Raw genomic sequence first — 208,277 nt, 5'->3', positions numbered from 1 at the left:
GATATCAGCAGTGTTCTGATCCACTTTCTCATTTGTATCAAACAACTGGGAGCCGTTAACGGCATCGGTGCTGTCCGCGGTCAGGGAGCCTGCCGCCAGATTGGTGATCTTGCTGGCGCTTCCCGCGTGGTTAGCGCTGAATGCGCTTGCGCTGTCATCCCACAATAACGCGTCATTGGTTAAGTCAGCGACAGAGGCTTCTGTGTTAGTGATAGAGTTGTTCAGTGCGCTTAACGCACTGCCTACGTTATTGTAGGTGCCTGTGCCTACCTCGTAGAGGGGAGCATTCACTGTACCATCAGAGTTAACGGAGGCGCCTCCGCCTAGTCGGTCGGCAACGGATTGACTTAAAGAATAAATTTGCGCACCTGTGACTGCATCTGTACTGCTGGAATTGATGTCGCCTTTAGCAACGTAGGTGATCTGCCGCTGCGTGGTGCTGTTACCCACAGCAACGGAATTGTCTTCCTGGGCGGTAGAGCCTGCGCCAATGGCAACGGAGTTAGTGCCTGTCGCTTTTGCTCCATTACCGAGAGCGGCGCTATTATTGCCGCCCGCGGTAGCCTTATTGCCCAACGCAACCGAGGTTTCTCCGCTGGCGTTAGCGTTGACCCCCATTGCCATTGAATAACTTCCCGCGGCTGAAGATGAGGCACCCATCGCAATGGCACGGTTGCCGGTTGAGCTTGCTTTTACGCCGAGCGCTAGCGAAGAGTCACCGGATGAATCACTGTATGAACCAATAGCGGTACTCCATTTCCCCATCGCGGAGGCGTGATAACCCATCGCGGCGCTTGCGCCATCTTCGTTGGTGTAAGTATTGGCTGTGGCAGCGGTACCAATTGCAATCCACCCTGTTCCCGTTGTACCGGATACAGTAACACCGCTGCCAGTATCGTTCCCTGCGTTGGCCAGCGCATCCGCTGAGATCATAATACCGCTAAGGCTGATGAGTGCGGAAACCGCCAGCTTTCTGCGGCCGCTTTTTTTGCCGCGGCTTTTTGCGGTTTCACTGGTGACAATAAATGTTCCCGTAGCGGCATTCCAGAGGACTTTAAATATTCTGTTCATGGATAAGTGCTTTCCTTTTCTAAAATAGTTGTATCAATAGCTATTATTTTTTGGGCTTCTTTTTTGTATCGTTAATAGGTTGTGTGCTTTCGAAAGTAACATTCTTCATGTTAATGCCTATTTTTAGATACTTAAGATTATTGGGCGATACGCCTTTTAATGTCAGCGTGACATTGGTCCATGCTCCCGGTAAGAGTTCGATTGTCGAATCCATTTGCGTGTTGAGCAGGAGTTGTCGCCAGCGAGGTAGATCTTTTGCCTCGGAAGGTTTTTTCGTACCCCATGTCATATTAAACGCCAGGTTTGATACGGGAACGCTGAGTAAGTTAACCAAATCAAGATGAATAACACTTCCATCATCTATTGGCTCAATAGATAAAATACGCCCGGCTAATCCAATATTGCCGTTGTTAATAATAAAATAGTGCGTTTGTGATGGGTCCAGTTCTGTGTAGTCGAATAGTCGTTGTTTACGTTCAATACGGCCAACGACTTCGGCGACCTTTTGGGTCGCCTGGATAAGCGTAGTTTGTTGTTTTTCTAAAAGGTCTATCTTTGCTTCTTGTTCTTTTTGCTGTTTTTTTAGTTCTTCGACAAGGTGTTTATCTGCAAAGTAATCACAACCCGATAACAAGAATGTGAATCCAAAAACAATCAGGGGGATAAATTTTCCATTTTTGTGCATATAAAATATCCTTATTAATTACTAATGTAGTATTAATAGTTAACCTATTATTTATACAGCTAACTCATCATCCTGCGAGTATTGTCAATAACCCGTTAATACATGGTATAATGAACATATTCATTGCTTTTATAGGATTGAGCCATTGCTCGATAATTTTAATTAATTACCCATGGCAATGCCTTATAAAAATATAATCATAATATTTATGTATGGGGCATTGTTTTATAGATGATAATGTTATTTAATTTTGTGGGTCAATTATATTCTGCGGGTCATGAGAAAAGTGGAAGAAAAAATTCATTGTATAAATACAAATAGACATGGTGGAGTAATTTATTTTCATGAAAAGCAGGGAGGGCCGTTAAAAATGAACTTGTATATAAGCGGTGTAAATATTTATGGGGAAAAATTCGGAATATAGCCCGATGCTCTCAAGACACCCGCTGTACGACGGGTGTCTTGAGAGCCTGTGATACGAGAGTGTTTAGAACTCGTTCTTCGCAAAGCCAGTCATCTCTTTCAGGCCCATTTCACGGCCAAGCTCGGTCATCGGGTGGACGACGATCAGGCCGCGCACGCTTTTCTTCAGTTTGCCCATGTCAGCCTGCTCTTTTTTGGTGATGGCCCGACGGAACGGAAGTTTTGTCAGCTTTTGCGCTTCTTTGCTCAGCTTCTGGCTGTGAACTTCACGCAGGCGTGCGATCTCGGCTTCCAGAGTTTCTTTCTCTTTTTCCAGCTCCGCGTATTTGTCGGCGGCTTCAACCAGGGACAGGTCTGCCTGCTGGTGGCGAATAGCGTCCAGACGATCGCTCAGGCGTTTAATTTCGTTTTTTTCGACTTCTTTCATAGGATAGCTTCTGATAAAAATAGGATGAATGCCCTATAGTATGCGCGCAGAGCGGGATTATTCACAACTGCTCGAAGATAAATAATCAAATACCGTAAGTATTAATTAGCTAATGATAATGTTACTGCATTGATTAACAAGGAATTTTAAGCGATAAGATCGGCCGTGGTGCTTTTTATTGGCGTGTTCGTGGTGAAGCACGTTTTCCTCAATATAAACACCCAACTGATCCTAAACTTAAATGATCAACCGCACAGGCTGAGCGCGGTTAATACATGGAGGAGGGAAGATTATGGCGAAAATAGGTGAGAACGTTTCAATCCTGATTGATAAAACTGTCGATTTTATGGCTTCAAGCCAGGCTTTTCGCGAATATTTGAATAAAACACCGCCGCGCAACGTTGTCCCTTCAGAAATACCGCAGGAAAACGCGCAGCTGTATCTGCAACGTCTGGCGTACTATCGGCAGCTGTATCGACCGCAGCAGGAAGAGAAATAAGCAAACATCGTCTTATTTTTGAAAGGCTTTTTTTAAGCTGATTTTAGAAATCAGCTCGGTCAGGGAAAGGACCATGGTGGATCGTACCATCTGCTGGTAACGCTGGATCTGCATGGCATGCAAACCAGAGTCTGAGGTATCAAACTGGGGTGGCGGCGGGAGTGCCGTCACGCAGTGAAGTTCACCAAACGGTCCAAGAATTTCGTCGTCGGTGAATGCGTATTCATTGCCGTCGTGATTCAGCTCCTCCCGCAGCGCCATCAGCAGCTCCGCATCTTCGTACTCCGGGCGACTGAGTACGCCCAGGCCGTAGATTAACTTCAGACGAACAGAAAGATCGCCCAACGGACCATCGCCGTCTAGCAGCGGTTCTACGGCGTATTTCACCGCATAGTCGTCTTTGCGAAATACCTGAAGCACAAGGATATTCACCGCCTCGGTGAGCAGTTCTACGGCGGTGATGAGGAAGCTGCGTACGGTTTTGCCAGCATTCAGACGCTCAAGCACACGATTTTCAAAGGCCTGCGTTTGTTCCATTATTGCCTGCATATCTGACAATCTATTATTCAGGCGCAGGATATCCTGCGCCAGGTCCTGCATCATTTCTTTGCGTTATACGCGTTAACAGCCTCAAGCACGACATCACTATTGGCATCCAGCCCGGAAACTTGCGCCAGCGCGGCCTGTGGACCTTTTTCGTCAATCAGCGCGGCCAGTTCCTGTGCCTGCGGATCTTCTTCGCTGCGATAGTGCATCGCTGCCGCAGTACCGGTAACCAGATTCGCATGCGGCAAACCATACTCCAGCGTACCCAGCAGCGGTTTAATCAGGCGGTCGCCTGCGCTCAGCTTACGCAGCGGCTGACGACCTACGCGCTCAACGTCATCTTTCAGATACGGGTTTTCAAAACGACCGAGGATTTTCTGAATGTATGCCGCATGTTTTGCTGCATCAAAGCCATAGCGTTTGATCAGTACCGCGCCGCTCTCTTCCATCGCACCTTTTACCACTGCGCGGATTTTCTCGTCGAGAATCGCGTCACGGATGGTCTGATGACCGGTCAATTTTCCGAGGTACGCGGTTATAGCATGCCCGGTGTTCAGCGTGAAGAGTTTACGTTCGACAAATGCCATCAGGTTATCAGTTAATTCCATTCCTGGGATATTTGGCAGTTCACCTTTGAACTGTGTTTTGTCGACAATCCACTCACTGAAGGTTTCGACGGTAACTTCCAGCGGATCGTTGGTTGCTGAAGCCGAAGGCGGAACAATGCGGTCCACGGCAGAATCGACAAAGCCAACATGTTCTTCAACCCAGGCTTTATCTTCATCTGCTAACGCGTTCATTACATGGCCTTTCAACTGGGTCGTTCCGCGCACCATGTTTTCACAAGCGATGATATTTAGTGGAGTAGCGATGCCCTGCGCCTTGCGTTTAACCAGTCCTTTGGCGATGGCTGGAGCGATACGCTCAAGTACAACCGGACCGACGGCGGTAGTGACTAAATCTACGTGGGCAATCAGTTCAACAACATCATCGCCGATGCTGCTTACAGCGTTGACGCCGGAGACGGTATCAACCTGCTCATTTTCACCCACGACATGAACCTGATAGCTATGACGGGCATTCAGGGCATCGAGCACGACCTGATTTACATCCGCGAACGTCAGCTGTATCCCCGCGTCCGCCAGCAGTTTGCCGATAAAGCCACGACCGATATTACCTGCGCCAAAATGTAATGCTTTCATAGTATTAACCTTCATTAATGTTTTTACCCAAGAGGGCTGGGGTGAGGGACTGCATTGATTTCCCCTCAACCTAACCCTCTCCACAAGGGAGAGGATATCGCCTTCATATTTCGAACTGCAGATGCGTTGGCTCTCCTCGCTCACCCCAGTCACGTACTTATGTACGCTCCTGGGGATTCACTGCGTTGCCGCCTTCCTGCAGCTCGAACTATTTTGGGGATACTTAACTGTTAAGCTTTTTTACCTGCCAGCAGTTCCAGAACTTCATCCACGCTGGTGGTATGGGCCAGACGTTCGATTACGGATTCATCATCCAGAGCGTTGGTCAGGCTGGTAATCACCTGGATGTGCTCGTTGTTACGCGCTGCGATACCAATAACCAGACGGGCAATATCGTCTTCTTCTTCACCGAAGCGAACGCCTTCCGGGTACTGGCAGAACACCACACCGGTTTTCAGCACGCGGTCTTTGGCTTCAACCGTACCGTGCGGTACTGCGATGGACTCACCCAGGTAAGTCGGGGTCAGTTTTTCGCGGTCCAGCATCGCCTCGACGTATTCTGGCTCAACGTAACCACCTTTCACCAGTTGCTCACCAGCAAAGCGAATCGCTTCTTCTTTGTTAGCCGCTTTACGGCCAAGGAAGATGTTCTCCGCACCCAGTTTGAACAGGTGGGTATCACCCTCTTCAAAGCTGTCTTTCAGGTGGTCGCGAACTTTCTCCTCGTTCACGTTGTGGCGCTGCGCAGCGACCAGACGTTCGGTCAGGTTGGAGTACAGACCGCTGTCGAGGAAGTTGGTCAGCGAAATGTGCTGTGCCTGAGGCACCTGGCGCATCGCGCGTTCGGTCAGGTCACGGTGGGTAATGACCAGATCCACATCCGGCGGCAGATTATTAATCGCGCTGTTAGTGACGGAAATCTGAGACAGCCCTGCATCCTGTACTTTCTTACGCAGTACGCCCGCACCCATAGCGCTGGAACCCATACCGGCATCGCAGGCAACGATGATTTTACGCACATGGCTCAGGTCGTTGGTGACGTCGCCAGCCGCCAGCGGGGATGCGCCTTTGGATTCCGCTTTCATGTCGTGCATACGACGGGTTGCGGCATCAATGTCATCATCTTCTTTCACTTTGCTGGTTTTCAGCAGAATGGCTGAGACCACAAAGGAGACTGCCATAGCCGCACAGATAGCAGCGATGTTAGCGAAGTAAGCTCCCTTAGGTGTCATTGCCAGCACGGCCAGGATAGAACCCGGAGACGCCGGAGAAACCAGACCGCCGTTCAGGATAGTCAGGGTAAATACGCCAGTCATACCGCCGAGAATAACGGCCAGGATCAGGCGCGGGTTCATCAGCACGTACGGGAAGTAAATTTCGTGGATACCACCCAGGAAGTGGATGATAGCCGCGCCGCCTGCAGACTGCTTAGCGCTGCCGCGACCGAAGAACATGTACGCCAGCAGGACGCCCATACCCGGACCTGGGTTAGCTTCAATCAGGAAGAAGATGGATTTACCCATCTCATGGGACTGCTGAATACCCAGCGGTGAGAAAATACCGTGGTTAATGGCGTTGTTGAGGAACAGGATTTTCGCCGGTTCAACGAAAATCGATGCCAGTGGCAGCATGTCATGGACAACCATGAAGTTAACGCCTGCCGCCAGAATTTTGGACAGTGCTTCAACCAATGGGCCAATGCCGAGGAATGCCAGAATGGCGAGGATCATACCGATGATGCCAGCGGAGAAGTTATTCACCAGCATCTCAAAACCGGATTTGATCTTACCGTCTACCCAGTTGTCGAAGTGTTTGATCGCCCAGCCGCCCAGTGGACCTGCAATCATCGCGCCGAGGAACATTGGCATGTCCGCACCGACGATAACGCCCATGGTGGTGATTGCACCAACTACGCCGCCACGCTCGCCGCCAACCAGTTTACCACCGGTATAACCGATCAGTAGCGGCAGCAGATAGGTGATCATCGGGCCGACCAGCTTCGCCAGCGTTTCGTTCGGCAACCACCCTGTCGGAATGAATAATGCGGTGATAATACCCCACGCGATAAACGCGCCGATATTTGGCATCACCATGTTGCTGAGGAATCGACCAAAGCTTTGCACCTTGATCTTAATATCGGATGACATAAAAACACCCCTTCTTATGTTTGCTATCACGCAGGCTGAAAGCCCGAGGTTTGTTAATGTAGCGGCAGGAGGTAGCCGGACCCTGTAGATACTGCGAAATCTGGCACTGAATCGTTCAACTGTCCAGTCGACGGCCTTTTATGTGACATTCGTCACGTAAATATAGGGTGTATGGCGTTAGTTAATGTGATTTTCATCACAAAATACCGGTACAAAAAAACATCGCAGTGCAATAATTCGCTGAAAATGAGGATTAAATGTGAAGTGATTCACATTTTTGCTTTCCTTGTTTGTTGGATTTTTGTGATGTGAATCGCAAAGTATTTTCATCTGAAATTTATCAGATGTGATCTGCGGCAGGTTCTACCCCCGACATTTTTTATTGCAAAACAAAGCAATTTCTCACCAGAAAAAATATTTATTTTGTGGTATGGCAAAAACCCTTAACTCCAGTTATGTTCAAAACATCAGCCAGGGTGCATACGGCTGCCGGCATAAAAAAACTCTAATTAGCGTGAATTCGAGGCAGGTATGTTTCTAAATTATTTCGCGTTGGGCGTGCTGATTTTCGTATTTCTGGTTCTGTTTTATGGAATCATCGCCATCCACGATATTCCCTATAACATGGCTAAAAAACGTAACCATCCCCATGCCGATGCCATCCATACTGCAGGATGGGTGAGCTTGTTCACTCTTCATGTTATTTGGCCGTTCCTGTGGATCTGGGCCACGCTCTACCAGCCTGAAAAGGGATGGGGAATGCAGTCACACATCACACCGACCGGAAAGGAGTCAGACCCTGAGATTGCCGCGCTGGCAGCGCGAATCACCCAGTTGGAAAAAAGACTGGATGGGGAGAAAAAAACCGATAACTCCACCTTTCCGGAGATTTAATCATGGATTTGTTGATAGTCCTGACCTATGTGGCCTTTGCCTGGGCCATCTTTAAAATATTCCGTATTCCGGTAAACCAATGGACGCTTGCTACCGCTGCATTAGGTGGGGTGTTCATTGTTGCGGGATTGATTTTATTAATGAACTATAACCACCCGTATACCTTTACGGCGCAAAAAGCGGTTATTTCAATTCCGGTCACTCCGCAAGTCACAGGAATTGTTAGTGAGGTAACGGATAAAAATAATCAGCTAATTAAAAAAGGCGATGTGCTGTTTAAGCTCGATCCGGTACGGTATCAGGCGCGTGTCGACAGGCTGCAGGCTGATCTGGTTACCGCTACGCACAACATCGACAACCTGAAAGCACAGTTGTCGGAAGCGGTCGCCAATACCACCCGTGTATCTGCTGAACGTGACCGTCTGTATAAAGATTATCAACGCTATTTGAAAGGCAGCCAGGCGAAGGTTAACCCGTTCTCTGAAAGCGATATCGATAACGCCCGGCAAAACTATCTGGCACAGGATGCGCTGGTCAAAGGCTCGGTTGCAGAACAGACGCAGATTCAGAGCCAATTAGACAGTATGGTCAACGGTGAGCAATCTCAGGTTGCGTCCCTACGTGCCCAGCTTGCCGAGGCTAAATACAATCTTGAACAGACGGTAGTTCGTGCCCCCAGCAACGGTTATGCCACGCAGATTTTAATTCGTCCGGGGACTTACGCAGCAGCATTACCTTTGCGTCCGGTAATGGTGTTTATTCCTGAGCAAAAACGGCAAATCGTGGCGCAATTCCGCCAGAACTCGCTGCTGCGCCTTAAACCGGGCGATGAAGCGGAAGTGGTGTTTAATGCGCTGCCTGGCCAGGTTTTCACCGGCAAGCTGACCAGTATTCTTCCGGTCGTTCCGGGCGGTTCTTATCAGGCGCAGGGCGCATTACAGTCCTTAACGGTGGTGCCGGGTACCGATGGCGTGCTGGCCACGATTGAGCTGGATCCGAATGCCGATGTGGATGCGCTGCCGGACGGTATCTATGCTCAGGTTGCAGTCTATTCCGACCATTTCGCCCACGTGTCGGTAATGCGTAAAGTACTGCTGCGCATGACCAGTTGGATGCATTACCTTTATTTGGATCATTGAGACTGCCATCACCTGCCATTTTCAGTGACCTGAGCCATACTAAGCGGTGTCCCACTATCGTTGGGCACCGCTTTTTTGTTGGCAAAAAGGACCCGGCATGAAACTCATTGGCAGCTATACCAGCCCTTTTGTGCGTAAAATTTCTATTCTGTTACTGGAAAAGGGCATCACCTTCGAATTTGTGAATGAACTCCCCTATAACGCGGATAGCGGCGTGGCGCGCTATAACCCGTTAGGTAAAGTACCCGCGTTGGTCACCGATGCGGGCGAGTATTGGTTTGATTCTCCTATCATTGCGGAATATATAGAGCTACTGGATATTGCACCAGCCATGCTGCCGCGTGATCCGCTGGCTGCGCTGAAGGTACGCCAGTTGGAAGCGTTGGCAGACGGCATTATGGATGCCGGTTTAGTTTCGGTGCGCGAACAGGCTCGCCCTGCCGCGCAGCAGTCAGAAACTGAATTATTACGTCAGCGTGAGAAGATCACCCGTAGTCTGGATGTGCTGGAAGGCTATCTGGCGGATGGTACGCTGAAAACGGATACGGTTAACCTGGCAACCATTGCGATTGCCTGCGCCGTCGGTTATCTCAATTTCCGTCGGGTTGCGCCCGGTTGGTGTGTTGATCGCCCCCGTCTGGTCAAACTGGTGGAAACGCTCTTTCAACGCGAGAGTTTTGCCCGTACAGAACCGCCAAAGGCTTGATGCGTATTATGTCCGCCTGAGCAAAGTCACGGTACAATCCTTCCTATATCGATATCCCTCTCCACGGTGGAGAGGGCCACCAACAGCCAGGCCCTTTCATGACAACCGACATGCGTTCACTCTATAGCCAGCTTCCTGCTATCGATCGTTTATTGCGCGATAGCGCCTTCCCAGCCTTACGTGAATCTCACGGCCATACCCGGGTTGTTGACCTGCTGCGTCACATGCTCGACGAAGCCAGAGAAGCTATTCGCGACACGCACGCGCTCCCGGAATGGTGTGAGGACTGGGCGCAAGAAGCCAGCGCCCGGCTGGAACGAGAATCGCAAAGCGCGCTACGCCCGGTGATTAACCTGACCGGAACGGTGCTGCATACCAACCTTGGGCGCGCGTCGCAGGCCGAAGAAGCAATTGAAGCGGTGGTACAGGCGATGCGCACGCCGGTGACGCTGGAATACAGTCTGGATGATGCCGGGCGGGGACATCGGGATCGGGCCCTGGCGGATTTACTCTGCCGTCTGACGGGGGCGGAAGACGCCTGTATCGTCAATAACAATGCGGCAGCTGTTCTGCTGATGCTGGCCGCCACGGCGAACGGCAAAGAGGTGGTTGTGTCTCGCGGCGAGCTGGTGGAAATTGGCGGCGCGTTTCGTATTCCGGACGTCATGTGTCAGGCCGGATGCATTCTACGCGAGGTGGGGACCACCAACCGGACCCATGCGAAAGATTACCGCCAGGCGGTGAATGAAAACACCGGTCTGCTGATGAAAGTGCATACCAGTAATTACAGCATTGAAGGCTTCACAAAGTCGGTGGATGAGGCGGAGCTGGCCGTAATTGGCCAGGAGCTGGATGTACCGGTGGTGGCGGATCTGGGCAGTGGTTCGCTGGTCGATCTCAGCCAGTATGGTTTGCCGCAGGAGCCGATGCCGCAGCAACTGATTGCCGCTGGCGTCAGTCTGGTGAGTTTCTCCGGCGATAAACTGCTGGGCGGGCCGCAGGCTGGGATAATTGTCGGTAAAAAAGAGATGATCGCTCGTTTGCAGAGCCATCCGCTGAAACGCGCATTACGGGCAGATAAAATGACACTGGCTGCGCTGGAAGCGACGCTACGGCTCTATCTGCACCCGGAAGCACTGGCGGAGAAGTTGCCGACGTTGCGCCAGCTCACCCGCTCACAAGAAGCGATCCACGCGCAGGCACAGCAATTACAGGCACAGCTTGCAGAGCATTACGGTGATGAGTTCGCCCTGAATGTGATGCCTTGCCTGTCGCAGATTGGCAGCGGCTCACTACCTGTTGATAGGCTGCCCAGCGCGGCGCTAACCTTTACCCCACATGACGGGCGCGGGAGCCGCCTTGAAGCGTTGGCAACCCGTTGGCGTACGCTGCCCGTGCCGGTTATTGGGCGAATTTATGATGGCCGCTTATGGCTGGATCTGCGCTGCCTTGAAGACGAGACCCGGTTTATGGAGATGATGCTGAAATGATTATTGCAACCGCCGGACACGTTGACCACGGAAAAACAACGTTATTACAGGCGATTACCGGTGTGAATGCCGACCGTCTGCCGGAAGAAAAAAAGCGCGGCATGACCATCGATCTCGGCTATGCCTACTGGCCGCAGCCGGATGGGCGGGTGCTGGGGTTTATCGACGTTCCTGGACACGAAAAGTTTCTGTCCAACATGTTGGCGGGGGTCGGCGGCATCGATCACGCGTTACTGGTGGTGGCGTGTGATGATGGCGTAATGGCGCAAACCCGTGAGCATTTGCAAATTCTGCAGCTGACGGGCAATCCGCAGATCACCGTGGCACTCACGAAAGCCGACCGCGTAGACGAAGCAAGAATTGAAGAGGTGCGTGCGGAGATTCAGTCCACGCTGGGGAATTATGGTTTTGCGGAGTCGGTGCTTTTCGTCACTGCGGCCAGTGAAGGCCATGGCATCGAGGAACTGCGTGACCATTTGTTGCAATTAACGTCGCGCGAGCATGCCCGTGATCACAGCTTCCGCCTGGCGATTGACCGTGCCTTTACGGTCAAAGGCGCAGGGCTGGTGGTGACCGGGACGGCGCTCAGCGGTGAAGTGAATGTCGGTGACACGCTGTGGCTCACGGGCGTCAACAAACCGATGCGCGTACGTAGCTTGCATGCACAAAACCAAGCCACCGACCGCGCGCAAGCGGGACAACGTATTGCGCTGAATATTGCCGGCGATGCGCAAAAAGAAGAACTAAACCGCGGCGACTGGCTGCTTTCCGATGCGCCGCCAGAGGCTTTTACCCGCGTGATTGTTTCTTTAGAACATGCCGCGCCGCTGATGCAGTGGCAACCGTTGCATATTCACCACGCGGCCAGCCATGTCACCGGGCGCATCTCTCTGCTTGAAGGGACACTAGCTGAACTGGTGTTTGATACACCACTCTGGCTTGCCGATAACGACCGTCTGGTGCTGCGTGATATTTCTGCCCGCACAACGCTGGCAGGTGCACGTGTTGTGACGCTTAATCCGCCGCGACGCGGAAAGCGTAAGCCGGAATATTTACAGTGGCTGTCGGCGCTGGAAAACGCGCAGACTGACGGTGACGCTCTGGCGCTGCACCTGGCGCGTGGGGCGGTGAATATTCCTGACTTTGCCTGGGCGCGTCAGCTCAATGGCAATGGTATGCGTCCGTTGATTGAGCAACATGGATTTATTCAGGCGGGATACAGCCTGTTGAATGCCCCCGTTGCCGCGCGCTGGCAGCGGAAAGTTCTCGATACGCTGGCGACCTACCATGAGCAGCACCGTGATGAACCAGGGCCCGGGCGCGAGCGCCTGCGCCGTATGGCTTTGCCGATGGAAGACGAAGCGCTGGTATTGCTGCTAATTGAAAAGATGCGCGAGAGTGGCGCTATTCATAGCCATCATGGCTGGTTGCATTTGCCGGAACATAAGGCGGGTTTCAGCGATGAGCAGTTGGCAATCTGGCAAAAGGTAGAACCACTTTTTGGCGATGAGCCGTGGTGGGTGCGCGATTTGGCAAAACAGACGGGAACGGATGAACAGATGATGCGTGTGGCGTTACGACAAGCGGCACAGCAAGGCATCATTACCGCGATCGTGAAAGATCGTTATTACCGTAACGATCGGATTGTGGCCTTTGCCAATATGATCCGCGAACTGGATCAGGAAAGGGGATCGACATGTGCCGCCGATTTTCGCGACAGGCTTAACGTTGGGCGCAAATTGGCTATCCAAATTCTGGAATATTTTGACCGCATTGGTTTTACTCGTCGTCGGGGAAATGATCATTTATTACGCGATGCGTTGCTGTTCCCTGAAAAATAATGAAACAATTAATTCATGGATTAAATGAATTAATACAAAATAGATGTTGATTGAAATAAGCACATTAGATTATGAACCTAATGTGCTTTTTAATTGTAAGTGTTATTAAAATAACAACCACGATCATATTTTGTTGGAAATTTCACTCGTATGCTTCCTACCTCTTTAGAGTAATTAAGGATCGTACAATGGCTGCTTCAACATTTTTTATTCCTTCCGTGAATGTAATCGGCGCTGACGCATTAAAAGACGCAATGAATACAATGGCGGAATATGGTTTTCGCCGTACGCTGATTGTTACGGATGCCATGCTGACGAAATTAGGTATGGCTGGCGATATTCAAAAAACGCTACAGGAACATGATATTTCCAGCGTAATTTACGATGGTACGCATCCTAACCCCACGACCAGTAACGTTGCCGCTGGCCTGAAAATGCTGAAAGAAAATGACTGTGATAGCGTTATTTCTCTCGGCGGCGGCTCTCCTCACGATTGTGCGAAGGGCATTGCGCTGGTGGCGGCTAACGGTGGCGATATTCGTGACTACGAAGGCGTAGACCGCTCTGCAAAACCGCAGCTGCCGATGATCGCCATCAACACCACGGCGGGTACGGCATCTGAAATGACCCGCTTCTGCATCATCACTGATGAAGTACGCCACATTAAAATGGCGATTGTGGATAAGCATGTTACACCGCTGCTGTCCGTCAATGACTCCTCGCTGATGGTCGGTATGCCGAAGTCTCTGACGGCGGCTACCGGTATGGATGCGCTGACTCACGCTATCGAAGCCTATGTTTCTATTGCTGCGACCCCCATTACCGATGCGTGCGCGCTTAAAGCCGTCACCATGATTGCGGAAAACCTGCCGGTCGCCGTGGAAGAGGGCGGCAATGCTCAGGCGCGCGAAGCCATGGCCTATGCGCAGTTCCTCGCAGGTATGGCCTTTAACAATGCCTCCCTTGGCTACGTGCATGCGATGGCGCACCAGTTGGGTGGCTTCTACGATCTGCCACACGGAGTATGTAATGCCGTACTGCTGCCGCACGTACAGGTATTTAATAGCAAAGTTGCTGCCGCCCGCCTGCGCGATTGCGCCTCGGCAATGGGTGTGAACGTTGCTGGTCTGAGCGAAGAGCAAGGGGCAGAAGCCTGCATCGCGGCGATCCGCGAACTGGCGCAGAAAGTGAATATTCCGGCTGGGCTGCGTGAGCTGAACGTGAAAGAAGAAGATTTTGCCGTTCTGGCGACTAATGCCCTGAAAGATGCCTGTGGTTTCACTAACCCGATTCAGGCGACACATGAAGAAATCATGGCGATTTATCGTGCTGCGATGTAATTCGTGATACCTGTCGTAAAGCAGTAAAAGGCTGGCGAATAATTCGCCAGTCCCGTCTACCCTTGTAGTACCCCTACAGCAAGGAGACGGTCATGACCAATAACCCCCCTTCAACACGTATTTATCCCGGCGAGTATGGTTACCCTCTGAAGTTAAAAGCCCGATACGATAACTTTATCGGCGGTGACTGGGTCGCACCGGTGGACGGTGAGTATTACCAAAACCTGACGCCGGTAACCGGGCAATTACTGTGCGAAGTGGCCTCTTCCGGCAAAAAGGACATCGATTTGGCACTGGATGCCGCGCACAAAGCAAAAGATAAATGGGCGCAGACTTCCGTGCAGGACAGGGCGGCGATTTTGTTCAAAATTGCCGATCGTATGGAGCAAAATCTGGAGCTGCTGGCGACGGCTGAAACCTGGGATAACGGTAAACCCATCCGTGAAACCAGCGCGGCAGATGTGCCGCTGGCGATTGACCATTTCCGCTATTTCGCGTCCTGTATTCGTGCACAGGAAGGGGGAATAAGCGAAGTTGATAGCGATACCGTGGCGTATCACTTCCATGAACCTCTTGGCGTGGTGGGGCAAATTATCCCGTGGAACTTCCCGCTGTTGATGGCCAGCTGGAAGATGGCGCCTGCCCTGGCTGCCGGTAACTGTGTCGTGCTTAAACCTGCGCGCCTGACGCCGCTGTCCGTGTTGTTGCTGATGGAAGTTGTCGGCGATCTGCTCCCGCCTGGCGTGGTGAACGTGGTAAACGGCGCGGGTGGGGAAATCGGTGAGTATCTGGCGACGTCAAAACGCATTGCAAAAGTGGCGTTTACCGGCTCAACGGAAGTTGGGCAGCAGATCATGCAGTACGCCACGCAGAACATTATCCCTGTCACGCTGGAGCTGGGCGGGAAATCCCCCAATATCTTCTTCGCGGACGTGATGGATGAAGAAGATGCGTTCTTTGACAAAGCGCTGGAAGGTTTTGCATTGTTTGCCTTCAACCAGGGCGAAGTATGTACCTGCCCGAGTCGTGCGCTGGTACAAGAATCCATTTACGAACGTTTTATGGAAAGAGCCATACGTCGGGTGGAAAGTATCCGTAGCGGCAACCCGTTAGACAGCGTGACGCAAATGGGCGCGCAGGTGTCGCATGGTCAACTGGAAACCATTCTGAATTACATCGACATTGGTAAAAAAGAAGGGGCAGATGTTCTCACCGGCGGGCGGCGCAAGCAGCTGGATGGCGAGTTAAAAGAGGGGTACTACCTCGAACCGACTATTCTGTTTGGTAAGAACAACATGCGGGTTTTCCAGGAGGAGATCTTCGGACCGGTGCTGGCCGTCACGACCTTCAAAACTATGGAGGAAGCGCTGGAAATCGCTAATGACACCCAATATGGGCTTGGCGCTGGCGTCTGGAGTCGTAACGGAAATCTGGCTTACAAAATGGGGCGTGGGATTCAGGCGGGGCGAGTTTGGACCAACTGTTACCATGCTTACCCGGCACATGCGGCGTTCGGCGGCTACAAGCAGTCGGGTATCGGGCGCGAGACGCATAAGATGATGCTTGAGCATTATCAGCAAACCAAATGCCTGTTAGTGAGCTACTCTGATAAACCACTGGGGCTGTTTTAATTTCACGTCACCTACTGCCCGGTCGCGTTTAGCGTACCGGGCATCAAGTTTTGTCCTCAGGTAAGTGGCTGGGGTGAACGAACGCAGCCAACAAAGAAGCAGCTCGAAAGACGACGGGTATATATAAACCCATATATCGTTATATAAATAAGATAATTGCATCCAATCTGGTCATTCCAATACTATTATCAACTCTATTGTTTAAATCAAATTGCATCCGAATTCCTTAATTTAAATCCCTGAGGCAAATATGTTCCTTAATTATTTTGCATTAGGAGTGCTTATTTTTGTATTCCTGGTCATTTTTTACGGGATTATTATTCTGCATGATATTCCCTATCTAATTGCAAAGAAACGTAACCATCCTCATGCCGACGCAATACATGTTGCGGGTTGGGTTAGTTTGTTTACCTTACATGTTATTTGGCCCTTTTTATGGATCTGGGCAACGCTTTATCGCCCGGAACGCGGGTGGGGTATGCAGAGCGCGGATTCTTCCCTGATCCAGCTTCAGGCAAGGGTTGCGGATCTGGAAAAGAAACTGGGTGAGGCCAAGACCTCTCCGGCGGAGTAATATCGATGGATTTACTGATTGTTCTGACCTATGTGGCGTGTGCATGGTCAATATTTAAAATTTTTAAAATTCCTGTAAATAAATGGACAGTTCCTACCGCGGCATTAGGCGGTATATTCATTGTTTGCGGACTTATATTACTGATGAATTATAACCATCCGTATACATTTAAGGCACAAAAAGCGGTAATTTCTATTCCCGTGGTGCCGCAGGTAACGGGTGTAGTGACAGAAGTGACGGATAAGAAGAATACGCTAATCAAAAAAGGCGAGGTTCTGTTTAAGCTTAATCCAGGGCGTTATCAGGCGCGGGTCGATCGCCTGAAGGCTGATATTGTCACCGCACAGCATAAAGAGCAGGCTCTGGTTGCGCAGTTAGACGAAATGAAAGCCAACACGCAGCGGGCAAAGGCCACGCGTGACAAACTGGCAAAAGATTACCAGCGCTATGCGCAGGGGAGTCAGGCGAAGGTGAATCCTTTTTCTGAACGCGATATCGACGCGGCGCGCCAAAACTACCTGGCGCAGGAAGCCTCGGTGAAATCCTCCGTTGCAGAACAACAGCAAATTCAGAGCCAGTTGGACAGCCTGGTACTGGGTGAGAATTCGCAAATTGCCAGCCTGAAAGCACAGCTAGCGGAAGCAGAGTTCAACCTGGACCAGACCGTGGTTCGCGCGCCCAGCGATGGTTACGTCACTCAGGTGCTGATGCGCCCAGGAACCTATGCCGCCGCGCTGCCGATGCGTCCGGTCATGGTATTCATCCCGGATCAGAAACGACAAATTATCGCCCAGTTCCGTCAAAACTCGCTGTTGCGACTGGAACCAGGCGATGAAGCTGAAGTGGTGTTTAACGCCCTGCCGGGTAAGGTGTTTAGCGGTAAACTGGCAGCTATTAGTCCGGCAGTACCGGGTGGTACATACCAGTCGAACGGGGCACTGCAATCTTTAAACTCTACGCCCGGTTCGGAAGGGGTAATCGCCACGATTGAGCTGAACGACAATGCGGATGTGAATGCGTTGCCTGATGGGATCTACGCCCAGGTTGCCGTTTACTCTGACCATTTCGAACATGTGTCGGTCATGCGCAAGGTGTTGCTGCGGATGACCAGTTGGGTGCATTACCTGTATCTCGACCACTAAGCGCAGGCTATTTCGCTTACTCAGGCTGTCGTATCGCCTGAGCAAGCTGCTGACGTATCTCCGCGAGCATTGCATCGAGAATATACTGCACACGCCAGGGCTGGTATTCACGCTTGCGGAAAATCGCCACTAAATCCAGCCACCATTCATGTTGCTCCGAGAAACACGGGACCAGCATCTCGGAACGACAATCTCTTTGCACACTTTCATTTGGCGCAAAAACAATCCCCAAATGATTACGTGCCAGCGCCAGTGCGGATTGTGTATTGTCGCAGATGTAATTTCCCGTCACACGATAGTCACGCATCTTTTTGTCTTCAGCAGAATTGAATCGCCAAATGTTGGCATCATCAATCATCATAGAATCAATTAGAATGCAGGAATGGTTGACTAATTCATCAGGACTACTAATAGGATTCTTGGTGAGATATTCCCGACTGGCAAAAGCAATAACCGCATATTTAGTGATAAAACTGGCGACCAGTGATTCATCTTTAGGATGAGCATAGGAAAGTAAAATATCACAATCGTCAGGAAAGTCGACGCCTTCATAAAATGCTTTGCGATCCAGGTTATAGGTTTTTAGCACCAGACTGATATCGCCAATATCCATTATTTTTGCAATAACATGTTGCGATAAGTAAGCAATAATTCCGGTTGGTGCATATACCGTTACTTTGCCACGTTTCTCGTGCTTATAATCAGCAATGAAATTATTTAACTGCTCATTTCTGTCTAACATGTCATTGATGTAAGGAAGTAACGCAATACCAAACGGCGTGAGGGTCAGTTGTCGGGTGGTGCGGTCAAATACCTTTAGCCCCACTTTTGATTCAAAATCAGCAAGATACTTACTTACGTTGGCCTGAGCAATGCCGAGAACAGTAGCGGCATGGCTGATATTTTCACTGGCAGCAATTACCGAAATAATCTTCAGTTCCCGGTGTTTAAGTTGTAATTTATTCATCGCCAAGCCCAATATATATAATTTTATATATATTACTATATAAATAAGAACCTTGCACCGATGAAATTGTAAGCATTATTATGCACCCGCTTTGTAGCTTATTTTAAAATGGAATGTTGGCATGTTAATTAAACGCAATATTGTGGCGCTGCTCGCCTTTTCTTTTATGGCGAGTGCAACTGCCGCAGAATTTTCTATTGGCGCTGGCGCTGTATATAATGAATCACCTTATCGCGGGTATAATGATAATGTTCACGCAGTACCGCTTGTCAGTTATGAAAGTGAATCATTTTATTTTAGGCAAACAACGCTAGGTTATATTTTGTCTAAGAGTGAAAGTAATGAATTTAGTATTACTGCCTCTTATATGCCGCTGGAGTTTGATCCCGGCGACAATGACGATCACGCGATGAAAACGCTGGATAAGCGTGACGCAACTGCAATGGCGGGTGCCGCGTGGTATCACCATGAAAGATGGGGTAGCGTGAAAGTCTCCGCCGCTGCGGATGTGCTGGACAACAGTAATGGCTGGGTAGGGGAAGTTTCACTGTTCCGTCCAATGCCGATGGGCAAGCTGACGCTGACGCCATCAATTGGCGTGCTCTACTATGACGAAAAATTCAATGAATACTACTACGGCATTTCGGGTAATGAGTCCCGTCGTAGTGGTTTATCAAGCTATTCCCCAGGCGATAGCTGGACACCGTATGTTGGCCTGTCCGCTAAATACGCATTAACCACTAACCTGACGCTGCTGGCAAGCGCCAACTATAGCGCACTGCCGGATGACATTAAAAATAGCCCGATGGTTGATCGTGATGACAGCTTCACCTTTATGTCCGGTCTGACCTGGCGTTTCTGATTCTCACCCGTTTGTCCTCAGGGAGGAGGGCAATCTTTTCATGAGACATTGACGGATGGGGGCTAACCGCCGCCATCCGCCTTATTATTACTGCTCGTTTATCCAGATACGCATTTCGCCTTCACCACGGTTCGCCCAGCTAAACCACGGAATAAACGTCAATGTATGCGCCTGGCGCGAAGCTGGGGAAACATCGTAGTGCCACAACGATTGTTGTGCTGCATCGGCAGTACTTTGCTTCACGCCTTCAGCCTGAATTAACATTTTATGGCTGAACAATCCCTTACCCTCGAATACTCTGAACTCACTCTCTTTTGGCAACCACAGGTTATGCAATTCCTCACCGTTATCGGCCTGCTCCAGGCAATACACCAGCGGTCCACGCTGAATGGCGACCTTACCGGCAACATGACGCACTAATGGATTTCCGTACACCCGACGCACCGGCATTGGCAGGGTCAGACTGAGCGTATCGCCTTCCTGCCAGGTTCGGCTGATGTGCAAATAGCCTTTACGAATATCCTGCTCAACTGGCTGACCATTCAGTAAAACCTGCGGTGCGGTGCACCAGTCTGGCAGGCGCAGGGCCAGGGTGTGATATATCGACTGCGGTGATTCGATGGCGATTTTCACCTGCTCATGCCATGGATAATCCCCGCTAATGCGCAGCTTGAGCGAGCCATCCGCCACGGGGACTTCCATGCTATTGCCCACGTACATATTGATATACAGCGCGTCCTGACGTGGTGTGTAGATGTAATGACCAATAGAGGTGAGTACGCGGGCGATATTCGGCGGGCAACAGGCGCAGCCAAACCAGCGCTGACGAACGGGTTTCACGTGGTCATAAATATGATTGAATTTTAATGATTTAGGATGCACTTCCAGCGGGTTCACATAGAAGAAGTGCTTGCCATCGAGCGCCATCCCGCCCAATACGGTGTTATACAGGGCGCGCTCCATCACGTCGGCATACTGGCTGTCTGCCTCCATCTCCAGCATTCTGCGGGCGAACATCATTAGACCGATTGAGGCGCAGCTTTCCGCATACACGGAGTCGTTAGGCAGATCGTAATCGCTGCTAAACGCCTCGCCGCTGCTTTGTGAACCAATACCGCCGGTAATGTACAACTGACGCTGGACCATGTTTTTCCACAGACGCAGGCAATCCTGACGCTTGCCTTCGTCCTGACTCAAGCGTGCCAGATGCGCCACGCCGGTCATCAGATAAACAAAACGTACTGCATGACCGATCGCCGTTTGCTGTTCTGAAATGGGCTGATGAGCCTGGCTATAGGGTTTATCCTTCACCATCCATGCCGGGCCGTAAGTATGCCAGTAAGAGGTTTGGCCGCGTTTTTCGTACTCTTCGTCATAGAAATGGGGTTGCGCGCCGCGCTGTTCCACAAAGTAATTTACCAGCGCCATATAGCGTGGTTGCTGGGTCACTTCGTATAAGCGCATTAACGCCAGCTCAATTTCCGGGTGTCCCGGATAGCCGCGCAGTTGATTATCACCAAGCCCGAAAACGTTATCGATGTGGTCTGCCAGACGGCACACTACATCTAAAAGACGACGTTTTCCCGTCGCCTGAAAGAACGCGACGCCTGCTTCGATCAAATGACCTGCACAGTACAACTCATGACACTCGGCGAGGTTAGTCCAGCGTTCATCCGGGGCTTTCACTGTAAAGTATGTATTGAGATAGCCGTCTTCACACTGCGCAGCGGCCACCAACTCGATGACCTCATCTGCGGTTTTCTCAAGTTCCGCATCAGGTTTCTGGCACAGGGACCAGGCGACTGCCTCCAGCCATTTCGCTACGTCGCTATCCTGAAAAACCATGCCGTAAAATTCGCCATCCTGCAGTCCTGCGGCGATACGAAAGTTCTCTATCGCATGACTTGGTTCCGCCTCTGCAATGCGGTCATTCAGCGCATCCCACTGGTAGGGGATCACTACATCACGGACCAACTGTTGGTATTGTCCGAGGAACGGATCGCTGACGGTGAGCTTATGCAGGTCGACTTCCAGTACGTTCATTTCGTGCTCCTTAAGGCTGTACATGACGCTGACGCAGATCGGTGGCAATGCGCGACATCATCGGATTATTGAGTTTGCAGATGCGGATAGACAGCGCCAACAGCAGGTGGAACAGCGCGGGAAGCAGCGTCTCCATCGCGGTAATTCCTTGCAGCGAACTGGCGGTTTGGTTACCAGCGCCTGGCTGATAGGCGACAAAAATAAATAACAGGCTGATGATCCCCGCGCTTGAGGCCCAGGCCAGCTTGATGAAAAACAGGTTGAAGGCGAAATTCATGCCGGAAGAACGCACGCCGGTTTTCCACTCGCCGTAATCGTCGGCAAAGGCCATCAGCGAGAAGTGCAGAGGCAGCGTAAAGCCCAGAATAATGCCGTTGCCGAGAATAACCGCCAGCCATAATGTTTGATAAGCCGGGCCGGTCGGGAGGAACCACATCATCACTGCCAGGGCTGCCAGCACCAGGTTGGTGTAGTAATAGAGTTTGACGGTATCTATACGGCGAGTCAGCGGGCTGACAACCACTGAACCGATGATGGACGCAAAGGTCACCATGGTGAAAAACAGCGACGTGTAAGCGGTACTGCCTTCCAGCACGTAGGTAATGAAATACATGTACCCGCCGCCACGAATATTGAAGACGTTAATCAGCAGGAAAGACATCACCAGCATTAGCAGCAACTGGTCATTTTTGCGTAGCCCACCAATGTGTTCACGCAGGGTAAATTTCCCCATCATCGCCAGCGGTACACGCTCGCGAACCCAGAAGAAGCAGCACAGGAACATCACCACAGCGATGGCGCACAGGATGCCCACGCCGAACTGATAACCCTGCGCGGCATTGCCCTGACCCAGAATATCCACCATCCACGGTAGACCAACGGAGACAAGGAATCCCGCCACGCCGCACAGCACAAAGCGCCAGGACTGACAGGCGATCACCTCGTTATGGCGGGTCGTCATGGTGTTGATCAGCGCACAATACGGTACGTTGATGGCGGTATAGCCGACAGAGAGTAGTAGATAGGTGCCGAATGCCCAAGCGATTTTTACGCTCATGCTGGCGTCAGGGACGGTAAACGTGAGTACGCCAATGATGCCAATGGGAATTGCCACCCACAGCTGCCATGGGCGAAAACGCCCCCAGCGGCTTTGCGTGCGGTCGGCAAGTATGCCCATTATCGGATCGGAAATGGCATCAAATACGCGCAGGGCAATAAACAATGTGCCGACCAGCGCGGGCGTTAACCCGAAGACATCAGTGTAGAAAAATGTCAGGAAGTTCATGATCAGACAGGTAATTACCGTCCCGCCTGCATCGCCTAACCCATAACCTATTTTTTCACGCAGGGATAATTTGTCGTCCTGGGCACGCTGTGCCAAATCGGATGTCGTAATCGGAGCCGAAGTCATAAATAACTCCCGGAGAGGATGTTCAGAAAGTATCCCGCTACGTTGCGGGTTATTTGTTTGTAATTTGCAAAGTACGTTATTTATTCTGCACGAAATGTTTGGGTCAACAAGGGAAGAGAAAAGTATAAAAAGATGACAATTCCGACTTCATTATAAAAATGTGATTTCGATCCAGCGAAAAGCAAGTTTATCGTGAATAATCAATAATAAAGAGAAGTTTAAATAATGCAAAAAGCGGGAATTTGAATATATATGCTCGAATTATCCATGTCTCTTCCGATTAAAGTGCAAAATGGTGGGCTATTTATTTCCCGAGGTGTGGGAAGCCATCCGGCGCGGCAATTGCAATCCTGGGAAATCATCTTTGTCGAAAAAGGGACATTAATGATTCGCGAAGGTCAGACCGTTTTTTGCGTGAATGCTGGAGAAAGTTTGCTGTTATGGCCGCAGCGTTCGCATATTGGTGTGGGACAGTTTCCGGCTGATTTAAAATTTTACTGGCTACACTTTGAGGTGACAGCAGAAAACGATGCTTCACTTACAGAACCGTTGCTTGCGATTCCTCAGCATGCCCGGGTTAGCGAGCCACAATATATTATTTCGCTGTTTCGCCAGTTCTTACGTGAGCAGGAAAATATTCATCGCAGCGTTGCGCTAGAACTGATCCTACTGCTGATTTTGCAGCAAATCTCCGCGGCGGCTAGTGAGCAACCCGCAGATAGCCCCGGTAATGCGCTGGCATGGAAAGCGCAACAAATAATCCACACCCAGTTCCATCTGCCGATTAGTGCTTCAACTCTGGCGAAAGAGCTGCATTGCAATGCGGATTATCTGGGGCGTGTATTCCGTAGCGCTTTCCGGCTGACGCTAACTGAAGCATTGCATCGTCAGCGGGTAAGGGCAGCGGAAAAGTTGTTGATCAGTGACTCGCTGTCACTTACCGAAGTGGCGATTAAATGTGGATTTAATGATGTGGGTTACTTTCGCAAAATCTTTCGTAAGCATACCAGCCTGACGCCTGCGGCGTGGAAAAGGCGCTACTGCAAAGAGCATATTAATTCGGCGTAAATGAGGATCGCCGGGTGGCGCTATGCTTACCCGGCCTACAAAATTGCAGGCAATCCCCAAAGTCGTTCAGGCACCTAACAGTATTTAACCGTTTCCCCTGTCCGATCAAAGCGTCAGGGGCGGTCTCTCTGGCACTCTGTGGTTTTCACGCAGAGGGAGGGGGCAATGAACGCGTTTATTATGGCGGATGCGGCAAAATGTATTGGGTGTCGTACCTGCGAAGTTGCCTGCGTCGTCGCGCATCAGCAAAATCAGGACTGTGCTTCGGTCTCTTCTTCTGCGTTTATACCGCGGATTCGGGTCATCAAAGACGACGCCTTTACCACGGCGGTCGCCTGCCATCAATGCGAAGACGCTCCCTGTGCGAATGTTTGTCCAACTCACGCCATTCGTCGTGAACATGGGCATATCTTCGTTGAACAGGCACGTTGTATTGGTTGTAAAAGCTGTATGCTGGCCTGCCCGTTTGGGGCAATGAATGTCGTTGCCCGTTCGTCGCGGGCGCAGGCGATAAAATGCGATTTGTGCTGGCATCGCGAGACGGGGCCCGCGTGTGTCGAGGCCTGCCCGACCAGCGCGTTGCAGTGTATTGATGCCGTCAGTATTCAGCGACAGCGCCTGCGTTCACAGCCGCTGTGAAGTGAGCCCGACCCGCACCTGGGTCGGGTTTGCGTTAGCCTTCCAGCCAGGCGCGTTCGATCTCTTCCGCCAGAATCTTCACGCCAGCTTCGATTTTCTCCGGCTCTGGCACGTAGTTCATCCGCATGCACTGATGGGTATGCGGCCAGGGTTTATCCAGCCCCGGGAAGAAGTAGTCACCAGGAACCATCAGTACGCCGCGCGCTTTCAGGCGCTGATACAACAGTTCGGTGGTGATCGGTAAATCTTTGAACCATAGCCACAGGAAAATCGCGCCTTCAGGTTTATGGATAAGGCAGCGATCTTCCGACAAGTAGCGGCGAATAATCGCAATCGTCTCCTGAACGCGCTGATAGTAAAACGGCTTGATAACCGTTTCGGACAGGCGCAGCAGATCGTTACGTTTAATCATCTCGCACATCATCGCTGGACCCATTCCGCCAGGTGCCAGGCTGATGATGCCGTTCATATTGGTAATCGCCGTGATGATTTTTTCATTCGCGATAATGATGCCGCAGCGGGAACCTGGCAGACCCAGCTTGGAAAGGCTCATGCACAACACAATGTTGGGGTTCCACAGTGGGCGTGCTTCGCTAAAGATAATGCCAGGGAACGGTACGCCATAGGCGTTATCAATCACCAGTGGGATCCCATGCTGGTTGGCCAGCCGGTCCAGCTTCATCAGCTCGTCGTCGGTGATCACGTTGCCTGTCGGGTTAGTGGGGCGCGACACGCAGATCATGCCCGTTTCTTCACCGATGTGCAGGTGTTCAAAATCAACGTGATACTTAAACTGGCCTTCCGGTAGCAGCTCAATGTTCGGACGTGCTGAGACGAAGAGATCTTCTTCCAGCCCGGAATCGGCATAGCCAATGTATTCCGGGGCTAACGGGAATAACACTTTTTGCGTTGTTCCGTCAGCGCGGCGTCCGGCGAACAGATTGAATAAGTAGAAAAACGCGCTCTGACTGCCATTTGTCAGTGCAATATTTTGTGGCTCAATATCCCAACCCTGCTTCTCACGTAGCAGTTTCGCCAGTTCAGACAGTAGCTCGGTTTTCCCTTGCGGACCGTCATAATTGCAAAGCGCATCAGTGGCTTTGCCGTTTGCCAGCATATCTGTCAGCAGAGACTGGAAGTAATTTTGCATCTCTGGAATTTGCGCCGGATTACCACCGCCGAGCATGATGGCGCCTGGGGTGCGTAAACCGTCGTTGAGGTCCTCCATCAGGCGGGTGATGCCTGAATGGCGGGTAAATTTGTCGCCAAAAAGTGAGAATGTCATAGCAGGGGGTCTGTCGAACTGAGTAGTAAAGTGGCTAACCATAGCGCTACCTATGGCAGGGTGCAAATCAGGGGGAGCGGGCTGGATTGATGTTTTGTGCTACAGATGTTTGCCTGGCTGGTTTTTTATTTTGTGTTGGGTTTCCCGCTGTATGCACAGCGGGAAGCCTGTTGGGATCAGGGCTGACCGGCCCACACCACCATCACCTTATCGTCGCCATGCTCGCGGATAAATCCGTATCCCTGCTTCAATGTCAGCGTGGTCTGTTTACCAGCACCGATGGCGGGATGTCTGGCCCGGAACTGACTGATGCGCTGCCAGTGAGCGACGCTGGCGGCAGATTTCCCGGCCACATCCTGCCAGTTCATTTCTGAGCGCGTACCCTGCAATGGGTCTGAACCTGTTGGTCCAAAGGGCCGGGCCGACTCGTCTCCGTAAAAGAGTTGTACCGCGCCTGGCGCCAGCAGCAATAGCTCGGCGGCTTTGTCTCCACCTTCGCGGAACAGACGCGTATCGTGCGAGGAAAGATAGCTCAGAACGTTGAAATCCTGCAATTTCTCAGCCATCTGTTGCCAGGTGACATCCATATTTGCCAGACAATCGACGGCCTTTGCCGCCTGCTCCTGATAGTCGAAATTGATCATCGCATCAAAGCCGTGACGGTAATAGTCGCTTTGCATCACGCCGTGACCCCAGGCCTCGCCGGTCATCCAGAAAGGTTTGTCATCAAGCGCTTTATCCGGGTTCGCTTTCTTCCATTCAACCAGCGCCGCGCTGGCCTGTGTTTTTAACTGCTGCCAGGCGGGAAGTTCGACGTGTTTGGCGGTATCGACCCGAAACCCGTCAATCCCGTAATCACGCACCCACTGGCTGAGCCAGTGGGTCAGATAATCGCGGGGCGTATAACCAGCAATAGCTTTAGCGTGCGTATCCGGTTTGTGTTGATAAAAGTTTGGCAGCCCGGAAGGCGTGGTGGATTCGGTTTTCAGATCGGGCAGGAAAGCCAGCGACATGGTCAGGTCGTCAAAACCCGGATTGTCGTAATCGCCAATATCGGTGCGGATCCAGTTTTTCCCCCACCATTTTTCCCAGCCTGCTTTATCGCTGAAGTTGATGTAATCATTAAAGCTGTGCCAGCTTTGCCCGGCGGCTGGCTTCCAGTCCGTCCAGCGTTCACCGAGCGTGTTTTTCAGTTCATCGCCCGACAAGTACAGGGCCCCAAACTGATACTCCTGCATATCCGCCAGCGTGGCGTAGCCGGTATGATTCATGACGACATCAAACAGGATGCGAATGCCGCGCTGGTGCGCGCCGTCAACCAGCGCACGCAGGTCAGCTTCATTACCCATATTCGCATCGAGCGTGGTCCAGTCCTGAGTGTAATAGCCGTGGTAAGCATAATGGGGGAAATCGCCTTTAGTGCCACCGCCGACCCAGCCGTGGATTTGCTCAAACGGCGCGCTGATCCACAGGGCGTTGATGCCTAACCGTTGTAGATAGTCGAGTTTGCTGGCGAGCCCGCGCAAATCGCCCCCGTGGAAAGTACCAATTTCCTGCATGCCGTCGTTGCGACGCCCGTAGCTGTGGTCGTTGCTCGGGTCACCATTTACAAAGCGGTCTGTCAGGACGAAATACACCGTAGCGTTATGCCAGTCGAAAGCGGCCGGGGCATCAGTTTCCGCCCGTTCCAGCAGCAACAGTCCGTTACTGGCTGCGGCAGGCTGTAGGGTAATTGTCCCATTTTTTACCGTTGCCGTTTGCTGGCTGTAGAAATCGCGCACCACGGCACCTTCCGGAAAGGTCTGGCTCACATCCAGTGTTAACGGCGAACCATCCCATTTCGGGCACTGGCGAATCTGGGTCGTGACAGGGTCTGCGGCGCTTTTTACCGAGAGCATCAACGTTGGCGTTCCGGAGCGGGTATCCACTTCCAGTGTGTAATCGCCGTCTTTGAATAAGCGCCACTGCGGCGGGGCGCCTTCACACGGTTTTAGCGACAGCATCTGGTTGAGTTTTATCGCATCAGCAGGCTGCCAGCACTGTTGGTCAAAATTTAGGATTAAAGGACGCGTACCCTTCGTCAACGCTGCATGGCTGACGAATTTACCCGTACCTTCCGCTTCGAAGGTGGGGAGTCCCTGAGAAGTCCATGATGAGGCGATGGCAATGCCGGGCATGAGCGCCAGCGCAACGGCGGCAAGTTTCATAATGCTGTCCTTGGTGCTGCGATTTTCGCCAGTTTGCCAGTGAAATCAGACCGGAAACTCCTCCTTTGAGTCGATTCCGCCAGGAGGAGAGGTGAGGGTGAGCGATCGCGCGCAAAAAATGAACTTATTTTGCGATAACCTCCACATTTTCTTCGAATTAATAGCACCCTGAACCGTTAATACGTGACATGGTTTCAGAATTGGACTATTCCTTTGGGTGCTCTTGACGGCTATTTTTGATATGATTTGAGATTCATCTCTCATTTTTGTGAAAAATATAAGGTGTTGGAATGTATAAATCCGACCAGGAGACCTAATGATATTGACTCCCATTCGACGATATGGGGCAATGATTCTTATGTTACTCACCGTTGCATTTTCGGGTGAGGTGCTGGCAAAGACACACACGGCGACAACGAGTCACAAGCCCCAGGTAATCAAGACAAGTAATACACAGGTAAGCAGTAAACAAGAGTATTCTCGCAATAGTGCAAAGAGTAGTTCACTTCCTGATTTGCGAAAATACCCTTCCGGAACACCAAGGAAAAAAGCGTTTCTCCGGACGGTTATGCCTTATATTACCAGTCAAAATGCTGCCATTACGGCGGACCGTAACTGGCTGATTTCAAAACAGTACCAGAACCGCTGGTCACCGACTGAGCGTACGCGTATGAAAGATATAGCGAAGCGCTACAAGGTGAGCTGGTCTGGCAACACGCGTAAAATCCCATGGAATACGCTGCTTGAGCGCGTAGACATTATCCCGACCAGTATGGTGGCAACCATGGCTGCGGCTGAAAGTGGCTGGGGTACGTCGAAGCTGGCGCGTAGCAACAACAACCTGTTTGGCATGAAATGTGGCAAAGGTCGTTGTAATAATGCCCCGGGTAAGGTGAAAGGCTACTCACAGTTTGAATCGGTGAAAGAGTCGGTGAATGCTTACGTCATCAACCTGAACACGCATCCGGCTTACTCTTCATTCCGTAAGTCACGTGCGCAACTGCGTAAAGCCGATCAGGAAGTCACCGCTACCGCGATGATTCATAAGCTGAAGGGTTATTCCACTAAAGGACAGAGCTACAACAACTATCTGTTCGCAATGTATCAGGATAACCAGCGTTTAATCGCCGCGCATATGTAATTCTGTGTGCCGGATGGCGGCTTTGCCGCATCCGGCAATAATCCTCACAGCAACACTTCGCTGTTCACATCGCGATACTCTTTGGGCGTCGTGTCATACTCTTTCTTAAAGACCGAATAAAAGTATTGCAGAGACGGATAGCCGCACATCTGTGAGATTTCGTTGATTGAAAGCGTGGTAGATATCAACAGGCTGCGCGCTTTTTCCAACTTTTCGGCATGAATCACGGCGTGGATAGTCTCTCCGACCTCTTCTTTAAAACGCTTCTCCAGATTCGAACGAGAAATCCCCACTGAATCCAGCACTTGTTCAACCTTAATACCTTTACAGGCATGGTTGCGGATAAAGTGCATCGCCTGAATCACCGCCGGATCGGTTAATGAACGGTAGTCGGTTGAGCGGCGTTCAATGACGCGCACCGGAGGAACCAGTGTACGTTGCAGCGGCAGCTCTTCATTTGCCAGTAAACGATGTAAGAGCTTAGCGGCCTGATACCCCATCTGCCTGGCTCCCTGGGCCACGGATGACAGCGCCACCCGCGACAGATAGCGGGTCAGTTCTTCGTTGTCGATACCAATCACACACAGCTTTTCCGGTACTGGAATATGCAGGTGCTCGCAGACTTGCAGGACGTGTCGTGCCCGCGCGTCGGTAACGGCGATAATACCGGTTTGCGGCGGTAGTGTTTGTAGCCAGTCCGCCAGACGATTTTGCGCGTGCTGCCAGTTTTCCGGTGCGGTTTCCAGCCCCTGATAGACAACGCCGCGGTACTTCTCTTTGGCAACCAGCTGGCAAAACGCATATTCACGTTCCGCGGCCCAGCGTTTGCCGCTTGACGATGGCAGACCATAGAACGCAAAGCGGTTAATCCCTTTTTCTTTCAGGTGCAGGAAAGCGCTTTCTACCAACGCGTGGTTGTCGGTGGCGATGTAATGTACCGGTGGATAATCTTGCTCCAGATGGTAGGAGCCTCCAACGCCGATGATGGGAACTTCAACATCGGCAAGTAATTGCGCAATATCATCATCGTCATAATCAGCAATAACGCCGTCGCCTAACCAGTCTTTAATATTATCGATACGGGCTCGGAAATCTTCCTCAATGAATATATCCCACTCGGATTGCGATGCCTGTAAATATTCACCCACACCTTCTACCACCTGGCGGTCGTAGGCTTTATTGGCATTAAATAGCAGAGTGATGCGGTGACGTTTATCAAACATAAGAACCTGTCCTGGAAAGGTTAACGTGGGCCTGTCGATACTAGCAAAACCGCAGGTACGACTGCTTGATGAAGCGTGACAAAATTCCTGATTGCCTGAGGCTACGCAAAATTTACATACTGGTCGCGGGATGACAATTGTCATTTTTTATCTGCGCATTACGGTTTTTTGTTTAATGACTAACCTTCGATCGCGATCGCTTTTTTATTTCTTTATTTAGCGCGTTTTTTTGGGAGCCAGCGCACGTTTGGGTATTCTCTTAATGGCGGTGTGAAATAACGTAATTGAGCAATAAATCAGGAAATTCCAGTATAGCCATATCGCAGTTTACTTGCCGTATTACCTGATTATGGAGCTTATTATGCCGGCTTATTTTGACCAACTCGATCGTGTTCGTTTCGAAGGCACTCAATCCACCAACCCGCTCGCATTTCGCCATTACAACCCTGACGAAATCGTATTGGGCAAGCGCATGGAAGATCATCTGCGTTTTGCGGCCTGCTACTGGCATACCTTCTGCTGGAACGGGGCGGATATGTTCGGTATGGGCGCTTTCGATCGTCCATGGCAGCAGCCTGGTGAAGCTCTGGCGCTGGCGAAACGCAAAGCGGATGTGGCATTTGAGTTTTTCCACAAGCTGAACGTGCCTTACTACTGCTTCCATGACGTGGATGTTTCGCCGGAAGGCGCGTCTTTGAAAGAGTACAAAAACAACTTTGCGCAGATGGTTGATGTGCTGGCGGCAAAACAGGAACAGAGCGGCGTGAAGCTGCTGTGGGGAACAGCAAACTGCTTCACTAACCCACGCTACGGTGCGGGTGCGGCCACAAACCCAGATCCAGAAGTGTTCAGCTGGGCCGCCACGCAGGTGGTTACGGCCATGGATGCCACGCACAAGTTAGGTGGTGAAAACTACGTTCTGTGGGGCGGCCGTGAAGGTTATGAAACACTGCTGAATACCGATCTGCGTCAGGAACGTGAGCAGATTGGTCGTTTCATGCAATTAGTCGTGGAACACAAACACAAAATCGGTTTCCAGGGCACTTTACTTATCGAGCCGAAACCACAGGAACCGACCAAGCACCAGTACGACTACGATGCGGCGACCGTGTACGGATTCCTCAAGCAGTTCGGTCTGGAAAAAGAGATCAAACTGAATATCGAAGCCAACCACGCTACGCTTGCAGGCCATTCGTTCCATCACGAAATCGCCACTGCTATCGCGCTGGGTCTGTTTGGCTCTGTCGATGCCAACCGCGGCGACGCACAGCTGGGCTGGGATACAGACCAGTTCCCGAACAGCGTAGAAGAGAATGCGCTGGTGATGTACGAAATCCTGAAAGCGGGCGGCTTCACTACCGGCGGCCTGAACTTTGATGCCAAAGTACGTCGTCAGAGCACCGATAAATACGATCTGTTCTATGGTCATATTGGCGCGATGGATACCATGGCGCTGTCGCTGAAAATTGCGGCCCGTATGATTGAAGACGGTGGCCTGGATCAGCGTGTGGCTAAACGTTATGCCGGTTGGAATGGTGAACTGGGCCAGCAAATTCTGAAAGGCCAGATGACGCTGACAGAAATTGCGCAGTACGCTGAACAACACAACCTGGCGCCAGTGCACCAGAGCGGTCATCAGGAATTGCTGGAAAATCTGGTAAACCATTATTTGTTCGACAAATAACGGGTCTCTGAGAACGTCCGTAAGCCCGGTCAGCTAGCGCTACCGGGCCTTTCTTTAAGGAACGATGCCTTATGTATATCGGGATAGATCTTGGCACATCAGGCGTAAAGGCCATTCTGCTCAATGAGCAGGGCGATGTGGTGGCTTCAAAAACGGAGAAACTCACCGTCTCGCGCCCGCACCCGTTATGGTCAGAACAAGACCCAGAGCAGTGGTGGCTGGCAACGGATCGCGCGGTAAAAGCACTGGGTCAGCAGCATTCACTCCGCGAGGTGAAAGCGTTGGGGATTGCCGGGCAGATGCACGGCGCGACGCTACTGGATGAACAACAGAAGGTATTGCGTCCGGCTATCTTATGGAACGACGGTCGCTGTGCTGAAGAGTGCGTGATGCTGGAGAGTCAGGTTCCGCAGTCTCGAGCCATCACTGGCAACCTGATGATGCCTGGCTTTACCGCGCCAAAACTGCTGTGGGTGCAACGCCACGAGCCGGAGATTTTCAACCAGATTGATAAAGTCCTGCTGCCGAAAGATTACCTGCGTTTGCGCATGACCGGTGATTTTGCCAGCGATATGTCTGATGCGGCAGGGACAATGTGGCTGGATGTCGCGAAGCGTGACTGGAGCGATGTCATGCTGGCTGCCTGTAAACTGACTCGCGCACATATGCCTGCGCTCTATGAAGGCAGCGAGATTACCGGAACCTTATTGCCAGACGTCGCTAAAGCCTGGGGAATGCAGGAGGTTGCGGTTGTTGCCGGAGGCGGTGATAACGCGGTGGGCGCGGTTGGCGTAGGTATGATGAATGCCGGTCAGGCGATGCTTTCGCTGGGGACATCCGGCGTCTATTTTGCGGTGAGTGATGGTTTCCTTAGCAAACCGGAAAGTGCGGTTCACAGTTTTTGCCATGCTTTGCCTGAGCGATGGCATCTGATGTCTGTAATGTTAAGTGCGGCATCGTGTCTGGACTGGGCGGCAAAATTAACCGGACTGGCGAGCGTTCCTGCGTTGATTGACGCTGCGCAACAGGCGGATGAACACGCGGAGCCGGTCTGGTTTTTACCTTATTTGTCCGGCGAGCGTACGCCGCATAACAATCCGCAGGCTAAGGGCGTATTTTTCGGTCTGACTCATCAGCATGGTCCGGCAGAACTGGCGCAGGCGGTGCTGGAAGGTGTGGGTTTCGCGCTGGCTGACGGTATGGACGTGGTACATGCCTGTGGCGTTCAGCCCGCCAGCATTACGCTGATCGGCGGTGGGGCACGCAGTGAATACTGGCGTCAGATGCTATCTGACATCAGCGGATTGCAGCTGGATTACCGTACCGGCGGTGACGTTGGCCCTGCACTCGGCGCGGCGCGCCTGGCGCAAGTTGCCATGAATCCGCAAACGTCGTTATCAGAGTTACTGCCTCAGCTTACGCTGGAGCAGGCGCATTATCCTGACGCGGAGCGTCATGCTCGTTATCAACAGCGTCGAGAAACCTTCCGTCGTATCTATCAGCAATTACAACCGCTGATGTCCTGATCACTTTCCCCTCTGGCTAGCAGAGGGGAATTTGCCGCATACATATATCCACAAAAATAATAAGTTACACGTATGGATGTATTCTGAAAGTCCTGCGTAGTCGCTTTTTTCTGTGTTGTCTTTAGCGGGTTATTCATATTGTATCCATGATGGATAAGGAGATCCCAATGAAGACAACCAGGCTGTTGCCATGGATATTATTTCTCTCAGGCATACTGACTTACAGTATCGGTTTATGGCGCGCATGCCCGTTATTGAGCGGCAAGGGGTATTTTTTGGGGGCGCTGATGACGGGGATGTTCGTAACGTATGCCTATCAGCGCGCAGTAAATCTCAATCAAAACGATGAACGCTTCGCTTCCGTATGTCAGATGGTGGTGCTCATCACGGCAGGGTTGTTGCTGGTGGGGGTGTGGAATGCCCCGTTGGCGCCCTTCGAAATAGGGTTATACCCGGCAGCATTCTTCGTCTGTTTAATGGGGCAATTTTTACTGCAGCGTTCGTGTAATCGGGCGCTGCCTGGAGACACCTAACTCACCAGCCTGCGCGTATCAATACGCTGCAACAGAATAGACAACAGTAAACTTCCTGCCAGCGTGGCGCTGAAAATCCACAGCATATCCAGCGGCGGCCAGTTTTTGAGTTCAATTCCGTTGGTACGTAGTGCGTGAATGATCAGCGCATGAAAACCATATATGCCCAATGAATGGCGAGAAATAAGGCCCAGTAGCGGCAGGGTACGTGTGCTGAGCGTATTTTTGACCAGCGTCAGGAGCGAGGCGGCGCAAATAAATACCGCTGGGCCGCAGTAGAGGTACCAGGTGTCGGCAAAATTGCCTCGCCAGCGCAGTTCATGCAATGTGCCGCGAGAAATAATAAATACTGCGGTAATAAATACCGCCGCACAGAGCCAGCTGAGCGCACGCTTTTGCGTATCCATCATGCCAATCGCCCGGCCCAGCATGCCGTACAGGATGTAATAGAAAGTATCGCCACTGATGTACAGGTTGACTGGGAGCCACTCAAAGCCGCCGATTTTTTGCGAGACGGTGTTGGGATTGGCAATCACCCCAATCACAACCATGAGCGCCAGTAGCATCTTACCGCTGATATTTTTCACCTGTATCAGCGGAGAAACCAGGTAGATGACGGCGATCGCGAAGAAAAACCACAGGTGATAGAACACCGGCTTTTGCAGTAGGTTCTTCAGCGACAGCTCCGCGTTGATCGAGGTAAACAGCAGGATATAGGCCAGCGCCACGCTGCTGTAGAACAGAATGCAAAGTGCGATGCGCAGGAAATGGCGCGGTTTGGCGCTACGCTCACCAAAGAACAGATAGCCCGAAATCATAAAGAACAGCGGAACGCTGACGCGAGAGGCTGAATTGAGCACGTTAGCCAGATCCCAATTCAACGGGCTGACGCTTTGCGCATTGGTGATGTACCAGGTTGTGGTGTGGATCATCACGACCATTAAACAGGCTATCCCGCGCAGGTTATCAATCCAGAAAATTTTGGGCTGCATCAGTTCCTCTGTGTCCATTAAAAAAAGTCTGACCGATATTTTGCGAACGTAGCTCACTGGAATAATCCGAGTTCTTACGCTAAAGCTTGAGATGGTCTGATGAGATTCTCAAAATAGGATCTGTTTCCAGACACTAATAATAAGACTGACCAGCAAACCAGGCGGTAATAAAATGATGATGAAGTATTTCTTTCCCGCGATCGCTGCCCTTTTGCTGGTAGCGTGCGCTGACACACAACCGTCTGCACCTGCGCAGAAAGCGCAAAAGGTTAAGGTCAGTGCCACACGTTCGCTGGATATGGAGTCATTGTGCAAAAATGAGGCGGCGCAACGCTACAACACTGGCGCGCAGAAAATTGATATCTCCGGCCTGGAGCAATTCCAGGGCAGCTATGAGATGCGTGGTTCTACCTTCCGTAAAGAGAGTTTTGTCTGTTCTTTTGATGCAGACGGGCAGTTTTTGCACCTTTCCATGCGCTAAGTTCCCCCTTTTTCCCGTTTCGTACTGTATATCTTGCAGCCAGCGGGTATACTGATCGCTTCCTTTAAATCCACACGTATCCAGCACGAAATAATATGCAAAAGTTTGATACCAGGACCTTCCAGGGCTTGATCCTGACCTTACAGGATTACTGGGCTCGCCAGGGCTGCACCATCGTTCAACCATTGGACATGGAAGTCGGCGCGGGAACATCTCACCCAATGACCTGCCTGCGTGCGCTGGGGCCGGAACCGATGGCGACTGCGTATGTGCAGCCTTCTCGTCGTCCGACCGATGGCCGCTATGGCGAAAACCCAAACCGCTTACAGCACTACTATCAGTTCCAGGTAGTGATTAAGCCGTCTCCGGACAACATTCAGGAGCTGTACCTGGGTTCTCTGAAAGAGCTGGGTATGGACCCGACCATTCACGATATCCGTTTCGTGGAAGATAACTGGGAAAACCCGACGCTGGGTGCCTGGGGTCTGGGTTGGGAAGTGTGGCTGAACGGCATGGAAGTGACGCAGTTCACCTACTTCCAGCAGGTTGGTGGCCTGGAATGTAAACCAGTAACCGGGGAAATTACTTACGGTCTGGAACGTCTGGCCATGTACATTCAGGGCGTAGACAGCGTTTACGACCTGGTCTGGAGCGACGGCCCGCTGGGTAAAACCACTTACGGCGACGTGTTCCATCAGAACGAAGTGGAGCAATCCACCTACAACTTCGAATACGCCGACGTGGACTTCCTGTTCACCTGCTTCGAGCAGTACGAGAAAGAAGCGCAGCAGCTGCTGGCGCTGGAAAATCCGCTGCCGCTGCCTGCGTATGAACGTATTCTGAAAGCCGCCCATAGCTTCAACCTGCTGGATGCGCGTAAAGCCATCTCCGTCACCGAGCGTCAGCGCTATATCCTGCGCATTCGCACCCTGACCAAAGCAGTGGCAGAAGCTTATTACGCTTCCCGTGAAGCCCTTGGCTTCCCGATGTGCAACAAAGACAAATAAGAGGCGGCCATGTCTGAGAAAACTTTTCTGGTGGAAATCGGCACTGAAGAGCTGCCACCAAAAGCACTGCGCAGCCTGGCTGAGTCCTTTGCTGCAAACTTTACCGCGGAGCTGGATAACGCTGGCATCGCGCACGGCAACGTTGAGTGGTTCGCCGCGCCGCGTCGTCTGGCGCTGAAAGTCGCGAATCTGGCGGAATCTCAACCCGATCGCGAAGTTGAAAAACGCGGTCCGGCCATTGCTCAGGCGTTTGACGCTGAAGGCAAACCGAGCAAAGCGGCAGAAGGTTGGGCACGTGGCTGCGGTATCACGGTTGATCAGGCTGAGCGTCTGACTACCGACAAAGGCGAATGGCTGCTGTACCGTGCGCATGTAAAAGGCGAAAGCGCAGAAACGCTGCTGCCAAACATGATCGCCACGTCACTGGCGAAGCTGCCTATCCCGAAACTGATGCGCTGGGGCGCGTCTGATGTCCACTTCGTGCGTCCGGTTCACACCGTGACCCTGCTGTTGGGCGACAAAGTGATTCCGGCAACGATTCTGGGCATTCAGTCCGATCGCGTGATCCGTGGACACCGCTTTATGGGCGAGCCGGAATTCACCATCGATTCTGCCGATCAGTACCCGGAAATCCTGCGTGAGCGCGGCAAAGTAATTGCGGATTACGCTGAGCGTAAAGCGAAAATCAAAGCCGATGCTGAAGAAGCGGCGCGTAAGATTGGCGGTAACGCTGACCTGAGCGAAAGCCTGCTGGAAGAAGTCACCTCGCTGGTGGAATGGCCGGTAGTGCTGACCGCGAAATTCGAAGAGAAATTCCTCGCAGTTCCGTCTGAAGCGCTGGTTCACACCATGAAAGGTGACCAGAAGTACTTCCCGGTTTACGCGAACGACGGCAAACTGCTGCCGAACTTTATCTTCGTTGCCAACATCGAATCGAAAGATCCGATCCAGATTATCTCCGGTAACGAGAAAGTCGTTCGTCCGCGCCTGGCGGATGCCGAGTTCTTCTTCAATACCGACCGTAAAAAACGTCTGGAAGACCATCTGCCGCGTCTGCAAACCGTGCTGTTCCAACAGCAACTGGGTACGCTGCGCGACAAGACTGACCGTATCCAGGCGCTGGCGGGCTGGATTGCTGGTCAGATTGGCACTGATGTTAACCACGCAACGCGTGCTGGCCTGCTGTCCAAGTGTGACCTGATGACCAACATGGTCTTCGAGTTCACCGACACCCAGGGTGTGATGGGCATGCACTACGCGCGTCACGATGGCGAAGCGGAAGATGTAGCTGTGGCGCTGAACGAGCAGTATCAGCCGCGTTTTGCCGGTGATGATCTGCCGTCGAACCCGGTAGCTTGTGCCGTGGCGATTGCTGACAAGATGGACACCCTGGCGGGTATCTTCGGTATCGGTCAGCATCCGAAAGGCGACAAAGACCCGTTTGCGCTGCGTCGTGCTGCGCTGGGTGTGCTGCGTATTATCGTTGAGAAGAACCTGAATCTGGATCTGCAAACGCTGACCGAAGAAGCGGTTCGTCTGTATGGTGACAAGCTGACCAACGCCAACGTGGTGGATGACGTTATCGACTTTATGCTCGGTCGCTTCCGCGCCTGGTATCAGGACGAAGGTTACACCGTCGACACCATTCAGGCCGTACTGGCACGTCGTCCGACTCGTCCGGCTGATTTTGACGCACGTATGAAGGCGGTTTCGCACTTCCGTACGCTGGAAGCCGCGTCCGCGCTGGCTGCCGCGAACAAGCGTGTATCGAACATCCTGGCGAAGTCTGAAGAGACGCTGAATGACCGCGTGAATGCGGCAACGCTGAAAGAGCCGGAAGAAATTGCGCTGGCGATGCAGGTGGTTGTGCTGCGCGATAAGCTGGAGCCTGTCTTCGCTGCCGGTCGTTACCAGGAAGCGCTGGTTGAGTTGGCGGAACTGCGTGAACCGGTTGATGCGTTCTTCGAGAAAGTGATGGTCAACGTAGAAGATAAAGATCTGCGTATTAACCGTCTGTCTATGCTCGAAAAACTGCGCGAGCTGTTCCTGCGCGTGGCTGATATTTCTCTGCTGCAGTAACGGCCCTGCGCTGACTTAGAAAATGCCGGATGGTGGCTTCGCCTTATCCGGCATTTTTTTATGTTGTTAGCGCAACTGCAATTTTGTCAGACAGGTCTGGCTGTCTTCCATCGTCTTAATAGGATACTCCGCCGTTTTACCGTTGTAGCTCACTGCGATGGTGCCTTCCATATTGCGCGGTAGCCATACCCCGACAAAGCCATTACGGCCGCTCTTCATCGCTTTTTGTACCACCACATCACCCTTGTTATCCGTCACTTTGACATTGAATGTCTTCTCCGGCATTTCGCCCTGGCAGCCAGAAAGACTGTGGTTGAAGCAAGGATGTGTTTGCCATTCATACGGGGCAAATGACAGATAGAATTTTTCACCGAGCGGCAGGGTATAAACCTGATCGCCCGAAGAGAGCTTCAACGCGGTGCTGGTGATGGATGCAGAGTACGGCAGCGGGCGACTCTGCGGTGACTGATCAATCGTCTCTACGATTTGTTCGACGGATTTCCCGCTAAGCCCGTGTTCGGCCAGAAAAGTAGCTTCCGGCGTTGCCGCGAACGCAGTACCAGTGGTGAGCAAACCTAAAATCAGCAGCAGTGAGGATTTCGACATAGCTTCAATTCCTTGTGAAAATTGTGGAATATAGACTGGCTCACTATAAAGCTTGCCCTTAGGGAAAGGTCAAAGGGGCGACGGGTAAAGTAATGCAAAGAAGCGTTTAGGTGGGATGTACTGCGAAGTACAGATAAAAAAAATCCCCGCCGTTTGGCAGGGATTCAGAATTTTGAGCTTTTTAAGCTTACAGGCTGGTTACGTTGCCAGCTGCCGGGCCTTTAGCGCCGCTTTCGATGGTGAAGGAAACTTTCTGACCTTCGTCCAGAGATTTGTAGCCATCGTTCTGGATAGCAGAGAAGTGTACGAACACGTCTTTAGAGCCATCGTCAGGAGTGATGAAGCCGAAACCTTTGTCAGCGTTGAACCATTTTACGATACCAGTCATTTTACCGGACATAGTGTATTACCTTTTAAAAAATAAGTGTGCCTTTCGGCGATATGGCGTGCTTTACAGATTTTTTAACAGTAAAGGAAATGCTCACTACGAAGGGTATCAACGATAACTCTTGAAGGGACTTGCCTTACTAACTGCTGTAATGGTCTGTACGTCAAACCGTTGAGGGCATTAACTCATTTTACGCATGTGGATGCAACTACTATTTTCTTTTTTGTGGATAACCTTCCTAAGAGAACGGCCCTGAAACAGGACCGTTCTTAAGCAAAATTGAAAAATAGTTCAATCCATCAGTTGCTTACTTAACCTAGGGTCTGCCTGAATCAGGCGCATTAACTTCAATTCGGTAGTGGAAGGCTTTACGCGTTTAGACTCCCATTCATGAACCATCGCGACCGTCACGCCCATCACTCGGGCAAAATCATCTGTTTTTAAACCTGTCCCTCTTCGTAGCTGTTCAAATTCGGTGAAAGGGTTGGTTTTTTGCGGCAGAGTGACCGTCTGCGATACATCTTTAAAAACAATCTGCTCCAGACTGCTTAGCAGTTCAAACATAGGATCTTTGTATTCCATTGAGAACTCCTACAAATCACACAGCGGGATCGTGAATTTCTTCGAAGCTCATTAAGAGTAGTCGGAAAAAATGAAGCCGGATTTAAGGGTTGTGTGATGGATTCGTTTCAGCGGATCGCAGGTGACAATCTTTTGCTGGCTAACGAACTGATAAAGGTCGGGATCTCCGAACGATCGATTCCGATTGTAAAGATGACTAAAATATGACGCCGAGTGGTGAATGCAGCATTGTTTAGCAAAACGAACGGTGGCGGGAACGGTTATTTTCCCCCACAAGATTACGCGGAAAGGGTATCTTGCGGGGCTGACCTGGACTATCCTTGTCAACGTCAGGCACGCGGGTGTCGTTGTGCGCATTTTTGGGTGAAAGGAGTATTAAAATGGCGACAGGTAAGTCCTGCTCTCGCTGGTTTGCGCCTGTTTTGGCGCTCTTAATGGTAGTTGGCCTGAGTGGGTGTTTTGATAAAGAAGGCGATCAACGCAAAGCGTTTATCGATTTTCTGCAGAATACTGCAATGCGTAGCGGAGAGCGTTTACCAACGCTGACCGCCGATCAGAAAAAACAGTTTGGCCCGTTTGTGTCCGATTACGCGATTCTGTATGGCTATTCGCAACAGGTTAATCAGGCGATGGACTCCGGTCTGCGTCCGGTGGTTGATAGCGTAAATGCGATTCGTGTTCCTCAGGATTATGTGACTCAGCGTGAACCGCTGCGTCAGGCAAATGGTGCGCTAGGTGTATTAGGGCAACAGTTGCAGAATGCGAAACTACAGGCAGATGCTGCGCATGGCGCGCTGAAGCAGGGCGAAGATCTGAAACCGGTCTTTGATCAGGTGTACAACAAAGTTGTTACTGCACCAGCAGAGGCCTTACAGCCGCTGATCCCTGCCGCGCAAATTTTCACGCAGCAGCTGGTGCAGGTTGGTGATTTTGTGGCGCAGCAGGATACGCAGGTGAGCTTTGTCGCCAACGGTATCCAGTTCCCAACGTCACAGCAGGCAAGTCAGTACAATACGCTGATTGGCCCGTTGGCTGCTCAGCATCAGGCATTTAATCAGGCCTGGACTGCTGCGGTGAATGCCGCTCAGTAATTAAGATACGGTAATACATGAAAGGCCGGGTGAGCGTAAGCGCTACCCGGCCTTTTGTTTATGATGCGACTTGCGGGTTTACGCAGTTCTTCTCAACGTGTCCTTGCAGCGCATCGATTAAGTTATCCACCGCACAGGCCGCCATGTTGTAGCGCGTTTCGTGCGTGGCTGAACCAATGTGCGGTACGGCCACCACGTTGGGCAGTGACAGCAGCGGTGAGTCTACCGATAATGGCTCTTGCTCAAATACATCCAGGCCAGCGGCATGAATTTCGCCTTTTTGCAGGGCAGCAATCAACGCTTTTTCATCGACCACCGGGCCACGTCCGGCGTTAATGAAAATGGCGGAAGATTTCATTTTGGCAAACTGCTTGGTGCTGAACAGATGATGCGTTTCGTCGGTTAACGGCAGGATCAGGCAGACAAAATCAGACTCCTGCAACAGCGTATCGAGGTCGCAGTAACGTGCATTGAAGCGCTCTTCTGCTTCCTGATGATGACGGCGCGCATTATAGAGAATCGGCATGCTAAAGCCGAAATGCGCACGTTGTGCCAGCGCCAGCCCAATGCGGCCCATACCGACAATCCCCAGCGTTTTGTGGTGTACATCGGTACCAAACCAGTCCGGTCCGATACTTTTGGTCCATTCGCCGACCTTTACCCGTTCGGCAACTTCCACTACGCGGCGAGCGGTGCTTAACACCAGCGCCATTACCGTATCGGCGACGGTTTCCGTCAGCACGGTTGGCGTGTGCATCAACAGCACCTTACGCGCGTTGAGGGCATCGACGTCGAAGTTGTCATAGCCTACGGAAATCGTAGATGTCGCACGCAGCCTGGGTATTTTCTCCAGCAGAGCGGTATTGACGGCTTCACTGGAGCCCAGCAGACCTTCTGCATTGGCAAAAGCGTCGGCGTGCAGTGCGACCGTTTCCGGGCGCAGGTTAGGCACCTGAGTCACAGTAAAATGTTCTTCCAGGCGATGCAGTAAATCGTCAGGTAACGCTTTATAGAGAATAATGGACGGCTTCATGCGAATCTCCGTAAGTTAAAATTTAAGCGTGGCGTGCGCCAACCGGAATTTGGGAATTATTAGCAGGCTTAACAATTAAAGTTAGCCACACTGAGACAAAAAGCGCTACCCCCATAAAAATGTACGAGGCGGACGGGCTGCCGGTAGCGCCATTGAGGTAGCCGACAAACCATGAACCAAAGAATGAACCTAGCGCGCCCATGCTGTTGATCAGCGCCATTGCTCCACCGGCGACGTTGCGCGGCAGCATTTCCGGGATGATGGCGAAGAAGGGACCATAGGGGGCATACATTGCCGCGCCTGCAATAACCAACAGCGTGTAAGAAATCCAGAAGTGGTCTGCGCCTACGGCCCAGGAGCCGATAAACGCGAACGCCGCGATCAGTAACAGTGGCCAGACAAACAGCTTACGGTTTTGTAGCTTATCGGACGCCCAGGAGACGAGGATCATCGCCGCCGTTGCCGCCAGATACGGTACGGATGACAGCCAACCAACTTCCACCATCCCCAGGTTTGCGCCGCCGTTGCGGATAATCGACGGCAGCCACAGGACAAAACCATAGACGCCAATACTCCAGGCGAAATACTGCATACACAGCAGGATGACGTTACGTGAGCGGAAAGCCTCGCTATAGTTACGTACGGCTTTGATGCCTTGCTGCTCTTTTTCCAGTTGTGCCTGAAGAGCGGCTTTTTCAGATTCTGACAGCCAACCGACCTGAGACGGTTTGTCTTTTACCAGCACCCACCAGCAGAACGCCCAGATGATGGCCGGGAAGCCCTCAATGATGAACATTTCCCGCCAGCCCAGCGCCTGAATCAGGTAACCGGAAACCACGGACATCCACAGGACGGTGACCGGATTACCGAGGATCAGGAAAGTGTTTGCGCGCGAGCGTTCAGATTTCGTAAACCAGTTGCTGATATAAATCAGCATTGCCGGCATCACGGCGGCTTCAACGACGCCAAGAATAAAGCGGATGGCGGCAAGCATTGGAATATTGCTGACCATGCCGGTTAACGACGCGCATGCGCCCCAGAGGATCAGACAGACAAAAATCAGTTTTCGTACGCTGCGGCGTTCAGCGTAAATTGCGCCCGGGATCTGAAAGAAGAAATAGCCGAGGAAAAACAGCGCGCCCAGCAGGGAAGAGATCCCCTTGGTAATGCCGAGGTCCTCGTTGATACCGGCGGCGGAGGCGAAGCTGAAGTTCGCGCGGTCAAGGTACGCCAGGCTATACGTGATAAACACGATTGGCATGATGTACCACCAGCGTTTTGCTGCATTAGTTGAGCTATTCATAGACTGCCCTCTGGTTATGCTGATACGCCGCCTCTGTATGTAGGGTACAGAGTTGGCCGGGAGTTTATTCCCCTAATTGTTCACGTGTGGGTAATCCTTCGCTGTCGCCCTGAACCTGAATGGCCAGTGCGCCAATTTTATTGCCGCGTGTCACCGCCTGATGCAACGAGTGGCCTTCCAGCAGGGCGCTAATAACGCCCACGGCAAAGCCATCGCCTGCGCCGACCGTATCGACCACGTTGTCGACTTTTACCGGTGCCACGCAGCCTTGTTCGCCGCTGGCGGTTTTGTACCAGGCGCCATCAGCCCCGGTTTTGACGATCACAGCCTTCACGCCATGGCGCAGATAAAAGTCGGCGATGGCTTCAGGCGTCTGCTGGCCGGTTAAAATCATGCCCTCTTTTAACCCAGGTAAAACCCAGTCAGCCTGAAATGCCAGCCGGTTCAGTTTTTCCACCATTTCGGCTTCGCTTTTCCACAATACCGGGCGCAAATTCGGGTCGAACGAGATGGTCTTCCCCTGGGCCTTCATGGTGCGGGCGGTATGCGCCAGTAGTTCATAAGAGCTGGCAGAAAGTGCTGCTGCTACGCCGCTCAGGTGCAGGTGGCGCGCGCTGGCGAAATAGGCCTCGTGATAATCTTCAATGCTGAGGTGGCTGGCAGCGGAACCTTTACGGAAATATTCCACAATGGGATCGGTTCCATTTTCGACTTTAGATTTAAGCTGAAAGCCAGTAGCGTAACGCCCGTCCTGGGTGACTCCCTGCGCATCAATCCCTTCTTTTTCCAGCGACTTAACGATAAAACGGCCAAAGCTGTCGTTGCCAACGCGGCTCACCCAACCGACCTTCAGGCCCAGACGGGCAAGACCGGTCGCTACGTTAAGCTCCGCGCCTGCAACGCGCTTGATAAACTGCTCCACATCCGCCAGTTCGCCGGTTTGCGTGGCGACAAACATCGCCATCGCTTCACCAATAGTGACCACATCCAGTGAATTTTTCATGCGTTACTCCTCGCGTAACAGCTCAACGTAGCGGCGGGTAACCGCCACCAAATCCTGCCCTTCCAGGGGGAACTCAATGCCGCGTGGGACATCGTTGGGCAGCGTTTTTAGCAGCGCCAGCCAGCGCGGATCGGCTTCATCAGGCGGTACGGCGCGGTAGCTGTCGTGATATGCAACTGCGGCTTTGACATGGATATAGCCAACGGTTGACGCCAGGTTTTGTGCTGCTTCTTCCGGGGAGTCGCCCACCCACAGCCAGTTGCCCATATCGAAGGTCAGAGATATCGGCAGGTTTTGCGCCTGACAGGCTTCGTTAAAGCGCTGCATTGGCTGCAGGCGTCCGCAGTCGGTCTGATCGTTCTCGACAACCAGCTCCATTCCGCTGTTGTCCAGCCATTGGCGTAGAACGTCGAACTGTTTTGTATGGGAAAAATGGCCGAGGGAGACTTTTAACCACAGCGCCTGCAAGGCCTGCGCTTCCTCAAGTAGTTCTGGAAGACGGGGGTTGAGGTTACCGTCCTCAAGGAACAACGGTTCAGGCGCTGAGTAACAGGCCAGCAGGCCGAAGATTTCGATCGCAGAAGCCATCGTTGACAGCGTCTTCAGCTCGGCGTCGGTTAATAGCTCGCGGCGGATTTCGACGCCGTCAGCACCGGCTTCAGCGATGATGGGCAGCATTGCCGTTTGCCCGCCTGCGGCCCGTACCTGGTCGTGGCCGTAAGCGGCGGTGACCACCATAATTTTTCTTTTCATGGAAACTCCAGACTAGCGTTCTTGTTATAACGCTAGATGGAACCGGTTCCAAAGAAAAGCCTATGATGTCGAATTTATGATCACCATCACGAAGGTAATTTAACGGGCGGTAGAGCCGCGCACGATCAGCTCGCCGGAGAAGACCTGTTCCTGAATGGCAGCCGAGCCGCCATCAATCCGGCGCACAACCTGCTCAACGGCGGTGTAACCAATCTGCCAGGTGGGTTGTTTCAACGTGGTAATACCAACGCCCGCCAGCTCAGCCCATTCCAGTTCGTCAAAGCCGAGTAAGCCAATGTCGCTCCCCCAGTTGAGGCCAATGCGTTTCAGGGCGCGGGCTACTTGTAGCGTGAGGGCACCGTTGGCAGAGATAACGGCTTTGCGCATTCCACGATGCTGCTGGTGAAACTGGCGCAGGGTGTCGTCCAGTTGCGTATTGTCCGTGAGCGGGACTTCGGCATTTTGCGCGATAACGCCGGGGTATTGCGCGAGCGTGGCGCGAAAAGCGCTCAGGCGTTCGCGGCGGGTATTCACCATGCCGAGTGGTTCGCTGAGGAACAGGATGGCTTCAAAACCTTGTTCGACCAGATGCTCGGTGGCAACCGTTGCCGCCTGGGTGTTATCCAGCCCGACCATATCACAGGCGAAATCGGGAATTTTACGGTCAATCAGCACCATCGGCAGCGCAGACTGTTGCAGGCGGTTCAGCCCCTCTTCGCGCATCCCGACGGCGTTGACCACTATCCCTTCGACCTGGTAGCTGCGCAGCAGGTCGAGATAATGCAGCTCCTGATCCACTTCGTTGTTGGTGTTACACACCAGCGGGGTAAAGCCTTTATCGCGACAGGCGGCTTCAATACCACTTAACACGTTGACGGAGTAGGGATTAGTAATATCGGCGATGATCAGGCCAATCAGGCGGGTACGACCATGTTTCAGGCCTCTTGCCATCAGGCTGGGACGATAGTCGAGATCGGCAATGGCTTGTTCAATGCGGGCCAGCAGCGCGTCGGAAAGCAGGTGCTTTTCACCGTTGAGATAACGTGAAATGCTGGTCTTGCCGGTTTTTGCAGCTTTCGCCACATCGCTGATGGTTGCCCGTGTTGATTTGCTCATCGCTGATTTCCCTGAATTTGGTGACAACACCTTAACGCGAAAATCAACGATGGCAAGTGCTTCATGCCGGATGGACGCGGTCTGCTTCCATCCGGCACAAAACGTTACTGGATCGGGCTTAAGGTAATTTCTACGCGGCGGTTTTGCGCTTTACCTTCCGCTGTGCTGTTGCTGGCGATCGGATTTGCCGGGCCCATACCCTGAGTGCGGATGCGGTTAGCTGCGACCCCTTGAGTGATCAAGGCGCTGGCTACGGAGTCTGCGCGCTGCTGTGACAGACGCATATTCAGATCCTGGCTGCCGGTGCTGTCGGTGAAGCCCAGCACATTGACGGCGGTTTTATTGTACTCTTTCAGTACCATCGCCACGCCGGTCAGGGTGTTAGCACCCGCAGGCTTCAGGTTGGCGCTGCTGCTGTCGAAGGTGACGTTGTTTGGCATGTTCAGAATGATGTTATCGCCACTGCGTGTCACGCTGACGCCCGTTCCCTGCATTTTTTCGCGCAGTTTTGCTTCCTGTACATCCATGTAATAGCCGATACCACCGCCAACGGCCGCGCCAGCCGCTGCGCCAATCAGTGCGCCTTTGCCGCGATCTTTCTTCGAAGAAGAGAGTGCGCCAATGCCCGCGCCGACCAGAGAGCCAATACCTGCGCCAATGCCGGATTTACCCGCTTCGCGTTCGCCGGTGTAAGGGTTTGTTGTGCAGCCAGAAACCGCTAGGGCGCCGCTCACGATGGCAGCAATAACAAATACACGTTTCTTCATCTTAATTCCTTAATGACTTTTTCTTCTTTGCCACAGCGATCGTGGCGGTTGATTATGACGTGTGAACATGAAGAAAATTCCAGGGAAGACTCTGAAATTTGTAAGTAACATTGAACGGCATAATAAATAAGCCGTCACATCGCATTCAGGAGCGCCATCTTGGCTAATTCACCCGCACATTACTCGGTGTTAACCGCCGCCCACTGGGGACCAATCCTCGTCGACACTGATGGTGAGACGGTTTTCTCCTCGCGTGGCGCGCTGCCCACCGCTCATCCCAACTCTTTGCAAACCGTGGTGCGCGACCAGGTTCACAGTAAAACGCGGGTACGTTTTCCGATGGTGCGTAAAGGGTTTCTCGCCTCGCCGGAGAACCCACAGGGCGTACGTGGGCAGGATGAGTTTGTTCGCGTCAGTTGGGACGACGCGCTGAATCTTATCCATACGCAGCATAAACGCATCCGTGACAGCTACGGCCCGGCCTCAATTTTTGCCGGTTCGTACGGCTGGCGTTCCAACGGCGTGTTACACAAAGCGGCGACCCTGTTACAGCGTTATATGGCGTTGGCGGGCGGTTATACCGGGCATCTGGGGGATTACTCGACGGGGGCTGCGCAGGCGATCATGCCGTACGTGGTGGGCGGGAACGAAGTTTACCAGCAGCAAACCAGCTGGCCGGTGGTGCTGGAGAACAGCGAGGTGGTGGTGTTGTGGAGCGCCAATCCGCTGAATACCCTGAAGATTGCCTGGAACGCGTCCGATGAGCAGGGCCTCGCGTACTTTGAGGCATTGCGCGACAGCGGTAAACGGTTGATCTGTATCGATCCGATGCGATCGGAAAGCGTCGATTTCTTTGGCGATAAGATGGAATGGATTGCCCCGCATATGGGGACCGACGTAGCGCTGATGCTGGGCATCGCGCATACGCTGGTGGAAAACGGCTGGCATGACGAGGACTTTCTCGCCCGGTGTACCACTGGATATGACCGTTTTGCCGACTATCTGCTGGGTAAATCTGATGATGTTGCAAAAACGGCAGAATGGGCGGCAGAGATTTGTGGCATTCCGGCGGCGAAGATACGCGAACTTGCGGCGATATTTCACCAAAATACCACCATGCTGATGGCCGGATGGGGCATGCAGCGCCAACAGTATGGCGAGCAGAAACACTGGATGATTGTCACCCTGGCCGCCATGCTCGGACAAATCGGGACGCCAGGCGGCGGTTTTGGGCTGTCGTACCATTTTGCCAATGGCGGCAACCCAACGCGCCGGGCTGCGGTGCTGGCTTCAATGCAGGGCAGCGTTAAAGGCGGCACCGACGCGGTAGATAAAATCCCGGTGGCGCGAATTGTCGAAGCGCTGGAAAATCCCGGCGGTTTTTATCAGCACAACGGCATGGACCGCCATTTCCCGGACATCCGTATGCTGTGGTGGGCGGGCGGGGCTAACTTCACCCATCATCAGGACACTAACCGTTTAATTCGCGCCTGGCAAAAACCGGAGCTGGTGGTCATCTCGGAGTGTTTCTGGACCGCCGCAGCAAAGCATGCCGATATCGTGCTGCCAGCAACCACCTCCTTTGAGCGTAATGATTTGACCATGACTGGCGATTACAGCAACCAGCACCTGGTGCCGATGAAGCAGGTCGTACCGCCGCAGGACGAAGCGCGAAATGATTTTGATGTCTTTGCCGAGCTGAGTGAGCGCTGGGAAAAGGGCGGATATGAACGGTTCACCGAAGGTAAAAGCGAACTGGCGTGGTTGGAGACTTTTTACAATATTGCCGGGCAACGTGGGGCCAGTCAGCAGGTGACATTGCCGCCTTTCGCCGAGTTTTGGCAGCGCAACGCCCTGATCGAAATGCCGGAAAACGCCGCCAGCGCGCAGTTTATCCGTTTTGCGGATTTTCGCCGCGACCCGCAGGCGCATCCGCTGAAAACGGACAGCGGCAAAATTGAAATCTACTCCGCGAGGATTGCAGGTTACGGCTACGCGGACTGCGGGGGGCACCCGATGTGGCTGGAGCCGGATGAGTGGTTCGGTAACGCCGAACCGGACCAGCTACAGCTGCTTTCCGCCCATCCGGCGCACCGTTTGCATAGTCAGCTTAACTACAGTGCGCTACGTGAGCAGTACGCGGTAGCGGATCGTGAGCCGATAACGATTCATCCGCAGGACGCCCACGCGCGCGGCATTGCGGATGGCGATACGGTCAGGGTGTGGAACCTGCGCGGGCAAGTTCTGGCGGGCGCGGTGGTGACGGCGGGTATTAAACCCGGCGTCATCTGTATTCATGAAGGTGCCTGGCCTGATTTGGATCTCGCAGCGAACGGTATTTGTAAAAATGGTGCCGTCAACGTGCTGACCAAAGATCTCCCCAGCTCGAAGCTGGGGAATGGCTGCGCGGGCAATACTGCGTTGGCGTGGCTTGAAAAATATAGCGGACCAACGTTGGCGCTTACGGCGTTTGATCCGCCTGCCAGCCCATAATCCACGTGGGGTGGTGAGTCTCTTCCTGCCATGCGCCGTCTTCAATGCGAAAACCCAGCGCATGGTAGAAGTTCACCGCTGATTGATTCTTCTGGTAGACCTCAAGGCTGAGTATCGAAAAGCGCTGCTGGACATGCTGCACCAGCGCTTTGCCGATCCCGCTTCTGATGGCGGCAGGTGCGACAAACAGCGCGCCGAGAAAGCGGTCGTCAATCACGCTGGCAAAGCCTTTGAGCTCGCCTTCTTCTTCCCAAACCCAGGTTTGCGCGGCTGGCAGATAAACATCCCGCACCACGGATTCACTTTCGCGCCAGTAGCGCTCTTCGATAAATGGATGGGCATGGATTGTGCTTTCCATCCACAGCGCCAAAATTGACGGCAGATCGTCAGCCTTGGATTCACGAATCATGTTGTTCTCCCGGATAACAGATGCAGCTGGTGACATGGTCGTTGACCAGGCCGCACGCCTGCATAAAGGAGTAACAAATGGTGGTGCCGACAAACTTAAATCCGCGTTTTTTTAACGCTTTAGACAGCGCGTCTGACGCAGGCGTGGAGGTGGGAATATCGCTCAGGTTGGCGGCGCGAGTCACTTGCGGTTGGTTATCAACAAATGACCAGACGAATTCGCTAAACGACTCTCCGTTTTGCGCCATCGTCAGAAAAGCACGAGCGTTGCCGATAATGGCCTGAATTTTTCCGCGATGGCGAATAATGCCGGCATCCAGTACCAGCCTTTCCACATCCTCTTCGGTCATGGCCGCCACTTTTTCCGGGTCAAAATGGTGGAAAGCGTGGCGATAATTTTCCCGTTTCTTTAGCACGGTAATCCACGATAACCCGGCCTGCTGACCTTCCAGGCAGATCATTTCGAACAGTTTATTACTATCGGTTTCGGGGACGCCCCATTCCTTGTCGTGGTAGGCAATGTAAAGTGGATCCTGACTGACCCATCCGCAACGCTGCATATTCTTCCTCGCTGTTTTTACTGGCGTAAAAATTTCATTCGGCCCGCCTTGACGCGCCAGCTAAAAAGACAATATTTAATACAGGGCCAGATGGGCCCATATCCTTCATACAATGACAATAATATTGCCGAATTCGGCTCTTTTCTGGAGTCGCGTTGATGATTATAAGAAACAGTAGTGGTCATCAGAGGTTAACTCTGGTGAGCGTTGTAGTTTGTGCGCTGTCCATCAATACAGCATATGGCTGGCAACAAGAATATATCGTTGATGCGATGTCAGGGCATACGGCTGAACGTTATACATGGGACAGCGATCACCAACCACGTTATAACGACATTCTGGAAGAACGTATTCGTTCCACTCAGAACGTGGCGGGTCCCGTGGTGAATCTGGCGGATGAGACGCCTATGGATGCGACCAGCGGCATGAGTATGGGCTGGAACTTCCCGCTTTCAAGGCAGGTGACAACTGGTCCGGTTGCCGCGCTGCATTATGATGGTTCAACCACATCTACTTACAACGAATTTGGCGATAGCGCGACGTCGGTAACGCAGAACGATCCGCTGTGGCATGCCAGCGTGAGCTCGTTGGGCTGGCGAGTCAATTCGCAGTTCGGTGATGTGCGACCGTGGGCGCAAATCAGCTATAACCAGCAGTTTGGCGAGAATATCTGGAAGGCGCAGTCGGGTCTCAGCCGCATGTCAGCAGCGGGTCAGGATGGTAACTGGGTGGATGTCACCGTCGGTGCGGATATGCTGTTGAACCCGCACATGGCGGCTTACGCAGCGCTTTCGCAGGCGGAAAACAGTACCAACAACAGCGACTATATGTACACCATGGGAGTGAGCGCCAAATTTTAACGTAAGTAATCAGCATATAAACATCTTGATTACATGTTGAGATCAACAATCACACGCACTCCAGCGATAGCGTGTACTAACTCATGCGATAAAATTCAGTAACCCGACTTTTTGTCTCGTCATTCATTCCGCATTCCAGGCATTTCATTCCGTCCTGGCGGCATTTCATGCCGTTTTCTCCTGCTCATAAAAGCGCTTCGGTATGGTTGTTGGCAGAGAATTTCCCATTTTGTTTATGCAGGAAGACTGCCATGAAAACTTCTGATTATCAGCGTACCCGCTGGCTGACACTGATCGGCACCATCATTACCCAATTTGCTTTAGGTTCTGTTTATACCTGGAGCCTGTTTAACGGTGCGCTCTCTTCTAAGCTTGATGCGCCGGTGAGTCAGGTTGCCTTTTCCTTTGGCCTGCTGAGCCTCGGGCTGGCAATTTCTTCTTCCGTCGCCGGGAAACTGCAGGAACGTTTTGGCGTGAAACGCGTCACCATGGCCTCCGGTATTTTACTGGGTGTCGGCTTCTTCTTAACCGCCCACTCTGACAGCCTGATTATGCTGTGGCTGAGCGCCGGTGTATTGGTCGGTCTGGCGGATGGCGCAGGCTACCTGTTAACACTTTCCAACTGTGTAAAATGGTTCCCTGAGCGTAAAGGGCTGATTTCCGCCTTTGCCATCGGTTCTTACGGTCTTGGCAGCCTCGGTTTTAAATTCATCGACAGCCAACTGTTGAGCACTGTGGGTCTGGAAAAAACCTTCATGATTTGGGGCGCGATTGTGCTGGTGATGATCGTCTTTGGCTCCACGCTGATGAAAGACGCGCCGAATCAGGAAGTGAAAACGAAAAATGGCGTGGTTGAGAATGACTACACCCTGGCGCAGTCCATGCGTAAACCGCAGTACTGGATGCTGGCAGTGATGTTCCTGACGGCGTGTATGAGTGGGCTGTATGTGATTGGCGTGGCGAAAGATATTGCACAAAGCCTGGCGCATATGGATGTGGCAACGGCGGCAAATGCGGTTACCGTCATTTCTATCGCTAACCTGTCAGGTCGTCTGGTTCTGGGGATTCTGTCCGACAAAATCTCTCGTATTCGCGTTATCACCATTGGGCAGGTCGTTTCGCTGGTCGGTATGGCGGCACTGCTGTTCGCCCCGCTGAATGATGCGACCTTCTTCGCGGCGATTGCCTGCGTAGCATTTAACTTTGGCGGTACCATCACCGTGTTCCCGTCACTGGTGAGCGAGTTCTTCGGTTTGAATAACCTGGCTAAAAACTACGGCGTCATTTACTTAGGTTTCGGTATCGGCAGCATTTGTGGTTCCATTATCGCCTCGCTGTTCGGCGGTTTCTATGTGACCTTCTGCGTTATCTTTGCGCTGTTAATTATCTCGCTGGCACTCTCCACCACCATCCGCCAGCCACAGCGTAGCGTATATACCGAGGCGCACGCCTAAACCTATTAGTAGTCTGATTAATACCTGGCGCATATATTTACAAAAATATATGCGTCATTTGCATTCTCCATAAGCACTTTTTCCCCCTCCTGTGGTCTACTTACCCGCGCCCGTAGACATTTCACTTCTGCTGTTGTCGCATTTTCCCCTGCCTGGTCTGTTTGACTACTGCTCAGGGTGTTTTAATCCCGATTCCCAGGGTTTGTTTGCATGAGATATATTAAGTCGATGACGCAGCAGAAACTCAGTTTCCTGCTGGCAATCTATATCGGTTTGTTTATGAACTGTGCTGTATTTTTCCGGCGCTTTAGCGGATATGCACACGAGTTTACCGTCTGGAAAGGACTCTCTGCGGTTGTTGAATTAGCCGGCACTGTGCTGGTGACCTTCTTTTTACTACGACTTCTCTCTTTATTTGGTCGGCGCGCCTGGCGTGTCCTGACAACGTTAGTGGTGCTGTGTTCTGCCGGTGCCAGCTATTACATGACCTTCCTGAACGTGGTAATTGGTTACGGTATTATTGCCTCCGTAATGACCACGGATATTGATTTATCGAAAGAAGTGGTTGGCTGGCATTTTGTAGTGTGGCTGGTTTCGGTCAGCATTTTACCGTTGGTTCTGATTTGGAGTAATCGCTGCCGCTATACCCTGATGAAACAGATCCGTACGCCTGGTATGAGATGGCGCAGCGTGGCGGTAGTTTTACTGGCTGGTCTGATGGTATGGGTCCCGATTCGCCTGCTGAGCATGCAACAGAGAAGCGTTGAGCGAGCAACGGGAATCGATTTACCCAGCTATGGCGGGGTAGTGGCGAATTCCTATCTGCCGTCAAACTGGCTCTCCGCGCTGGGTCTGTACGCCTGGGCACAGGTGGATGAATCCTCAGACAACAAATCGTTGATGAACCCGGCGAAGAAGTTTACCTATGTTGCCCCCAAAAACCTCGACGACACCTATGTGGTCTTTATTATCGGCGAAACGACCCGCTGGGATCATATGGGAATTTTTGGCTATGAGCGCAATACCACGCCAAGGCTCGCCCAGGAGAAAAATCTGGCCGCCTTCCGTGGATATTCCTGTGATACGGCAACCAAACTTTCGCTGCGTTGCATGTTTGTGCGTGAGGGGGGGGCAGAAGAAAACCCGCAGCGTACTCTGAAAGAACAAAACGTCTTCTCCGTGCTCGGCCAGTTAGGGTTCAAGACCGATCTTTACGCGATGCAAAGCGAGATGTGGTTCTACAGTAACACCATGGCGGAGAACATCGCCTATCGTGAGCAGATTGGCGCAGAGCCGCGCAACCGTGGCAAGAACGTTGACGATATGCTGTTGATTACCGAGATGCAGCAGTCTCTGCAAAATAATGAAGATGGTGGCAAGCATCTAATTATTCTGCATACCAAGGGCTCGCATTTTAACTACACCCAGCGCTATACCCGTGATTATGCGCAGTGGAAGCCGGAATGTGTCAATGTTGATAGCGGTTGCTCGAAAGCTGAGATGATCAACTCATTCGATAACTCGGTAACCTATGTTGATCACTTTATTACCAAAGTGTTTGATCAGCTACGCGATAAGAAAGCGATCGTGTTTTACGCCGCCGATCACGGTGAGTCGATTAACGAGCGCGAGCACCTGCACGGTACGCCGCGTAAAATGGCGCCACCTGAGCAGTTCCGCGTTCCTATGATGGTGTGGATGTCTGACAAATATCTGGAAGACCCCGACCATGCGAAGGCGTTTGCACATCTGAAGCAAGAAGCTGATATGAAGGTGCCGCGTCGTCATGTGGAACTGTACGACACCATTTTGGGTTGCCTCGGCTATACCTCGCCAAATGGTGGTATTAACGAGAATAATAACTGGTGTCGTATCCCGGACGCGAATAAGGCTACAGCCCAGTAACTGAGCTGCTGACTTTCTCGCCGATCAAATGGCATTTTGATACTAAGGGATTGACGGGCGCGCAGCTGAGCAGTAAGATGCGCCCCGCATTCGGTGATTGGCGCAGCCTGGTAGCGCACTTCGTTCGGGACGAAGGGGTCGGAGGTTCGAATCCTCTATCACCGACCAAATTAGAAAAGCCCGCTCTCTGAGCGGGCTTTTTGCATTTGTGGCTTTTGTAGGCCTGATAAGCGAAGCGCCATCAGGCAAAACATCACGCTATAACAGATATTGCCGGATGCGGCGCAAGCGCCTTATCCGGCCTACAGGCGGGCGTATTTTGTGTTTTTCCGACCCCACGTTTGACCTTCATTTTATCTGCAAAAATTGTGCACCACTTCCCACTGACTGTTAACGATTCTGTGACATATTCCATTGCCTTTTTTTATATTTGCTTGAAACTTTTTTTGCGCTACTTATGGCTGAAGCTGGCATTTTCCGCTGTGCGCTTTAACGTTCATGGTATTAATCGCTCAGATATGCAGCATTAATTTAGAAAGTTTGAATAAATTGCATAAATGTTAATCACCAAATGTTGCGAAATATGAAGATGTTTATTCTGGCATAGTACGCGTAGCACAAATTTCCCTGCTGAAAATGTCCTTCCGCACTTTTTTTAATCTTTGTTTGTGAATTCTCACCGTTGGCGTAAATCACGGTGACCTGTATTGACGTTTTCACATTCTGTTGACAGATTGTAGGGTATGAGGGGCATTTCATGGAGAATCCGCACTGCAACTCAGTCGCTTATGTGAACGGAATCCCCATCCTCTTAACGCCGACCCGGCCGGGTAAAAAACAAAAAAGGCCAGGCGGTGCAAACCCACTGCAAAGGGTAAAACAACAAACATCACATTGGAGCAGAAGAATGAGTATTTCCTTGAAGAAGTCAGGGATGCTGAAGCTTGGTCTGAGCCTGGTGGCTATGACCGTCGCAGCAAGCGTACAGGCTAAAACTCTGGTTTATTGTTCAGAAGGATCTCCTGAAGGCTTTAACCCGCAGCTTTTCACCTCTGGCACCACCTATGATGCCAGCTCCGTACCGATCTATAACCGCCTGGTCGAGTTCAAAACCGGTACGACTGAAGTGATCCCGGGCCTTGCTGAGAAGTGGGAAATCAGCGAAGACGGCAAAACCTACACCTTCCACCTGCGTCAGGGCGTGAAGTGGCAGGACAACAAAGAATTTAAACCGACGCGCGATTTTAACGCCGATGACGTGGTGTTCTCTTTCGATCGTCAGAAAAATGCCCAGAACCCGTACCATAAAGTCTCTGGCGGCAGCTATGAATACTTCGAAGGGATGGGTCTGCCGGATCTGATCTCCGAAGTGAAAAAAGTAGACGATAAAACCGTTCAGTTCGTGCTGACTCGCCCGGAAGCGCCGTTCCTGGCTGACCTGGCGATGGACTTCGCTTCTATTCTTTCCAAAGAATATGCTGACAACATGCTGAAAGCCGGTTCTCCGGAGAAAGTGGATCTGAACCCAATTGGTACCGGTCCGTTCCAGCTGCAGCAGTACCAGAAAGACTCCCGTATTCTGTATAAAGCATTCGAAGGTTACTGGGGCACCAAGCCGCAGATCGACCGTCTGGTCTTCTCCATTACGCCTGACGCTTCCGTGCGTTACGCCAAACTGCAGAAGAACGAGTGCCAGGTGATGCCGTATCCGAACCCGGCAGACATCGCGCGCATGAAGCAGGATAAAAACATCAACCTGATGGAGCAGGCGGGTCTGAACGTTGGCTACCTCTCTTTCAACACCGAGAAGAAACCGTTTGATGACGTGAAAGTCCGTCAGGCGCTGACCTACGCGGTAAACAAAGAAGCGATCATCAAAGCGGTTTATCAGGGCGCTGGCGTTGCCGCGAAAAACCTGATCCCGCCGACCATGTGGGGCTATAACGACGACGTTAAAGACTACACCTACGATCCTGAGAAGGCCAAAGCGCTGCTGAAGGAAGCGGGTCAGGACAAAGGCTTTACCGTTGAGCTGTGGGCTATGCCGGTACAGCGTCCATATAACCCGAACGCACGTCGTATGGCAGAAATGGTTCAGGCTGACTGGGCGAAAATTGGCGTTCAGGCCAAGATTGTGACCTACGAGTGGGGCGAGTATCTGAAACGCGCCAAAGCGGGTGAACATCAGGCGGTGATGATGGGCTGGACCGGTGACAACGGGGATCCGGACAACTTCTTCGCGACCTTGTTCAGCTGTGCGGCAGCGAAAGACGGTTCCAACTACTCTCGCTGGTGCTACAAGCCGTTTGAAGACCTGATCCAGCCGGCGCGTGCGACCGACGATCACAACAAACGTATTGAACTGTACAAGCAAGCTCAGGTTGTTATGCACGACCAGGCTCCGGCTCTGATTGTTGCTCACTCCACCGTGTACGAACCAGTGCGTAAAGAAGTGAAAGGCTATGTGGTTGATCCATTAGGCAAACACCACTTCGAAAACGTCTCTGTCGAATAATTAAAAGCAATTAAGGAAGCGCTGCGCCCCGATGTTGTTTAGGCCGGATAAGCGCAGCGCCCTCCGGCGTAATGCTTTACCCGCGATGCAGTTTGCGTGGGATAAGATTTGTGAGCAATACAGACTCACGGTTCCAGGCCGTGCGTCATTAGAGAGAATCCGGGTTATGTTGCAGTTCATTCTCCGACGTTTGGGACTCGTCATCCCCACGTTTATCGGTATCACTCTTCTCACCTTTGCCTTCGTCCATATGATCCCCGGCGATCCGGTTATGATCATGGCGGGTGAACGTGGGATCTCCCCTGAGCGTCATGCTCAACTGTTGGCTGAACTCGGTCTGGATAAGCCGATGTGGCAGCAGTACCTCCACTATATCTGGGGGGTTATGCATGGTGATCTAGGTATCTCACTGAAAAGCCGCTTACCGGTGTGGGAAGAGTTCGTACCTCGCTTCAAAGCAACGCTGGAACTCGGCGTCTGCGCGATGATTTTCGCCGTCGCAGTGGGTATCCCAGTGGGTGTACTTGCTGCCGTTAAGCGCGGCTCCATTTTCGATCACACGGCAGTTGGCCTGGCGCTGACCGGTTACTCTATGCCGATTTTCTGGTGGGGCATGATGCTGATCATGCTGGTTTCCGTGCAGTTGAACCTGACGCCAGTTTCTGGGCGGGTGAGCGACATGGTGTTCCTTGATGATTCCAATCCGCTAACCGGCTTTATGCTGATCGACACCGCCATCTGGGGTGAAGAGGGCAACTTTATTGATGCGTTGGCGCATATGATCCTGCCTGCGATGGTGCTGGGTACCATTCCTCTGGCGGTCATTGTGCGTATGACCCGTTCATCGATGCTGGAAGTGCTGGGTGAAGATTACATCCGTACCGCGCGCGCCAAAGGCCTGACCCGTATGCGCGTCATCATTATTCACGCTCTGCGTAACGCGATGCTGCCCGTGGTGACCGTTATCGGCCTGCAGGTTGGTACGTTGCTGGCCGGAGCGATCCTGACCGAGACCATCTTCTCGTGGCCGGGACTGGGGCGCTGGCTGATCGATGCGCTGCAACGCCGCGATTATCCGGTGGTGCAGGGCGGGGTACTGCTGGTCGCGACGATGATTATCCTCGTCAACCTGCTGGTAGACCTGCTGTACGGCGTGGTGAACCCGCGTATTCGGCATAAGAAGTAAGGGGCCATCATGTCACAGGTTACTGAAAATAAAGTTATTGCTGCACCGGTGCCGATGACTCCGCTGCAGGAGTTCTGGCACTATTTTAAACGCAACAAAGGTGCGGTTGTTGGGCTGGTGTACGTTGTGGTGATGATCCTGATTGCGGTCTTTGCCAACGTCCTCGCACCCTACAACCCGGCAGACCAGTTCCGCGATACGCTGCTGGCTCCTCCCGCGTGGCAGGACGGCGGTACCATGGCGCATCTGTTTGGTACTGATGATGTAGGCCGCGACGTGCTGTCCCGCCTGATGTACGGTGCGCGTCTGTCGCTGTTGGTCGGCTGTCTGGTGGTAGTACTCTCCCTGCTGATGGGCGTGGTTCTTGGGCTGATCGCCGGTTACTTTGGCGGGATTGTCGATAACGTCATCATGCGTGTGGTCGATATCATGCTGGCATTGCCGAGCCTGTTGCTGGCACTGGTGCTGGTGGCTGTATTTGGCCCCTCGATTGGCAACGCCGCGCTGGCGCTGACGTTCGTGGCATTGCCGCACTATGTCCGTTTGACGCGCGCCGCCGTGCTGGTGGAGGTTAACCGCGACTACGTCACCGCATCTCGCGTGGCGGGAGCCGGCGCGATGCGCCAGATGTTCGTCAACATTCTTCCTAACTGTCTTGCGCCGCTGATTGTTCAGGCGTCGCTTGGCTTCTCTAACGCCATTCTCGATATGGCTGCCCTCGGCTTCCTGGGGATGGGCGCACAGCCGCCTACGCCGGAATGGGGCACCATGCTCTCTGACGTTCTGCAGTTTGCCCAAAGCGCCTGGTGGGTTGTGACCTTCCCGGGGCTGGCGATCCTGTTGACGGTGCTGGCATTTAACCTGATGGGTGACGGTCTGCGTGACGCGCTCGATCCCAAACTGAAGCAGTAAGAGGTTCGAGATGGCGTTATTAAATGTAGATAAATTATCGGTGCATTTCGGCGACGTAGGTTCCGAATTCCGCGCCGTAGACCGCATTAGCTACAGTGTGAATCAGGGTGAAGTGGTTGGCATTGTAGGAGAGTCCGGCTCTGGTAAGTCCGTCAGTTCGCTGGCGATTATGGGACTGATTGACTACCCAGGCCGCGTTATGGCCGAAAATCTGGAGTTTAATGGTCGCGACCTGAAGCGCATCTCTGAGAAAGAGCGTCGCCAGTTAGTGGGGGCGGAAGTGGCGATGATCTTCCAGGACCCGATGACCAGCCTTAACCCCTGCTACACCGTCGGCTACCAGATTATGGAAGCCATTAAAGTGCACCAGGGCGGCAACAAAAAAACGCGTATTCAGCGGGCAATAGACCTGCTGACGCTGGTGGGGATCCCCGATCCGGCCTCGCGTCTTGATGTATATCCGCACCAGTTGTCCGGTGGGATGAGTCAGCGCGTGATGATCGCGATGGCGATAGCCTGTCGTCCGAAACTGCTGATTGCCGACGAACCGACAACGGCGCTGGATGTGACTATTCAGGCGCAGATCATCGAGCTACTGCTGGAATTGCAGCAAAAAGAGAACATGGCGCTGGTCTTAATCACGCACGATCTGGCGCTGGTGGCTGAAGCGGCACACAAAATCATCGTGATGTACGCCGGCCAGGTGGTAGAAACCGGAGCCGCGCAGGATATTTTCCGCGCGCCGCGTCATCCTTACACCCAGGCGCTACTGCGCGCGCTGCCTGAGTTTGCTCAGGATAAAGCACGTCTGGCCTCGCTGCCGGGCGTGGTTCCCGGGAAATATGACCGCCCGAGCGGCTGTTTGCTGAACCCACGCTGCCCCTATGCGACCGACAAATGCCGCGCTGAAGAACCTGAACTGAACCTGCTGGAAGGCGGTCGTCAGTCGAAATGCCACTACCCACTTGATGATGCCGGGAGGCCTGGGCTATGAGTACGCAAAAGGCCACTTTGTCACAGCCGCTGTTGCAGGCTATTGATCTGAAAAAACACTACCCGGTGAAAAAGGGCATGTTCGCCCCGGAGCGCCTGGTGAAAGCGCTGGACGGCGTCTCCTTTACCTTAGAGCGTGGTAAAACGCTGGCGGTGGTAGGCGAGTCGGGTTGTGGGAAATCCACCCTTGGCCGCCTGCTGACGATGATTGAAGTCCCGACCGGCGGTGAGCTGTATTACCAGGGACAGGATCTGCTTAAGCACGACCCGCAGGCGCAAAAGCTGCGTCGGCAGAAAATCCAGATTGTATTCCAGAACCCGTACGGTTCCCTGAACCCGCGTAAGAAAGTGGGGCAGATTCTGGAAGAGCCGCTGCTGATCAACTCCACGCTCAGCAAAGAGGAGCGTCGTGAAAAAGCGCTGGCGATGATGGCGAAAGTGGGGCTGAAAACCGAACACTACGACCGCTATCCGCATATGTTCTCCGGCGGTCAGCGTCAGCGTATTGCCATCGCTCGCGGTCTGATGCTTGACCCGGACGTGGTGATTGCCGATGAACCGGTCTCAGCGCTGGACGTCTCGGTGCGTGCGCAGGTGCTGAATCTGATGATGGATTTGCAGCAGGAACTGGGGCTGTCATACGTCTTTATCTCGCACGACCTGTCGGTGGTCGAGCACATTGCCGATGAAGTGATGGTGATGTATTTAGGCCGCTGCGTGGAGAAAGGGACGAAGGACCAAATCTTCAATAATCCGCGTCATCCGTACACGCAAGCGCTGCTCTCCGCAACGCCGCGTCTGAACCCGGACGATCGCCGTGAGCGTATCAAGCTGACCGGTGAACTGCCAAGCCCGCTGAATCCGCCGCCGGGCTGCGCGTTTAACGCCCGCTGCCGTCGTCGCTTTGGTCCGTGTACCCAGCTTCAGCCGCAGTTGAAAGATTACGGCGGTCAACTGGTGGCTTGTTTTGCCGTTGACCAGGATGAAAACCCACAGCAATAAACCTGGGTTATGACCCGATAACCGGAGCCTTGTGCTCCGGTTTTTTTATATTTTCTCTTTACGTCCACAATGTGAGTCCTTTGGCAGAACATTATTCCACAGCGTCTAGAATGTAGTCAGATTCCCTCTAGTCACAAAAATATCTATTTCGCAGTTGCTAACTACCAGGAGCAAATGTGGTCACGATACGCTGGGATATTAAAACAATTGATCGTCTGTCGATGGTTGAGGATGTCCTGAAGGAGTTTTCCTGCTGTGATATCAATATCATCTCCATGAAAGTCACGCCTGGGCGGATCCTGATTAAATCCTGGTGCCGCCAGCTACAGGATATTTCCTGTGTGCAATCCTGTTTAAGCCAGCGCGCCGATATTATTCATGTCGCTTACCTCTGTGAGGAGATAAGTGAGCTGTCAACGCCGGAGCCGGAACGGCCGCGCTATTTCTCTGACATTATTTGCAGCAGCCAGAGCATGCACGCGCTTATCGAAAAGGCGATAAAAATTTCCGACAGCAAATATACCGTTCTGATCCGTGGCGATACGGGGACCGGTAAAGAGCTGCTGGCCCGGGCTATCCATAATTCCGGGCAGCGACGTTTTTATCCGTTTATTCCGGTCAACTGCTCTGCGCTACCTGAGTCGCTAATGGAGAGTGAATTCTTTGGCTATGAGAAAGGGGCTTTCAGCGGCGCGGATTGTAAAGGCAAAAAAGGGCTGTTTGAAATGGCCGATAAAGGCACCCTTTTTCTCGATGAGTTTGGCGAAATGTCGCTGAGCTTACAGGCTAAACTCCTGCGCGTGCTTCAGGATGGCGGGATTCGGCGCGTTGGCGGGGCACAAATTATTCCGGTCAATGTGCGCATTATTGTGGCAACCAATGCCAATCTGGAAGAGATGGTAGAACAACGTCTGCTGCGCGCCGATCTCTATTACCGCATCAACGTGCTTTCACTGACCATTCCACCTTTGCGCGAGCGTCCACAGGATATCAGCCTGCTGATTCGCCACTTTGTGCAGAAATACGCAAAGGAATTCCAGCGGCGGATCATTCTGGATAAAGCCTGTTTTGATGCCCTGCACCATCACACCTGGCCGGGAAACGTGCGCGAACTGGAAAATACCATTATTCGCCTGATGCTGATGGCGGAATCCGATGTTATTACGCGGGAAGAATTAGGGATGGTGAATTTGCCTGCCGTTGAGCGGGGCCCGACAGAACGTCCTTTTAAAGAGCAGGTTCTGTGTGCTGAACGCCAGCTCATTGAACAGATGGTGGAAGATAATGTGTCGTCACGGCATATCGCCAAAGCGCTGGGCGTGTCGCACACCACGGTGCTGAATAAAATTCGCGGCTATCAGCTGGAGAGTGTGGGTTAAGCGCCGCCAGCGTCTGACGGCGCGATATACATGGGTTATTCAATCAGCTTCAATAAGGGCGACAGGCACAGCAGAATTCCGTACAGCAGGATCAACCAGGTTTTCAGTCCGCGCAGTTTTTCCAGTTGCGTTACTTTATAGATCAGGAAGAACGGAATAATACACGACACAATCCCGTAAAGCGGACTACCTAGCTGGAAGAACACCAGTACCGATACGCGAAATGACACCCAAATGACCAGGGTGATAACAATAAAGGTGCAAATACCCAGCGTAAGCACCAACGGATTAATTTTCTCAATGTCAATGACGCGGCTCAGAACGTTGAGAATAATACCTTTGATCGCTTCGTGGAATCCCAGATAAATACCAAAGAACGCGGTTAATACGGCGAAGATATTTAATACCGTTGAGGTGATATGAATAATCTGCCCAGGAATGACCTGAGCCGCCAGCGCCAGTGCTGAAATATTTTGTTCGAAAGCCGAAACGGCCTCTTCATGGCTAATGGAAAAGGTAAAAGAGAAGGAGAAAAACAGAATGACAGCAATCAGAGTAATGTAACTGATGCGATGCGTACGGATTGCCATACGCGTAGCCAGCACCCGGTCCGCCACCCGTTTGCGGTAGGCGATGTTCATTGGGTTCAACACCTGAATAAACACCGCCGAGAAGAAGCAGAACGGGATGGTTAGCAGTACATCACGAAAGAAGACCGATGCTTCAGGGAAGGCGCTGATATTAGCGAAGTTCCAGTGCGGAACCATCGCAAAACCAAATACGATGATGATACCTACTTTGACCACCACCATCGGGCCGGAGATTTTGAACAGCAGCTTTTCTCCCCCGGAAGCAATGGCGACCAGCACGGCAAAAATGGCCACTTTGTAGATTATCGACTGCGAAAGATCGGCCTCGGTCAAGCCGAAGGTTTTAATATATGAGGCGCTGTCAAAAACCACGGATAAAGAATAAATAAATATGCCGTGAATAATCATCAGGAAATAGATGACGCCAAGAAATACGCCCCAGTTTTTTCCCAGGTAATGACTTATAATATCCGTGTAGTCATTACAGGTTTCGCTTTCTGATAATGTTTTTAAATAAATATCCTGCACAATATAAGTTGCCGGATAAGCAATAATAAAGGCAACGATAAATACCCAAATGCCTGTTAAGCCAATTTGTACCGGCATCAGTACCGTTCCGGCACCAATGGCCATGCCGATACACAGTAATACCCAGCCAAAATCGTATTTCGTAAACGGTATTTTTTTTGAGAATGGTACGGCGGTTGCTGTATTGTTGCTTAATTGTAATGTGTTGTCCTGCATAGAACCCCCTGCCCAAAATACACGTTCTCCCCGAAAGAGGATCGTGTGTATTGCCAGACTGTTGTGCCTTGATTCTCAACAACCTGAACCGAACGGCGTCGGTTCAGGCCATATTGGTCAGAATGTTGCCTTTCTGATGGCGTGTTCAAGGTCGTTAATAATATCTTCTGGATCTTCAAGACCCACAGAAAGACGGATAAGCCCGTCGGTAATACCTGCTTTGAGCCGTTCCTCAGGTGCAACGGGCGAATGTGTCATAGACGCTGGGTGCTGAATGAGGGTTTCGGTATCACCGAGACTGACCGCGAGGAGGCACAATTCTACAGAATTGATCATCCGCCTACCAGCCTCAAGGCCGCCGGCGATTTCGAAGCTGATAATTCCACCTGGCAGGCTCATTTGCCGCTGGCCCAGCTCATACTGCGGATGCGAAGTCAGGCCAGGATAATACACCCGAGTAATAGATGGATGCCCTTCGAGGAAGCGGGCGATTTTCAGCGCATTTTCACAGTGGCGTTCCATACGAATGCCCAGCGTTTTAACGCCGCGCAGTGTTAACCACGCATTGAAAGGGCTCATGCAGCCGCCGGTGATATCTTTCAGGCCTACAAACCGCGCCTGGTCGATAAACTCCTGCTTACCAACAATGATGCCGCCAATCACATCCCCGTGACCGTTGATATATTTGGTGACGCTGTGAACCACAATATCCGCGCCCAGTTGCAAAGGCTGCTGACAGTACGGCGACATAAAGGTGTTATCCACCACCAGCAATGCGCCCTGTTGATGGGCGATACCGGCAACCGTTTCAATGTCGACCAGCGACAGCGTTGGGTTGGCGGGCGTTTCGATATACACAACTTTGGTTTCTGGTCGCATGGCGGCGCGGATTTCTTCAGGCTTTGCCGCGTCGACAAAGCTGACGTTAATCCCAAACTTCGGCATGCTGTGCGACAAAAACGCGTGGGTGCAGCCGTAAATCGCGCTGGCGGAAACGATATGGTCACCCTGCTGGCAAAGCGTCAACAGCGTTGTGGTGATAGCAGAAATACCGGACGCGGTTGCCAACCCGGCTTCACCTCTTTCCAGTACCGCCAGCTTTTTCTCCAGCGCATCGGTGGTGGGGTTACCCAAACGGGTGTAAATGTACCCGGACTCTTCGAGCGCAAAGCGGGCGGCACCTTGTTCGGCGCTGTCAAAAACAAACGTTGAGGTCTGGAAAATAGGCGTACTAAGCGCGCCAGTTGAAGGGTCGGGTTGTTGCCCCGCGTGAACGATCTGGGTGTTGAATCCGTAAGTACGACAGTCAGACATGATATCTCCTTTAATTCGGAACAGAACAGCTCACAGTCAAATAGCAATCGCTGTGCCAGAAAATGAACTGATAGATATCAATGTGTTATGTTTTTGTCTGAACTAATGGTCGGCAGGAATGTTGCCAACTGGAAAGTATCTTTCCAGCGTGCTGGTAAGAAAATGGGTGAATTGCGAGGCGCTACGCAGAGCGCAATATTGCGCAGTGATATGGCAAGTGGGCTGCCGTAGAATCAGCGGCAAGCCGGGAATTCCCGGTGAGGCGCAATGTTGCGGGGGCTTGATCCCCGGCGGCATCGGTTGCTGGAAAGAGAAAACCCCCGCACGTTGTTCGGTATAAACCTGGCAACAAAACGGGGGCTGACTTGAACCTGAACAACTCAAGGATAGCCGTGAACAGTTGCCATTGCAACACAGGCGGCTATATGACGCTCGCACAGTTAGGCGTGGCCTTCTGGCACGATTTAGCGGCTCCAATTATCGCTGGCACCATTGCCAGCCTGATTGTGAGCTGGCTGCGTAACAGAAAGTAATGCGCTTTGTAGGCGTCTGCCTGCCGTGATGGCAACATGCGCCCGAACCAGGCCGCAGGGGGCGACCTTGCGGCCTTTTTCGGCTTAAATGCAGATAAATCTCGTCGCCAGGTGCCTATCCTGTCGCGATAATGCACGCTGGGAAGTTTTCAGATACCGCCTCTCTTAATACCGCTACGATCGGGTATACTCTGACGGCAGTTTCGTCTATCCGTGGAGAGTCAGTTTGCGTGTCAGTCGCTCGTTAACAATTAAGCAGATGGCAATGGTTGCGGCCGTTGTTATGGTGTTCGTTTTTATTTTTTGCACCGTTTTGTTGTTCCATCTGGTCCAGCAAAACCGCTATAACACGGCTACGCAACTGGAAAGTATCGCTCGCTCCGTCCGTGAGCCTCTGTCGGACACTATCCTGAAAGGGGATATTCCCGAAGCGGAAGCCATTTTAAAAAGTATTCGGCCAGCGGGCGTGGTAAGTCGCGCCGATGTGGTGCTGCCCAATCAGTTTCAGGCGTTGCGGATGAGCTTTATCCCTGAACGCCCCGTTCCTGTTACGGTGACTCGCCTGTTTGAGCTTCCGGTACAAATTTCGCTGCCGATCTATTCTCTTGAGCGTTCAGCTAACCCGCAACCGCTGGCGTATCTGGTACTGCAGGCGGATTCGTACCGCATGTACAAATTCGTGATGAGTACGCTCTCGACGTTAGTGACCATTTACTTACTTTTGTCGTTAATACTGACCGTCGCCATCTCCTGGTGCATTAACCGCTTGATTGTGCACCCCTTACGTAAAATTGCCCGTGAGCTGAACGACATCCAACAGCAGGATCTGATTGGCTATCAACTGGCATTGCCGCGTCTACATCAGGATGATGAGATTGGTATGCTGGTGCGTAGCTACAATCTTAATCAGCAGTTGATTCAGCGACATAGCGAAGAGCAAAGCGACTTTGCAATGCGTTTCCCGGTTTCCGAACTGCCCAATAAGTCGTTTTTAATGGGGCTGCTGGAGCAGGTTGTTACCCGCCAGCAGACGACGGCGCTGATGATTGTCACCTGCGAAACCCTACGTGACACCGCGGGTGTGTTAACCGAAACTCAGCGGGAAATCCTGCTGCTTACGCTGGTCGAAAAACTCAAGTCGGTATTAGCCCCCAGGATGGTGCTTTCCCAGGTGAGTGGCTATGACTTCGCCATCATCGCCCATGGCGTAAAAGAACCCTGGCACGCTATTACTTTAGGTCAGCAAGTACTCACTATCGTTAACGAGCGATTACCTATTCAGGGTATTCAACTGCGTCCTACCTGCAACATTGGGGTAGCAATGTTCTATGGTGATTTGACCGCAGAACAGCTTTACCGCCGCGCTCTCTCGGCCGTATTAACCTCGCGCCATAAGGGTAAAAATCAAATTCAGTTCTTTGATCCGTTACAGATGGAAGAGGCGCAGCAGCGTTTGACGGAAGAGAACGATATTCTCAGCGCGCTGGATAATCGTCAGTTCGCGCTTTGGATGCAGCCGCAGGTGGAAATGTCCAGCGGTAAGGTATTGAGCGCAGAAGCATTATTGCGGATGCAGCAGCCGGACGGAAGCTGGGAGTTGCCCGAAGGGTTAATCGACAGGATTGAGTCCTGCGGCCTGATGGTGACGGTTGGTTACTGGGTGCTGGAAGAGACGTGTCGCCAGCTGTCAGCGTGGCAGGAACGGGGTCTGATGCTGCCGCTGTCGGTGAATTTGTCCGCACTACAGCTGATGCACCCGAGTATGGTCTCGGACCTGCTGGAGTTGTTAAACCGCTATCGCATCAAGCCTGGTACGTTGATCCTGGAAGTGACTGAAAGCCGGCATATCGATGATCCCCACGCCGCGGTGGCCATTTTGCGCCCATTGCGTAATGCGGGAGTACGTATCGCACTGGATGACTTTGGCATGGGGTATGCGGGCCTGCGACAGCTGCAGCACATGAAGTCGCTACCGGTGGATGTCCTCAAAATCGATAAGATGTTTGTCGACGGAGTACCTGAGGATTGCAGCATGATCTCCGCCATCATTCAGTTGGCCCACAGCCTTAATTTGCAGATGATCGCCGAAGGTGTCGAAACCGAAGCGCAGCGTGAATGGCTATCACAAGCCGGGGTGGAAGTGGCACAAGGGTTCCTGTTTGCCCGACCGGTTCCGGCAAATATCTTCGAAGAACGTTATCTGGCGCCGGAAAGCGCTGATTACAAAAGTTAAAAAAGGTCTCGCTTGTGCGAGCCAGCTCAAAATTTTTAACATTTTTGTATCAATTATGATCCAGGTACATTTCTGTCAAGTTGTGTGGGTGTTACTTTAAGGCCGCAGGTTAAACAAAACCTTACAAGACCTGTGGTTTTTACTTTAAGGACACCCTATGAAAACCTCTATATTCAAAAGCCTTTACTTTCAGGTCCTGACAGCGATTGCCATTGGTATTCTCCTTGGCCATTACTACCCTGAATTAGGCGCCCAAATGAAACCGCTTGGTGATGCCTTCGTTAAGCTCATCAAGATGGTCATCGCACCTGTCATCTTCTGTACTGTCGTTACCGGCATTGCAGGCATGGAAAGTATGAAAGCCGTAGGCCGCACCGGTGCGGTTGCACTGCTTTATTTTGAAGTGGTCAGTACGATTGCGCTGATCATCGGTCTTATCATTGTTAACGTGGTGCAACCCGGTGCCGGGATGAACGTCGATCCGGCGACGCTGGATGCCAAAGCGGTTGCGATTTACGCCGAACAGGCAAAAGACCAGGGGATCGTAGGTTTCCTGATGGATATTATCCCGGCGAGCGTCATTGGCGCGTTTGCCAGCGGTAACATCCTGCAGGTATTGCTGTTTGCAGTAATGTTTGGTTTTGCGCTGCATCGTCTGGGCAGCAAGGGCCAGATGATTTTCAACGTGATTGAAAGTTTCTCGCAGGTTATTTTCGGCATCATCAATATGATCATGCGCCTGGCGCCTATCGGTGCTTTCGGTGCTATGGCCTTTACCATCGGTAAATATGGCGTCGGAACGCTGGTGCAACTGGGTCAGCTAATCATCTGCTTCTACATCACCTGTATTCTGTTTGTGGTGCTGGTGCTGGGTTCAATTGCGCGCGCAACCGGCTTCAGTATCTTTAAATTCATCCGCTATATCCGTGAAGAGCTGCTGATCGTTCTGGGTACTTCTTCTTCCGAGTCTGCGCTGCCGCGTATGCTCGATAAGATGGAAAAACTGGGCTGTCGGAAGTCGGTTGTCGGATTGGTTATACCCACGGGCTACTCGTTTAACCTTGATGGGACATCAATCTATCTGACGATGGCGGCGGTGTTTATCGCTCAGGCGACCAACAGCCACATGGATATCTTCCATCAGATAACCCTGTTGGTAGTGCTCCTGCTCTCCTCAAAAGGTGCAGCGGGTGTGACCGGGAGTGGCTTCATTGTTCTGGCCGCGACTATCTCTGCGGTGGGGCATTTACCGGTTGCAGGCCTGGCACTGATTCTTGGTATTGACCGCTTCATGTCTGAAGCCCGTGCGCTGACCAACCTGATTGGTAACGGTGTTGCAACTGTCGTTGTGGCTAAATGGGTGAAAGAATTGGATACCAAAAAGCTGGATGACACGCTGAATAATCGTGCGCCGGATGGCAAAACGCACGATTTATCCTCTTAATCTCGTCACTTATGCCCGTAGTCCCTTCCAGGACTGCGGGCGTTTGCGCATAATTACCCCCTGTGCCTGAAACCGTCGATTCGGCGGCTCGGGATTTTTTCACTTCTTCCGTGACATTTTTATGTTCTCGCGGTCTAACACGAAGTGTTTTTAACGTCATATTCAGAGAGTCCTTTCGAGGGCTGTCTTTTTATTTCCAGGATAGTTGATCAGGGGTTCACATGCAGGGCACAAAAATTCGACTTTTAGCGGGCGGCTTGCTGATGATGGCCACTGCCGGCTATGTGCAGGCAGATGCGCTCCAGCCTGATCCAGCGTGGCAACAGGGCACGCTGGCAAATGGTTTACAGTGGCAAGTGTTAGCCACTCCCCAGCGTCCGAGCGACCGTATTGAGGTTCGCTTGCTGGTCAATACCGGTTCACTCACCGAAAGTGCGCAACAGAGTGGTTTCAGCCATGCGATCCCGCGTATCGCGCTGACGCAAAGCGGTGGCCTCGATGCCACGCAAGCCCGTTCACTGTGGCAGCAGGGGTTCGATCCCAAACGTCCCATGCCGCCGGTTATCGTTTCCTATGATTCCACGCTGTATAACCTCAGTCTGCCTAACAGCCGTAACGACCTACTGAAAGAGTCACTTTCTTATCTGGCAAATATCTCCGGTAAACTGAGCATCACCTCTGAAACGGTCAATCATGCGCTGAATAGCGAAGACATGGTTGCAACCTGGCCGTCAGATACCAAAGAAGGGTGGTGGCGTTACCGTCTGAAGGGATCGACCCTGTTGGGGCACGATCCCGCCGATCCGCTGAAAACGCCGGTAGACGCGTCGAAAATTCAGTCTTTCTACCAGAAATGGTATACCCCGGACGCGATGACGCTGATCATCGTCGGTAACGTTGATGCACGCAGCGTAGCTGAGCAAATCAATAAAACCTTTGGCGAGTTAAAAGGAAAACGCGAAACGCCTGCACCGGTTCCCACGCTCTCTCCGCTGCGAGCTGAAGCCGTGAGTATTATGACCGATGCGGTACGCCAGGATCGCCTGTCTATTATGTGGGATACGCCGTGGCAGCCGATCCGTGAATCTGCCGCGCTGTTACGTTACTGGCGCGCTGATTTAGCTCGTGAGGCGCTGTTCTGGCACATTCAGCAAGAGCTAACCAAAAACAATGCCAAAGACATTGGCCTCGGATTTGACTGCCGGGTGCTGTTCCTGCGCGCGCAGTGCGCGATTAACGTTGAGTCGCCGAACGATAAGCTGAACGCCAATCTGGGTACGGTTGCGCGTGAGCTGGCGAAAGTGCGTGATAAGGGACTGCCGGAAGAAGAGTTCAATGCGCTGGTAGCGCAAAAGAATCTGGAACTGCAGAAGCTGTTTGCCACCTATGGTCGTACCGATACCGATATTTTGATCAGCCAGCGTTTGCGCTCGCTGCAAAATCAGGTGGTGGATATTGCGCCTGAACAGTACCAGCGTTTACGCCAGAGCTTCCTCAACAGCCTGAGCGTTGAGATGCTGAATCAGGACCTGCGTCAGCAGCTGTCGCAAGATATGGCGTTAATTCTGCTGCAGCCGAAGGGTGAACCTGAATTCAATATGAAGGATCTGCAGGCGACGTGGGATAGCATTATGGCGCCCGTTACCGCAGCGGCAACGTCTGTTGAAACGGATGAATCACACCCTGAAGTGACGGATATCCCGCCTGTACAGTAAAGGGTATCGTAACCTGTAAGCCGGGCAAGTGAAGCGCTCCCGGCTTACCCAGTGCCGGATGCGGCGTTAACGCCTTATCCGGCCTACAGGAACAATAAATTATTGCGGCATGGCGTCGCGGGGGATAATCGCCCCACGATGCTGAATGACGGTGCTTGCCGTCAGGTGGCCGCGTTTTGCGGCTTCGGCGGCATCGCCACCGGTCAGACGGACCGCCAGATACCCGGCGCTGAAGGAGTCTCCGGCCGCAGTGGTATCGATCACTTTCTCTTTCGGCAATTTAACGGCCGGAACGTCGATCAGTTCTTCGCCTGCAATGGAAACCAGGCAAGAGTCTGCGCCGCGCTTCACTACCACTTCCTGAACGCCAGCTGCGTGAGTACGGGCAATCACCTCGGCAACGGGTTTTTCACCCCACAGTGCGTCTTCATCGTCCAGCGTCAGGAATGCGATATTGGTGCATTCCAACATCTGCTGATACACCTGCTGGGTTTCTTCTTTGCTGCTCCACAGACGTGGGCGGTAGTTATTGTCAAAAATGACCTTTCCGCCGTTGGCACGGCATTCACGCAGCAATGACAGCAGCTTGTCACGGCTTGCCGGGCTTAAAATCGCCAGGCTGATTCCGCTCAGATACAAGTAGTCAAATGTCGCCAGTTCTTCGCAAATCGCGGCAGACTGCTCGCTCTCCAGCCAGAATTTTGCGGCGGCTTCATTACGCCAGTAATAGAAGGTGCGCTCGCCAGTGCTGTCGGTCTCAATGTAGTAGAGACCTGGCAGGCGGTTTTCCATGCGCTGGGTTAATGAAGTGTCTACGTTTTCACCCTGCCAGGACTCCAGCATTTGTTGGCTAAAACTGTCGGTACCCAGTGCAGTCACATAGTGTACGGAAAGTGCCGCCGCATCGACCTGACGGGCGATATAAACGGATGTATTCAACGTGTCGCCACCGAATCCGCGCTGAACGTCAGCGCCTTTCTGTGACAGCTCAATCATGCATTCGCCAATCACGGCAATCTTTCTGGACATAGTCGTAACCTGCTCTGAAAAAAATTAGCGTTAGTGTGCGCTGTGGGTGTTAAGTGGTCAACTATATTAAAACATCGTTCCATTATTTTTTTGAGCCAGCACGTGTTCTGCGTTGTTTTTGCCGCTTAGTTTTTATTTTTGCGCACAGCTGAACGTAAAGTTCTTCGTCTGAGCGCCGATAACCTTTGACGAGTCCGGTCAGTCACACTCTTATTTACAGGACATCTCAGATGATAAAGCAGGTTACCCAGCAGCTCATTACGCCCGATGCGAGTATTGAAAGCTTGCTGGAAAGACGCTATTGGCTGCAGTGCGAGCGTGCTTACACCTACCAGCCAATTTACCAGACCAACGGACGGCTGATGGCCGTTGAACTGCTGACCGTCGTGAGCCATCCTGATAACCCTTCCCAACGTATTGCACCAGACCGCTATTTTGCTGAAGTGGCTGTACGGCATCGTGTTGATGTAGTGAAAGAGCAACTTCTGCAGCTTGAGCTGAAAGGGGGCTTTTTCAGAGCCAACAACCTGCTGGCTTCAGTGAATGTCGATGGACCAACACTCATTGCGATGCGTCAGGATCCCGAAATCCTGAAAATCATTGAAGGCCTGCCGTGGCTGCGTTTTGAGCTGGTGGAACATATCCGCTTGCCGAAGGGGTCGTCGTTCGCCTCAATGTGCGAGTTCGGCCCGCTCTGGCTGGATGACTTTGGTACCGGAATGGCGAACTTCTCGGCGCTTAGTGAAGTGAGTTATGACTATATCAAAGTGGCGCGGGATCTGTTCGTCATGCTGCGTAAGACGCCGGAGGGACGTAATCTCTTCACACTACTATTACAGCTCATGAACCGCTATTGCCGCGGTGTCATTGTCGAAGGCGTTGAAACGCTGGAAGAGTGGCGCGATGTGCAAAACTCACCGGCTTTCGCTGCGCAAGGCTATTTTCTCTCTCGTCCAGTGCCTCTGGATACGCTTGAAGAGGTGATCCTGTCGCTTTGATGAGGGCGTAGTGCACCTCCTTTTCATCCTGCTGGACTATCTTTAGGACAGGCAAGGAAGGAAGTAAGGAGGTTAGACATGACGAAAACAGGTAAAATAACCACATCAGTAATAGGGGTTTTCTTGTTGTTGATCGTCGTACTCATCATTGTGATTGCGACATTTGACTGGAACCGGCTCAAACCGACCATCAACCAGAAAGTCTCTACAGAACTCAACCGGCCCTTTGCTATACGGGGTGACCTGGGTGTGGTTTGGGAACGCCAGAAGCAGGAAACAGGCTGGCGTAGCTGGGTTCCGTGGCCACATGTTCATGCTGAAGATATCATCCTCGGCAACCCGCCGGACATTCCCGACGTCACCATGGTGCATCTTCCGCGTGTTGAAGCTACGCTCGCCCCGCTGGCACTGCTGACAAAAACCGTCTGGCTCCCGTGGGTCAAGCTGGTCAAACCCGATGCGCGGCTGATCCGTCTGTCGGAGAAAAACAATAACTGGACCTTTAACTTAGCTGGGGACGAAAACCGCGAGCCTGATGCGCCGCCATCCGCATGGTCTTTCCGGCTGGATAACATTCTGTTCGACCAGGGACGTATCGCCATTAACGATAAGGTGACGAAGTCGGAGATTGAGATCCTGGTCGATCCGCTGGGTAAACCGTTACCCTTTAGCGAAGTGACCGGCGCAAAAGGTAAAGAGAGCAACGCCCGCGTCGAGGACTACGTGTTTGGGCTGAAAGCGCAAGGGCGATATAACGGCGAACCGCTAAGCGGTAGCGGAAAAATAGGTGGAATGCTGGCGCTGCGTGGCGAAGATACGCCTTTCCCGATTCAGGCTGATTTCCGTTCGGGCAATACGCGCGTAGCGTTTATCGGCACGATAAACGATCCGATGAATATGGGCGGGGCGGATCTGCGGCTTAAATTCTCGGGAGATTCGCTAGGCGATTTGTACGATTTGACCGGCGTACTGCTCCCGGATACGCCGCCGTTTGAAACCGACGGACGTCTGGTGGCGAAAATTGACCCGGAAAAATCCTCTGTTTTTGATTATCGCGATTTCAATGGTCGTATTGGCGACAGCGATATTCACGGAACGCTGGCCTACACCACCGGTAAGCCGCGACCCATGCTGAAGGGTGATGTGGAATCACGCCAGCTGAGGCTGGCCGATTTGGGGCCGCTGATCGGGGTAGATTCAGGCAAAGGGGCGGAACGGGCAAAACAATCTGAACAACGCAAAGGTGAGAAGAGCGTTCAGCCTGCGGACAAGGTCTTGCCGTATGACCGTTTTGAAACCGATAAATGGAACGTGATGGACGCTGACGTGCGTTTCAAAGGACGGCGTATTGAGCATGGCAGTAGTCTGCCGATCAGCGATCTCTCCACTCATATCATCCTGAAAAATGCCGACCTGCGCCTGCAACCGCTGAAATTTGGTCTTGCGGGAGGCAGCATTGTCTCCAGCATCCATCTGGAAGGGGATAAAAAGCCGATGCGGGGACAGGCGGATATTCAGGCGCGGCGGCTGAAGCTAAAAGCGCTGATGCCCGATGTGGAACTGATGCAGAAAACGCTCGGTGAAATGAACGGGGACGCCCGGTTTAGCGGAAGTGGAAACTCGGTAGCGGCGCTGCTGGGTAACAGCAATGGCAACCTGAAACTGCTGATGAATGACGGCTTGATCAGCCGGAATCTGATGGAAATTGTGGGCTTGAATCTGGGGAATTATCTTGTCGGGCAGATATTTGGTGATGACGAAGTGCGGGTGAACTGCGCGGCGGCGAATCTGGATATTGTTAACGGCGTGGCGCGTCCGCAGATTTTTGCTTTCGACACGGAAAACGCAGTCATCAATGTCACTGGTACGGCAAGCTTTGCGTCGGAGCAACTGGATTTAACCATCGATCCGGAGAGCAAAGGGATTCGTATTATTACTCTGCGTTCGCCGCTGTATGTTCGCGGCACATTTAAGAATCCGCAGGCTGGCGTGAAGGCCGGACCGCTGATTGCGCGCGGTGCGGTTGCTGCCGCATTAGCCACGTTAGTTACTCCTGCGGCGGCCTTGTTGGCGCTGATTTCGCCGTCAGAGGGTGACGCGAATCAGTGCAGGACGATCCTGTCGCAGATGAAGAAGTGATGTCTGGCCGGATGTTTATCCGGCCTGGATTTCATGCTCAACCCAGGCCGGATAAGGTGGTTATGCCGCATCCGGCAAAAGAATTACAACGACTGATGGCGGGTTTCGTGGGTCAACAGCAGTGCAATCAGCGTCAATGCCGCCATCGATGCCAGATACGTACCAACAGCCGCCAGACCATAATTCGCCTGCAACCATGCAGCGATGTATGGGGCAACCGATGCGCCGAGAATCGACGAAACGTTGTACGAGAACGACGCCCCCGTGTAGCGCACTTCGGTCGGGAACAGCTCCGGCAGCAGTGCGCCCATCGGGCCAAATGTCAGACCCATCAGGCTTAAGCCCAGCAACAGGAAGGCGAACACCAGCACCGGATTGCCAGAGCCGAGCAGCGGTTTAAAGGCAAACAGCGCAAACAGAATGATCAGCGTGGTGATGATAAGCATGCTCTTGCGGCGACCAAACGCATCGGCCAGCAGGCCCGCCACCGGTACCATGACGCCAAAACCAATAACCGCCATCATCAGCATCCACAACACTTCATTACGCGGCAGGCCAAGCCCTACGGGCGCTGCGGCGGTACTGAACGTCATCGAATAGACGGTCATGATATAGAACAACGTATAGGTCGCCAGCATGATGAACGTGCCGAGGATCGTCACGCGAACATGTTTTGTCAGTAGAGTACCCAGCGGGATTTTCACCTGTTTTTTCGCCGCGGCTACTTTGGCGAAGACCGGGGATTCATGCAGCGAAACGCGGACGTACAGACCGATAATCACCAGCACCGCGGAGAAGATAAACGGTACGCGCCAGCCCCAGCTCATGAACTGTTCGTCGGTCAGCAGCCAGGAGAGCAGCAGAAAGGTACCGTTGGCGAAGAAGAAACCGATAGGCGCGCCCAGCTGCGGAAATGATCCGTACAGCGCTCGTTTGCGCGGTGGCGCGTTTTCCGTCGCCAGCAACGCTGCGCCGCCCCATTCACCGCCCAGACCTAAACCCTGACCAAAACGCGCCAGCGCCAGCAGCAGTGGGGCGAAAATGCCGATAGTTTCATAGCCCGGCAGCAGGCCAATGACGACTGTCGAGATCCCCATGGTAAGCAGTGAAGCAACCAGCGTGACTTTACGGCCGACGCGATCGCCGAAATGTCCGAACACCGCGGAACCGATTGGTCGGGCCACAAAGGCGATAGCAAAAGTGGCGAGGGACTGTAGCGTAGCCGCGGTCGGATCCCCCTGCGGGAAGAAGATATGCGGGAACACGATCACCGCGGCGGTGGCGTAAATATAGAAGTCGAAGAACTCAATGGCGGTGCCAATGAGCGAGGCGACGACAACTTTATTGCGCGAGTTGACCGGGGTGTGTTCCTGTTCGTTGTCGAGTGTTGTGGCTGTTGCTTGCATAATATTTTCTTATTTTTGGCCGAACGAAAGGTCATATTACGCACAGCAAAAGAGACATTTCAATCTGTAACAAACTTTGAGATCGGTCAAAAATAGAGCAAAAAGGGGATAATTTTTAGGCTTGAGATTTCACTTCCATGAAATGCTTCACACAATTTAAAACTTGGATGATAAAACTGGTTTTTGGTTAAATAAAAGTTACGGGTTGGATTTATTCACTAAATCAGTGAGAGCAGGCGGCATTATAATTGCCGGATGGCGCTGCGCTTATCCGGCCAACAAAACTCTCCCGTAGGCCAGATAAGCGCAGCGCCATCCGGCCAGTTAACAAAGATTAGCGGTGTGTTTTCCCCGGCATACGCGGGTCGTCTTTGTATTCCGCCGTGGCAATCCAGGCTGCGCAAAACAGGGTCAGACGAGCGAAGAAGTAGAAGAACGCCATCAGTCCAAGCACGGAACCAAATGCCGCGCCCGACGGCGACTGCACCAGTGATGGCAGCGTATACGTCATGATCATTTTGATGACTTCAAACCCCAGCGCCGCGATAAAGGTACCTCGAATGAGCGCTTTCTTACGCGGTCGGTGACGCGGTAGCCGCCAAAAAATCCAGAAGAACAGCAGGTAGTTGGCGAAAATAGAGATGGTCAGGCCGATCAGCCGCCAGGCGGGCTTCAGCCATTCGATACCGTCGAGATACAGCGCAGAGATAATCATCTGCTGGGCGGAACCGGCGATAGAGGTAATGGACAGGGTAACAATCAGCGCAACCAGTAAGCCAATCAAGGAAACAAAATCACGCAGATATTTGACCCAAATTTTTTCCTGATCCTGCGGCGTACGTTCCCAAACATCCCGCGACTGGGCACGAATCGCTTCGCGCAGGTTCCCCATCCAGTTAATGCCGGAATAGAGCGCGATACCCAGCCCAACCAAACCTACGGTCGTACGCTGCTGAACGGCGGTATTGATGGTGTTTTTCAGCGTAGAGGCGAGCGTCGGATCGCTGACGTTCAGCAGAATCTTGCTGAAGATATCCTGCAACAGCGTAGGGTGCGAAGCGAGAATAAAACCCGCGGCGGCAAACGACACCATCAGGATTGGGATCATCGACAGAAACGAGAAGTAGGTAATGGCGGCGCCAAACTGATTTCCCATACGATCGTTAAACCGCTCTGCGGCACGAATAAGATGGGCGATGATGGGCTGGCGTTGAATTTTATCGGCGAAGGTCAGCGCGGTTTTCAGCGCCTGGTTCGCTTTAGCGTTTTTCTCCGGCGCGGCGGAGGCTGATTTATGTTCTGGCGTAGGGTGTTTTGCGTCTTGTTCCTGCGTCATCCGATCGGTTGTCCTTATTTTGTTCACTCATGACATTATAGCCTGCTCAGGGGCGCATCCTGAAAAATGGACTAATCCACATAGTCTTTCATCACGCCAGTCAGCCATTCCATAAACAGATGTACCCGGCGGGAGAGGTTGCGCCGATGCGGATATAGCAAAGATACTGGCATTGGCTCGGCGCGATATTGCGGCAACACTTCGACCAGCGTACCGGCGCGCAGGGCATCACGCACGCCAACGCGCGGCACCTGAATAATGCCCAGACCGGCAAGGCATGCTGCGTGATAGGTTTCGGTACTGTTTACCGTTAGCATGCCGCCGGTTTTAACCCATTGCGTGCCGTTTTCTGTCGCCACTTCGAAACCTTGCGCACGCGTTCCCAAATTGACCGAGTAATGCACCACTGCATGCGAGGCAAGATCCTCCAGATTTTCCGGATAACCAAAGCGGGCGAGGTATTGCGGGCTGGCGCAGTTAATCTGCGTGAGTTTCCCCAGCGGGCGCGCAATCAGCCCTGAATCTTTCAGCGTACCTACGCGTACCACACAGTCGAAACCTTCGCGGATCAAATCCACCAGGCGGTCGCTGCTGCTGAGTTCGAGTTCCAGGCCCGGATACTGATGCAAAAAGCTCGGTAAGCGGGGCATCACCAGGTTTCTTGCTACACCGACCGGCATATCAACGCGCAGCTTGCCGCTGATGCTGGACGGATCGTGATGGAACAGCCCATCCAGCTCATCCAGATTACTCAACAGATCTTTCGCGCGTTCGTAATAGATCATGCCGTCTTGCGTGAGCTGAACGCGGCGTGTTGTGCGGTGCAACAACTGCGTGCCCAGATGATTTTCCAGAGCCTGGATCTGGCGCGATACGCTACCTTTAGGAAGTCCGAGGGTGTCTGCGGCACGCGAAAAGCTCTCCAGTTCTGCGACGCGGATGAACAACTGCATTGCGTGAATTTTATCCATTCTCATGCCCTATTGTTGTTCTAAATGAAACAGTAATGCGCAGTTAGCAGTATTTATTGTTCTTCTATCACCTAATAAGCTTTGTCTCAATCTTCACAACACCTGAAATGAGGTTTCTTATGACGCAACGTATCGCATTGGTGACTGGCGGCGGCCGTGGACTCGGTAAAAACGCGGCGCTGAAGCTAGCGAGTAAAGGAATCGGTATTATCCTGACGTGGAACAGCAATGAAAAAGAAGCGCAGCAGGTTGTGGATGAAATACGCCAATCTGGCGGTAAAGCGGCGGCATTACCGTTGAATGTCGGTGATATTTCTACATTCCCTCAGTTTGTTCAACAGGTGCAGGGAACGTTACAAACGCAGTGGCAAAGTAACGTGTTTGATTATTTATTGAACAATGCCGGAATCGGCATTAACGCACCGTATCCGGCATTTACTGAAGCGCAATTTGACCAACTTTTGAACATCCATTTTAAGGGCCCCTTTTTCCTGACGCAGAGCCTGCTACCGCTGATGAATAAAGGTGGTCGCATCCTCAATGTCTCGACCGGGCTTGCCCGCTTTGCGCTACCGGGTTACAGCGCATACGCAGCCATGAAAGGTGCGATGGAAGTGTTAACCCGTTATCAGGCAAAAGAGCTGGGAGAGCGCGGCATAACGGCGAATATTATTGCGCCAGGCGCAATAGAAACGGATTTTAGCGGCGGAAATGTGCGGGATAATGCGCAATTGAATGCGTACATTGCATCGCAAACGGCGCTGGGACGCGTTGGTTTGCCGGATGATATCGGCGATGCCATTGCTGCGCTGCTAAGCGATGAACTGGCCTGGATGACGGCACAGCGTATCGAGGTATCCGGCGGAATGTTCCTGTAAACCCATAAGGTGCTTATTCAACAGGTCACGGCATGCGTTGAATAAGCACTTAATGCTAGATTGTATTTTGTAACAGATTTATCCATTGTCGTAGATATCTTATTTTTAGCTAAAAATATAAAATCATATTAATTAATATTCATTGTCTTATCATGAGCGTCGAATATTAAGACTTTCCCTAATTTTCGAACCTGTTTTTGCTCCTTTGTATGATCCTTCGGGTTGAGCTGTAACTATTCATAACTTCTGCTTCTTTCTTCTCCGTCTATCGGTAAAATGGCCCCCCGCCAAATGGTGACTTCTTATTTTACCCTATGGGTAATACCCTTCCGCATGTTAAGGCTAATATCCTATTCGGATGGAGATAAATAATGCAGGTAGTAATGTTTGACAGGCAGTCAATATTTATTCATGGAATGAATGTAAGTTTGCAGCAACGTATTCCAGGAGTGGATGTTCAGGGTGTCAGTCAGGCAGATGAACTTTGGCTGACGCTGGAAGATAAACCCGAGGCATTAGTTATATTGGATGGTGACCTTGATGCTGAGTTCTGCTGTAGCTTGCTGCAACAGATAGCAGAGCGCTTTGCGATGGTGAAGGTGCTGGTGACCGCAACGGACTGCCGTAAAAAATGGCTGCAAGAGGTCACTAAACTGAACGTGCTGGCCATTGTTCCGCGCGATTCTGACGCGGAAACATTTACGCTGGCCCTCAATAGCGTCGCGATGGGTATGATGTTTATCCCCAGAGACTGCATAACCGCTACCGAAAGCGGTGGGCAAAATATCAGATTGCTCAGCGCGCGTCAGCGGGAGATTTTGACCATGCTGGCCGCCGGAGAATCTAATAAACAAATTGGTCGACTGTTAAATATCAGTACCGGAACGGTAAAAGCCCATCTTGAATCGTTGTACCAGCGCCTGGAGGTAAAAAACCGTACGCAGGCGGCAATGATGTTAAACAACACCATTTACTAGGAACATATTTCACAGTCAGAATATTTCTGGCTGTGAAATAAACACCGGCCAGATATTTTTAGCGCAAAATTGGGTAATTCCCACACTGAATATCCACGTAATTAATGCTTCCAGCTGAAACCTGTCTTTTATTTGCGTCATTTCCTTATGGATGAATGCCTCGCAGATCCTCATATCTGCGAGCAGCAATGTTTCTGCCTGCATCACCGTAATTGGGGTATCAAAGGATTCATTGGCGGTGATTTCGTGTCCGTAGCCAATGACCCAGATGCCTTTTTTGTCCTGATACTTTTCCAGCGACAGGCCCTGCCATTGCTTAATAAATGCAATACAAGCGGGCGTGAAATGCGTCGAACGCAGCGGCATAATCATCTCTGTGCAAAGAGATCTATTCTAAAAAAAACACGCCGTTACGCTAGTTGCCTGACAGCCAGTATTTACCGCAAAACGACCTATGCCGTGGGCGGCTGATATTCCTGTTTTAACAGACCAAAAATCCAGTCATCGTGCCAGGTTTGATGTAGCCAATAGCTTGCGCGTAGCGTGCCTTCATGAATAAACCCGACCTTTTCCAACAGACGCCGTGAGGCTTCGTTTCCTGCGGTGACACAGGCGGTTAGCCGCCGCAGACCGCCGCTGGCAAAAGCGTATTCACACACGGCATGCAGAGATTCAGCGCCATAACCTTTACCCTGTGCCTGTGGGGCGAGCAGAAAGCCAACCTCGGCACATTCATTGTTATCCTGAATGTATCCGGTCACGCCAAGCGGTGCTCCCGATGTCTTATCGCACAGGAGCAGACATAGCCAGTATGGGCTGCCGGGATACCATTCAGGCAGGCGGGAGTCGAAGGCTGTCCGTATTTCCTCTTCAGTACGTGCGTCAGCGACAAAGCGCATCACATCTGGGTTCTGCTGTAGCGTTAAGAAGAACGTCCAGTCATTTTCTGTCAGTGGGCGGCAGAGCAGACGTGATGTTTGCAGTACAGGCACAGGCTTATCTCCAGAATAATTTTCAATGATTGTGCGGAAGTCACTGTAAAACTTATTTATTTGCTATATGAATGTGTTCTAGTCTACATCGGCACAACGTTGCGTTTAAAAAAGATAATTACATACCATGGTGAGGCCGCACGTTTTGGGTCCTTTTAGGGAAGATGATGACCAATAGCGCGTTACAAGCGACATGTACACCCTTTGAACATTGTCTGGGGATTATCCGCCAGGCGTCGGTTGAAATATTACTGCTGCTAGGCGTACATGCCGCAGAAGGCAAAGACCCACGGTGGTTTCTCGAGCAACTGGATCAGGCACGACTGAATCTGGGCGGCTGGGGGGCTGTCGCCAGACGGTTGCAGATGAATGATGCGCAATTGAGCCAGTTCACTCTGCGGCTACGTCATCTTCAACAGAGTGTACCCCAATATGAAAATGGCCAGGACGTCAGTGAAAACCAGCTGATTTCAGCGCTGCGCTTTGTGGCTTCTCTGGAACAATTACGCCAGCAACAGCCCATCCTGAAGTATCAAACCGAAATTGCACCTGTGGAGCCGGATGCTCAGATGCGGGCGCAGCGTCAACTTCGCGCAATAGAATTAACCCTCAAATCTCTGATTGCACGGGTATGGCCGGATCAACATCCTCTCAACAGCTTTCTGAAACAGCACTTTGGTGGTGAACGTCTGCGTCGCTGGCTAAAGTTGGGCGAAGGACGAGATGCGCTGGACGGTATGATGTTTAGCGAGCTGGCGCTGATGGTCGTCGATAAGAAATTATTCGTTCGCCACTTTACGCAGATTTTTAACGATACCTCAGTGCTCATGTCATTTGTTGAGCCGCGCATCACGCTACGCATGTTTTTGGATGATTGCCGCCTGGCTCGTAACTGCGTTATCGCGCAGCAGCCGCTGACGTCAGTACAACTGATGTTGCTGGACTACCAGTACCGACAGATAACTCATCCTGTGCAACGGGCATTTGAAGAACGGCGTACGCGCATTAATCCTGCGTCGTATCTGGAATCTGATGAGGCCATGGTCCGCCAGTTTTGGGAAACAGCAAAGCAAAAAGACGAGCAAGCGGGAGGCGATAAGCATGAAATCGCAGACAGTATTGATCCGCCGGAAAAGCGGGCCAAGCGCACGGCGGAAGAACGTGAACAGCTGATTTCCGGCATGTTGTGGGTAGCGGTCGGCGTGATGGTGCTGGCGATTTCGCTGGGTGCGTTCTGGTTATTCACTTCGCCGGCGCCACAGTCGTCTTCCGGACAATCCGTTGAAATTGTGCAGGAGGAACCGCGACGCGATGCCCCCAGCGCACGGGAGGCGGTGACCCGAATGGGCATCACCTGGGATGCCTTTAACATGCGGGCGGCTATCGATCGCAATGACATCCGCGTGACGTCACTGTTCCTGCAGGGCGGGATGGACTGGAAGCTGGCGTGGACGGAGCAGGCATTTTCGGCGGGCAATACTGAGGTGTTGAGACTGTTGCTGCGTTACCCTTCGCAGATGGATGAAAGCAAACCATGCCGACAGTTTATGACTACGCTCAGCCATGCGATGTCGAATGGGGCATCGCTCACTTCGCTGCATAAAAGTTATCTGCAAAGTTTTTGTTCCGTGCCTGCGGTCGTTGCGCGTCAGCAATATGATCTTGAGCAGGCCGAGCTGCGTGTTCGCGCCCAGCCAAGCCCTGAGAACAAGAAATGGCAGAAAATTCACGCCGAGCTGTACGATGCAATTAACTGACAGCCTGATGACTCAGACCGTCAGCCGCTAGGGTTCGCCATACAAACCGATGAGTCGGCGCACCACGCCATTGGTCCAGCCAAAGCCGTCCTGCAACGGATATTCCCCGCCGCCGCCTTCACGCGGCGCGGCGTCGACTATGTGGTATTTTTCGATAAGCTTGTGGTGTTCCTGATAAAAGAGATTCACCGTTTTCAACCAGTTACGGGCAATTTCATCCCCGAGATGGTCGTCACCGTACAGTTTGAAGCCCTGGATCGCCATCCACTGCAGCGGCGCCCAGCCGTTGGGTTTATCCCATTGTTCCCCGGTTTCATGCTCTGTGGCTAAAATGCCACCGGGCGTGAGCAGGCGACTGCGAACTGCGTTAGCAAGCCGATCGGCTTGTTCATGCGTTGCCATACCGACATACAGCGGCACAATACTGGCGGCAGAGAACAGGGCCATTTGTTCGCGCCGCCAGTCGTAATCGCGATAGCAGCCGTTTTCATCGTCCCAGAGATAGCGGTTTACCGCATCACGACGATCGCTGGCTTTCTGGCGAAACAGCTCTTCCGTTTCTTTGTCACCTTTCAGCGCGGAAATATTGGCGATAGTGCTTTCCAGCTTGTAGAGGAATGCGTTCAGGTCAATTGGGATGAACTGCGTGGTGCGTATGCTGGCAAGGCGGCCTGCGTCGCGCAGCCAGCGCGATGAATAATCCCAGCCAGAAGCCGCGCCCGCGCGTAAATCCCGATACACTTCATTGGGCGGGCGACCCGAATGCTTGGCGGTCTCGACGTCTTCAAGCCATGACTCATCGCGCGGCGTATCACGATCGTCCCAATAGCGGTTAAGTAGAGAGCCGTCCGACATTCTGATCACGTGGCGGTAGGCCTGGTTGAGTACCAGGGAATCGGCGCCATCCATCCAGAACGCGTACTCCATTTTTAGATGATCAAGGTAACGACGCGCGCCGCGTACGCCATCTTCTTCAAACAGCTCCACCATCAGGGCAAAAACGGGCGGCTGTGAGCGACTCAGATAGTAAGTACGGTTGCCGTTCGGGATGTGACCATAGTTTTCAATCATCCAGGCAAAGTTATCTGCCATACATTTCAGCAGATCTTCGCGGCCGCTCTCTGCCAGACCCAGCATGGTAAAGTAGGAATCCCAGTAGTAGGTTTCGCTAAAACGCCCGCCAGGCACAATGTATGACTGCGGTAACGCCAGCAGCGAGGACCAGGGAATGTGATCCTGCGGCTCGCGCGTCAGCACCGGCCACAGTTGATCGATATGTTCTTTCAGCGAACTTTCCGGGTCAGAAACGTATTCGCTGGAGGGCGTTTCCGGGAGCCAGAAATGGTTCTCGATGAAGAGTCGCAGATCGAAGTCCCGATGGCGTTTAACCTTGCGATAGCGAATTAAAATGTCGAGCGGGTCCATTTTGGGCGCACAATCTGGGAAGGTTTTACTATCCGCAAACAGTTTGGATGACTGGACGTGTTCGAACAGTTCGAGATAACGATCGGCAGGGGTTAACGCATCTGAAGCGGGAAGTCCTTCAATCATCTCCGGCTCAGGCTCCGCCTCAATCATTTCATCCAGCTTTAACTCGCACGGATCCATTTCATAAAGCAGATCGATGTCGATCGTCATTTCTTCAGAAGGGGCGTGGGGTAGTTTCTGGTTGAGCATAATGAGAAAGACCTCCGATGGACGTTGAAAGATTAAGGCTATTGCCCGGTCGTCAGTTAAGCGTAGACATTCGCTTCGGTGTCGGGTGAGTAAAGCGTGCGGTTGATCACGTTTTAATGCTGAGCAAAATTTAAAGAATCAGACTATCCCAATGAAAATAATGGATAATTCAAAGTTCTGCATGATCTGAATATATTCCATTTTCAGAGCATTCGATTGCAACGAGGTGTGAACAGAGACAGGTAACGCCTTATCTCTATAATAGGCGCAGGCTATTCTATTGATAGTTCTCCTCCATGTAATTGCTTGATACTTATCAAAATAGTAATCCCCTTATTTCCTATGATGGTCAGGTCTGACAAAGACTGTGCATTAATTATTCTAATTTTTCTGGGTCACAATAACTCACAACGGTGAGGGTAAAATAATGAAAATCATTACCCGTCTTACCGCGATTGCCATAGCTGGCATCGTGATTTGTTATTTTGGATTATCCGGTTATGTGTGGTATCACGATAATCAACGTAGCAAACAGGCTGATGTTCAGGCCTCTACGCTGGAAGAAAATAATAAGGTATTAGGATTTTTACGCGAAAAAGGATGCGATTATTGTCACACGCCTTCAGCTGAATTACCTTTCTATTCTTCTTTTCCTGTCGCTAAGCAGTTGATGAATTATGATATTCAACTGGGATACAAATCATTCAATCTTGAGGCCGTTCGTGCGGCGCTGGTCGCAGATAAACCCGTTTCGCAAAGCGACCTGAATAAAATTGAATGGGTGATGCAGTACGACACCATGCCGCCAACGCGATATACCGCGCTGCACTGGGCCGGGAAGGTCAGCGATACGGAGCGAGCCGAGATCCTGGGCTGGATTGCGAAACAGCGTGAGCAGTATTACGCCAGTAACGATACCGCCGCGCAGCATCGTAATGAACCGGTACAACCGATACCAGAAAGTATCCCGACCGATGCCCGCAAAGTAGCGCTTGGCTTTACGCTTTACCACGACCCGCGTATTTCAGGCGACAGCACGATTTCTTGCGCGCATTGCCACGCCCTGAATGCAGGCGGCGTGGATGGCCGGAAAACGTCTATCGGCGTAGGTGGCGCCGTTGGCCCGATTAATGCGCCGACGGTGTTTAACTCGGTCTTCAACGTTGAACAATTCTGGGATGGTCGTGCGCCAACATTGCAGGCGCAGGCAGGCGGCCCGCCGTTGAACCCTATCGAAATGGCGTCTAAATCCTGGGATGAAATTATCCAGAAACTGGATAAAGATCCGCAATTGAAGCAAGAGTTTATCGCGGTTTATCCGCAGGGATTCAGCGGGGATAATATTACTGATGCGATTGCTGAGTTTGAGAAAACGCTAATTACGCCAAATTCGCCGTTTGATAAATGGCTACGCGGCGATGAAGCGGCGTTAACTGCTCAGCAGAAACATGGCTATCAATTGTTTAAAGATAATAAGTGTGCGACCTGTCATGGCGGTATTATTTTAGGCGGGCGCTCATTTGAGCCATTGGGTTTGAAAAAGGACTTTAATTTCGGTGAGGTCACTGCCGCAGATATTGGCCGCATGAACGTCACTAATGAATTACGTGACAAGCTGCGTCAAAAAGTCCCGGGCTTGCGTAATGTTGCGCTGACCGCACCTTATTTCCATCGCGGTGATGTGCCTACGCTCGATGGTGCGGTAAAACTGATGCTGCGTTATCAGGTGGGTAAAGAACTGCCGCAGGAAGATATCGACGATATCGTGGCGTTCCTCGAAAGCTTAAACGGCGTGTATACGCCATATATGCAGGGTAAATAACCTCTGGCGTTATCCAGCCTGACGCGTTTTGCAGGCTGGATAATTCTTCTTTACCTGGCGAGTATTTACCTCTGCTCATCCACAAATATTCCCCACAATTCTTCTACTGCTCTGGACATTCTGCCCGCAGGCCGAAACAGTCGGATATCAATGGGTATCCATAACCCGCTCTTCTGTGAAGCCGCCGCGGCGATCGTCCCGGCCTGAACGTCCGGGGCCGCCAGACTTTCCGGCAGCCAGGCAATGCCGTCCCCGGCTTTGACCATCGCCAGCAGCGTGGCGGCCAGATCGGCGGTGAATGCGATGTCCATACCGCGTCGGGCATGATTCACCGATGACGTGTTCGAGAGGATCCTCCCCAGACCGGATTCTGCAGAGAAGGAGAGAAACGGAAATTTTTTGCCCCCCGTAGCCTGCCAGAGCGGCTGATGAGAGCGGGGATCGCATTTGGAGTAAGGTAATAACATTTCTCGACCGAGACGGACGCTAAGATATTTCGTCTGATCGAGGTTGATGTGCATGTGAGGGTGGTAATAACACAGCAGAAACTGCGCATCCCCTTTTTCAATCATCCGTTCACAGGCGCTGAGCGTGTCTGACAGCAGGCGAAATGAGCCGAAACGGGCGATTTTTTCATTATTGCGCATCAGCGCCGGAAAAAATGAGAACGACAGGGAATGCGTTGCGGAGAAAATAACATCCGGTCGGGAATTTCCCGCCGCTTCGATGGTTTCATTTCTCAGGGTGTATAGCGCCCGGATCAGTTCGGGCACCTGAGCGACGAAAACTTCCCCCGCACGGGTCAGGCTGACACCACGGCGGTTACGTTCAAAAATCGGCGTTCCAAGCCACTCTTCCAGCGAAACAATGCGCCGACTGAATGCGGGCTGCGTCACATATCGGGAAGCGGCTGCGCGGGAGAAATTGAGTGACTGCGCCAGCGCAACGCAGTCTTCAAGCCAGGTGAGTTCCAGGTGATGCCGATTTTGCATTACAGCCAGCCTCTTTGGCATTAGATCAGTAAATAGGCACTGCTTAAGATGGAGAAATACAGGACGATGGCGTCCTTAAATGCTGCCTGAGTGCATTATGCCAATAATAAACCGGCATGAGTTATCACTTTTTACAGGCGCGTAAGTGCAAGCATAACTGACCAAGAACCCGCCGGAGAAAACATGCGTATCCTCGATGTTGTAGAAATTACCAAACCCATCGCTTCCCCTATTCGTAATGCCTATATCGATTTCAGCAAGATGACGACCAGCCTGGTGGCCGTTGTGACTGATGTTGAGATAGAGGGCCGCCGTGTGGTGGGATACGGATTTAACTCTAATGGCCGTTACGGCCAGGGGGGATTGATCCGCGAACGCTTCCGTAACCGCATTCTGGACGCTGACCCGGAAAGTTTGTTGAATGCCGAAGGCGATAACCTGGATCCGCATAAAATCTGGGACGTCATGATGAGTAATGAGAAGCCGGGGGGCCATGGTGAGCGTTCGGTGGCTGTGGGCACGCTGGATATGGCTATCTGGGATGCCGTTGCCAAAATTGCCAACAAGCCGTTGTTCCGTCTGCTGGCTGAGATGAAGGGTGTTGAGGCGAATCCACGCGTCTTTGTCTACGCGGCGGGAGGTTACTATTATCCGGGTAAAGATCTGAGCGCGCTGCGTCAGGAAATGCGAGGCTACCTGAACCGCGGCTACAACGTGGTTAAAATGAAAATCGGCGGCGCATCGTTGGAAGAGGACCGTCGCCGTATCGAAGCGGTGTTGACTGAAATTGGCGATGAAGCGCGTCTTGCCGTTGATGCCAATGGACGCTTTAATCTGGAAACCAGTATTGCCTATGCCAAAATGCTACGAGATTATCCATTGTTCTGGTACGAAGAAGCTGGCGACCCGCTGGATTATTCTCTCCAGGCCGCGCTGTCAGAATTTTACCCAGGTTCGATGGCGACGGGTGAAAATCTCTTTTCTCATCAGGATGCGCGCAACCTGCTGCGCTACGGCGGCATGCGCCCGGATCGCGACTACCTGCAATTTGACTGTGCGCTTTCCTACGGTCTGGTCGAATATCTGCGTACCCTCGACGTACTGGCGCAGTTTGGCTGGTCCCCATCACGCTGCATACCGCATGGCGGTCATCAGATGTCGCTGAACATTGCGGCGGGTCTTGGTCTCGGTGGGAATGAAAGTTATCCGGATCTGTTCCAACCGTACGGCGGTTTCCCGGATTCAGTTAAGGTGGAAGAGGGTCATATCGTCATGCCAGAACTGCCGGGCATAGGGTTTGAAGGGAAATCTGACCTGATTAAAGAGATGCGCGCGTTGGCCGAATAGCGCGGGCGGCGGTGACATAACACCCCTCCGGTTGCCGGAGGAGTGTTACTTAAGCGTGTAGTGAATAACGTCTACACATGGGCAATTAGCGCATAGTGACGAATTCTTCTGCCGCAGTCGGGTGAATAGCGACGGTGTTATCGAAGTCTTTCTTAGTCGCGCCCATTTTCAGCGCCACCGCGAAGCCTTGCAGCATTTCATCCATTCCAAAACCAATACCGTGAATACCGACAATTTTCTCTTCCGGACCGACGCAAACCAGCTTCATGCGGCATGGCTGACGGTGTGTGGTGACAGCGGTATACATTGCGGTAAATGATGATTTATACACTTTCACCTGGTCATCGCCGTGCTGTTCGCGAGCCTGCTGCTCGGTCAGGCCCACGGTGCCAATTGGCGGATGGCTGAAGACCACGGTCGGGATGTTGCTGTAGTCCAGATGCTCGTCCGGTTTGTTGTTAAACAGACGCTCGGACAGGCGACGGCCCGCGGCAACGGCAACCGGCGTCAGCTCAACGGCACCGGTATTGTCGCCGACGGCATAAATACCCGGCACGCTGGTGTTCTGGAATTTATCAACGACGATGTAGCCTTTTTCGTTGGTTTTCACGCCGGTAACAGCCAGATTGAAGTTGTCCGTTTCTGGCTCACGACCAATCGCCCAAATCAGGCAATCCACCGTTTCGCTACGACCATCTTCCAGTTGCAGAGTCAGGCTGCCGTCAGCGTTTTTAACAACCGCTTTTGGAATCGCGTGAGTATGCAGAGTCGGGCCTTCGGCGTTCATCACCTCAACCAGCGTGTCGACGATCATCGGATCAAAGCTACGCAGCGGCGCGTGTTTGCGTACGAACAGGTGCGTTTGGGCACCCAGGCCGTTAATCACGCCTGCCAGCTCAACGGCAATGTAGCCTGCACCAACAACAGCCACGCGTTCTGGTAACGCTGGCAGCTCAAAGAAACCATTAGAATCAATACCGTATTCCGCGCCAGGGACAGCCGGGCGACTCGGGCGACCACCAGTGGCAATCAAAATATGATCGGCAGTAATGGTTTCACCATTCACTTCAACGGTTTTTGCATCAACGAAGCGCGCAAAACCTTTAATCACATCGACATTATTTTTGCCCAGCACGTTGTCGTACGAGGTATGAATGCGATCGATATAAGCGGTACGGCTGGCAATCAGTTTATCCCAGTCGAACTTATTGATGGTGGTGTCGAAACCGTAATCCGGCCCGTACATATGGATCGCTTCGCGGACCTGTGCGGCATGCCACATCACTTTCTTCGGTACGCAGCCAACGTTAACGCAGGTGCCGCCTAACTCTTTGGCTTCAATCAGTGCGCATTTTTGACCGTACATTGCTGCACGGTTAATGGAGGCAATACCGCCGCTGCCGCCGCCAATAGCGATGTAATCGTAATGCCTGGTCATGGCTTTTCCTTTAACTGTTCTGTGAATGATTACCTGACAATATCGTGCTTATCAGGACTAACAAACATCGTCGGTGATTGCCGTAATTGTATGACACCGCCTGATAGGTTCCACTGATATTTGTGATTACTCAGGGACGATCCAGTTGACTGAAGTATGACCAGTTCCTGTCGGAACCAGTTTGCTGTGTAACCACGGTAGGACGTTGTTCATCTGCTGCTCCAGCTTCCACGGTGGGTTAATCACAATCATGCCGGATGCCGTCATGCCGCGCTGATCGCTGTCCGGGCGTACTGCCAGCTCAATTTGCAGAATTTTGCGGATGCCGGTGTCTTCCAGGTCGTGGATCATGCGCTTGATTTGTTGGCGCAGAACCACCGGATACCACAACGCATAGGTGCCGGTCGCGAAACGTTTGTAGCCTTCGTTAATACCGGTCACTACTGCCTGGTAGTCGCTTTTGATTTCGTAGGGTGGATCGATAAGGATCAACCCACGACGGGAAACTGGCGGTAATTTTGCTTTCAGCTGCTGATAACCATCGGCTTTGGCCACGCGAGCGCGCTCATCTTTCTGGAATTCGCCGCGCAGCAGAGGGAAGTCGCTCGGGTGCAGTTCAGTTAATTGCAGGCTGTCCTGTTCGCGCAGCAGCTGGCGAGCAATTAACGGAGAGCCCGGGTAGTAGCGCAGCTGACCGCTACGGTTGAAGTGTTGCACCACGCCAATGTAGGGTTCCAGCTCGACAGGCAAATCGTCCTGCTGCCAGATACGCGCGATCCCTTCCAGGTATTCACCGGTGCGTTCGGCATGCTCACTGCTCAGCTGATAACGGCCAGCACCAGCATGGGTGTCCAGATAGAGAAACGGTTTTTCTTTCTCTTTGAGCGATTCAATGATCAGGCTCTGAACGGTGTGTTTAAGGACGTCGGCGTGGTTGCCTGCGTGATAACTGTGGCGATAACTGAGCATGGGTAATGAAATTCCGCTGAAATGACGATTTGCCACAGTTTACAGCAGATCGACACGGATTACCCGTAGGCCCGGTAAGCGCAGCGTCACCGGGCGTCTTTCCATCACGGTTAGCATTGAAATCCTCTACACTTAACCCCATTGTACAAATTAATATGCACAGCGCCGGATACGCGCTTCATTCACTCTTTTCAACAGGACCGCGCTAATGACCAATCCATTGCTGACTCCCTTCGAATTGCCGCCGTTTTCTAAAATTCAGCCAGAGCACGTTGTGCCTGCCGTCACTAAGGCGCTGAACGATTGCCGTGAAAATGTTGAGCGAGTGGTTGCGCAGGGCGCGCCGTACACCTGGGAAAATCTCTGCCAGCCGTTGGCAGAAGTCGACGATGTGCTGGGGCGTATTTTCTCTCCTGTTAGCCACCTGAATTCGGTGAAAAACAGCCCGGAACTGCGTGAAGCCTACGAACAAACGCTGCCGCTGCTGTCTGAATACAGTACCTGGGTTGGACAACATGAAGGCCTGTACAAAGCGTACCGCGACCTGCGTGATGGCGATCATTACGCCACCCTGAACACCGCACAGAAAAAAGCGGTTGATAACGCGCTGCGCGATTTTGAGCTTTCTGGTATTGGTCTGCCGAAGGAAAAACAGCAGCGCTATGGTGAGATTGCCACCCGCCTGTCTGAGCTTGGCAACCTGTACAGCAATAACGTCCTCGATGCTACGATGGGCTGGACCAAGCTGGTGACCGACGAAGCGGAACTTGCCGGGATGCCGGAAAGCGCGCTGGCCGCCGCAAAAGCGCAGGCTGAAGCCAAAGAGCAGGAAGGCTATCTGTTAACCCTGGATATCCCAAGCTACCTGCCGGTGATGACCTACTGTGATAACCAGGGGCTGCGTGAAGAGATGTATCGCGCATACTCCACGCGCGCATCTGACCAGGGGCCAAACGCGGGCAAATGGGACAACAGCCCGATAATGGAAGAGATCCTCGCGCTGCGCCACGAACTGGCACAACTGCTGGGCTTTGAAAGCTACGCCTTTAAATCTCTGGCTACCAAAATGGCGGAGAACCCGCAGCAGGTACTCGACTTCCTGACTGATCTGGCGAAACGTGCCCGTCCGCAGGGTGAGAAAGAGCTGGCTCAGCTGCGCGCCTTCGCGAAAGCGGAATTTGGTGTTGATGAGCTACAGCCGTGGGATATCGCTTACTACAGCGAGAAACAAAAACAGCACCTCTACAGCATCAGCGACGAGCAGCTGCGTCCTTACTTCCCGGAAAACAAAGCCGTTAACGGTCTGTTTGAAGTGGTTAAACGTATTTATGGCATCACCGCCAAAGAGCGCACCGATGTTGACGTCTGGCATCCGGAAGTTCGTTTCTTCGAGCTGTACGACGAAAACAACGAGCTGCGCGGCAGCTTCTATCTTGATCTGTATGCCCGTGAACACAAACGCGGTGGGGCGTGGATGGACGACTGTGTCGGCCAGATGCGTAAGACAGACGGCACATTGCAAAAGCCGGTCGCTTACCTGACCTGTAACTTTAACCGTCCGGTGAACGGTAAACCTGCGCTGTTCACCCACGACGAAGTGATCACCCTGTTCCACGAGTTCGGCCATGGTCTGCACCATATGCTGACCCGTGTCGAAACCGCGGGCGTTTCCGGTATCAACGGTGTGCCATGGGATGCGGTCGAACTGCCGAGCCAGTTTATGGAGAACTGGTGTTGGGAGCCGGAAGCGTTGGCGTTTATCTCTGGTCACTTTGAGACCGGTGAGCCGCTGCCGAAGGAACTGCTGGATAAAATGCTGGCGGCGAAAAACTACCAGGCAGCGCTGTTTATTCTGCGTCAACTGGAGTTCGGTCTGTTTGATTTCCGTCTGCACGCGGAGTTTAACCCGCAGCAAGGGGCTAAAATCCTCGAGACGCTGGCGGAAATTAAAAAACAGGTCGCCGTGGTGCCGGGCCCAACGTGGGGCCGCTTCCCGCATGCCTTCAGCCACATTTTTGCTGGTGGCTACGCAGCGGGTTACTACAGCTATCTGTGGGCAGACGTACTGGCGGCAGATGCCTTCTCTCGCTTCGAAGATGAAGGGATTTTCAACCGTCAAACCGGACAATCGTTCCTCGATAACATCCTCACCCGTGGCGGTTCTGAAGAGCCGATGGAACTGTTCAAGCGCTTCCGTGGCCGCGAGCCACAGCTGGATGCAATGCTGGAGCATTACGGGATCAAAGGCTGATTTACCCGTCATACTTCAAGCTGCCTCTTCGGCAACTGCGCTCACTCACCCTGGTCACGTACTATTTGTACGTTCCCAGGGATTCCTTCACTTGTTGTCTTGATGCAACTCGAATTATTTAGGGTAAAGCGGAATTGAAAATCTGCTTAGTAGATGAAACAGGCGCCGGAGACGGCGCCTTATCTGTTCTTGCCGCCCGCTGGGGACTGGAACACGATGAAGATAACCTGATGGCGCTGGTGATGATGCCGGAACATCTGGAACTGCGCAAACGTGATGAACCCAAACTCGGCGGTATCTTCGTGGATTTCGTGGGTGGTGCGATGGCCCATCGGCGCAAATTTGGCGGTGGACGCGGTGAAGCGGTGGCGAAGGCGGTTGGCATTAAAGGCGATTACCTGCCGGATGTGGTCGATGCAACCGCGGGGCTCGGGCGCGATGCGTTTGTACTGGCCTCGGTAGGCTGCCGCGTACGAATGCTGGAACGTAATCCGGTGGTTGCGGCACTGCTCGATGATGGCCTGGCGCGCGGCTATGCCGACCCGGAAATCGGTCCGTGGCTGCAGGAACGTTTACAGCTGATCCATGCGTCGAGTCTGACGGCGTTAACCGATATCACGCCGCGCCCGCAGGTGGTGTACCTCGATCCGATGTTTCCACATAAGCAGAAAAGCGCGCTGGTGAAAAAAGAAATGCGGGTGTTTCAGTCGCTGGTGGGGCCGGATTTAGATGCGGATGGGCTGCTGGAGCCTGCGCGTCAGTTGGCCACCAAACGTGTGGTGGTGAAGCGCCCTGATTACGCTCCGCCGCTGGCGGATGTCGCCACGCCGAATGCGGTAGTCACGAAAGGGCATCGGTTTGATATCTACGCTGGGACAGCATAGTTTGTAGATCTGTGCGCTGTGCTGCCTGATGCGCTGCGCTTATCAGGCCTACGGCAGCGTGTGGTTTGTAGGCCGGATAAGGCGTTAGCCGCATCCGGCTTGGTGCGCTGTGTTGCCTGATGTGCTGCGCTTATCAGGCCTACGGCAGCGTGTGGTTTGTAGGCCGGATAAGGCGTTAGCCGCATCCGGCTTGGTGCGCTGTGCTGCCTGATGTGCTGCGCTTATCAGGCCTACGGCTGTGCGTGGTTTGTAGGCCGGATAAGGCGTTAGCCGCATCCGGCATAACCTATTAAACAAACGGTGCCAGCGGGTCGGCAATCTCAAATGCTACTGCTCGGTCTGCTTTCGGTGGGTAAATCAGCTCGCTGACAATCGACACCTTCAGCTTCTTCGCTTCTGCGCGCGTCAGTTTCACCTGCTGATCCCATCCTTCGCTATACACCGCACCCCAGGCACCAAGATCCAGGCAGGTGACGTAGTTTTCCTGACGATATGGCAATGGCGTTACGTCCAACAGGTCCGCCGCGGCGTTATTACCGGCAAATTTACCCAACAAAATCGCGTGCTGACAGGTCATTAACGCATGGTTGCCTTTGTCGTCGGTGGCGGCATAGGCCACATCGCCAGTGGCGTAGATATCATCGTGACCCACAACCTGCAGATTGGCATTCACATGCAGACGGCCCTGGCGATCGCGCGGGGCGTTAATCTGTGCTGTCAGGCTATTAGCCTGCACGCCGACGGTCCAGATAACCGTCTGAGAGGCAATCACCTGCCCATCTTTCAGCGTGACTCCGGAGGCATCCACACACTCTACTTCCGCATTGACCAGCCACTCGACGCCCAGTTCAGCAGAGGCTTCGATAATCACGTCACGTAATTCCTGGCTCCAGCGTCCGCCTGGCTGAGCACCGCGTTCAACTACGACAACTCTGGTCTTAGCATCAGTGCCCAATATTTCGCGCAAACGACCCGGTAATTCCAGCGCCATCTCTATCCCGGTGAAACCACCACCACAGACCACCACGGTATTACGAGCCTCACTTTCCGGTTGTAATGCCAGATTATTAATGTGCTGCTCCAGTACAGCGGCGCTCTCGAGTTGGTCGAGGTCAAACGCGTGCTCGGCGGCACCGGCGACGGCGTCGCGGTTTACGTGACTTCCGCTGGCGAGCACCAGGCGGTCATAGCGACGCAGATGAGTGTCACCGTTGGCATCTTTCCAGCTCACCTCTTTAGAGTCCGGGAGGATTTGCTCGACGTGACCTTGCAGGAAGTTGACGCCGGTAACGTCAAACAACGGTTGCAGTGGTGCGACCAGCGTATGAACGGCGCTTTCATAAAATCGTGGGCGGACACGCAGCTCCGGCTGTGGAGCAATTACTGTAATATCAATTGCCTGCTGATGTTTATCCGCCAGTCGTGCGGCGCTTAATGCTGCCCACATACCGGCAAAGCCGGCGCCCACGATCAGAATTTGTTTACGCATTGGGGTTTTCTCACTGGTGACTACGAATTATTTACTCGGATTTTATTTGTCGTAGTTATGAATTGCAATGCGATCGAGCTCCTTTTTGCCTTAAAGGGTGGTGTTTCTTGATTATCTGTTTGATAAATATGTGTTTAAATTTGTTTTGTGAAAAGGGGTCACTTTGCTGTCTGGAATGAATGAGATGAAAAAGCTACAATAAACTCAGATTCATTTTGGCTGAGATAAGAAAATGGCATTCTACAGTTCGGGAGTTGAGTACGGCATTCATAGCCTGATGTGTATGGTCGACAGTAAGGGCGACGCGCGGGATATGAGCGTGCGGGAAATAGCCGAACTGCAAAGCGTACCGTATGACTATCTGGCAAAAATTTTCACCCGTCTGTCCAAAGCGGGTCTGGTGCGCAGCATTGAAGGCAAAGGTGGCGGTTTCCAGTTAGCTAAACCCGCTGAACACATCACGGTGCTGGATGTGGTGAATGCTATTGATGGCGATAAGCGCATCTTTGAATGTCGTGAAATTCGCCAGCGGCTGGCGGTATTTGAGGAACATCCACCGGAGTGGGCCTGTGAAGGCATTTGTGGCGTGCGTTCGGTAATGGACATGGCTCAGCAGCGAATGGAAGAAGCGCTCGGCCAGCATACGATTCTGGACTTGGCGCGCAAAATGTACCGTAAAGCACCGGACACTTTTGTGGTGGAAGTGCAGGAGTGGATAGACGCGCGTAAAGGGTAGTGAGTGAAAATGCCCGATAGCGCAAGGCGACCGGGCATGTTGAATGTAGACCGGATAGGGGCAATAGCCGCCATCCGGCACTGAAGGTTATTGCTCGGTGCTCGGCGTATTAATCATACGGTTCAGCCATGGCACCATAATCGCCATCACGACCGTTACGGCCAGGGTGACAAGGCCAATCTTACTGAAGACGTTGGTATAGATAGGCAGCGTTTGCAGCGGGTCGGTGATGTTCTCTGGTACGGCGGTGAACGTAGCGACATAACCCCCCATCAGGAAGGCTGCGGCCTGCGTCAGGAACCACATCCCAAGAATGAAGCCCATCAGGTGTTGTGGCACGAGAGCGGCGACCATAGCCAGTCCCAGGGCGCTAATCAGCAGTTCACCCAGGCTCTGGAACAGATACACCAGCACGATAAACCACGGCGACGTCAGCCCTTGTGCATCGGCAAACCACATCCCGGCAGCGGCGGCCGTCAGGAAGCCCAATGAGCACAGGAACATACCGAGCGTAAATTTCATCGGCATGGTCAGGTCTTTGCCTTTGTTGCCCAGACGGGTATAGATTGCGGCCAGTACCGGACTCGCCAGTACCACCCAGAACGGGTTCAGCGCCTGGAAGCTCACCGGGTTGATGGCGAAACCAAGAATTTCATGGTGTACGTTATTGATCGCAAAGAAGTTTAGCGATGTCGGCATCTGCGCGTACAGCACGTAGAACACCACCGCTTCCAGCATCAGGATAAAGGCCACGAACATCTTGTTGCGCCCGGTTTTATCCAGTTTGAATGCCTGACGGAAGAAGATGATGGTCACGGCAATCGACAGGACGATCAGCACCAGGTTGGCAATCTGCACGTTGTGCATCAGCCAGGCGCAGATAAATACCATCACTACCGTACCGGCCAGCACGTACAGCAGGTTACGGAAGTTCAGTGGCTTATGGTCTGGCTCAGAGCCGATATTTTTCACCATTCCGCGGCAGGCAAAGTAGACCAGCAGCGCGACGATTAGTCCGGCTCCGCACAGGTTGTAAGTCACAGCATAGCCAAACTTATCGGCAATCACCGGCGCCAGCGACAGTGACAGCAGCGAACCGATGTTAATCGACATGTAAAACAGGGTGAAAGCACCGTCCAGACGGGCGTCTTTCGGGGGATAGCATTTTGACAGCAGGCTTGCCGGGTTGGCTTTAAATAACCCGTTACCAACGGCAATGGTACCCAAAGCAATAAAGATCAGATCCGGCTTAAGCAGCGACATCCCGGTCATGAAGTAGCCGATTGCCAGCACAATGGCACCGAGTACCAGCGTGCGCTTGGTGCCTAACAGGTGGTCGCCGACGTAGCCGCCGATCGAGATCAGGCCGTAAACCAGTGCGGCAAAGGCACCAAAGGTGACAAATGCCTGTTCTTGTGAAAATCCGAGCTGCTTAACAAAAAATACCGCCAGGATGCCCTGTACGCCGTAATAGCCAAATCGTTCCCATAATTCCACAAAGAAGATCATGAAGAACGGACGAGGTTGCTGCAGCAAGCCCGTAGGTGCAGTTTTATTCATATTCCATCGCCTTTCAAAGCCATCCCGAAAAGTATGAACGCGTATGCTTAAACGCGCCGAAAAAGTCTTATTTTGTTATAGACTGCGGTTATTGGCCGCAAGGGTAGAGTATTATAGAGATAGTTTTCGATCCAATTAGTTGATCACACTAATTATGATTTGTTTGTTGGGTTGATGTACTAATTGTGACCGAGTGATAAAAACAAAAACGCCCGCGAAGGCGGGCGTTTACAGGCTTAACGACTTGCAGTGGGCCGGGTTAACTTCCGGCGGCAAGCATTTTATGCTTCTTCGTCGTCACGCAGCGGAACAATCAACATGTCGACGTGGACGGTGTTGATCAGTTGGCGCGCGGAGGACATCAGTTTGCTCCAGAAATCCTGGTGGTGACCACAGACGACCAGATCCATGTCGTATTTTTTGATGGCATCAACCAGAACCTGACCCAAGTCGCCGCTACCGCTCAGGGTTTCGGTGATAGGGTAGCCTGCATTGGTGGACAGCTCGGTTAACGCGTGGTGGGTTTCTTCAGAAATGCGTTTCTGCATGTCGCCCAGATTCACGTCGATGAGCCCGGTGTACAGGTCGGAATAGTTTACGTCAACGTGGATAAGGGAGACTTTAGCATTGTAAGGTCGCGCCATAGAAACCGCTTTTTCAACCAGAACTTTGCTTTCCGGAGAAAGATCAACCGCGATAAGAATGTGTTTATAAGCCATAGTGTTACTCCTTCCATAAGTTGTCGATGACTAGCCTGCTGGCGTTATATGCCGCCGCGTCATCCGCGTCCTGCGAACCTTGTGCGCGGGGCTAGCCCAGTCGTAAAAAACGTACCATATAAGGACTATCCTTACATTATAGCGACCAGGATAATCCGTCAATCCGCCTTGCTTGCCAAATAGTTAAACAAATTTTTTAGTTAATTGCATTGATAGCGATTAACCTTATGGCAAAAAAATTAACTAATCTCCTACACTATTTAAAGAGGCGTTCGGATGCGTGATACTAACACGAACGGTTTCGGCTGCACTCTTCATTGAATGGTTTGGCAGGGTATCGGGGAGCGGTAGTCCCGGAAAGGAGTTCCGTGGGCGGGTCGCCGGGGAGGAGGTATGATAAGCACCATTGCATTATTCTGGGCTTTATGTGTCGTTTGCATTGTTAATATGGCGCGCTATTTTTCTTCGCTACGCGCACTGTTAGTGGTACTTCGTGGTTGCGATCCATTACTTTACCAGTATGTAGATGGAGGGGGCTTTTTTACCTCGCATGGGCAACCGAACAAGCAGATGCGTCTGGTGTGGTATATCTACGCTCAGCGTTACCGCGATCATCATGATGATGAATTTATTCGCCGCTGTGAGCGGGTTCGCGGTCAGTTCATTCTCACCAGCGCGCTATGCGGCCTGGTGCTAATCAGCATGGTTGCGCTGATTATCTGGCACTGATGCCAACAACAGATACAAAAAAAGCGGGTCAGCTTCCTGACCCGCTTTTTTACCGTGCATTCGCTTAGATAAGCTTCAGGGAGAGCCAGTACAGCACCCCGGAAAGAATAATCGCAGCTGGCAGGGTGAAGACCCAGGCCATCAGAATGCTGGTTACCGTTTTACGCTGCAATCCGCCGCCATCAACAACCATCGTCCCCGCAACGGAAGAGGAGAGAACGTGGGTGGTGGAAACGGGCATACCGGTGTAGCTGGCGAGACCGATAGAGACTGCGGCGGTCATCTGAGCCGACATCCCCTGGGCATAAGTCATGCCTTTCTTACCGATTTTCTCGCCGATGGTGGTGGCAACGCGACGCCAGCCAATCATCGTACCAATACCCAGCGCCAATGCGACGGCCATAATGATCCAGATAGGCGCGTACTCAATGGTGCTCAGCATGTCAGCTTTCAGTTTTTTCAGCAGACGCTGATCGTCAGCGCTTACGCCAGGCAGCTTAACCACTTTATCGGTGGTATCAGAGATGCACAGCATAATACGGCGCAGTTGACCACGCTGTTCGACGCTTAATTTGTCGTAGGTTTCCAGGTTCGCCAGCATACCTTTCGCACGTTCCAGCGCGTTGATGGTATTCGCCGGGTGGCAATGGAACTCTGTCGTCGTCGCGGGTGCCGCGTCCGTCGGGGACGGAATCAGCTGGTCTACGCCTGTGGCCTGTTTAAGCAGGTCAGGGCGCTGCTGGAAGAAGACTTCGACGTTATTGATTGCATCACGGGTACGGGTAATCTCGTAACCGGAAGCATTCATATTCACCACGAAGCCTGCAGGCGCTACGCCAATCAGCACCAGCATCACCAGACCAATGCCTTTCTGCCCGTCGTTAGCGCCATGAGAGAACGCTACGCCGATAGCGGAGAGGATCAGTGCGATACGGGTCCAGAACGGCGGCTTTTTCTTGCCATCTTTCTTTTCACGTTCTGCTGGCGTCAGGTGGATACGGGCACGTTTTTTTGTACCGCTCCAGTAACGACGCAGAATGAAAATAAGACCGCCTGCAACCACCAGACCAACAATTGGCGAGATGATAAGCGAAGCAAAAATACCGATAACTTTCGGAATGTTAAGTGCGTCCACCACCGAGGTGCCGGTCATCAGTGCATTGGTTAAACCAATACCGATAATGGCGCCAATCAGCGTGTGGGAGCTGGATGCAGGTAAACCAAAGTACCAGGTACCCAGGTTCCAGATAATTGCCGCCAGCAGCATGGAGAACACCATGGCAAGGCCATGTGACGATCCCATATTAAGCAGCAGATCCGTTGGTAGCATATGCACGATGGCATACGCCACGCTGAGACCACCCAGCAAAACACCAAAGAAGTTGAACAACGCAGCCATGACCACCGCCAATTGCGAACGCATTGCACGGGTATAGATCACGGTTGCGACAGCATTGGCTGTGTCATGGAAGCCGTTAATTGCTTCGTAGAACAGCACAAAAGCCAGAGCAAGCAATAGTAAAAGCCCGGTATGTAAATCCAGGCCAGCAAACAAATGTAGCATAGGACGTTACGCCATTTTGAGGACATGAACGCGGCGCATTATCAGTGACTTTGGCGGCGCGGGCAAAGTGAAATATAGAGTTTTTTTGATTTGTCTCCTGCTTTGTTTTACACCACTAAAGAATTATCCTATATATTTCAGTTAAATACCCTTTATCGGTAGTTTGGTGCTGGTGCGACCACTGAGGAATCTTTACAATTCACACCCGCTTTTTAGAGAGGATCGCAACGTGGAAAGGTTTGATACCGTTATTATAGGCGCTGGCGCAGCGGGTATGTTTTGTGCCGCGCAGGCAGGACAAGCAGGTAGTCGAGTACTGCTTATTGATAATGGTAAAAAGCCAGGACGCAAGATTCTCATGTCTGGCGGGGGACGCTGCAACTTTACCAATCTTTATGTCGAACCGGCCGCCTATTTGAGCCAAAACCCCCATTTTTGCAAATCGGCACTGGCACGCTATACGCAGTGGGATTTTATCGACCTGGTGGGCAAACACGGTATTGCCTGGCACGAAAAAACGCTGGGTCAGCTGTTCTGCGATGATTCCGCTCAGCAAATTGTCGATATGCTGGTAGACGAGTGTGAAAAAGGTAACGTAACTATGCGGTTACGGAGCGAAGTCCTGAGCGTGGTGCAGGATGATGAAGGTTTCACCCTCGAACTGAACGGCATGACGGTCGGCACGAAAAAACTGGTTATCGCTTCCGGTGGGCTTTCGATGCCGGGTCTGGGGGCAACGCCTTTTGGTTATAAAATTGCCGAACAGTTCGGACTGAAGGTGTTGCCAACGCGCGCGGGACTGGTGCCCTTTACATTGCATAAGCCACTGCTGGAGCAGCTTCAGGTGCTCTCTGGCGTGTCGGTCTCCTCCGTTATCACTGCCGAGGATGGCACCGTATTTCGCGAAAATCTGCTCTTTACACACCGAGGACTTTCGGGCCCAGCTGTTTTGCAGATTTCCAGTTTTTGGCAGCCAGGCGAATTTGTCAGCATTAATTTGTTGCCGGATGTTGACCTTGCGAGCTTCCTCGACGAACAACGTAGCGCACACCCTAACCAGAGCTTAAAGAACACCTTAGCAATGCAGTTGCCAAAGCGTCTGGTGGAATGCCTGCAGCAGTTAGGGCAAATTCCTGACGTGTCTCTGAAGCAGCTTAACGTGCGCGATCAACAGACGCTGGTTGAAACGCTGACCGAGTGGCGGGTGCAGCCGAACGGTACGGAAGGGTATCGTACCGCTGAAGTCACGTTGGGCGGCGTTGATACCAACGAGCTGTCATCGCGCACGATGGAAGCCCGCAAAGTGCCAGGGCTCTACTTTATCGGCGAAGTGATGGACGTCACCGGCTGGTTGGGAGGCTATAACTTCCAGTGGGCATGGTCGAGCGCCTGGGCATGCGCGCAGGATTTGGTGTCTGAATAAGCGAAGACGATACGTTGAGCGTGGACCCGCTGCGTTTTACATAAAGCTCACTTGTGAAATTTGCCCGGTAAATGGATTGCCGGGCACGGTTTTTTGCCTGCAACATACCTGCTACAACCGAATAGACATATTGAATCCAGGTGTTAGTATTCAATAGACAGCAGTAATGAGTATGCGTGTTTCATTTCCGGCCAGGAACGCTGATGATGACAACATTACTACCCGATATCACAGCATTTTCATCATTCACTTCCTTCGCGGCGCAGGTTGCTTACATGCCTGTCTGCTCTCTGGCCATTGTTTCTCATTCCTTCTTATCCCGGATGGAATCTCCCGCTGAATAGCTGTTCAGTGGGCTTTGTGACACGCATCGTTTGATAACAGGGATTACGGCGGGTCGAATATGGATAAGTTTAAACGTCATATGATGTGGTGGGTGGCGGGCATTCTGGTCGTGGTGGCCGCGATAGCCTGGTGGATGCTGCGCCCTGCGGGAATACCGGAGGGGTTTGCAGCCAGCAATGGCAGAATTGAAGCTACCGAAGTGGATATTGCCACCAAGATTGCCGGGCGAATTGACACGATCCTCGTGTCGGAAGGGCAGTTCGTTCGCCAGGGCGAAGTGCTGGCGAAAATGGATACCCGCGTGCTGCAGGAGCAGCGGCTGGAAGCGGTAGCCCAAATCAAAGAGGCCGAAAGTGCGGTGGCGGCAGCGCGGGCGTTGTTAGAGCAGCGGCAAAGTGAAATGCGCGCCGCGCAGTCGGTGGTAAAACAGCGTGAGGCGGAACTGCAGTCGGTCTCTAAACGTCACGTGCGTTCCCGTTCGCTATCCCAGCGAGGGGCGGTGTCCGAGCAACAACTGGATGACGATCGGGCCGCGGCAGAAAGCGCACGTGCCGCGCTGGAGTCGGCAAAGGCGCAGGTCTCTGCGGCCAAAGCGGCAATTGAAGCCGCTCGTACCAGCATCATTCAGGCGCAAACCCGCGTAGAAGCCGCGCAGGCTACCGAACGTCGTATTGCGGCTGATATTGATGACAGCGAGTTGAAAGCCCCGCGCGATGGCCGCGTACAGTACCGCGTAGCTGAACCGGGCGAGGTGCTTTCCGCAGGCGGTCGCGTGCTGAATATGGTCGATCTCAGCGATGTCTACATGACGTTCTTCTTGCCAACCGAACAGGCTGGTTTACTGAAGATTGGCGGAGAAGCGCGGCTGGTGCTGGATGCTGCGCCGGATCTGCGTATTCCGGCGACCATCAGCTTTGTGGCTAGCGTCGCGCAGTTCACGCCGAAAACGGTCGAAACCAGCGATGAACGGCTGAAACTGATGTTTCGCGTCAAAGCGCGTATCCCGCCAGAGCTGTTACAGCAGCATTTGGAGTACGTGAAAACCGGTCTGCCGGGCATGGCGTGGGTGCGTGTTGATGAAAGTCGCGCCTGGCCTGACGACCTGGTGGTGAGGTTGCCGCAATGACGCATCTGGCGCTGGTTCCCGTTCCTCCCGTGGCGCACCTTGACGGCGTGAGTCAGCATTACGGGAAAACGGTAGCGCTGAACAATATCACGCTGGATATCCCTGCCCGCTGTATGGTGGGGCTGATTGGCCCGGACGGCGTCGGAAAATCGAGCCTGCTATCGCTCATCTCCGGCGCACGGGTTATTGAACACGGCAACGTGATGGTGCTGGGCGGCGATATGCGCGACCCAAAACATCGCCGGGATGTCTGCCCGCGCATTGCCTGGATGCCGCAGGGGCTGGGGAAAAACCTGTATCACACGCTGTCGGTATATGAGAACGTCGATTTCTTTGCCCGCCTGTTTGGGCATGACAAAGCGGAGCGTGAGGCGCGGATTACCGAGCTGCTGAATAGCACCGGACTGGCACCGTTTCGCGACCGTCCTGCCGGGAAGCTCTCGGGCGGGATGAAGCAAAAGCTGGGGCTGTGCTGCGCGTTAATCCACGACCCGGAACTGTTAATTCTCGATGAACCCACCACCGGGGTCGACCCGCTGTCCCGCGCCCAGTTCTGGGATCTGATTAACAGCATTCGCCAGCGGCAGACCAACATGAGCGTGCTGGTTGCGACCGCTTATATGGAAGAAGCCGAGCGCTTTGACTGGCTGGTGGCGATGAACGCCGGGGAGGTGTTAGCTACCGGGAGCGCGCAGCAGCTACGTGAGCAAACCAACAGCAACACGCTGGAGCAGGCGTTTATCGCGCTGTTACCTGAAGCCCAGCGCCAGGCGCATAAACCGGTAGTGATCCCGCCGTATCACGCTGAGCAGGAAGAGATTGCCATCGAGGCGAAAAACCTGACCATGCGCTTCGGTAAATTTGTGGCGGTGGACCACGTTAACTTCCGCATTCCGCGCGGGGAAATCTTCGGTTTTCTCGGCTCCAACGGCTGCGGTAAATCCACCACCATGAAAATGCTCACCGGACTGCTGCCCGCAAGCGAAGGCGAGGCGTGGCTGTTTGGACAAGCGGTTGATCCGAAGAATATCGATACCCGCCGCCGGGTAGGCTATATGTCGCAGGCATTTTCGCTCTACAGCGAGCTGACCGTCCGGCAAAACCTCGAACTACATGCGCGGCTGTTCCATATCCCCGAAGCAGAAATCCCTGGGCGGGTGCAGGAGATGAGTGAGCGCTTTTCGCTGACCGATGTCGAAGATGCGCTGCCCGGTGCGCTGCCGTTGGGGATCCGTCAACGCCTGTCGCTGGCGGTGGCGGTGATCCATCGCCCGGAGATGCTCATCCTTGATGAACCGACCTCCGGGGTCGATCCGGTAGCGAGGGATATGTTCTGGCAACTGATGGTTGATCTGTCGCGCCAGGACAAAGTGACCATTTTTATCTCCACCCACTTTATGAACGAAGCGGAGCGCTGCGACCGCATGTCGCTGATGCACGCCGGAAAAGTACTGGCCAGCGGTACGCCGCAGGAGCTGGTGAAACAGCGTGGAGCTGCCAGTCTGGAAGAGGCGTTTATCTCCTGGTTGCAGGAAGCGGCAGGCCCGGCGCCGGAAGCTCAGTTAGCGCCAGCCAATGTCCAGACAGTGCATGAAAACAGTAAGCCGCCGCGGCAAGGCTTTAGCCTGCGGCGCTTGTTCAGCTACAGCCGTCGTGAAGCGCTGGAGCTGCGACGTGACCCGGTACGTTCAACGCTGGCGCTGATGGGCACAGTGATCCTGATGCTTATCATGGGCTACGGCATCAGCATGGATGTGGAAAACCTGCGTTTTTCGGTGCTCGACCGCGACCAGACCGTCAGCAGCCAGGCGTGGACGCTGAATCTGGCGGGATCGCGCTATTTTATCGAACAACCGCCGCTCACCAGTTATGACGAGCTGGACAAACGGATGCGTTCAGGTGAAGTTGCGGTAGCAATTGAAATTCCGCCAAATTTTGGCCGCGATATCGCGCGTGGAACGCCGGTGAAGATTGGCGTCTGGGTCGATGGCGCAATGCCAAGCCGCGCTGAAACGGTCAGGGGTTACGTGCAGGCGATGCACCAGACCTGGCTGCAGGATGTGATGGCGCGCCAGCCAAATGCCAGCGGGCAAAACGGGCTGATGACCATTGAAACTCGCTATCGTTACAACCCGGATGTGAAGAGTCTACCGGCGATTGTTCCGGCAGTGATCCCACTGCTGTTGATGATGATCCCTTCCATGCTCAGCGCCCTCAGCGTGGTGCGTGAGAAAGAGCTGGGGTCGATTATCAATCTGTACGTTACGCCCACGACCCGCAGCGAGTTTTTACTCGGCAAACAGTTGCCGTACATCGTGCTGGGCATGCTGAATTTCCTGCTGTTGTGCGCGCTGTCGGTGTTTGTATTCGGCGTTCCGCATAAGGGGAGCTTTGTGACCCTGACGCTGGCTGCGCTGCTGTACGTCACCATTGCCACCGGGCTGGGGCTGTTAATCTCCACGTTTATGAAAAGCCAGATCGCGGCCATTTTTGGTACGGCGATTATTACGCTGATCCCGGCGACGCAGTTTTCCGGAATGATCGATCCAGTTGCCTCGCTGGAAGGGCCGGGTCGGTGGATTGGTGAAATTTATCCGACCAGCCATTTTCTGACCATCGCGCGTGGAACGTTCTCTAAAGCGTTGGATCTGACCGATCTCTGGCAGCTGTTTATTCCGCTGGCGGTAGCCATTCCGGTGGTGATTGGTCTGAGCGTATTACTGCTGAAAAAACAGGAGGGGTGATGCGCCGATTACGCAATATTTATAACCTCGGCATCAAAGAGTTGCGCAGCCTGCTGGGTGACAAAGCGATGCTGACGCTGATCGTCTTCGCCTTCACGATTTCGGTTTATTCTTCCGCGACCGTCCTGCCGGGTTCGCTGCATCTGGCACCGATTGCTATTGCCGATATGGACCAGTCGCAGTTGTCGAATCGGATTGTGAACAGCTTTTATCGCCCGTGGTTTTTACCGCCGGAGATGATCACTGCCGATGAAATGGATGCCGGGCTGGACGCCGGGCGCTATACCTTCGCCGTAAACATTCCGCCTGATTTTCAGCGTGATGTGCTGGCCGGACGACAACCGGATATACAGGTTAACGTCGATGCCACGCGCATGAGCCAGGCGTTTACCGGCAACAGCTATATCCAGAATATCATCAGCGGCGAGGTGAACAGCTTTGTGGCGCGTTACCGCGATAACAATGAGCCGCCGGTGGCGCTGGAAATGCGCATGCGCTTTAACCCTAATCTGGAACCCGCCCGCTTTGGCGCGGTGATGGCGATTATCAACAACATCACTATGTTGGCGATTGTGCTGACCGGTTCGGCGTTGATCCGCGAACGCGAGCACGGGACCATTGAACATCTGCTGGTGATGCCGGTGACGCCGTTTGAGATCATGATGGCAAAAATCTGGTCGATGGGGCTGGTGGTGCTGGTGGTTTCCGGTCTGTCGCTGATGCTGATGGTAAAAGGCGTGCTCGGGGTGCCGATTGAAGGTTCGATACCGTTGTTTATGCTGGGCGTGGCGCTGAGCCTGTTCGCCACCACCTCGATCGGCATTTTTATGGGCACGCTGGCGCGCTCCATGCCGCAGCTGGGGCTGCTGATGATTCTGGTGCTGCTGCCGTTACAGATGCTTTCAGGTGGCTCCACACCGCGTGAAAGCATGCCGCAGGCGGTGCAGGACATTATGCTGACCATGCCGACTACCCATTTCGTCAGTCTCGCGCAGGCGATACTTTATCGCGGAGCCGGGTTTAGCATTGTCTGGCCGCAGTTTCTGACGCTGCTGGCGATTGGCAGCGCGTTCTTCCTGATAGCACTGCTGCGTTTCAGAAAGACGATTGGTACGATGGCGTAATCATTATTGCCGGGGGTGCTTCGCTTGCCTGGCCTACAAACGGTAACGGACGTAGGCCGGATAAGGCGTAGCCGCCATCCGGCATCCCGCAACGAAACAGGCAATTACTCTTCTTTCGGCAGGCACTGTAGATGGCCGTGGCGCACGCCGCGCTGGGAAATCACGTCATCGGCAAAATGCTGTACATCGCCCATGTCGCCTTTTAGCACGGCGATTTCCAGGCAGTCGTCATGGTTGATGTGCACGTGCAGCGTGGCGACCGATAAATCGTGGTGGTGGTGTTGGGTAGAAACAATACGGCTGGCCAGATCACGCTTCTCATGCTCATAAACATACGAGAGCACCGCGAAGCCCTGAGTGCCGTGTTCAAGGGTAGTTTCCTGCGCCAGTGCGCCACGCAGAATATCGCGGATCGCTTCGGAACGGTTGTTGTAGCCACGGCGCTGACTCAGGCCGTCGAGCGTTTCCAGTAAATCGTCATCGAGGGTAATGGTGACTCGTTGCATCTGCAGTTAACCTTTCATGTGGCGCGTTGGCGCACAGGGAGTAAGGGGAATAGCGTATTTTGTAACACACGTCCGGCATCCGGGGAAAAGGTTAATGCTCTCGCAATAAACGCAGCAGAGTACTGACCTGTTCATCCAGCGGGGCAAGCGTATCTTTAACGATCAGATGCAAAGGCGTGGCGCGGCGAGCACCATGGCTTAACGGCAGTGGGCGTAAAAGCCCCTGATCAAGTTGCGTCTGAATACGTTCCTCGGGCAGCCAGCCGTAACCGACCTGATACATCACCGCATCAATCGCGGCATCAATGGTCGAGAAGGTCCAGGCATCGCGCACCGGTTGTTGTGGGTTGTCGCGATCGGCAATGCGAATCAGCGGCCAGGCGCGTAATGCGTCTTCATTCAGCGGCGCATCCAGCATGCAGAGTGGGTGATCGCGGTGGGCCACGGCCACGAAGTCAATATTCATCAGCCATTCGCCGCGTCCGGTGACATCCTGACGCCGGGTCAGGATCATTACGTCCGCATCGGCATGTGCTGCCAGTCGAGCATCACCATTCTCCAGGACTTCGGTCAGACGCACCTGCGTTTGCGGCCAGGCCTGCTGAAACTGTTTGAGAATGGCAAACAGGCGTTTGCGTGGGAAGATGCTATCTACCATCAAATCCAGCCGCGTTCGCGTACCGTTTTGTAACGTTGCGGCCCGGGTTTCCACCCATAAAAAGGCCTTCAGTAGCGGTTTGACCTGATTGAGCAATAGCTCTCCGGCCGGTGTCAGGACAGCCCTGCGCCCTTCCGGGGTCAGCAGCGTTACGCCAAGTCGCTCCTGTAACAGTGCCAGATTGTAGCTTACCGAAGACTGGCTACGGTTGGTCTCTTCCGCCGCTTTAGCGAAGCTGCCCAGCTCCACCACTTTCTCCAATAGGGCCCACTGCTCGAGGGTTGTTTTGTGCATAACTCATCTAATAATTGAATGAATTTGATGCAAATATAGCGTTATTCATCCAATTTTTGAAGCGTTAAGATCCTCGCATCAAGTAAGAGGAGAACGAATATGAGTGCGTTTGATAAACATGATTTAAGCGGATTTGTCGGCAAACATCTGGTCTATACCTACGATAATGGCTGGAATTACGAGATCTACGTGAAAAACGACACTACGCTGGACTACCGCATTCACAGCGGCATTGTGGGGAATCGTTGGGTGAAAGATCAGCGGGCCTATATTGTGCGGGTGGGGGAGAGCGTTTATAAAATTTCGTGGACCGAACCGACCGGGACCGACGTCAGTCTGATCGTAAACCTGGGTGACAAACTCTTTCACGGCACCATCTTTTTCCCTCGCTGGGTGATCAATAATCCGGAAAAAACGGTCTGCTTCCAGAATGACCATATTCCGCTGATGATGTCGTACCGCGATGCCGGCCCGGCGTATCCCACCGAGGTGATTGATGAGTTCGCGACCATCACTTTCGTACGTGACTGCGGCGCGAACAATGATGACGTTATTGCCTGTGCGGCGAGCGAGCTGCCGAAAAACTTCCCGGAAAATTTACGCTAAGGCTTCCAGTCGCTGCACGGCGTCTGCGGTCAGGGTAAACGGCGTGGGGGTGCACACCGCCAGGCTCAGGGTATCGAGCTGGCACTGGCTGACGGAGAGTGAGGAAGTTAGCGCGGTACTGTCGACGCTGACGATTTGCCAGGCGCTACCGCCGCGCTGTTTCACGATAGCTTCTTTACGCGTCCAGATGCGCCAGAACGCCGCCAGCTGTTGCTCCGGGCGTTCGGCCTCGACTTCGGCATGTTCACCAAGACTGAATACCGTATTTGCCAGCGTTTGCCAGTTATCGCGCGGGCGAACGACTTCTATATCGCAGCCGACTTCCCCTTCGTCGCTGAGCAGCAGGGCGATATCATCACCGCTGTGGCTGAGATTGAACCACAGCGGCGTGTCAGCAGAAAAGGCCGGTTTTCCTTGCTCGCCATAGATGATGTCTGGTAATGGCGAAAGGGCATGGGAAAGCAGCACGCGACCGGCCAGCCAGCGCGCACGGCGAGCACCTTGCGGCGCTTGCTCACTCAGTGCGGCAGGCAGTGCACCAGCGCTTAAAACAGAAACTTTCCCAAGAACGATCCGGTACATATCACGGCCAACGTTTAATGATGATAGAAGTATTTATGCCGCCAAACGCAAAGTTGTTGCTCTGCAAAAACTCGCAATCAATCTTGCGGGCTTCACCCATAATGTAATCCAGCGCGCCACAATTGGCATCTGGCTGGCTCAAATTTAGCGTAGGCGCAAACCAGCCTTCACGCATCATTTGCAGACTCATCCAGGCCTCTAGTGCGCCACAAGCGCCAAGGGTATGTCCAAAATAGCTTTTAAGCGAGGATAGCGGAACATTATCACCATAAATTGCAGAGGTTGCCTGACTTTCTGCAACATCACCACGATCGGTTGCGGTTCCGTGCGCTGAAATATAGCCGATATCCCGGGCACTAATACCTGCCATATTCAGTGATTTTTCCATGCAAATCTGCATTGTTTCGCGCTGCGGCTGGGTGATATGGGCTGCATCGCAGTTAGTGGCAAAGCCAACAATTTCACCATAAATCGTTGCTCCGCGCGCTTTAGCGTGTTCCAGCTCTTCCAGCACTAGCGTACCTGCACCTTCTCCGATGACCAGACCATCGCGTTTTTCATCGAACGGGGATGGGGTGGTTTTCGGCTCGTCGTTGCGCTGGCTGGTTGCGAATAACGTATCAAACACGGCGGCTTCGGAAGGACACAGTTCTTCTGCGCCGCCGGCGACCATCACCGTTTGATAGCCGTGTCGAATGGCTTCCCATGCGTAACCAATTGCCTGGCTACCGGATGTGCAGGCGCTGGATGTCGGGATGACTCGCCCACGCAGACCGAAAAACAATCCGGTGTTAACGGCAGTGGTATGCGGCATCATTTGCACGTAGGTCGTGCCGGTGATGTTATTGGTGTGTTTCTCGGTCAGCATGGTCGCGAACTCGCTCACTGGACCGGTACTACCGGTTGATGAACCATAAGCGATCCCGGTTTCACCGTTAGTCAGTACCCGATCGCCAATCAGCCCGGCCTGCTCAAGCGCCAGCTCTGTTGCGCGGGTGGACATCAGCGATACGCGCCCCATGGCGCGAATTCGCTTGCGGGTATAGTGTTCCGGCAGAGTGAAGTCGTCGATCGGCGCTCCCAGCAGTGTGTGCAGTCCGTCATAAACCTGCCACTCCGGCATTTTGCGTACCGCATTTTCATATGCCAATAACCTGGCGGAGACAGCCTGCCAGTTTTCCCCAAAGGCGGTGACGCCGCCCATGCCTGTAATCACGACACGACGTGTCATAACATCCCTCCATTGATGGAAATCACCTGGCGAGTTACATAGCCCGCCACATCCGACATTAAATAACTGGCAAGCCCGGCCACTTCTTCAGCCTGACCTATTCGTTTCATGGGAATCATCGACATCGCCTCTTTCAATGCGGCTTCTTCCATCTCGATCATCCCGGTATCAATGAGTCCCGGTGCAATGCAGTTTACGGTAATTTTGCGTTTTGCCAGTTCGATAGCCAGCGCTTTGGTGGCACCAATAATTCCGGCTTTTGCCGCACTGTAATTGACCTGACCGCGGTTGCCCATCACGCCCGAAACCGAAGACAATGTGATGATACGGCCCCCCTGGCGTGCGCTGATCATCGGCATAATGCACGGATGAATGACGTTGTAAAAGCTGTCGAGGTTGGTATGGATCACCGAATCCCAGTCGTTATCACTGAGCGCAGGGAAAGCGGCATCCCGAGTGACTCCAGCGTTGCTGACAATACCGTACCATGCGCCGTTTGCCTCAATATCTTGCGACAGTATTTCACGGCACTGCTCGCGATTGGCAACGTCAAATGTCAACAGGCGCCCTGCGCCGCCAGCGGCGAGGATAGCATCCAGCGTTTCTTGTGCTCCTTGCACATCGCGATGATAGTGTACGCCGACCACAAAACCGTCCGCGGCCAGTTGTCTGGCGATGGCGCGACCGATACCTTTGCTGGCACCCGTAACTAAAACTGAACGGCTCATGTGGACGCTCCTTGTTGAAATAGCGTGTTAATTTCTTCTGATGTCGGCTGGAAGGTGTTGACTCGACCGGTTGCCAGCGTCTCGTTGTCTGCCTGGATGGCACATTCAAAGCTACCGAATCGTGCATCCTGCATCAGCAATTTGACATGGATGCTCAGCGTCTTCCCGGCAGGCAGAACACCTGTAGCACAGACTAACTCACGTGCGCCCAGTACCATACCTAACGTAATACTCGCCTGACCTTGTTGCTGGCGGTGCCAGCCAGACCAGACGCCAATGGTCTGCGCCATCAGTTCCAGTGCGAACCAGCCAGGCAGACTGCCATCAGGGTCGAGAAAAGGGGCCAGTACGCTGTTTGCTGATACCGTCACGTGGCAGGTGGCGGTTTCGTCCGCCACACTGACGACCTCTTCAAGAAGCAGCATCGGCGCATCATGCGGTAAATAATCGCCCGGTGATAAATAGTGGCTCATGAGATTCTCCCGAGCAGGATGCTGGCATTATTGCCACCGAAGGCAAACGAATTAGACAAGATAACCGGGCGAGTCAGCGGCTGCGGCTGTTCAATGATGCCGCAGGGTGGCAATGTTTCATCGCGTGGCGACTGGCTAAAATCCTGCGGCGGCAGCGGCAGCTCGCGTTGCAGAATCAGCATACTGATCGCTGCTTCGGTGATCCCCGCAGCGCCCAGCGTGTGCCCGGTCAGGTGTTTGGTTGAACTGCACGGGACCGTTTCGCCAAATAGCGCGCTCACGACGTTGGACTCAATCTGATCGTTTAACGGTGTGGCGGTACCGTGCAGATTGATATAGCCCACGTGTTCCGGCGTCATTCCTGCGTCGTTAAGCGCCTGGCCGATGGCGCGAATGGCACCTTCCCCCTGTGGATGGGGAGCAGAAATATGGTACGCGTCGCTGGATTCGCCGACGCCAAGGAGCGCGATAGGCTGTGGCTCGCGGGTTAATACCATCAATGCTGCGCCTTCGCCAATGGTGATCCCACAACGGTTGCGGCCAAACGGCTGACACAGCGTTGGGGAGAGTGATTCCAGACTGTGGAATCCGTTGATTGGCATTCGGCTTAGCGTATCCGCACCGCCGACAATGGCGATATCGACCAGACCAGATTCGATCAAACGACGTCCGCTCATGATAGCTCTTGCACTGGACGAGCAGGCGGTTGAGAGCGTAAAGGCCGGGCCATCCAGCGCCAGCCAGTGGCTAAGAAAACGCGACGGATCGCCCAGTTCCTGTTGCGGATAGCGCCAGTCAGTGCTCTCTTTGCCGTTGAGCATCAAATCTACGTGAACGTCACCCTCATCCAGACCGGAGGTGCTGGTGCCGAGAACAACAGCAATACGATCGCGACCAAATCGGGCGATAGCGTCGTCCACCTGCGGCTGGATTTGCATCAGTGCTGCCAGCAATAGCTGGTTGTTGCGCGAACGATGAGCGCTAAAGTGCTGAGGAATAGCGGGCAGCTCACCGTCAACGCCTGCTAACACGGCGGATGGGTGTCCTTGCAGCCAGCCCGTGCGCGGGCGCATTCCCGGCGCTATGCCACGAGTGATGTTGGCTGCGATTTCATCAGTGTTATTGCCCAACGCATTAATCATGCCAACGGCAGAAATGTAGATCATCTCAGTCACCCAGGTATTGAATGGTGATGTGGTATTTAAAAACGTGCTGTTCAATGCTGATCGGTTCGCGTTTTCCTTTTCGATTCAGATACGTGATTTCCGTGACCACTTTGCCGCGGGCATTGCGCAGCTCACGCGTGTCACCCGTATCGACGAGCGTCCAGCCTGTGGGTAATTGCGGTTGCCAGGCGCTAATCGGCCAATGACTGAGCATCACGTCAGCCAGCACCTGGCTGGCTGGCGGCAATTGTGGAACGATGATCGATTGCTCGGTGTGCAGTCCTTTTTCATCGTAAGTCACGAGGAACAGGCGAATGCCGACTGATGATAGCCCGGCAAGTGTGATTTTCTTGTCATCAGCATTGAGCATGACCAACAGTGACTGAGTTTTGCCGTTAAAACTTCCGGTTAGTAGCTGTTGTGAATTCACCGGGGGAGAAATCCCCGGGGCAGGTAGCGTTACACGAGTCCCCGGCTCTAACCAGGCTTGCGGGCGGCCTTTCTGTTCCGGTTGCGAGTGGCTGCAACCTGCCAACAGCAACGTGGCGACGAGCGCAGCGGTGCGCCAGAATGTCTGTTTAATCATCTTCTTTTTTTCTCTTTTTTTCCTGGCATCGCCAGCGGTGACAGCAGGAAGGCGGTGAAAATACCGCTCACTAGCACAATGCCAAAACTGCTGATTGCCTGAGTGGCGCTAAAGACCAGCATGCCGAGCGTCAGGAGCGTGGTCATCATTGCCAGCGTGATAGCCAGCAGCGATGTCAGTGGCGTACCGCGTGGATTACTGAAAAACAGCGTGTAGTTAATGCCAATTCCCAGTACCAGCACCAGTGCCAGCAGCGAGAACAGGTTGAGCGCATGACCGCTCAGGGCCAGCACCGCCAGACTGCAACCTAAAGACAGCACTGAGGGGACCAGGCTAATTAAGCCTTTACGCCAGCCAAGCCGAATGACGGCGCCACAGGCAATCACCGCCAGCGCAATGCACAGCAGACCGGTCAGAATATGGCGATAAAGGGCAAACAGGTTGTCAAAGCTGCTCTTACGATCCACCCACGCCACGCCGGAATATTTCGCGCTGAGCGTATTTAATGCATCACTTTGTTTCACCCCTTCAACGGGAACCAGTACGCTGCTTTCGCCATCAGCCAGAGACAACCATAGCAAGCGCCAGCCTTCACTGGCCGGGCTGGCAAGCCAGGCATCGACGGTTACGGGCATGGCGCTAAGATCGGGGTTCACCGTTGCCAGACCGGCGTTGTTTAAGGCTTTCGTGATGGCGGGCGCGGCATCTTTTAGCAGAGACAGATCCTGCTGTTGCTGGGCGAGTGAATTGAGCGGAATGGTGCGATATCCGCTGAGTAAACCATCTTTTTTTGCCTGTTCCAGCGCGGGGATAAAGGTTTCCAGCCGCTCCAGCGTTTGCTGAGCGGATTTGCCGTACACCACAAACCACTTCTGGTCGACGCTTTGCCCGGTCAGGGCGGTAATCGCTTTTTCCTGAGCAAGAATACCCTGCGGCAGCGCCTGTAACTGGGAGATATCATCATCTACGCGTAGCGTCGCCATACCTGCCAACGAGAACAACGCCAGCGCCACCGGCAGGCCAACGGATAATTTCTTATTCCGCCGCCATGCAGCAAGCCAGCGTAGCATGAGTACCATTGCCGGCACCGGGCGTACCGGCAACCGACGACACAACCACGGGTGCCAGAAAATGACCGTCAGGCAGGAGGCGCTCAGACCTACCGCCGCGAATACCGCCATCTGGCGAATACCGGGGAAGGGGGCCAGCATCATAATCAGATAAGCCGCTACGGTGGTGAGTAGAGCCAGGAACAGGGCATTGCGCACTTTGGCAAGGCTTTGCCATGGCGATGTTTCCGCACCGTGCACCATCCGTTCGGTCAAATAGTAGAGCGTATAGTCGGCGGAAATACCGATGATGCTCATGCTCATCACCAGCGTCATCAGATGGAGCTCGCCAAAAATCAGCAGCGTGACGACGGTCCCCGCCAGCGCACCAATGCCAATCGAAATCAGGCACAGCAGCAGCGGACGCAGCGAACGAAATACAGCCACGATGAGCAGGATCACCCCGAGCACAGTGGCTATGCCGAGGGTAGAGATATCTTGTTTCGCCTGCTGGCTGGCGTAATCGCTATAGAACAGCGTCCCGCGAGACAGCAGTTGAGCCTGTGGATAGTGGGCTTTGAGCTCACCCTCCAGCGTATTCAGCGTGGTGACCAATTGATGCGTCTGTTGCATATCAAACGATGAGCCGGTCAACTCGCCATGTAACAGATACCAATAGTTGCCTTGCTCATCCTGGGTGACAAGCCAGCCGTCCATCAGGCGCAGACGCTGCCCGGTTTTGGCCATGGCCAGCTGCGAGCCTCGCATCAGCATGAAGGGATCGTTTTGTAGCTCTTTGCCACTGACGCCGGAGAATGCGGAGTAAAGTTGGGACAGGATCCACTGGCCCTGCGCTTCGCCGCCGTTTTGCAGCCGGGCGCGGGTCTCGTTATCTATCAGGCCGTTACGATGTTGCCAGAAGAATGCCCCCCAGGCTTGCTGGCTGTCGGCATCCATTGGACCTTTTACCTGGGCTAGCGCGTGCGATTTTTGCAGTAAAGCCAGCCAGTCCCGGGCTATAGCTGGGTCCGGTTGCTTACCGGGGCTCACTAGCCAGACCACCTGACGGTCAAGGCGCTGCATAAATCCCTCGTTAAGACCCGGAGGTATAGCGCCCAGCGTCTGCTTTGGCAACATGGCCAGCACGCTGCTGTTAAGGCGGGCCTGAGGTAGCAGCGTCAGAAAGATGCCCAGCAGGAGCAGGCAGACGACTCCCCATAACAGCGCGGGGCGTTTACTGGGCGGCAAAGCGTTGGCGTTCGTCATCGGTCAGTTGCGCTGGCGTTAGTTGGTGTTGGGAAAGCGCGATATCGGTGCGATCCCCCTGCTTATCGTTGAGATGAATACTCTCCAGGTAAGTCTTTCCGGCTAAATCAATCGTCGCAAAAATCTTATCCAGCGGTGTGGTGATTGGCGTCAGGCGTAGCGTCCAGCGACCTTCTCCTAAGTCTGCAAACTCCACGCGGAAGTTTTGTTCCAGCACGTTACGATCCGCCTGGAATAACGCCCGTAGCAGATGATTAAACTGGAACATTTGCGGGTTATTCTCAGCGGTAATGGTCTGCGGTGGTTGACCGTTAATTGCCTGAACCATCCGTTTGTCGTCCAGCAGCAGTTGCATGGGGAACGGGGACGTTTGATCCCACAGCAACCCCTGGTCGCGGGCGATCAACATCTTGCCCTGAGATCGCAGCGGCTGCGGCAGATCCTTTATCGTCCGGGTTTGATCGAAGTGGGCGCGAACCACCGGTTGTTCGGTAAAACGCTGTTGTAGGGAGTCGAGCGTCAGGGCACTGACGAAAGGGCTGACGAGCAGCACGAGCAATGGCCATAATTTCATGGTGTCACTCCCATCCGTTCAAACAGAATATCCGGGCTGACAAAGCACAGTTCACGGCTTTTTTCGTCGACGGCGACCTGGATGGTGTAGCCTGTTGTGGCGCGTTTACCTGTTTCGGCATCAAAAATTTCGTAGCCAATACGCAGGCGATTTTCGTACTCTTTAATTTGGGCGCGTACACGGATACGCTGCTCGAAAGTCAGCGCATTGCGATACTTCACCCGAGTGTCGACCACGGGCCACAGATAGCCAGATTCTTTCATCTGCCGATAGCCATAATCGAATTGGTTCAGCAGTGCCTCACGGGCAATCTCGAAGTAACGGAAGTAGTTACCATGCCACGCTACGCCCATCATATCGACGTCGTGAAACGGAATAGTTAGCTCGACTTCAGCCGTAAAGCGGGGATCGTTAAGCACCCTTTACTCCTTGTCATTGGTATCCGGCAGTTGCCAGAAATCGAAAAAGTTAAACCAGTCGAGGGGCGACTGAAGCGCATAGTGCTCAAGGCGTTCGGCGTAGCGATCGACAGTATTTTGTAATGCCTGTTGTCGTGTGGCGCGCGGTAAGAGCAGCGGGTCGGCAAACGGTTCGCAGTAGATGTGGAGTTTCTCCTGCTGACGCAGGGCAAAAATCAGATCTACAGGGCAGCGTAAAATAGACGCGAGAATAAACGGGCCCTGAGGGAATGGCGCGTTTTGCCCCATAAAGCGGCTCCAGCACACGCGCCACTCGCCGCCGCGTTGGGGATTGACTGCGATGCGATCGCCTACGATGGCTACCCATTCACCGCGCTCCAATTTCTCTTTGAGCAGAATGGCAGTATCTGGACCAATACTGTTCACCGGGAGCAGATTTAATCCAGCCTGCGGGGCCATCTCTTGCATGATTTGTTTAAAGCGTTGGGCGTTATCGCTAAATACCAGCGCATTGATTGTTTTACTGCCCTGTAGCTGGGCCAGTGCCCGACAGGCTTCGACATCGCCAAGATGTGAAGCCAGTAGTAGTTTTCCCCGAGGATCGCTGATATTCAGCGTCGTTTCTGCACTTGGTGCAAAAATCACATCGCGACCGAAGTGCAGCTCACCACGCCAGCTGGCGATCTTATCCAGCATCGCGCCGCCAAAACGCAGGAAATGCTGATAACTGGTCAGGTTTGGCGGTACTGGCATCCGCCGAGTGATCAGTTGCGCCCTTACGCGGCTAATCCAGCGTTGAGAGGCTTTTCGGGCAGTTGAAGCGCTGAGCCAGTATACGCCGACGACCGGATACAGCAGCAGGGAGAAGGCTTTGCGACCCAGTACACGCCAGACCAGTAGCATCAGGCGCATTCCCCACAACCCTTTGACTTCCTGTTGCTGCGCCCAGTGTGTCGATGAACGACGACAAAGCAGGGAGGGGATGCGTGGCAACATGCCAAAGAACAGGCGAGTGTGCATCAATGAAATGTGCAAATTGTCTTTAAGCGCGTCGAAATGGGATAGCCCGTCCTGCGGATAGGTGACTCGCGTGGGGATAAAATAGCTGGTGTTGCCTTGCCAGTAGAGGCGCACCATCACTTCAGTATCAAAATCCATCCGTTTGCCGAGCGTTACGCGCTGTGCCAGTTGCAGCGTGGGGGCCACCGGATACACCCGGAAGCCGCACATACTGTCTTTGATCTGCAACGAGAGCGTTTCTATCCACACCCAGATATGGGTTACCCAACGACCGTACAGGCGCGAGCGAGGAACCGAATCATCGTAAATCGGTTGCCCGGAAATCAGTGCTGTCGGATGTTCTTTTGCCAATGCAAGCAGCCTGGGAATATCTTCAATGGCATGTTGCCCGTCGGCATCGACTTGCACGGCATGACTGAACCCGGCATCTGCCGCCGTCTGCATTCCGCGAATAACCGCCGCGCCTTTGCCTGCGTTGATGGGCAGGCGAATTAACGTCAGATGGCTGTATTCTGCCGCCAGGCGTGCCAGTTCATCTCGTGTAGTCTCGTCACTGCCATCGTCCACCACAATGCAGGGGAGATTGAACGGCTGAAGACGATCCAATACGTCCGACATCATCGCGCCGTGGTTGTAGCAGGGGATCAAGACGCACGGGGAAAAGGTTAGCGGCATAACCGAATCTTCCCGCTGCTGGCGGTATGGCGCACGTCACCGTCGTGGCGCTGGTAGCTAAAAGAGAGCATCTGACGCGCTTCCTGCCAGCTCAGACTCAGGGTGACGGTGGCCTCTGGCAATAACGGCGACTGGAACTTCACGTTTTGAATACTGTGAAAACGCCAGCCAGGGGCCAGCAGCGTGGTGGCGTAATCCATCGCCCAGTTCAGCTGTGCAACGCCCGGCAGCAGTGGCTGCACGCTAAAATGCCCGCTGAACCAAAACAGAGAAGGGTCTAGTTGTAAAACAATCTCAGCCTGGTGAGGCAGTGCCTGATGGCGCTCGATTTCATGGGGTTTCATGAAATAACTCCTGTAATTGCGCATAGACACGCTTGTTCATACTGTTGACCGGAATCTCATCAATCACCCGCCAGTAGCGGGGAACCGCGACAGGCTCCAGCCAGGGCAGCAGCGAACGTCGCCAGGTCAGTTCTTGCGGTTTACCACCGCACTCAAGCCAGCGTTGCCGGGCTTCGTCATCCAGTACCAGCAGGACGCCAACGCCCTGACGTCCTCCACGTGAGACCGGCAATGCCGCGACTTCACAGATACCATCCAGTGCCAGTAAACGTTGTTCCACTTCGCTGAGTGAAATACGTTTCTCTTCAATTTTGACCACCCGCCCGCGTCTGCCCATCAGGCGGAACTGTCCATTTTCGATAAACTGCAGAACGTCATCGAGTAACAGGCCATCATCAGCGTTAATTAGCGGTGAAAACACACGAAATGCGTCGTCTTCTGACTGGAATCTGACGCCGGGAAAGGGCAGCCATGCCACATCATCCTGATGGCGATAGCGCCACGCAAGGATCCCGGTCTCAGTGCTGCCGTAGATCTCATCGGGCCAGACATTTAGCCAGTCAGCAGCCTGCGTGACGTCCTGCCAGGGCAGCATGCCGCCCGCAGACAGAATCAGTTCGACCGGCGGCGGTGTCAGGTTGTGGTCGAGGCGTTTCAGAAACGCCGGGCTGCTGATAAACGCATACCGATGCTCAGCGCTCAGCGCCGCCAGTTGTTCGGCATACCAAAGCATCGCCGCGTGCAGCGGCAGACCTAAGGCCATCGGCAAAAAGATACGGAACGTCAAGCCATACAGATGTTGCGGTACCACTGACGCGACCACCCGGCAACCTGCCAGACGATCGGCAAAGCGTGTAGCGAGCAATGCCGCTTCGCTATCCAGACGAGCGATCGGTTTGATCACGCGTTTCGGCTGGCCGGTCGAACCGGAAGTGAATAGCTCCACAAAGGCGTCACTGCGTATTGCTGGGAACGTGATGTCGTGAGCCACGGATGTCATGGCGGAGCTGACCACCCGCAGCGTTCCCTGCCAGTCCATCGCTTTATCGCTCAGTACGCCGTCAAACAGCAAGTGCTGCTCGTTTAACAACGAAACGCGACAATGTCCTGGGATCACCGGTGTTTTGCCGGCATGGAGCGTTGCCAGCAGCGCGACGATGAATAAATAGCTGTTCTCGAAGCACAATGCCCAGCGTTCACCTTCCTGCTTTCGCAGATATGTTATCAACTGGGCCACATCATGGCGCAGATGGCCAAGAGTCCAGGTATGCTCTTCCTGCCACGCAACAGGAACGTCGTCCGGACGTGGGGCACAGAGCCATTGAGCGAGTGTGAGGGGCTGCTTCATTGGGTATCTCGTTTTATCACCAGTTGGCGAATTAACCACTCGCCTACCATCAATGTTCCCATTAGCAGATAGGAAACCATGCCGTTCCAGGTGGTCCACAGGGTCATATCGCCATTCAGTGCGGTAAAGAGCGCAACGCTGCCATTGATGATGAAAAAGGCGCACCAGATTTGTGTCACACGGCGCGTATAGCGCACGCCCGCATCGGGCAGATTTGGGTCGCGCAGTCGTGCCAGACGTTCAACAATGGGCATTGCTGACCATAACGATCCACCAAAAACCGACAGCATAACGGCGTTTACCACTACCGGATAAAACAGCAGCAGCTGGTGCGTTTTGAGCAGATAACTGGCAATGCACAAGGTGATACCCGCGACCGCCACTACCTGTGTCATGACGCGCAGCGGCCCCGCCTGTCGCCGGGTCTGGCGAAAGCGTAAAAAAAGGAGTAGCGCCATCAACGGTAGCAACCAGTGCAGACTGTTATGCGCCAGGCCAAACCAGATCAAAAACGGCCAGGCCAGCAACAGTAGACCTGTCAGCAGTTGTACGACTGGCAACGAGCGTGTGCCCGACACGGAGAATTACGCTTCTTTGAGAAGGCGTTCTACCGCATCGACGACATCTTGTACGGTGCGTACTGCTTTGAACTCTTCCGGCTTGATTTTCTTACCGGTTTTCTTTTGCAGATGCACGATCATGTCGACGGCATCGATGCTATCGAGTTCCAAATCTTCGTACAGGCGCGCCTCAGGCTTGATATCTTGCGGGTCAACTTCAAACAGCTTGACCAGCAGCGAGGAGACTTCTGCGTAAATGGCTTTTTGTTCGGTCATAACGGACTATCCTCAGGCACGTTGCGCGTGAATGAAAGATGCCAGCGTGGCGACGGAGAAGAAGTGCTGACGCATTTCTTCGCTCTCTGCTGAGAGGATCACGCCATACTCGTTTTTCACCGCCAGACCCAGCTCCAGGGCATCGATTGAGTCCAGACCTAAGCCATCGCCAAAGAGTGCCGCTTCGGTTTCAATATCATCAGCTGTCAGTTCGTCGAGATTCAATGTCGTTATAATGAGATTTTTGATTTCAAGATAAAGCGCTTGCATCATTAATTCCTGAAAGAGGTAAAGTACCTGATTGTAATTGAAGCAAAAGATGCCGGTTCAACTGCCTTGCGGCCAGCGCCGGTTCTTGTGAGTTTGCGTCGTAAAATTGGTCGATCTTAACCCGTTCGTGTACTGAAATGGTAAACATCGGTTTTACAGATGGGACGTTGTACCATTGGCTTTCTTTATCCAGCATTTGTTCGCTGCAGTTAATAGTCACTATGCGTAAATCACTGCTGCAGCGCACGGCGATATTCGCCGCACCACGCTGTAACGTCATTGCTTCTCCGGGGCGTGTACGGGTTCCCTCGGGGAAAATTAAAATGGTATCGCCTTGCTCCAGACGTTGCTGGCAAGCGGGCAATAGCGCATCAGCCTGGCTGTTAATCAGATAATCTGCGGCCCGGACTACGCCGCCGAGAAAAGGATTTTTTAGTAGTGCACTTTTCACCAGACAGTCGGTTTCTGGCATGACCGAGGCCAGTAGGACATAGTCGATCAGCGTCGGGTGGTTGGCGACGACAAGACACCCTTGTTCGTTGCGTAAAATGTCTCGCCCTTCAATCTGGTAATCCAGCACGCCAAGCCGCTTCGCCACGGTTAAGAAGAGACGAAAACTGGCGGCGATACTGCGTCTGGCGATACGCCGACGTCGGGCTTTATCCCATACCGCGATCAGCAGGACGTTAAACCAAATCGTAGATAGGAGGAGCCCGCCGAGGCCAAACAGGGCAAAGCAAAAACCGGTCATCACCAGTCGCCATACCCGGTTAAGCCGCAGTATCATCGTGTTCATCACTGACTCCACTGCCACTGTACGCGTTCGCCAGGCAGGGTAAACGCCCTGGCATCTTGTAAGTAATGTTGTAAAAACAACAGGCTTTGCGGCAACGTTGTCTCGTCCTGTGCGCTGTGTGGACGGGTTTCACATTGCCAGCTATCACCGGATTCAATAACCAGCGCGACGGCAAACGGCCACGTTGGCATGTCTGGTGGTAACTGTGGGTGATAAAACTCGGGCAGAAAACCGTCGAAATCGACCATCAATACGCGCTGATATCCCGCCTGCAACAGCCCGATGACTTCGCATAACCCCTGCTGGAATGTATCCCTGCCAGCAGAAAGCGAGGAGGAGACAATCGGTTTTTTTGCGGCGATGGTCAAGTTACCCACAGCAGAGTTATGGACAGAAAGGGCAAAATCGGTCGGTGAGAGCGCTTGCTCAGTCGCAAGAGCGTGTAGGATCCTGTAGTTACGCTCCAGTTCACCATGGCGGCTGGTATACAAAACGGCATTGATATCATGACGGCGTAGCATCGCCAGACCGCAATCGACGGCCAGTTTGCTGCCGGAACTGAGGCGGCGAGCTGTCATCATCGGTAACTCATGGAGCTTAGCCAACGGCGCGGTGGGATCGATGGCGTGCGAAAGCCGTGACCATTCATGCCACTGTTCTGTTTCGCTTAACCCTGGTGCCTTGGCCTGCCAGTCAATAATGTTGAAAGCAAATTTCATCAACGCGTATCCGCGGTAAATCGGTTGTTCCGATTGTTTCTTATTTTTTCTTCTGACATATCAATAAAGTATGCCCAACACCTAAGTTGTCGTGGCGTTCATCTACCTGAAAACCTGCCTGATTCAGATAGTGATAAAACTTCTCTACGCTGTAGAAACGGCTGTTGCCATTCGCCATACAGGTAAAATAAAGCGAAGACGCATTCAGGCTAAATGAGGCCGCCTCAAATTTTTGGGCATCCCAAAACAGCTCCATAATGCACAGCTTCGCGCCCGGTTTCATCACCCGAGCAACGTTGCTTAGCATAGCGATAATTTGTTCCGGGGAAAAACAGTCCAGGAATTGGCTCATCCACCAGATATCAGCGCCGTCAGGTAAAGGCGAGTCGCTAAGCATATCCACAGCATGGAAATTTATGCGATGAGATAATCCTGCATTTTCTATATTTTCGCGGGCAAGTGCAATTTGTTGCGGCAAATCTAAGAGGGTGACTGTAATATTGTCATCATGCTGACAACAACGTAATGCCCATTTCCCGGTATTTCCACCGACATCGTACAGGGTTGCAGGGGCGCTGGCGAATACATATGGCAATGCGGCATCAAATGCGCCATCTGAATAGTAATGATCAAAAGCAAACCAACTTTCACGCGCAGCCAGCGGTAATTGTGATAGCGCAGGATAGATTGTTGGCCAGTCGCCAAAAATTTTTAGTCCCGCGGGTTTTCCATCTTTCAACGCATTTTCAAGATAGAACAATCCTTGGTAGCAAACATCCTGAGTGAAGTCCATATTCACGCGCGTCATGGTGTCATGTAAAAGAAAATGACCGACTTTAGCGAGGTAATAATATCCTTCTTTGTGGGTAATGATTCGCCCACTTAACCCCATATCCAACAGGATGCTGGCGGCATATTCGTTGATGGTGCTGTTTTCGGTAATTTCGTCGAGCGTGGCGCCGCGTTTACCTTGCTTGTCTAGCCAGGTGAGTACTCCCGCATTTCGCAGACACAACGCGGTTTGAAAAAGCATAGGGGCAAAGGCGATACGTTGTGCTTCAGTAATGGCATCCAGTGCGCTAAGCGAATCCTGTTCGTACATGTGGGGACAACCTGTTAAATGGCAGATAATAAGAGTATCGGGCCTTTTCGGCCCGACTTTAGGCATAATTACAGATTGGCGCCGGCTGACAGATTAAGCTGGATGTCTTTATCCAGATTGCGTACCCAGCGGTTATAGTTTTTGTGAATTTTTCCACCAGATGCCTGCAGGTTAAGGCTGCTGTCGTATTTGATGTCATAGCTGGTGGCGGTATAAGTGATACGGACTTCAGCTACATGATCGCGGGTTTGTTGGCGAGCTTTAATAACACCTGGTCCGACTTCAGACATGACCCATTGGCGTTGAATACCGGCTTTCAGGATTGCGGTTTTAACCTGGTCCTGAGTATGCCCCGCGCTCACACTGGTGTGAACTTGATCAATCGGCGCAGTACGTGCACAACCCGCCAGAGCACCGACAACGGCAATGGCCGCAAACCACTTAATATACTGTTTCATTAAAGCTCCCTATCAAAGTACCGTTTATACGTGTTAAATAATAAACTCCGAAATCATGGGCACCTTGTATTGCCTATGATTATATTTAAGCTAAATTAGCATTTTATTTCATATAGTTGGTAGCAAGGTAATGAGATGACCGGATAGTAATATCCCAAGACTTTCTTCAACGGAAATTTTTCAGCATCATCATTGGCGAGAAGTATAGATTTTTAGAGAAAATGTATCAAATAAAATAACCTTTAAAGCTAAGTAGATAGCTTAAGTTAAATGCTTTGGGGGGTATTCATTATTTTTATGCGTTTTGGTAAAGAAACCATCATCTTGACTTATGTATTTTCTTTATAAAAAATGAAATCCCTTTCACTCTTTATTTAAGATAAGCTTCTATATATAACTGCGTTAGCGTCATTTTAACGGTCATATAAAAATATAAAAACTACCTCGGTTGGTAGTTTTTCAGGGAAGCCGGCTTTTGGGCCTGCCGGGCCCCAGCAAAATCGCCAGTTTGCTGCCGCCTGTGGTGGTTTCCATCCAGATTTTACATACGCTGGTTAACGGCACGGAGAGCAACATGCCGACCGGACCGAGCAGCCATCCCCATACCAACAGAGAGAGGAAGACGATTAGCGTCGATAATCCCAGCCGATGCCCCATCATTCGGGGTTCGAGAATATTGCCAATCACCATATGCACCACCAGAAACAGTGCGCCAACCAACAGACATTCGTAAATGCCATTAAAAAGCAGTGCCTGGATCATGGGCGGGACGGCGGAAATGACCGAGCCAATGTTGGGCACGTAGTTTAACAGGAATGCCAGTACGCCCCACATCAGAGCAAACTGAATCCCCATCAGTGCCAGTCCCAGCCAGATTATGGCACCGGTCCATAAGCTGAGCAGCGTTTTCAGCGCCAGATAGTGTGACACACCCTTCAGCGCCCGATGTAGCCCCGCAATGTGAATTTGCGGATTATTCAACGCAAAACGCATCTTATAGGGGACATGACGCACCTCAAACAGCATAAAAACTACCGTCATCACCAGCAGAAAGACGCTGGCCATGGCACCAGAAAGACTCGTCATCAGCGTGGTTGTGAAGGTCATCAGCTTGTCAGAGTCCATGCGTTGCAGTATACGTTCCGGGGACATATGCAGATTCAGAAAAGGCACCATCTCTTGCAAATACAGAACCTTGCGCGTTAGCTCCTTATTATATTTTGGCAGCAGGTCCATGAATTCAGTGATTGACGACGCCAGCACGCCAACCAACGCCGTAAGAACGATCAGCATCACCACCACGACTAAGGTAATAGCGATTGGGCGACCGACTCCCCGGCGGATAAACCAGGTGACAAGTGGATTCAATACAATGGCAAAAAAGAGGGCCAGCAGCAGCTGCACAATGATATCCGCCGCAGCATGGATACCTGCGAGGATCACCACCAGAGCGGCCAGTTTGAGCAAAATGTGCAAACCCGTTTTATCGGGCTGGGTGGTTATCATGTCTTCTTCCTGTTTGCGTTTTTGCATTAAGTGTAGCGGCTGGCTTGCGACTGATATTCCTAAACTGGCTACTGATTTCTGCTCTGCAACATGGTAGAAATGAAACACTGTTGTGAAAACGTGGTGACCCTCCATGCCCGAACCCGTCGCTGAACCGACGCTTAGCGGTTTACGCCTGAACCTGCGTATTGTTTCTGTGGTGATGTTTAACTTCGCCAGCTACCTGACCATCGGCCTGCCGCTCGCGGTGTTGCCTGGCTACGTCCATGATGTAATGGGATTTAGCGCTTTCTGGGCTGGGCTGGTCATCAGCCTGCAATACTTCGCTACGCTGCTGAGCCGTCCGCATGCCGGTCGCTATGCCGATCTGCTGGGGCCAAAGAAGATTGTGGTATTTGGGCTGTGCGGCTGCTTTTTAAGTGGCCTGGGCTATTTACTGGCGGGATCAACGAACGGCTGGCCGTTGGCCAGTCTGCTGCTGCTATGTCTGGGGCGCGTGATTCTCGGGATCGGGCAAAGCTTTGCCGGGACCGGCTCTACGCTGTGGGGCGTGGGGGTGGTTGGCTCAATGCACATCGGACGGGTGATTTCCTGGAATGGCATCGTGACCTATGGCGCGATGGCGATAGGCGCGCCGCTGGGTGTTCTGTTTTATGCCTGGGGTGGCTTACAGGGGCTGGCGCTGACCGTGATGGGCGTGGCACTGTTGGCAATCCTGCTGGCGCTCCCTCGTCCGGCGGTGAAGGCCAGTAAAGGTAAACCGTTGCCATTTCGCGCGGTGCTTGGGCGCGTCTGGTTGTATGGCATGGCGCTGGCCCTGGCCTCCGCCGGATTTGGGGTAATCGCTACCTTCATTACCTTGTTCTATGATGCCAAAGGCTGGGATGGCGCCGCATTCGCGCTGACGCTTTTTAGCTGCACGTTTGTCGGTACTCGTTTGTTGTTCCCAAATGGTATCAACCGTTTAGGCGGGCTGAATGTGGCGATGATCTGCTTTAGCGTCGAGATTGTCGGGCTGTTACTGGTCGGGATGGCTTCGATGCCGTGGATGGCGAAAATCGGCGTTCTGCTGGCCGGGGCTGGGTTCTCACTGGTTTTCCCGGCGCTGGGCGTGGTGGCGGTAAAAGCCGTTCCTCAGCAAAATCAGGGTGCTGCGCTGGCGACCTACACGGTGTTTATGGATTTATCGCTGGGGGTTACCGGGCCGCTGGCCGGGCTGGTCATGACGTGGGCGGGTGTGCCGGTTATCTATCTGGCAGCGGCAGGGCTGGTAGCGGTGGCGTTATTGCTGACCTGGCGGTTAAAAAAACGGCCTCAGGTGGTGTCACCGGAGGCCGCGTCATCGTCTTAACCGTTACTGGATAACCAGCGTGTTAATGATGTTTTCTGCGGTAGTCTGCGCTTTTTGCTGATCGTCAGCAGGCAGCGTGATTTGCAGCGTCAGCAGTTGGTTGTCCACTTTACCCAACACCACGGAAGAGTATGCGGTCTGGCCTTTGGCCGAGATGATGCTGTCTAACTGCTGCAGCGTGTGGCCTTTCAGCTCAATAGATTTATTGGTGACGACCTGCAACTGCGGGTCACGGCTACGCTGCTGATCTTCCAGACGTTTTGCCAGCACGGCCAGATCTTCGTTGGTGTTGTCGCCAACAATCACAATCACCGCTTTCTGGCCGGTTGCGTCAGAATATACGTGCATATTGTTCGCCTGGGTGCCCAGCTTGCCGCTCTGATCGGTCATATCCGCTGGCAGGGAAAAACTGAGTTTGCCGTCCAGCAGGCTGACCGGTTGTCCGGTGGCGTTACTTTCTGCGGCAGCACCCTCGGCTGGCGCTTTTGTATCGCTATTATCACAGGCCGCAAGCCCCATAACCAGCAGGCCAATACCGACATATTTAACCAGATTGCGCATTGACTTCTTCCTTTCGATAAACGGCCATAACGGCTCATTCGTCCATCTTATCACAACTCGGAAAATGAACCTTTAACTCGTCTGCAATGCAGAGATTTCAGATTTATCTGCCAGCCTTTTCAGTAACATATTCAGCAACACGCCATACATTGGCAGGAAGAAAATAATGCTGATCAGCACTTTGAAGCAGTAATCGACCAATGCGATTTCCATCCAGTGCTCGGCCATAAAGGCATCCGGGCTACGCCAGAAAGCGATAAAGAAGAAGGCCAACGTATCGCTGATATTGCCAAACAGCGTGGACGCCGTCGGTGCCAGCCACCAGCGACGGTTCTGACGCAGGCGGTTAAAGACATGCACATCCAGAATTTGTCCCAGCGCGTAGGCCATAAAGCTGGCGGCGGCGATACGGGCGACAAACAGATTAAAGTGCAGCAGTGCGCCGAATCCTTGCCACGATCCCATATAGAACAGCGATGAAACGACATAGGAGATCAGCAGTGCGGGGATCATAACCGCAAAGATGATACGTCGAGCCAGCGGCGCGCCAAAAATACGCACGGTCAGGTCGGTCGCGAGGAAAATAAACGGAAAGCTAAACGCGCCCCATGTGGTATGGAAACCAAAAATGGAGATTGGAAGCTGCACCAGATAGTTGCTGGAGGTGATCACCAGCAGATGAAATAGCGATAGCCAGAACAACGCTTTTACGCGCTGAGTTTGTGTAAACGGAGTCATATTGTGACCTTTTTGTTGGATGGGGTGAGGGAACCCAATAAAAAACCGTCGCATGATACTGCTTTAAGAGCACATTGCAATGGTTGTTTTTCACGCAATCGTTAACCTGATTGGCTTACGCCACAACAGAGCGTAAAATAACGCCGTTTTTGTATGAATGAGACGACGATGAGCGACCTGTTTACTTCCCCCGACCATACTCTTGATGCCCAGGGGCTGCGCTGCCCGGAACCGGTAATGATGGTACGTAAAACCGTACGCGGCATGCAGGCCGGTGAAACGCTACTGATTGTCGCCGACGATCCGGCAACAACCCGCGATATTCCTGGCTTCTGTACCTTTATGGAACATGAGCTGGTGGCCAAAGAGACCGACTCGCTGCCGTACCGCTATCTGGTGCGCAAAGGCCAGTAATCTTGTTATGCCGGATGGCGCTAACGCTTCTCCGGCCTATAAAGACTGAGTAATCTGTAGGCCTGATAAGCGAAGCGCCATCAGGCGAGAAACAGGCACTACCCTTTACGCAACAACCGCAGCGCGTTCGCGGTCACCAGCACCGTCGCCCCCGTATCCGCCAGCACCGCCAGCCACAGTCCGGTTATCCCGAGCAGCGTGGTGACGAGGAAAATCCCCTTCAGACCCAGCGCAATCGCAATGTTCTGGCGAATATTGGCGTGGGTGGCCCGCGCCAGCTGAATCATTTGCACCAGACCACGCAGACTGTTGTGGGTCAGAGCGGCATCGGCGGTCTCCAGCGCGACGTCGGTCCCGCTTCCCATCGCAATACCAATTGTGGCCGCTTTCATTGCCGGAGCGTCGTTGATGCCGTCGCCGACCATCGCCAGCGGCGACTGTTGGTTAAGATGGGTAACGGCCTGCACCTTATCTTCCGGCAAGAGTCCCGCTTTGAATTCGAGGCCCAGTTCACCGGCAATGGCGGCGGCCGCACGCGGGTTATCACCGGTCAGGATCACCCCTTTCACGCCAATCTGATTAAGCTCGCTGATGGCGCTGCGAGCGTCATCGCGCAGCGTGTCCTGTAGGGCCAGTACGCCGAGAACGGTATCGTTACGCAGCACCAACACCACCGTTTGGCCCGCGCTTTCCAGCTCGCTAATCTGCCCGGCAAAGGCGTCGGCAGGCTGCTTACCAGCGGCGCAAATCAGTACGCGTTCGCCGTTGACCAGCGCTTCAATTCCAGAGCCAACCAGCGCCCGTTGCTCTTTTGCGACAGGAATAGTCAGCTCGCGCGTTTGTGCTTCCTGAACAATTGCTTGTGCCAGCGGGTGTGTCGCGCCTTGCTCTACCGCTGCCGCCAGTGCCAGCAGTTCAGCCTCACCAATACCGCTTGCCGGATGAATCGCCGTGACGCGTGGTTTACCGACGGTCAGGGTGCCGGTTTTATCAAACGCCACCTGAGTGACTCTACCCAACTGTTCCAGCGCGGCTCCGCCTTTGATTAACGCCCCACGACGCGCCGCAGCGGCCAGACCAGAGGTAATGGCTGCGGGCGTTGAAATCACCAGAGCGCAAGGACAGCCAATCAGCAACAGCGTCAGCCCTTTGTAAATCCACTCCTGCCAGGATGCAGCAAACAGCAGTGGCGGCACGAGGGTGACCAGCAGCGCAACCGCCATAATAGCTGGGGTATAAATTCGGCTGAAACGGTCAATGAAGCGCTCAATGGGAGCGCGGCGTTCTTCCGCTTCTTCAATCAGCTTCAGAATACGGTCAATCGCGCTGGCACCCGGTTCTGAGAGCACTTCCAGCGTTACCAGACGATCCACGCTGGTGGCACCCGCCGGGACTTTCTCGCCGGTGGCGCGTTCAACCGGGATCGATTCGCCGGTCAGGGCGCTCTCATCAAAGCTGGCAAAGCCGGAGACCAGTTTGCCGTCGGCAGGTAAACGCCCACCCGCGGCAACTTCAATAACATCGCCAGGCCGGAGGGTATTGATAGCCACCTCTTCGCGTTCGCCGTTACGCAAGCGTGTGGCGGTTTCCGGTTTGAGCGCCATCAGAGCGCTGACCCCTTTACGGGCGCGGCTGGCGGCCCATCCTTCCAGACGCTCGCCAATTAAAAACAGTAGCAGCACCATAGCGGCTTCCGCCGTCGCGCCGATAAACAGTGCACCAATGGCGGCGACGCTCATCAGCGTTTCAATGGCAAAGTAGCTGCCGGTTTTCATCAGACGCAGGGCCTGACGGGCAATGGGATACAGTCCGACCAGCGTGGTGGCGATAAACGCTATCTGACCGAAAGGATGATTGAACTGCTCCAGCCCCCAGCTAATCGCCATCATAATAATCAGCGAAATCAGCGGCAGGTTTTCTTTAAAACGTGACTCGGGGGCGGCGTCCGTCGTGTGCTCATCGCGCAGGGTATAGCCTGCTTTTTGCACCGCGTTTTCAACTTGCTGGCGGATATCGGAACCGGCATCGACCACCAGTTTTTCAGTGGCGAACAGAACCTGGACCTGGTTGACGCCGCTGACCTGGCGGACCGCATTCTCTACTTTGCGGGCGCAAGCTGCGCAGTCCATGCCTGCCACTTTCCAGGAATAGCGGGTACCTATTACGGTATCGGATACGGTTGGTGTAGTGGAGCAGCTTCCTTCGCAGCAGCAGTCATCCGCCTTTTGTGGTGCAGGCGCTGGCTTGAAAGAAGAGAATTGTGGGACTTTTTTGCCACGGGTATCGGGTGTCGACATGGCATCCTCCGGTTGATAATCATTTCGTATTAACCGGAGGATACACTCTGGAGTCGACTCCAGAGTCAAGCGTTTTAAAGATACAACGAACGAACAATCAGGAAATGTCCGGCGAAGTAGCAGGCGGCGGCAATGGCGTTATCGGCGCGGAAGCGGCGACGGTAATGGCTACCCAGCCAGACAATGTTGCCGATGAACAGGAGGGATGCGCCCATAAATGCCGACAGCGCCGGGGCGGTCGGGCGGAAGAACCACAGCTCACCGGCCATCCAGACCATCATCAGCGTGATGCCGATAAAGGTGCAGATAGCGACACGCAGCTCTTCCAGACGCGTCCAGATCACGGCGATCAGCAACGCCCCCAGCACTACCAGCACCAACGGCAAAGGCCAGAAGAACGACAGCGTCATTTGGCTGGCGAAGTAAATGGTATACAGCAGATGCGACAGGAAGAATGCCCCCACGGCGTACAGCAGGCGTTGGCGCGGTAACAGCGTCAGCGCATCGCCCAGCAGCGAGGCAAGCAGGCCAGCCAGCACCAGATAGCTGATAGCGTTAAACATTGGCGCCTGCCAGGCCAGCAGCGCCAGCAGGAGTAACGTCAGGGGCTTAAAGACCCAGCGTTGCCAGGCAGGTCCACGATAGGAAGCATCCACGAACAACCATGCGGAAAGACAGACAGCGATAAACGACCAAAGCATCTTAGTTCCTTGAATTCGTTATTTTTTCGTAAGCGGGGTGCTCACGGCTCTACTGTCCAGTGTAGAGGTCGACACAGCCAGATGACAACACCATAACAGGCGATGTATGCTTATTTCCGCATTTTCTGATGGGTTAATAATATGAGCAAACCACCACTTTTTTTCATTGTTATCATTGTCTTAATCGTTATCGCTGCGTCGTTTCGCTTTGTTCAGCAGCGGCGAGAAAAAGCCGATAATGATACGGCGCCGCTGGTGCAAAAGCAGGTGGTGGTGAGTAACAAACGGGAAAAACCGCTAAACGATCGGCGATCCCGTCAGCAGGAAGTGAGCCCGGCAGGAACCAGCATGCGCTATGAAGCCAGCTTTAAGCCACAAAACGGGGGGATGGAGCAGACGTTTCGTCTGGATGCCCAGCAGTACCACGCGTTAACGGTCGGGGATAAAGGCACGCTGAGTTACAAAGGTTCGCGATTTGTTGATTTTACGCATGGGCAATAAAGCCGATCGGCACTGTATTTATCTTGCCAGTGCCGATAATAAATTCAACTGAAATATATAACACTATTCAAATATAGTTATTATCTATTCTTCTGTGAAAATAACGTTGGCATTATGTTTTTTTGTGTGACTAAAGTATCGATTGTATCACTATTCTGCTATCCGCCTTTCACTATCCTATTATTCCAACGTTGTCGCATGAATATAAATATGTAATTTAAATGGCTAAGGAATTGAAATGGCGAATACAATGTGGTTGACCTTGAATGGGCAGGCGCAGGGATTGATTTCTGCTGGTTGTGCATCGGTAAATTCGATAGGAAATAAATCACAAACGGCCCACCGTGATCAGATAATGGTCATGACAGTGAATCATGGCATGAGTCGGGTACAGAATGTGAACCATCAATGTTTGACGTTTATAAAGCCAGTAGATAAATCCTCACCGTTATTAGGGAAAGCCATAACTGACAATGAAACATTGAACTGTGAATTTAGCTTCTATCGCACGAGTCCTGCGGGTTTAAATGAGTGTTATTACGCGATAAAACTTATGAATGCCAGAATATCCAGCATCCATTTACAGGTGCCTCATACTATCGATGACAGTGCGGGTCAGCCAGAAGAAATCATTGAGCTTTCCTATGAGTCAATTACCTGGGATCACATTATGGCGGGAACCAGTGCATACAGCATTTGGGATGAGCGAATTTATTAAGGAGTAATGATGGAAAGGTATTATGACTGGATAGGGAATCACCGTGAAGATATTCTTAGAGGAAATAACCGGCAACGTAATCAGCGTATTGAGAACGAAATCAGAACGCTGAAAAATAATCTGAATAGCAATACACAACACATTATGCTGCTAACGCTTGAAGAGGCGCAGGGCGTGATTGATGATTTGCTGGGCAGCAAATCCGTCAGTTTTTCGACCAATTATGCAGGTAATATCAAAGATGCGGCTGATGCGACTAAAAAGCTGTCAAAGCTTTTTTCTTATCAGCAGGCCGGAAAGATTGTCTTCACTTTAAAAGGCCTTGGGATTAAAGCAACGCAATATGCTTATCAGGGAAAGCTGTATGTGAAGATTACGGGCTACCCTTCTCTGCGGCGCATTCTTAACGGAACCCGTTACCGGATTAACCATCCTAAGGTACTTGAGGTGGGTATTGGCAGCGCCGGGTTTCGAAATGGCATAATGTCAGGGGCCAGATTCTGCATCTGGTTTTCCGCATGCTGGCGGTTGATTGAGCTGGCCTTTAAATCAGAACATGACGTCGCCGCATTGCTGGGGAATGTCACGATGGATGTGGCGAAGGTGATTGTGAGTATTTTTGTCTCAAGATTATCAGGTAATGTTATTCGTTGGGGCGTCTCTCTTTTTGTAACGAGTGCGACTGTTCCAGTTTGGGGGGGAATTGTTGGTGCTGTTGCATTAGGTCTATTCATTGCCTGGTCTCTGAATGAAGTGGACAAAAAATATGAGCTATCAGACAAACTGATAGCGTGTATACGTGAGGGACTTAAAGAACGGCAAAGAATCGAAGAGTGGAACGCCCAACGCCTGGGATACAGAAACTCCCTTTACGGCGGAATTTATTGATATGAATATTAATCTGGAGAACATCAAGAAAAGATGTTGTTTGTTTCTTTTTATGCTTTTTGTGGGAGGGATTAGTTGGGGGTTTTATTATGCCAGTGTGCCAGACATTACCGATCTTATTGAATCCAGAAGCATTGTTTATTTTTTCTGGGGCTCATTTTCTCTGCTGCTGATGTTTCCGGTGGGTTTTTTCTTTGTTTTATGTATTGCCTACGTGACCTTTACGAAAAGCATGCAGCCGCCCAAATTCTTCGACAGGGCATTTACTATCGGTATCCACGTTGCGGGTGTAGGATTTGTTATTGGTAATATTTTCTCTTTTATTGTCATTTTTTATCCTCTTGGTACTAACTATGTTTTATGTGAGCGTCCAGGCCCGACGTCTGGCACCTATTACACCCGGACCGAAGAGATTTGCGAGCAGGTGAAACACCTGCGGAAAACAAGAGCCAGTAAAGATATTCCAAAACTGAAAGATCAACTGGACGGTATATTACCACCGTGATGGTGAGTTGCAGGCCCAGCCCGGCCCGCAACGTGCCGCCGGGCGAAAAGATCACAGCTACTTCTTCAACTGATCTTTAATCTTCTTCTGCCACACCAGTAGTTCAAAGACGCCGAACAGAAAAATACGGATTTTCTCTCCGTTGGTCATTTGCGGGCCATCTTTAGGCATGGTGCTTTTTAGCAGCGCCAGCTGCATGCCATGCATCAGCACCATAAATATCAGTGCGACGTTAACGAAGATGTTAAGCGGGCGTGGAAAGGGTTGGAAAATATTCAGTAGTAAAAATGCCCAGACGCACAGCATCAACAGGCGTCCCAGGTTAATCAGCATCGTGCTCTCCTTGTGCTTCACGTTGGTACAGGCGATAGGCGACCTGTCCGGCGACTTTCTCACGGTATAGCGACCAGTTCACCGGAACCGGCGGTAAGCCGTTTTCTACTTCGCTTTCAACGTAAATATACGCTTCATTTGCCAGCCAGCCATGAGTTTCCAGAAGAGTTAATGTTTCTTCCAGTAATCCTTTGCGAAACGGCGGGTCAACAAATACCACGTTATGCGGCGTACCTGCCTGAGCCAAAAATGTCAGCGTATTGGTATTGACGACGCGGGCATGGGAGGCTTTCAGCGTGGCGAGATTCTTTTGTAGCTGCTGAGATACCGCGCGATCCATCTCCAGAAGCGTCGCATTTGCCGCATAGCGAGAGAGGGCTTCCAGCCCCAGCGCACCGCTGCCGGCGAAGCAGTCCAGACAGTGAGCATCGACCATTACCGGGGCCAGCCAGTTAAACAACGTTTCGCGCACACGGTCGGTGGTCGGACGTAAGCCGGGGCTGTCCGGAACCGGGAGTTTACGGCCACGCCATTGCCCGCCAATAATGCGGATCTGGCCGCTACCAGAGTGATTCGGTTTTTTCATTTCTATTATTGCTCAATCCGCCTATAGCATGTCATTCCAGGCGGTGATGTGAGTTAAGTTAAGTGATAGACTATTTCATCATTTTTTTAGCTGCTATGTACATAGCGTTGACGCTGTGCCATGAAGCAACAGCGGGGGAGTGTAGTCGCAAATGGCGAAAGAGAAAAAACGTGGCTTTTTTTCCTGGCTGGGCTTTGGTCAAAAAGAGCAGGCACCGGAAAACGAGACAGAAGTAAAAAATGAAGAACAACAACCGGTTGCTGAAGAAACTACCGTCGTTGACGAACAACCGCACGTTGAGGAAACCCGTAGCGAGGCTGAAACGCAAGCCTTTGCAGCTGAAGTCGTTGAAGTAACTGAACAGGTTGCGGAAATCGAAAAACTGCAGCCGGAAGAAGAACCTGTCGCCGAACAAGCGCAGCCGGAGATTGAGCCGGTTGCTGAACCCGTTGCTGAAACTGTAGTGGAAACGCCAGCAGCGGTGGTTATTGAACGCGAAGAATTGCCGCTGCCGGAAGAGGTGAAAACTGAAGAAGTTTCTGCCGAAGAGTGGCAGGCCGAAGCGGAAACCGTGGAAATCGTTGAGGCGGCTGAAGAAGAAGCTGAAAACGAACCGCAGCTGACCGACGAAGAGCTGGAAGCACAGGCGCTGGCCGCTGAGGCTGCTGAAGAAGCGGTTATGGTGGTGCCGGTAGAAGAACCTGCTGTAGAAGAACCGGTAGAAGAAGAGGCGGTCCAGGAGCAGGAAAAACCAACCAAAGAAGGTTTCTTTGCGCGCCTGAAACGCAGCCTGCTGAAAACAAAAGAAAACCTCGGTTCCGGATTTATCAGTCTGTTCCGTGGTAAAAAAATCGACGATGATCTGTTTGAAGAGCTGGAAGAGCAGCTGCTGATCGCTGATGTGGGTGTAGAAACGACCCGCAAGATCATTGCGAATCTGACGGAAGGCGCCAGCCGTAAGCAGCTTAAAGATGCGGAAGCGCTGTACGGTCTGTTGAAAGAAGAGATGGGCGAGATTCTGGCGAAGGTTGACGAACCGCTGAACGTTGATGGCAAAACACCATTTGTTATCTTAATGGTTGGCGTCAACGGCGTGGGCAAAACCACCACTATTGGTAAGCTGGCGCGTCAGTTTGAGCAGCAGGGTAAATCGGTAATGCTGGCGGCAGGTGATACTTTCCGTGCGGCGGCGGTAGAACAGCTGCAGGTTTGGGGTCAGCGTAACAACATCCCGGTGATTGCTCAGCATACTGGCGCGGATTCCGCGTCCGTTATCTTTGATGCCATCCAGGCGGCGAAGGCGCGTAACGTAGACGTGCTGATCGCTGATACCGCAGGGCGTTTGCAGAATAAATCGCACCTGATGGAAGAATTGAAAAAAATCGTTCGCGTCATGAAGAAGCTGGACGAAGATGCGCCGCATGAAGTTATGCTGACTATCGACGCCAGCACCGGGCAGAATGCGATAAGCCAGGCCAAACTGTTCCATGAAGCGGTGGGCTTAACCGGTATCACCCTGACCAAGCTGGACGGTACGGCGAAGGGCGGGGTTATCTTCTCGGTTGCCGATCAATTTGGCATCCCTATCCGCTATATCGGTGTGGGCGAACGTATCGAGGATTTACGTCCGTTTAAAGCGGACGATTTTATAGAGGCACTTTTTGCCCGAGAGGATTAACAATGATTCGCTTTGAACATGTCAGCAAGGCCTATCTCGGTGGGAGACAAGCGCTGCAGGGAGTGACTTTCCATATGCAGCCTGGCGAGATGGCGTTTCTGACCGGCCACTCCGGCGCGGGGAAAAGTACCCTGCTGAAGCTGATTTGTGGAATTGAACGGCCCAGCGCCGGGAAAATCTACTTTAGCGGGCATGACATCAGCCGTTTGAAAAACCGTGAAGTGCCGTTTCTGCGTCGCCAGATTGGCATGATTTTTCAGGATCACCACCTGTTGATGGACAGAACCGTGTTTGACAATGTGGCAATCCCGCTGATCATCGCGGGTGCCAGCGGGGACGATATTCGTCGTCGCGTGTCTGCAGCGCTGGATAAGGTCGGGCTGTTGGACAAAGCGAAAAACTTCCCGATTCAGCTCTCCGGCGGTGAACAACAACGCGTCGGCATCGCCCGCGCGGTGGTGAACAAACCTGCGGTACTGCTGGCGGATGAACCAACGGGGAACCTGGATGACGCGCTGTCAGAAGGGATCCTTCGCCTGTTCGAAGAGTTTAACCGCGTCGGGGTCACGGTATTAATGGCCACGCACGATATTGGCCTGATCTCCCGTCGCTCCTATCGCCAAATGGTTCTGAGCGATGGACATCTGCATGGAGGCCTGGCGCATGAATAGACGTGACGCTATTAACCAAATCAAACAGTTCGGTGGCCGACTGGATCGCTTTCGTAAATCGGGCGGTGCGCCGGGTGACGGCGGTCGCAACGCGCCAAAGCGTGCGAAAGCCGCGCCAAAGCCGAACTCGCGTAAAACTAATGTCTTTAACGAGCAGGTACGTTATGCGTTTCAGGGCGCATTACAGGACCTGAAAAGCAAGCCGTTGGCGACGTTTCTGACGGTGATGGTCATTGCCATCTCCCTGACGCTGCCAAGCGTGTGTTACATGGTTTATAAGAACGTAAACCATGCGGCAAGCCAGTATTATCCGTCTCCGCAGATCACCGTTTACCTGCAAAAAACGCTGGATGATGATGCGGCGGCGCGGGTGGTTGGTCAGTTGCAGGCCGAGCAGGGCGTGGAGAAAGTGAATTATCTTTCTCGTGACGACGCGCTGGGTGAATTCCGCAACTGGTCTGGCTTTGGCGGCGCGCTGGATATGCTGGAAGAGAACCCGCTTCCGGCCGTGGCGGTTGTTATCCCGAAACTGGACTTCCAGGGTACGGAGTCGCTGAACACGCTGCGTGACCGCATCGCACAAATCAACGGTATTGATGAAGTGCGAATGGATGACAGCTGGTTCGCTCGCCTGGCGGCGCTGACGGGCCTTGTCGGGCGCGTTTCCGCGATGATTGGCGTGCTGATGGTGGCGGCGGTCTTCCTCGTCATCGGTAACAGCGTGCGGCTGAGTATTTTTGCGCGTCGCGATACCATTAACGTGCAAAAACTGATTGGCGCGACGGATGGATTTATCCTGCGTCCGTTCCTCTACGGCGGTGCACTGCTCGGTTTTTCCGGTGCATTTCTTTCACTGATTTTGTCAGAAATTTTGGTGATGCGTCTGTCGTCAGCGGTGACTGAGGTGGCACAGGTATTTGGAACCAAGTTTGATATCAATGGATTATCATTCGATGAGTGCCTGTTATTGCTGCTGGTGTGCTCAATGATTGGCTGGGTGGCAGCCTGGCTTGCCACGGTTCAACATTTACGCCACTTTACCCCCGATTAAAAAATCTCTGGTATAATCTTTCCCTGCACTGAGTAGTTCGCTCTGCAGGGAAAGAGTCCCTGTGATCTCTTCCCGGCGTATTCATTGTGATGTCACATTTTGTGCGTAATCTATACACATTACGACATGGAACTTGTGGATAAAATCACTGTCTGATAAAAGATTGAATGATATTCTCGTTGCTCATAAGCTCTGGCATGGTTGTTGCTACTGGTTTTTGTTAATTAGTTTTTAGCCAATGCGCCAGATGAAAAGATTGAGAGGATTTGAATGACCAAAGAAATGCAAAATTTAGCTTTAGCCCCTGTTGGTAACCTGGAATCTTACATCCGGGCTGCGAACGCGTGGCCGATGTTGTCGGCTGACGAGGAGCGGGCACTGGCTGAAAAGCTGCATTACCAGGGCGATCTGGAAGCAGCTAAAACGCTGATCCTGTCTCACCTGCGCTTTGTTGTTCATGTTGCTCGTAATTATGCGGGCTATGGCCTGCCGCAGGCGGATCTGATTCAGGAAGGTAATATCGGCCTGATGAAAGCTGTGCGCCGTTTCAACCCGGAAGTGGGTGTGCGCCTGGTTTCCTTCGCCGTGCATTGGATCAAAGCTGAGATCCACGAATACGTTCTGCGTAACTGGCGTATCGTTAAAGTTGCGACCACCAAAGCACAGCGTAAGCTGTTCTTTAACCTGCGTAAAACCAAGCAGCGTCTGGGCTGGTTTAACCAGGACGAAGTTGAAATGGTTGCTCGCGAGCTGGGTGTTTCCAGCAAAGACGTGCGCGAAATGGAATCCCGTATGGCGGCACAGGACATGACGTTTGACATGTCTTCAGATGATGAGTCTGACAGCCAGCCGATGGCCCCGGTGCTGTATCTGCAGGATAAATCTTCTAACTTTGCCGACGGCATTGAAGAAGATAACTGGGAAGATCAGGCCGCGAACAAACTGACCCACGCAATGGAAGGTCTGGACGAGCGTAGCCAGGACATTATTCGTGCCCGTTGGCTGGACGAAGACAACAAGTCGACGTTGCAGGAACTGGCCGATCGCTACGGCGTTTCCGCTGAACGTGTTCGTCAGCTTGAAAAGAACGCCATGAAAAAACTGCGCGCGGCGATCGAAGCGTAATCTTCGCGCATTGCCAATGAACCCTCGAATGTGAATTCGGGGGTTTTGTTTTTTGTAGGCCGGATAAGGCGTTTACGCTGCCATCCGGCAACACCTTTGCCCGATGGCGCTTTGCTTATCGGGCCTACGACCTTTCCTCCCCTCCCCAGATACGAATTTGTTATCTGGATGTAAATTTAGCTATTCCAAAATAATAAAAATCGGGTATGTTTTAGCAGAGTATGCTGCTAAAGCACGGGTGGCTATCCAATAATCGAAATAAAGTGCTGAACAACAACATCACAACACACGTAATAACCACAATAATGGGGATTGTCAGGATGAATATGAAGGGTAAAGCGTTATTGGCAGGATGTATCGCCCTGTCTTTGAGCAATATGGCGTTTGCTAAGGATATTAAAGTTGCCGTCGTCGGCGCGATGTCCGGTCCGGTAGCGCAGTATGGCGATCAGGAATTTACTGGCGCAGAGCAGGCGATTGCAGATATCAACGCCAAAGGCGGCGTGAAAGGCGACAAACTGGTCATGGTGAAATATGACGATGCCTGTGACCCGAAACAAGCGGTAGCGGTAGCTAACAAAGTGGTCAACGACGGGATTAAATATGTTATCGGCCACCTGTGCTCGTCTTCCACTCAGCCTGCGTCAGATATCTATGAAGACGAAGGCATTCTGATGATCACCCCAGCGGCAACGGCGCCGGAGCTGACCGCGCGCGGCTATAACCTGGTGATGCGTACCACCGGTCTGGATTCCGATCAGGGACCAACCGCTGCCAAATATATCGTTGAAAAAGTGAAGCCGAAGCGCATTGCGATCGTTCACGATAAACAACAGTACGGTGAAGGCCTGGCGCGTTCCGTGCAGGACAACCTCAAGAAAGCCAACGCTGACGTGGTGTTCTTCGACGGGATCACCGCCGGTGAAAAAGACTTCTCGACGCTGGTAGCGCGCCTGAAGAAAGAGAATATCGATTTCGTTTACTACGGTGGTTATCACCCGGAAATGGGGCAGATCCTGCGTCAGTCTCGTGCCGCAGGTCTGAAAACCCAGTTTATGGGACCAGAAGGGGTAGCGAACGTGTCGCTGTCTAACATCGCGGGTGAGTCTGCAGAAGGCTTACTGGTAACGAAACCGAAGAACTACGATCAGGTTCCGGCGAACAAACCGATCGTGGACGCGATAAAAGCCAAGAAACAGGATCCGAGCGGTGCATTCGTATGGACCACTTACGCCGCGCTGCAATCCTTGCAGGCCGGTCTGAACCAGTCTGACGATCCGGCTGAAATTGCCAAATACCTGAAAGCAAACTCAGTGGAAACCGTAATGGGGCCGCTGTCATGGGATGCGAAGGGCGATCTGAAAGGCTTCGAATTCGGCGTGTTTGACTGGCATGCAAACGGGACGGCGACCGACGCCAAATAATTTTCCAGGTGCCTTTCGCGCTGCAAATGCGTTGGCTACGTTATTCAACCCCGGTCACTTACTTATGTAAGCTCCCGGGGACTTCATAACTTGCCGCCTTCCTGCAACGTGAAATTCTTGGAAAATTGCGAGGTGGTTTTTTATTTTTTGCTCCCAGCATGTAGGCCGGATAAGCGTCAGCGCCATCCGGCTTTTTTATCTTTTTTCCCAGCCATTCTCCTGGGCTGTAAACCCTAACGCCTGCATAAACGCGGCCATCACGCTGCGGTCTTCAACGCCGACGTCGGCCATCCACCATGAACTCACGTCAGGGTTTTCCCGGATGACTTCTTCGATCAAATACTGCCCGACGCCGCGACGGCGGGTGATATCGCGTACGCGCAATGAATCTAATGCACCTTGCGTGCCGCTCAGGGTTACGCGAACTGCGCCTAACAGACGCTCGTTAAAGCGTGCGGCGTAGATCCGGTGCGTTTCATCTACGCTTAACGATGAGGCGGAATATTCCGGCCAGATTTTGCCCAGATCAATCTGGTCCTGGTCGCTAAAGTTATCTAAACGAACGATGGTCAGCTTCATTAACAGCATGTCCAAATCACAAAAGATGGAATGAGTGTACCGAAATAATTCGCCCGGATGCTTTCTCTTTTTTATGTGAATAACCAGATTAATAATTTTGTAACAACGGTAATGACAGTTTGAAACCGTAGAGATTGAAAAACAGGCAGAATAATACCCTGGAATGCAGCATTTTATTCGGCTCTTTGTGCCGTTATTTTATGCTGACAAACGTGCTTTTTTTTGTTTATCTATAGTGAAAAGCAGAATATTATCTTTTCTTAATCGACTGAAAAATAGAGATTTTAGCCTGATTTTGCTTAAAAAACTGCGCTAAACCATTAATGAGACTGGTAAAAATAGTGCAGTTCAAAAAAAGCACAGACTGCTTTTTAACCACATAAATACAAAATATTAATTACGTCACGAATGGGGATTCAGGTAATGAAACGGAATGCGAAAACAATCATCGCAGGGGTGATAGCACTGGCAATGTCACACGCGGTCATGGCGGAAGATATCAAGGTCGCTGTTGTCGGCGCGATGTCAGGTCCGGTCGCGCAGTGGGGCGATATGGAATTTAATGGCGCACGTCAGGCCATTAAAGATATCAATGCCAAAGGCGGGGTCAAAGGCGACAAACTGGTCGCTGTGGAATATGACGATGCCTGCGATCCGAAACAGGCCGTTGCGGTAGCGAACAAAATCGTCAATGACGGCATTCAGTACGTTATTGGACATCTGTGCTCATCTTCCACGCAGCCCGCATCAGATATCTATGAAGATGAAGGCATTCTGATGATTTCTCCGGGTGCCACAAACCCGGAACTGACCCAGCGCGGTTACGCTCACATTATGCGTACAGCGGGCCTGGACTCCTCTCAGGGGCCGACCGCCGCGAAATACATTCTGGAGAAGGTGAAGCCACAGCGTATCGCCATCATTCACGATAAACAGCAATACGGTGAAGGTCTGGCGCGTTCGGTGCAGGACAGCCTGAAAGCGGGCAAAGCCAACATCGTTTTCTTTGACGGTATCACCGCCGGGGAAAAAGATTTTTCTGCGCTGATCGCTCGCCTGAAAAAAGAAAATATCGACTTTGTTTATTACGGCGGTTACTACCCGGAAATGGGGCAAATGCTGCGCCAGGCGCGTTCCGTCGGACTGAAAACCCAGTTTATGGGACCTGAGGGCGTCGGCAATGCGTCGCTGTCTAACATCGCCGGTGATGCTGCTGAAGGCATGCTGGTAACCATGCCAAAACGCTATGACCAGGATCCGGCGAATAAGGCTATCGTCGATGCGCTCAAAGCTGACAAGAAAGATCCAACCGGACCATACGTGTGGATCACTTATGCAGCCGTCCAGTCATTGGCGACAGCAATGGATCGCAGCGGTAGTAAAGAGCCGCTGGACCTGGTGAAAGATCTGAAAGCACACGGGGCTGATACCGTGATTGGGCCGCTGAAATGGGATGAAAAAGGCGATTTGAAGGGATTTGAGTTTGGTGTCTTCCAGTGGCATGCAGACGGTTCTTCGACCGTCGCGAAGTAATACCTGAAGACGAGTTATCCCACCGCCCGTGCAAAACGGGCGGGTTTAAAAAGGTTACCTTATGTCCGAGCAGTTCCTCTATTTCTTGCAGCAGATGTTTAACGGCGTCACGCTGGGAAGCACCTACGCGCTGATCGCCATCGGTTACACGATGGTGTACGGCATTATCGGCATGATCAACTTCGCCCACGGCGAGGTGTATATGATCGGCAGCTATGTCTCCTTTATGATCATCGCAGCGCTAATGATGATGGGCATCGATTCCAGCTGGCTACTGGTCGCGGCGGGCTTCGTCGGCGCGATTGTCATTGCCAGCGCCTACGGCTGGAGCATTGAACGCGTGGCGTATCGGCCCGTGCGCAGCTCCAAGCGCCTGATCGCGCTGATTTCCGCTATCGGGATGTCCATCTTCCTGCAAAACTACGTCAGCCTGACGGAAGGTTCGCGCGACGTGGCGCTGCCCAGCCTGTTTAATGGCCAGTGGACTGTAGGCAGTAGCGATAACTTCTCTGCTTCCATCACCACCATGCAGTTGGTTATCTGGATCGTAACCTTCCTGGCGATGCTGGCGCTGACGCTGTTTATCCGTTACTCCCGTATGGGCCGCGCCTGCCGTGCCTGTGCCGAAGACCTGAAGATGGCCAGCCTGCTCGGCATTAACACCGATCGCGTGATTGCGTTGACCTTTGTGATTGGTGCGGCAATGGCGGCGGTAGCGGGCGTGCTGCTCGGTCAGTTCTATGGCGTAATTAACCCATACATCGGCTTTATGGCCGGGATGAAGGCCTTTACCGCGGCGGTACTGGGCGGCATCGGCAGCATTCCAGGGGCGATGATCGGCGGCCTGATTCTGGGCGTTGCGGAAGCGCTCTCCTCTGCTTATCTGAGTACCGAATACAAAGACGTCGTTTCATTCGCGCTGCTGATTCTGGTGCTGCTGGTGATGCCGACCGGTATTCTGGGTCGCCCGGAGGTAGAGAAAGTATGAAACCGATGCATTTTGCAATGGCGCTGCTCTCTGCCGCTATGTTCTTCGTCCTGGCGGGCGTCTTTATGGGCGTTCAGTTAGAGCTGGACGGTACCAAGCTGGTGGTCGATACCGCCGCGGATATCCGCTGGCAGTGGGTGTTTATCGGCACTGGCGTGGTCTTTCTTTTCCAACTGCTGCGTCCAGCCTTCCAGAAAGGCCTGAAGAGCGTCTCCGGACCGAAATTTATTCTGCCGGCGATTGACGGATCCACCGTTAAACAGAAGCTGTTCCTGGTGGCGCTGCTGGTGATTGCCGTGGCGTGGCCATTTATGGTGTCACGCGGTACGGTGGATATCGCCACGCTGACGATGATTTATATCATCCTCGGCCTCGGCTTAAACGTGGTGGTAGGGCTTTCGGGCCTGCTGGTGCTGGGCTACGGCGGCTTCTATGCCATCGGCGCTTACACCTTCGCGCTGCTGAACCACTATTACGGACTCGGCTTCTGGACTTGTCTGCCGCTGGCGGGACTGGTTTCCGCTGCTGCGGGCTTCCTGCTCGGCTTCCCGGTACTGCGCCTGCGCGGTGATTATCTGGCGATTGTGACCTTAGGCTTCGGCGAAATCGTCCGCATCCTGCTGCTCAACAACACCGAAATAACCGGCGGTCCAAACGGTATTAGCCAGATCCCGAAACCGACCTTTTTCGGTCTGGAGTTCAGCCGTACCGCCCGTGAAGGCGGCTGGGATACCTTCAGCAACTTCTTTAACGTCAAGTACGATCCGTCTGACCGCGTCATTTTCCTCTATCTGGTGGCGCTGCTGCTGGTGGTCTTCTCGCTGTTTGTTATTAACCGTTTGCTGCGTATGCCGCTGGGTCGTGCGTGGGAAGCGCTGCGTGAAGATGAAATTGCCTGTCGCTCGCTGGGCTTAAACCCTACGCGCATCAAGCTGACAGCCTTTACCATCAGCGCCGCGTTTGCCGGTTTTGCCGGTACGCTGTTTGCCGCGCGGCAGGGCTTCGTCAGCCCGGAATCCTTCACCTTTGCCGAGTCGGCCTTTGTGTTGGCGATTGTGGTACTGGGCGGAATGGGCTCGCAGTTTGCGGTGATCCTCGCAGCTATCCTGCTGGTGGTGTCACGCGAACTGATGCGTGATTTCAATGAATACAGCATGTTAATGCTGGGTGGTTTGATGGTACTGATGATGATCTGGCGTCCGCAGGGCTTGTTGCCGATGACCCGTCCACAGTTGAAGCTGAAAAACGGGGAAGCAAAAGGAGAGCAGGCATGAGTCAGCCATTATTATCCGTTAACGGCCTGATGATGCGCTTCGGCGGTCTGCTGGCGGTAAACAACGTTGAACTGGAACTGCGACCGCAGGAGATCGTTTCGTTAATCGGCCCGAACGGTGCGGGGAAAACCACGGTCTTTAACTGTCTGACCGGTTTTTATAAGCCGACCGGCGGGACGATTAAGCTGCGTGACCAGCACCTGGAAGGGCTGCCGGGTCAGCAAATCGCGCGTATGGGCGTGGTACGTACTTTCCAGCACGTGCGTCTGTTTCGCGAAATGACGGTGATTGAAAACCTGCTGGTGGCGCAACATCAGCAACTGAAAACCGGCGTCTTCTCCGGCCTGTTGAAAACCCCGTCGTTCCGTCGCGCGCAGAGTGAAGCGTTGGATCGCGCCGCCACCTGGCTGGAGCGTATTGGCTTGCTGGAGCATGCCAACCGTCAGGCCAGTAACCTGGCCTATGGCGACCAGCGTCGTCTGGAAATTGCGCGCTGCATGGTGACCCAGCCGGAAATCCTGATGCTCGACGAACCCGCTGCTGGACTCAACCCGAAAGAGACCAAAGAGCTGGACGAGCTGATTGCTGAACTGCGTAACCATCACAACACCACCATTTTGTTGATTGAGCACGACATGAAGCTGGTGATGGGGATTTCTGACCGTATTTACGTGGTGAACCAGGGCACGCCGCTGGCGAATGGGACGCCGGAACAGATTCGTAATAACCCGGATGTTATCCGCGCCTATTTAGGTGAAGCATAATGGGGGCGAGTATTACTATGGATAAGGCGATGTTATCGTTCGACAAAGTCAACGCCCACTACGGCAAGATACAGGCGCTGCACGACGTCAGCTTGTATATCAACCAGGGTGAAATCGTTACTCTGATTGGTGCTAACGGCGCGGGAAAAACCACGCTGCTCGGCACATTGTGTGGCGACCCGCGAGCGACCAGCGGGCGAATCGTCTTTGATGGTAAAGACATTACCGACTGGCAGACGGCGAAAATCATGCGCGAAGCGGTAGCGATTGTGCCGGAAGGGCGTCGCGTGTTTTCCCGCATGACGGTGGAAGAGAACCTGGCGATGGGCGGCTTCTTTGCCGAAAAGGACCAGTTTCAGGAACGCATCAAATGGGTGTATGACCTGTTTCCCCGTCTGCATGAGCGTCGTATTCAACGTGCGGGAACGATGTCCGGCGGTGAACAGCAGATGCTGGCGATAGGCCGCGCGCTGATGAGCCAGCCGAGGCTGCTGCTGCTTGATGAACCGTCGCTGGGTCTGGCGCCGATTATCATCCAGCAGATTTTTAATACTATCGAACAACTGCGCGAGCAGGGGATGACCATCTTCCTCGTCGAACAGAACGCCAACCAGGCGCTGAAGCTCGCCGATCGCGGCTACGTGCTGGAAAACGGTCATGTGGTGCTGGAAGACACCGGTGATGCGTTACTGGCTAACGAAGCGGTGCGTAGCGCGTATCTGGGCGGTTAATCATTATCTGAATAGACAAGGGGCCCGCTGTGGCCCCTTTTTATTGCTCTATGTTATTATTGAGAATAGTTATCAATAATAAAAATGAACATGGAGAAAGGATGATTCGTTCAGGTACCTGCATGATGATTGGCAGTTTGTTTTTGACGCTTTCATTAACTACCCTGGCCTCAACACCGCCAGCGTTTGACCCGCGCGATCCCGCTATCTGGGAAGAGAAACCGGACAACCCGTTAGCGCAATCCGACTCGCCCTGCGAAGTGTTTACCAGCTCGGTATGCCCAGGCTGGGATGATGATAAATCGGATATCCAACGTGAACGTGAGCGGCGAGAGCAGCAGCGTTTACAGAATGAATATGAGCGACGCTGGCGTCGGGATTAATCTTCCTTGCTGGAGCAGCAGATAACGCCATCCAGGCCGGAGAAGGTATAGCGATATCCGGCTTTGTTGTGCACCACCCCGCATTTTCCTGTCACTACGCTTTCACCGCCTTGCCATCTGTTTGTCGCCTTACTATCTTTTTTTTGTAATAAAAAAGTTATTTTTCTGTCATTCGAGCATGTCATGTTACCCCCGCGAGCATAAAACGCGTGATATCGCGCATCCGGCACAACAAGAGAGATAACCGATGATATCGTTACGACATACAGCTTTAGGACTGGCACTTAGCCTGGCATTTGCAGGTCAGGCACTGGCGGTCACCACTATCCCGTTCTGGCACTCAATGGAAGGCGAACTGGGTAAAGAAGTTGATTCACTGGCGCAACGTTTTAATGCAGCCAATCCCGACTACAAAATTGTTCCGCAGTACAAAGGTAACTACGAGCAGAGCCTGAGTGCAGGAATTGCCGCTTTCCGTACCGGAAACGCGCCTGCGCTGCTGCAGGTTTATGAAGTGGGTACGGCAACCATGATGGCCTCAAAAGCCATTAAACCGGTCTATGAAGTATTCAAAGAGGCTGGCATTAACTTCGATGAGTCTCAGTTCGTACCGACCGTTTCCGGTTACTACACCGACTCTAAAAGCGGACACTTGCTCTCCCAGCCGTTTAACAGCTCCACTCCGGTGCTGTACTACAACAAAGATGCCTTCAAAAAAGCCGGTTTAGACCCGGAGCAGCCGCCGAAAACCTGGCAGGATCTGGCGGAGTACACCGCGAAGCTGAAAGCCGCAGGCATGAAGTGCGGTTACGCCAGCGGCTGGCAGGGATGGATTCAGATTGAAAACTTCAGCGCCTGGAACGGTCTGCCGGTAGCAACCAAAAACAATGGCTTTGACGGTACCGACGCGGTGCTGGAGTTCAATAAACCGGAACAGGTGAAACACATCGCTCTGCTGGAAGAGTTGAACAAAAAAGGTGATTTCAGCTACTTCGGGCGTAAGGACGAATCCACTGAGAAGTTCTACAACGGGGATTGTGCCATTACCACCGCCTCTTCCGGTTCGCTGGCCGACATCCGCCACTACGCTAAATTCAATTATGGCGTCGGGATGATGCCGTACGATGCCGATGTGAAGGGCGCGCCGCAGAATGCGATTATCGGTGGGGCCAGCCTGTGGGTGATGCAGGGTAAAGACAAAGCAACCTACGAAGGCGTGGCGCAGTTCCTCAACTTCCTGGCGAAGCCTGAAATTGCTGCTGAATGGCACCAGAAGACCGGCTATCTACCGATCACCACCGCTGCCTACGACCTGACCCGTGAACAGGGCTTCTATGAGAAGAACCCTGGGGCTGATATCGCCACCCGCCAGATGCTGAACAAGCCGCCGTTGCCGTTCACCAAAGGGCTGCGTTTGGGCAATATGCCGCAGATCCGCACTATTGTGGATGAAGAGCTGGAAAGCGTCTGGACTGGGAAGAAAACCCCGCAGCAGGCACTGGATGCCGCCGTTGAGCGTGGCAATCAGTTACTGCGCCGCTTTGAGCAATCGACCAAGTCTTAAGTGTATAAGTGCCTGATGGCGTTGCGCTTATCCGGCCTACAAGTTCGTAGTTTGTAGGCCGGGTAAGGTGCTTGCACCGCCATCCGGCACCTTCCAGGAAAGAACCTACATGTCTTCATCCCGTCCGGTATTCCGCTCGCGTTGGCTTCCCTATTTGTTGGTGGCTCCGCAGCTGGTTATCACCGTTATTTTCTTTATCTGGCCCGCCGGTGAAGCGCTGTGGTACTCGCTACAATCCGTTGATCCGTTTGGTCTTTCCAGCCAGTTTGTCGGACTGGAAAACTTTGTCGCGCTGTTTCATGACCCGTACTACCTCGACTCATTTTGGACCACCATTAAGTTCAGTACGTTAGTCACGGTAAGTGGTCTGCTGGTGTCGTTATTTTTTGCGGCGCTGGTGAATTACGTGGTGCGCGGCAGCCGTTTTTACCAGACGCTGATGCTGTTGCCATACGCCGTCGCGCCTGCCGTCGCCGCCGTATTGTGGATCTTCCTGTTTAACCCAGGACGTGGGCTGATTACCCATTTTCTCGGTGAGTTTGGCTATGACTGGAACCATGCGCAAAACAGCGGTCAGGCGATGTTCCTGGTGGTGTTTGCATCGGTCTGGAAGCAGATTAGTTACAACTTCCTGTTCTTCTTTGCCGCACTGCAGTCTATCCCGCGATCGCTGATCGAAGCTGCTGCGATTGATGGCGCAGGGCCGGTTCGCCGCTTCTTTAAGCTGGCGCTGCCGTTGATAGCCCCGGTCAGCTTCTTTCTGCTGGTGGTGAATCTGGTTTATGCCTTCTTTGATACCTTCCCGGTTATTGATGCCGCCACGGCGGGTGGGCCGGTGCAGGCGACGACCACGCTGATTTATAAGATCTACCGTGAAGGGTTTGTCGGGTTGGATCTGGCTTCTTCCGCCGCACAATCGGTGGTGCTGATGTTCCTGGTCATTATTTTGACGGTGGTGCAGTTCCGCTATGTGGAAAGTAAGGTGCGTTACCAATGATTGAGAACCGTCGTGGGCTGACAATATTCAGCCATGCCATGTTGATTATGGGGATCATGGTGATCCTGTTTCCGCTGTACGTCGCGTTTGTCGCGGCGACGCTGGACAACAAAGCGGTGTTTGAAACGCCGATGACGCTGGTTCCCGGCACGCAGTTGCTGGAGAACATGAAATACATCTGGGTCAACGGTGTGGGCGTCAACAGCGCGCCGTTCTGGTTGATGATGCTTAACAGCTTCATCATGGCGTTCAGTATTACGGTAGGGAAAATCACCGTCTCCATGCTCTCCGCATTCGCCATCGTCTGGTTCCGTTTTCCGCTGCGCAACCTGTTCTTCTGGATGATTTTTATCACCCTGATGCTGCCGGTTGAGGTGCGAATCTTCCCCACCGTGGAGGTTATCGCCAACCTGAAAATGCTCGACAGCTATGCGGGTCTGACGCTGCCGTTGATGGCATCGGCTACTGCGACCTTCCTGTTCCGACAGTTCTTTATGACCCTGCCGGATGAGCTGGTTGAGGCGGCGCGTATTGACGGTGCGTCACCGATGCGTTTTTTCCGCGATATCGTACTACCACTGTCAAAAACCAATCTGGCGGCGCTGTTCGTTATCACCTTTATCTACGGCTGGAACCAGTATTTGTGGCCGTTGTTAATTATTACCGACGTCAATTTGGGCACTGCGGTGGCGGGTATCAAAGGCATGATCGCCACCGGTGAAGGCACCACGCAGTGGAACCAGGTAATGGCAGCCATGCTGCTGACGCTTATCCCTCCGGTAATCATCGTGTTAGCCATGCAGCGTGCCTTCGTACGCGGTCTGGTCGATAGTGAGAAATAAAAATGGCTGGTTTAAAACTACAGGCAGTAACCAAAAGCTGGGACGGCAAAACCCAGGTAATTAAACCGCTGACGCTGGACGTCGCGGACGGGGAATTTATCGTGATGGTTGGCCCATCCGGCTGCGGAAAGTCTACGCTGCTGCGGATGGTGGCCGGGCTGGAGCGGGTGAGCGGTGGCGATATCTGGATTGATAATAAACGCGTCACCGAGATGGAGCCGAAGGATCGCGGCATTGCGATGGTCTTTCAAAACTACGCGCTCTACCCGCATATGAGCGTGGAAGAAAACATGGCCTGGGGGCTGAAAATCCGCGGGATGGGCAAGGAGCACATTGCTGAACGGGTAAATGAGGCGGCGCGTATTCTCGAGCTGGGTGAGCTGCTCAAACGTCGTCCGCGCGAACTTTCTGGCGGTCAGCGCCAGCGCGTAGCGATGGGGCGAGCGATTGTGCGTGACCCAGCGGTATTCCTGTTCGATGAGCCGCTTTCTAACCTCGATGCCAAGCTGCGCGTGCAGATGCGTCTGGAGTTACAACATCTGCATCGCCGCCTGAAAACCACTTCGCTATACGTGACGCACGACCAGGTTGAAGCGATGACCCTTGCCCAACGGGTGATGGTGATGAACAAAGGCATTGCCGAGCAGATAGGTACACCGGTTGAGGTGTATGAAAAGCCTGCCAGCCGCTTTGTGGCGAGTTTTATCGGCAGCCCGGCGATGAACCTGCTGGACGGGTGCATCAGTACCTCGGGCACCCATTTTGAACTGGAGGGCGGCATGACGCTACCCATCGGCAGAAGCGCGAGAGAGTCTATTGGGCGTAAAATGACGTTGGGTATCCGCCCAGAGCATATTGCGCTAAGCTCGCAGGCCGAAGGCGGCGTGCCGTTGGTTGTTGATACACTGGAAATGCTGGGCGCAGATAACCTGGCACACGGACGCTGGGGCGAGCAAAAGCTGGTGGTGCGACTGGCGCATCAGCATCGCCCAACGGCAGGCAGCACGCTGTGGCTGCATCTGCCGGAAAATCATCTGCATCTTTTTGATGGCGAAACAGGACAACGCGTATGAGTAACTGGCCTTACCCCCATATTGTCGCCCATCGTGGCGGCGGTAAGCTGGCCCCGGAAAACACCCTGGCGGCGATCGACGTGGGGGCGCGATACGGGCATACCATGATCGAGTTTGACGCTAAATTGTCGAAAGACGGTGAGATCTTCTTACTGCATGATGACAACCTGGAGCGAACCAGCAACGGCTGGGGCGTGGCAGGCGAGCTGAACTGGCAGGATTTATTGCGCGTGGACGCCGGCGGCTGGTTTAGCGGTGAGTTTAAAGGTGAACCGCTGCCGCTGCTCTCGCAAGTGGCCGAGCGCTGCCGTCAGCACGGTATGATGGCGAATATTGAAATTAAACCCACAACCGGCACCGGAACGTTAACTGGCAAAGTCGTGGCGCTGGCCGCGCGGGAGCTGTGGGCGGGAATGACGCCGCCACTATTGTCATCCTTTGAAATTGATGCACTTGAAGCGGCGCAGCTGGCGGTACCTGAACTGCCGAGAGGCTTGCTGCTTGATGAATGGCGCGAGGACTGGCGCGAGCTGACCACGCGGCTTGGCTGCGTCTCTATTCATCTTAATCACAAACTGCTGGATGAAGCGCGTGTGGATGCGCTGCGTGATGCGGGGCTACGTATTCTGGTATATACCGTCAACCGACCCCAGCGCGCGGCGGAACTGCTGCGCTGGGGCGTGGACTGCATCTGTACCGATGCCATTGATACGATTGGTCCGGATTTCCAACCTTTTTAAGGCCCAATCGTTTTTAACGGAACGTTAGGCTGCGGCGTGCTGGAGGGCTTCAGCATGTCGCCGTTCTTTTTCTCTGACAGCATATGTTGCTTATTCAGAGAGCTGTCCGGGTTACGGGTTCCACTCAACATCCCACCGTTGCTGTTGGGCAGCATTTGCTGCTGGCTGGGATTCAACTCGCCTGGCTGAGACTGAAGGACCCGCTGGGAGTTGGTGTTAATTTGGTTTTCCAGATGCTGTTGCTGCATACGCGTCTGCGTTTGCAACTGTTGGTTGAGCATCCCTTTCTGCTGAATTTGCTGCGTTTGCATTTGGGTTTGCATACGCTGCTGACTCGGGATCTGATAACCGGGTTGGTTCGGGTTATTCATGGTGTTGATGGGCTGTGCAAAGCCTGCAAACGGCAACAGCATGGCTAAAAGTAAGAGTCGTTTCATCGCTTTTCTCCTCTCGGGGATCTCTTAAGTTTACTCCTTTCTCGCCGTTACGATGATTATTTCAGAGTTATGCACCAGGCTTAGTGGGGGCAGACCCCCATACATCTGGAGAATAACGATGATAAAACCGACGTTTTTACGCCGGGTAGCCATTGCTGCTCTGCTCTCAGGAAGTTGTTTTAGCGTTGCTGCCGCGCCGGCTGCGCCACCGCCGGTATCTTACGGAGTCGAGGAAGATGTGTTCCATCCCGTACGTGCTAAGCATGGGATGGTGGCCTCTGTGGATGCTTTAGCTACCCAGGTTGGTGTGGACATTCTTAAACAGGGTGGGAATGCCGTCGATGCCGCCGTGGCCGTTGGCTATGCGCTGGCGGTGACGCATCCCCAGGCGGGCAATCTGGGCGGCGGTGGTTTTATGCTACTGCGTACCAAAGACGGTAACACCACCGCGATCGATTTTCGTGAAATGGCGCCTGCTGGCGCGACCCGTGACATGTTCCTCGATGAGCAGGGCAACGCCGATGCGAAAAAGTCGCTGACGTCGCATCTGGCATCCGGTACGCCGGGTACCGTGGCGGGTTTCTCGCTGGCGCTGGAGAAATACGGCACGATGCCGCTGAACAAAGTGGTGCGCCCGGCGATGAAGCTGGCGGAAGAGGGCTTTGTGGTTAATGACGCGCTGGCCGACGATCTGAAAACCTATGGCAGCGAAGTGCTCCCTAATCACGAGAACAGCAAAGCCATTTTCTGGAAGGACGGCGAGCCGCTGAAAAAGGGCGACAAGCTGGTGCAAAAGAATCTGGCGAAAAGCCTGGAAATGATTGCCGAGAATGGCCCGGATGCGTTTTATAAAGGGGCGATTGCCGATCAGATAGCCGGGGAAATGCAGAAGAACGGCGGGCTGATGACCAAAGAGGATTTAGCCAGCTATAAAGCCGTGGAGCGCATGCCGATCGGCGGTGACTATCGCGGGTATCAGGTCTTCTCCATGCCACCGCCGTCCTCTGGCGGTATTCACATCGTGCAGATCCTCAATATTCTCGAAAACTTCGATATGAAGAAGTACGGATTTGGCAGCGCCGATGCTATGCAGGTTATGGCTGAAGCGGAGAAATATGCTTACGCCGATCGTTCAGAATATCTGGGCGACCCGGATTTTGTGAAAGTGCCGTGGCAAGCGCTGACCAACAAAGCCTATGCTAAAACGCTTGCCGATCAGATTGATATCAACAAGGCTAAGCCTTCCAGCCAGATCAAACCTGGCAAGCTCGCCCCGTATGAAAGCAACCAGACTACGCACTTCTCGGTAGTGGATAAAGACGGCAATGCCGTGGCGGTAACGTATACCCTGAATACCACCTTCGGGACCGGCATCGTGGCGGGTAACACCGGTATTCTGCTGAATAACGAAATGGACGACTTCTCCGCTAAGCCGGGCGTGCCGAACGTTTATGGACTGGTGGGCGGTGATGCCAACGCGGTTGGACCGAAGAAGCGTCCGCTGTCGTCGATGTCGCCGACTATCGTGGTAAAAGACGGGAAAACCTGGCTGGTTACCGGCAGCCCAGGTGGAAGCCGAATCATCACTACCGTACTGCAAATGGTGGTCAACAGCATTGATTTCGGGATGAACGTCGCCGAAGCGACCAACGCACCGCGCTTCCATCATCAATGGTTGCCGGATGAACTGCGCATCGAGAAGGGCTTCAGCCCGGATACAATCAAGCTGCTGGAGCAAAAAGGACAGAAAGTAGCGCTGAAAGAGGCGATGGGCAGCACGCAGAGCATTATGGTTGGACCGGATGGCGCACTGTATGGTGCTTCTGACCCGCGTTCCGTGGATGACTTAACGGCGGGGTACTAAGCATAACAGCCCTCTTCGGTGGGAGAGGGCTTGACAAATATTTTTTACTATAGTGAATGGTCTTGGTGATACCGGTCAATTTCGATTAGCAACTTATGGCCTTGGGCGGATACGCGATAATAATCCATTCCTGAGGGGGTTCTTGCTACTATATCGACTAAACCCGCTTTGGATAGGTTATTTATGAGCCTAACTACGTTACCAACTCCATCCATTCTCCTACTGGTCATTGCGCGATCAAGATTATACCAGGTCCAATTTACGTCATCTCTGGAAGCTAATAATTTCAATATGTTAAGTTCAGTATCGTTTACCATGATGGTGCATCCGGGTGATAAAGGTCATTACCAGTTATTCTATAATCTTCGAGTGTTGATGTATGCGTGTTATTCCATAGATCATAAGCCTCTTGGTTATCGCTTGGCCTGCCAGTTTCCCAACCTAAATTGCAATAACGTTGATACTCTCGACATTCATGAGTGTAGTAGTTTAAATCCACTTGTTCTGGTAACAATTCACCGTTCGCTATCTTTTTTAAACGGCTTACCATAAATTCATTACCAGGATCTGGATCGAAGCGAGATATGTGTTTTTCTACAATTGCAATTCCTTCATGGGTAATATTTACGCCTTCAGTTGTAAGATGTTCAACAGGGCCTCCCGCTTTATCTGGATCAAATGGCCTTGATGTATAAGTTCCTTTCGCTCCAAACTGCTCCAGTTCTTCTAATTCAGGAAATTTCATCCTTCCCATAGTTAAGCCTGCAGCTACTGAAGCACCAAGAATCAGCAATCCTTTGTTATCCATAACCTGCTCGTAACCCGTAGGAGCATCGCCTCCCAGCTTTTTCGCCGTTTCCCTGAAACCGTCGATATTGCCGTTGTAGATACCTCCGGCGGCAAGCAGTCTGCCAACCCCTTTGCTGTTTAACGTTTTGAGGCCGTTGTCTGCGGGTGTTTTTGGGCGGGGGATAAACAGGCGGTTGTAGTTCTCGGGCAACGCCAGGTAGCTGAACTCAGTGTTGGCAATAAGATGTTTGCAGAGGATATATTCATAGTTGATGGTTATTGTTTCTGTGTCTAAATTATTGTCGCTGAATTGGTGTTGAATGGCTGATAGAAATGCTCCCCGCAGTTGAATATAATAATTCTTCTCCCATCTACCGAACCTATTGATGCGGTAGAAATAAAATTCCATATACAACTGCTCGTTGTTGTTAATAGCATTTACAAACAATGGGGTGCTTTTATCTATCAGTTTGCAAAATTGCAGTCCGTGAAAATGTGAACCTCTGCCAGTACTGGTTATACTATTAGAGAGCGAAAAGGTAAAAATTTCGTCTTCGTGCCCTATTTGCCAGCGGTTACCCACGGATGCAATGGTTCCACATCCGTCAGAAATATCGCCCTGCTGCTGCCCTGAAACCATCAGATAGACGATATCACTCATGATATCCTTATCCTTTTATTATTTGCTGTCATAAAAACGGTAAATTGCTTTTTGTTTTTATTACGCTTTCTGATGGCGTTCGTATATAGCGGAAATAAAACGTTTCACTTTAAGTGAATTTTCTTGAGGGGAATCCGAATATAAATAGCTAAGGGGGTTATTTTTATTTATTTTATAATGGAGGGTTATTAATGGAGTTTTTATTGATGTTTATTAACCCATATCAACAGCCTACAGCGTTCTGAACGATGTAGGCCTGACCGGTAGGTTATGGCGCATATCGCTGCAGTGATTCGGACCAGCGGAATATTTGGCTGCTTTTATCCTGTAGGCTAACGCGCTCTAAGTCATAAAATCCGTGCGTCTTTGCCGAGCGCATTTTGAGAATGTACTTACTTTCGCTAATGTCGTGCTGCCTTGTGCCGTCTTTATTCCAGTCTCCAGCAATGTCCGAATAGTAATAAACAAGGTCAGAAAACACGTTGATTATCTTGCTGTCTTTGATGGTGTAGAGTTCCAGCACTTCATAAAATGCGCCGCCGCCGGAATACGCATCAGAGTATCCACCCCGCACCCCGAATGCCAGGGTATCGGGTGCTATCCGGTACGGTGCCAGATCCAGTTTTGTATAATAAGCCAGCGGTCTGACGGACTCATCATCGCTCTCTTTTTCAGCGGCTTTATTCCACTCTGATAGCTGGTTTAACGGTTTTTCTGAACGTGCAATCGGCGTTAGCTGTGGGTTCTGCCAGGAAAAAATGCCGAGATATAATTTATTAGCGCGCCCGTTGCTGTAGTTTTCCGGGCAGGTGTTATCCGCGTATTTTTTTGCTTGCTCGGCGTCAGCCTTATTATCGGCAAAACAAGCAATGCCAATATATTTACCGTCTTTTCCCCAAGATTTAGCACCGGTCAGGATCAGGTTGTCAGGATCTTCATTTGGTGCAACCCAGGCAATCCACTGCTTTTCAGATAAGCCCTGAGGAAGCTCACCAAATCCTTTCGCAGGGGTTGCTCCTGCCATTTGCTCAGCAAAAATCTGTTTACCTTCAGGATGTTGGATGGCACTGGCTACGGAATCGAGATTTTGTACGGTAGTGGCAAAAGCAGGGGAGAGCGAGGCCAGCAAAACCAGGGGAAGAAACTTTTTCACTATTGCGTCCTTTCAATAAGCAGGGCGATAAGGCTCGCCCTTAAATTTATTTCACGCGCGCCATAAAGTAGGCATCAACATACTCACCGTTGCGCAGGCCGTATTTCTTACCGGTGCCTTCGATTTCAAAGCCGTACTTCTTATAGACTGCTACAGCAGGCTCATTATCAACAAATACTGTCAGCTCAATGCGCTCGACGCGCAGCCAGTTGTCGCACATGTCGATCATCGTACGAATCAGCGCGCTGGCAACGCCACGATTGTGCCACCTGCCATCCACGCAGATACCAAAATCGGCCACGTGGCTGCGGCGCGGGCGCTGCGCGACCTCAATACAGAGGTGCCCCACGACGATATCATCAATGCAGGCAACCAGCTGTTTGACACCGGCTTGCTCGGTTAGCCGCGCTTGCCACATTTCGAGAGAAGGATGAGGAACCTGTAGCGTGTTGTGGTACACCTCCGGCTGGGCGTGGATCTGACGAATTGCGTCGTAATCTTTCGGTTCAGCGTGGCGTATCACTATCTCACTCATTCCTTATCTCCTGCAGGGTTAATTGTGCATTTACACTCGCTGAGAAAGAAAAATCCGTCAACTGCATTTTTTTGCAAAAAGAAGTAGACAAGTGCGAATGAGAATGATTATTATTGCTCTGCGTTCAGGGGAACCCCTACGGAGAACCTGAAAGCACGACATTGCTCACATTGCTTCCAGTATTACTTTAGCCAGCTTTTGCTGGCTTTTTTTTTTGGCTGGGTTTCGGGCTAGTTTGCTTGCCAGCTTAATCCCGGGCTGTGCTCGCAATCCTCACGTACTCTGTGTACGCTCCGGTTGCTGCGCGCAGGCCGTGAATAATCTGCCTACGCCACTTACGCCCGATCTTTTGGCTGTATAATGCGGTAGGCCGGATAAGGCAACGCCGCATCCGGCACGATGACAGGATGGATTCAGTCTCCAGCCGCTTTGCGCTATGGTGTAGACAATCACCTTCAAAAGGATCGTCTCATGACCTTACACTGCGCATTTATTGGTTTTGGTAAAAGCACCACCCGCTACCATTTGCCGTACGTCCTAAACCGCAAAAATAGCTGGCACGTCGCGCACATTTTCCGCCGCAACGCCAGGCCGGAAGAGCAGGCGCCGCAGTATTCGCATATTCACTTCACCAGCGACCTCGACGAGATCTTAAACGATCCGCAGGTGAAACTGGTGATCGTCTGTACCCATGCTGATAGCCATTTTGAATATGCTAAACGCGCGCTGGAAGCGGGTAAAAATGTGCTGGTTGAGAAACCCTTCACGCCGACGCTTGCGCAAGCAAAAGAGCTGTTCGAACTGGCGCGAAGCAAAGGACTGACCGTTACGCCGTATCAGAATCGCCGTTTTGACTCCTGCTTCCTCACCGCGAAAAAAGCCATTGAGAGCGGCAAGCTCGGCAAGATTGTTGAGGTTGAAAGCCATTTCGATTACTACCGTCCTGAAGCAGAAACCAAGCCGGGACTGCCGCAGGACGGCGCGTTTTATGGTCTGGGCGTACACACCATGGATCAGATTATCTCGCTGTTCGGACGTCCCGATCATGTGGCCTATGACATCCGCAGCCTGCGCAACAAAGCGAACCCGGACGATACCTTTGAAGCGCAGCTGTTTTACGGCGACCTGAAAGCCATTGTTAAAACCAGTCATCTGGTGAAAATCGACTATCCGAAGTTTATCGTCCATGGCACCAAAGGCTCGTTTGTGAAGTACGGCATCGACCAGCAGGAAACCAGCCTGAAGGCCAATATCATGCCGGGTGAGCCAGGTTTCGCTGCTGATGATTCCATTGGGATGCTAGAGTACGTCAACGATGACGGCATCACGGTAAAAGAAGAGGTAAAGCCGGAAGTGGGGGATTACGGTCGCGTGTATGACGCGCTGTACCAGACGCTGACCACCGGTACGCCTAATTACGTCAAGGAATCTGAAGTTCTTACCAACCTGGAGATCCTCGAACGCGCCTTTGAACAGGCAACGCCTGCCACGATAACCCTCGCCAAATAGCCTGCACAGACTCCTCTGGGCTTGTTCATATTTTTTGAACAGAGGAGTCAATTTTCACCCTCTATGATCCCAGACGGATTGAGTCCACACTTACTCCATCGAAAACATCTGGGGGTGAACACAATGATCTACTTACGCAAAGCTAACGACCGTGGCCACGCTAATCATGGCTGGCTTGATTCATGGCATACCTTCTCTTTTGCCAACTACTATGACCCGAACTTTATGGGGTTCTCGGCACTGCGCGTGATTAACGATGACGTGATCGATGCAGGTCAGGGATTTGGTACTCACCCCCATAAAGACATGGAAATCCTGACTTACGTGCTGGAAGGCGCGGTAGAGCATCAGGACAGCATGGGCAATAAAGAGCAGGTTCCGGCCGGTGAGTTTCAGATTATGAGCGCCGGGACGGGGATCCGTCACTCGGAGTACAACCCGAGCAATACTGAGAAGCTGCATCTGTATCAGATCTGGATCATGCCGCAGGAGAACGGTATTACACCGCGCTATGAACAGCGTCGTTTCGATGCCGCTCAGGGTAAACAACTGGTGCTGTCGCCGGATGCCCGTGATGGTTCACTGAAAGTGTACCAGGATATGGAGCTGTACCGTTGGGCACTGGTCAAAGATGAGCAGTCGGTGCATCAGATTGCCGCGGAACGCCGCGTTTGGATCCAGGTGGTAAAAGGCAACGTGACGATTAACGGCACCAAAGCGACCACCAGCGACGGTCTGGCAATCTGGGATGAACAGGCAATTTCTATTCATGCCGACAGCGACAGTGAAGTGTTACTGTTTGACCTGCCGCCAGTCTAAAAATACACGTCATCCTTCAAGCCGCATCTGTGTTGGCTTTCCTCGCTCACCCCGGTCGCGTACTTAATGTACGCTCCCGGGGATTCACTGCGTCGCCGCCTTGATGCAACTCGAATGATTTTGTGTATTTATCACAATAAAAACTCCTTTTTTTCTCTGCAAAGGTTCACGCACGTCCGTGGTAAACTGGGGGAATCTATCCCTTTTTAACGCTTCAGGACGATGAAAAAGAAAAGACCCGTACTTCAGGATGTAGCCGACCGCGTGGGCGTGACCAAAATGACGGTCAGTCGCTTTTTGCGTAACCCGGAGCAGGTCTCCGTGGCGCTGCGGGGCAAAATTGCCGCTGCACTTGATGAGCTGGGTTATATTCCCAATCGCGCTCCTGATATCCTTTCTAACGCTACCAGCCGCGCTATCGGCGTGCTGTTACCGTCTCTCACTAACCAGGTTTTTGCTGAAGTGCTACGCGGCATTGAGGCCGTCACCGACGCCCATGGTTATCAAACGATGCTCGCGCACTACGGCTATAAGCCTGAGATGGAACAAGAGCGCCTGGAATCGATGCTGTCGTGGAATATCGATGGCCTGATCCTCACCGAACGTAGCCACACGCCCCGCACGCTGAAAATGATTGAAGTTGCCGGTATCCCGGTGGTTGAGCTGATGGACAGCCAGTCTCCGTGTCTGGATATCGCCGTCGGTTTCGACAACTTCGAAGCCGCGCGTCAGATGACTGCCGCTATTATCGCCCGCGGGCACCGTCATGTAGCCTATCTTGGCGCTCGTCTTGATGAACGTACTATCATCAAACAGAGAGGCTACGAGCAGGCAATGCGCGATGCCAACCTGGTGCCGTACAGCGTGATGGTGGAACAGTCTTCTTCCTACTCCTCCGGTATTGAACTCATCCGTCAGGCGCGGCGTGAATACCCGCAGCTCGACGGCGTTTTCTGTACCAACGATGACCTGGCGGTAGGGGCGGCTTTCGAATGCCAGCGTTTAGGGCTGAAAATCCCGGATGACATGGCGATTGCCGGATTCCACGGTCACGACATCGGGCAGGTGATGGAGCCGCGTCTGGCGAGTGTGCTCACGCCACGTGAACGGATGGGCAGCATTGGCGCAGAACGCCTGCTGGCGCGCATTCGTGGTGAAGCAGTCACGCCTAAAATGTTAGATTTAGGTTTCACCTTGTCACCGGGCGGATCTATTTAAGCCAACAAGTTTGAAGTAGCTCACACTTATACACTTCGAGCACGAATGGATATTGCTTCTCTATTTATCCGGCTGGACAATGTTACCGATAACAGTTACCCGTAACAATTTCCTGATTCTTGTACCAGTGGGGGCAACGCTTTGAGCACGACTAATCATGATCACCACGTTTACGTTCTGATGGGCGTATCGGGCAGCGGTAAATCTGCTGTCGCCAGCGAAGTGGCGCATCAACTGCAGGCCGCGTTTCTTGATGGCGATTTTCTCCATCCGCGCAGCAACATCATGAAAATGGCTTCCGGTGAGCCACTCAACGATGACGACCGTAAACCGTGGCTACAGGCGCTGAATGACGCCGCTTTTGCGATGCAGCGTACCAACAAGGTTTCGCTGATCGTCTGTTCTGCCTTGAAAAAAGTCTACCGCGACCAGTTGCGCGACGGTAACCCGAACCTCTCTTTCATTTATCTGAAAGGGGATTTTGACGTTATCGAAAGCCGTCTGAAGGCGCGTAAAGGCCACTTCTTCAAAACGCAGATGCTGGTTACCCAGTTTGAAGCGCTGGAAGAACCGGGTGCGAATGAAAACGATGTACTGGTGGTCGATATCGATCAACCACTGGACGGTGTGGTCGCCAGCACCATTGAGGTTATTAACCAAGGCAGTAAGTAGTGAGCACATTAACGCTTGTTTTAACAGCAGTAGGGTCCGTTTTATTACTGCTGTTTTTAGTGATGAAGGCGCGTATGCACGCCTTCGTTGCTTTGATGGTGGTATCCATTGGTGCAGGTCTCTTTTCCGGTATGCCGCTCGATAAAATCGCGGCGACCATGGAAAAAGGGATGGGAGGCACGCTCGGTTTCCTGGCGATTGTGGTGGCGCTGGGGGCGATGTTCGGCAAGATTTTGCATGAGACCGGCGCGGTCGATCAGATTGCCGTCAAAATGCTGAAATCCTTCGGTCATAGCCGCGCACATTACGCGATTGGCCTGGCCGGTCTGATTTGCGCGCTGCCGCTGTTCTTTGAGGTGGCGATTGTGCTGCTGATTAGCGTAGCGTTCTCAATGGCGCGCCATACCGGTACTAACCTGGTTAAGTTGGTCATTCCGCTGTTTGCGGGCGTGGCGGCTGCCGCAGCGTTCCTGCTGCCGGGGCCTGCGCCGATGCTGCTGGCCTCTCAGATGCACGCCGACTTTGGCTGGATGATCCTGATTGGCCTGTGCGCCGCGATCCCGGGCATGATTATCGCCGGGCCGCTGTGGGGTAACTTCATCAGCCGTTACGTTGAGCTGCACGTACCGGAAGACATTACCGAGCCGCATCTGGGCGAAGGCAAAATGCCCTCCTTTGGCTTCAGCTTATCGCTTATCCTGCTGCCGCTGGTGCTGGTTGGTCTGAAAACCATCGCCGCACGCTTTGTTCCGGTCGGTTCTTCAACCTACGAATGGTTCGAGTTTATCGGTCATCCGTTTACCGCGATTCTGGTTGCCTGTCTGGTGGCGATTTACGGTCTGGCGGTGCGCCAGGGCATGCCAAAAGACCGCGTGATGGAAATCTGCGGCCATGCGCTTCAGCCAGCGGGGATTATTCTGCTGGTGATTGGTGCGGGCGGCGTGTTCAAACAGGTACTGGTAGATTCCGGCGTTGGCCCTGCACTGGGCGAAGCGTTAACCGGTATGGGCTTGCCGATCGCTATCACCTGCTTCGTGCTGGCGGCGGCGGTGCGTATCATTCAGGGGTCCGCGACAGTGGCCTGCTTAACGGCGGTCGGTCTGGTGATGCCGGTGATTGAGCAACTGAACTACTCCGGTGCCCAGATGGCGGCGCTGTCTATCTGTATCGCGGGCGGCTCTATCGTGGTCAGCCACGTTAACGACGCTGGTTTCTGGTTGTTCGGTAAATTTACCGGTGCGACTGAAGCGCAAACGCTGAAGACCTGGACGATGATGGAAACCATCCTCGGTACGGTCGGCGCGATTGTCGGTATGATTGCCTTCCAGCTGTTGAGCTGATGGCATTGCCCGGTGGCGCTTGCGCTTACCGGGCCTGGAAACGAGCACATATCGACACCGTAGGCCGGGTAAGGCAAAGCCGCCACCCGGCTTTTTTACAGCACCATCACACCATCCTCGGTTTTCAACCAACGCGGCGCTTTTAACGTATCGGCGAAATAGCCTACCAAATCCTGCAGTAAATCGCCCGCCACGCGTTCCATCTCGTCAGACAGCGTTTTGCTCATCAGTAAATGCGTCAAAAGCTGGCAGTAACGCCCCATCTGATCTGGTTCGGGTTCAAAGAGGGGAGAGCGGGTCGGTAAGGTTTCTACCGTCAGGCTGGCCTGTAGATGCTGCGGTACAGGTTCCGTTAAGGTTGGTTGTAGTAGTGCCAGACAGGCCGGCAGGCGCGCACAAATCGCCAGTTTTTCAACAGGGTCATGACATTCAACAAGCCCTTCGACAAAACGCTCACAGTTATCTGCCAGCTCGGTGAAATCCGTTGCATGGCTAAAGGGCAGGGTAAATAAAGAGTGTGAAAAGAGAGGGATAGTCGCCATAGGGCAGCCTCCAATGAGTGAAATTTACCACCACCGAAGGGACCAACCTTTTGGTGGCGGGCTGAACGGAGTTGGTCCTACCGGCCTCATTGGATACCGGTGCGTCTTGTGACGCCACCGTCCAGCCCACCATTGAGGTGTAGCTGGTCGCACGACAAAAGTGAATTTTATCGCGAATGAGGTAATCAGGGGACCAATCCTGGCACCTGATTTTGCAAGTGCAGCGAGAAGATAATGCTAATCCGCGATGCTGACAAGAGCGTATTCCGGAAGGCGCTTCGCAGAAATGAAAATACGCTTTTTCAGAGACTTAAATGATTGAGGTGTTTCTCACAAACACATTCACGGCGCTGATTGCCCGGTGGCGCTAGCGCTTACCGGGCCTACACACGAGCATATATCAACACCGTAGGCCGGGTAAGGCGAAGCCGCCACCCGGCGTAAAGTGAGTGCGTTACCCCTTCATCCACATCCGCACGCCATCGAGGAACATCTGGGTTGCCATCATCACCAGAATCAGCCCCATCAGGCGCTCCAGCGCGTTAACCCCTTTCTCTCCCAGCAGACGTAAAAACAGCGAAGACTGCAGCAAAATCACGAATGTACCGCCCCAGGCGATCAGCAGCGCAATCACCAGATGCCCCATCTGGTTTGGATACTGATGCGACAACAGCATTAATGAGGCCAGGATTGTCGGACCGGCGACCAGCGGAATCGCCAGCGGTACGATAAACGGCTCTTCACCAGCCGGAAGCCCGGTGCTATTCCCGGTGGCGCTGGGGAAAATCATCTTAATGGCGATCAGGAACAAAATGATGCCCCCGGAGATCGATACGGTTTCTGCACGCAGGTTAAGAAATGCCAGAATTTTCTCGCCCGCAAACAGGAATATCAGCATCATCAACAGAGCAATAAACAGCTCGCGAATCATAATCGCGCGGCGACGTTTTGGTTCGGTATGTTTCAATACGGACATGAAAATGGGCAGATTTCCGAGCGGATCCATAATCAGGATCAATAAAACTGCCGCTGAAATGATTTCATTCATAACTCAAATTCCCTGATAATTACCGCGGACTTTCTGCTTGCTTGCGCAGCGGGATAAGTCGCATTACTGATGGCTTCGCTATCATTGATTAATTTCACTTGCGACTTTGGCTGCTTTTTGTATGGTGAAGGATAGGCCAGTAGGATACTGGTTAGCATACACAGCACACATCTCTGCAGGAAAAAACGCTATGAAAAATGTTGGTTTTATCGGCTGGCGCGGTATGGTCGGCTCTGTTCTCATGCAACGCATGGTTGAGGAGCGTGACTTCGACGCCATTCGCCCTGTTTTCTTTTCTACTTCCCAGCTTGGGCAGGCGGCACCGACGTTCGGTGGCACCGCGACCGGCACACTTCAGGACGCTTTTGATCTGGATGCGCTGAAGGCGCTCGATATCATCGTGACCTGTCAGGGCGGCGATTATACCAACGAAATCTATCCAAAGCTTCGTGAAAGCGGTTGGCAGGGTTACTGGATTGACGCAGCCTCTTCGCTGCGTATGAAAGACGATGCCATCATTATTCTCGATCCGGTTAACCAGGATGTCATCACCGACGGCCTGAACAAAGGCATTAAGACCTTTGTTGGCGGCAACTGTACCGTTAGCCTGATGCTGATGTCCCTCGGTGGCCTGTTTGCCAATGACCTGGTTGACTGGGTTTCCGTAGCGACCTATCAGGCGGCTTCCGGCGGCGGCGCGCGCCATATGCGTGAACTGCTGTCTCAGATGGGTCATCTGTATGGCCATGTGGCCGAGGAACTGGCGACCCCTTCCTCTGCTATTCTCGACATCGAACGTAAAGTAACGACCCTGTCCCGCAGCGGCGAACTGCCGGTTGATAACTTTGGCGTACCGCTGGCCGGTAGCCTGATTCCGTGGATCGACAAACAGCTCGATAACGGTCAGAGCCGTGAAGAGTGGAAGGGACAGGCGGAAACCAACAAAATTCTCAACACGTCTTCCGTGATCCCGGTTGATGGCCTGTGCGTGCGCGTCGGTGCGCTGCGCTGCCACAGCCAGGCGTTCACCATTAAACTGAAAAAAGATGTGTCTATTCCGACCGTGGAAGAACTGCTGGCGGCGCACAATCCGTGGGCCAAAGTTGTACCAAACGATCGGGATATCACCATGCGTGAGTTAACCCCGGCGGCCGTTACCGGCACGCTGACCACGCCAGTAGGCCGTCTGCGTAAGCTGAACATGGGACCGGAGTTCCTGTCAGCCTTTACCGTGGGCGACCAGTTGCTGTGGGGGGCTGCGGAGCCATTGCGCCGTATGCTGCGCCAATTGGCGTAATAGTTTGTTAACGATCAAGGGGTGAGGAATCACCCCTTTTTTTGCGTAATACAGGAGTAAGCGCAGATGTTTCATTTTTTACCAGGAGTAAGATAAAGCATTGGCTATTCTTTAAGGGTGACTTAGTACCGGAGGTATTAAGTTGTTGCCTGAAGGTGGGACGACGCAGAGAGGATGCACAATTGTGCTGCGCCGTTCAGGTCAAAAAAAGTGTCACTACCTGATGTCGAAAATCAGTTGGAAGGGGTGACGCCATAAAACAGGATGACAACCATGTCCGTTCGTATCGATAGAGACGTGATTAATGCGCTAATTGCAGGCCATTTTGCGGATCCTTTTTCCGTACTCGGTATGCACCAAACTGATGCTGGACTTGAAGTCCGTGCCCTATTACCTGACGCCACCGAAGTGTGGGTGATCGAACCCAAAACCGGACGCAAAGTCGGCAAGCTGGATTGCCTCGACTCTCGCGGTTTTTTCTGTGCTGTACTTCCCCGCCGTAAAAATTTCTTTCGCTACCAGTTGGCCGTTGTCTGGCATGGACAACAGAATCTGATTGATGACCCTTATCGTTTTGGCCCGCTGATCCAGGATATGGATGCCTGGCTGTTATCTGAAGGTACGCATCTGCGACCTTACGAAACGCTGGGTGCGCATGCGGATACCATGGATGGCGTAACCGGTACGCGCTTCTCAGTCTGGGCGCCTAACGCTCAACGCGTGTCAGTGGTTGGGCAGTTCAACTACTGGGATGGCCGTCGCCACCCAATGCGCCTGCGCAAAGAAAGCGGTATCTGGGAGCTGTTTATCCCCGGCGCGCAGCATGGTCAGCTGTATAAATACGAGATGATCGATGCCAACGGTAAGCTGCGAATCAAAGCGGACCCTTACGCCTTCGAAGCGCAAATGCGTCCGGAAACCGCGTCGCTTATCTGTGGTCTGCCGGAAAAAGTAGTGCAAAGCGAGGCGCGCAAAAAAGCCAACCAGTTTGATGCACCGATCTCTATCTATGAAGTGCACCTGGGCTCATGGCGTCGTCATACCGATAACAACTTCTGGCTAAGCTACCGTGAGCTGGCGGATCAACTGGTGCCTTACGCCAAGTGGATGGGCTTTACTCATCTCGAACTGTTGCCGATTAACGAGCATCCGTTCGACGGTAGCTGGGGCTACCAGCCTACCGGTATGTATGCGCCGACCCGTCGCTTCGGGACGCGCGATGATTTCCGCTATTTCGTGAATGCCGCGCATCAGGCGGGGCTGAACGTCATTCTCGACTGGGTGCCGGGCCACTTCCCATCGGACGACTTTGGTTTGGCTGAGTTTGATGGCACCAACCTGTATGAGCACAGCGACCCGCGCGAAGGGTATCACCAGGACTGGAACACGCTGATCTACAACTATGGTCGCCGTGAAGTCAGCAACTACCTGGTGGGCAACGCCCTGTACTGGATTGAACGCTTTGGTATTGACGCGTTGCGCGTGGATGCCGTGGCGTCGATGATTTATCGCGACTACAGCCGCAAAGAAGGGGAATGGATCCCAAACGAATTTGGTGGTCGTGAAAACCTCGAAGCCATTGAATTTTTGCGCAATACCAACCGCATTCTTGGCGAGCAGGTGCCTGGTGCGGTGAGTATGGCGGAAGAGTCCACCGATTTTGCCGGCGTTTCAAGACCACAGGATATGGGCGGTTTAGGGTTCTGGTATAAGTGGAACCTCGGCTGGATGCACGACACGCTGGACTACATGAAGCTGGACCCGATTCATCGTCAGTACCATCACGACAAGCTGACCTTCGGCATGCTGTACAACTACACCGAAAACTTTGTCCTGCCGCTGTCGCATGATGAAGTGGTACACGGTAAAAAATCCATTCTCGACCGCATGCCGGGAGACGCATGGCAGAAGTTTGCCAACCTGCGCGCCTATTACGGCTGGATGTGGGCCTTCCCGGGCAAAAAGCTGCTGTTTATGGGCAACGAGTTTGCGCAGGGACGTGAATGGAACCATGACGCCAGCCTCGACTGGCACCTGCTGGAAGGTGGCGATAACTGGCACCACGGCGTACAGCGTCTGGTGCGCGATCTGAACCACACCTACCGTCATCACAAAGCGCTGCACGAGCTCGACTTTGACGCCTATGGCTTTGAGTGGCTGGTGGTAGATGACAACGAACGTTCGGTGCTGGCTTTCGTGCGTCGTGACAAGGTCGGCAATGAAATCATCGTGGTCAGTAACTTTACGCCTGTGCCCCGCCACGGCTATCGCTTCGGTATCAATCAGCCAGGCAAATGGCGTGAGATCCTCAATACCGACTCGATGCATTACCACGGTAGCAATACCGGCAACGGCGGTGCGGTGCACAGCGATGAAATCGCCAGCCATGGTCGTCAGCACTCACTGAGCCTCACGTTACCGCCGTTGGCAACGATTTGGCTGGTCCGGGAGGGGTAATGACGCAACTGGCAACCGGCAACGCCACCCCCCATGGTGCAACGTATGACGGCCATGGTGTCAATTTCACACTCTTCTCTGCCCACGCTGAACGCGTTGAATTATGCGTATTCGATGAGCAAGGGTGCGAACTTCGCTATGACCTGCCGGGGCGTAGCGGTGATGTCTGGCACGGCTATCTGGCCAACGCCCGGCCCGGTCTGCGCTATGGCTATCGTGTTCATGGCCCATGGCAACCGCAGCAGGGCCACCGGTTTAATCCGGCCAAGCTGCTGCTTGACCCTTGCGCCCGTCGGGTGGATGGCGAGTTAAAAGATAACCCGCTGCTGCACGGTGGGCTAAATGAACCGGATCATCATGATAATGCCACCATCGCGCTGAAGGGCGTGGTGGTGTCCGATCATTATGACTGGGAGGATGATACCCCGCCGCGCACGCCGTGGGGCAATACCGTGATTTACGAAGCGCATGTCAAAGGGTTGACGTATTTGCATCCTGAGCTGCCGGAAGAGATTCGCGGAACCTACAAAGCGCTGGGCCATCCAGTGATGATCGATTACTTCAAGCGCCTCGGCATTACCGCGCTGGAGCTGCTGCCGGTGGCGCATTTTGCCAGCGAACCACGGCTTCAGCGGCTGGGGCTGTCGAACTATTGGGGCTACAACCCGGTAGCGATGTTCGCGCTGCATCCGGCCTATGCCTGTTCGCCGGAGAGTGCGCTTGATGAGTTTCGCGACGCGGTAAAAGCGCTGCACAAAGCGGGGATTGAGGTCATTCTCGATATCGTTTTGAACCACAGCGCCGAGCTGGATCTCGAAGGCCCCGTCTTCTCGCTGCGCGGAATTGATAACCGTAGCTATTATTGGATCAGGGACGATGGTGATTACTACAACTGGACCGGTTGTGGGAACACCCTCAATCTGAGCCATCCGGGCGTTGTGGAATACGCATGTGAATGCCTGCGCTACTGGGTTGAAACCTGCCATGTGGATGGTTTTCGTTTTGATTTGGCTTCCGTCATGGGGCGTACACCTGCGTTTCGTCAGGATGCGCCACTGTTTACCGCGATCCAAAACTGTCCGCTGCTCTCACGCGTTAAGCTGATTGCGGAACCGTGGGATATTGGTGAAGGCGGGTATCAGGTGGGGAATTTCCCCCCGCCGTTTGCCGAGTGGAATGACCATTTCCGCGATGCGACCCGACGCTTCTGGCTCCAGCGTAATCTCTCGTTGGGTGAGTTTGCCGGGCGTTTTGCCGCATCAAGCGACGTGTTTAAACGCGATGGTCGCAAACCCAGCGCGACGGTCAATCTGGTGACTGCGCACGACGGTTTTACGCTACGCGACTGTGTGTGCTTCACAAATAAGCACAATGAAGCGAATGGTGAGGAAAATCGCGACGGCACTAGCAATAACTACAGCGACAATCATGGTAAAGAAGGATTAGGTGGCACGCTGGACCTGATTGAGCGGCGGCGCGACAGCATTCATGCGCTGTTATCCACGCTGTTGCTCTCCCAGGGGACGCCGATGTTGCTGGCGGGCGATGAGCATGGTCATAGCCAGCACGGCAACAATAACGCTTACTGCCAGGATAACGCTCTAACCTGGCTAGACTGGCAGCAGGCAAACAGCGGGCTAACCACATTTACCGCTGCCCTGATCCATCTTCGTCAGCAAATTCCTGCATTAACGGACGATCGCTGGTGGGAAGAGGGCGATGGCAATGTTCGTTGGCTGAATAAGTACGCACAACCCTTAAGTGCGGATGAGTGGCAAAACGGCCCGAGGCAGATGCAAATCCTGCTATCAGACCGTTTTCTGATTGCAATAAATGCCACGCTTGAGGTGACAGATATCGTTTTACCTGAAGGGGAATGGTGCGCCGTTCCCCCATTTGCCGGAGAGGATAATCCGGTGCTTACGGCTGTCTGGCAGGGACCTGCGCACGGACTGTGTGTGTTCCAGAGAAGATAAAAAAGGAGTTAGTCATGGTGAGTTTAGAGAAGAACGATCGTGTAATGTTGGCGCGCCAGCTGCCATTAAAATCTGTTGCCCTGATCCTGGCCGGTGGCCGCGGTACCCGCTTAAAAGATTTAACCAACAAACGTGCCAAACCTGCTGTGCACTTTGGCGGTAAGTTCCGCATTATCGATTTTGCCTTATCCAACTGTATTAACTCCGGGATCCGCCGTATTGGCGTGATCACCCAGTACCAGTCCCACACGCTGGTGCAGCATATTCAGCGCGGCTGGTCGTTCTTTAGCGAAGAGATGAACGAGTTTGTCGATCTGCTGCCTGCCCAGCAGAGAATGCAGGGTGAAAACTGGTATCGCGGTACGGCGGATGCGGTGACCCAAAACCTGGACATCATTCGACGCTATAAAGCGGAATATGTGGTGATCCTCGCGGGCGATCATATCTACAAGCAGGACTACTCACGCATGCTGATCGACCACGTCGAGAAAGGCGCGCGTTGCACCGTGGCCTGTATGCCAGTGCCTATTGAAGAGGCCAGCGCGTTTGGCGTAATGGACGTGGACGACACCGATAAAATTATCGAGTTCGTTGAAAAACCCGCCAACCCGCCAGCCATGCCAGGCGACCCGACCAAATCTCTTGCCAGTATGGGGATCTACGTTTTCAACGCCGATTATCTGTATGAATTGCTGGCGGAAGATGACCTCGATGAAAACTCCAGTCACGATTTCGGTAAAGACATTATCCCGAAAATCACCGAAGCTGGCATGGCGTATGCACATCCATTCCCGTTGTCCTGCGTGCAGTCTGACCCGGAATCCGAGCCGTACTGGCGTGACGTGGGTACGCTGGAAGCCTACTGGAAGGCGAACCTCGATCTGGCTTCGGTGACGCCTGAACTGGACATGTACGACCAGGATTGGCCAATCCGTACGCACATGGAATCGCTGCCACCGGCGAAATTTGTTCAGGACCGTTCCGGCAGCCACGGAATGACGCTGAACTCGCTGGTTTCTGGCGGATGCATAATTTCAGGTTCGGTGGTGGTGCAGTCCGTTCTGTTCCCGCGAGTGCGGGTGAATTCATTCTGTAACATTGATTCGGCAGTGTTGTTACCTGAAGTGTGGGTGGGACGTTCGTGCCGCTTACGTCGTTGCATTATCGACCGCGCCTGCGTTATTCCCGAAGGCATGGTGATTGGTGAAAACGCGGAAGAAGATACGCGTCGTTTCTACCGTTCAGAGGAAGGTATTGTGCTGGTCACGCGTGAAATGCTACGCAAACTGCAGATCAAACAGGAGCGATAATGCAGGTTTTACACGTTTGTTCAGAGATGTTCCCCCTGTTAAAAACCGGGGGACTGGCGGATGTTATTGGGGCGTTACCCGCAGCGCAAATAGCGGACGGCGTGGATGCCCGCGTGCTGCTCCCGGCGTTTCCTGATATTCGTCGCGGCATTCCCGATGCGCAGGTTGTAACGCGTCGGGATACCTTCGCCGGACGTATCACGCTGCTGTTCGGGCATTTCAACGGCGTGGGTATTTACCTGATTGACGCGCCGCATCTCTATGACCGCCCCGGTAGCCCGTATCACGACACTAACCTGTTTGCGTATACCGATAACGTGCAGCGTTTTGCATTGCTGGGCTGGGTTGGCTGTGAAATGGCCTGTGGCCTTGACCCATTCTGGCGCCCGGATGTGGTGCATGCGCACGACTGGCATGCGGGTCTGGCCCCGGCGTATCTGGCGGCGCGCGGCCATCCGGCGAAATCGGTGTTCACCGTCCACAATCTGGCGTATCAAGGCATGTTTTATGCAAAGCATATGGATGACATCCAATTGCCATGGTCGTTCTTTAATGTGCACGGACTGGAGTTTAACGGGCAGATTTCGTTTCTGAAGGCAGGGTTGTACTACGCCGACCACATTACGGCGGTCAGTCCGACCTACGCGCGGGAAATTACCGAGCCGCAGTTTGCCTACGGCATGGAAGGTCTGTTGCAGCAGCGTCATCGTGAAGGCCGTCTTTCCGGTGTGCTGAACGGCGTTGATGAAAAAATCTGGAGCCCGGAAACCGATCTCCTGCTGGCATCGCGATATACGCGCGACACGCTGGAGGAGAAGGCAGAAAACAAACGTCAGCTTCAGATAGCGATGGGACTTAAGGTCAACGATAAAGTACCGCTGTTTGCCGTGGTGAGCCGTCTGACCAGTCAAAAAGGGCTGGATCTGGTGCTGGAAGCGCTGCCGGGGTTGTTAGAGCAGGGTGGACAGCTGGCATTGCTAGGCGCGGGCGATCCGGTATTACAGGAAGGATTCCTCGCCGCAGCGGCGGAACATCCAGGACAGGTGGGTGTGCAGATCGGCTATCACGAAGCCTTCTCGCACCGCATCATGGGTGGGGCCGATGTGATATTGGTTCCCAGCCGTTTTGAGCCGTGTGGCTTAACGCAGTTGTATGGACTGAAGTACGGCACGCTGCCGCTGGTGCGGCGCACCGGTGGGCTGGCTGATACAGTCTCTGACAGTTCGCTGGAAAACCTGGCGGACGGTATCGCCAGTGGGTTTGTATTTGAAGATAGTAATGCCTGGTCGCTGTTACGCGCGATCCGGCGTGCTTTCGTATTGTGGTCCCGGCCTTCGCTTTGGCGGTTTGTACAACGTCAGGCCATGACCATGGATTTTAGCTGGCAAGTCGCGGCGAAGTCATACCGTGAGCTTTACTATCGCTTGAAATAGATATCCAGGAATCACCTATATGAATGCTCCATTTACTTATGCATCGCCCACACTCAGCGTAGAGGCACTTAAGCATTCTATTGCCTATAAGCTGATGTTCACGATTGGTAAGGACCCGGTCATTGCCAATAAACATGAGTGGCTGAACGCCACGTTGTTCGCGGTGCGCGACCGTCTCGTGGAGCGCTGGCTGCGTTCTAACCGTGCGCAATTATCTCAGGAAACTCGTCAGGTCTATTACTTGTCTATGGAGTTTCTGATTGGCCGCACGCTTTCCAATGCACTGTTATCGCTGGGCATTTATGACGATGTCAAAAATGCGCTGGAAGGTATGGGGTTGGATCTTGAAGATCTGATCGACGAAGAAAACGACCCGGGTCTTGGCAATGGCGGTCTCGGGCGCCTGGCGGCCTGCTTCCTGGACTCTCTGGCAACGCTGGGATTGCCGGGACGCGGTTACGGTATTCGTTATGACTACGGTATGTTCAAGCAGAACATTGTTGATGGCCGCCAGAAAGAGTCGCCGGACTACTGGCTGGAATACGGTAACCCGTGGGAATTCAAACGCCACAACACGCGCTACAAAGTGCGTTTTGGCGGGCGTATTCAGCAGGAAGGTAAGAAAACTCGCTGGATAGAAACCGAAGAGATCCTCGCGGTCGCCTACGACCAGATTATCCCCGGCTACGACACCGACGCCACCAACACGCTGCGTCTGTGGAATGCCCAGGCCAGTAGCGAGATTAATCTCGGTAAATTTAACCAGGGCGACTACTTTGCGGCTGTGGAAGATAAAAACCACTCCGAGAACGTCTCCCGCGTACTGTACCCGGACGACTCCACCTATTCAGGACGCGAGCTGCGGTTGCGCCAGGAGTATTTCCTGGTCTCCTCTACGGTGCAGGACATCCTGAACCGTCATTATCAGCTGCACAAAACCTACGACAATCTGGCGGATAAAATCGCCATTCACCTCAACGATACCCATCCGGTGCTGTCGATCCCTGAGCTGATGCGCTTACTGATCGATGAGCATAAGTTCAGTTGGGACGATGCGTTTGAGGTCTGCTGCCAGGTCTTCTCGTATACCAACCACACCTTGATGAGCGAAGCGCTGGAGACCTGGCCCGTCGATATGCTGGGCAAAATTTTGCCGCGCCATCTGCAAATCATCTTTGAAATCAACGACTACTTCCTGAAGACGTTACAGGAACAGTATCCAAACGATACTGCTCTGCTGGGGCGGACGTCGATTATCGATGAATCTAACGGCCGTCGTGTGCGTATGGCATGGCTGGCGGTGGTGGTGAGCCACAAGGTTAACGGCGTTTCCGAGCTGCACTCCAACCTGATGGTGCAGTCGCTGTTTGCTGATTTTGCGAAGATTTTCCCGACTCGCTTCTGCAACGTCACCAATGGCGTGACGCCGCGCCGCTGGCTGGCGCTGGCTAACCCGTCGCTTTCTGAAGTGCTGGATGAGAACATTGGTCGCACCTGGCGAACCGATCTCAGCCAGCTCAGCGAGCTTGAGCAGCACTGCGATTACCCACTGGTAAATCAGGCGGTGCGCCGCGCGAAGCTGGAGAATAAAAAGCGTCTGGCCACGCTCATCGCCCAGCAACTGAACGTGGTGGTGAACCCGAAATCGCTGTTTGATGTGCAGATAAAGCGTATTCACGAATACAAACGACAGTTGATGAACGTGCTGCATGTGATCACCCGCTACAACCGCATTAAGGCCGATCCTGACGCTGAGTGGGTGCCGCGTGTGAATATCTTCGCCGGTAAAGCGGCTTCGGCTTATTACATGGCGAAACACATCATTCACCTGATCAACGACGTCGCCAAAGTGATCAACAACGATCCGCAAATTGGCGACAAGCTGAAAGTGGTGTTTATCCCCAACTACAGCGTCAGCCTGGCGCAGGTGATTATTCCTGCCGCCGACCTTTCTGAACAGATTTCTCTGGCCGGGACCGAAGCCTCCGGTACCAGTAATATGAAATTTGCTCTTAACGGTGCGCTGACCATCGGGACGCTGGACGGTGCCAACGTTGAGATGCTGGAGCATGTGGGCGCAGAAAATATCTTTATCTTTGGTAATACGGCGGAAGAGGTCGAGGCTTTACGCAGCCAGGGCTACAAGCCGCGTGAGTATTACGAGAAAGACGAAGAGCTGCACCAGGTGCTGACGCAGATCGGCAGCGGCGTATTCAGCCCTGAGGAGCCGGGACGCTATCGCGACCTGGTGGATTCGCTGATTAACTTTGGCGACCACTATCAGGTTCTGGCGGATTATCGCAGCTACGTTGATTGCCAGGATAAGGTTGATGAACTGTATCGTCACCCGGAAGAGTGGACCACCAAGTCGATGATTAATATCGCCAACATGGGGTACTTCTCGTCGGACAGGACGATCAAAGAGTACGCCGAAAACATCTGGCATATCGATTCGGTGCGGTTGTAACACACGATGCTGGGGGAGCTTCGCTTGCCCGGCCTACGTTTATGCACTCTTGTAGGCCGGATAAGGCGCTAGCCGCATCCGGCATTTTTATCAGGACGCCAGCGACAGCTGGTGTTTTTCAATGTACTCCGCCAGCCACTGGGTCATACGCGACTGCTGCTCAGCATTCAGCCACATACCTTCTTTCGTGCGACGCCACAACGCATCTTCCGCACGACGAACCCATTCATGATCGACCAGATATTTCAGTTCGGCCTCATAAAACTCATGGCCAAAGTCTTCACCTAACTCGGCAAGCGAGGTGGCTTCGCCGATAACCCATTCGGTGTTGCTGCCGTAGGTGCGAGAATAATGGCGTGCCAGCGACTCGGTCAGGAACGGGTAGCGACGGCGCAGTTTGGCCGCGTAATCTTCGCGATCGCCGCCAATGTCACCGCCTGGCAGAATGCACTCTTTCGTCCATGCCGGACCAATTCCCTGGTAGTACGATGCCAGTTTTTCCATCGCGTGCTCAGCCAGCTTACGATAGGTTGTCAGCTTACCGCCAAAGACCGACAGCAACGGCGCTTTGCCGTTTTCGTCGTGGATATCCAGCGTGTAATCACGGGTGATCGCCTGCGGTGAGTCAGACTCGTCATCGCACAGCGGACGCACGCCCGAGTAAGTCCAGACGATATCATCACGGCCCAGCTGTTTCTTAAAGTGCGCGTTGTAGACCTTCAGCAGGTAATTGATTTCGCTTTCATCAATTTTCACTGCTTTCGGATCGCCTTTGTATTCAACGTCTGTCGTCCCGATGATCGAGAATTCGTCCATCCATGGGATAACAAACACGATACGCTTATCTTCGTTCTGCAGAATATAAGCTTGCTTCTGGGTATGTACGCGCGGCACTACGATGTGGCTGCCTTTAATCAGGCGAATGCCGTACGGTGATGGCAGGTGCATACCGTCGTCGAAGAACTCTTTCACCCACGGACCGGTGGCGTTGACCAGGCCACGCGCCTGCCAGGTGTATTTTTTGCCGGTATCGATATCTTCAGCTTCAACAATCCACAAACCGTTTTCACGGCGAGCAGAAGTGGCGCGAGTGCGGGTTAATACTTCTCCGCCTTTACGTACAACCATTTGGGCGTTTGCCAAAACCAGTCGCGCATCGTCGACCCAGCAGTCAGAATATTCGAAACCGCGCACAATCTCAGTTTTCATTACGGAATCTGCGCCAAAACGCAAACCGGTAGAACTTGGCAAACTGGTGCGTTTGCCCAGATGATCGTACATAAACAAACCAATGCGGATCATCCACGCCGGACGCAGGTGCGGGCGGTGGGGCAGACGAAAGCGCATCGGGAAGGCGATATGCGGTGCCATTTTCAACAGCACTTCACGTTCGGCCAGCGCTTCGCTTACCAGACGAAATTCGTAGTGTTCCAGGTAGCGCAGGCCACCGTGGATGAGTTTGGAGCTAGCGGAAGAGGTGGCGCAGGCTAAATCCTGCGCTTCCAGCATCAGCACGGATAAACCGCGTCCAGCGGCATCTGCCGCGATACCGGCACCGTTGATGCCTCCACCTATCACAATCAGATCTTTGGTTTCCATGCTGGCCTCTCGCACTTTCGTTATAGCTCATTAATGTTCGTTATCGAGCATAATAGCAAAGAATCGCGCCATTGGTAACATCGGATAAACAATTTACAGTGATACATATAACATTATGGCGTTTAACTGCCGTCGGGACGTACACTAAGCAGTAACATGTCCGAAAAGCATCACCTGCCATATAAAGAAGAGAGAGCAATGGATCAGTTTGAATGTATTAATGTCGAAGAAGCGCATCAGAAGCTGCATCAGGGGAGCGCGGTGTTAGTGGATATCCGTGATCCGCAAAGCTATGCCATGGGTCATGCCCCGCAGGCGTTTCATCTGACGAACGACACGCTGGGGTCATTTATGCGCGAGCATGATTTCGACACCGCTGTGTTGGTGATGTGTTATCACGGCAACAGCAGTAAAGGCGCGGCGCAATATCTTCTTCAGCAGGGCTATGACGCGGTTTACAGCGTTGATGGCGGCTTCGACGCCTGGCATCGACATTTTCCGGCAGAAGTGGCATACGGTTCGTAAGGCTATACCCAAATTAATTCGAGTTGCATCGCGACGGCGACGCAGCGAATCTCCGGGAGCGTACGAACAGTACGTGACCGGAGTGAGCGAGGAAAGCCAACAAAGATGCAGCTCGAAGTAAGAAGGGTATATATACTGTCCTCTTTTGTGTGGATGAAGCGACAGCAACCATGTTGATGATTACCTCTTTTGCTAACCCCCGCGTGGCGCAGGCATTTGTTGATTATATGGCGACACAGGGCGTTATCCTGACGATTCAACAACATCAGCAAACGGATGTCTGGCTGGCGGATGAGTCCCAGGCCGAGCGCGTGCATGCTGAACTGGCGCGATTTCTGGAGAATCCGGGCGATCCGCGCTACCTAGCGGCAAGCTGGCAGTCTGGTCAGACCGACAGCGGTCTGCACTACCAGCGTTATCCATTCCTGGCCACATTGCGCGAACGCGCAGGCCCGGTAACCTGGTTGGTGATGGCCGCGTGTGTGCTGGTGTTTATCGCGATGAACGTGCTGGGCGACCAGGCGGTGATGCTCTGGCTGGCATGGCCGTTTGACCCTTCGCTGAAATTTGAATTCTGGCGTTATTTCACCCACGCTTTTATGCACTTCTCGCTGATGCATATTCTGTTCAACCTGTTGTGGTGGTGGTATCTCGGCGGTGCGGTTGAAAAGCGTCTGGGCAGTGGAAAACTGATTGTTATTACCGTGATCAGCGCCCTGTTGAGCGGCTATGTTCAGCAGAAATTTAGCGGCCCGTGGTTTGGTGGACTGTCTGGCGTGGTATATGCGCTGATGGGCTACGTGTGGTTGCGCGGCGAGCGCGATCCGCAAAGCGGTATTTTCCTGCAGCGTGGTTTGATTATCTTTGCTTTGATCTGGATTGTTGCCGGCTGGTTTGATCTATTCGGCATGTCGATGGCGAATGGCGCTCATATCGCCGGGTTGGCCGTGGGTCTGGCAATGGCGTTTGCCGATACGATGAATGTGCGGAAACGAACTTTGTAGGCCGGATAAGCGTTAGCGCATCCGGCAAAATTTCAGGGAACACTAATGAAGCAAACACAACGACATGACGCGATCATCGAGCTGGTAAAAAAACAGGGATACGTCAGTACTGAAGAGCTGGTGGAGCATTTCTCCGTCAGCCCGCAGACGATTCGCCGCGATCTTAACGATCTGGCCGATCAGAACATGATTTTGCGCCATCACGGCGGCGCGGCGCTGCCATCCAGCTCGGTCAACACCCCGTGGCATGACCGTAAAGCGACGCAGACGGCGGAAAAAGAGCGCATTGCCCGCAAAGTTGCCACGCAAATCCCGAACGGCTCAACGCTGTTTATTGATATCGGAACCACGCCGGAAGCGGTGGCTCACGCGCTGCTTAATCACAGCAATTTACGCATTGTGACCAACAACCTCAATGTGGCGAACACGCTGATGGCGAAAGAGGATTTCCGCATAATCCTCGCCGGTGGTGAACTGCGTAGCCGCGACGGCGGTATTATGGGCGAAGCGACCCTAGACTTTATTTCTCAGTTCCGTCTGGACTTCGGCATCTTAGGGATCAGCGGCATCGACAGCGATGGTTCTCTGCTGGAGTTTGATTATCACGAAGTTCGTACCAAGCGCGCGATCATTGAGAATTCACGGCATGTGATGCTGGTGGTGGACCACTCGAAGTTTGGGCGTAACGCGATGGTGAATATGGGCAGCATCAGTATGGTGGATGCGGTGTATACCGACACGCTGCCGCCTGCTGGTGTGATGCAGGTGATTGCTGACCATCATATCCAGTTAGAGCTGTGCTAAGGTAATTCCAGGCCTGATAAGCGTTGCGTATCAGGCATTAACTAAACGCCGTACCCCATCATCTTCAGCAGCTTCTGCGCATGTTGCACCGCATCCTGGCGATGTGCGACGCCGAGTTTTTGGTACAAATTGCGGATGTGCGTCTTGATGGTCGTTGCCGCGACGGCCAGCTCTCCGGCGATCTGCTCGTTGCTGTAGCCAGAATAAATCAGTCCCAGAACCTGCCATTCGCGCTGGGTCAGCGGGCTGGTGCGGATAAGCTCCGGCACTTCCGGGTGAGTAAGTAGACGCTCAACGAATCCTTCATCGAAGTGGGCGAATTTATGGCGGTGGTGCTGGTTAATCTCACGCAAAATGCGCTGGGCGCGGTGCTGATCGAGTTCCGGTAAGGTATTGAGCTGAATCAGCTGACGCAGTTGTTGCGCCATGGCCTCGCCTTCGATAACAAAGTGGCTGATAAACCCGGTACGGTTCGCCAGCTGTAGGGCGTCGAGTAACACACGCTGGGCGTCATTTTTGCGCCCTGCCTGCCAGTAGAGCTGATTAAGCAGCAACAGGTTGCGGTTCAGATCGCTCATCAGGCGCAGGTTGCGCGCATTTTCATTCAACTCTTCCAGCACAATCTCAGCCGGTTCAAACTCTCCGAGCAGGATTTGTGCACGAGCGATGTTGCGCCACTGGCTTTGCAGGAAGTGGTTATTGGCGAATTCTGGTTTCGGCGTGTGGCGCAGCCAGTTGGCGGCCGAGTTTTTGTCGCCCACCATTTGCCAGTAAATCACCCGCACCTTATCGGCGTTGGAGATCCAGTCGCTGTGATAGTGACCGTTACCCAGCAGGTTTTCCAGGCGGTTGAGCAGGCTGCGAGCGTTATCGAGATCGCCCCGTGCCAGTGAACACTGAACCAGCAGCGCCAGACACTGTAGCTGTTGCTGCGGCTGGAAGGTGGAAAGCAGTTCAATACCGCTACGGGCAGAGGCTTCTGATTCGTCCAGACGCGCCCATGCCCACAGTAGCTGCGCGCGAATACGTACCAGGAATTCGTGCATCGGCAGCTGTTCCAGGTGCTGTTCTTTGATCAGTTGGAACGCTTTTTCCTGAGTTTCCCAGGCGGCCTGTAAAAAGCCCTGGGCAAACAAAATTTCGCTTTGCTGGATAAGACTCCACAGTGCGTAATGCCAGACGTCATGATGGCGCGCCATTTGCTCGGTTTGCTGCATCAACGCCAGAGAGCGCGTGAGATCGCCCTTACAGTGCAGGACTTCGCCGTGCACCGAGGTGGCGACGATCCGGCTATAGAACCAGGCGATGGGTAACTCATCCAGCGCCAGTTTCGCCAGGCGTTCGGCTTCGTCAGGATTGCCGTCGTTAATCGCTACCTGCGCCCGTAAAGCGTTGAATTCGGCGTGCAGTGTCGGCTCCATGTCGCCTTTCATTTCCTGTTCTGCGCGCGCCAGCAAGGTGTTAACCTCTCCGTAGCGGTGCTGGCTTTGCATCAGCCAGGCTTGCAACAGAACCAGACGCGGATTTTCCAGCAGGCTTTCCCACGGCAGGGCTTTCAGCGACTCTTCCAGTAACGTCAGCTCGCTATGGTTAAACAGTCCCCACGCATGATTAAGCAGGATATCGCGTAGCATATGGGCGTCGCCGGCCGCCAGCGCGTGGTGGATAGCTTCGCTGGGGAAGCCTTGCGCCATCCAGCTTTCAGCTGCGGCGCGGTGTATTTCGGGCAGTTCGTTCGCCAGCTCCCATTGGCAGCGCTGGCGTAAAAAGCTGCCAAACAGCGGGTGATAGCTGAACCACTCGCCAACGTCATCCATTCGCTGCAGGAATAACCCCTGGCGCTCAATTTCTTCCAGCCGCATTTGCCCGTTTTCTTCCCCGGTAACGCGGACGATTAGCGCATCGTTCATGGAACGCAGAATGGCGCTTTTCAGCAGGAAGTGACGGGTGCCGAGGTCGACGCTGTCCAGCACTTCATCAACCAGATAATCGGACAAATGGCTGGCGTTGATCCCCGCGAGGCGTCGTGCTGACTGGTGCGCGGAATGATTGTTCTGGCGGGCGGAAAGGGCGATCAATTGTAATGCCGTGGCCCAGCCAGCAACGTCATCGCACATCCGGCTGCTTTCAGCCGCTTCGATGGGGGAGGACAAACGTCGGTCGAAAAATTGTTTGGCTTCCTGATGGTTAAAGGCCAGCTGTTGGCTGCCTATCTCCAGCAGTTGATCGCGTACCCGCAGGTTGGCAATACCCAACTGCGGCAGGTTGCGCGACAGCACGACCAGCGTGAGGTTCTCAGGCTGATGACGCAGGAAGAAACGCATCGCTTCGTGAATGGCCGGATTAGAGATCAGATGATAATCATCTACTACCAGGTAGAGCGGGCGGTGCCACTCGGCCAGTTCGATAAATAGCTGGGCAAACAGTGACGTCAGGCTGGCATACTGACGTTTTTGCACCATCGCTTCGCTGGTGGTGCAGTGTCCACCGGTTGCCTGTTGGATAGCGGCGATCAGATAACTGGCAAAGCGCTCTTGCTGATTATCGCCCTCATCCAGAGAATACCAGCCTAAATCATTTTTCCCTGCCGCCCATTGTGAAACCAGCGTCGTTTTTCCATAACCAGCAGGACTTGTTATCAGGGCAAGCCTGAAATTGTTCGCGCCGGAAAGTTTAGCCAACAGGCGCTCACGAACCACCGTATGGTCGAGTCGAACCGGACGACTTAATTTAGACGGAATCAACATAAGTTAGTCACTTCACTGTGTGAAAATAGGGAAGAATGATTTTTTTTGCGCTTCGTAATTAATAGATATAAGGTCGGCCAGATTGGTGTTTTATGCAAGCTAAGCGGACTTTTTGTGTGTCTGATTTTGCACTATGTCACAAATCTATACATCTATTGCAATAAATGCTTTAAAGAGTCGCAACAGGCGTGGCGACTGGATCCGTCGTTATTTTAACTGTGTTGAAAAATCCCTCTCTTTTTATATGGTTACTCAAATAGCTAATGAATATCACCGAATTTTGTGGCCGACTTAAAAGTTTTATGTGAACTATCTTATCCGGCACAGATATTTCAGGTTAGAAACTATTTCCCTATTTACACATTGTTTCTCATCGTCATATCGCTATTTGATATTGTCGATTAATCCTTTGTTACTAATGCGTCATCCGAAGAGTGTTATGCGGGGTTTGCGCGAATTTACGGGCAATTACCTCCCCTTTAAGTGGTGGTGATCACACTTTTATGCTCATCCCCGCTCCTCCTCCCTCCCTAATCCGTGCCAGGATGAGGAATGTCAACAACGAGCCAGGCAAACTAGCGATAACGTTGTTTTATTACCTAAGGATCTGGAACCCCTATGTCACAGCCTACTTTCAACAAAGATCAATTTCAGGCTGCCCTGACGCGTCAGTGGCAGCGCTTCGGTTTACTGTCGGCTCAAGAAATGACGTCGCGCCAGTGGTGGCAGGCAGTGAGTGGGGCGTTGGCTGAGTTACTCAGCGCCCAGCCTGCGGCGAAACCGGCAAAAAATCAGCGTCACGTCAACTACATCTCGATGGAGTTTTTGATTGGTCGCCTGACCGGCAACAATTTACTCAACCTCGACTGGTATCAGGCGGTGAGCGATGAACTGAAAGCGCATGACGTCAACCTGACTGATCTGCTGGAAGAAGAGATCGATCCGGCGTTGGGTAACGGTGGATTGGGACGCCTGGCGGCCTGCTTCCTTGATTCGATGGCGACAGTCGGCCAGTCGGCGACGGGCTATGGCCTCAACTACCAGTACGGCCTGTTCCGTCAGTCGTTTGCCGATGGCCAACAGATGGAAGCCCCGGATGACTGGCATCGCGGCAGCTACCCGTGGTTCCGTCACAACGAGGCGCTGGACGTGCAGGTTGGGATTGGCGGCAAAGTCACCAAAGAAGGGCACTGGGAGCCTGCGTTTACCATCACCGGCCAGGCCTGGGATCTGCCGGTTCTCGGTTACCGCAACGGTGTAGCGCAACCGCTTCGTCTGTGGCAGGCCAGCCACGCGCACCCGTTTAACCTGACCAAATTTAATGACGGCGATTTCCTGCGCGCAGAGCAGCAGGGCATCGACGCTGAAAAACTGACGAAAGTGCTGTACCCGAACGATAACCACACCGCGGGTAAAAAGCTGCGCCTGATGCAGCAGTACTTCCAGTGCGCCTGCTCCGTAGCCGACATTCTGCGCCGCCATCATCTGGCAGGACGTAAGCTGCACGAACTGGCTGATTACGAAGTCATTCAACTTAACGATACTCACCCGACTATCGCGATCCCTGAACTGCTACGCGTGCTGATTGATGAGCACCAGATGAGCTGGGACGATGCGTGGGCGATTACCAGCAAGACCTTCGCTTACACCAACCACACCCTGATGCCGGAAGCGTTAGAGTGCTGGGATGAGAAACTGGTGAAAGCACTCCTGCCGCGCCACATGCAAATCATCAAAGAGATTAACGACCGCTTTAAGACGTTGGTTGATAAAACCTGGCCGGGTGATGCTGAAGTCTGGGCGAAGCTTGCAGTGGTGCACAATAAACAGGTGCGTATGGCCAACATGTGTGTGGTCAGCGGTTTTGCGGTCAACGGCGTGGCGGCGCTGCACTCCGATCTGGTAGTGAAAGATCTGTTCCCGGAATATCACCAGCTCTGGCCGAACAAATTCCATAACGTCACTAACGGGATTACTCCGCGTCGCTGGATTAAGCAATGCAACCCGGCGCTTGCCGCACTGCTGGATAAATCGCTGAAAAAAGAGTGGGCTAACGACCTCGACCAGCTGATTAACCTGGAAAAATACGCGGACGATGCGAAGTTCCGTCAGCAGTATCGTGACATCAAGCTGGCGAACAAAGAGCGTCTGGTGAAGTTTATTAAAGCGCGTACCGGTATTGAAATAACGACTAACGCTATCTTTGATATTCAGATTAAACGTCTTCATGAGTACAAGCGCCAGCACCTGAATCTGCTGCATATTCTGGCGTTGTACAAAGAAATCCGTGAGAACCCGCAGGCAGATCGCGTGCCGCGCGTATTCCTGTTTGGCGCAAAAGCTGCTCCGGGTTACTACCTGGCGAAAAATATCATCTTCGCCATCAACCAGGTTGCACAAACCATCAATAACGACCCGACAGTCGGCGACAAGCTGAAGGTCGTATTCCTGCCGGATTATTGTGTCTCGGCGGCGGAAATGCTGATCCCGGCGGCGGATATCTCTGAGCAGATTTCAACCGCAGGGAAAGAGGCTTCCGGCACCGGTAACATGAAGCTGGCGCTGAACGGTGCGTTAACCGTAGGTACGCTGGATGGCGCAAACGTCGAAATCGCCGAGAAGGTGGGTGACGAGAATATCTTTATCTTTGGTCATACCGTGGAAGAGGTGAAGGCGCTCAAAGCCAAAGGCTACGACCCGGTGAAATGGCGTAAAAAAGACAAAGTGCTGGATGCTGTCCTGAAAGAGCTGGAAAGCGGGAAATACAGCGATGGCGACAAGCATGCCTTTGACCAGATGCTGCACAGTATCGGCAAGCAGGGCGGCGATCCGTATCTGGTGATGGCGGACTTCGCGGCCTACGTTGAAGCTCAGAAGCAGGTTGACGTGTTGTATCGTGACCAGGACGCCTGGACCCGGGCGGCGATTCTGAATACCGCGCGTTGCGGCATGTTCAGCTCGGATCGCTCCATCCGCGATTATCAGGCTCGTATCTGGCAGGCGAAACGTTAAGGAATCGCGATGGAAAGCAAACGTCTGGATAATGCCGCGCTGGCGGCGGGGATCAGCCCCAATTACATTAATGCCCACGGTAAACCGCAGTCTATTGGCGCCGAAACCAAACGGCGTTTGCTTGACGCCATGCATCGCACCACCGCTGCCACTCAGGTGGCGGTAACCCCGGTGCCGAATGTCATGGTCTATACCGCTGGCAAGAAAATGCCGCTGGCGGTTGAGGGAAATGGAGAGTTTAACTGGCTGCTGACCACCGAAGAGGGCGTGCAGCACAAAGGGCATGCCGTCGGTGGTAAATCTTTTAACCTTCCGGCGAAGCTGCCGGAGGGGTATCACACGTTGACCCTGACCCAGGGCGAGCTGCGTTCCCATTGTCGTATCATCGTGGCACCAAAGCGCTGCTATGAACCGCAGGCGTTGTTAGCCGGGCAGAAGCTGTGGGGCGCATGTGTTCAGCTCTACACCCTGCGATCGGAAAAGAACTGGGGGGTTGGCGATTTCGGCGATCTCCGCACCATGCTGGTGGATGTGGCGCAACGCGGCGGCGCGTTTATCGGGCTTAACCCGATTCACGCGCTGTATCCGGCGAATCCGGAGAGTGCCAGCCCGTACAGCCCGTCGTCACGTCGCTGGTTGAACGTTATTTATATTGATGTAAACGCCGTAGATGATTTCCGTCTGAGTAAAGAGGCGCAGGCGTGGTGGAAGAAACCCGCGACTCAGCAAGCTCTGCAACGCGCCCGCGATGCCGAGTGGGTTGATTATTCTGCTGTTACCGCACTGAAGATGACGGCACTACGTATGGCGTGGAAAAGCTTCTCTGCGCGTGATGATGAGCAGATGGCGGTATTTCGCCAGTTTGTGGCTCAGGAAGGGGATAGCCTCTACTGGCAGGCGGCCTTTGATGCGCTGCATGCGCATCAGGTGAAAGAGGACGCATTGCGCTGGGGCTGGCCGGTGTGGCCAGAAGTTTTCCAGCCAGTGGACTCGCCAGAGGTAAAACGCTTCTGCGAAGAACATCGTGATGACGTAGATTTCTACCTGTGGTTGCAGTGGCTGGCGTATACCCAGTTTGCTGACTGCTGGAAAACCAGCCAGGGCTTTGCAATGCCGATAGGGCTGTATCGCGACCTGGCCGTTGGCGTGGCCGAAGGCGGGGCGGAAACCTGGTGTGACCGCGAGTTGTATTGCCTGAAAGCTTCAGTTGGCGCGCCGCCGGATATTCTCGGTCCGCTTGGGCAAAACTGGGGACTGCCGCCGATGGATCCGCACATCATCACGGCACGCGCCTACGAACCGTTTATCGAACTGCTGCGCGCCAATATGCAGAATTGCGGCGCGTTGCGTATCGACCATGTCATGTCGATGCTGCGTCTGTGGTGGATCCCTTACGGTGAAACAGCCGATCACGGTGCCTACGTGCATTATCCGGTCGACGATCTGCTGTCAATTCTGGCGCTGGAGAGTAAACGTCATCACTGCATGGTGATTGGTGAAGATCTGGGTACCGTGCCGGTGGAGATCGTCAGCAAGCTGCGTGACAGTGGCGTCTACTCCTACAAAGTGCTTTATTTTGAGAATGACCATGAGAAAAACTTCCGTGCGCCGAAAGCGTACCCGGAACAATCAATGGCAGTCGCGGCGACGCATGACCTTCCTACGCTTAAAGGTTATTGGGATAGCGGCGATCTGACGCTGGGTAAAGCACTGGGCCTGTATCCGGATGAAGTCGTGCTGCGCGGGTTGTATCAGGACCGGGAACTGGCGAAACAGGGGCTGCTGGACGCGCTGCACAAATACGGCTGCCTGCCAAAACGTGCCGGTCACAAGGCGTCCCTGATGTCGATGACGCCGATTCTGAATCGCGGCATGCAACGCTACATCGCTGACAGCAACAGTGCGTTGCTGGGCCTGCAACCGGAGGACTGGCTGGATATGGCTGAGCCGGTCAACATTCCGGGGACCAGCGACCAGTACAAAAACTGGCGGCGAAAACTCACCGCCACGCTGGAGCAGATGTTTGCTGATGAGGGCGTGAATAAGCTGATTAAGGATTTGGATAAGCGGCGAAAAGCGGCCGCGAAGAAGAAGTAAGAAAGCCGGGGATTTCCCCGGCTTTTTTATGGTGATGGCTCGTAGCACGTAGGCCTGATAAGCGTAGCGCCATCAGGCTCAGTTTTATCAGACCACCATACCCAGCAGCAGACACCCTACCAGACCGCAGACGGAGATAATGGTTTCCAACATTGACCATGACTTGATGGTTTCACCGATGGTCAGGTTGAAGTACTCCTTGAACAGCCAGAACCCAGGATCGTTCACGTGGGAGAAGATGACGGAACCGGAACCAACCGCAATAACCATCAGCTCAGGGCTTACGCCGGTCGTTGCAATCAGCGGTGCCACAATCCCACCTGCAGTAATCGCTGCAACGGTTGCGGAACCCAGTGCGATACGCAGTACTGCAGCGATAGACCATGCCATCAGCAGCGGAGAAACGTTAGAGCCGTGCATCATTGAAGCGATGTATTTGTCTACGCCGCTATCAACCAGAACCTGTTTGAAGGCACCGCCACCACCGATGATCAACAGCATCATCGCGATGATTTTGATTGAGGACACCAGCGTGTCGTTAATCTGATCCATCGAACGTCCGCGGTTCAGACCAAAAGTGAACATCGCAATCAGCACCGCAATCAGCGTTGCCATGACCGGGTCACCGAGGAATTCTGCAACCGTCAGGAAAGCATGGCCTTTCGGCAGAATCATCTCCGCCACGGCGCGCATTGCCATCAGGATAACCGGGACCAGAGAGGTCCAGACGCTGACGCCAAAGCCTGGCATCTCTTCTTCAGTGAAGGTTTTTGCGCTGTACAGACCTTCCGGGATTGGCTTATCGATGCCTTTCAGGAAACGCGCGTATACCGGACCGGCGAGAATAACGGTCGGGATTGCCAGAATCGTACCAAACAGCAGAGTTTTACCCATATCTGCGTGGAAAATGGTGGCAATAGCGGTTGGACCCGGGTGCGGTGGCAGGAAGCCGTGAGTAACGGACAGCGCAGCCGCCATCGGCACACCAACGTACAGCAGCGGGATGTTAGCAGCGGCAGCAATGGTGAATACCAGCGGCAGCATCAGCACGAAGCCGACTTCGTAGAACAGGGCAAAACCGACGGTGAATCCGGTTAATACCACCGCCCACTGAATGTGTTTTTTGCCGAATTTAGCAATCAGCGTGGTTGCGATGCGCTGTGCGCCGCCGCAGTCCGCCAGCATTTTGCCCAGCATGGCGCCAAAACCCATAATCAGGGCGAGGCTGCCAAGGGTTCCGCCGACGCCGGCTTTAATCGAACCGATGACTTTATCCAGTGGCATCCCTTGCATCAATCCGACAGCAAGCGCCACCAGGACGAGAGCGATGAAGCCGTTCATTTTGAAACGGATCATCAGGAGGAGTAACAAGATTACACCGATAGCAACGATGACTAATGGCATGATTTACCTGGCCTTTACTTTGTTATGGGTAACGTCAGTGTTTAGATGACAAATTCCGATTGTCCCGACCGGGAACAGAGTATTCTCAGCACCAATGCTGGTTGCCTTCAAAACTAATCAGTTTAACTGGCTATTATGTGTGTGTTAGGTGCTGACACAAATGATACGGGTAACATGCTACGCTTGAAAATCACTTGGACAGGCAAAATTTAAAATATGAGAAGCTGGTCAAATTATGCGGGGGATTGTTGCAGGATAAATGCGAAGAAATGTTGGGGTGTAAGCCGGAGACCGCGATTACGCTACCACCCGGCATTAATGCCCGATAGCGACGCGGGTGCGTCTTATCGGGCCTACGGATACTCTACAGGTTCGGGCGTTAGTAGTAAGAGTGCTCGCCGCGCTGGTGTTCGGTTAAATCGCGAACGCCTTTCAGTTCAGGGAATTCAGCCAGCAGCTGCTTCTCTATACCTTCTTTCAGCGTTACATCTACCATTGAACAGCCGTTACAGCCGCCGCCAAACTGCAGAATGGCGTAGCCTTCATCGGTGATTTCCATCAGAGAGACACGACCACCGTGGCCAGCCAGCTGTGGGTTGATCTGCGATTGCAGCATGTACTCCACGCGTTCCATCAGCGGCGCATCATCGGCAACTTTACGCATTTTGGCGTTTGGTGCTTTCAGGGTCAGCTGGGAGCCTAACTGGTCGGTAACGAAATCGATTTCTGCATCTTCCAGATACGGTGCGCTCAGTTCATCAACATATGCGGTCAGCAGGTCAAATTTAATGGCGGTGTCGGTTGCTTCCACGGCGTCCGGCGGACAATAAGAAACGCCGCATTCAGCGTTAGGCGTGCCGGGATTAATCACAAATACGCGGATTTGTGTCCCTTCTTCCTGATTTGCCAGCAGTTTGGCAAAGTGCGCTTGTGCAGCATCGGAAATATGGATCATAGTAATGGCCTAATAGTTGACTATTTTACTTGGTTATAATACGCCCATCATCGAGGCTCTACAAGGTTCGACACAGGCACCATACCTGGACAGTCGCCGCGCCGTTGCGTAAAAGCAGCTGCGCGATTTCCGCGACGGTACTTCCGGTAGTGACGACATCATCCACAATAACCATATGGAGTCCCTGCACCGGCAATTCAAGGCGAAAGGCATTTTTCAGGTTACGTTTACGTAATCGGGCGCTGAGATGGTGCTGTGTGGCGGTTGCCCGAACCCGCGAGATGGTCCGGATGTCCCAGTCGCAACCCAGCCAGCGTGCCAGCGGACGGCACAGTAAATCGCTCTGATTAAACCCTCTGCGCCAGTGTCGACGTTGCCAGAGCGGGACGCTGACCAGCCTGTCCGGTAGAGGAAGGCCGCTGGTGCGCCGGGCCTGTAGTACCTCCAGCAACAGCAAACGTGAAAGAGCGGAGGCTGTTTCGCTGCGTCGTGAAAACTTGAGCTGGTGGATAAGCCCGCTCAACGGCGGAACATAGTCGCTGACGGTAACCAGTCTCTGCCACGGCGGCGGTTTTTGCAGGCAGCGCCCACAGGGAATGACGGTATGAGCGGCAGGGAGTCCACATTGAGGGCACAGGCTGGCGTGTTGACGCGTTGCCCGCGTACAGACTGAGCAGATCCCCCAATGCCCTAACGTCAGGGGCATTCGGCATAGCCAGCACAATCCCGGTACTGTTAGCATAGATGCATCCTTTCAGGCTAAAAGAGAACAATAACTGATGAATGACATCTGGTGGCAGACCCAGGGTTCGGGAAATTGCCATCTTGTGCTGCTGCACGGATGGGGACTGAATGCGCAAGTGTGGCATTGCATAAGCGAGGAACTGAGCTCGCATTTTACGCTGCATCTTGTCGACTTACCGGGATTTGGTCGTAGCCAGGGTTTCGGTGCAATGTCACTGGAAGAGATGGCTGAGCGGGTATTGAAACAGGCACCGGAGAAAGCTATCTGGCTCGGATGGAGTCTGGGCGGGCTGGTCGCGAGTCAGGTAGCGTTAACGCATCCTGAGCGTGTTCAGGCGCTGGTGACCGTCGCGTCTTCTCCTTGCTTTAGCGCGCGGGATGAGTGGCCGGGAATCAAGCCAGAGGTGCTGGCAGGCTTCCAGCAGCAGCTGAGCGAAGATTTCCAGCGTACGGTGGAGCGTTTTCTGGCATTGCAAACGATGGGCACAGAAACTGCGCGTCAGGATGCGCGAGCGCTGAAGAAAACGGTACTGGCTTTACCCATGCCGGACGTCGAGGTGCTCAATGGTGGACTTGAGATCCTGAAAACGGTCAATCTGCGCGAACCGCTGTGCGCGGTGGAAATGCCTTTCCTGCGGTTGTACGGCTATCTTGACGGGCTGGTGCCGCGCAAAGTCGTCCCAATGCTGGATGCACTGTGGCCGCAGAGCGAGTCTTTGGTGTTTGCCAAAGCGGCGCATGCGCCGTTTATCTCGCATCCCGCCGAATTCTGTGCAGCGCTTGTGGCGTTAAAACAGAAACTATAAATTTGATGTGTTGCCCGGTGGTGCCATGCTCGCCGGGCCTAAGATTAATGGCTGCGCGTAGCCAGATCCTCAGCGGTCAGGCCAGTAATTCTGAAGATGGTTAGTGGGTCTATACCATCAGCCTGCATGGTTGATGCAATACGTAATGCTTCCTCTCGTTTGCCTTGTTGCAGACCCGTTTGTAACCCTTCTTGCAACCCTTTCCTATGGCCTTCCTGAAGACCATTAAGGTGCCCTTCCTGTCGTAATCTTTCGGCGATAGTCATCAACTTGTCCTTATGTTGGGGTAAACGTTCGGCGACTTCATGAAGAAACTCGCCAAAGCGTGTGGTGTTACCAGCCTGCATTAAATAATTAAACAAGGCTTTCAACTGGTTGTCATTAGCGTGTCCTTTAACAAGCAGGATGGCCAGTTTTTCTACCAGCCCCATCAAATCGCGTTTACGAATATGCTTTTGGATGAGCTCCAACAGCGCCATCCGGCGATGCTGCATAATCTCGTCATCGGGCACAACAGTGATATCGATCAGTGGAAACGCGGTGCTATACCTGAGAAAAAAGATGACGAGACTCTACTTCCCAGGTTACCAGTAATCATCCACGGATTAATAACGATGCGTGGCTGGCTGGAGGATAGATCTTTTTTGCTGAAATAATGAAATCTGTGTGGAATCCATTACGCAAAAAAGCCGGATATCAGCGTAAACGCGTTATCCGGCCTGGACGTTTGCATCATTTGTAGGCCGGATAAGCGTAGCGCCATCCGGCAAAGAGCATCTGATTAGCGTAAAGCCCACCACTCGCGCAGGCAGGCTTTACCTTCCGGGCAACTTTTGCAGCTTCCGGAAAGACACCCGTCGGCATCTTCCTGAATCCGCACCGCTTTGCCCATCTTTTCTAACTGATTCAACATGGCGTCAATCATGGGCTGCGGGGTATGCAGCGTGTGGCTAATTTGTGTCGCCTCCATGCGCCCCCGCAAAGCCAGTAAATCACGAACCTGAATAAGCGATGCCATTGTCGATAACCTTAGTGGCAATCGCCAGTCGTGCTGGAACAGCAGGAACTCGCCGTCCTGTTGGTTGCCAGCAGTGCGAGGTCCACGCGGCTGCGAGCTCGGCGCAGCAGGCCCAGCAACACGATGTTAAACAGGATGACCGCTAAAATGCACACCAGGCTGTAGGTCGGATGCTCTTTGTAGCTGACCGTCTGATAAAACAGCGTCGACAGAGAGTAGGCGATATTCAGGCCCCACAGAATCGAGAAGCTCATCCAGCCACGGCTGGATTCACGTGCGATAGCGCCCATCACTGAAATGCACGGTACATACAGCAGAACAAAGATCAGGTAGCTGTACGCGGCGGCGGCGCTGCCAAATTTCTCGCCCATCACGCCCATTGCACCGGTAGCCATTTCACCGTCGCCTTTGCTGGCTTCGATAGGGTTAGCCAGCACGCTCAGGCTGAAAGTGTCTTTCAGGCTTTGCCAGGTTTCATCTACCGCGCCGAGCAGCTCGTCACCGAGGTGGAAATCTGCCGGGTTGAACTCTTCTTCCTGAATGTTTTCTGCGGTATAGAGCGTGTTCAGCGTACCGACAACCACTTCTTTCGCCATCGCGCCGGTGAACAGACCTACGGTTGCCTGCCAGTTATCTTCGTGAACACCAATCGGTTTGAAGACAGGGGTAATGACGCGGCTAACGGAAGCCAGAGCAGAGTCGTTGATGTTGTCGACGATTTTTCCGCTCAGTGAGAAGCTGTTAAACGCGCTGAGGAAAATACTGACGATGATGATGACTTTACCTGCACGCAGAACGAAGCCTTTCAGACGTTGCCAGGTTTGAATGATCAGACTCTTAATGTGCGGTACGTGATATACCGGCAGTTCCATCACAAACGGCGTTGCTTCGCCACGCATGATGGTGTGTTTGAGCATCAGGCCGGTCAACACCGCCATGACGATACCCAGTACGTACAGCGAGAAGACCGCCAGCGCGCCGTTCTGACCAAAGAACGCGGCGGCAAAGACGGCGAAAATCGCCAGACGTGCGCCGCAGGACATAAATGGCGCCATCATGATGGTCATCAGACGCTCACGCGGGGCATCCAGCGTACGTGCGCCCATCACCGACGGTACGTTACAACCAAAGCCGACGATCAGTGGGACAAACGATTTGCCCGGCAGTCCCAACGCCTGCATCAGACGGTCCATCACAAACGCAGCGCGCGCCATGTAGCCGGAGTCTTCAAGGAAGGAGAGGAACAGATACATCATGCCGATTTGCGGCACCAGCGGCAGCACGGTGTTAATCCCGCCGCCAAGACCTTGCGCCAGGAAGATGGTCAGCCAGTCCGGGAAGTGCAGCGTATAGCCAATCCACTGAATACCATGGATAAAGAGTGCCACGGAGCCAACATCAAACAACGGCTGCAGCGCGCCGCCAATGTTGATGGCAAGCAGGAACATCAGGTACATCACGAACAGGAAAATCGGCAGACCGAGGAAGCGGTTGAGGATAATTTTATCTACCGCGGTGGTGAAACGGCTCGGCTCTGCCGTCAGGGTATTACTGACGGTATCGCAGATAGCAGCAATGCACTGGTAACGTGCATCGGCAATATGCAGCGCCGGGTCGTCCATTGTCTCACTCAGGCGAGCAACAGCGGCATCAAGGTTTTGTGCTGCATCACCGGCGTATGCACGGCTGTAGATATCGCCTTCGAGCATCTGCAGGCCTAGCCAGCGGCGCTGTTTGAGCGGCATATCTTTGGCCATTGCGTCGGCGAGGGAATCAGCTTCTTGCAGCAGCGGCTGGGCATAATGGACCAGCTCAACGGTGTCGTTTTCTTTGTAGCGATCGATCGCCAGCTTCAGTGCTTCAATGCCGCGGGCGCGGGTGGATACCAGTGGAACCACCGGACAGCCAAGACGAGCGGAGAGGGCGTCGATATCGATACGGATTTGCTGTTTCTCAGCAATATCCAGCATGTTCAGTGCGACGATACAGGGAATACCCAGCTCAAGCAGTTGCAACGTCAGGTAGAGGTTGCGTTCAAGGTTTGAAGCATCGACCACGTTGATCAAGAGATCCGCGTCGCCGCTTAAAATATAGTGACAGGCAATCTGCTCATCGAGAGAGGTTTGGGATGAGATTGTCGTCAGAGAATAGGTGCCGGGTAAATCGACCAGCGTGACCTGGTGGTCCGTCGTGGCGAAATGGCCTTCTTTACGCTCAACGGTAACGCCAGCCCAGTTGCCTACACGCTGGCGCGCGCCGGTGAGCTGGTTGAATAAGGTTGTCTTGCCGGAATTAGGATTACCAATTAAACCAATGGTTAGTTTTTTCATTTTTATAGACTCACTGTATTAACAGGAAACCGCTTCCACTTCTAATAACGCCAGATCCTTCTTACGCAATACCAGACTTACGCGACGCGTTTCGATATGGATAGGATCGCCGAGCGGGGCGACGCGTACCACGTTGAAGGATGAGCCGGGTAGCATGCCAAGTGACAACAGTTTCTGACGATAAGCCGGGCTGATTTCACGGGCAAAACCGGTAATTTTCCACGCACTGTCAGGAGTGAATTGCATAGGGACCTACTTATATCTCGCTAACTGGATGATAACCTCATGGGGCGACAGGGCGGCATGAGACCAGATGATTAGCCAACGTAAGGAAAGAGTAAATAATCAACAAATCAATGATAATGAGAATGGTTTCTATCATCAATAGAATAAATGTGACGGAATGTACAATTGGATAATAATTTGAGCCAATTTTGATATTCCTCAATATTTATTCTGGTTGGAAACGAGTGATTCGCGGAAGTAATTATTGGGGATCTTAATGTTTAATTAAGGTTTCATCTGTTAATGAAGTGATAAATATATTGTGGTGCAAAGCGGGGCATGGATTAAATATGCCGGATGGCGTCGCTCATGCGTCTTATCCGGCCTGCAAATTAATTGCGATAACCTGGCCGGACAGGGCGTTTACACCACCATCCGGCACAGGGTTTAAACTTAGCGTTTTTTACCCATCGCCGCCGCCAACGCATCCATCATCGCGCTGTTGCCTGCAGGCTGTGCGTCACGGCCACGCGGTTTCGCCGCTTTTGGTGCCGGGCGATTACCCTGAGCGCGATCGTTATTCCCGCCGCCGCGACGCGCATTGGTTTCACCCGGCTGCTCGTCCAGACGCATGGTCAGCGCGATACGCTTACGTTGCAGGTCCACTTCCAGCACTTTCACCTTCACAATGTCTCCTGCTTTCACCACGGTGTGCGGATCTTCGACGAACTTATTCGACAGCGAAGAGATATGCACCAGACCATCCTGATGAACGCCGATATCAACAAACGCGCCGAAGTTGGTGACGTTGGTGACTGCCCCTTCCAGAATCATTCCCGGCAGCAGATCGTTCATGGTTTCTACACCATCGGCAAACTGCGCGGTTTTAAATTCAGGACGCGGATCGCGGCCCGGTTTTTCCAGCTCTTTGATGATGTCGGTGACGGTCGGCACCCCGAAGCGTTCGTCGGTAAAATCAGCGGCTTTCAGATTACGCAGTTCGCTGCTGTTACCCATCAGGTCACGCAACGATTGCTCGGTGGCGGCCAGAATGCGTTCCACAACCGGATAAGCTTCCGGGTGAACGGTTGAGGCATCCAGCGGGTTATCGCCGTGGTTGATACGCAGGAAGCCCGCGCACTGTTCAAAGGCTTTAGGCCCAAGACGGCTGACTTTTAACAGTTGCTGACGGTTCTGGAATTGACCGTTCTCATCGCGCCAGGCAACGATATTCTGCGCCATCATGCGCGTCAGACCAGCAACACGGGTCAGCAGCGGTACGGAGGCGGTATTCAGATCGACGCCGACGGCGTTCACGCAGTCTTCCACCACCGCATCCAGCTTACGCGCCAACTGAGTCTGGCTTACGTCGTGCTGATACTGGCCCACGCCGATAGATTTCGGATCGATTTTCACCAGCTCAGCCAGCGGATCCTGCAGACGACGGGCGATAGACACCGCGCCACGCAGAGATACGTCGAGGTCCGGGAACTCCAGCGCCGCCAGTTCGGATGCGGAGTAAACCGACGCGCCGGCTTCACTGACGATCACTTTCTGCGCGGTCACTTGCGGGAACTGCTTTTGCACGTCGAGGAAGAAACGCTCGGTTTCGCGCGACGCCGTACCGTTACCAATCGCCACCAGTTCAACGTTGTGTTTTTCACACAGCGCCGCAACGGCAACGGCGGCTTTGGCGGCCTGACCGGTATGCGGATAAATGGTGTCGGTCGCGACCAGCTTGCCGGTACCGTCAACCACTGCCACTTTTACACCGGTACGCAGACCTGGATCGAGGCCCATGGTGGCGCGCAGCCCGGCCGGAGCGGCCATCAGCAGGTCATGCAGGTTACGGGCAAAGACGTTGATAGCTTCATCTTCCGCACGTTCGCGCACGGTACCCATCAGCTCCGTTTCGAGGTGCATCAGCACCTTGATGCGCCACGTCCAGCTAACCACGCCTTTACGCCAGCTGTCTGCTGGGGCGTTGTTCAGGCGTAGTCCCAGGTGATCCCGGATAATCTGCTCGCCGTGGCTCTCTTTTGGTGGCTCATCGAATTGCGGATCGGCATTCAGTGAAAGTTGCAACACGCCTTCGTTACGGCCACGGAACATGGCCAGCGCACGGTGGGATGGCACGGTAGAAATCGGTTCGTGGTGATCAAAGTAGTCGCGGAACTTAGCGCCTTCCTCTTCTTTACCGCTTACCACGGTGGCGACCAGGTGGGCGTTTTTCCACAAATAATCACGTACTTTCGCCAGCAGAGCAGCGTCTTCAGCGAAGCGCTCCATTAGAATGTAGCGCGCGCCGTCGAGGGCGGCTTTGGTATCCGCCACGCCGTTTTCGGCGTTGAGATATTTTGCGGCTTCCGTTTCCGGGTCGTGAGACGGTTCGTTCCACAACAGGTCTGCCAGCGGCTCCAGTCCGGCCTCAATGGCGATCTGCCCACGGGTGCGGCGCTTAGGTTTGTACGGCAGATAGAGGTCTTCGAGTTCGGTCTTACTTAACGTGCCGTTGATCGCTTTCGCCAGATCGTCGGTCAGTTTGCCTTGCTCGCCGATAGATTTCAGGATTGCCTGACGGCGGTCTTCCAGTTCACGCAGATATCCCAGACGGGTTTCCAGATTACGCAGTTGCGTATCGTCCAGACCGCCGGTGATTTCCTTACGATATCGTGCGATAAACGGCACGGTGTTCCCTTCGTCAAGCAGGCGAACGGCAGCTTCTACCTGTTCAGCACGAGCCTGAATTTCACCTGCGATAATGCGGCAGAAAGAATCATTCATCATGGATAGCTTCGTCTATAGGATAAAAAATCAGGGGATAGTTATACGGATTGACTGGCAAAAATGCCAGCCATCTGCCGGGGCTTCGGATTGTTCCGGTCTCACTTCACGTATTCAATCTCATTCACGTACCAGCTGGCTTCGCCACCTGGGGTGTTTACTACTGCGAGATCGCCGACCTCTTTTTTCAATAGCGCCCGCGCCATTGGTGAGTCGATTGAGATGTAATCCTTACGACCGAAGATCTCATCGTAGCCAACAATACGGAATTTGCGGATGTCGCCATCGTCATTTTCAATCTCAACCCATGCGCCAAAGAAGACTTTGCCTTCCTGCTGCGGGGAGTAATCGACGATTTTTAGATTCTCCATGCACTTGGTCAAATAACGGACGCGGCGGTCGATCTCACGCAGGCGCTTTTTATTATACTGGTAGTCGGCATTTTCGCTGCGGTCACCCAGACTTGCGGCCCAGGTAACTTTTTTGGTGACTTCCGGGCGCTCTTCACGCCAGAGATAATTCAGCTCTTGTTTAAGTTTTTCATACCCTTCACGGGTTATCAGGGGCGTTTTCATCTTATTGTTTTACCTTCGACTCTGTGATGATGCGCACAATTAGTATTACGTGAGCATATCAACAGAATAAATAATGTATTGCGAGAAACATTGTATACTTAAGCTGCTGTTTAATATGCTTTGTAACAATTTAGCCTGGAATTCATACCAGAATTCGCTGGTGACTCACGTTAGCTTTCTTAAGAATATACACTTAATTGTTGCGAACCTTTGGGAGTAATAACAATGCAAGAGAACTATAAGATTCTGGTGGTCGATGACGACATGCGCTTGCGTGCGCTTCTGGAGCGTTATCTGACCGAGCAGGGCTTCCAGGTTCGAAGCGTCGCAAACGCTGAGCAGATGGATCGTCTGCTGACCCGTGAGTCCTTTCACCTGATGGTGCTGGATTTAATGCTGCCGGGAGAAGATGGCCTGTCTATTTGCCGTCGCCTGCGCAGCCAGAGCAACCCGATGCCGATCATTATGGTCACAGCGAAGGGTGAAGAAGTTGACCGTATCGTAGGGCTGGAAATCGGTGCCGACGATTACATCCCGAAACCGTTTAACCCGCGTGAGCTGCTGGCACGTATTCGCGCAGTCCTGCGTCGTCAGGCGAATGAACTGCCGGGCGCACCTTCTCAGGAAGAAGCGGTTATCGCTTTTGGTAAGTTCAAACTGAACCTCGGTACGCGTGAAATGTTCCGCGAAGATGAGCCGATGCCGCTCACCAGCGGGGAATTTGCGGTACTGAAAGCGCTGGTAAGCCACCCGCGCGAGCCGCTGTCCCGCGACAAGCTGATGAACCTCGCCCGTGGTCGTGAATATTCCGCGATGGAACGTTCTATCGACGTCCAGATCTCCCGTCTGCGCCGCATGGTGGAAGAAGATCCGGCTCATCCACGCTACATTCAGACCGTATGGGGTTTGGGCTACGTCTTTGTTCCGGACGGTTCTAAAGCATGAGGCGAATGCGCTTCTCACCACGAAGTTCGTTTGCCCGCACGTTGTTGCTCATCGTCACCTTGCTGTTTGCCAGCCTGGTGACGACATACCTGGTAGTGCTGAACTTCGCGATTCTGCCGAGCCTCCAGCAGTTTAATAAGGTCCTGGCGTACGAAGTTCGTATGCTGATGACCGATAAACTGCAACTGGAGGACGGTACGCAACTGGTGGTGCCGCCCGCATTCCGCCGGGAAATTTATCGTGAGCTGGGTATTTCCCTCTATTCCAACGAGGCTGCTGAAGAGGCCGGACTGCGTTGGGCACAACACTATGAATTCTTAAGCCATCAGATGGCGCAGCAGCTGGGTGGCCCAACGGAAGTCCGCGTTGAGGTCAACAAAAGCTCGCCGGTCGTGTGGCTGAAAACCTGGCTGTCGCCCAATATCTGGGTACGCGTGCCGCTTACAGAAATTCATCAGGGTGACTTCTCGCCGCTGTTCCGCTATACGCTAGCGATTATGCTGCTGGCTATCGGTGGGGCGTGGCTGTTTATCCGTATCCAGAACCGGCCATTGGTGGATCTTGAACATGCGGCGCTGCAGGTGGGGAAAGGTATCATTCCGCCGCCGTTGCGTGAGTATGGCGCTTCAGAGGTGCGCTCCGTAACCCGAGCCTTTAACCATATGGCCGCGGGCGTGAAGCAGCTGGCCGATGACCGTACGCTGTTAATGGCGGGCGTGAGCCACGATTTACGTACCCCGCTGACGCGTATTCGTCTGGCGACGGAAATGATGGGCGAAGAGGACGGTTATCTTGCGGAGTCCATCAATAAGGACATCGAAGAGTGTAACGCCATCATCGAGCAGTTCATCGATTACCTGCGTACCGGTCAGGAGATGCCAATGGAGATGGCAGATCTGAACTCGGTGCTGGGTGAAGTGGTGGCGGCAGAAAGCGGCTACGAACGTGAAATCGAAACTGCGCTGCTGCCGGGCAGCATTCAGGTGAAGATGCACCCGCTGTCGATCAAGCGTGCGGTTGCCAATATGGTGGTTAACGCCGCCCGCTACGGCAACGGCTGGATTAAGGTTAGTAGCGGAATGGAGCAGCATCGCGCCTGGTTCCAGGTAGAAGATGATGGTCCGGGCATCAAGCCGGAGCAGCGTAAGCACCTGTTCCAGCCGTTTGTCCGCGGTGACAGCGCGCGCAGTACCAGCGGTACGGGCCTGGGACTGGCGATTGTGCAGCGTATTATTGATAACCATAACGGTATGCTGGAGATTGGTACCAGTGAACGCGGTGGGTTGTCGATTCGTGCATGGCTTCCGGTTCCCTTCACTCGCGCGCCGGGCAACACGAAAGACGCATAACAAAGGGAGGCAAAATGCCTCCCTTTTTGTTTGCGGGATAGGCCGTAAAATAACGGACTTAAATTGCTTTTAATTGATTAATTATAAAAGGATTTCTTTGAATTAATAAAAGCAGTTTTCTGGGTGCTCCTGTGGGCTGGCGTCGTTTCGTTTCCCAGCTTTTAACCAGGTCATAACTCACGCCAACGGCGATGGCAAAATCCTGTTGGCGTAACCCTGTTGCTTCGCGGATGGCTTTAACATCAATTTCGCTAAAGGTATGTACATGTTCAGGCTTAGGTGTTTCTTCACCTTTCTCTATACGCACCATTTCTTCTGCACTGGCCAGCAAATCGGCAAATAATTCGTCTTTCATTTTGGCCTCACCACACCGGATAGCGGTGTCCTGATGATTAAAATTCCCATGATTAAATCAGCATATTGGATAAGTGCATTAAAACTCTTTTTTGCTCTTCGGTTAAATCATCCTGTTCATTTTTAGGATAGAGCAAAGCGAGATAGATTCGACCTTTGCGCGTCACGTTGTAATAAATAACCCTAATACCGCTGCGTTTGCCCATACCAGAGCGGCTCCAGCGAATTTTTCTGAATCCACCTGTACCAGCGATAGTATCTCCAGCCTCAGGGTTCTCTATAAGCGTCTCTTGAAAGGCGCGAAACTCATCGTCAGGCAAAAGTAACGGACGGCGTTTACTAAATCCTTGTAGCTCAATAAATGTGAACATAGCGCGTCCTGCGCATGGGATTGATAGTACAGATTATAGGTGTACGGAGTACATTTTAAAAGATAGACATAATAAAAAACCCCTTATCCTCTCGGATAAGGGGCTATATAACGAATCAAAAATTACAGCTTCGGTCCGGCGCTAACCAGCGCTTCACCTGCAGGGGTATCGGTATATTTCTCGAAGTTCTCGATAAACAGCTTCGCCAGCGCATTGGCTTTTTCCTGCCACTGCTCCGGAGACGCGTAGGTATTCCGCGGATCGAGAATGCGAGTGTCCACGCCCGGCAACTCGGTCGGGATAGCCAGGTCAAACATCGGCAGACGGAAAGTTTCCGCGTCATCCAGCGAACCGTTCAGGATGGCGTCGATAATCGCACGGGTATCTTTGATAGAGATACGCTTGCCGGTACCGTTCCAGCCTGTGTTAACCAGATACGCCTGTGCACCTGCCGCCTGCATACGTTTCACCAGCACTTCTGCGTACTGCGTTGGGTGCAGAGACAGGAATGCTGCACCGAAGCAGGCAGAGAAGGTTGGGGTCGGTTCGGTGACGCCGCGTTCGGTACCGGCCAGTTTGGCGGTGAAGCCAGACAGGAAGTGGTACTGCGTTTGGTCTGCCGTCAGGCGAGAAACCGGCGGCAGCACGCCAAATGCGTCGGCAGTCAGGAAGATCACTTTGGTAGCATGACCCGCTTTTGACACCGGCTTAACGATATTATCGATGTGATAAATCGGGTAGGAAACGCGGGTGTTCTCAGTTTTTGAACCATCATCGAAATCGATGGAACCATCTTCGCGCACGGTGACGTTTTCCAGCAGCGCGTCACGACGGATCGCGTTGTAGATTTCCGGCTCAGCATCTTTAGACAGTTTGATGGTCTTCGCATAGCAACCGCCTTCGAAGTTAAACACGCCGTCGTCATCCCAGCCGTGTTCGTCATCGCCAATCAGGCGACGTTTCGGGTCGGTGGACAGCGTGGTTTTACCGGTGCCGGACAGGCCAAAGAAGACTGCCACATCGCCTTTTTCCCCAACGTTTGCCGAGCAGTGCATGGAGGCAATGCCTTTCAGCGGCAGCAGGTAGTTCATTACGGAGAACATACCTTTCTTCATTTCGCCGCCGTACCAGGTACCGCCAATCAACTGGATACGCTCAGTCAGGTTGAAAGCCACGAAGTTTTCGGAGTTCAGCCCCTGCTCTTTCCACTGCGGGTTGGTGCATTTAGCGCCGTTCATCACGATGAAATCAGGTTTGAAATCAACCAGCTCTTCGTCGCTTGGGCGGATGAACATGTTTTTGACAAAATGCGCCTGCCAGGCAACTTCGGTAATGAAGCGCACGGAAAGACGGGTATCGGCGTTAGCGCCGCAGAAAGCATCAATGATAAACAGGCGCTTGCCGGAAAGTTGCTGGGTGACTAATCCTTTCAGATGCTGCCAGGTTTCCGGGGAGAGCGGTTTGTTGTCGTTCTTACCTTTACCTTTGTCGGACCACCACAGCGTGTCGCGCGTGGTGTCGTCACGGACAATGTACTTATCCTTTGGCGAACGTCCGGTAAAGATACCGGTATCAACGGCAACGGCGCCCAGATTCGTTAACACACCACGTTCATAACCTTCCAGGTTTGGATCAAGTTCTTCCTGGAAAAGCGTGTCGTAGTCTGGATTGTAAACGATATCCTGAACGTCATTGATACCATAAGCCTTGAGATCTTGCGGGGTTAAACTGTTGTTCACACGCATTTCACTGCTCCTTAGCCAATATGTATTACCTGGAATAGTAAGGTTTTTTAGGGATTGTTAACCGCGACAAGGCTCATAGATTTACGCATCCGGGAAAATCACGGGCGACCGAATGCGCTGCGACTCCTGTCACAAAGAGGCAGATATTATGGCAGGAAACCCTTTTTTGTTGTGGAAAATGTTCTTAAAACGTTAATGGAGAGTGTTTTTGGCGGGAATCTTGTGAGTGTAATCGCATTCACGTAAGAAATGAATGTGGGATATACATAAACAATATCGATTCACTTCCCGTCGTCGTGGTCTGAAATCGCTCTATCAATGCTCAAAATTGTGAAGTTGATGCGATAATTAGCTTTTCCCTTCATTCTGGATACTGACATGGATAGTGCTGAAATTTCACGTACGACGCGTTGGGGCATGATATTCATCGGCCTGTTGCAGGGGACATTATGCTATCTGCTGATGACATATCTGGCGCCCCATAATGACGGCTGGCTGTTCTATGGCATGCCTGCGACGATTGCGATCACCTCGACACTTTTGCTTACTGTTGTTTCTTTCAAACAACGCGCGCTGTGGTACTGGATGGCGCTGATCTTTGTTGTGGTGCTGGCGATGAGCGTCTGGCTAAAGTGGCAAGTCGAGGACAGTGATAAGTGGCGGCAACATGAAGTTTTTATGTTCTACGGTTGGCGCTTACTGCTGATGGCAATGCTTGCTTTGCCCTGGATTCAGTACTCGCTTCATGTCTCTCGTGAGCAGGCGCGTTACCCGCATTTTTATCGGCAATTGTGGCTTAATGCGTTGACGTTGCTGATTGTCTTTGTCGCCAACGGTTTGTTCTGGCTGGTGCTCCTGCTATGGAGCGAGATGTTTAAGCTGGTCGGTATTCCCTTCTTCAGCACGCTCTTCTTTGATACCGACTGGTTTGGCTATGTGGCCTTTGGTCTGATTACCGCACTGGCAGTGGTACTGGCCCGAACACAGTCGCGTCTGGTCACGGCGGTACAAAAATTACTGACGTTTATCGCCACCGGTCTGTTACCTCTGGTCGCGCTGTTGGCGCTGATGTTCATACTGACCTTACCCTTCACCGGGCTGGAGGCTATTTCGCAACGTGTGTCTGCGGCCGGGTTGATGTCAACGCTGACGCTGCTCCTGTTGCTGTTGATGGCTATCGTGCGTGAACCGCAAAAAGAGGCGTTACCCTATCCAGGCGCGTTACGCTACCTGATCAAATGCTCTCTGATTGTCGCGCCCATCTATATGCTGATTGCCGGTTGGTCACTGTGGGTGCGAATACAGCAGTACGGTTGGACGCCTGAGCGTGTTTATGGCGTGCTGGTGGTCGTGGTACTGCTGGTATGGTCGTTTGGCTATCTGGCCAGCATTTTGCGCCGCGGGCGCAATCCGCTTGAGCTTCAGGGGCCGGTCATTCTTGGCGTTTCGTTGCTGGCATTGGGGCTGTTGGTTCTGCTGTCATCGCCGGTTATTGATGCCTGGCGCATCAGCGTTAACAGCCATATGGGGCTGTATCACAGCGGGAAAATTAAACCGAATCAAGTCAGCCTGTATATGTTGGATCACAGCGGAAAACCGGGGCGCGCAGCGTTGGAAGCATTACAAAAAGATGTGGCGTTTAATCAAGACAGTAAACGCAGACGCGACTTGAATTCTCTGCTGCAAGGGCGCCGGGATCCGGTTAAAGAGCTAAGCGCAACACAGTTAGTATCGAAGGTTGTGATTGCTCCGGGGAGCCAGAAGCCAGACGATGCGTTCTGGGCGTTTGTCAAAACACAGGGGTATCGCATCACCTCTTGTGCTGAGCAGAATGCGTGCGTACTGGTGAGTCAGGACCTCAATGCGGATGGTCATCCTGAGCAGGTGTTATATGCCTTTGGCGATGGGGAGAGTCTGATCTTCGGC

At 52.9% G+C, this 208,277-nt stretch carries 182 protein-coding genes, 1 tRNA gene and 2 pseudogenes (1 of these 185 only partly in view); 95 read left to right on the top strand and 90 right to left on the bottom strand.

Features of this window, described 5'->3' with window-relative positions; genetic code table 11:
- The 3 genes from OGY04_RS23090 to OGY04_RS23080 all read right to left on the bottom strand — a co-directional run.
- A partial coding sequence (locus OGY04_RS23090) for an ESPR-type extended signal peptide-containing protein (RefSeq protein ID WP_286586073.1) occupies positions 1–1,071 on the bottom strand: 1,071 nt, incomplete at its 3' end.
- 43 nt (positions 1,072–1,114) lie between these two features.
- Positions 1,115–1,756: a SadB/YajI family lipoprotein gene (locus OGY04_RS23085; RefSeq protein ID WP_111464512.1), complete on the bottom strand. Its 642-nt coding sequence runs from the start codon at positions 1,754–1,756 to the stop codon at positions 1,115–1,117.
- A 487-nt stretch (positions 1,757–2,243) separates the two neighbouring features.
- Positions 2,244–2,606: a YibL family ribosome-associated protein gene (locus OGY04_RS23080; RefSeq protein WP_048237001.1), complete on the bottom strand. Its 363-nt coding sequence runs from the start codon at positions 2,604–2,606 to the stop codon at positions 2,244–2,246.
- 292 nt (positions 2,607–2,898) lie between these two features.
- Between OGY04_RS23080 and OGY04_RS23075 the strand changes: the two genes are divergently transcribed.
- Entirely contained in the window at positions 2,899–3,105 is a 207-nt protein-coding gene (locus OGY04_RS23075) for a hypothetical protein (RefSeq protein ID WP_032945348.1), read from the top strand.
- Positions 3,106–3,117: 12 nt separating this feature from the next.
- On the opposite strand, the gene mtlR is transcribed toward OGY04_RS23075, so the two are convergent.
- The 3 genes from mtlR to mtlA form a co-directional block, all read right to left on the bottom strand.
- Complete coding sequence (mtlR, locus tag OGY04_RS23070; RefSeq protein ID WP_003024179.1) at positions 3,118–3,705, bottom strand: mannitol operon repressor MtlR; 588 nt, start codon at positions 3,703–3,705, stop codon at positions 3,118–3,120.
- The gene (gene mtlD / locus OGY04_RS23065) at positions 3,705–4,853 is read right to left on the bottom strand and encodes a mannitol-1-phosphate 5-dehydrogenase (RefSeq protein WP_286586072.1); all 1,149 of its coding nucleotides are present in this window, start codon (positions 4,851–4,853) and stop codon (positions 3,705–3,707) included. Before mtlD ends, mtlR begins: the two co-directional genes overlap by 1 nt.
- A 230-nt stretch (positions 4,854–5,083) precedes the next feature.
- Positions 5,084–7,000 (bottom strand): PTS mannitol transporter subunit IICBA, encoded by a 1,917-nt coding sequence (gene mtlA, locus OGY04_RS23060; RefSeq protein ID WP_003827337.1) that lies wholly within the window; start codon positions 6,998–7,000, stop codon positions 5,084–5,086.
- 531 nt (positions 7,001–7,531) lie between these two features.
- Between mtlA and OGY04_RS23055 the strand changes: the two genes are divergently transcribed.
- From OGY04_RS23055 to OGY04_RS23015, 9 genes are all read left to right on the top strand, one after another.
- The gene (locus OGY04_RS23055) at positions 7,532–7,894 is read left to right on the top strand and encodes a DUF3302 domain-containing protein (protein ID WP_003827338.1); all 363 of its coding nucleotides are present in this window, start codon (positions 7,532–7,534) and stop codon (positions 7,892–7,894) included.
- Between the two features lie 2 nt (positions 7,895–7,896).
- Positions 7,897–9,033 (top strand): HlyD family secretion protein, encoded by a 1,137-nt coding sequence (locus tag OGY04_RS23050; protein ID WP_003827339.1) that lies wholly within the window; start codon positions 7,897–7,899, stop codon positions 9,031–9,033.
- Between the two features lie 97 nt (positions 9,034–9,130).
- Positions 9,131–9,739: a glutathione S-transferase gene (locus OGY04_RS23045; protein ID WP_008786453.1), complete on the top strand. Its 609-nt coding sequence runs from the start codon at positions 9,131–9,133 to the stop codon at positions 9,737–9,739.
- Between the two features lie 98 nt (positions 9,740–9,837).
- Positions 9,838–11,229 carry an L-seryl-tRNA(Sec) selenium transferase gene (gene selA, locus OGY04_RS23040; RefSeq protein WP_286586071.1) on the top strand — a complete coding sequence of 464 codons (1,392 nt, stop codon included), beginning with the start codon at positions 9,838–9,840 and terminating at the stop codon, positions 11,227–11,229.
- The gene (selB, locus tag OGY04_RS23035) at positions 11,226–13,070 is read left to right on the top strand and encodes a selenocysteine-specific translation elongation factor (protein ID WP_286586070.1); all 1,845 of its coding nucleotides are present in this window, start codon (positions 11,226–11,228) and stop codon (positions 13,068–13,070) included. Before selA ends, selB begins: the two co-directional genes overlap by 4 nt.
- Before the next feature lie 188 nt (positions 13,071–13,258).
- Positions 13,259–14,410, top strand: a complete 1,152-nt coding sequence (yiaY, locus tag OGY04_RS23030) for an L-threonine dehydrogenase (protein ID WP_286586069.1) — start codon at positions 13,259–13,261, stop codon at positions 14,408–14,410.
- Between the two features lie 92 nt (positions 14,411–14,502).
- A complete protein-coding gene (aldB, locus tag OGY04_RS23025) occupies positions 14,503–16,041 on the top strand; it encodes an aldehyde dehydrogenase AldB (protein ID WP_048215318.1) in 1,539 nt (512 codons plus the stop codon).
- A gap of 250 nt (positions 16,042–16,291) precedes the next feature.
- Positions 16,292–16,615 (top strand): DUF3302 domain-containing protein, encoded by a 324-nt coding sequence (locus OGY04_RS23020; protein ID WP_003024200.1) that lies wholly within the window; start codon positions 16,292–16,294, stop codon positions 16,613–16,615.
- A gap of 5 nt (positions 16,616–16,620) precedes the next feature.
- The gene (locus OGY04_RS23015; RefSeq protein ID WP_003827345.1) at positions 16,621–17,757 is read left to right on the top strand and encodes an HlyD family secretion protein; all 1,137 of its coding nucleotides are present in this window, start codon (positions 16,621–16,623) and stop codon (positions 17,755–17,757) included.
- 16 nt (positions 17,758–17,773) lie between these two features.
- On the opposite strand, the gene OGY04_RS23010 is transcribed toward OGY04_RS23015, so the two are convergent.
- Positions 17,774–18,724, bottom strand: a complete 951-nt coding sequence (locus tag OGY04_RS23010; protein ID WP_128316439.1) for a LysR family transcriptional regulator — start codon at positions 18,722–18,724, stop codon at positions 17,774–17,776.
- A gap of 121 nt (positions 18,725–18,845) precedes the next feature.
- Here OGY04_RS23010 and OGY04_RS23005 point away from each other — a divergent pair, with 121 nt between their 5' ends.
- Positions 18,846–19,586, top strand: a complete 741-nt coding sequence (locus tag OGY04_RS23005; protein ID WP_048215321.1) for a MipA/OmpV family protein — start codon at positions 18,846–18,848, stop codon at positions 19,584–19,586.
- Positions 19,587–19,673: 87 nt separating this feature from the next.
- Here the strand turns inward: OGY04_RS23005 and OGY04_RS23000 are convergent, their stop codons facing one another.
- Both OGY04_RS23000 and OGY04_RS22995 read right to left on the bottom strand, forming a co-directional pair.
- Entirely contained in the window at positions 19,674–21,629 is a 1,956-nt protein-coding gene (locus OGY04_RS23000; protein ID WP_286586068.1) for a glycoside hydrolase family 127 protein, read from the bottom strand.
- A gap of 10 nt (positions 21,630–21,639) precedes the next feature.
- Positions 21,640–23,040: an MFS transporter gene (locus tag OGY04_RS22995; protein ID WP_008786444.1), complete on the bottom strand. Its 1,401-nt coding sequence runs from the start codon at positions 23,038–23,040 to the stop codon at positions 21,640–21,642.
- Between the two features lie 252 nt (positions 23,041–23,292).
- Here OGY04_RS22995 and OGY04_RS22990 point away from each other — a divergent pair, with 252 nt between their 5' ends.
- Positions 23,293–24,108 (top strand): helix-turn-helix domain-containing protein, encoded by an 816-nt coding sequence (locus OGY04_RS22990; RefSeq protein ID WP_079934336.1) that lies wholly within the window; start codon positions 23,293–23,295, stop codon positions 24,106–24,108.
- A 165-nt stretch (positions 24,109–24,273) separates the two neighbouring features.
- Positions 24,274–24,747 carry a 4Fe-4S dicluster domain-containing protein gene (locus OGY04_RS22985; RefSeq protein WP_048227301.1) on the top strand — a complete coding sequence of 158 codons (474 nt, stop codon included), beginning with the start codon at positions 24,274–24,276 and terminating at the stop codon, positions 24,745–24,747.
- A 34-nt stretch (positions 24,748–24,781) separates the two neighbouring features.
- Here OGY04_RS22985 and avtA read toward each other — a convergent pair whose 3' ends face one another.
- Both avtA and malS read right to left on the bottom strand, forming a co-directional pair.
- Positions 24,782–26,032 (bottom strand): valine--pyruvate transaminase, encoded by a 1,251-nt coding sequence (gene avtA / locus OGY04_RS22980; RefSeq protein WP_003837697.1) that lies wholly within the window; start codon positions 26,030–26,032, stop codon positions 24,782–24,784.
- Positions 26,033–26,208: 176 nt separating this feature from the next.
- Entirely contained in the window at positions 26,209–28,239 is a 2,031-nt protein-coding gene (gene malS, locus OGY04_RS22975) for an alpha-amylase (RefSeq protein WP_286586067.1), read from the bottom strand.
- A 316-nt stretch (positions 28,240–28,555) separates the two neighbouring features.
- Here malS and OGY04_RS22970 point away from each other — a divergent pair, with 316 nt between their 5' ends.
- Positions 28,556–29,380, top strand: a complete 825-nt coding sequence (locus tag OGY04_RS22970) for a protein bax (RefSeq protein WP_008786441.1) — start codon at positions 28,556–28,558, stop codon at positions 29,378–29,380.
- Positions 29,381–29,424: 44 nt separating this feature from the next.
- Here the strand turns inward: OGY04_RS22970 and xylR are convergent, their stop codons facing one another.
- The gene (gene xylR / locus OGY04_RS22965) at positions 29,425–30,603 is read right to left on the bottom strand and encodes a D-xylose utilization transcriptional activator XylR (protein ID WP_008786439.1); all 1,179 of its coding nucleotides are present in this window, start codon (positions 30,601–30,603) and stop codon (positions 29,425–29,427) included.
- Between the two features lie 361 nt (positions 30,604–30,964).
- Between xylR and xylA the strand changes: the two genes are divergently transcribed.
- The 3 genes from xylA (at position 30,965) to yiaB (ending at position 34,346) form a co-directional block, all read left to right on the top strand.
- Entirely contained in the window at positions 30,965–32,287 is a 1,323-nt protein-coding gene (gene xylA, locus OGY04_RS22960) for a xylose isomerase (protein WP_048236992.1), read from the top strand.
- 71 nt (positions 32,288–32,358) lie between these two features.
- Positions 32,359–33,813: a xylulokinase gene (xylB, locus tag OGY04_RS22955; RefSeq protein WP_286586065.1), complete on the top strand. Its 1,455-nt coding sequence runs from the start codon at positions 32,359–32,361 to the stop codon at positions 33,811–33,813.
- 167 nt (positions 33,814–33,980) lie between these two features.
- Entirely contained in the window at positions 33,981–34,346 is a 366-nt protein-coding gene (gene yiaB, locus OGY04_RS22950; RefSeq protein ID WP_071446720.1) for an inner membrane protein YiaB, read from the top strand.
- Here yiaB and OGY04_RS22945 read toward each other — a convergent pair.
- On the bottom strand, positions 34,343–35,338 hold the full coding sequence (locus OGY04_RS22945) for an acyltransferase (RefSeq protein WP_071446723.1): 996 nt from the start codon (positions 35,336–35,338) through the stop codon (positions 34,343–34,345). The genes yiaB and OGY04_RS22945 overlap by 4 nt on opposite strands.
- A gap of 172 nt (positions 35,339–35,510) precedes the next feature.
- Here OGY04_RS22945 and OGY04_RS22940 point away from each other — a divergent pair, with 172 nt between their 5' ends.
- The 3 genes from OGY04_RS22940 (at position 35,511) to glyS (ending at position 38,905) form a co-directional block, all read left to right on the top strand.
- Positions 35,511–35,819 (top strand): YsaB family lipoprotein, encoded by a 309-nt coding sequence (locus OGY04_RS22940; protein WP_079939658.1) that lies wholly within the window; start codon positions 35,511–35,513, stop codon positions 35,817–35,819.
- Positions 35,820–35,914: 95 nt separating this feature from the next.
- Complete coding sequence (glyQ, locus tag OGY04_RS22935) at positions 35,915–36,826, top strand: glycine--tRNA ligase subunit alpha (protein WP_001168551.1); 912 nt, start codon at positions 35,915–35,917, stop codon at positions 36,824–36,826.
- A gap of 9 nt (positions 36,827–36,835) precedes the next feature.
- On the top strand, positions 36,836–38,905 hold the full coding sequence (glyS, locus tag OGY04_RS22930; protein ID WP_286586061.1) for a glycine--tRNA ligase subunit beta: 2,070 nt from the start codon (positions 36,836–36,838) through the stop codon (positions 38,903–38,905).
- A gap of 66 nt (positions 38,906–38,971) precedes the next feature.
- Here the strand turns inward: glyS and cueP are convergent, their stop codons facing one another.
- From cueP to OGY04_RS22915, 3 genes are all read right to left on the bottom strand, one after another.
- Positions 38,972–39,511: a copper-binding periplasmic metallochaperone CueP gene (gene cueP, locus OGY04_RS22925; protein ID WP_048236988.1), complete on the bottom strand. Its 540-nt coding sequence runs from the start codon at positions 39,509–39,511 to the stop codon at positions 38,972–38,974.
- A gap of 187 nt (positions 39,512–39,698) precedes the next feature.
- A complete protein-coding gene (cspE, locus tag OGY04_RS22920) occupies positions 39,699–39,911 on the bottom strand; it encodes a transcription antiterminator/RNA stability regulator CspE (protein ID WP_000014594.1) in 213 nt (70 codons plus the stop codon).
- Between the two features lie 279 nt (positions 39,912–40,190).
- Positions 40,191–40,481: an HTH-type transcriptional regulator gene (locus OGY04_RS22915; RefSeq protein ID WP_003827383.1), complete on the bottom strand. Its 291-nt coding sequence runs from the start codon at positions 40,479–40,481 to the stop codon at positions 40,191–40,193.
- A gap of 380 nt (positions 40,482–40,861) precedes the next feature.
- Here OGY04_RS22915 and OGY04_RS22910 point away from each other — a divergent pair, with 380 nt between their 5' ends.
- A complete protein-coding gene (locus OGY04_RS22910; RefSeq protein ID WP_003827386.1) occupies positions 40,862–41,572 on the top strand; it encodes a DUF3053 domain-containing protein in 711 nt (236 codons plus the stop codon).
- Between the two features lie 58 nt (positions 41,573–41,630).
- On the opposite strand, the gene ghrB is transcribed toward OGY04_RS22910, so the two are convergent.
- The 6 genes from ghrB to OGY04_RS22880 all read right to left on the bottom strand — a co-directional run bounded on the left by ghrB (position 41,631) and on the right by OGY04_RS22880 (position 47,547).
- Positions 41,631–42,605: a glyoxylate/hydroxypyruvate reductase GhrB gene (gene ghrB / locus OGY04_RS22905; protein ID WP_286586058.1), complete on the bottom strand. Its 975-nt coding sequence runs from the start codon at positions 42,603–42,605 to the stop codon at positions 41,631–41,633.
- 22 nt (positions 42,606–42,627) lie between these two features.
- Positions 42,628–43,908 carry an MFS transporter gene (locus OGY04_RS22900; protein WP_048215328.1) on the bottom strand — a complete coding sequence of 427 codons (1,281 nt, stop codon included), beginning with the start codon at positions 43,906–43,908 and terminating at the stop codon, positions 42,628–42,630.
- A 64-nt stretch (positions 43,909–43,972) separates the two neighbouring features.
- Entirely contained in the window at positions 43,973–44,911 is a 939-nt protein-coding gene (locus OGY04_RS22895) for a sugar kinase (RefSeq protein WP_048236986.1), read from the bottom strand.
- 3 nt (positions 44,912–44,914) lie between these two features.
- Entirely contained in the window at positions 44,915–45,664 is a 750-nt protein-coding gene (locus OGY04_RS22890; protein ID WP_071446718.1) for a sugar phosphate isomerase/epimerase family protein, read from the bottom strand.
- Between the two features lie 99 nt (positions 45,665–45,763).
- Positions 45,764–46,780: a LacI family DNA-binding transcriptional regulator gene (locus OGY04_RS22885; protein ID WP_005133828.1), complete on the bottom strand. Its 1,017-nt coding sequence runs from the start codon at positions 46,778–46,780 to the stop codon at positions 45,764–45,766.
- A 104-nt stretch (positions 46,781–46,884) separates the two neighbouring features.
- Complete coding sequence (locus OGY04_RS22880; RefSeq protein WP_003827397.1) at positions 46,885–47,547, bottom strand: OmpA family lipoprotein; 663 nt, start codon at positions 47,545–47,547, stop codon at positions 46,885–46,887.
- 159 nt (positions 47,548–47,706) lie between these two features.
- On the opposite strand from OGY04_RS22880, the gene OGY04_RS22875 reads away from it, so the two are divergent.
- Positions 47,707–50,040, top strand: coding sequence for a molybdopterin guanine dinucleotide-containing S/N-oxide reductase (locus tag OGY04_RS22875; protein WP_286586057.1), 2,334 nt, complete (start codon positions 47,707–47,709; stop codon positions 50,038–50,040).
- Here OGY04_RS22875 and OGY04_RS22870 read toward each other — a convergent pair.
- The gene (locus OGY04_RS22870) at positions 50,009–50,449 is read right to left on the bottom strand and encodes an N-acetyltransferase (protein WP_008786424.1); all 441 of its coding nucleotides are present in this window, start codon (positions 50,447–50,449) and stop codon (positions 50,009–50,011) included. The two genes, OGY04_RS22875 and OGY04_RS22870, sit on opposite strands and share 32 nt — an antisense overlap.
- Positions 50,439–51,008: a DNA-3-methyladenine glycosylase I gene (gene tag, locus OGY04_RS22865; RefSeq protein WP_008786423.1), complete on the bottom strand. Its 570-nt coding sequence runs from the start codon at positions 51,006–51,008 to the stop codon at positions 50,439–50,441. The genes OGY04_RS22870 and tag overlap by 11 nt, the downstream gene beginning before the upstream one ends.
- 158 nt (positions 51,009–51,166) lie before the next feature.
- On the opposite strand from tag, the gene OGY04_RS22860 reads away from it, so the two are divergent.
- The 10 genes from OGY04_RS22860 (at position 51,167) to OGY04_RS22815 (ending at position 63,214) form a co-directional block, all read left to right on the top strand.
- Positions 51,167–51,868 carry an autotransporter outer membrane beta-barrel domain-containing protein gene (locus tag OGY04_RS22860; protein WP_020996061.1) on the top strand — a complete coding sequence of 234 codons (702 nt, stop codon included), beginning with the start codon at positions 51,167–51,169 and terminating at the stop codon, positions 51,866–51,868.
- 251 nt (positions 51,869–52,119) lie between these two features.
- Entirely contained in the window at positions 52,120–53,322 is a 1,203-nt protein-coding gene (locus OGY04_RS22855; protein ID WP_020996062.1) for an L-lactate MFS transporter, read from the top strand.
- A gap of 210 nt (positions 53,323–53,532) precedes the next feature.
- Positions 53,533–55,227, top strand: a complete 1,695-nt coding sequence (eptB, locus tag OGY04_RS22850) for a kdo(2)-lipid A phosphoethanolamine 7''-transferase (protein WP_032945323.1) — start codon at positions 53,533–53,535, stop codon at positions 55,225–55,227.
- Positions 55,228–55,318: 91 nt separating this feature from the next.
- Positions 55,319–55,395, top strand: a tRNA-Pro gene (locus OGY04_RS22845).
- 739 nt (positions 55,396–56,134) lie between these two features.
- Positions 56,135–57,742 (top strand): dipeptide ABC transporter periplasmic-binding protein DppA, encoded by a 1,608-nt coding sequence (gene dppA, locus OGY04_RS22840; protein ID WP_003827414.1) that lies wholly within the window; start codon positions 56,135–56,137, stop codon positions 57,740–57,742.
- A 166-nt stretch (positions 57,743–57,908) separates the two neighbouring features.
- Positions 57,909–58,928, top strand: coding sequence for a dipeptide ABC transporter permease DppB (dppB, locus tag OGY04_RS22835; protein WP_032945322.1), 1,020 nt, complete (start codon positions 57,909–57,911; stop codon positions 58,926–58,928).
- 9 nt (positions 58,929–58,937) lie between these two features.
- A complete protein-coding gene (dppC, locus tag OGY04_RS22830) occupies positions 58,938–59,840 on the top strand; it encodes a dipeptide ABC transporter permease DppC (protein ID WP_048215338.1) in 903 nt (300 codons plus the stop codon).
- A gap of 10 nt (positions 59,841–59,850) precedes the next feature.
- Complete coding sequence (gene dppD / locus OGY04_RS22825; RefSeq protein WP_003024317.1) at positions 59,851–60,834, top strand: dipeptide ABC transporter ATP-binding protein; 984 nt, start codon at positions 59,851–59,853, stop codon at positions 60,832–60,834.
- A complete protein-coding gene (gene dppF / locus OGY04_RS22820) occupies positions 60,831–61,835 on the top strand; it encodes a dipeptide ABC transporter ATP-binding subunit DppF (RefSeq protein ID WP_008786417.1) in 1,005 nt (334 codons plus the stop codon). The genes dppD and dppF overlap by 4 nt, the downstream gene beginning before the upstream one ends.
- Before the next feature lie 176 nt (positions 61,836–62,011).
- Positions 62,012–63,214, top strand: coding sequence for a sigma-54 interaction domain-containing protein (locus OGY04_RS22815; protein ID WP_286586056.1), 1,203 nt, complete (start codon positions 62,012–62,014; stop codon positions 63,212–63,214).
- A 35-nt stretch (positions 63,215–63,249) separates the two neighbouring features.
- Here the strand turns inward: OGY04_RS22815 and OGY04_RS22810 are convergent, their stop codons facing one another.
- Both OGY04_RS22810 and megL read right to left on the bottom strand, forming a co-directional pair.
- Positions 63,250–64,548, bottom strand: a complete 1,299-nt coding sequence (locus OGY04_RS22810) for an SLC5/6 family protein (RefSeq protein WP_008786415.1) — start codon at positions 64,546–64,548, stop codon at positions 63,250–63,252.
- A gap of 117 nt (positions 64,549–64,665) precedes the next feature.
- Positions 64,666–65,862, bottom strand: coding sequence for a methionine gamma-lyase (gene megL / locus OGY04_RS22805; RefSeq protein WP_008786414.1), 1,197 nt, complete (start codon positions 65,860–65,862; stop codon positions 64,666–64,668).
- Positions 65,863–66,287: 425 nt separating this feature from the next.
- Here megL and OGY04_RS22800 point away from each other — a divergent pair, with 425 nt between their 5' ends.
- From OGY04_RS22800 to OGY04_RS22785, 4 genes are all read left to right on the top strand, one after another.
- Complete coding sequence (locus OGY04_RS22800) at positions 66,288–66,395, top strand: type I toxin-antitoxin system toxin Ldr family protein (protein WP_003827426.1); 108 nt, start codon at positions 66,288–66,290, stop codon at positions 66,393–66,395.
- 226 nt (positions 66,396–66,621) lie between these two features.
- The gene (hmsP, locus tag OGY04_RS22795; RefSeq protein WP_111464559.1) at positions 66,622–68,628 is read left to right on the top strand and encodes a biofilm formation regulator HmsP; all 2,007 of its coding nucleotides are present in this window, start codon (positions 66,622–66,624) and stop codon (positions 68,626–68,628) included.
- Positions 68,629–68,785: 157 nt separating this feature from the next.
- Complete coding sequence (gene dctA / locus OGY04_RS22790) at positions 68,786–70,072, top strand: C4-dicarboxylate transporter DctC (protein WP_008786411.1); 1,287 nt, start codon at positions 68,786–68,788, stop codon at positions 70,070–70,072.
- A 221-nt stretch (positions 70,073–70,293) separates the two neighbouring features.
- Entirely contained in the window at positions 70,294–71,787 is a 1,494-nt protein-coding gene (locus OGY04_RS22785; protein WP_032945317.1) for a M16 family metallopeptidase, read from the top strand.
- 99 nt (positions 71,788–71,886) lie between these two features.
- Here the strand turns inward: OGY04_RS22785 and kdgK are convergent, their stop codons facing one another.
- Positions 71,887–72,816, bottom strand: coding sequence for a 2-dehydro-3-deoxygluconokinase (gene kdgK, locus OGY04_RS22780; RefSeq protein WP_008786409.1), 930 nt, complete (start codon positions 72,814–72,816; stop codon positions 71,887–71,889).
- Positions 72,817–73,046: 230 nt separating this feature from the next.
- On the opposite strand from kdgK, the gene pdeH reads away from it, so the two are divergent.
- Both pdeH and OGY04_RS22770 read left to right on the top strand, forming a co-directional pair.
- Positions 73,047–73,814, top strand: coding sequence for a cyclic-guanylate-specific phosphodiesterase (pdeH, locus tag OGY04_RS22775; RefSeq protein WP_008786408.1), 768 nt, complete (start codon positions 73,047–73,049; stop codon positions 73,812–73,814).
- Between the two features lie 78 nt (positions 73,815–73,892).
- On the top strand, positions 73,893–75,953 hold the full coding sequence (locus OGY04_RS22770) for an AsmA family protein (RefSeq protein ID WP_286586055.1): 2,061 nt from the start codon (positions 73,893–73,895) through the stop codon (positions 75,951–75,953).
- Between the two features lie 83 nt (positions 75,954–76,036).
- Here OGY04_RS22770 and OGY04_RS22765 read toward each other — a convergent pair whose 3' ends face one another.
- The 3 genes from OGY04_RS22765 to OGY04_RS22755 form a co-directional block, all read right to left on the bottom strand.
- Positions 76,037–77,359, bottom strand: a complete 1,323-nt coding sequence (locus OGY04_RS22765) for an MFS transporter (protein ID WP_003023312.1) — start codon at positions 77,357–77,359, stop codon at positions 76,037–76,039.
- A gap of 334 nt (positions 77,360–77,693) precedes the next feature.
- Positions 77,694–78,695 (bottom strand): inner membrane protein YhjD, encoded by a 1,002-nt coding sequence (yhjD, locus tag OGY04_RS22760; RefSeq protein WP_048215344.1) that lies wholly within the window; start codon positions 78,693–78,695, stop codon positions 77,694–77,696.
- Between the two features lie 71 nt (positions 78,696–78,766).
- Positions 78,767–79,666: a LysR family transcriptional regulator gene (locus OGY04_RS22755; protein ID WP_008786405.1), complete on the bottom strand. Its 900-nt coding sequence runs from the start codon at positions 79,664–79,666 to the stop codon at positions 78,767–78,769.
- A 119-nt stretch (positions 79,667–79,785) separates the two neighbouring features.
- Here OGY04_RS22755 and OGY04_RS22750 point away from each other — a divergent pair, with 119 nt between their 5' ends.
- Positions 79,786–80,544 carry an SDR family NAD(P)-dependent oxidoreductase gene (locus tag OGY04_RS22750; RefSeq protein ID WP_032945309.1) on the top strand — a complete coding sequence of 253 codons (759 nt, stop codon included), beginning with the start codon at positions 79,786–79,788 and terminating at the stop codon, positions 80,542–80,544.
- Positions 80,545–80,915: 371 nt separating this feature from the next.
- On the top strand, positions 80,916–81,521 hold the full coding sequence (locus OGY04_RS22745; RefSeq protein ID WP_003827446.1) for a helix-turn-helix transcriptional regulator: 606 nt from the start codon (positions 80,916–80,918) through the stop codon (positions 81,519–81,521).
- Between the two features lie 15 nt (positions 81,522–81,536).
- On the opposite strand, the gene OGY04_RS22740 is transcribed toward OGY04_RS22745, so the two are convergent.
- Complete coding sequence (locus tag OGY04_RS22740; RefSeq protein ID WP_048215347.1) at positions 81,537–81,887, bottom strand: glycoside hydrolase family protein; 351 nt, start codon at positions 81,885–81,887, stop codon at positions 81,537–81,539.
- A gap of 86 nt (positions 81,888–81,973) precedes the next feature.
- Positions 81,974–82,513, bottom strand: coding sequence for a GNAT family N-acetyltransferase (locus tag OGY04_RS22735; protein ID WP_048236974.1), 540 nt, complete (start codon positions 82,511–82,513; stop codon positions 81,974–81,976).
- 167 nt (positions 82,514–82,680) lie between these two features.
- On the opposite strand from OGY04_RS22735, the gene OGY04_RS22730 reads away from it, so the two are divergent.
- Positions 82,681–84,270, top strand: coding sequence for an STY4199 family HEPN domain-containing protein (locus OGY04_RS22730; protein ID WP_191222578.1), 1,590 nt, complete (start codon positions 82,681–82,683; stop codon positions 84,268–84,270).
- Positions 84,271–84,297: 27 nt separating this feature from the next.
- On the opposite strand, the gene OGY04_RS22725 is transcribed toward OGY04_RS22730, so the two are convergent.
- Positions 84,298–85,947, bottom strand: a complete 1,650-nt coding sequence (locus tag OGY04_RS22725; protein ID WP_286586054.1) for an alpha,alpha-trehalase — start codon at positions 85,945–85,947, stop codon at positions 84,298–84,300.
- Positions 85,948–86,374: 427 nt separating this feature from the next.
- Here OGY04_RS22725 and OGY04_RS22720 point away from each other — a divergent pair, with 427 nt between their 5' ends.
- Complete coding sequence (locus OGY04_RS22720) at positions 86,375–87,769, top strand: cytochrome-c peroxidase (protein ID WP_008786400.1); 1,395 nt, start codon at positions 86,375–86,377, stop codon at positions 87,767–87,769.
- Positions 87,770–87,834: 65 nt separating this feature from the next.
- Here OGY04_RS22720 and OGY04_RS22715 read toward each other — a convergent pair whose 3' ends face one another.
- On the bottom strand, positions 87,835–88,761 hold the full coding sequence (locus tag OGY04_RS22715) for a LysR family transcriptional regulator (protein ID WP_020996067.1): 927 nt from the start codon (positions 88,759–88,761) through the stop codon (positions 87,835–87,837).
- A 183-nt stretch (positions 88,762–88,944) separates the two neighbouring features.
- On the opposite strand from OGY04_RS22715, the gene OGY04_RS22710 reads away from it, so the two are divergent.
- A complete protein-coding gene (locus OGY04_RS22710) occupies positions 88,945–90,108 on the top strand; it encodes a mandelate racemase/muconate lactonizing enzyme family protein (RefSeq protein ID WP_008786398.1) in 1,164 nt (387 codons plus the stop codon).
- A gap of 85 nt (positions 90,109–90,193) precedes the next feature.
- Here the strand turns inward: OGY04_RS22710 and gorA are convergent, their stop codons facing one another.
- Together gorA and OGY04_RS22700 are read right to left on the bottom strand one after the other, a co-directional pair.
- A complete protein-coding gene (gene gorA, locus OGY04_RS22705; RefSeq protein WP_286586053.1) occupies positions 90,194–91,546 on the bottom strand; it encodes a glutathione-disulfide reductase in 1,353 nt (450 codons plus the stop codon).
- Positions 91,547–91,672: 126 nt separating this feature from the next.
- Complete coding sequence (locus tag OGY04_RS22700; protein WP_191215330.1) at positions 91,673–92,515, bottom strand: 23S rRNA (adenine(2030)-N(6))-methyltransferase RlmJ; 843 nt, start codon at positions 92,513–92,515, stop codon at positions 91,673–91,675.
- 208 nt (positions 92,516–92,723) lie between these two features.
- Here OGY04_RS22700 and prlC point away from each other — a divergent pair, with 208 nt between their 5' ends.
- A complete protein-coding gene (prlC, locus tag OGY04_RS22695; RefSeq protein WP_060682916.1) occupies positions 92,724–94,766 on the top strand; it encodes an oligopeptidase A in 2,043 nt (680 codons plus the stop codon).
- 134 nt (positions 94,767–94,900) lie between these two features.
- The gene (rsmJ, locus tag OGY04_RS22690; RefSeq protein WP_153687802.1) at positions 94,901–95,650 is read left to right on the top strand and encodes a 16S rRNA (guanine(1516)-N(2))-methyltransferase RsmJ; all 750 of its coding nucleotides are present in this window, start codon (positions 94,901–94,903) and stop codon (positions 95,648–95,650) included.
- A gap of 289 nt (positions 95,651–95,939) precedes the next feature.
- Here the strand turns inward: rsmJ and OGY04_RS22685 are convergent, their stop codons facing one another.
- Positions 95,940–97,139 (bottom strand): NAD(P)/FAD-dependent oxidoreductase, encoded by a 1,200-nt coding sequence (locus OGY04_RS22685; protein WP_286586052.1) that lies wholly within the window; start codon positions 97,137–97,139, stop codon positions 95,940–95,942.
- A gap of 232 nt (positions 97,140–97,371) precedes the next feature.
- Here OGY04_RS22685 and OGY04_RS22680 point away from each other — a divergent pair, with 232 nt between their 5' ends.
- Positions 97,372–97,875 carry an RrF2 family transcriptional regulator gene (locus OGY04_RS22680; RefSeq protein WP_003023361.1) on the top strand — a complete coding sequence of 168 codons (504 nt, stop codon included), beginning with the start codon at positions 97,372–97,374 and terminating at the stop codon, positions 97,873–97,875.
- An 87-nt stretch (positions 97,876–97,962) separates the two neighbouring features.
- Here OGY04_RS22680 and dtpB read toward each other — a convergent pair whose 3' ends face one another.
- Positions 97,963–99,435, bottom strand: coding sequence for a dipeptide/tripeptide permease DtpB (dtpB, locus tag OGY04_RS22675; protein ID WP_048215357.1), 1,473 nt, complete (start codon positions 99,433–99,435; stop codon positions 97,963–97,965).
- Between the two features lie 281 nt (positions 99,436–99,716).
- Positions 99,717–100,154, bottom strand: coding sequence for a universal stress protein UspA (gene uspA, locus OGY04_RS22670; RefSeq protein WP_003023368.1), 438 nt, complete (start codon positions 100,152–100,154; stop codon positions 99,717–99,719).
- Between the two features lie 393 nt (positions 100,155–100,547).
- Here uspA and uspB point away from each other — a divergent pair, with 393 nt between their 5' ends.
- Positions 100,548–100,883 carry a universal stress protein UspB gene (gene uspB / locus OGY04_RS22665; protein ID WP_003023371.1) on the top strand — a complete coding sequence of 112 codons (336 nt, stop codon included), beginning with the start codon at positions 100,548–100,550 and terminating at the stop codon, positions 100,881–100,883.
- A gap of 64 nt (positions 100,884–100,947) precedes the next feature.
- Here the strand turns inward: uspB and pitA are convergent, their stop codons facing one another.
- The gene (pitA, locus tag OGY04_RS22660; RefSeq protein WP_003827471.1) at positions 100,948–102,447 is read right to left on the bottom strand and encodes an inorganic phosphate transporter PitA; all 1,500 of its coding nucleotides are present in this window, start codon (positions 102,445–102,447) and stop codon (positions 100,948–100,950) included.
- 229 nt (positions 102,448–102,676) lie between these two features.
- Between pitA and OGY04_RS22655 the strand changes: the two genes are divergently transcribed.
- From OGY04_RS22655 to OGY04_RS22640, 4 genes are all read left to right on the top strand, one after another.
- The gene (locus tag OGY04_RS22655; RefSeq protein WP_008786394.1) at positions 102,677–103,870 is read left to right on the top strand and encodes a BaiN/RdsA family NAD(P)/FAD-dependent oxidoreductase; all 1,194 of its coding nucleotides are present in this window, start codon (positions 102,677–102,679) and stop codon (positions 103,868–103,870) included.
- Between the two features lie 403 nt (positions 103,871–104,273).
- Entirely contained in the window at positions 104,274–105,341 is a 1,068-nt protein-coding gene (locus OGY04_RS22650; RefSeq protein WP_003827499.1) for an HlyD family secretion protein, read from the top strand.
- Positions 105,338–108,085 carry a ribosome-associated ATPase/putative transporter RbbA gene (gene rbbA, locus OGY04_RS22645; RefSeq protein WP_103284611.1) on the top strand — a complete coding sequence of 916 codons (2,748 nt, stop codon included), beginning with the start codon at positions 105,338–105,340 and terminating at the stop codon, positions 108,083–108,085. The genes OGY04_RS22650 and rbbA overlap by 4 nt, the downstream gene beginning before the upstream one ends.
- The gene (locus tag OGY04_RS22640) at positions 108,085–109,209 is read left to right on the top strand and encodes an ABC transporter permease (RefSeq protein ID WP_020996068.1); all 1,125 of its coding nucleotides are present in this window, start codon (positions 108,085–108,087) and stop codon (positions 109,207–109,209) included. Before rbbA ends, OGY04_RS22640 begins: the two co-directional genes overlap by 1 nt.
- A gap of 104 nt (positions 109,210–109,313) precedes the next feature.
- Here the strand turns inward: OGY04_RS22640 and nikR are convergent, their stop codons facing one another.
- Both nikR and OGY04_RS22625 read right to left on the bottom strand, forming a co-directional pair.
- Positions 109,314–109,715 carry a nickel-responsive transcriptional regulator NikR gene (gene nikR / locus OGY04_RS22635; RefSeq protein WP_003827507.1) on the bottom strand — a complete coding sequence of 134 codons (402 nt, stop codon included), beginning with the start codon at positions 109,713–109,715 and terminating at the stop codon, positions 109,314–109,316.
- Between the two features lie 91 nt (positions 109,716–109,806).
- Complete coding sequence (locus OGY04_RS22625) at positions 109,807–110,667, bottom strand: LysR family transcriptional regulator (protein ID WP_286586051.1); 861 nt, start codon at positions 110,665–110,667, stop codon at positions 109,807–109,809.
- Between the two features lie 99 nt (positions 110,668–110,766).
- Here OGY04_RS22625 and OGY04_RS22620 point away from each other — a divergent pair, with 99 nt between their 5' ends.
- On the top strand, positions 110,767–111,273 hold the full coding sequence (locus OGY04_RS22620; protein ID WP_008786388.1) for a phenolic acid decarboxylase: 507 nt from the start codon (positions 110,767–110,769) through the stop codon (positions 111,271–111,273).
- On the opposite strand, the gene acpT is transcribed toward OGY04_RS22620, so the two are convergent.
- The 20 genes from acpT to OGY04_RS22520 form a co-directional block, all read right to left on the bottom strand.
- Positions 111,265–111,855: a 4'-phosphopantetheinyl transferase AcpT gene (acpT, locus tag OGY04_RS22615; protein WP_153687798.1), complete on the bottom strand. Its 591-nt coding sequence runs from the start codon at positions 111,853–111,855 to the stop codon at positions 111,265–111,267. The genes OGY04_RS22620 and acpT overlap by 9 nt on opposite strands.
- 1 nt (position 111,856) lies before the next feature.
- Complete coding sequence (locus tag OGY04_RS22610; RefSeq protein WP_003827516.1) at positions 111,857–113,086, bottom strand: beta-ketoacyl-ACP synthase; 1,230 nt, start codon at positions 113,084–113,086, stop codon at positions 111,857–111,859.
- On the bottom strand, positions 113,083–113,814 hold the full coding sequence (locus OGY04_RS22605) for a 3-ketoacyl-ACP reductase FabG2 (protein WP_008786386.1): 732 nt from the start codon (positions 113,812–113,814) through the stop codon (positions 113,083–113,085). The genes OGY04_RS22610 and OGY04_RS22605 overlap by 4 nt, the downstream gene beginning before the upstream one ends.
- Positions 113,811–114,287, bottom strand: a complete 477-nt coding sequence (locus OGY04_RS22600; RefSeq protein WP_267442052.1) for a hotdog family protein — start codon at positions 114,285–114,287, stop codon at positions 113,811–113,813. Before OGY04_RS22600 ends, OGY04_RS22605 begins: the two co-directional genes overlap by 4 nt.
- Positions 114,284–115,453, bottom strand: coding sequence for a beta-ketoacyl-[acyl-carrier-protein] synthase family protein (locus tag OGY04_RS22595; protein WP_048227437.1), 1,170 nt, complete (start codon positions 115,451–115,453; stop codon positions 114,284–114,286). Before OGY04_RS22595 ends, OGY04_RS22600 begins: the two co-directional genes overlap by 4 nt.
- Before the next feature lies 1 nt (position 115,454).
- Positions 115,455–116,039, bottom strand: a complete 585-nt coding sequence (locus OGY04_RS22590; protein WP_286586050.1) for a DUF3261 domain-containing protein — start codon at positions 116,037–116,039, stop codon at positions 115,455–115,457.
- Complete coding sequence (locus OGY04_RS22585) at positions 116,036–118,354, bottom strand: MMPL family transporter (protein ID WP_286586049.1); 2,319 nt, start codon at positions 118,352–118,354, stop codon at positions 116,036–116,038. Before OGY04_RS22585 ends, OGY04_RS22590 begins: the two co-directional genes overlap by 4 nt.
- The gene (locus OGY04_RS22580; protein ID WP_032945279.1) at positions 118,323–118,928 is read right to left on the bottom strand and encodes a LolA family protein; all 606 of its coding nucleotides are present in this window, start codon (positions 118,926–118,928) and stop codon (positions 118,323–118,325) included. Before OGY04_RS22580 ends, OGY04_RS22585 begins: the two co-directional genes overlap by 32 nt.
- On the bottom strand, positions 118,925–119,347 hold the full coding sequence (locus tag OGY04_RS22575; RefSeq protein ID WP_003827529.1) for an acyl-CoA thioesterase: 423 nt from the start codon (positions 119,345–119,347) through the stop codon (positions 118,925–118,927). Before OGY04_RS22575 ends, OGY04_RS22580 begins: the two co-directional genes overlap by 4 nt.
- A gap of 3 nt (positions 119,348–119,350) precedes the next feature.
- A complete protein-coding gene (locus OGY04_RS22570; protein WP_286586048.1) occupies positions 119,351–121,042 on the bottom strand; it encodes a glycosyltransferase family 2 protein in 1,692 nt (563 codons plus the stop codon).
- Complete coding sequence (locus OGY04_RS22565) at positions 121,033–121,386, bottom strand: ApeI family dehydratase (protein WP_020996070.1); 354 nt, start codon at positions 121,384–121,386, stop codon at positions 121,033–121,035. Before OGY04_RS22565 ends, OGY04_RS22570 begins: the two co-directional genes overlap by 10 nt.
- Positions 121,373–122,734 carry an AMP-binding protein gene (locus tag OGY04_RS22560; RefSeq protein ID WP_286586047.1) on the bottom strand — a complete coding sequence of 454 codons (1,362 nt, stop codon included), beginning with the start codon at positions 122,732–122,734 and terminating at the stop codon, positions 121,373–121,375. Before OGY04_RS22560 ends, OGY04_RS22565 begins: the two co-directional genes overlap by 14 nt.
- A complete protein-coding gene (locus tag OGY04_RS22555) occupies positions 122,731–123,312 on the bottom strand; it encodes a COG4648 family protein (protein WP_286586046.1) in 582 nt (193 codons plus the stop codon). Before OGY04_RS22555 ends, OGY04_RS22560 begins: the two co-directional genes overlap by 4 nt.
- A gap of 6 nt (positions 123,313–123,318) precedes the next feature.
- Positions 123,319–123,570, bottom strand: a complete 252-nt coding sequence (locus OGY04_RS22550; RefSeq protein ID WP_003827536.1) for an acyl carrier protein — start codon at positions 123,568–123,570, stop codon at positions 123,319–123,321.
- Between the two features lie 12 nt (positions 123,571–123,582).
- A complete protein-coding gene (locus tag OGY04_RS22545) occupies positions 123,583–123,840 on the bottom strand; it encodes a phosphopantetheine-binding protein (RefSeq protein WP_003827537.1) in 258 nt (85 codons plus the stop codon).
- Positions 123,821–124,636 carry a lysophospholipid acyltransferase family protein gene (locus OGY04_RS22540; RefSeq protein WP_286586045.1) on the bottom strand — a complete coding sequence of 272 codons (816 nt, stop codon included), beginning with the start codon at positions 124,634–124,636 and terminating at the stop codon, positions 123,821–123,823. Before OGY04_RS22540 ends, OGY04_RS22545 begins: the two co-directional genes overlap by 20 nt.
- Positions 124,636–125,355 carry a beta-ketoacyl synthase chain length factor gene (locus OGY04_RS22535; RefSeq protein WP_020996072.1) on the bottom strand — a complete coding sequence of 240 codons (720 nt, stop codon included), beginning with the start codon at positions 125,353–125,355 and terminating at the stop codon, positions 124,636–124,638. The genes OGY04_RS22540 and OGY04_RS22535 overlap by 1 nt, the downstream gene beginning before the upstream one ends.
- Positions 125,356–125,395: 40 nt before the next feature.
- The gene (locus OGY04_RS22530) at positions 125,396–126,457 is read right to left on the bottom strand and encodes a class I SAM-dependent methyltransferase (protein WP_003827540.1); all 1,062 of its coding nucleotides are present in this window, start codon (positions 126,455–126,457) and stop codon (positions 125,396–125,398) included.
- A gap of 68 nt (positions 126,458–126,525) precedes the next feature.
- The gene (locus tag OGY04_RS22525; RefSeq protein WP_122973818.1) at positions 126,526–126,903 is read right to left on the bottom strand and encodes a hypothetical protein; all 378 of its coding nucleotides are present in this window, start codon (positions 126,901–126,903) and stop codon (positions 126,526–126,528) included.
- A 471-nt stretch (positions 126,904–127,374) separates the two neighbouring features.
- A complete protein-coding gene (locus tag OGY04_RS22520) occupies positions 127,375–128,421 on the bottom strand; it encodes an AI-2E family transporter (protein WP_008786374.1) in 1,047 nt (348 codons plus the stop codon).
- Positions 128,422–128,554: 133 nt separating this feature from the next.
- On the opposite strand from OGY04_RS22520, the gene OGY04_RS22515 reads away from it, so the two are divergent.
- Positions 128,555–129,772, top strand: coding sequence for an MFS transporter (locus OGY04_RS22515; protein ID WP_003827545.1), 1,218 nt, complete (start codon positions 128,555–128,557; stop codon positions 129,770–129,772).
- A 3-nt stretch (positions 129,773–129,775) separates the two neighbouring features.
- Here the strand turns inward: OGY04_RS22515 and OGY04_RS22510 are convergent, their stop codons facing one another.
- Complete coding sequence (locus OGY04_RS22510; protein ID WP_003827547.1) at positions 129,776–130,333, bottom strand: DcrB family lipoprotein; 558 nt, start codon at positions 130,331–130,333, stop codon at positions 129,776–129,778.
- A gap of 72 nt (positions 130,334–130,405) precedes the next feature.
- The gene (locus tag OGY04_RS22505) at positions 130,406–131,071 is read right to left on the bottom strand and encodes a 7-cyano-7-deazaguanine/7-aminomethyl-7-deazaguanine transporter (RefSeq protein WP_003827549.1); all 666 of its coding nucleotides are present in this window, start codon (positions 131,069–131,071) and stop codon (positions 130,406–130,408) included.
- A gap of 168 nt (positions 131,072–131,239) precedes the next feature.
- Here OGY04_RS22505 and tusA point away from each other — a divergent pair, with 168 nt between their 5' ends.
- Positions 131,240–131,485, top strand: coding sequence for a sulfurtransferase TusA (gene tusA / locus OGY04_RS22500; protein ID WP_003827551.1), 246 nt, complete (start codon positions 131,240–131,242; stop codon positions 131,483–131,485).
- Between the two features lie 98 nt (positions 131,486–131,583).
- Here the strand turns inward: tusA and zntA are convergent, their stop codons facing one another.
- Positions 131,584–133,782 carry a Zn(II)/Cd(II)/Pb(II) translocating P-type ATPase ZntA gene (gene zntA / locus OGY04_RS22495; protein WP_286586044.1) on the bottom strand — a complete coding sequence of 733 codons (2,199 nt, stop codon included), beginning with the start codon at positions 133,780–133,782 and terminating at the stop codon, positions 131,584–131,586.
- Positions 133,783–133,856: 74 nt separating this feature from the next.
- Complete coding sequence (locus OGY04_RS22490; RefSeq protein ID WP_003827558.1) at positions 133,857–134,483, bottom strand: lysoplasmalogenase; 627 nt, start codon at positions 134,481–134,483, stop codon at positions 133,857–133,859.
- Positions 134,484–134,624: 141 nt separating this feature from the next.
- On the opposite strand from OGY04_RS22490, the gene OGY04_RS22485 reads away from it, so the two are divergent.
- The 4 genes from OGY04_RS22485 to OGY04_RS22470 all read left to right on the top strand — a co-directional run bounded on the left by OGY04_RS22485 (position 134,625) and on the right by OGY04_RS22470 (position 137,095).
- Positions 134,625–134,984, top strand: coding sequence for a DUF2500 domain-containing protein (locus OGY04_RS22485; protein WP_286586043.1), 360 nt, complete (start codon positions 134,625–134,627; stop codon positions 134,982–134,984).
- A 238-nt stretch (positions 134,985–135,222) separates the two neighbouring features.
- Positions 135,223–135,702 (top strand): Hcp family type VI secretion system effector, encoded by a 480-nt coding sequence (locus OGY04_RS22480; protein WP_286586042.1) that lies wholly within the window; start codon positions 135,223–135,225, stop codon positions 135,700–135,702.
- 9 nt (positions 135,703–135,711) lie between these two features.
- Positions 135,712–136,590 carry a hypothetical protein gene (locus OGY04_RS22475; protein WP_286586041.1) on the top strand — a complete coding sequence of 293 codons (879 nt, stop codon included), beginning with the start codon at positions 135,712–135,714 and terminating at the stop codon, positions 136,588–136,590.
- Position 136,591: 1 nt separating this feature from the next.
- The gene (locus OGY04_RS22470; RefSeq protein ID WP_286586040.1) at positions 136,592–137,095 is read left to right on the top strand and encodes a DUF1240 domain-containing protein; all 504 of its coding nucleotides are present in this window, start codon (positions 136,592–136,594) and stop codon (positions 137,093–137,095) included.
- Positions 137,096–137,152: 57 nt separating this feature from the next.
- Here OGY04_RS22470 and OGY04_RS22465 read toward each other — a convergent pair whose 3' ends face one another.
- A complete protein-coding gene (locus tag OGY04_RS22465; RefSeq protein ID WP_003023415.1) occupies positions 137,153–137,428 on the bottom strand; it encodes a DUF1145 family protein in 276 nt (91 codons plus the stop codon).
- The gene (gene rsmD / locus OGY04_RS22460) at positions 137,418–138,014 is read right to left on the bottom strand and encodes a 16S rRNA (guanine(966)-N(2))-methyltransferase (RefSeq protein ID WP_032945257.1); all 597 of its coding nucleotides are present in this window, start codon (positions 138,012–138,014) and stop codon (positions 137,418–137,420) included. Before rsmD ends, OGY04_RS22465 begins: the two co-directional genes overlap by 11 nt.
- A gap of 151 nt (positions 138,015–138,165) precedes the next feature.
- Here rsmD and ftsY point away from each other — a divergent pair, with 151 nt between their 5' ends.
- From ftsY to OGY04_RS22435, 5 genes are all read left to right on the top strand, one after another.
- Complete coding sequence (ftsY, locus tag OGY04_RS22455; RefSeq protein ID WP_234691895.1) at positions 138,166–139,692, top strand: signal recognition particle-docking protein FtsY; 1,527 nt, start codon at positions 138,166–138,168, stop codon at positions 139,690–139,692.
- A gap of 2 nt (positions 139,693–139,694) precedes the next feature.
- Positions 139,695–140,363 carry a cell division ATP-binding protein FtsE gene (ftsE, locus tag OGY04_RS22450; RefSeq protein ID WP_003023420.1) on the top strand — a complete coding sequence of 223 codons (669 nt, stop codon included), beginning with the start codon at positions 139,695–139,697 and terminating at the stop codon, positions 140,361–140,363.
- Positions 140,356–141,414: a permease-like cell division protein FtsX gene (ftsX, locus tag OGY04_RS22445; protein ID WP_003837835.1), complete on the top strand. Its 1,059-nt coding sequence runs from the start codon at positions 140,356–140,358 to the stop codon at positions 141,412–141,414. Before ftsE ends, ftsX begins: the two co-directional genes overlap by 8 nt.
- 270 nt (positions 141,415–141,684) lie before the next feature.
- Positions 141,685–142,539, top strand: coding sequence for an RNA polymerase sigma factor RpoH (gene rpoH, locus OGY04_RS22440; RefSeq protein WP_003023425.1), 855 nt, complete (start codon positions 141,685–141,687; stop codon positions 142,537–142,539).
- Positions 142,540–142,859: 320 nt separating this feature from the next.
- A complete protein-coding gene (locus OGY04_RS22435; protein WP_139157946.1) occupies positions 142,860–143,963 on the top strand; it encodes a branched-chain amino acid ABC transporter substrate-binding protein in 1,104 nt (367 codons plus the stop codon).
- Between the two features lie 83 nt (positions 143,964–144,046).
- On the opposite strand, the pseudogene OGY04_RS23265 reads toward OGY04_RS22435, so the two are convergent.
- A pseudogene (locus OGY04_RS23265) lies at positions 144,047–144,174 on the bottom strand (hypothetical protein).
- Positions 144,159–144,542, bottom strand: a complete 384-nt coding sequence (panM, locus tag OGY04_RS22430) for an aspartate 1-decarboxylase autocleavage activator PanM (RefSeq protein WP_003827573.1) — start codon at positions 144,540–144,542, stop codon at positions 144,159–144,161. The pseudogene OGY04_RS23265 and the gene panM overlap by 16 nt, the downstream one beginning before the upstream one ends.
- A gap of 423 nt (positions 144,543–144,965) precedes the next feature.
- Between panM and livK the strand changes: the two genes are divergently transcribed.
- From livK to ugpQ, 11 genes are all read left to right on the top strand, one after another.
- Positions 144,966–146,075 carry a high-affinity branched-chain amino acid ABC transporter substrate-binding protein LivK gene (gene livK, locus OGY04_RS22425; protein WP_003023433.1) on the top strand — a complete coding sequence of 370 codons (1,110 nt, stop codon included), beginning with the start codon at positions 144,966–144,968 and terminating at the stop codon, positions 146,073–146,075.
- Between the two features lie 61 nt (positions 146,076–146,136).
- A complete protein-coding gene (gene livH / locus OGY04_RS22420; protein WP_003827575.1) occupies positions 146,137–147,063 on the top strand; it encodes a high-affinity branched-chain amino acid ABC transporter permease LivH in 927 nt (308 codons plus the stop codon).
- Entirely contained in the window at positions 147,060–148,337 is a 1,278-nt protein-coding gene (gene livM / locus OGY04_RS22415; protein ID WP_032945254.1) for a branched chain amino acid ABC transporter permease LivM, read from the top strand. Before livH ends, livM begins: the two co-directional genes overlap by 4 nt.
- Positions 148,334–149,101, top strand: a complete 768-nt coding sequence (gene livG / locus OGY04_RS22410) for a high-affinity branched-chain amino acid ABC transporter ATP-binding protein LivG (protein WP_003023438.1) — start codon at positions 148,334–148,336, stop codon at positions 149,099–149,101. Before livM ends, livG begins: the two co-directional genes overlap by 4 nt.
- A 17-nt stretch (positions 149,102–149,118) precedes the next feature.
- Entirely contained in the window at positions 149,119–149,832 is a 714-nt protein-coding gene (livF, locus tag OGY04_RS22405; protein WP_003827581.1) for a high-affinity branched-chain amino acid ABC transporter ATP-binding protein LivF, read from the top strand.
- A 101-nt stretch (positions 149,833–149,933) separates the two neighbouring features.
- The gene (locus OGY04_RS22400) at positions 149,934–150,215 is read left to right on the top strand and encodes a hypothetical protein (RefSeq protein ID WP_048215382.1); all 282 of its coding nucleotides are present in this window, start codon (positions 149,934–149,936) and stop codon (positions 150,213–150,215) included.
- A 247-nt stretch (positions 150,216–150,462) separates the two neighbouring features.
- The gene (gene ugpB, locus OGY04_RS22395) at positions 150,463–151,779 is read left to right on the top strand and encodes a sn-glycerol-3-phosphate ABC transporter substrate-binding protein UgpB (protein WP_003827583.1); all 1,317 of its coding nucleotides are present in this window, start codon (positions 150,463–150,465) and stop codon (positions 151,777–151,779) included.
- Positions 151,780–151,888: 109 nt separating this feature from the next.
- A complete protein-coding gene (ugpA, locus tag OGY04_RS22390) occupies positions 151,889–152,776 on the top strand; it encodes a sn-glycerol-3-phosphate ABC transporter permease UgpA (protein ID WP_003837841.1) in 888 nt (295 codons plus the stop codon).
- Positions 152,773–153,618 carry a sn-glycerol-3-phosphate ABC transporter permease UgpE gene (ugpE, locus tag OGY04_RS22385; protein WP_003023450.1) on the top strand — a complete coding sequence of 282 codons (846 nt, stop codon included), beginning with the start codon at positions 152,773–152,775 and terminating at the stop codon, positions 153,616–153,618. The genes ugpA and ugpE overlap by 4 nt, the downstream gene beginning before the upstream one ends.
- A 2-nt stretch (positions 153,619–153,620) precedes the next feature.
- Positions 153,621–154,691, top strand: coding sequence for a sn-glycerol-3-phosphate import ATP-binding protein UgpC (locus OGY04_RS22380; protein ID WP_008786359.1), 1,071 nt, complete (start codon positions 153,621–153,623; stop codon positions 154,689–154,691).
- Entirely contained in the window at positions 154,688–155,431 is a 744-nt protein-coding gene (ugpQ, locus tag OGY04_RS22375; RefSeq protein WP_057067171.1) for a glycerophosphodiester phosphodiesterase, read from the top strand. The genes OGY04_RS22380 and ugpQ overlap by 4 nt, the downstream gene beginning before the upstream one ends.
- On the opposite strand, the gene OGY04_RS22370 is transcribed toward ugpQ, so the two are convergent.
- Entirely contained in the window at positions 155,428–155,868 is a 441-nt protein-coding gene (locus tag OGY04_RS22370; protein ID WP_048215386.1) for a DUF2756 family protein, read from the bottom strand. The two genes, ugpQ and OGY04_RS22370, sit on opposite strands and share 4 nt — an antisense overlap.
- 118 nt (positions 155,869–155,986) lie before the next feature.
- Between OGY04_RS22370 and ggt the strand changes: the two genes are divergently transcribed.
- The gene (gene ggt, locus OGY04_RS22365) at positions 155,987–157,732 is read left to right on the top strand and encodes a gamma-glutamyltransferase (RefSeq protein ID WP_286586039.1); all 1,746 of its coding nucleotides are present in this window, start codon (positions 155,987–155,989) and stop codon (positions 157,730–157,732) included.
- A 310-nt stretch (positions 157,733–158,042) separates the two neighbouring features.
- Here the strand turns inward: ggt and tssD are convergent, their stop codons facing one another.
- From tssD to yhhY, 3 genes are all read right to left on the bottom strand, one after another.
- Positions 158,043–159,182 carry a type VI secretion system tube protein TssD gene (gene tssD, locus OGY04_RS22360; RefSeq protein ID WP_219988253.1) on the bottom strand — a complete coding sequence of 380 codons (1,140 nt, stop codon included), beginning with the start codon at positions 159,180–159,182 and terminating at the stop codon, positions 158,043–158,045.
- 268 nt (positions 159,183–159,450) lie between these two features.
- A complete protein-coding gene (locus OGY04_RS22355) occupies positions 159,451–160,335 on the bottom strand; it encodes a hypothetical protein (RefSeq protein WP_286586038.1) in 885 nt (294 codons plus the stop codon).
- Positions 160,336–160,381: 46 nt separating this feature from the next.
- Complete coding sequence (gene yhhY, locus OGY04_RS22350) at positions 160,382–160,870, bottom strand: N-acetyltransferase (protein WP_008786353.1); 489 nt, start codon at positions 160,868–160,870, stop codon at positions 160,382–160,384.
- A gap of 471 nt (positions 160,871–161,341) precedes the next feature.
- Between yhhY and OGY04_RS22345 the strand changes: the two genes are divergently transcribed.
- From OGY04_RS22345 to gntU, 5 genes are all read left to right on the top strand, one after another.
- Positions 161,342–162,379 (top strand): oxidoreductase, encoded by a 1,038-nt coding sequence (locus OGY04_RS22345; RefSeq protein WP_071446689.1) that lies wholly within the window; start codon positions 161,342–161,344, stop codon positions 162,377–162,379.
- Between the two features lie 123 nt (positions 162,380–162,502).
- Positions 162,503–163,198, top strand: coding sequence for a quercetin 2,3-dioxygenase (gene yhhW, locus OGY04_RS22340; protein ID WP_003023472.1), 696 nt, complete (start codon positions 162,503–162,505; stop codon positions 163,196–163,198).
- Positions 163,199–163,420: 222 nt separating this feature from the next.
- The gene (gene gntR / locus OGY04_RS22335; RefSeq protein WP_008786351.1) at positions 163,421–164,416 is read left to right on the top strand and encodes a gluconate operon transcriptional repressor GntR; all 996 of its coding nucleotides are present in this window, start codon (positions 163,421–163,423) and stop codon (positions 164,414–164,416) included.
- A 141-nt stretch (positions 164,417–164,557) separates the two neighbouring features.
- Positions 164,558–165,088 carry a gluconokinase gene (gene gntK, locus OGY04_RS22330; RefSeq protein WP_003023475.1) on the top strand — a complete coding sequence of 177 codons (531 nt, stop codon included), beginning with the start codon at positions 164,558–164,560 and terminating at the stop codon, positions 165,086–165,088.
- Positions 165,088–166,428, top strand: coding sequence for a gluconate transporter (gene gntU, locus OGY04_RS22325; RefSeq protein ID WP_003827609.1), 1,341 nt, complete (start codon positions 165,088–165,090; stop codon positions 166,426–166,428). The genes gntK and gntU overlap by 1 nt, the downstream gene beginning before the upstream one ends.
- A gap of 95 nt (positions 166,429–166,523) precedes the next feature.
- Here gntU and OGY04_RS22320 read toward each other — a convergent pair whose 3' ends face one another.
- Together OGY04_RS22320 and yhgN are read right to left on the bottom strand one after the other, a co-directional pair.
- On the bottom strand, positions 166,524–166,970 hold the full coding sequence (locus tag OGY04_RS22320; protein ID WP_234691890.1) for a hypothetical protein: 447 nt from the start codon (positions 166,968–166,970) through the stop codon (positions 166,524–166,526).
- A 454-nt stretch (positions 166,971–167,424) separates the two neighbouring features.
- Complete coding sequence (yhgN, locus tag OGY04_RS22315; RefSeq protein ID WP_204561238.1) at positions 167,425–168,018, bottom strand: YhgN family NAAT transporter; 594 nt, start codon at positions 168,016–168,018, stop codon at positions 167,425–167,427.
- 190 nt (positions 168,019–168,208) lie between these two features.
- Here yhgN and asd point away from each other — a divergent pair, with 190 nt between their 5' ends.
- The 6 genes from asd (at position 168,209) to glgP (ending at position 178,958) form a co-directional block, all read left to right on the top strand.
- Positions 168,209–169,315, top strand: coding sequence for an aspartate-semialdehyde dehydrogenase (gene asd, locus OGY04_RS22310; RefSeq protein ID WP_003827614.1), 1,107 nt, complete (start codon positions 168,209–168,211; stop codon positions 169,313–169,315).
- A 273-nt stretch (positions 169,316–169,588) separates the two neighbouring features.
- The gene (gene glgB, locus OGY04_RS22305) at positions 169,589–171,772 is read left to right on the top strand and encodes a 1,4-alpha-glucan branching enzyme (RefSeq protein ID WP_032945237.1); all 2,184 of its coding nucleotides are present in this window, start codon (positions 169,589–169,591) and stop codon (positions 171,770–171,772) included.
- Positions 171,772–173,748, top strand: coding sequence for a glycogen debranching protein GlgX (gene glgX / locus OGY04_RS22300; RefSeq protein WP_048236950.1), 1,977 nt, complete (start codon positions 171,772–171,774; stop codon positions 173,746–173,748). Before glgB ends, glgX begins: the two co-directional genes overlap by 1 nt.
- A gap of 14 nt (positions 173,749–173,762) precedes the next feature.
- Positions 173,763–175,058: a glucose-1-phosphate adenylyltransferase gene (gene glgC / locus OGY04_RS22295; RefSeq protein WP_286586037.1), complete on the top strand. Its 1,296-nt coding sequence runs from the start codon at positions 173,763–173,765 to the stop codon at positions 175,056–175,058.
- Entirely contained in the window at positions 175,058–176,491 is a 1,434-nt protein-coding gene (gene glgA, locus OGY04_RS22290; protein WP_003827622.1) for a glycogen synthase GlgA, read from the top strand. The genes glgC and glgA overlap by 1 nt, the downstream gene beginning before the upstream one ends.
- Positions 176,492–176,510: 19 nt before the next feature.
- Positions 176,511–178,958, top strand: a complete 2,448-nt coding sequence (gene glgP / locus OGY04_RS22285; RefSeq protein ID WP_048215392.1) for a glycogen phosphorylase — start codon at positions 176,511–176,513, stop codon at positions 178,956–178,958.
- Positions 178,959–179,048: 90 nt separating this feature from the next.
- Here glgP and glpD read toward each other — a convergent pair whose 3' ends face one another.
- Positions 179,049–180,557, bottom strand: a complete 1,509-nt coding sequence (gene glpD, locus OGY04_RS22280) for a glycerol-3-phosphate dehydrogenase (protein WP_286586036.1) — start codon at positions 180,555–180,557, stop codon at positions 179,049–179,051.
- Between the two features lie 198 nt (positions 180,558–180,755).
- On the opposite strand from glpD, the gene glpE reads away from it, so the two are divergent.
- From glpE to OGY04_RS22265, 3 genes are all read left to right on the top strand, one after another.
- A complete protein-coding gene (glpE, locus tag OGY04_RS22275) occupies positions 180,756–181,082 on the top strand; it encodes a thiosulfate sulfurtransferase GlpE (RefSeq protein ID WP_003827629.1) in 327 nt (108 codons plus the stop codon).
- 170 nt (positions 181,083–181,252) lie between these two features.
- The gene (gene glpG, locus OGY04_RS22270; protein ID WP_032945236.1) at positions 181,253–182,086 is read left to right on the top strand and encodes a rhomboid family intramembrane serine protease GlpG; all 834 of its coding nucleotides are present in this window, start codon (positions 181,253–181,255) and stop codon (positions 182,084–182,086) included.
- A gap of 45 nt (positions 182,087–182,131) precedes the next feature.
- Positions 182,132–182,890 carry a DeoR/GlpR family transcriptional regulator gene (locus OGY04_RS22265; RefSeq protein ID WP_003023499.1) on the top strand — a complete coding sequence of 253 codons (759 nt, stop codon included), beginning with the start codon at positions 182,132–182,134 and terminating at the stop codon, positions 182,888–182,890.
- Between the two features lie 41 nt (positions 182,891–182,931).
- Here OGY04_RS22265 and malT read toward each other — a convergent pair whose 3' ends face one another.
- On the bottom strand, positions 182,932–185,637 hold the full coding sequence (gene malT, locus OGY04_RS22260) for an HTH-type transcriptional regulator MalT (protein WP_003827634.1): 2,706 nt from the start codon (positions 185,635–185,637) through the stop codon (positions 182,932–182,934).
- Positions 185,638–186,255: 618 nt separating this feature from the next.
- Between malT and malP the strand changes: the two genes are divergently transcribed.
- Complete coding sequence (malP, locus tag OGY04_RS22255) at positions 186,256–188,649, top strand: maltodextrin phosphorylase (RefSeq protein WP_286586035.1); 2,394 nt, start codon at positions 186,256–186,258, stop codon at positions 188,647–188,649.
- Between the two features lie 9 nt (positions 188,650–188,658).
- On the top strand, positions 188,659–190,746 hold the full coding sequence (gene malQ, locus OGY04_RS22250) for a 4-alpha-glucanotransferase (protein ID WP_286586034.1): 2,088 nt from the start codon (positions 188,659–188,661) through the stop codon (positions 190,744–190,746).
- An 87-nt stretch (positions 190,747–190,833) separates the two neighbouring features.
- Here malQ and gntT read toward each other — a convergent pair whose 3' ends face one another.
- The 3 genes from gntT to gntX form a co-directional block, all read right to left on the bottom strand.
- Entirely contained in the window at positions 190,834–192,150 is a 1,317-nt protein-coding gene (gene gntT / locus OGY04_RS22245) for a gluconate transporter (RefSeq protein WP_003023507.1), read from the bottom strand.
- 379 nt (positions 192,151–192,529) lie between these two features.
- Complete coding sequence (nfuA, locus tag OGY04_RS22240) at positions 192,530–193,105, bottom strand: Fe-S biogenesis protein NfuA (protein ID WP_003023509.1); 576 nt, start codon at positions 193,103–193,105, stop codon at positions 192,530–192,532.
- Positions 193,106–193,163: 58 nt separating this feature from the next.
- Positions 193,164–193,847 carry a DNA utilization protein GntX gene (gene gntX / locus OGY04_RS22235; RefSeq protein WP_267448916.1) on the bottom strand — a complete coding sequence of 228 codons (684 nt, stop codon included), beginning with the start codon at positions 193,845–193,847 and terminating at the stop codon, positions 193,164–193,166.
- Positions 193,848–193,884: 37 nt separating this feature from the next.
- Between gntX and bioH the strand changes: the two genes are divergently transcribed.
- The gene (gene bioH / locus OGY04_RS22230; RefSeq protein WP_213752613.1) at positions 193,885–194,655 is read left to right on the top strand and encodes a pimeloyl-ACP methyl ester esterase BioH; all 771 of its coding nucleotides are present in this window, start codon (positions 193,885–193,887) and stop codon (positions 194,653–194,655) included.
- A gap of 44 nt (positions 194,656–194,699) precedes the next feature.
- Here the strand turns inward: bioH and OGY04_RS22225 are convergent.
- The 6 genes and pseudogenes from OGY04_RS22225 to greB all read right to left on the bottom strand — a co-directional run.
- Positions 194,700–195,203: pseudogene (locus tag OGY04_RS22225) on the bottom strand (Rpn family recombination-promoting nuclease/putative transposase); the annotation flags it as partial.
- Positions 195,204–195,436: 233 nt separating this feature from the next.
- Positions 195,437–195,673, bottom strand: coding sequence for a [Fe-S]-dependent transcriptional repressor FeoC (gene feoC, locus OGY04_RS22220; RefSeq protein WP_003023516.1), 237 nt, complete (start codon positions 195,671–195,673; stop codon positions 195,437–195,439).
- Positions 195,674–195,684: 11 nt separating this feature from the next.
- A complete protein-coding gene (gene feoB / locus OGY04_RS22215; protein ID WP_003827652.1) occupies positions 195,685–198,003 on the bottom strand; it encodes a Fe(2+) transporter permease subunit FeoB in 2,319 nt (772 codons plus the stop codon).
- An 18-nt stretch (positions 198,004–198,021) separates the two neighbouring features.
- Complete coding sequence (feoA, locus tag OGY04_RS22210; protein ID WP_003023519.1) at positions 198,022–198,249, bottom strand: ferrous iron transporter A; 228 nt, start codon at positions 198,247–198,249, stop codon at positions 198,022–198,024.
- Positions 198,250–198,681: 432 nt separating this feature from the next.
- Positions 198,682–201,015, bottom strand: a complete 2,334-nt coding sequence (locus OGY04_RS22205) for a Tex family protein (RefSeq protein WP_008786333.1) — start codon at positions 201,013–201,015, stop codon at positions 198,682–198,684.
- A gap of 98 nt (positions 201,016–201,113) precedes the next feature.
- Positions 201,114–201,587 carry a transcription elongation factor GreB gene (gene greB, locus OGY04_RS22200; RefSeq protein WP_003023524.1) on the bottom strand — a complete coding sequence of 158 codons (474 nt, stop codon included), beginning with the start codon at positions 201,585–201,587 and terminating at the stop codon, positions 201,114–201,116.
- A gap of 225 nt (positions 201,588–201,812) precedes the next feature.
- Between greB and ompR the strand changes: the two genes are divergently transcribed.
- Both ompR and envZ read left to right on the top strand, forming a co-directional pair.
- Positions 201,813–202,532 (top strand): osmolarity response regulator transcription factor OmpR, encoded by a 720-nt coding sequence (gene ompR / locus OGY04_RS22195; RefSeq protein ID WP_001157751.1) that lies wholly within the window; start codon positions 201,813–201,815, stop codon positions 202,530–202,532.
- The gene (gene envZ, locus OGY04_RS22190; RefSeq protein WP_003827658.1) at positions 202,529–203,881 is read left to right on the top strand and encodes a two-component system sensor histidine kinase EnvZ; all 1,353 of its coding nucleotides are present in this window, start codon (positions 202,529–202,531) and stop codon (positions 203,879–203,881) included. The genes ompR and envZ overlap by 4 nt, the downstream gene beginning before the upstream one ends.
- 58 nt (positions 203,882–203,939) lie before the next feature.
- On the opposite strand, the gene nadS is transcribed toward envZ, so the two are convergent.
- From nadS to pckA, 3 genes are all read right to left on the bottom strand, one after another.
- Positions 203,940–204,236, bottom strand: coding sequence for a NadS family protein (gene nadS / locus OGY04_RS22185; RefSeq protein ID WP_048236945.1), 297 nt, complete (start codon positions 204,234–204,236; stop codon positions 203,940–203,942).
- A 52-nt stretch (positions 204,237–204,288) separates the two neighbouring features.
- Positions 204,289–204,606, bottom strand: coding sequence for a type II toxin-antitoxin system RelE/ParE family toxin (locus OGY04_RS22180; protein WP_047408175.1), 318 nt, complete (start codon positions 204,604–204,606; stop codon positions 204,289–204,291).
- Between the two features lie 122 nt (positions 204,607–204,728).
- Positions 204,729–206,351, bottom strand: a complete 1,623-nt coding sequence (gene pckA / locus OGY04_RS22175) for a phosphoenolpyruvate carboxykinase (ATP) (protein ID WP_003023529.1) — start codon at positions 206,349–206,351, stop codon at positions 204,729–204,731.
- Positions 206,352–206,729: 378 nt separating this feature from the next.
- Between pckA and OGY04_RS22170 the strand changes: the two genes are divergently transcribed.
- Positions 206,730–208,277 carry the 5' portion of a DUF4153 domain-containing protein gene (locus tag OGY04_RS22170; protein ID WP_286586033.1) on the top strand. The gene runs 171 nt beyond the window's last position, so the window shows 1,548 of its 1,719 coding nt (coding positions 1–1,548); the start codon lies at positions 206,730–206,732; its stop codon lies beyond the right edge, outside the window.

Source organism: Citrobacter sp. Cpo091 (genome assembly GCF_030332645.1).
Taxonomy (GTDB): domain Bacteria; phylum Pseudomonadota; class Gammaproteobacteria; order Enterobacterales; family Enterobacteriaceae; genus Citrobacter; species Citrobacter portucalensis.
The sequence above is the reverse complement of the archived record's forward strand: the minus strand, read 5'-3'. Positions and strand labels throughout refer to the sequence as shown.

Coding starts and splice junctions, on each gene's coding strand:
- ugpB (WP_003827583.1), top strand. CDS start 150,463: ATGATATCGTTACGACATACAGCTTTAGGACTGGCACTTAGCCTGGCA.
- OGY04_RS22610 (WP_003827516.1), bottom strand. CDS start 113,086: ATGACACGTCGTGTCGTGATTACAGGCATGGGCGGCGTCACCGCCTTT.
- OGY04_RS22510 (WP_003827547.1), bottom strand. CDS start 130,333: ATGCGCAATCTGGTTAAATATGTCGGTATTGGCCTGCTGGTTATGGGG.
- OGY04_RS22885 (WP_005133828.1), bottom strand. CDS start 46,780: ATGAGCAAATCAACACGGGCAACCATCAGCGATGTGGCGAAAGCTGCA.
- OGY04_RS23045 (WP_008786453.1), top strand. CDS start 9,131: ATGAAACTCATTGGCAGCTATACCAGCCCTTTTGTGCGTAAAATTTCT.
- malP (WP_286586035.1), top strand. CDS start 186,256: ATGTCACAGCCTACTTTCAACAAAGATCAATTTCAGGCTGCCCTGACG.
- OGY04_RS22205 (WP_008786333.1), bottom strand. CDS start 201,015: ATGATGAATGATTCTTTCTGCCGCATTATCGCAGGTGAAATTCAGGCT.
- OGY04_RS22990 (WP_079934336.1), top strand. CDS start 23,293: ATGCTCGAATTATCCATGTCTCTTCCGATTAAAGTGCAAAATGGTGGG.
- OGY04_RS22770 (WP_286586055.1), top strand. CDS start 73,893: ATGACGAAAACAGGTAAAATAACCACATCAGTAATAGGGGTTTTCTTG.
- nikR (WP_003827507.1), bottom strand. CDS start 109,715: ATGCAACGAGTCACCATTACCCTCGATGACGATTTACTGGAAACGCTC.
- tssD (WP_219988253.1), bottom strand. CDS start 159,182: ATGAGTGATATCGTCTATCTGATGGTTTCAGGGCAGCAGCAGGGCGAT.
- glpD (WP_286586036.1), bottom strand. CDS start 180,557: ATGGAAACCAAAGATCTGATTGTGATAGGTGGAGGCATCAACGGTGCC.
- OGY04_RS22640 (WP_020996068.1), top strand. CDS start 108,085: ATGCGCCGATTACGCAATATTTATAACCTCGGCATCAAAGAGTTGCGC.
- livK (WP_003023433.1), top strand. CDS start 144,966: ATGAAACGGAATGCGAAAACAATCATCGCAGGGGTGATAGCACTGGCA.
- gntR (WP_008786351.1), top strand. CDS start 163,421: ATGAAAAAGAAAAGACCCGTACTTCAGGATGTAGCCGACCGCGTGGGC.
- OGY04_RS22895 (WP_048236986.1), bottom strand. CDS start 44,911: ATGAAAAATTCACTGGATGTGGTCACTATTGGTGAAGCGATGGCGATG.
- livF (WP_003827581.1), top strand. CDS start 149,119: ATGGATAAGGCGATGTTATCGTTCGACAAAGTCAACGCCCACTACGGC.
- glgA (WP_003827622.1), top strand. CDS start 175,058: ATGCAGGTTTTACACGTTTGTTCAGAGATGTTCCCCCTGTTAAAAACC.
- ugpA (WP_003837841.1), top strand. CDS start 151,889: ATGTCTTCATCCCGTCCGGTATTCCGCTCGCGTTGGCTTCCCTATTTG.
- OGY04_RS22870 (WP_008786424.1), bottom strand. CDS start 50,449: ATGATTCGTGAATCCAAGGCTGACGATCTGCCGTCAATTTTGGCGCTG.
- OGY04_RS22560 (WP_286586047.1), bottom strand. CDS start 122,734: ATGAAGCAGCCCCTCACACTCGCTCAATGGCTCTGTGCCCCACGTCCG.
- rbbA (WP_103284611.1), top strand. CDS start 105,338: ATGACGCATCTGGCGCTGGTTCCCGTTCCTCCCGTGGCGCACCTTGAC.
- glgX (WP_048236950.1), top strand. CDS start 171,772: ATGACGCAACTGGCAACCGGCAACGCCACCCCCCATGGTGCAACGTAT.
- OGY04_RS22565 (WP_020996070.1), bottom strand. CDS start 121,386: ATGAAACCCCATGAAATCGAGCGCCATCAGGCACTGCCTCACCAGGCT.
- dppC (WP_048215338.1), top strand. CDS start 58,938: ATGTCACAGGTTACTGAAAATAAAGTTATTGCTGCACCGGTGCCGATG.
- OGY04_RS22605 (WP_008786386.1), bottom strand. CDS start 113,814: ATGAGCCGTTCAGTTTTAGTTACGGGTGCCAGCAAAGGTATCGGTCGC.
- OGY04_RS22810 (WP_008786415.1), bottom strand. CDS start 64,548: ATGCAGGACAACACATTACAATTAAGCAACAATACAGCAACCGCCGTA.
- aldB (WP_048215318.1), top strand. CDS start 14,503: ATGACCAATAACCCCCCTTCAACACGTATTTATCCCGGCGAGTATGGT.
- OGY04_RS22745 (WP_003827446.1), top strand. CDS start 80,916: ATGCAGGTAGTAATGTTTGACAGGCAGTCAATATTTATTCATGGAATG.
- OGY04_RS23080 (WP_048237001.1), bottom strand. CDS start 2,606: ATGAAAGAAGTCGAAAAAAACGAAATTAAACGCCTGAGCGATCGTCTG.
- tag (WP_008786423.1), bottom strand. CDS start 51,008: ATGCAGCGTTGCGGATGGGTCAGTCAGGATCCACTTTACATTGCCTAC.
- OGY04_RS22620 (WP_008786388.1), top strand. CDS start 110,767: ATGAGTGCGTTTGATAAACATGATTTAAGCGGATTTGTCGGCAAACAT.
- OGY04_RS22535 (WP_020996072.1), bottom strand. CDS start 125,355: ATGAAATTTGCTTTCAACATTATTGACTGGCAGGCCAAGGCACCAGGG.
- OGY04_RS22485 (WP_286586043.1), top strand. CDS start 134,625: ATGAGCAAACCACCACTTTTTTTCATTGTTATCATTGTCTTAATCGTT.
- dppA (WP_003827414.1), top strand. CDS start 56,135: ATGAGTATTTCCTTGAAGAAGTCAGGGATGCTGAAGCTTGGTCTGAGC.
- OGY04_RS22580 (WP_032945279.1), bottom strand. CDS start 118,928: ATGAAATTATGGCCATTGCTCGTGCTGCTCGTCAGCCCTTTCGTCAGT.
- ugpQ (WP_057067171.1), top strand. CDS start 154,688: ATGAGTAACTGGCCTTACCCCCATATTGTCGCCCATCGTGGCGGCGGT.
- OGY04_RS23050 (WP_003827339.1), top strand. CDS start 7,897: ATGGATTTGTTGATAGTCCTGACCTATGTGGCCTTTGCCTGGGCCATC.
- dtpB (WP_048215357.1), bottom strand. CDS start 99,435: ATGAATAAAACTGCACCTACGGGCTTGCTGCAGCAACCTCGTCCGTTC.
- OGY04_RS22595 (WP_048227437.1), bottom strand. CDS start 115,453: ATGATCTACATTTCTGCCGTTGGCATGATTAATGCGTTGGGCAATAAC.
- OGY04_RS22685 (WP_286586052.1), bottom strand. CDS start 97,139: ATGCGTAAACAAATTCTGATCGTGGGCGCCGGCTTTGCCGGTATGTGG.
- yhhW (WP_003023472.1), top strand. CDS start 162,503: ATGATCTACTTACGCAAAGCTAACGACCGTGGCCACGCTAATCATGGC.
- OGY04_RS23075 (WP_032945348.1), top strand. CDS start 2,899: ATGGCGAAAATAGGTGAGAACGTTTCAATCCTGATTGATAAAACTGTC.
- OGY04_RS22550 (WP_003827536.1), bottom strand. CDS start 123,570: ATGACCGAACAAAAAGCCATTTACGCAGAAGTCTCCTCGCTGCTGGTC.
- tusA (WP_003827551.1), top strand. CDS start 131,240: ATGAGCGACCTGTTTACTTCCCCCGACCATACTCTTGATGCCCAGGGG.
- OGY04_RS22345 (WP_071446689.1), top strand. CDS start 161,342: ATGACCTTACACTGCGCATTTATTGGTTTTGGTAAAAGCACCACCCGC.
- dppB (WP_032945322.1), top strand. CDS start 57,909: ATGTTGCAGTTCATTCTCCGACGTTTGGGACTCGTCATCCCCACGTTT.
- mtlD (WP_286586072.1), bottom strand. CDS start 4,853: ATGAAAGCATTACATTTTGGCGCAGGTAATATCGGTCGTGGCTTTATC.
- ugpE (WP_003023450.1), top strand. CDS start 152,773: ATGATTGAGAACCGTCGTGGGCTGACAATATTCAGCCATGCCATGTTG.
- OGY04_RS22715 (WP_020996067.1), bottom strand. CDS start 88,761: ATGCAAAATCGGCATCACCTGGAACTCACCTGGCTTGAAGACTGCGTT.
- OGY04_RS22725 (WP_286586054.1), bottom strand. CDS start 85,947: ATGCTCAACCAGAAACTACCCCACGCCCCTTCTGAAGAAATGACGATC.
- envZ (WP_003827658.1), top strand. CDS start 202,529: ATGAGGCGAATGCGCTTCTCACCACGAAGTTCGTTTGCCCGCACGTTG.
- zntA (WP_286586044.1), bottom strand. CDS start 133,782: ATGTCGACACCCGATACCCGTGGCAAAAAAGTCCCACAATTCTCTTCT.
- OGY04_RS22505 (WP_003827549.1), bottom strand. CDS start 131,071: ATGACTCCGTTTACACAAACTCAGCGCGTAAAAGCGTTGTTCTGGCTA.
- gorA (WP_286586053.1), bottom strand. CDS start 91,546: ATGACCAGGCATTACGATTACATCGCTATTGGCGGCGGCAGCGGCGGT.
- OGY04_RS23000 (WP_286586068.1), bottom strand. CDS start 21,629: ATGAACGTACTGGAAGTCGACCTGCATAAGCTCACCGTCAGCGATCCG.
- OGY04_RS23055 (WP_003827338.1), top strand. CDS start 7,532: ATGTTTCTAAATTATTTCGCGTTGGGCGTGCTGATTTTCGTATTTCTG.
- OGY04_RS22465 (WP_003023415.1), bottom strand. CDS start 137,428: ATGCTGATTAACCTGGGACGCCTGTTGATGCTGTGCGTCTGGGCATTT.
- uspB (WP_003023371.1), top strand. CDS start 100,548: ATGATAAGCACCATTGCATTATTCTGGGCTTTATGTGTCGTTTGCATT.
- OGY04_RS22945 (WP_071446723.1), bottom strand. CDS start 35,338: ATGCAGCCCAAAATTTTCTGGATTGATAACCTGCGCGGGATAGCCTGT.
- bioH (WP_213752613.1), top strand. CDS start 193,885: ATGAATGACATCTGGTGGCAGACCCAGGGTTCGGGAAATTGCCATCTT.
- OGY04_RS22370 (WP_048215386.1), bottom strand. CDS start 155,868: ATGAAACGACTCTTACTTTTAGCCATGCTGTTGCCGTTTGCAGGCTTT.
- selB (WP_286586070.1), top strand. CDS start 11,226: ATGATTATTGCAACCGCCGGACACGTTGACCACGGAAAAACAACGTTA.
- yiaY (WP_286586069.1), top strand. CDS start 13,259: ATGGCTGCTTCAACATTTTTTATTCCTTCCGTGAATGTAATCGGCGCT.
- glpE (WP_003827629.1), top strand. CDS start 180,756: ATGGATCAGTTTGAATGTATTAATGTCGAAGAAGCGCATCAGAAGCTG.
- prlC (WP_060682916.1), top strand. CDS start 92,724: ATGACCAATCCATTGCTGACTCCCTTCGAATTGCCGCCGTTTTCTAAA.
- ghrB (WP_286586058.1), bottom strand. CDS start 42,605: ATGAAGCCGTCCATTATTCTCTATAAAGCGTTACCTGACGATTTACTG.
- OGY04_RS22540 (WP_286586045.1), bottom strand. CDS start 124,636: ATGAACACGATGATACTGCGGCTTAACCGGGTATGGCGACTGGTGATG.
- feoA (WP_003023519.1), bottom strand. CDS start 198,249: ATGCAATTCACTCCTGACAGTGCGTGGAAAATTACCGGTTTTGCCCGT.
- malT (WP_003827634.1), bottom strand. CDS start 185,637: ATGTTGATTCCGTCTAAATTAAGTCGTCCGGTTCGACTCGACCATACG.
- xylR (WP_008786439.1), bottom strand. CDS start 30,603: ATGTTTGATAAACGTCACCGCATCACTCTGCTATTTAATGCCAATAAA.
- OGY04_RS22940 (WP_079939658.1), top strand. CDS start 35,511: ATGATGATGAAGTATTTCTTTCCCGCGATCGCTGCCCTTTTGCTGGTA.
- rpoH (WP_003023425.1), top strand. CDS start 141,685: ATGACCAAAGAAATGCAAAATTTAGCTTTAGCCCCTGTTGGTAACCTG.
- yhjD (WP_048215344.1), bottom strand. CDS start 78,695: ATGACGCAGGAACAAGACGCAAAACACCCTACGCCAGAACATAAATCA.
- OGY04_RS22600 (WP_267442052.1), bottom strand. CDS start 114,287: ATGAGCCACTATTTATCACCGGGCGATTATTTACCGCATGATGCGCCG.
- pitA (WP_003827471.1), bottom strand. CDS start 102,447: ATGCTACATTTGTTTGCTGGCCTGGATTTACATACCGGGCTTTTACTA.
- xylB (WP_286586065.1), top strand. CDS start 32,359: ATGTATATCGGGATAGATCTTGGCACATCAGGCGTAAAGGCCATTCTG.
- OGY04_RS22650 (WP_003827499.1), top strand. CDS start 104,274: ATGGATAAGTTTAAACGTCATATGATGTGGTGGGTGGCGGGCATTCTG.
- glgP (WP_048215392.1), top strand. CDS start 176,511: ATGAATGCTCCATTTACTTATGCATCGCCCACACTCAGCGTAGAGGCA.
- malQ (WP_286586034.1), top strand. CDS start 188,659: ATGGAAAGCAAACGTCTGGATAATGCCGCGCTGGCGGCGGGGATCAGC.
- avtA (WP_003837697.1), bottom strand. CDS start 26,032: ATGACATTCTCACTTTTTGGCGACAAATTTACCCGCCATTCAGGCATC.
- OGY04_RS22680 (WP_003023361.1), top strand. CDS start 97,372: ATGGCATTCTACAGTTCGGGAGTTGAGTACGGCATTCATAGCCTGATG.
- OGY04_RS23015 (WP_003827345.1), top strand. CDS start 16,621: ATGGATTTACTGATTGTTCTGACCTATGTGGCGTGTGCATGGTCAATA.
- megL (WP_008786414.1), bottom strand. CDS start 65,862: ATGTCTGACTGTCGTACTTACGGATTCAACACCCAGATCGTTCACGCG.
- OGY04_RS22890 (WP_071446718.1), bottom strand. CDS start 45,664: ATGAAAAGAAAAATTATGGTGGTCACCGCCGCTTACGGCCACGACCAG.
- OGY04_RS22480 (WP_286586042.1), top strand. CDS start 135,223: ATGGCGAATACAATGTGGTTGACCTTGAATGGGCAGGCGCAGGGATTG.
- dppF (WP_008786417.1), top strand. CDS start 60,831: ATGAGTACGCAAAAGGCCACTTTGTCACAGCCGCTGTTGCAGGCTATT.
- OGY04_RS22855 (WP_020996062.1), top strand. CDS start 52,120: ATGAAAACTTCTGATTATCAGCGTACCCGCTGGCTGACACTGATCGGC.
- OGY04_RS22520 (WP_008786374.1), bottom strand. CDS start 128,421: ATGATAACCACCCAGCCCGATAAAACGGGTTTGCACATTTTGCTCAAA.
- OGY04_RS22995 (WP_008786444.1), bottom strand. CDS start 23,040: ATGACTTCGGCTCCGATTACGACATCCGATTTGGCACAGCGTGCCCAG.
- rsmD (WP_032945257.1), bottom strand. CDS start 138,014: ATGAAAAAACCGAATCACTCTGGTAGCGGCCAGATCCGCATTATTGGC.
- OGY04_RS22720 (WP_008786400.1), top strand. CDS start 86,375: ATGAAAATCATTACCCGTCTTACCGCGATTGCCATAGCTGGCATCGTG.
- cspE (WP_000014594.1), bottom strand. CDS start 39,911: ATGTCCGGTAAAATGACTGGTATCGTAAAATGGTTCAACGCTGACAAA.
- pdeH (WP_008786408.1), top strand. CDS start 73,047: ATGATAAAGCAGGTTACCCAGCAGCTCATTACGCCCGATGCGAGTATT.
- OGY04_RS22545 (WP_003827537.1), bottom strand. CDS start 123,840: ATGCAAGCGCTTTATCTTGAAATCAAAAATCTCATTATAACGACATTG.
- mtlA (WP_003827337.1), bottom strand. CDS start 7,000: ATGTCATCCGATATTAAGATCAAGGTGCAAAGCTTTGGTCGATTCCTC.
- OGY04_RS23010 (WP_128316439.1), bottom strand. CDS start 18,724: ATGAATAAATTACAACTTAAACACCGGGAACTGAAGATTATTTCGGTA.
- yhhY (WP_008786353.1), bottom strand. CDS start 160,870: ATGAGTGAGATAGTGATACGCCACGCTGAACCGAAAGATTACGACGCA.
- OGY04_RS22750 (WP_032945309.1), top strand. CDS start 79,786: ATGACGCAACGTATCGCATTGGTGACTGGCGGCGGCCGTGGACTCGGT.
- ggt (WP_286586039.1), top strand. CDS start 155,987: ATGATAAAACCGACGTTTTTACGCCGGGTAGCCATTGCTGCTCTGCTC.
- OGY04_RS22880 (WP_003827397.1), bottom strand. CDS start 47,547: ATGAAGAAACGTGTATTTGTTATTGCTGCCATCGTGAGCGGCGCCCTA.
- OGY04_RS22490 (WP_003827558.1), bottom strand. CDS start 134,483: ATGCTTTGGTCGTTTATCGCTGTCTGTCTTTCCGCATGGTTGTTCGTG.
- glgC (WP_286586037.1), top strand. CDS start 173,763: ATGGTGAGTTTAGAGAAGAACGATCGTGTAATGTTGGCGCGCCAGCTG.
- OGY04_RS22180 (WP_047408175.1), bottom strand. CDS start 204,606: ATGTTCACATTTATTGAGCTACAAGGATTTAGTAAACGCCGTCCGTTA.
- OGY04_RS22470 (WP_286586040.1), top strand. CDS start 136,592: ATGAATATTAATCTGGAGAACATCAAGAAAAGATGTTGTTTGTTTCTT.
- OGY04_RS22785 (WP_032945317.1), top strand. CDS start 70,294: ATGCAGGGCACAAAAATTCGACTTTTAGCGGGCGGCTTGCTGATGATG.
- gntX (WP_267448916.1), bottom strand. CDS start 193,847: ATGCTAACAGTACCGGGATTGTGCTGGCTATGCCGAATGCCCCTGACG.
- feoB (WP_003827652.1), bottom strand. CDS start 198,003: ATGAAAAAACTAACCATTGGTTTAATTGGTAATCCTAATTCCGGCAAG.
- feoC (WP_003023516.1), bottom strand. CDS start 195,673: ATGGCATCGCTTATTCAGGTTCGTGATTTACTGGCTTTGCGGGGGCGC.
- uspA (WP_003023368.1), bottom strand. CDS start 100,154: ATGGCTTATAAACACATTCTTATCGCGGTTGATCTTTCTCCGGAAAGC.
- OGY04_RS23085 (WP_111464512.1), bottom strand. CDS start 1,756: ATGCACAAAAATGGAAAATTTATCCCCCTGATTGTTTTTGGATTCACA.
- glyQ (WP_001168551.1), top strand. CDS start 35,915: ATGCAAAAGTTTGATACCAGGACCTTCCAGGGCTTGATCCTGACCTTA.
- glpG (WP_032945236.1), top strand. CDS start 181,253: ATGTTGATGATTACCTCTTTTGCTAACCCCCGCGTGGCGCAGGCATTT.
- OGY04_RS22475 (WP_286586041.1), top strand. CDS start 135,712: ATGGAAAGGTATTATGACTGGATAGGGAATCACCGTGAAGATATTCTT.
- asd (WP_003827614.1), top strand. CDS start 168,209: ATGAAAAATGTTGGTTTTATCGGCTGGCGCGGTATGGTCGGCTCTGTT.
- gntT (WP_003023507.1), bottom strand. CDS start 192,150: ATGCCATTAGTCATCGTTGCTATCGGTGTAATCTTGTTACTCCTCCTG.
- OGY04_RS22400 (WP_048215382.1), top strand. CDS start 149,934: ATGATTCGTTCAGGTACCTGCATGATGATTGGCAGTTTGTTTTTGACG.
- pckA (WP_003023529.1), bottom strand. CDS start 206,351: ATGCGTGTGAACAACAGTTTAACCCCGCAAGATCTCAAGGCTTATGGT.
- OGY04_RS22900 (WP_048215328.1), bottom strand. CDS start 43,908: ATGAATAGCTCAACTAATGCAGCAAAACGCTGGTGGTACATCATGCCA.
- selA (WP_286586071.1), top strand. CDS start 9,838: ATGACAACCGACATGCGTTCACTCTATAGCCAGCTTCCTGCTATCGAT.
- ompR (WP_001157751.1), top strand. CDS start 201,813: ATGCAAGAGAACTATAAGATTCTGGTGGTCGATGACGACATGCGCTTG.
- OGY04_RS22755 (WP_008786405.1), bottom strand. CDS start 79,666: ATGGATAAAATTCACGCAATGCAGTTGTTCATCCGCGTCGCAGAACTG.
- OGY04_RS22915 (WP_003827383.1), bottom strand. CDS start 40,481: ATGGAATACAAAGATCCTATGTTTGAACTGCTAAGCAGTCTGGAGCAG.
- kdgK (WP_008786409.1), bottom strand. CDS start 72,816: ATGTCCAGAAAGATTGCCGTGATTGGCGAATGCATGATTGAGCTGTCA.
- OGY04_RS22435 (WP_139157946.1), top strand. CDS start 142,860: ATGAATATGAAGGGTAAAGCGTTATTGGCAGGATGTATCGCCCTGTCT.
- OGY04_RS22710 (WP_008786398.1), top strand. CDS start 88,945: ATGCGTATCCTCGATGTTGTAGAAATTACCAAACCCATCGCTTCCCCT.
- nadS (WP_048236945.1), bottom strand. CDS start 204,236: ATGAAAGACGAATTATTTGCCGATTTGCTGGCCAGTGCAGAAGAAATG.
- OGY04_RS22765 (WP_003023312.1), bottom strand. CDS start 77,359: ATGCAAGCAACAGCCACAACACTCGACAACGAACAGGAACACACCCCG.
- ftsE (WP_003023420.1), top strand. CDS start 139,695: ATGATTCGCTTTGAACATGTCAGCAAGGCCTATCTCGGTGGGAGACAA.
- OGY04_RS22740 (WP_048215347.1), bottom strand. CDS start 81,887: ATGCCGCTGCGTTCGACGCATTTCACGCCCGCTTGTATTGCATTTATT.
- OGY04_RS22860 (WP_020996061.1), top strand. CDS start 51,167: ATGATTATAAGAAACAGTAGTGGTCATCAGAGGTTAACTCTGGTGAGC.
- OGY04_RS22530 (WP_003827540.1), bottom strand. CDS start 126,457: ATGTACGAACAGGATTCGCTTAGCGCACTGGATGCCATTACTGAAGCA.
- livM (WP_032945254.1), top strand. CDS start 147,060: ATGAAACCGATGCATTTTGCAATGGCGCTGCTCTCTGCCGCTATGTTC.
- cueP (WP_048236988.1), bottom strand. CDS start 39,511: ATGTCGAAATCCTCACTGCTGCTGATTTTAGGTTTGCTCACCACTGGT.
- livG (WP_003023438.1), top strand. CDS start 148,334: ATGAGTCAGCCATTATTATCCGTTAACGGCCTGATGATGCGCTTCGGC.
- OGY04_RS22265 (WP_003023499.1), top strand. CDS start 182,132: ATGAAGCAAACACAACGACATGACGCGATCATCGAGCTGGTAAAAAAA.
- OGY04_RS22800 (WP_003827426.1), top strand. CDS start 66,288: ATGACGCTCGCACAGTTAGGCGTGGCCTTCTGGCACGATTTAGCGGCT.
- xylA (WP_048236992.1), top strand. CDS start 30,965: ATGCCGGCTTATTTTGACCAACTCGATCGTGTTCGTTTCGAAGGCACT.
- nfuA (WP_003023509.1), bottom strand. CDS start 193,105: ATGATCCATATTTCCGATGCTGCACAAGCGCACTTTGCCAAACTGCTG.
- yhgN (WP_204561238.1), bottom strand. CDS start 168,018: ATGAATGAAATCATTTCAGCGGCAGTTTTATTGATCCTGATTATGGAT.
- ftsY (WP_234691895.1), top strand. CDS start 138,166: ATGGCGAAAGAGAAAAAACGTGGCTTTTTTTCCTGGCTGGGCTTTGGT.
- yiaB (WP_071446720.1), top strand. CDS start 33,981: ATGAAGACAACCAGGCTGTTGCCATGGATATTATTTCTCTCAGGCATA.
- OGY04_RS22320 (WP_234691890.1), bottom strand. CDS start 166,970: ATGGCGACTATCCCTCTCTTTTCACACTCTTTATTTACCCTGCCCTTT.
- glyS (WP_286586061.1), top strand. CDS start 36,836: ATGTCTGAGAAAACTTTTCTGGTGGAAATCGGCACTGAAGAGCTGCCA.
- greB (WP_003023524.1), bottom strand. CDS start 201,587: ATGAAAACGCCCCTGATAACCCGTGAAGGGTATGAAAAACTTAAACAA.
- acpT (WP_153687798.1), bottom strand. CDS start 111,855: ATGTACCGGATCGTTCTTGGGAAAGTTTCTGTTTTAAGCGCTGGTGCA.
- OGY04_RS23020 (WP_003024200.1), top strand. CDS start 16,292: ATGTTCCTTAATTATTTTGCATTAGGAGTGCTTATTTTTGTATTCCTG.
- OGY04_RS22590 (WP_286586050.1), bottom strand. CDS start 116,039: ATGATTAAACAGACATTCTGGCGCACCGCTGCGCTCGTCGCCACGTTG.
- glgB (WP_032945237.1), top strand. CDS start 169,589: ATGTCCGTTCGTATCGATAGAGACGTGATTAATGCGCTAATTGCAGGC.
- OGY04_RS22730 (WP_191222578.1), top strand. CDS start 82,681: ATGACCAATAGCGCGTTACAAGCGACATGTACACCCTTTGAACATTGT.
- panM (WP_003827573.1), bottom strand. CDS start 144,542: ATGAAGCTGACCATCGTTCGTTTAGATAACTTTAGCGACCAGGACCAG.
- ftsX (WP_003837835.1), top strand. CDS start 140,356: ATGAATAGACGTGACGCTATTAACCAAATCAAACAGTTCGGTGGCCGA.
- livH (WP_003827575.1), top strand. CDS start 146,137: ATGTCCGAGCAGTTCCTCTATTTCTTGCAGCAGATGTTTAACGGCGTC.
- OGY04_RS22985 (WP_048227301.1), top strand. CDS start 24,274: ATGAACGCGTTTATTATGGCGGATGCGGCAAAATGTATTGGGTGTCGT.
- OGY04_RS22625 (WP_286586051.1), bottom strand. CDS start 110,667: ATGCACAAAACAACCCTCGAGCAGTGGGCCCTATTGGAGAAAGTGGTG.
- malS (WP_286586067.1), bottom strand. CDS start 28,239: ATGAAACTTGCCGCCGTTGCGCTGGCGCTCATGCCCGGCATTGCCATC.
- OGY04_RS22970 (WP_008786441.1), top strand. CDS start 28,556: ATGATATTGACTCCCATTCGACGATATGGGGCAATGATTCTTATGTTA.
- OGY04_RS23005 (WP_048215321.1), top strand. CDS start 18,846: ATGTTAATTAAACGCAATATTGTGGCGCTGCTCGCCTTTTCTTTTATG.
- mtlR (WP_003024179.1), bottom strand. CDS start 3,705: ATGCAGGACCTGGCGCAGGATATCCTGCGCCTGAATAATAGATTGTCA.
- OGY04_RS22700 (WP_191215330.1), bottom strand. CDS start 92,515: ATGCTCAGTTATCGCCACAGTTATCACGCAGGCAACCACGCCGACGTC.
- OGY04_RS22380 (WP_008786359.1), top strand. CDS start 153,621: ATGGCTGGTTTAAAACTACAGGCAGTAACCAAAAGCTGGGACGGCAAA.
- OGY04_RS22910 (WP_003827386.1), top strand. CDS start 40,862: ATGGCGACAGGTAAGTCCTGCTCTCGCTGGTTTGCGCCTGTTTTGGCG.
- eptB (WP_032945323.1), top strand. CDS start 53,533: ATGAGATATATTAAGTCGATGACGCAGCAGAAACTCAGTTTCCTGCTG.
- dppD (WP_003024317.1), top strand. CDS start 59,851: ATGGCGTTATTAAATGTAGATAAATTATCGGTGCATTTCGGCGACGTA.
- OGY04_RS22515 (WP_003827545.1), top strand. CDS start 128,555: ATGCCCGAACCCGTCGCTGAACCGACGCTTAGCGGTTTACGCCTGAAC.
- OGY04_RS22585 (WP_286586049.1), bottom strand. CDS start 118,354: ATGACGAACGCCAACGCTTTGCCGCCCAGTAAACGCCCCGCGCTGTTA.
- dctA (WP_008786411.1), top strand. CDS start 68,786: ATGAAAACCTCTATATTCAAAAGCCTTTACTTTCAGGTCCTGACAGCG.
- OGY04_RS22570 (WP_286586048.1), bottom strand. CDS start 121,042: ATGCCGCTAACCTTTTCCCCGTGCGTCTTGATCCCCTGCTACAACCAC.